The 230,686-nt window shown below is 71.5% G+C and carries 187 protein-coding genes, 2 tRNA genes, 3 rRNA genes, 1 pseudogene and 1 riboswitch (2 of these 194 only partly in view); of the genes and pseudogenes, 108 read left to right on the forward strand and 85 right to left on the reverse strand.

The annotated features are described in order from the left end of the window. The 3 genes from NI25_RS22950 to NI25_RS22960 all read left to right on the forward strand — a co-directional run. Positions 1-226, forward strand: the 3' portion of a protein-coding gene (locus tag NI25_RS22950; RefSeq protein ID WP_061444244.1) for an alpha/beta fold hydrolase. Its footprint begins 734 nt before the window's first position; only the last 226 of its 960 coding nucleotides appear in the window; its start codon lies beyond the left edge, outside the window; its stop codon occupies positions 224-226. Continuing rightward, a complete protein-coding gene (locus NI25_RS22955) occupies positions 223-1,116 on the forward strand; it encodes an SDR family oxidoreductase (RefSeq protein WP_061444245.1) in 894 nt (297 codons plus the stop codon). The genes NI25_RS22950 and NI25_RS22955 overlap by 4 nt, the downstream gene beginning before the upstream one ends. A gap of 85 nt (positions 1,117-1,201) precedes the next feature. Continuing rightward, a complete protein-coding gene (locus tag NI25_RS22960; RefSeq protein WP_061444246.1) occupies positions 1,202-1,423 on the forward strand; it encodes a hypothetical protein in 222 nt (73 codons plus the stop codon). A gap of 74 nt (positions 1,424-1,497) precedes the next feature. Here the strand turns inward: NI25_RS22960 and NI25_RS22965 are convergent, their stop codons facing one another. Next, the gene (locus NI25_RS22965) at positions 1,498-4,953 is read right to left on the reverse strand and encodes a S41 family peptidase (RefSeq protein WP_061444247.1); all 3,456 of its coding nucleotides are present in this window, start codon (positions 4,951-4,953) and stop codon (positions 1,498-1,500) included. A gap of 188 nt (positions 4,954-5,141) precedes the next feature. On the opposite strand from NI25_RS22965, the gene NI25_RS22970 reads away from it, so the two are divergent. The 5 genes from NI25_RS22970 (at position 5,142) to NI25_RS22990 (ending at position 9,961) form a co-directional block, all read left to right on the forward strand. Then, entirely contained in the window at positions 5,142-5,741 is a 600-nt protein-coding gene (locus tag NI25_RS22970; protein ID WP_061447050.1) for a TetR/AcrR family transcriptional regulator, read from the forward strand. Positions 5,742-5,855: 114 nt separating this feature from the next. Next, on the forward strand, positions 5,856-8,093 hold the full coding sequence (locus NI25_RS22975) for an MMPL family transporter (RefSeq protein ID WP_061444248.1): 2,238 nt from the start codon (positions 5,856-5,858) through the stop codon (positions 8,091-8,093). 154 nt (positions 8,094-8,247) lie between these two features. After that, positions 8,248-8,760: a YbaK/EbsC family protein gene (locus NI25_RS22980; RefSeq protein ID WP_061444249.1), complete on the forward strand. Its 513-nt coding sequence runs from the start codon at positions 8,248-8,250 to the stop codon at positions 8,758-8,760. Further along, positions 8,757-9,602 (forward strand): EamA family transporter, encoded by an 846-nt coding sequence (locus tag NI25_RS22985; protein WP_061444250.1) that lies wholly within the window; start codon positions 8,757-8,759, stop codon positions 9,600-9,602. The genes NI25_RS22980 and NI25_RS22985 overlap by 4 nt, the downstream gene beginning before the upstream one ends. An 83-nt stretch (positions 9,603-9,685) precedes the next feature. Then, positions 9,686-9,961 carry a DUF1876 domain-containing protein gene (locus tag NI25_RS22990; RefSeq protein WP_061447051.1) on the forward strand — a complete coding sequence of 92 codons (276 nt, stop codon included), beginning with the start codon at positions 9,686-9,688 and terminating at the stop codon, positions 9,959-9,961. Here NI25_RS22990 and NI25_RS22995 read toward each other — a convergent pair. From NI25_RS22995 to NI25_RS23010, 4 genes are all read right to left on the reverse strand, one after another. Then, positions 9,941-11,179, reverse strand: coding sequence for a serine hydrolase domain-containing protein (locus NI25_RS22995; RefSeq protein WP_061444251.1), 1,239 nt, complete (start codon positions 11,177-11,179; stop codon positions 9,941-9,943). The genes NI25_RS22990 and NI25_RS22995 overlap by 21 nt on opposite strands. A 65-nt stretch (positions 11,180-11,244) precedes the next feature. Continuing rightward, positions 11,245-12,060 carry an energy-coupling factor ABC transporter ATP-binding protein gene (locus tag NI25_RS23000; protein WP_228953193.1) on the reverse strand — a complete coding sequence of 272 codons (816 nt, stop codon included), beginning with the start codon at positions 12,058-12,060 and terminating at the stop codon, positions 11,245-11,247. Further along, positions 12,048-12,809 (reverse strand): cobalt ECF transporter T component CbiQ, encoded by a 762-nt coding sequence (gene cbiQ / locus NI25_RS23005; RefSeq protein ID WP_061444253.1) that lies wholly within the window; start codon positions 12,807-12,809, stop codon positions 12,048-12,050. The genes NI25_RS23000 and cbiQ overlap by 13 nt, the downstream gene beginning before the upstream one ends. Before the next feature lies 1 nt (position 12,810). After that, the gene (locus NI25_RS23010) at positions 12,811-13,905 is read right to left on the reverse strand and encodes an energy-coupling factor ABC transporter permease (RefSeq protein WP_061444254.1); all 1,095 of its coding nucleotides are present in this window, start codon (positions 13,903-13,905) and stop codon (positions 12,811-12,813) included. A gap of 165 nt (positions 13,906-14,070) precedes the next feature. On the opposite strand from NI25_RS23010, the gene NI25_RS23015 reads away from it, so the two are divergent. Then, positions 14,071-14,457, forward strand: coding sequence for an SsgA family sporulation/cell division regulator (locus tag NI25_RS23015; RefSeq protein ID WP_061444255.1), 387 nt, complete (start codon positions 14,071-14,073; stop codon positions 14,455-14,457). Between the two features lie 12 nt (positions 14,458-14,469). Here the strand turns inward: NI25_RS23015 and NI25_RS23020 are convergent, their stop codons facing one another. From NI25_RS23020 to NI25_RS23095, 16 genes are all read right to left on the reverse strand, one after another. Further along, on the reverse strand, positions 14,470-16,182 hold the full coding sequence (locus NI25_RS23020) for a penicillin-binding transpeptidase domain-containing protein (protein ID WP_078884707.1): 1,713 nt from the start codon (positions 16,180-16,182) through the stop codon (positions 14,470-14,472). Between the two features lie 121 nt (positions 16,183-16,303). Beyond that, a complete protein-coding gene (locus NI25_RS23025) occupies positions 16,304-17,929 on the reverse strand; it encodes a penicillin-binding transpeptidase domain-containing protein (protein ID WP_061444257.1) in 1,626 nt (541 codons plus the stop codon). Positions 17,930-18,287: 358 nt separating this feature from the next. Beyond that, positions 18,288-19,553: a tyrosine-type recombinase/integrase gene (locus NI25_RS23030; RefSeq protein ID WP_061444258.1), complete on the reverse strand. Its 1,266-nt coding sequence runs from the start codon at positions 19,551-19,553 to the stop codon at positions 18,288-18,290. A gap of 76 nt (positions 19,554-19,629) precedes the next feature. After that, positions 19,630-19,878, reverse strand: a complete 249-nt coding sequence (locus tag NI25_RS23035) for a helix-turn-helix domain-containing protein (protein WP_061444259.1) — start codon at positions 19,876-19,878, stop codon at positions 19,630-19,632. Between the two features lie 118 nt (positions 19,879-19,996). Further along, a complete protein-coding gene (locus tag NI25_RS23040) occupies positions 19,997-21,382 on the reverse strand; it encodes a DNA primase family protein (protein ID WP_078884710.1) in 1,386 nt (461 codons plus the stop codon). Next, positions 21,379-22,257 (reverse strand): bifunctional DNA primase/polymerase, encoded by an 879-nt coding sequence (locus tag NI25_RS23045; RefSeq protein ID WP_061444261.1) that lies wholly within the window; start codon positions 22,255-22,257, stop codon positions 21,379-21,381. The genes NI25_RS23040 and NI25_RS23045 overlap by 4 nt, the downstream gene beginning before the upstream one ends. Before the next feature lie 186 nt (positions 22,258-22,443). After that, a complete protein-coding gene (locus NI25_RS23050; protein WP_061444262.1) occupies positions 22,444-22,944 on the reverse strand; it encodes a hypothetical protein in 501 nt (166 codons plus the stop codon). 21 nt (positions 22,945-22,965) lie between these two features. Continuing rightward, positions 22,966-23,427: a hypothetical protein gene (locus tag NI25_RS23055; protein WP_061444263.1), complete on the reverse strand. Its 462-nt coding sequence runs from the start codon at positions 23,425-23,427 to the stop codon at positions 22,966-22,968. 12 nt (positions 23,428-23,439) lie between these two features. Next, positions 23,440-23,634: a hypothetical protein gene (locus NI25_RS23060; protein WP_061444264.1), complete on the reverse strand. Its 195-nt coding sequence runs from the start codon at positions 23,632-23,634 to the stop codon at positions 23,440-23,442. Next, a complete protein-coding gene (locus NI25_RS23065; protein ID WP_061444265.1) occupies positions 23,631-23,906 on the reverse strand; it encodes a hypothetical protein in 276 nt (91 codons plus the stop codon). The genes NI25_RS23060 and NI25_RS23065 overlap by 4 nt, the downstream gene beginning before the upstream one ends. 141 nt (positions 23,907-24,047) lie before the next feature. Then, positions 24,048-26,252, reverse strand: coding sequence for a cell division protein FtsK (locus NI25_RS23070; RefSeq protein ID WP_199561008.1), 2,205 nt, complete (start codon positions 26,250-26,252; stop codon positions 24,048-24,050). A 157-nt stretch (positions 26,253-26,409) separates the two neighbouring features. Next, positions 26,410-27,897, reverse strand: a complete 1,488-nt coding sequence (locus NI25_RS23075; protein ID WP_061444266.1) for a DNA cytosine methyltransferase — start codon at positions 27,895-27,897, stop codon at positions 26,410-26,412. A 20-nt stretch (positions 27,898-27,917) separates the two neighbouring features. After that, positions 27,918-28,244: a hypothetical protein gene (locus NI25_RS23080; protein WP_061444267.1), complete on the reverse strand. Its 327-nt coding sequence runs from the start codon at positions 28,242-28,244 to the stop codon at positions 27,918-27,920. Further along, the gene (locus tag NI25_RS23085; protein WP_061444268.1) at positions 28,241-28,891 is read right to left on the reverse strand and encodes a GGDEF domain-containing protein; all 651 of its coding nucleotides are present in this window, start codon (positions 28,889-28,891) and stop codon (positions 28,241-28,243) included. The genes NI25_RS23080 and NI25_RS23085 overlap by 4 nt, the downstream gene beginning before the upstream one ends. Next, complete coding sequence (locus NI25_RS23090; RefSeq protein ID WP_061444269.1) at positions 28,888-29,922, reverse strand: DUF2637 domain-containing protein; 1,035 nt, start codon at positions 29,920-29,922, stop codon at positions 28,888-28,890. Before NI25_RS23090 ends, NI25_RS23085 begins: the two co-directional genes overlap by 4 nt. Next, entirely contained in the window at positions 29,919-30,206 is a 288-nt protein-coding gene (locus NI25_RS23095; RefSeq protein ID WP_061444270.1) for a hypothetical protein, read from the reverse strand. Before NI25_RS23095 ends, NI25_RS23090 begins: the two co-directional genes overlap by 4 nt. Positions 30,207-30,830: 624 nt before the next feature. Here NI25_RS23095 and NI25_RS23100 point away from each other — a divergent pair. Beyond that, complete coding sequence (locus NI25_RS23100; protein WP_061444271.1) at positions 30,831-31,226, forward strand: GntR family transcriptional regulator; 396 nt, start codon at positions 30,831-30,833, stop codon at positions 31,224-31,226. A 206-nt stretch (positions 31,227-31,432) separates the two neighbouring features. Here NI25_RS23100 and NI25_RS23105 read toward each other — a convergent pair whose 3' ends face one another. The 5 genes from NI25_RS23105 to NI25_RS23125 form a co-directional block, all read right to left on the reverse strand. Beyond that, entirely contained in the window at positions 31,433-32,008 is a 576-nt protein-coding gene (locus NI25_RS23105; RefSeq protein ID WP_107071811.1) for a flavoprotein, read from the reverse strand. After that, the gene (locus tag NI25_RS23110; RefSeq protein ID WP_061444272.1) at positions 31,990-33,225 is read right to left on the reverse strand and encodes a helix-turn-helix domain-containing protein; all 1,236 of its coding nucleotides are present in this window, start codon (positions 33,223-33,225) and stop codon (positions 31,990-31,992) included. Before NI25_RS23110 ends, NI25_RS23105 begins: the two co-directional genes overlap by 19 nt. A gap of 316 nt (positions 33,226-33,541) precedes the next feature. After that, positions 33,542-34,441: a hypothetical protein gene (locus NI25_RS23115; RefSeq protein WP_061444273.1), complete on the reverse strand. Its 900-nt coding sequence runs from the start codon at positions 34,439-34,441 to the stop codon at positions 33,542-33,544. Then, complete coding sequence (locus NI25_RS23120) at positions 34,438-35,019, reverse strand: DUF6932 family protein (RefSeq protein ID WP_061444274.1); 582 nt, start codon at positions 35,017-35,019, stop codon at positions 34,438-34,440. The genes NI25_RS23115 and NI25_RS23120 overlap by 4 nt, the downstream gene beginning before the upstream one ends. Positions 35,020-35,405: 386 nt before the next feature. Then, positions 35,406-37,151, reverse strand: coding sequence for a dolichyl-phosphate-mannose--protein mannosyltransferase (locus tag NI25_RS23125; RefSeq protein ID WP_061444275.1), 1,746 nt, complete (start codon positions 37,149-37,151; stop codon positions 35,406-35,408). Positions 37,152-37,247: 96 nt separating this feature from the next. On the opposite strand from NI25_RS23125, the gene rsmI reads away from it, so the two are divergent. From rsmI to NI25_RS23175, 10 genes are all read left to right on the forward strand, one after another. Next, complete coding sequence (rsmI, locus tag NI25_RS23130) at positions 37,248-38,132, forward strand: 16S rRNA (cytidine(1402)-2'-O)-methyltransferase (RefSeq protein ID WP_061444276.1); 885 nt, start codon at positions 37,248-37,250, stop codon at positions 38,130-38,132. Positions 38,133-38,300: 168 nt separating this feature from the next. Then, positions 38,301-38,756, forward strand: a complete 456-nt coding sequence (locus NI25_RS23135) for a hypothetical protein (RefSeq protein ID WP_061444277.1) — start codon at positions 38,301-38,303, stop codon at positions 38,754-38,756. A 42-nt stretch (positions 38,757-38,798) separates the two neighbouring features. Continuing rightward, positions 38,799-39,689, forward strand: a complete 891-nt coding sequence (locus NI25_RS23140; RefSeq protein WP_061444278.1) for a TatD family hydrolase — start codon at positions 38,799-38,801, stop codon at positions 39,687-39,689. 87 nt (positions 39,690-39,776) lie between these two features. Beyond that, positions 39,777-41,147, forward strand: a complete 1,371-nt coding sequence (locus NI25_RS23145; RefSeq protein WP_061447054.1) for a resuscitation-promoting factor — start codon at positions 39,777-39,779, stop codon at positions 41,145-41,147. A gap of 61 nt (positions 41,148-41,208) precedes the next feature. After that, positions 41,209-42,069 carry a 16S rRNA (adenine(1518)-N(6)/adenine(1519)-N(6))-dimethyltransferase RsmA gene (gene rsmA, locus NI25_RS23150; protein ID WP_061444279.1) on the forward strand — a complete coding sequence of 287 codons (861 nt, stop codon included), beginning with the start codon at positions 41,209-41,211 and terminating at the stop codon, positions 42,067-42,069. A gap of 22 nt (positions 42,070-42,091) precedes the next feature. Further along, entirely contained in the window at positions 42,092-42,991 is a 900-nt protein-coding gene (locus NI25_RS23155) for a 4-(cytidine 5'-diphospho)-2-C-methyl-D-erythritol kinase (RefSeq protein ID WP_061444280.1), read from the forward strand. A 57-nt stretch (positions 42,992-43,048) separates the two neighbouring features. Continuing rightward, the gene (locus tag NI25_RS23160; RefSeq protein WP_061444281.1) at positions 43,049-44,863 is read left to right on the forward strand and encodes an ABC-F family ATP-binding cassette domain-containing protein; all 1,815 of its coding nucleotides are present in this window, start codon (positions 43,049-43,051) and stop codon (positions 44,861-44,863) included. Positions 44,864-45,125: 262 nt separating this feature from the next. Further along, on the forward strand, positions 45,126-46,910 hold the full coding sequence (locus NI25_RS23165) for a PQQ-binding-like beta-propeller repeat protein (protein ID WP_061444282.1): 1,785 nt from the start codon (positions 45,126-45,128) through the stop codon (positions 46,908-46,910). An 82-nt stretch (positions 46,911-46,992) separates the two neighbouring features. Then, entirely contained in the window at positions 46,993-48,903 is a 1,911-nt protein-coding gene (locus tag NI25_RS23170; protein WP_199561010.1) for a PQQ-binding-like beta-propeller repeat protein, read from the forward strand. A gap of 208 nt (positions 48,904-49,111) precedes the next feature. Next, a complete protein-coding gene (locus NI25_RS23175; protein WP_061444283.1) occupies positions 49,112-49,786 on the forward strand; it encodes a helix-turn-helix transcriptional regulator in 675 nt (224 codons plus the stop codon). Positions 49,787-50,457: 671 nt separating this feature from the next. Here the strand turns inward: NI25_RS23175 and NI25_RS23180 are convergent. Both NI25_RS23180 and NI25_RS23185 read right to left on the reverse strand, forming a co-directional pair. Next, positions 50,458-50,769: a hypothetical protein gene (locus NI25_RS23180; RefSeq protein ID WP_061444284.1), complete on the reverse strand. Its 312-nt coding sequence runs from the start codon at positions 50,767-50,769 to the stop codon at positions 50,458-50,460. A gap of 21 nt (positions 50,770-50,790) precedes the next feature. After that, complete coding sequence (locus tag NI25_RS23185) at positions 50,791-52,479, reverse strand: sodium:solute symporter family protein (protein ID WP_061444285.1); 1,689 nt, start codon at positions 52,477-52,479, stop codon at positions 50,791-50,793. A 213-nt stretch (positions 52,480-52,692) separates the two neighbouring features. Between NI25_RS23185 and galT the strand changes: the two genes are divergently transcribed. From galT to NI25_RS23205, 4 genes are all read left to right on the forward strand, one after another. Next, positions 52,693-53,754 carry a galactose-1-phosphate uridylyltransferase gene (galT, locus tag NI25_RS23190; RefSeq protein ID WP_061444286.1) on the forward strand — a complete coding sequence of 354 codons (1,062 nt, stop codon included), beginning with the start codon at positions 52,693-52,695 and terminating at the stop codon, positions 53,752-53,754. Further along, positions 53,751-54,713, forward strand: coding sequence for a UDP-glucose 4-epimerase GalE (gene galE, locus NI25_RS23195; RefSeq protein ID WP_061444287.1), 963 nt, complete (start codon positions 53,751-53,753; stop codon positions 54,711-54,713). Before galT ends, galE begins: the two co-directional genes overlap by 4 nt. Before the next feature lie 44 nt (positions 54,714-54,757). Then, positions 54,758-55,921, forward strand: coding sequence for a galactokinase (gene galK / locus NI25_RS23200; RefSeq protein ID WP_061444288.1), 1,164 nt, complete (start codon positions 54,758-54,760; stop codon positions 55,919-55,921). Between the two features lie 185 nt (positions 55,922-56,106). Then, positions 56,107-57,021, forward strand: a complete 915-nt coding sequence (locus NI25_RS23205; protein ID WP_061444289.1) for an alpha/beta fold hydrolase — start codon at positions 56,107-56,109, stop codon at positions 57,019-57,021. Positions 57,022-57,289: 268 nt separating this feature from the next. Here the strand turns inward: NI25_RS23205 and NI25_RS23210 are convergent, their stop codons facing one another. Continuing rightward, complete coding sequence (locus NI25_RS23210) at positions 57,290-57,778, reverse strand: GNAT family N-acetyltransferase (protein ID WP_061444290.1); 489 nt, start codon at positions 57,776-57,778, stop codon at positions 57,290-57,292. Positions 57,779-58,050: 272 nt separating this feature from the next. Here NI25_RS23210 and NI25_RS23215 point away from each other — a divergent pair, with 272 nt between their 5' ends. After that, positions 58,051-58,830, forward strand: coding sequence for a response regulator transcription factor (locus NI25_RS23215; RefSeq protein WP_061444291.1), 780 nt, complete (start codon positions 58,051-58,053; stop codon positions 58,828-58,830). Here NI25_RS23215 and tamR read toward each other — a convergent pair. Next, positions 58,789-59,286, reverse strand: coding sequence for a MarR family transcriptional regulator TamR (tamR, locus tag NI25_RS23220; protein WP_061444292.1), 498 nt, complete (start codon positions 59,284-59,286; stop codon positions 58,789-58,791). The genes NI25_RS23215 and tamR overlap by 42 nt on opposite strands. Before the next feature lie 134 nt (positions 59,287-59,420). On the opposite strand from tamR, the gene NI25_RS23225 reads away from it, so the two are divergent. Continuing rightward, entirely contained in the window at positions 59,421-60,251 is an 831-nt protein-coding gene (locus tag NI25_RS23225) for a trans-aconitate 2-methyltransferase (RefSeq protein ID WP_061444293.1), read from the forward strand. Further along, positions 60,248-60,625, forward strand: coding sequence for a VOC family protein (locus NI25_RS23230; protein WP_061444294.1), 378 nt, complete (start codon positions 60,248-60,250; stop codon positions 60,623-60,625). The genes NI25_RS23225 and NI25_RS23230 overlap by 4 nt, the downstream gene beginning before the upstream one ends. A gap of 10 nt (positions 60,626-60,635) precedes the next feature. Here the strand turns inward: NI25_RS23230 and NI25_RS23235 are convergent, their stop codons facing one another. Genes NI25_RS23235 through NI25_RS23245 form a run of 3 tightly spaced genes read right to left on the reverse strand, consistent with a single transcriptional unit; the run spans position 60,636 to position 63,517 of the window. After that, positions 60,636-61,811: a CaiB/BaiF CoA transferase family protein gene (locus tag NI25_RS23235; protein ID WP_061444295.1), complete on the reverse strand. Its 1,176-nt coding sequence runs from the start codon at positions 61,809-61,811 to the stop codon at positions 60,636-60,638. Positions 61,812-61,832: 21 nt separating this feature from the next. Beyond that, positions 61,833-62,510, reverse strand: a complete 678-nt coding sequence (locus NI25_RS23240) for a TetR/AcrR family transcriptional regulator (RefSeq protein WP_061444296.1) — start codon at positions 62,508-62,510, stop codon at positions 61,833-61,835. Next, entirely contained in the window at positions 62,507-63,517 is a 1,011-nt protein-coding gene (locus NI25_RS23245) for an acyl-CoA desaturase (RefSeq protein ID WP_061444297.1), read from the reverse strand. Before NI25_RS23245 ends, NI25_RS23240 begins: the two co-directional genes overlap by 4 nt. A 290-nt stretch (positions 63,518-63,807) precedes the next feature. Between NI25_RS23245 and ppc the strand changes: the two genes are divergently transcribed. Further along, positions 63,808-66,543 carry a phosphoenolpyruvate carboxylase gene (ppc, locus tag NI25_RS23250; RefSeq protein WP_061444298.1) on the forward strand — a complete coding sequence of 912 codons (2,736 nt, stop codon included), beginning with the start codon at positions 63,808-63,810 and terminating at the stop codon, positions 66,541-66,543. 107 nt (positions 66,544-66,650) lie between these two features. Here the strand turns inward: ppc and NI25_RS23255 are convergent, their stop codons facing one another. From NI25_RS23255 to NI25_RS23285, 7 genes are all read right to left on the reverse strand, one after another. After that, positions 66,651-67,178 carry a hypothetical protein gene (locus NI25_RS23255; protein WP_107071813.1) on the reverse strand — a complete coding sequence of 176 codons (528 nt, stop codon included), beginning with the start codon at positions 67,176-67,178 and terminating at the stop codon, positions 66,651-66,653. 92 nt (positions 67,179-67,270) lie between these two features. Further along, entirely contained in the window at positions 67,271-67,873 is a 603-nt protein-coding gene (pth, locus tag NI25_RS23260) for an aminoacyl-tRNA hydrolase (RefSeq protein WP_061444299.1), read from the reverse strand. A 106-nt stretch (positions 67,874-67,979) separates the two neighbouring features. Next, a complete protein-coding gene (locus NI25_RS23265; RefSeq protein ID WP_061444300.1) occupies positions 67,980-68,576 on the reverse strand; it encodes a 50S ribosomal protein L25/general stress protein Ctc in 597 nt (198 codons plus the stop codon). 223 nt (positions 68,577-68,799) lie between these two features. Beyond that, complete coding sequence (locus NI25_RS23270) at positions 68,800-69,774, reverse strand: ribose-phosphate diphosphokinase (protein WP_061444301.1); 975 nt, start codon at positions 69,772-69,774, stop codon at positions 68,800-68,802. 131 nt (positions 69,775-69,905) lie between these two features. After that, entirely contained in the window at positions 69,906-71,354 is a 1,449-nt protein-coding gene (glmU, locus tag NI25_RS23275) for a bifunctional UDP-N-acetylglucosamine diphosphorylase/glucosamine-1-phosphate N-acetyltransferase GlmU (protein WP_061444302.1), read from the reverse strand. A 122-nt stretch (positions 71,355-71,476) separates the two neighbouring features. Further along, a tRNA-Gln gene (locus NI25_RS23280) sits at positions 71,477-71,552 on the reverse strand. A gap of 14 nt (positions 71,553-71,566) precedes the next feature. Then, the gene (locus NI25_RS23285; RefSeq protein ID WP_061444303.1) at positions 71,567-72,427 is read right to left on the reverse strand and encodes a hypothetical protein; all 861 of its coding nucleotides are present in this window, start codon (positions 72,425-72,427) and stop codon (positions 71,567-71,569) included. Positions 72,428-72,561: 134 nt separating this feature from the next. On the opposite strand from NI25_RS23285, the gene NI25_RS23290 reads away from it, so the two are divergent. Continuing rightward, a complete protein-coding gene (locus NI25_RS23290) occupies positions 72,562-73,881 on the forward strand; it encodes a sensor histidine kinase (protein WP_061444304.1) in 1,320 nt (439 codons plus the stop codon). A 14-nt stretch (positions 73,882-73,895) separates the two neighbouring features. On the opposite strand, the gene NI25_RS23295 is transcribed toward NI25_RS23290, so the two are convergent. Both NI25_RS23295 and NI25_RS23300 read right to left on the reverse strand, forming a co-directional pair. Then, a complete protein-coding gene (locus NI25_RS23295; RefSeq protein WP_061444305.1) occupies positions 73,896-74,390 on the reverse strand; it encodes an SUKH-3 domain-containing protein in 495 nt (164 codons plus the stop codon). Positions 74,391-74,457: 67 nt separating this feature from the next. Then, positions 74,458-74,988, reverse strand: a complete 531-nt coding sequence (locus NI25_RS23300; RefSeq protein ID WP_061444306.1) for a YwqJ-related putative deaminase — start codon at positions 74,986-74,988, stop codon at positions 74,458-74,460. A gap of 290 nt (positions 74,989-75,278) precedes the next feature. Here NI25_RS23300 and NI25_RS23305 point away from each other — a divergent pair, with 290 nt between their 5' ends. The 6 genes from NI25_RS23305 to mfd all read left to right on the forward strand — a co-directional run bounded on the left by NI25_RS23305 (position 75,279) and on the right by mfd (position 88,376). Continuing rightward, a complete protein-coding gene (locus NI25_RS23305; protein WP_061444307.1) occupies positions 75,279-76,271 on the forward strand; it encodes an SMI1/KNR4 family protein in 993 nt (330 codons plus the stop codon). A gap of 7 nt (positions 76,272-76,278) precedes the next feature. Next, positions 76,279-79,116, forward strand: a complete 2,838-nt coding sequence (locus NI25_RS23310) for an SUKH-4 family immunity protein (protein WP_061444308.1) — start codon at positions 76,279-76,281, stop codon at positions 79,114-79,116. Between the two features lie 188 nt (positions 79,117-79,304). Beyond that, a complete protein-coding gene (locus tag NI25_RS40635) occupies positions 79,305-80,195 on the forward strand; it encodes a hypothetical protein (protein ID WP_061447057.1) in 891 nt (296 codons plus the stop codon). Between the two features lie 842 nt (positions 80,196-81,037). Continuing rightward, positions 81,038-81,826: an ABC transporter ATP-binding protein gene (locus NI25_RS23320; RefSeq protein WP_061444309.1), complete on the forward strand. Its 789-nt coding sequence runs from the start codon at positions 81,038-81,040 to the stop codon at positions 81,824-81,826. Further along, a complete protein-coding gene (locus NI25_RS23325) occupies positions 81,823-84,390 on the forward strand; it encodes an ABC transporter permease (RefSeq protein WP_061444310.1) in 2,568 nt (855 codons plus the stop codon). The genes NI25_RS23320 and NI25_RS23325 overlap by 4 nt, the downstream gene beginning before the upstream one ends. Before the next feature lie 431 nt (positions 84,391-84,821). Further along, entirely contained in the window at positions 84,822-88,376 is a 3,555-nt protein-coding gene (gene mfd, locus NI25_RS23330; protein ID WP_061444311.1) for a transcription-repair coupling factor, read from the forward strand. A 117-nt stretch (positions 88,377-88,493) separates the two neighbouring features. Here the strand turns inward: mfd and NI25_RS23335 are convergent, their stop codons facing one another. Then, the gene (locus tag NI25_RS23335) at positions 88,494-88,688 is read right to left on the reverse strand and encodes an antitoxin (RefSeq protein ID WP_061444312.1); all 195 of its coding nucleotides are present in this window, start codon (positions 88,686-88,688) and stop codon (positions 88,494-88,496) included. Positions 88,689-88,834: 146 nt separating this feature from the next. Between NI25_RS23335 and NI25_RS23340 the strand changes: the two genes are divergently transcribed. Together NI25_RS23340 and NI25_RS23345 are read left to right on the forward strand one after the other, a co-directional pair. Beyond that, positions 88,835-89,608, forward strand: a complete 774-nt coding sequence (locus tag NI25_RS23340) for an HNH endonuclease family protein (RefSeq protein WP_061444313.1) — start codon at positions 88,835-88,837, stop codon at positions 89,606-89,608. A gap of 64 nt (positions 89,609-89,672) precedes the next feature. Further along, complete coding sequence (locus NI25_RS23345; RefSeq protein ID WP_061444314.1) at positions 89,673-90,416, forward strand: hypothetical protein; 744 nt, start codon at positions 89,673-89,675, stop codon at positions 90,414-90,416. Between the two features lie 10 nt (positions 90,417-90,426). Here the strand turns inward: NI25_RS23345 and NI25_RS23350 are convergent, their stop codons facing one another. Further along, positions 90,427-90,942, reverse strand: coding sequence for a hypothetical protein (locus NI25_RS23350; RefSeq protein WP_061444315.1), 516 nt, complete (start codon positions 90,940-90,942; stop codon positions 90,427-90,429). 218 nt (positions 90,943-91,160) lie between these two features. Between NI25_RS23350 and NI25_RS23355 the strand changes: the two genes are divergently transcribed. The 14 genes from NI25_RS23355 (at position 91,161) to NI25_RS23420 (ending at position 108,055) form a co-directional block, all read left to right on the forward strand. Beyond that, positions 91,161-93,209, forward strand: coding sequence for an N-6 DNA methylase (locus NI25_RS23355; RefSeq protein WP_107071814.1), 2,049 nt, complete (start codon positions 91,161-91,163; stop codon positions 93,207-93,209). A 141-nt stretch (positions 93,210-93,350) separates the two neighbouring features. Then, entirely contained in the window at positions 93,351-93,956 is a 606-nt protein-coding gene (locus tag NI25_RS23360) for a hypothetical protein (RefSeq protein ID WP_061444316.1), read from the forward strand. A 38-nt stretch (positions 93,957-93,994) separates the two neighbouring features. Continuing rightward, on the forward strand, positions 93,995-95,485 hold the full coding sequence (pkaE, locus tag NI25_RS23365; RefSeq protein WP_267485051.1) for a serine/threonine protein kinase PkaE: 1,491 nt from the start codon (positions 93,995-93,997) through the stop codon (positions 95,483-95,485). Between the two features lie 147 nt (positions 95,486-95,632). Beyond that, a complete protein-coding gene (locus NI25_RS23370) occupies positions 95,633-96,280 on the forward strand; it encodes a SurA N-terminal domain-containing protein (RefSeq protein ID WP_061444318.1) in 648 nt (215 codons plus the stop codon). Between the two features lie 75 nt (positions 96,281-96,355). Beyond that, positions 96,356-97,333, forward strand: coding sequence for a nucleoside triphosphate pyrophosphohydrolase (locus NI25_RS23375; protein ID WP_061444319.1), 978 nt, complete (start codon positions 96,356-96,358; stop codon positions 97,331-97,333). Continuing rightward, complete coding sequence (locus NI25_RS23380; protein WP_061444320.1) at positions 97,330-98,685, forward strand: cytochrome P450 family protein; 1,356 nt, start codon at positions 97,330-97,332, stop codon at positions 98,683-98,685. The genes NI25_RS23375 and NI25_RS23380 overlap by 4 nt, the downstream gene beginning before the upstream one ends. 143 nt (positions 98,686-98,828) lie before the next feature. Beyond that, a complete protein-coding gene (locus NI25_RS23385) occupies positions 98,829-99,854 on the forward strand; it encodes a transglycosylase family protein (RefSeq protein ID WP_061444321.1) in 1,026 nt (341 codons plus the stop codon). A gap of 183 nt (positions 99,855-100,037) precedes the next feature. Then, a riboswitch (cyclic di-AMP (ydaO/yuaA leader) is annotated at positions 100,038-100,204 on the forward strand. A 3-nt stretch (positions 100,205-100,207) separates the two neighbouring features. Then, complete coding sequence (gene rpfA, locus NI25_RS23390; RefSeq protein WP_061444322.1) at positions 100,208-100,936, forward strand: resuscitation-promoting factor protein RpfA; 729 nt, start codon at positions 100,208-100,210, stop codon at positions 100,934-100,936. A gap of 238 nt (positions 100,937-101,174) precedes the next feature. After that, positions 101,175-102,455, forward strand: coding sequence for a phosphopyruvate hydratase (eno, locus tag NI25_RS23395; protein ID WP_030404373.1), 1,281 nt, complete (start codon positions 101,175-101,177; stop codon positions 102,453-102,455). A gap of 114 nt (positions 102,456-102,569) precedes the next feature. Next, complete coding sequence (divIC, locus tag NI25_RS23400; RefSeq protein ID WP_061444323.1) at positions 102,570-103,052, forward strand: cell division protein DivIC; 483 nt, start codon at positions 102,570-102,572, stop codon at positions 103,050-103,052. A gap of 85 nt (positions 103,053-103,137) precedes the next feature. Beyond that, positions 103,138-103,704, forward strand: coding sequence for a DUF501 domain-containing protein (locus tag NI25_RS23405; RefSeq protein ID WP_061444324.1), 567 nt, complete (start codon positions 103,138-103,140; stop codon positions 103,702-103,704). Continuing rightward, positions 103,701-104,642: a Ppx/GppA phosphatase family protein gene (locus tag NI25_RS23410; protein ID WP_061444325.1), complete on the forward strand. Its 942-nt coding sequence runs from the start codon at positions 103,701-103,703 to the stop codon at positions 104,640-104,642. Before NI25_RS23405 ends, NI25_RS23410 begins: the two co-directional genes overlap by 4 nt. A gap of 441 nt (positions 104,643-105,083) precedes the next feature. After that, entirely contained in the window at positions 105,084-106,487 is a 1,404-nt protein-coding gene (locus NI25_RS23415) for an NAD(P)/FAD-dependent oxidoreductase (RefSeq protein ID WP_061444326.1), read from the forward strand. A 251-nt stretch (positions 106,488-106,738) separates the two neighbouring features. Beyond that, positions 106,739-108,055 carry an SAM-dependent methyltransferase gene (locus tag NI25_RS23420; RefSeq protein WP_061444327.1) on the forward strand — a complete coding sequence of 439 codons (1,317 nt, stop codon included), beginning with the start codon at positions 106,739-106,741 and terminating at the stop codon, positions 108,053-108,055. Between the two features lie 67 nt (positions 108,056-108,122). On the opposite strand, the gene NI25_RS23425 is transcribed toward NI25_RS23420, so the two are convergent. Beyond that, positions 108,123-110,654: an ABC transporter permease gene (locus tag NI25_RS23425; RefSeq protein WP_061444328.1), complete on the reverse strand. Its 2,532-nt coding sequence runs from the start codon at positions 110,652-110,654 to the stop codon at positions 108,123-108,125. 47 nt (positions 110,655-110,701) lie between these two features. Further along, positions 110,702-111,472 carry an ABC transporter ATP-binding protein gene (locus NI25_RS23430; protein WP_061444329.1) on the reverse strand — a complete coding sequence of 257 codons (771 nt, stop codon included), beginning with the start codon at positions 111,470-111,472 and terminating at the stop codon, positions 110,702-110,704. Between the two features lie 445 nt (positions 111,473-111,917). Between NI25_RS23430 and NI25_RS23435 the strand changes: the two genes are divergently transcribed. The 3 genes from NI25_RS23435 to NI25_RS23445 all read left to right on the forward strand — a co-directional run bounded on the left by NI25_RS23435 (position 111,918) and on the right by NI25_RS23445 (position 114,441). Beyond that, a tRNA-Leu gene (locus NI25_RS23435) sits at positions 111,918-112,001 on the forward strand. 169 nt (positions 112,002-112,170) lie between these two features. Then, entirely contained in the window at positions 112,171-113,349 is a 1,179-nt protein-coding gene (locus tag NI25_RS23440; RefSeq protein WP_061444330.1) for a 4-hydroxybenzoate 3-monooxygenase, read from the forward strand. A gap of 168 nt (positions 113,350-113,517) precedes the next feature. Further along, on the forward strand, positions 113,518-114,441 hold the full coding sequence (locus NI25_RS23445) for a Bax inhibitor-1/YccA family membrane protein (protein WP_061444331.1): 924 nt from the start codon (positions 113,518-113,520) through the stop codon (positions 114,439-114,441). Positions 114,442-114,523: 82 nt separating this feature from the next. Here the strand turns inward: NI25_RS23445 and NI25_RS23450 are convergent, their stop codons facing one another. Then, on the reverse strand, positions 114,524-114,754 hold the full coding sequence (locus NI25_RS23450; protein WP_030189937.1) for a DUF4287 domain-containing protein: 231 nt from the start codon (positions 114,752-114,754) through the stop codon (positions 114,524-114,526). A 103-nt stretch (positions 114,755-114,857) separates the two neighbouring features. Between NI25_RS23450 and NI25_RS23455 the strand changes: the two genes are divergently transcribed. Then, complete coding sequence (locus NI25_RS23455; RefSeq protein ID WP_180988736.1) at positions 114,858-115,169, forward strand: hypothetical protein; 312 nt, start codon at positions 114,858-114,860, stop codon at positions 115,167-115,169. Between the two features lie 26 nt (positions 115,170-115,195). On the opposite strand, the gene NI25_RS23460 is transcribed toward NI25_RS23455, so the two are convergent. The 3 genes from NI25_RS23460 to NI25_RS23470 all read right to left on the reverse strand — a co-directional run bounded on the left by NI25_RS23460 (position 115,196) and on the right by NI25_RS23470 (position 118,770). Beyond that, the gene (locus tag NI25_RS23460) at positions 115,196-115,999 is read right to left on the reverse strand and encodes a hypothetical protein (RefSeq protein ID WP_061444332.1); all 804 of its coding nucleotides are present in this window, start codon (positions 115,997-115,999) and stop codon (positions 115,196-115,198) included. Positions 116,000-116,306: 307 nt separating this feature from the next. Next, a complete protein-coding gene (locus tag NI25_RS23465; RefSeq protein ID WP_061444333.1) occupies positions 116,307-117,527 on the reverse strand; it encodes an acetyl-CoA C-acetyltransferase in 1,221 nt (406 codons plus the stop codon). Between the two features lie 220 nt (positions 117,528-117,747). Then, positions 117,748-118,770 carry an SGNH/GDSL hydrolase family protein gene (locus NI25_RS23470; RefSeq protein ID WP_061444334.1) on the reverse strand — a complete coding sequence of 341 codons (1,023 nt, stop codon included), beginning with the start codon at positions 118,768-118,770 and terminating at the stop codon, positions 117,748-117,750. Positions 118,771-118,937: 167 nt separating this feature from the next. Between NI25_RS23470 and NI25_RS23475 the strand changes: the two genes are divergently transcribed. Beyond that, positions 118,938-120,323 carry a cystathionine beta-synthase gene (locus tag NI25_RS23475; protein ID WP_061444335.1) on the forward strand — a complete coding sequence of 462 codons (1,386 nt, stop codon included), beginning with the start codon at positions 118,938-118,940 and terminating at the stop codon, positions 120,321-120,323. Positions 120,324-120,711: 388 nt separating this feature from the next. Here the strand turns inward: NI25_RS23475 and NI25_RS23480 are convergent, their stop codons facing one another. Further along, positions 120,712-121,134 carry a hypothetical protein gene (locus NI25_RS23480; protein ID WP_061444336.1) on the reverse strand — a complete coding sequence of 141 codons (423 nt, stop codon included), beginning with the start codon at positions 121,132-121,134 and terminating at the stop codon, positions 120,712-120,714. A 161-nt stretch (positions 121,135-121,295) separates the two neighbouring features. Here NI25_RS23480 and NI25_RS23485 point away from each other — a divergent pair, with 161 nt between their 5' ends. Continuing rightward, positions 121,296-122,159, forward strand: a complete 864-nt coding sequence (locus NI25_RS23485; RefSeq protein ID WP_061444337.1) for a MurR/RpiR family transcriptional regulator — start codon at positions 121,296-121,298, stop codon at positions 122,157-122,159. Positions 122,160-122,296: 137 nt separating this feature from the next. Next, complete coding sequence (locus NI25_RS23490) at positions 122,297-122,884, forward strand: hypothetical protein (protein ID WP_061444338.1); 588 nt, start codon at positions 122,297-122,299, stop codon at positions 122,882-122,884. A 107-nt stretch (positions 122,885-122,991) separates the two neighbouring features. Here the strand turns inward: NI25_RS23490 and NI25_RS23495 are convergent, their stop codons facing one another. After that, entirely contained in the window at positions 122,992-124,395 is a 1,404-nt protein-coding gene (locus tag NI25_RS23495) for a diaminopimelate decarboxylase (RefSeq protein WP_078884711.1), read from the reverse strand. 147 nt (positions 124,396-124,542) lie between these two features. Here NI25_RS23495 and hutU point away from each other — a divergent pair, with 147 nt between their 5' ends. The 5 genes from hutU to NI25_RS23520 all read left to right on the forward strand — a co-directional run bounded on the left by hutU (position 124,543) and on the right by NI25_RS23520 (position 130,476). Continuing rightward, positions 124,543-126,243 (forward strand): urocanate hydratase, encoded by a 1,701-nt coding sequence (gene hutU / locus NI25_RS23500; RefSeq protein WP_061444339.1) that lies wholly within the window; start codon positions 124,543-124,545, stop codon positions 126,241-126,243. Next, positions 126,240-127,457, forward strand: a complete 1,218-nt coding sequence (locus tag NI25_RS23505) for an allantoate amidohydrolase (protein WP_061444340.1) — start codon at positions 126,240-126,242, stop codon at positions 127,455-127,457. The genes hutU and NI25_RS23505 overlap by 4 nt, the downstream gene beginning before the upstream one ends. Continuing rightward, on the forward strand, positions 127,454-128,863 hold the full coding sequence (locus NI25_RS23510; protein ID WP_061444341.1) for a formimidoylglutamate deiminase: 1,410 nt from the start codon (positions 127,454-127,456) through the stop codon (positions 128,861-128,863). The genes NI25_RS23505 and NI25_RS23510 overlap by 4 nt, the downstream gene beginning before the upstream one ends. A 68-nt stretch (positions 128,864-128,931) precedes the next feature. Beyond that, entirely contained in the window at positions 128,932-130,107 is a 1,176-nt protein-coding gene (gene hutI / locus NI25_RS23515; protein WP_061444342.1) for an imidazolonepropionase, read from the forward strand. 36 nt (positions 130,108-130,143) lie between these two features. Then, complete coding sequence (locus NI25_RS23520; RefSeq protein ID WP_061444343.1) at positions 130,144-130,476, forward strand: hypothetical protein; 333 nt, start codon at positions 130,144-130,146, stop codon at positions 130,474-130,476. 84 nt (positions 130,477-130,560) lie between these two features. Here the strand turns inward: NI25_RS23520 and NI25_RS23525 are convergent, their stop codons facing one another. Continuing rightward, on the reverse strand, positions 130,561-131,487 hold the full coding sequence (locus NI25_RS23525; protein ID WP_061444344.1) for an RNA polymerase sigma factor SigF: 927 nt from the start codon (positions 131,485-131,487) through the stop codon (positions 130,561-130,563). A gap of 240 nt (positions 131,488-131,727) precedes the next feature. On the opposite strand from NI25_RS23525, the gene NI25_RS23530 reads away from it, so the two are divergent. Further along, on the forward strand, positions 131,728-132,105 hold the full coding sequence (locus NI25_RS23530) for an STAS domain-containing protein (RefSeq protein ID WP_061444345.1): 378 nt from the start codon (positions 131,728-131,730) through the stop codon (positions 132,103-132,105). 200 nt (positions 132,106-132,305) lie between these two features. Then, positions 132,306-132,872, forward strand: coding sequence for an ATP-binding protein (locus NI25_RS23535; protein ID WP_061444346.1), 567 nt, complete (start codon positions 132,306-132,308; stop codon positions 132,870-132,872). 31 nt (positions 132,873-132,903) lie between these two features. Here the strand turns inward: NI25_RS23535 and NI25_RS23540 are convergent, their stop codons facing one another. Beyond that, positions 132,904-133,353 (reverse strand): ATP-binding protein, encoded by a 450-nt coding sequence (locus NI25_RS23540; RefSeq protein ID WP_061444347.1) that lies wholly within the window; start codon positions 133,351-133,353, stop codon positions 132,904-132,906. A 225-nt stretch (positions 133,354-133,578) separates the two neighbouring features. On the opposite strand from NI25_RS23540, the gene NI25_RS23545 reads away from it, so the two are divergent. Genes NI25_RS23545 through NI25_RS23555 form a run of 3 tightly spaced genes read left to right on the forward strand, consistent with a single transcriptional unit; the run spans position 133,579 to position 135,295 of the window. After that, entirely contained in the window at positions 133,579-134,433 is an 855-nt protein-coding gene (locus tag NI25_RS23545; RefSeq protein WP_061444348.1) for a helix-turn-helix domain-containing protein, read from the forward strand. 11 nt (positions 134,434-134,444) lie between these two features. Next, positions 134,445-134,651: a DUF397 domain-containing protein gene (locus tag NI25_RS23550; protein ID WP_078884712.1), complete on the forward strand. Its 207-nt coding sequence runs from the start codon at positions 134,445-134,447 to the stop codon at positions 134,649-134,651. Then, positions 134,648-135,295, forward strand: coding sequence for a DUF1963 domain-containing protein (locus NI25_RS23555; protein WP_233520769.1), 648 nt, complete (start codon positions 134,648-134,650; stop codon positions 135,293-135,295). Before NI25_RS23550 ends, NI25_RS23555 begins: the two co-directional genes overlap by 4 nt. 145 nt (positions 135,296-135,440) lie before the next feature. Here NI25_RS23555 and NI25_RS23560 read toward each other — a convergent pair whose 3' ends face one another. After that, positions 135,441-136,937: an MFS transporter gene (locus tag NI25_RS23560; RefSeq protein ID WP_061444349.1), complete on the reverse strand. Its 1,497-nt coding sequence runs from the start codon at positions 136,935-136,937 to the stop codon at positions 135,441-135,443. 575 nt (positions 136,938-137,512) lie between these two features. On the opposite strand from NI25_RS23560, the gene NI25_RS23565 reads away from it, so the two are divergent. Together NI25_RS23565 and draK are read left to right on the forward strand one after the other, a co-directional pair. Further along, positions 137,513-138,190 carry a response regulator transcription factor gene (locus NI25_RS23565; protein WP_019329973.1) on the forward strand — a complete coding sequence of 226 codons (678 nt, stop codon included), beginning with the start codon at positions 137,513-137,515 and terminating at the stop codon, positions 138,188-138,190. A gap of 58 nt (positions 138,191-138,248) precedes the next feature. Further along, positions 138,249-139,523, forward strand: a complete 1,275-nt coding sequence (gene draK, locus NI25_RS23570) for a two-component system sensor histidine kinase DraK (protein ID WP_061444350.1) — start codon at positions 138,249-138,251, stop codon at positions 139,521-139,523. A gap of 24 nt (positions 139,524-139,547) precedes the next feature. Here draK and NI25_RS23575 read toward each other — a convergent pair whose 3' ends face one another. Continuing rightward, positions 139,548-140,120, reverse strand: a complete 573-nt coding sequence (locus NI25_RS23575; RefSeq protein WP_061444351.1) for a GtrA family protein — start codon at positions 140,118-140,120, stop codon at positions 139,548-139,550. Positions 140,121-140,285: 165 nt separating this feature from the next. Here NI25_RS23575 and NI25_RS23580 point away from each other — a divergent pair, with 165 nt between their 5' ends. The 4 genes from NI25_RS23580 (at position 140,286) to NI25_RS23595 (ending at position 144,484) form a co-directional block, all read left to right on the forward strand. Then, positions 140,286-141,425: a 5-(carboxyamino)imidazole ribonucleotide synthase gene (locus NI25_RS23580; protein WP_078884714.1), complete on the forward strand. Its 1,140-nt coding sequence runs from the start codon at positions 140,286-140,288 to the stop codon at positions 141,423-141,425. After that, positions 141,422-141,964, forward strand: a complete 543-nt coding sequence (gene purE, locus NI25_RS23585; protein WP_061444353.1) for a 5-(carboxyamino)imidazole ribonucleotide mutase — start codon at positions 141,422-141,424, stop codon at positions 141,962-141,964. The genes NI25_RS23580 and purE overlap by 4 nt, the downstream gene beginning before the upstream one ends. Positions 141,965-142,054: 90 nt before the next feature. Next, on the forward strand, positions 142,055-143,233 hold the full coding sequence (locus NI25_RS23590; protein WP_061444354.1) for a dipeptidase: 1,179 nt from the start codon (positions 142,055-142,057) through the stop codon (positions 143,231-143,233). Positions 143,234-143,353: 120 nt separating this feature from the next. Continuing rightward, complete coding sequence (locus NI25_RS23595) at positions 143,354-144,484, forward strand: dipeptidase (RefSeq protein WP_061444355.1); 1,131 nt, start codon at positions 143,354-143,356, stop codon at positions 144,482-144,484. A 28-nt stretch (positions 144,485-144,512) separates the two neighbouring features. Here NI25_RS23595 and NI25_RS23600 read toward each other — a convergent pair whose 3' ends face one another. Further along, positions 144,513-144,872: a VOC family protein gene (locus NI25_RS23600; RefSeq protein WP_061444356.1), complete on the reverse strand. Its 360-nt coding sequence runs from the start codon at positions 144,870-144,872 to the stop codon at positions 144,513-144,515. Positions 144,873-144,990: 118 nt separating this feature from the next. On the opposite strand from NI25_RS23600, the gene NI25_RS23605 reads away from it, so the two are divergent. Further along, on the forward strand, positions 144,991-145,500 hold the full coding sequence (locus tag NI25_RS23605) for a CGNR zinc finger domain-containing protein (RefSeq protein WP_061444357.1): 510 nt from the start codon (positions 144,991-144,993) through the stop codon (positions 145,498-145,500). A gap of 122 nt (positions 145,501-145,622) precedes the next feature. On the opposite strand, the gene NI25_RS23610 is transcribed toward NI25_RS23605, so the two are convergent. Further along, entirely contained in the window at positions 145,623-146,966 is a 1,344-nt protein-coding gene (locus tag NI25_RS23610) for a UDP-glucose dehydrogenase family protein (RefSeq protein WP_061444358.1), read from the reverse strand. Between the two features lie 191 nt (positions 146,967-147,157). On the opposite strand from NI25_RS23610, the gene NI25_RS23615 reads away from it, so the two are divergent. Both NI25_RS23615 and NI25_RS23620 read left to right on the forward strand, forming a co-directional pair. After that, positions 147,158-148,315 (forward strand): acyl-CoA dehydrogenase, encoded by a 1,158-nt coding sequence (locus tag NI25_RS23615; protein ID WP_061444359.1) that lies wholly within the window; start codon positions 147,158-147,160, stop codon positions 148,313-148,315. 140 nt (positions 148,316-148,455) lie between these two features. Continuing rightward, positions 148,456-149,496 (forward strand): vWA domain-containing protein, encoded by a 1,041-nt coding sequence (locus tag NI25_RS23620; protein WP_061444360.1) that lies wholly within the window; start codon positions 148,456-148,458, stop codon positions 149,494-149,496. Positions 149,497-149,528: 32 nt separating this feature from the next. On the opposite strand, the gene NI25_RS23625 is transcribed toward NI25_RS23620, so the two are convergent. Continuing rightward, positions 149,529-150,095 carry an acyl-CoA thioesterase gene (locus NI25_RS23625; RefSeq protein WP_061444361.1) on the reverse strand — a complete coding sequence of 189 codons (567 nt, stop codon included), beginning with the start codon at positions 150,093-150,095 and terminating at the stop codon, positions 149,529-149,531. A gap of 119 nt (positions 150,096-150,214) precedes the next feature. Here NI25_RS23625 and NI25_RS23630 point away from each other — a divergent pair, with 119 nt between their 5' ends. Next, entirely contained in the window at positions 150,215-151,492 is a 1,278-nt protein-coding gene (locus NI25_RS23630) for an LCP family protein (protein WP_199561012.1), read from the forward strand. A gap of 31 nt (positions 151,493-151,523) precedes the next feature. Here the strand turns inward: NI25_RS23630 and NI25_RS23635 are convergent, their stop codons facing one another. After that, entirely contained in the window at positions 151,524-152,900 is a 1,377-nt protein-coding gene (locus tag NI25_RS23635) for an LCP family protein (protein ID WP_061444363.1), read from the reverse strand. A 269-nt stretch (positions 152,901-153,169) separates the two neighbouring features. On the opposite strand from NI25_RS23635, the gene NI25_RS23640 reads away from it, so the two are divergent. Then, the gene (locus NI25_RS23640) at positions 153,170-154,225 is read left to right on the forward strand and encodes a glycosyltransferase family 2 protein (protein WP_061444364.1); all 1,056 of its coding nucleotides are present in this window, start codon (positions 153,170-153,172) and stop codon (positions 154,223-154,225) included. A 15-nt stretch (positions 154,226-154,240) separates the two neighbouring features. Here the strand turns inward: NI25_RS23640 and NI25_RS23645 are convergent, their stop codons facing one another. The 6 genes from NI25_RS23645 to NI25_RS23670 all read right to left on the reverse strand — a co-directional run bounded on the left by NI25_RS23645 (position 154,241) and on the right by NI25_RS23670 (position 164,566). Then, a complete protein-coding gene (locus NI25_RS23645) occupies positions 154,241-155,920 on the reverse strand; it encodes an LCP family protein (RefSeq protein WP_061444365.1) in 1,680 nt (559 codons plus the stop codon). Between the two features lie 76 nt (positions 155,921-155,996). Continuing rightward, on the reverse strand, positions 155,997-157,730 hold the full coding sequence (locus NI25_RS23650; protein WP_199561014.1) for an LCP family protein: 1,734 nt from the start codon (positions 157,728-157,730) through the stop codon (positions 155,997-155,999). A gap of 206 nt (positions 157,731-157,936) precedes the next feature. Next, positions 157,937-159,658, reverse strand: a complete 1,722-nt coding sequence (locus tag NI25_RS23655) for an LCP family protein (protein ID WP_199561016.1) — start codon at positions 159,656-159,658, stop codon at positions 157,937-157,939. Between the two features lie 251 nt (positions 159,659-159,909). Then, entirely contained in the window at positions 159,910-161,619 is a 1,710-nt protein-coding gene (locus NI25_RS23660) for an LCP family protein (RefSeq protein WP_061444366.1), read from the reverse strand. Between the two features lie 266 nt (positions 161,620-161,885). Beyond that, positions 161,886-163,076, reverse strand: coding sequence for an LCP family protein (locus tag NI25_RS23665; protein WP_061444367.1), 1,191 nt, complete (start codon positions 163,074-163,076; stop codon positions 161,886-161,888). 725 nt (positions 163,077-163,801) lie between these two features. Further along, entirely contained in the window at positions 163,802-164,566 is a 765-nt protein-coding gene (locus NI25_RS23670; RefSeq protein WP_061444368.1) for a TIGR03089 family protein, read from the reverse strand. 139 nt (positions 164,567-164,705) lie between these two features. Here NI25_RS23670 and NI25_RS23675 point away from each other — a divergent pair, with 139 nt between their 5' ends. Both NI25_RS23675 and NI25_RS23680 read left to right on the forward strand, forming a co-directional pair. Continuing rightward, positions 164,706-165,959, forward strand: coding sequence for a peptidoglycan recognition protein (locus tag NI25_RS23675; protein ID WP_061444369.1), 1,254 nt, complete (start codon positions 164,706-164,708; stop codon positions 165,957-165,959). Between the two features lie 145 nt (positions 165,960-166,104). Next, positions 166,105-167,187 carry a nucleotidyltransferase family protein gene (locus NI25_RS23680; RefSeq protein WP_061444370.1) on the forward strand — a complete coding sequence of 361 codons (1,083 nt, stop codon included), beginning with the start codon at positions 166,105-166,107 and terminating at the stop codon, positions 167,185-167,187. A gap of 264 nt (positions 167,188-167,451) precedes the next feature. Here the strand turns inward: NI25_RS23680 and NI25_RS23685 are convergent, their stop codons facing one another. From NI25_RS23685 to NI25_RS23700, 4 genes are all read right to left on the reverse strand, one after another. Continuing rightward, positions 167,452-168,432 (reverse strand): DNA-3-methyladenine glycosylase family protein, encoded by a 981-nt coding sequence (locus NI25_RS23685; protein WP_061444371.1) that lies wholly within the window; start codon positions 168,430-168,432, stop codon positions 167,452-167,454. An 84-nt stretch (positions 168,433-168,516) separates the two neighbouring features. Next, positions 168,517-169,848 (reverse strand): coenzyme F420-0:L-glutamate ligase, encoded by a 1,332-nt coding sequence (locus NI25_RS23690; RefSeq protein WP_061444372.1) that lies wholly within the window; start codon positions 169,846-169,848, stop codon positions 168,517-168,519. Then, positions 169,845-170,804: a 2-phospho-L-lactate transferase gene (gene cofD, locus NI25_RS23695; RefSeq protein ID WP_061447065.1), complete on the reverse strand. Its 960-nt coding sequence runs from the start codon at positions 170,802-170,804 to the stop codon at positions 169,845-169,847. The genes NI25_RS23690 and cofD overlap by 4 nt, the downstream gene beginning before the upstream one ends. Before the next feature lie 64 nt (positions 170,805-170,868). After that, entirely contained in the window at positions 170,869-171,393 is a 525-nt protein-coding gene (locus tag NI25_RS23700) for a cysteine dioxygenase (RefSeq protein ID WP_061444373.1), read from the reverse strand. A gap of 686 nt (positions 171,394-172,079) precedes the next feature. Here NI25_RS23700 and NI25_RS23705 point away from each other — a divergent pair. The 3 genes from NI25_RS23705 (at position 172,080) to NI25_RS23715 (ending at position 177,860) form a co-directional block, all read left to right on the forward strand. Then, positions 172,080-172,343, forward strand: coding sequence for a WhiB family transcriptional regulator (locus tag NI25_RS23705; RefSeq protein WP_003975777.1), 264 nt, complete (start codon positions 172,080-172,082; stop codon positions 172,341-172,343). A 214-nt stretch (positions 172,344-172,557) separates the two neighbouring features. Then, positions 172,558-176,343 (forward strand): glycosyltransferase family 2 protein, encoded by a 3,786-nt coding sequence (locus NI25_RS23710; RefSeq protein WP_078884715.1) that lies wholly within the window; start codon positions 172,558-172,560, stop codon positions 176,341-176,343. Continuing rightward, complete coding sequence (locus NI25_RS23715) at positions 176,340-177,860, forward strand: DUF5719 family protein (RefSeq protein ID WP_061444375.1); 1,521 nt, start codon at positions 176,340-176,342, stop codon at positions 177,858-177,860. Before NI25_RS23710 ends, NI25_RS23715 begins: the two co-directional genes overlap by 4 nt. A 26-nt stretch (positions 177,861-177,886) precedes the next feature. On the opposite strand, the gene NI25_RS23720 is transcribed toward NI25_RS23715, so the two are convergent. Then, entirely contained in the window at positions 177,887-178,339 is a 453-nt protein-coding gene (locus tag NI25_RS23720) for a metallopeptidase family protein (RefSeq protein WP_061444376.1), read from the reverse strand. A 294-nt stretch (positions 178,340-178,633) separates the two neighbouring features. Between NI25_RS23720 and NI25_RS23725 the strand changes: the two genes are divergently transcribed. The 3 genes from NI25_RS23725 to NI25_RS23735 all read left to right on the forward strand — a co-directional run bounded on the left by NI25_RS23725 (position 178,634) and on the right by NI25_RS23735 (position 182,289). After that, on the forward strand, positions 178,634-179,056 hold the full coding sequence (locus NI25_RS23725; RefSeq protein ID WP_019331074.1) for a DUF3499 domain-containing protein: 423 nt from the start codon (positions 178,634-178,636) through the stop codon (positions 179,054-179,056). Positions 179,057-179,227: 171 nt separating this feature from the next. Next, positions 179,228-180,844: an L-lactate permease gene (locus NI25_RS23730; RefSeq protein ID WP_061444377.1), complete on the forward strand. Its 1,617-nt coding sequence runs from the start codon at positions 179,228-179,230 to the stop codon at positions 180,842-180,844. Between the two features lie 80 nt (positions 180,845-180,924). After that, a complete protein-coding gene (locus NI25_RS23735; protein ID WP_061444378.1) occupies positions 180,925-182,289 on the forward strand; it encodes a phosphomannomutase/phosphoglucomutase in 1,365 nt (454 codons plus the stop codon). Here NI25_RS23735 and NI25_RS40325 read toward each other — a convergent pair. Further along, a pseudogene (locus NI25_RS40325) lies at positions 182,286-182,579 on the reverse strand (integrase core domain-containing protein); the annotation flags it as partial. The gene NI25_RS23735 and the pseudogene NI25_RS40325 overlap by 4 nt on opposite strands. A 427-nt stretch (positions 182,580-183,006) precedes the next feature. Here NI25_RS40325 and NI25_RS23745 point away from each other — a divergent pair. The 6 genes from NI25_RS23745 (at position 183,007) to NI25_RS23770 (ending at position 189,195) form a co-directional block, all read left to right on the forward strand. Next, entirely contained in the window at positions 183,007-183,177 is a 171-nt protein-coding gene (locus NI25_RS23745; RefSeq protein ID WP_061444380.1) for a Trm112 family protein, read from the forward strand. Between the two features lie 79 nt (positions 183,178-183,256). After that, entirely contained in the window at positions 183,257-184,384 is a 1,128-nt protein-coding gene (locus NI25_RS23750; RefSeq protein WP_061444381.1) for an SIS domain-containing protein, read from the forward strand. Between the two features lie 80 nt (positions 184,385-184,464). Further along, entirely contained in the window at positions 184,465-185,616 is a 1,152-nt protein-coding gene (gene manA, locus NI25_RS23755; protein ID WP_061444382.1) for a mannose-6-phosphate isomerase, class I, read from the forward strand. 125 nt (positions 185,617-185,741) lie between these two features. Continuing rightward, the gene (locus tag NI25_RS23760) at positions 185,742-186,722 is read left to right on the forward strand and encodes a cation diffusion facilitator family transporter (RefSeq protein WP_061444383.1); all 981 of its coding nucleotides are present in this window, start codon (positions 185,742-185,744) and stop codon (positions 186,720-186,722) included. Positions 186,723-187,002: 280 nt separating this feature from the next. Next, positions 187,003-188,460 (forward strand): adenosylhomocysteinase, encoded by a 1,458-nt coding sequence (ahcY, locus tag NI25_RS23765; protein WP_061444384.1) that lies wholly within the window; start codon positions 187,003-187,005, stop codon positions 188,458-188,460. Between the two features lie 120 nt (positions 188,461-188,580). After that, positions 188,581-189,195, forward strand: a complete 615-nt coding sequence (locus NI25_RS23770; RefSeq protein WP_061444385.1) for a hypothetical protein — start codon at positions 188,581-188,583, stop codon at positions 189,193-189,195. A 24-nt stretch (positions 189,196-189,219) separates the two neighbouring features. On the opposite strand, the gene NI25_RS23775 is transcribed toward NI25_RS23770, so the two are convergent. Next, on the reverse strand, positions 189,220-190,110 hold the full coding sequence (locus NI25_RS23775) for an RDD family protein (RefSeq protein ID WP_233520856.1): 891 nt from the start codon (positions 190,108-190,110) through the stop codon (positions 189,220-189,222). 165 nt (positions 190,111-190,275) lie between these two features. Here NI25_RS23775 and NI25_RS23780 point away from each other — a divergent pair, with 165 nt between their 5' ends. From NI25_RS23780 to rrf, 4 genes are all read left to right on the forward strand, one after another. After that, positions 190,276-191,283 (forward strand): stage II sporulation protein M, encoded by a 1,008-nt coding sequence (locus tag NI25_RS23780; RefSeq protein ID WP_061444386.1) that lies wholly within the window; start codon positions 190,276-190,278, stop codon positions 191,281-191,283. Positions 191,284-191,836: 553 nt separating this feature from the next. Next, positions 191,837-193,363: ribosomal RNA gene (locus NI25_RS23785) — 16S ribosomal RNA — on the forward strand. A 307-nt stretch (positions 193,364-193,670) separates the two neighbouring features. Further along, positions 193,671-196,794 (forward strand): 23S ribosomal RNA (locus NI25_RS23790). 85 nt (positions 196,795-196,879) lie between these two features. Continuing rightward, positions 196,880-196,996: ribosomal RNA gene (rrf, locus tag NI25_RS23795) — 5S ribosomal RNA — on the forward strand. Together the 16S, 23S and 5S rRNA genes form the textbook arrangement of a ribosomal RNA operon. Positions 196,997-197,140: 144 nt before the next feature. Here rrf and NI25_RS23800 read toward each other — a convergent pair. From NI25_RS23800 to NI25_RS23820, 5 genes are read right to left on the reverse strand one after another with little or no spacing between them, the layout of a single operon-like run. Then, a complete protein-coding gene (locus tag NI25_RS23800; RefSeq protein WP_061444387.1) occupies positions 197,141-198,451 on the reverse strand; it encodes a DUF58 domain-containing protein in 1,311 nt (436 codons plus the stop codon). Then, positions 198,451-199,440, reverse strand: a complete 990-nt coding sequence (locus NI25_RS23805; RefSeq protein WP_078884716.1) for an AAA family ATPase — start codon at positions 199,438-199,440, stop codon at positions 198,451-198,453. The genes NI25_RS23800 and NI25_RS23805 overlap by 1 nt, the downstream gene beginning before the upstream one ends. Then, positions 199,440-200,657 carry a DUF4350 domain-containing protein gene (locus NI25_RS23810; RefSeq protein ID WP_061444389.1) on the reverse strand — a complete coding sequence of 406 codons (1,218 nt, stop codon included), beginning with the start codon at positions 200,655-200,657 and terminating at the stop codon, positions 199,440-199,442. The genes NI25_RS23805 and NI25_RS23810 overlap by 1 nt, the downstream gene beginning before the upstream one ends. After that, the gene (locus NI25_RS23815) at positions 200,654-201,442 is read right to left on the reverse strand and encodes a DUF4129 domain-containing protein (RefSeq protein ID WP_416531739.1); all 789 of its coding nucleotides are present in this window, start codon (positions 201,440-201,442) and stop codon (positions 200,654-200,656) included. The genes NI25_RS23810 and NI25_RS23815 overlap by 4 nt, the downstream gene beginning before the upstream one ends. Before the next feature lie 4 nt (positions 201,443-201,446). Continuing rightward, positions 201,447-202,814, reverse strand: coding sequence for a glycerophosphoryl diester phosphodiesterase membrane domain-containing protein (locus tag NI25_RS23820; RefSeq protein ID WP_061444390.1), 1,368 nt, complete (start codon positions 202,812-202,814; stop codon positions 201,447-201,449). 140 nt (positions 202,815-202,954) lie between these two features. Here NI25_RS23820 and mtnA point away from each other — a divergent pair, with 140 nt between their 5' ends. From mtnA to NI25_RS23855, 7 genes are all read left to right on the forward strand, one after another. Further along, positions 202,955-204,097: an S-methyl-5-thioribose-1-phosphate isomerase gene (gene mtnA, locus NI25_RS23825; RefSeq protein ID WP_061444391.1), complete on the forward strand. Its 1,143-nt coding sequence runs from the start codon at positions 202,955-202,957 to the stop codon at positions 204,095-204,097. Positions 204,098-204,101: 4 nt separating this feature from the next. Next, positions 204,102-204,791, forward strand: a complete 690-nt coding sequence (gene mtrA, locus NI25_RS23830) for a two-component system response regulator MtrA (protein WP_003975799.1) — start codon at positions 204,102-204,104, stop codon at positions 204,789-204,791. Position 204,792: 1 nt separating this feature from the next. Continuing rightward, positions 204,793-206,889, forward strand: coding sequence for an MtrAB system histidine kinase MtrB (gene mtrB / locus NI25_RS23835; RefSeq protein ID WP_061444392.1), 2,097 nt, complete (start codon positions 204,793-204,795; stop codon positions 206,887-206,889). Then, the gene (locus NI25_RS23840) at positions 206,879-208,726 is read left to right on the forward strand and encodes an LpqB family beta-propeller domain-containing protein (protein WP_061444393.1); all 1,848 of its coding nucleotides are present in this window, start codon (positions 206,879-206,881) and stop codon (positions 208,724-208,726) included. The genes mtrB and NI25_RS23840 overlap by 11 nt, the downstream gene beginning before the upstream one ends. A 141-nt stretch (positions 208,727-208,867) precedes the next feature. Then, positions 208,868-209,764 carry a ComF family protein gene (locus NI25_RS23845; RefSeq protein ID WP_199561019.1) on the forward strand — a complete coding sequence of 299 codons (897 nt, stop codon included), beginning with the start codon at positions 208,868-208,870 and terminating at the stop codon, positions 209,762-209,764. A gap of 313 nt (positions 209,765-210,077) precedes the next feature. Then, positions 210,078-210,770 carry a ribosome hibernation-promoting factor, HPF/YfiA family gene (gene hpf / locus NI25_RS23850; RefSeq protein WP_061444394.1) on the forward strand — a complete coding sequence of 231 codons (693 nt, stop codon included), beginning with the start codon at positions 210,078-210,080 and terminating at the stop codon, positions 210,768-210,770. Positions 210,771-210,997: 227 nt separating this feature from the next. Then, positions 210,998-211,762, forward strand: coding sequence for a response regulator (locus NI25_RS23855; protein ID WP_061444395.1), 765 nt, complete (start codon positions 210,998-211,000; stop codon positions 211,760-211,762). Positions 211,763-211,774: 12 nt separating this feature from the next. Here the strand turns inward: NI25_RS23855 and NI25_RS23860 are convergent, their stop codons facing one another. Both NI25_RS23860 and NI25_RS23865 read right to left on the reverse strand, forming a co-directional pair. Then, positions 211,775-212,950, reverse strand: a complete 1,176-nt coding sequence (locus tag NI25_RS23860; RefSeq protein WP_061444396.1) for a winged helix-turn-helix domain-containing protein — start codon at positions 212,948-212,950, stop codon at positions 211,775-211,777. A gap of 316 nt (positions 212,951-213,266) precedes the next feature. Next, on the reverse strand, positions 213,267-213,836 hold the full coding sequence (locus NI25_RS23865) for a GNAT family N-acetyltransferase (RefSeq protein ID WP_061447068.1): 570 nt from the start codon (positions 213,834-213,836) through the stop codon (positions 213,267-213,269). 280 nt (positions 213,837-214,116) lie between these two features. Here NI25_RS23865 and secA point away from each other — a divergent pair, with 280 nt between their 5' ends. Next, on the forward strand, positions 214,117-216,960 hold the full coding sequence (gene secA / locus NI25_RS23870) for a preprotein translocase subunit SecA (RefSeq protein WP_061444397.1): 2,844 nt from the start codon (positions 214,117-214,119) through the stop codon (positions 216,958-216,960). Between the two features lie 106 nt (positions 216,961-217,066). Here secA and NI25_RS39760 read toward each other — a convergent pair whose 3' ends face one another. Continuing rightward, positions 217,067-217,606 carry an Rv3235 family protein gene (locus tag NI25_RS39760; protein WP_308189323.1) on the reverse strand — a complete coding sequence of 180 codons (540 nt, stop codon included), beginning with the start codon at positions 217,604-217,606 and terminating at the stop codon, positions 217,067-217,069. A 735-nt stretch (positions 217,607-218,341) separates the two neighbouring features. Here NI25_RS39760 and NI25_RS23890 point away from each other — a divergent pair. The 3 genes from NI25_RS23890 to NI25_RS23900 all read left to right on the forward strand — a co-directional run bounded on the left by NI25_RS23890 (position 218,342) and on the right by NI25_RS23900 (position 225,010). After that, positions 218,342-218,845 (forward strand): DUF6912 family protein, encoded by a 504-nt coding sequence (locus NI25_RS23890; RefSeq protein ID WP_061444399.1) that lies wholly within the window; start codon positions 218,342-218,344, stop codon positions 218,843-218,845. 58 nt (positions 218,846-218,903) lie between these two features. Beyond that, a complete protein-coding gene (locus NI25_RS23895) occupies positions 218,904-219,575 on the forward strand; it encodes an HAD family hydrolase (RefSeq protein WP_061444400.1) in 672 nt (223 codons plus the stop codon). A gap of 473 nt (positions 219,576-220,048) precedes the next feature. Beyond that, positions 220,049-225,010 carry an NAD-glutamate dehydrogenase gene (locus NI25_RS23900; RefSeq protein WP_061444401.1) on the forward strand — a complete coding sequence of 1,654 codons (4,962 nt, stop codon included), beginning with the start codon at positions 220,049-220,051 and terminating at the stop codon, positions 225,008-225,010. Between the two features lie 220 nt (positions 225,011-225,230). Here the strand turns inward: NI25_RS23900 and NI25_RS23905 are convergent, their stop codons facing one another. The 4 genes from NI25_RS23905 to NI25_RS23920 form a co-directional block, all read right to left on the reverse strand. After that, positions 225,231-226,943 carry a glycosyltransferase family 2 protein gene (locus NI25_RS23905; RefSeq protein ID WP_061444402.1) on the reverse strand — a complete coding sequence of 571 codons (1,713 nt, stop codon included), beginning with the start codon at positions 226,941-226,943 and terminating at the stop codon, positions 225,231-225,233. Continuing rightward, the gene (locus tag NI25_RS23910) at positions 226,940-229,180 is read right to left on the reverse strand and encodes a CDP-glycerol glycerophosphotransferase family protein (protein ID WP_061444403.1); all 2,241 of its coding nucleotides are present in this window, start codon (positions 229,178-229,180) and stop codon (positions 226,940-226,942) included. Before NI25_RS23910 ends, NI25_RS23905 begins: the two co-directional genes overlap by 4 nt. 164 nt (positions 229,181-229,344) lie before the next feature. Further along, positions 229,345-230,226, reverse strand: a complete 882-nt coding sequence (locus tag NI25_RS23915) for an ABC transporter ATP-binding protein (protein WP_061444404.1) — start codon at positions 230,224-230,226, stop codon at positions 229,345-229,347. Next, a protein-coding gene (locus tag NI25_RS23920) for an ABC transporter permease (protein ID WP_061444405.1) crosses the window boundary here: on the reverse strand, positions 230,219-230,686 show its final stretch. Its footprint extends 477 nt past the window's final position; only the last 468 of its 945 coding nucleotides appear in the window; the start codon falls outside the window, past its right edge — the gene reads right to left on this strand; it ends in the stop codon at positions 230,219-230,221. The genes NI25_RS23915 and NI25_RS23920 overlap by 8 nt, the downstream gene beginning before the upstream one ends.

Genomic DNA, 230,686 nt, shown 5'->3' on the forward strand with positions numbered 1-230,686 from the left:
TACGGCGGACCGGCTGACGCCGCCCGTGCACGCCCGCGCGCTGGCCGCCGCGCTGCCGGACTGCGTGGGCCTCACCGAACTCCCGGGGCTCGGCCACATGACGCCGGTGGAGGCGCCGGACCTGGTCACCGGCAAGATACGGGCCCTCGCGGCCACCTACATACCCAGCGCACGCATACCGAGTGCACGCGGTGAGCGTGCCGTACACGCCGAGGAGAGCGCATGAGCAGGGTGAGCCTGGAAGGGCGGGTCGCCGTCGTCACCGGAGCGGCACGGGGCGTGGGGGAGTTGATGGCCCGCAAGCTGTCCGCGCGCGGTGTGAAGGTGGCGCTGGTCGGGCTGGAGCCCGACGAACTCAAGCAGGTCTCCGCCCGGTTGCACAGCGACAGCGACCACTGGCACGCCGACGTCACCGACCACGAGGCGATGGCGCGGGTCGCGGCGGAGGTGAAGGAGCGGTTCGGGAAGGTCGACATCGTCGTCGCCAACGCGGGCGTGGCCACGGGCGGTCCCTTCGTCGACTCCGACCCCGAGTCGTGGCGGCGGGTGATCGAGGTGAACCTGATCGGCTCGGCGGTGACCGCCCGCGCCTTCCTGCCCGCGCTGCTGGAGAGCCGCGGCTACCTGCTCCAGATCGCGTCGCTGGCCGCCCTCACCCCCGCCCCCATGATGAGCGCCTACTGCGCCTCCAAGTCCGGTGTCGAGGCGTACGCGCACAGTCTGCGCGGCGAGGTCGGGCACCGGGGCGTGAAGGTCGGCGTCGGCTACCTGTCCTGGACCGACACCGACATGGTGCGCGGCGCCGACCAGGACGACGTCATGCGGGAGTTGCGGCAGCGGCTGCCCTGGCCGACCAACAAGACCTATCCGCTGGGCCCGGCGGTCGACCGGCTCGTGGAGGGCATCGAGCGCCGCTCCGCGCACGTCTACGGGCAGTGGTGGCTGCGCGGCATGCAGGGCGTGCGCGGCTACCTGCCGGCCGTCATCGGCACGGTCGGACAGCGCGAGATGCGGCGTTTCGGGGACCGGCTCGACGGCCTGCGGGTGGGGCTGGTCGGCGCCGGCGGAGCGGCCGACGAACAGCGCCCCACCAGGGCGACTACGGTCCGTAAGTGATCGACATGCGCACGGTCACGGCCCGTGTGAATCTGATCGAGCACCCGGCCGAACCGGTCGGGCCCGATCACAGGAGTGAACCCACATGGGTATGAAGGACCAGTTCCAGGACAAGGCCGAGCGCATGCAGCAGCAGGGCAAGCAGCGTGCCGAGCAGGCGCGGGACCAGTTCCAGAACCGCGACCGCCGCCGCGACGAGGACGAGATGGACCCGTCGTCCTCGCGCCGCCGGGAGTCGGAGCACCAGGACCCGTCCTCGCGCCGCCGCGACGAGGACGAGCGGCTCCAGGACAGCTTCGACGCCTGACGCGCCGCCGCTGAAGTGAGAGGGCGCCCCCCGGTTGTTCCGGGCGGGTGCCCTTTCCCCGTCACCGGCCCCTCCTACTCCCGCGGCGGCAGCGGCGGACGCGAGCGGTCCGGTACGGCGTCGTAACCGGGCGGGGTGGCGGGCGGGTTGGTCTCCAGCAGTTCCAACGCCAGCCGGACCGCCTCGTCCAGGACCGGGTAACGGCCCTCGGCCCAGTCCAGCGGGGTGCGCAGCGCCTCGACGTCGGGGGCGACGCCGTAGTTCTCCACGGACCAGCCGTAGGCGTCGAACCAGGCCGCGTTCATCGGCACCGTGATCACCGAACCGTCGCCGAGGCGGTGCCGGCCGGTCATGCCGACCACACCGCCCCAGGTGCGCTGCCCGACCACCGGGCCGAGCCGCAGCAGCTTGAACGCGGCCGTGATCATGTCGCCGTCGGACGACGTCGCCTCGTCGGCGACCGCGACGACCGGACCGCGCGGCGCGTTGGAGGCGTACGACACCGGCTGGGCGTCCCGCGTCAGGTCCCAGCCCAGGATGGTCCGGGTCAGCTTCTCGACGACCAGCTCGCTGATGTGCCCGCCCGCGTTGCCGCGCACGTCGACGATGAGCGCGGGCCGCGACACCTCCATGCGCAGGTCGCGGTTGAACTGTGCCCAGCCGGAGCCGCCCATGTCGGGGATGTGCAGGTAGCCGCACCGCTCGCCGCTCAACTCCCGCACGACCTCGCGGCGTTTGGCCACCCAGTCCTGGTAGCGCAGGGGGCGTTCGTCGACGAGCGGTACGACGGCGACCCGGCGGGCGGGGCCCTGGCAGTCCTCGGCGGGGGAGAAGGTCAGCTCCACCGTCGTACCGCCCGCGCCCGCGAGGAGCGGGGACGGGCCGAGGACCGGGTCGACGGGGCGGCCGTCGACGTGGGTCAGGACGGCCCCGTCGCGGATGCCCGTGCCCGCCAGCGGCGAGCGGGCCCTGGAGTCCGAGGAGTCGCCCGGCAGGATGCGCTTGGCCACCCACCGCCCGTCCCGGCAGACGAAGTTGGCGCCGAGCAGGCCCTGCCAGCGCTGGTAGTGCGCCGGGCCCTCGTTGCGCCGGCCGGCGACGACGTACGCGTGCGAGGTGCCCAGCTCGCCCAGCACCTCGCGCAGGAGGTCGGCGAACTCGTCGGGGGAGGCGACCCGTTCGAGCAGCGGGCGGTACTGGTCCAGGACCGCGTCCCAGTCGATGCCGCACATCCCGGGGTCCCAGAAGTAGGCGCGGATCAGGCGGCCCGCCTCGTCGTACGCCTGGCGCCACTCGGCGGCCGGGTCGACCTCGTGCAGGATGCGGCGCAGGTCGATCCAGGTGGTCGAGTCGCCGTCGCCCGCCTCGTTCGCCGGTACGGCGCGCAGTTCGCCCTCGTCGAGCACGACCAGGCGGCTGCCGTCACCGCTGACCCGGAACCAGTCGAGGTGGTCGACCAGTTCGGACTTCTTCGCCTTGGCGAGGTTGAAGTGCTCCAGTGTCGGCCGCTCGCTCGGGTCGGCCGGGTTGGCGAAGGTCTCGCCGAGCGCGCCCGAGATCGGCCAGCGCAGCCAGACCAGGCCGCCGCCGGCGACCGGCTCGAGGGCCGAGTACTTGGATGCGCTGACCGGGAACGGCGTCACCCGGCTCTCCAGACCCTCCACCTCGACGGTCACCGCGCCGCCCTCGCCGGGCTCGTCCTCCAGGGGGTCCAGGCCCCCGGCGGCCGGGCGGCCCTCGGGGTTGAGGGCGAAGGGGGAGGGGGTCGCGGAGGACAGCGGCACCAGGTAGGGGCGGCAGCCCAGCGGGAAGGACAAGTCGCCGGTGTGCACGTCGTACACCGGGTCGAAGCCGCGCCAGGACAGGAAGGCGAGGTAGCGGCCGTCCCGGGTGAACACCGGGTTCTCGTCCTCGAAGCGGCCGTTGGTGACGTCGACGACCAGGGGGCCCTCCGGGCCGTCGATCCGGGCCATCTTGATCTGCCGCAGGGTGCGTCCGATGCCCGGGTGCGACCAGGTGAGCCAGGCACCGTCGGGGGAGAAGGCGAGGTCGCGCACGGGGCCGTTGACGGAGCGGATCAGCTCGGTGACCTGGCCTCCGGCGGTCGCGGGGGTGCCCGGGGCACCCGGCCTCACGGCGCCCCCGGCGTCGGTGTCCTCGGTGGGGGCGCCCGGGGTGGTGTCCGCCCGGTCTGCCGTCCCCGCCGCGTCCTCGCCCCCCGCGTCCACCGGGGACCCGGCGTCCACCGCGTCCACCGCGTCCACCGCGTCCAGCGTCAGCGCGACCTCCGCGTCCGGTTCGCCGACGTCGAGGATCAGCAGCCGTCCGTCGTGCGAGGCGACGGCGAGGCGCTCGCCCGCGGGGTCCGAGACCAGCTCCAGGACCCGGCCGAGGCGTCCGGAGGCCAGCCGCCGGGCCGCGCGGCCGCCGGTCGCCCGGGGCAGGTAGGAGATCTCGACGGCGTCCTCGCCCTCCGCGTCCGTCACGTACGCGATCCGCCCGCTGTCCCCGAGCATCTCCGGCAGCCGCACCCGCACCCCCGGGGTGTCGGCGAGGGTGCGGGCCGGGCCGTCGCGGTGGGTGAGCCAGTACAGGCTGCCGCGCACGACGACCGCGCTCGCCCGCCCCGTCTCGTCGACGGAGACGCCGCCCACGTGCTGTGCGGCGGGCACCTGATACGTACGCCGCCCCGCACGCGGACCGCTCAGCCGTACGTCGAGGCGGCGCGGCACCGAGCCCGGCGCGAGGTCGTCCACGATCCACAGGTCGCCCGCGCACTGGTACACGACCCGCGTGCCGTCGCTCGCGGCGTTGCGGGCGTAGAACGCGTCGTGGTCGGTGTGGCGGCGCAGGCCGGTGCCGTCGGGCGCGCAGGAGTAGAGGTTGCCGACGCCCTCGTGGTCGGACAGGAAGGCGATCCGGCCGCCGACGAACATGGGGGCGGCGAGGTGCCCGCCGAGGTCGGGCAGGAGCCGCTCGCCGTGCAGCCACAGCCGGCCCGTGGCGCCGCCCCGGTAGCGCTTCCAGGCGGCCGGCTCGTGGGGCGGGGTGCCGGTCAGGAGCAGCGTCTTGCGCTCGCCGTCGAGGTCGGCGGCCTGGATGTCGGAGACCGGCCCCCAGGGCAGCTTGCGGCCGGGGTCGCCGTCGGGGGTGACCTTGTAGGCCCAGGTGAGGTGCGAGAAGGGCTCGCCGTGGGAGGCGACGGCGAGGACGGCGGTGGTGCCGTCGGGATCGGGCGGCGACCAGCCGCAGACCCGGGTGTCGAAGCCGCCCCAGTGGGTGAGCTGCCGTCCGGGGCCGCCGTCCACCGGCACGAGGTGGACCTCGGGCACGAGACTGCGCCAGCTGGTGTACGCGATGTGGCGGCCGTCGGGGGAGAAGCGAGGGGGGCCGGCCTTGGTGCGGTCGACGGTGAGCCGCCAGGCCCGGCCCGGACCGTCGAGGGACGCGAGCCAGAGGTCGTCCTCGGCCACGAAGCACAGCTGGTCGCCACTGAGGTGCGGAAGGCGCAGATAACTCACCCGCCCCATGCTTTTCCGGGTGACGGGTACCGGCAACTCGTACGGTGCGCTTACGCGGTGCCGACAACCGTGACCCAGAACACGAACGAAACCGTTTCGTTTCGCTATGCGGTGGGGTACATTCGTTTTGTACGAAACGGTGTCGTTCTCGAAGGACGCCGACCGGAAGCGGAACGGAACGGAGAGGAGTGGGCGAGATGGCCGAGGCCGCCACCGCGCGCCGCAGCCGGATCACTCCCGAGCGCGAGGCCGAGCTGTACGAGGCCGTGCTCGACCTGCTCCGCGAAGTCGGGTACGACGCCCTCACCATGGACGCCGTGGCCGCCCGCACCCGGTCCAGCAAGGCGACGCTCTACCGCCAGTGGGGCGGCAAGCCGGAGCTGGTCGTCAAGGCCATGCGGCACAACAAGCCGGGCAAGATCGGCGACGTCGACACCGGCTCGCTCCGCGGCGACCTGCACGCCCTCATGGCGCGCGAGGACGACTGCACCATGGAGCAGAACTCCGCGCTGATGCGGGGCGTCGCCATGGCGCTGCACCAGAACCCGGACCTTCGTCAGGCCTTCCGGGAACAGCTCATCGAACCGGAGATGGCGGAGTTCCAGCGCGTGCTGCAACGCGCCGTCGACCGCGGTGAGATCAGACCGGACTGTCCGGCGCTGGACTTCCTCGTCCACATGATGGTCGGCGGGTTCGCCACCCGCACGCTGCTGGACGACCAGCCGCCGACCCGGGCGTTCCTCGCCTCCTACATCGACGCCGTGATCCTCCCCGCCCTCGGCGTCTCCACCCGCTGACATCCCCACGCACTGTCTGAACCCCACCTGAGCCCCACCTGACGTAACCGCTCACGTCGTCGGGCTGATAACCCCTGCCCTGAAGACCCACGACCTGACCGGGAGTACGCCCCCGTGGCCACGTTCCTCTACAAACTCGGCCGGCTCGCCTTCCGCCGACGGCATTTCGTCGCCCTGATCTGGGTGGCCCTGCTGACGCTCGCCGGCGTCGGCGCCGCCAGCGCCCCGCCCGCCGGCAACTCCTCCTTCTCCATCCCCGGAACGGAGGCCCAGAAGGCCTTCGACCTGCTGGAACAGCGCTTCCCCGGTGCGAGCGCCGACGGGGCGACCGCACGGGTCGTCTTCAAGGCGCCCTCCGGCGAGAAGATGACGGACGCCGGCAACAAGGCGACCGTGCAGAAGACCGTCGACGAGCTCACGGACGGCTCCGAGGTCGCCTCGGTCGCCGACCCCTACACGGGCAACGCCGTCAGCAAGGACGGCACCATCGCCTACGCCTCGGTGAAGTACGACGTCTCCGGCATGGAGCTGGAGGAGTCCACCAAGGACGCCCTGGAGGACGCCGCCCAGCAGGCGCGCGACGCCGGGCTGACCGTCGAGGTCGGCGGTGACGCGCTCCAGGCCGTCCCGGAGACCGGCGCCACCGAGGTCATCGGCATCGCGGTCGCCGCCGTCGTGCTGGTCATCACCTTCGGCTCCCTGGTCGCGGCCGGGCTGCCCCTGCTCACCGCCCTGATCGGCGTCGGCATCGGCGTCTCCTCGATCACCGCGCTCGCCAGCGCGCTCGAACTGGGCTCGACCACCTCGATCCTGGCCATGATGATCGGCCTCGCGGTCGGCATCGACTACGCCCTGTTCATCGTCTCCCGCTACCGCGCCGAACTCGCCGAGGGGCGTGAGCGCGAGGAGGCCGCCGGACGGGCGGTCGGCACCGCGGGCTCCGCGGTCGTCTTCGCCGGCCTCACGGTCGTCATCGCCCTGGTGGGGCTCGCGGTCGTCAACATCCCGATGCTCACCAAGATGGGCGTCGCGGCGGCCGGCACCGTCGCCATCGCGGTCCTGATCGCCCTGACGATGATCCCCGCGCTGCTCGGCTACGCCGGCCGCAGGGTCAAGCCGGCGGGCGCGAAGGGCAGGCTGCTCGGCCGCTCCCGCAAGAGCGAGCCGGAGCGGGAAGAGGCGGGCGGTCAGCCGAAGGCCAACCTGGGCACCCGCTGGGCGAGCTTCGTCGTCCGCCGGCCCCTCGCCGTCCTCCTGCTGGGCGTCATCGGCCTCGGTGCCGCGGCGGTGCCCGCCGCCTCCCTGGAACTGGGCCTGCCCGACGACGGCTCCCAGCCGACGTCCACCACCCAGCGCCGCGCCTACGACCTGCTCTCCGAGGGCTTCGGCCCCGGCTTCAACGGTCCCCTGATGGTCGTCGTGGACGCGAAGGGCAGCAACGCGCCCAAGGACGCCTTCGACGACGTCGCGGGTGAGATCAAGGGCCTCGACGGCGTCGTGGCGGTGACCCCGCCCGCGCCCAACAAGGGCGGCGACACCGCGACGATCACCGTGGTCCCGGACTCCAAGCCGTCCTCCGTGCAGACCGAGGACCTCGTCCACGCCATCCGCGACGCGGGCGGCGACGTGGAGGCGAAGACCGGTGCCGAGACCCTGGTCACCGGCTCGACGGCGATGAACATCGACGTCAGCGAGAAGCTCAACGACGCGCTGGTGCCGTATCTGGTCCTGGTCGTCGGCCTGGCCTTCCTCCTCCTCATCGTGGTCTTCCGCTCGATCCTGGTCCCGCTGAAGGCGGCCCTCGGCTTCCTGCTCTCCGTCATGGCGGCGCTCGGCGCGGTCGTCGCGGTCTTCCAGTGGGGCTGGCTGTCCGGCCTGATGGGCGTCGAGGAGACCGGCCCGGTCATGTCGATGATGCCGATCTTCATGGTCGGCGTGGTCTTCGGCCTGGCCATGGACTACGAGGTCTTCCTGGTCACCCGCATGCGGGAGGCGTTCGTCCACGGCGAGAAGCCGAACCAGGCGGTCGTCACCGGCTTCAAGCACGGCGCACGGGTCGTCACCGCCGCCGCGGTGATCATGATGGCGGTCTTCGCGGGCTTCATCGGATCCAGCGAGTCCATGGTCAAGATGATCGGCTTCGGCCTCGCGATCGCCGTCTTCTTCGACGCGTTCGTCGTCCGCATGGCCATCGTCCCGGCGGTCCTCGCGCTGCTCGGCAAGAAGGCCTGGTGGCTGCCGAAGTGGCTGGACCGCGCACTGCCCAACGTGGACGTCGAGGGCGAGGGCCTGCGCACGGCCGGCGAGCGGGGCTCCGACCCCGACGAGGACCGGGAGCTGGTACGCGCCTGACCCGCCGCCTCTGAAAGGGGAACGGCGACAGACCAGCCGGTGAGGGCTTCCGTGGGGACGGGGCCGCCCTCACCGGCTTCCCCCGTTCAGGAGCCCGCGACCGGCTCCGTAACCGGGTCGCCCGCGCGCCGCGTGCACCGTTACGGTGCCCACCATGACGACCACCGACGACACCCCCGAGGCCTCCGCCGCCCACCCCCGCTTCGCCGCCGCCCTGCGCGACCTCGGCCTCGGCGACCTGGCCGCACGGGCGAGGCGCTTCCCGGAAGCCACCCGCACCGCCACCGAGGCCGCCGCCGCGATCGGGTGCGAGCTGAGCCAGATCTGCAAGTCGCTCATCTTCGCCGCGGACGGCGAGCCCGTCCTGGTCCTCATGGACGGCGCCTCCCGCGTCGACCTGGACCGGGTCCGCGAGGAACTCGGCGCCGAGAAGGTCACGCGGGCCAAGGCCGACGTCGTACGGGAGACGACCGGGTACGCGATCGGCGGGGTGCCGCCCTTCGGGCACCGGACCGGGACCCGGGTGCTGGCGGACCGGTCCCTGCTCGCCCACGACCTCGTCTGGGCGGCCGCCGGGACCCCGTACGCCGTCTTCCCGATGGAGCCCAAGGAGCTCGTCGCCACCGCCGGTGCCACCCTCGTGGACGTGCGCGAGCGCTCGGCGTGACCCCACTGGTCACCGTCGCCGTGCTGCTCGCGGCGGTCACCCACGCCGGCTGGAACGCCATCGCCCACCGGATCACCGACAAGCTCACCGGCTTCGCGCTGATCTCCGGCGGCGGGATGCTCATCGGGCTCGCGATGCTGCCGTTCACCGCGTTTCCGGCGGCCGGGGCGTGGCCGTACCTGCTGGTCTCCGCCGCCGTCCACATCGCCTACTACGCCCTGCTGATGCGCTCCTTCCGGCTGGGCGACTTCGGGCAGGCCTACCCGATCGCCCGCGGCAGCGCGCCGCTCCTTGTCACCGTCCTCGCCGCCGTCTTCGCCCACGAGGTGCCGGACGGCTGGGCCGCCGCGGGCGTCCTGGTCTCCTGCGCGGGGCTGACCGGCGTCGCCCTGTGGGGGCTGCGCGGACGCCGGCCCGACTGGGCGGCCATCGGCGCGGCCCTGGCGACCGGCGTGACCATCGCGGCGTACACGGTCGTCGACGGCCTCGGCGTACGCGCCTCCGGGACCTCCCTCGGGTACATCGCCTGGCTGATGACGGTGCAGGGGACGGTCCTGCCGGCCTACTTCCTGTACCGGCACCGCGCCGGAGCCCGGGCGCTGCTCCGGCCGCACGCCCGTCTCGGACTGCTCGGCGCGGCGATGTCCGTCGCCGCCTACGCCCTGGTCCTGTGGGCGCAGACCCGCGCCGCACTCGCGCCCATCGCCGCCCTGCGCGAGTCGTCCATCCTGGTCGGCGCCGCCATAGGGGCCGTCTTCTTCAAGGAGCGGTTCGGCGCGCCCCGGATCGCGGCGGCGGGCCTCCTCGTCGTCGGGATCGGGCTGATGCTGCACACCGGATAGCCGGAGCGGCCGGAACAGCCGGAGTGGTGCGGACCGCCGGGGGGAGGCGCACCCTGGAAGGAGATGTTCCGGAGGTGATCGTCATGATGCACACCACAGTCGGATGGCACGTCGACATGGAGTTCATGGAGGACGACCAGCACACGCGGGCGGTCGCGATGGTGCGGCTCCCCGACGGCACCGAGGTCCGCGCGCACGGCCACGCCAGCCGCCACCGGGCCGACTCCCGGCAGCCACGGGTCGGCGAGGAGGTCGCGGGGGCACGCGCGTTGAACGAACTGGCGATGCAACTGCTCACCAAGGCGCACGACGAGATCGACGCGGCGTCGGGGCGGACCTCACACCCGATCCACGTCTGAGCCGGACCGGACCTGGGACGCGTCCTGGCCGAGCGACGCGCGTACCGCCCGTACCAGCGCCTGCGCCCGCGGGTCCGCCGTCACCGTCTTGCGGAAGCCGTTGGTGACGTAGCCCAGGGCGATGCCGGCCTCCGGGTCGGCGAAGCCGAGGGAGCCGCCGCGGCCCGGGTGGCCGAAGGAGCCGGGGGACAGGAACGGGGACGCGCTGCCGTGCAGCATGTAGCCGAGGCCGAACCGGGTGCCCACGACCAGGATCCGGTCCGGACCGGCGGACTCCTCGGCCCGGGCCAGCTCCGTCGTCGCCGGGTCGAACAGCCGCACGCTCCGCGTCACGCCGTCGACCTCGCCGATCAGCGCCGCGTAGAAGCGGGCCAGACCGTCGGCCGTGGCGATGCCGTTGGCGGCCGGGAGGGCGGCGGCGCGGTACACGGGGTCGTTCTGGTCGGGGAACGGGGTGATCGCCGCGAAGGCGCGCCGGGTGAGGGAGTCGGGGTTCCCGTAGGCCTCGGTGACCGCGCGCTTGGGGCGCAGTCGCGGGCCGTTCCCCGACGGCTCGGGCTCGTCGAGGCGCTCGACCCGCCCGGCCCGGCCCGCCTCCTCCTCCGCCTCCGGCAGCCCCACCCACAGGTCCAGGCCCAGCGGCCGGGCGATCTCGTCCGCGATCCACTGTCCGGCGCCCCGCCCGCCCGTCACCCGGCGGACCAGCTCGTCGAGCAGCCAGCCGTACGTCAGCGCGTGGTAGCCGTGGTCGGTGCCCGGCTCCCAGACGGGCGCCTGGGCGGCGACGGCCGCGGGGCCCCGCAGCGGGTCGAGGGCCTCCTCGGGGGTGAGCGGACGGTCCAGGACCGGCAGCCCGGCCCGGTGGTTCAGCACGTGCCGGACCAGCACCCGTTCCTTGCCGTGCGCCTTGAACTCCGGCCAGTACTCGCCCACCGGCGCGTCCAGGTCCAGCTCCCCGCGCCGGTGCAGCAGCAGCGGTACGGCGGCGGCGACGCCCTTGGTCGCCGAACGGACCACCTGGGCGGTGCCCCGGCGCCACGGCTCGGTGCCGTCGACGTCCTTCGTGCCGCCCCACAGGTCGACGACCTTGCGCCCGTCCCGGTAGACGGCGACGGCCGCGCCCCGCTCGCCGAGCGCGGTGAAGTTCCGCACGAACGCGTCCCTCACCGGCTCGAAGCCCTCGGCCACCGTGCCGTGCACGTCCGCGTCCGTGTCCACTTCGCTACGTCCCTTCCGGCCACTCGTGACAGTCGATGCAACCGCCACGGACCGTCCGCCATTCCTCACCCGCCGGTCGCCACCGACCGCGGGTCGAAACCGAAGGGCAGCTCCAGACGGTGGGCGCGCATCAGCGCGTCGTCCGACAGCAGCTCCGCCGTCGGACCGTCGGCGGCGATCACGCCGTCGCTGAGGATCAGGGCGCGGGGGCACAGCTCGAGGGCGTAGGGCAGGTCGTGGGTGACCATCAGGACCGTGACGTCCAGGGAGCGCAGGATGTCGGCGAGTTCACGGCGGGAGGCCGGGTCGAGGTTGGAGGAGGGCTCGTCCAGGACCAGGATCTCCGGCTCCATGGCGAGCACGGTCGCCACCGCCACCCGGCGCCGCTGGCCGAAGGAGAGGTGGTGCGGCGGCCGGTCCTTGAACTCCGCCATGCCGACCAGCGCGAGCGCCCGGTCGACGCGGGCCTCCAGCTCCGCCCCCTTCACGCCGGCCGCCGCCGGTCCGAACGCCACGTCCTCGCGCACGGTCGGCATGAAAAGCTGGTCGTCCGGGTCCTGGAAGACGATCCCGACCCGGCGCCGGATCTCCGCCATGTTCCGCTTGTCGACCGGCAGCCCGGCGACCGTGACCGTGCCGGTGCCGCCGGTCAGGATGCCGTTGAGGTGGAGGACGAGGGTCGTCTTGCCCGCGCCGTTGGGCCCGAGCAGCGCGACCCGCTCGCCGCGCGCGACGGAGAAGTCCACGCCGAACAGGGCCTGGTGCCCGTCGGGGTAGGCGAAGGCGAGGCCGGAGACGTCGAGGGAGGCGGGCGCGCCGGTCACGGGGGCTGCCTCGGGGCCCGTCACGGGGTCTGTCACTGGGTCGGTCACAGGGTCCATCCCAGCAGACACACCACGAGCGCCGCACACGGGAGGGCCAGCGCGTACGACCACTGCGCCCGGTCCGCGGTCACCTCGTCGATGACCGGCATCGAACCGGCGTACCCGCGGCTGACCATGGCCAGGTGGACGCGTTCGCCGCGCTCGTAGGAGCGGATGAACAGCGCCCCCGCGGACTTGGCGAGCACGCCCCAGTGCCGTACGCCCCTCGCCTCGAAGCCCCGGGACTCCCGGGCGATCCGCATCCGCCGCATCTCGTCCGCGATCACGTCGCCGTACCGGATCATGAACGACGCGATCTGCACCAGCAGCGGGGGCAGCTTCAGCCGCTGCAGGCCGAGGAGGAGCTCGCGCAGCTCGGTCGTGGAGGCGAGGATCACCGAGGCGGCGACGCCCAGGGTGCCCTTGGCGAGGACGTTCCAGGCGCCCCACAGGCCGTTGACGCTTAGGGACAGGCCGAGCACGTCGACCCGCTCGCCCTCGGCCACGAACGGCATGAGCACCGCGAACGCCACGAACGGCACCTCGATCAGCAGCCGCTTGAGCAGGAAGCCGGGCGGTACGCGGGCCGCGTACGCCACCGCCGCGAGCAGCAGCGCGTAGACGCCGAACGCCCACATCGCCTCGCGCGGCGTCGACACCACGACGACCACGAAGGCGAAGGCGGCGGCGAGCTTGGTGTGCGGCGGCAGACCGTGCACGGGGGAGTGGCCGTGCCGGTAGAGCCGGTGCGCGTGCCCCGCACCCACGTCAGACGGTCGTCTCGGTGCTGGCCGGGGAGGCGTCGTCGCTGCGGCGCCTGCGCACCGCCCAGAACACGGCGCTGCCCGCGACGACGGTGACGCCGACGCCGATCACGCCCGCGAGGCCGCCGGAGATGCGGGCGTCGGAGATGTCCTTGACGCCGTAGTCGGCGAGCGGGGAGTCGGCGGCCGCGTGGTCCTCGGCCTTCTCGTCGATGCCCTTGTCGGCGGCGACCTTCTCCAGGCCGTCCGGGTTGGCGGAGGCGTAGAAGCTGACGAAGCCGGCGAGGACCAGGGAGGCGACGAGGCCGGTGATCCACACCTTGCGGTGCGAGCGGGCGGCGACCGGGGCGGGCTGCGGGCCCGAGGCGCCGGGGGCGTCGACCAGTTCGCCGTTCACCCGCAGCTTGAGCCGCTGTCGCAGCCCGCGCGCCCCGTACACCAGGTCCGGGCGTACGGCGATGACGGCGCCGACGGTCAGCGCGGTGATCACGGCCTCGCCGATGCCGATCAGCACGTGGACGCCGATCATCGCGGTGGCGACCTTGCCGATGGCGACGTCCGTGGTGCCGCCGATCCAGTACAGGACCGTGAAGGCGAGGGCGGCGGCCGGGACGGAGACGAGCGCGGCGACGAAGGAGGCGACGGTGACCGAGCGCCGGGAGCGCGGCAGGAGCTTCACCAGGCCCCGGAAGAGGGCGTAGGCGACGACCGTGGTGACGATCGCCATGTCGGTGATGTTCACGCCGAGCGCGGTCAGGCCGCCGTCGGCGAAGAGGATGCCCTGCATGAGCAGGACGACGGAGACACACAGAACTCCCGTATAGGGGCCCACGAGAATGGCGGCGAGGGCGCCGCCGAGCAGATGCCCGCTGGTCCCGGCCGCGACCGGGAAGTTCAGCATCTGCACCGCGAAGATGAACGCCGCGACCAGCCCCGCCAGCGGCGCCGTCCGCTCTCCCCCACGCTCGGCTTCGCTCGCGCGGGAGGTGCCCCCAAGCTCACGGCGCGCGCCGCGCAGGCTGACCGCGATGGCGCCCGCGGCGACGACTCCGGTCACGGCGGAGGTCGGGGCGTTGATGAATCCGTCGGGTACATGCACGGTTCGATGATAGAGACCAGTTGCAACTCGTTCGCAAGAGCGAGGTAAAGGCTGACCTCACATGTGACATTCGGCTCGTCAGGGCGTGAGCCCGGAATTATGGGACATTGGAGAGGGGTGGAACCACAGCTTCAACAACGGTGGCAGAGCGTAAGGGGCGACCCCATGTCCGTAGTCGAACAGTACGCGCGAGCCCACATCCTGACGGACGCGGACCTCCCCGACCAGGACGACGGCGGAGCGATACCCGTCGTGCTGCGCTACGACCCCGAGCTCGACCCCTCGATGGTGTGCGTCGCCCTGCCCGGCAGGGACGGCCGCGCGTCCCGCTCCCGCGAGTGGACCTTCTCCCGCGCGCTGCTGGAACAGGGCCTGCGCGCGCCGGCCGGGAGCGGTGATGTCCGGGTGTGGCCGTGCGGACGGGTGCAGGCCGTGGTCGAGTTCCACTCCCCGCAGGGCTGCTCGGTGGTCCAGTTCGAGAACAAGGCGCTCATCCGCTTCCTGCGCCGCACCCACCAGGCGGCCCCTGCCGCCCAGCCGGTGGCCCACTGAACTCCGGGCGCGTCAGCCGCCCGCCTTGAGCAGCGCCGCGACGATCGGCCCGGCCGTGTCGCCGCCGTGCCCGCCCTGCTGGACCACGCCCGCCGCGGCGAGATCGCCCCGGTACGCCGTGAACCACCCGTTGGGCTTCTCCTGCCCGTCGACCTCCGCCGACCCGGTCTTGGCGCCGACGTCACCGCTCACCCCGGCCATCGCCTCCGCCGCGGTGCCGTACGCGGCCGTGTACGACATCAGTTCGCGCAGGGCGGCGAGGGTGCCGTCCGACATCGTGCGCGAGGCGGTGGCGAGCTTCCGCCCGTCGACCGACGGCGGTACCAGGTAGGGCTGGTGGAAGCTGCCCGACTTCACGGTCGCCGACACCGACGCCATGTTCAGCGGGTTCATCCGCACGCCGCCCTGCCCGATGAGGGAGGCCGCCATCTGGGCCTTGCTCTGCACCGGCACCCGGCCGTCGAAGGTAGACACGCCGACCGACCAGTTGTTCATGGACAGGCCGAAGACCTCCTTGGCCTGCCGGGTCAGGTCGTCGTCCTTCAGCTCGGGGGCCTGGCTGATGAAGGCGGTGTTGCAGGAACGGGCGAAGCTCGCCTTGAAGGTGCCGTCCTTGATCTCGAACTTGTCGTCGTTCTGGAACTTCCAGCCGCCGTAGGTGAAGTACTTCGGGCACGGGTGCTTCTCGTTCACGGACGCCAGGTCCTTCTCGAGCAGCATCGAGGCGGTGACGACCTTCATGGTGGAACCGGGGGCGAGCGAGCCCAGGAAGGCGGTGTTGAAACCGTGCCCGCCGTTGGCGACCGCGAGGATCTCGCCGGTGGAGGCGCGCATCAGCACCACCGACGCCCCCTTCTTGCCGGCCACCTGCTGCTCGGCGGCGGCCTGGAGGGCGGGGTCGAGTGTCGTCTTCAGCGTGCCGGGCGTGCCCTTGCTCAGCTCCAGCAGCGTCTTGTCGGCGACCTCGCCGGCCCCGGACTCCTTCGCCCCCTTCCCGTCACCGGCCCCGTCCTCCTCCGCCTTGCCGCGCACCACGCGCAGTTCGACGCCCGGAGTGCCGCCCGCCTTCTTGCCGTACTTGTCGCGCAGGCCGTCCAGGACGGTGCCGAGGGACGGGTACTCGGCGGCGGTGATCTCCCCGCCGTCCCGGTCCAGCGCCTTCACCGGCGGATCACCGGCCTTGCCGGTGACCAGTTCGTCGCCGTCCCGCAGTTCGGGGTGGACGACGGAGGCGTGCCAGTCGACGCGGGGTTCGCCGTCGCCGGCCCGGCGCACGACGGTCAGCGCGCTGTCGTACGCCAGCGGTTCGGACGTCTTCTCGTAGGCGACGGTGGCCTTCACGGAGAACGGGACCTTCTCCCCGGCCGGGGTGCCCGCGGTGAAGGTGGCGTCCTTGATGTGGGCGTCCTTCGCATACCCGGCGAGCAGGGCCTTCGCGGCCTCGGCGTCGTCCGTCGCGGCGGCCGCCCCGGCCACGTCGCCCTTCTGCCAGGCGGTCAGGAACCGCTGCGCCGTCGAGGTGACCTCGGCCGCCGTCAGCGGACCCGACTTCACCTTCTCCGCGGCCGCCGCGGACTTCGTCCGTGCGGAGTCCTCGCCGCCCGCGCCGCCGCCGTACATCGCGTAGGCACCGAAGCCGGCACCGGCCACGACGACCGCGGCCACGCTGCCGATCACGGCGGGTTTCGTCCTGCGCCGCTCGGTGGCGGCCCTTCTGCTGCCCACGGTGTCCCGTTCCTCGGTGCCTGAGATGACTACGGTGTCTTCAGTGACGCCCGTGCCCTCGGTGCCGGTTGCATCCGACGACGGCGACCACAGTAGGGCCACCCATGGCCACTGGTCCGTGTCAGCCGCCGACTCGTAGCACGTCTGCGACGATCGGCCCGGCCGCGTCGCCACCGTGGCCGCCACCCTCGACCATGGCCGCCGCCGCGACGTCGTCGCGGAAGCCGGTGAACCAGGAGTCCGAGACCGCGTTCCCGTCGACCTCGGCCGACCCGGTCTTGGCGCCGATGTCGCCGTGGAGCCCCGACATGGCCTTCACGGCGGTGCCCTGGGGGGCGGTGGCGGTGAGCCGCATCATCTGCTTGAGCTGGGACGCGGTGCTCTTCGGCAGCCCCTTGGCGGTGGCCGGCTTCCGGCCGTCCAGGTCGAACGGCACCAGGTAGGGCTGGTGGAACTCGCCGGTGATGGCGGTCGCGGTGACCGAGGCCATGTTCAGCGGGTTCATCTGGACCTGGCCCTGACCGATGGCGTTGGCGGCGCGGTCCGGCCCAGGGGAGGCGGGGACGCTGCCGTCGAAGGAGACGATGCCGGTCTGCCAGTCGTCCTGCCCGAGCCCGAAGCGCTCCTGGGCCTCCTGGGTCAGCGAGGAGTCGGTGACCTCGTCGATGAGCTTGATGAAGCCGGTGTTGCAGGAGCGCATGAAGGTGTCGGCGAGGGTGGCGCCCTCGTCGGGCTTCATGCCGGTGAGGTTCTTGAAGGTCTGGCCCTGCCACATCGCCGAGTCGGTGCAGGGCGCCGGGCCGTTCATGTCGGTCACGCCGTTGTCGATGAGCATGGCGGCGGTGATGATCTTCATGGTGGAGCCGGGGGCGACCTTGCCCTGGAACGCGGCGTTGAAGCCGTCCTCACGGTTGTTCGCCACGGCCAGGACCTCGCCGGTGCTGGGCTTCACGGCGACCACGGAGGACTCGCCGTAGCGCTTCACCGCCTTCTCGGCCGCCGCCTGCACGCTCGCGCTGAGCGTGGTCCTGAGCTTGCCGGGCTGGCCCTCGGTCAGCGTCAGCAGCGGGGTGTCCGGCGCTTGCGTGGTCGTGTGCCGGACGGCCAGCTCGACGCCGGGGGTGCCGCCGGCCTTGTCGCCGTACTTCTCCCGGAGCCTGGCGAGGACCGGCCCGAGCGAGGGGTACTTCTCCTTGCTCAGCACGGTGCCGTTCCGTCCGACGGCCTCGATCTGCGGCGTCGCCGACTCCGTGGTGACGAGGGTGTCACCGTCCTTCAGCTCCGGGTGGACGACGGCCGGATCCCAGTCCACCAGCGCCCGCCCGGTGGTCTCCCCGCGCACCACGGTCAGCGTGCTCTTGTAGCTGAGCGGCTTGGTCGTCCCCTCGTACGACACCTTCGCCTTCACGGTGAACGGCACGGACGTGCCGGCCGCCGTGCCCGGCGTGATCTCTACGCCGGTGATGTGCGCGTCCTCGCCGTAGGCGGTCAGCAGGGTCCCGGCGACGGAGGCGTTGTCCGTGTACGACGCGGCGGTCGTCGCGTCGCCCTTCTCCCAGGCCGTGAAGAACTTCTCGGTGGTCTCCGCGACCTCGTCCTTGCCCGGCGGCCCGCTCTTGGTCTCCGACCCGGACGATCCGCCGCCCCCGTCCAGCGCCGACACCACGTTGTAGGCGCCGTACCCGGCACCGCCGACCATCACGGCGAACACCCCGCCTATGACGGCGACCTTGACCCCCCTGCCCATCGGCAGTCCCCTCCCCGTCGGGCCTTCCGCGCGCTTTCTTGAACGCGTTCAGAAGTAGTTGTAGGGGCACTCTATGCGCAGGGGGTGACCAGCGGTACGGCTGTTTCCGATTGGTGGCCTAAAGGAGACCCGCCACGCCCAGGGGCCGAAGGCCGCGCAACCTCCCCCGCCGACCGACTGACCGAGCCTTGCCCGGGCGGCCCCGCCCGGCTACACCCACGTGTCGAGCCACATCCGCGATCTCCACTCCTCCATCGGGATCGCCGTGCCCGTGTACAAGGGCCAGAAGTAGATGAAGTCTGCGCGAACCGGCCCTATAGAGCCCCGACCAGGACGTTTGTCTCTGGTCGGGGCCGGATCAGGCGGCCTGGGCCGTCTCTGGGCCGTGATCATGAGGATTGGCCGCCAGGAAGAGGCTGTCGACGGCCTTGCGGGTGCGCCCCTCGCTGCTTGGCATGAGGTGCGTGTACGTCCGCAGCGTGAACCCCGGATCGCTGTGACCCAAGTACTGGCTCAGGGCCCGGATGTTCTCGCCGGCGTCCAGCAGCACGGACGCATAGAAGTGCCTGAGCGCGTGCATGCCGTGCTCGGGAGCCGACGCGTACCGCGCGCCTGCCTCCCGCGCCGGGATGATGCCAGCGGCAGCAAGAGCGGGCTTCCAGTGGTGGTCGTTGAAGTTGCTCACGCGGACGTGATTGCCCTCCGGACCGCTGAAGAAGAGCCGCTTCGTCACGGGCGGGCCGTCCGGCGTCCGCCATGGAAGCGTGACGTCGATCGGCTCGAAGTCCTTCACATGGGTTCGGATCGCGGTGACGACGGCCTTGGGAAGCGGCACGTCCCGGACCTTGCCACCCTTCGGGAGAGCGAAGACGTACTTGCCGCGGATGCGCTTGAGCTGATGGCCGACGGTCAGCCAGCCGCCCTCGTAGTCGATTTCTTCGACGGCCAGGCCGAAGATCTCGCCCTGTCGCAGTCCGCACCCCGCGCCCACGTCCACGGCCGCCTGATAGCGCCGCGGGAGGGCCGCGCGTACGCCGAAGACCTGCTCTGCCGTCCACGGGATGACGCGTGGTTTGCCCGGCTTGGGGAGCTGCACCGTGCGGGCGCGGCATGGGTTCTTGCTGAGCAGCCCGTCATCCACTGCCGCGCTCAGTGCCGCCGAGACGGTGCCGACGATGATGCGTCGGTGCGACTCGGCCGGCACAGTGGCTTCCAGGGCGGCGATCCAGGCGCGGATGTGCTCAGGTTTGAACGATCCGAGAGGACGCGAGCCGATGTGGGGGTAGGCGTGCAGCCTGAGCCGACGTTCCGCGGCCTCGCGGCTGTTGATCTCGCCGGTGTGTGTTTTGACCCATCGTTCCGCGTACTGCCGGAACGTCGTCCGGGCGGCGCGCGGGTCGACGTACTGACCGCGCGACATGTCCGCTTCGATCTGTGCGAGCCACTGCTTGGCCAGGCGCAGTTCCTTGTCCCGGAAGGACTTGCTCTTCTCTGTGCCGTCCGGGCCGACGTACCGGGCGCGGTAGCGGAGTCCGGTTCCGTGACGGTCGGTCTTGACCTTGACGGGCTTGCCGCCGGGGCCGGTAACGGCCTTGAACCAGCGGTCTTGGATGTGTCCTGCCACGCGGCAGCGATCCTCTCTCAACATGCAGCAGGGAGAGCCGCTGATTCGCGGCTCTCCCTGATGTTGGGTGGTCCGGTTAGGCGGCGTCGTAGTCGGCGCTCTTGCGCTCGGTGACGTAGGCACGCACGTCAGCGGGGTCGTAGCGGACGTACTTGCCGATGCGGAAGCCGGGCGGGCCGATGCGCTTCTTGCGCCACTGGTAGACGGTTTCCTTGGGCACCTCGAAGATCTCGGCGATGTCGTCGGGTGTGAGGTACCGATCCGGCAGGCCACCCCGGAGGATGGCGCGAGGGTCGGTCTCCTCAAGGAGTCGGGGCGGCGGCACTGCGTCCTCCAGAGAAGTTGGAATCACATTGCTCTGAGTCGTGACTCATCGCGACTCAGCGTGTCTCGAAGGGGTCTTGAGTCGCGATGAGTCACGACTCGGGCTGATGTGGTTCGGACTACTTGAGGGTGATCCCGTTGTAGGTGGCGACCTGTCGGCCGTAGGCGTCTCGGGGGCGGGTCCGGCTGAGCTGGGGGACGACGGAGAGCAGGTTGCGGCCGAACATCTGCTTGGTGCCGACGGCCTTCACGCCGTTGTCTTCGGCCCACTCGCGCCAGACGGCCCACAGGGTGTCCACGGGGACGCTGCATGTCGGGCCGGTGGTGCAGCGCTCGCGGATGAACGCGGACGTGGGCGAGGCCGTGTCCTGCATGGTGGTGACCGCTTCCCGGCTGGAAGACGGTTCCGTGATCCGCCCCGTGGCCTCCAGGCGGGCGAGTCCGTCGAGGGCCCAGTTGATGATGCCGGGCATCTCGGCGGCGAGCCGGTCGGTGAGGGTGGGGTCTTCCTTGCCCAGCCACGACACCGTCATGTTGAGGACGATGAAGCGGCGGGCGATGACCCCGGAGGAGTCGCCGAAGTAGGGCAGCTCGTTGGACAGGATCATCAGCCGGGTGGGCAGCTTGCCCGTCCAGGGCTGCCGGTACTTGCGGTCGATGTCGATCGTGTCCTCACCGGAGATGGTGAGCAGCCGTTCCACGACCTGGCTGTTGTCGTTACCGGACAGCCGGGCGTCGGAGATGACCGCGAGTGGCTTGCCGACCAGGGTGGACAGTCCGAAGTTCGTGCCGAGCCCGGCGAGGGTGGGGCCGGCCAGGTTCTCCTTGCCGACCAGCATCTTCAGCACGCGGGCGATGGTGCCCTTCCCGGACCGGGAGGGGCCGACCATGAGCAGGATCTTCTGCTGGTCGGTGCGGCCGGACAGGATGTAGCCGAACCACTCCTGAAGGGCGGCGATGGCCTCGGGGTTGTCCGGCCAGACCTGCGCCAGGAACCGTTCCCAGGTGGGCGCGGTGGCGTCCGGGTCGTAGGGGAACGGCACGGAGACGAGGTTGAAGAACCCGGGCCCGTGCGGCAGCAGCTCCCGGTCCCGGATACGGAGCAGCCCGTTCGTACACGCCACGATCGGGCTCGCGTCCGGCTCGCCGTTGTCCGTGCCGTCGATCCAGGCGGGGGCGTCCACCTCGGTGGGCAACAGCACGACGGCCCCGAGCGCATCGAGCAGGTTGCTGATCTTCTGCTTGGTCGGTGCCCAGTCGTGGATTTCCGGCTCGCCATGCCTGTCCGTGCCGCCGACGAAGACGGCGTGCTCCAGACGCTTGTAGAGCGTGGCGCGCAACTGCTGTTCGTCCAGCTCCCGCCAGGCGGTGCCGGTCCAGCGCATCCAGGAGCCGCGCCAGCGGCGGTACAGCAGACGTCCGTCGGTGTCCTGCCAGTCGGGCAGGACATGGCGGGCGACGGCCATCGGGTGGGAGGGCGGGGGGAGTTCTTCCGCAGGGCTCATGCGGCGTGCTCCTTGCCGGTGGTGAAGCCGTTGGCGACGGCGCGTTCTGCGTAGGACTCGGGGACGCCGACCGCGACGGCCGCGGCCACGATCTGCGCGCCGATGACGTCCAAGCCGCACGGCCCGGGGCAGCGCTGGTGCTGGGCTGCCAGAAACCGGGCCACCCCGAACGCCTGCGAGCCGGCGCCGGTCTCGGTCCGGGCAGTGATCAGGGCCAGGCCGCGTTCCAGACCGGTGCGGACGTAGCGGTCGGTGTGGCGGCATCCGGTGGCCACGCTCCGGTCCCAGGTGGCACCCCGAGGGATGGAAGAGGCCACCTCCCCCGGGGCGGGGGTGGTCTCTTCCTTCACCGCCAGGGCGCGGACGGCGTCGGGCAGGTGGGTCATGTGGCCAGTGCCGGGTCCGAGCCAGCGGACGTAGGACATGGCCGACTTGATGTCGACACCGGGCCGGACCGCGTTGTGCGAGGACATGGCGTCGCGGTAGATCCAGTGCTCACCGCGTGCCGTCGGCACGGTCCGTGTGGCGGGCAGGGCGGCGCGGGCCCACGCGATGGCGTCCGCGTTGTCGAGGTCGACCACGGTCAGCCCGGCGCCCCCGGGGTGGTAGCCGACGCACACGGCCTGCCGCCACGCGGCAGCCCACGGGGGCGAGACGATGACGGCGGGCTCGGTGGTGGCGGCGGCCCACGCGTGGCAGACGCCAGGGCAGCGGCACGGGCCCGCGGCCTTCATGTTCGGCCGGCCGCCGCACGCGTTGCCCGCGCAGGTGCGGCAGTTGCCGAACGGCACCTTGCCCGCCCGCAGAGGCAGTACCGGCACGCCGGATGCCGCGAGGCTCAGTGCGGTGTGCAGGGGGTAGGACATCTCGCTCATGCCGCTACCCCCCGCGTGGGCGTGGTGCGGGAGGCGCGGGCGTGCAGCCACGGCCGGTGACCGCGTACTCGCCGAAGGATGGGCGGATGGGTCATGCTGGGGGTCTCCTTGTTCTCGTTGGAGGGACACGGAGAACCGGGGCGGGGTGCAGGCTTGTGGTGAGACGGCACCCCGCCCCGGGCGTGTCTATGTGAAGGCGGCGTACTCCTGCCGGACGTAGCCACGCGGGTCGGCGGTGGTCGCCGGGTGCTCCGGCCAGTACGGGGCGCCGTGGTAGTCGCCCTCGCCGTCCCGGTCGTAGGCGATGAGCCGGCGGGCCGCTTCCGTCGCCGCCTCGACCGCGTCGCCGGTGACGCCGTCCTCTTCGTCACGCAGCGCGATGCGGTCCAGCAGTGCGGCCTTGCGGAGCCAGAACTCCCGGCCCAAGTCCTGCCCGAACGGCTTGTCGGCGGCCGTCTGCGCGGTCCATCCGATCTCGCGGATGATGCTCGGCGCGAGCGCGTACGCCTCTTCCGGCGTGGGCCACGCTCCCGGCTCCGGCCGGTGGTCGGCCGTGACGTAGAGGCGGGTGCGCTTGCCGTCTCGGGTGGGGTACTGGCGTGCCGGGCCGGTGTCGAAGGCGGCGGCCAGGGCGGCGGTGACGCGGTCGGCGTCGGCCGGGTCGGTGATGACGCGGATCTCGAACACGGTCTCTCCCGTTCTGGCTTGTCAGCCGTGAAAGTGATTGCGCTTGAACGTGGCCTTGCGGATGTTCACGGTCGTGCCACCGCCCTGGTGGCCGCGCGTGCTGAAGAGCTGCACGGCGATCCATCCGCCGAAGAGGACGGCGGCGAGGATGACGAGCTGGGTGACCAGGGCGGTCAGGGCGGTGATGAACGCGGTGAGCAGGAACAGCCCGCCGCACACCGCGAGGAAGCCGACGCCTCCGAGGGCGATATTCACGGCCGCGCGGGAGACAGGCGGTTTGTGCGTGACCGGCTCGGGCTGGGCGGCGGTGACGGCGTAGCCGGTGACGACGCGGCCGTCCGGGAGGACGACGCTCGCCACCGACGGGACGCCACCCGGCTGCACGGAGGCGAGCGGCGCCGTGGGGGCGGGCGCGAGGGGCACGGGGCGGTGGACTTCCACGCCCGCGTCGTACGCGGGCGGGCGTCGGGTGGGCTCGTTCACGGCGGTTCCTCCTCAGTTGCCGAGTTCGGCGATGGCGTCGGCGGATGCCTGCACGAGGTTGTGGATGGGCTCGTAGGCGCCGGTTCCGGCGGCGAAGAACCCGAACAGGAAAAGCACCAGGGCGGCGCCGCCCCCGGCGGACTTGGTCTTGACGGCGAGCGCGGACGCGGCGCCGAAGAGGAGCACGGCGGAGATGTTGAGGATCATCGGATGCCTTTCGGGCGGGGGGTTTCGGTGCCGGCGCGGTAGATGCGGGCCCAGCGGTTGTAGAGCCAGCGGCCGACGCGGATGCGTTTGCCGGTGGCTTTGCAGCGGCGGCAGTCCTTGCCGCGCTTGGGCTTGCCTTTGCGGTCGGTGGTGAGTTCGTGGCCCATGCCGTGGCACTTGCGGCAGTCGCCGAACGGCGAGGCAGCACACAGCCCGCTGTAACCGAGCGTGATGGCGAGCAGGCAGGCGATAGTAAGGAGGATGGGGGTCATGGAGGGCCCTCCAGGGCGGTTTCCGGGGGTTTCCGCAGGTGGGCCGCTATCCGCTAGCGACCTGATCAGACTGGGTTTGGGGTGCTAGCGGGGCCGCTAACGTTAGCGGGGTGTGCCGCTAGCGCTAGCGGCCCCGAACGGTCAGCCCGCGTCTCGCTTTCCGTCACGCTCCGCAATCGCGGTGGTGATGTGGGAGCGGTCGATACCGCGCCGGTTGACGACCTTGCCCTTGACGCGGCGGCCGACCTGGATGGTGGAGACGCCGTGCGGCTTGAGCGCTGCGGACAGTTGCTCGGGGTCCCAGCCGCCGTAGACGTCCTCGCGCAGCTCGGCGAGCCGGGCGACGACGGTTTCCGACCACACCTTGGTCTCGGCGGCCGGGATGACGGCGAGGATGTCGGCGAGCAGGTCGTAGGCGGGGCCTGTGACCGTTTCCGGTGCCTCTCCGAGCGCGTGGCCGGACAGCAGTCCGGCCGTCTCGCGTGCCTTGCGGGCGCGGGCGGCGATGGTCTCGGCGCCGGGTGCGTCGACGTAGACGGAGGCGACGATACGGGCGTCGGAGCCCTCGCCGACGAAGTAGTGAATGCCCTTGTCACCCCAGGCGAACATGGTCGCCCGTACCCCGCGCTTGTAGGCGGAGGTGCCGAGCACCATGTCGTTCTCTGTCTGGCCCATGACCTTCAGACACCAGCGGGCGGACGCGTTCGCGGAAATCCCGGTCGGCAGCGACTTGGCATCCGGTCGCTGCGTCGCCAGCAGCATCACGATCCCCGTCGCTGGGCCGCGCTTGACCAGGTCGGTGGCGATCTCCTCGAACTCCTTGCCGTGCTCGGGGTGCTCGAACAGCACCTGGCACTCATCCACCCCGACCACGATCGGGTGCAGACCGAGCGAGCGCTTGTCGGCAAGCTGGCTGGTCACCTTCGACTCCGGGCAGATGTCCCGGGGCAGGGAGCGGATCACCTTGGTGCGGCGGCGCAGTTCCTCGCGCAGCGCCCGCCAGTCGGCGAGCGCGTAGGCGATCGCTTCGTCGTCGTCGCCGGCGGCGTGCCGGTGGGAGACGGCGTTGCCGACCGGGTCCAGGTCGCCGGTGCCCTTCATGTCGTAGGTGTGCAGCTCCGCACGCGGGTCGAGGGCGGCGATGAGCAGCAGCAGACGCAGGAGGAACGTCTTGCCCATGCGGGGGATGGCGCCGATCACCCCGGCGATGTACATCAGGGTGACTTCGATCCAGCGTCCGCGCTGGTCGGTGCCGTAGGCGACGGGCTTGAACAGGTCCACCGCCCCGGCCTTGGCCAGCGGCCACTGAGGCTTCTTCGCCTTGGTCAGGTCCTGGTCACCGACCCACAGCACCAGGCGGCCTGTGTGTTCGTCGGCCACGGCCTCGGGCCACACGCAGCCCAGCGGGCGGCGCAGGCCGGAGGCGAGGCGTTCGCGGCGCTCGATGATGTCGGTCACGGTGACACCGAAGGGAAGGTTGCCCTCCGCACGCCAGCCCGGACCGTCGCGGGTGATCGGGGCGGTGAACTCGAACCCGTCCCGCCCCTTGGCCTGCGCCTGGTTGATCGCCGGGATGCCGAGTGCCCCGAGGGCGCGCAGCACGATGTCGGAGGTGAGCTTGGCTGCCTTGGGCAGTTCCACGGCTCGGTGGATGACTGGGGCGTCCGCCTTGCGGCCGGCCGACCCGAGCGCCATCACCAGCGCGCCCACCGACACGACCTGAAGCCACATCGGGGCGAGCACGTAGATGGCCAGGGCGGTGGCCAGGCCGGTGAACATGGCCAGCACGGCAACGAGGGTGCGCAGTCGGACCCGGCCGTCGCGCTGCCGCGACAGCTTCAGATACTCCGCGGCGTCCTCACGGCGCACGGCCGCCAGGCGGACCGGCTCGCCCTCGCGGTCGGCCACCCACCGCAGCGTGCCCCCGATGAACCGCGCGGCCCCGGCGGGCGCCTGAAGCGTTAGCCGCGCGGCGTAGACCGGGGCGCGCAGCGCGTGGTACCCGGCGGCGTGGGCGTAGTGGCGGGCCACCCACCCGGCGGCCGTCTTGAGTTCGGCGGTCGACCGCAGCCACACCGGGACGACCGCCCGGCGCCGTGCTCCGGCGAGCCGACCGAGGTAGCCCGGGCCGGTCGCGGTCGGCGCCGACTGGTCGACCATCACGGGCGCCGACGGGTCGACCGACCCGTCGGCCGACCGTCCGTCGTGGGAGTCGGGCGACCGGTCGGCCGACTCGGCACGGGCCGACCGTGCCTTGTCGAGGTCGACTACCTCGCCGCCGGAGTCGGCGGCCATTTCGGCTTCCAGTCGGTTGAAGAGTTCGTTGTCGTCGTCGGGGTGCTTCACTGAAGGTTCCTTCCGGAATGGCGGGAGGGTAGGCCCGGCCGACGCTGTAGGAGGTGGGCGGCCGGGCCCGTGGAGAGATGATGGGCGCCCTACTGGGCGGTAAGGGGGACACTTTGTACCCCCTTGCTGAGGGGTACAGTTCGTACCCCTCAGGCGGTCAGGCGGCGTGTGCGGCGGTGCGGGCGAGGGCGGCGGTGACGCGCTCGCCGATCCACTGGGCGACGTTGCAGGAGACGGCGTTTCCGGCCTGCATGGTCTGCTCGCCCTTGTTGCCGTGGACGATGTAGTCGGCCGGGAAGCGCTGCGCGAGGAGCTGTTCGCGCGGCTGGATCATCCGGTAGTGGCAGTCCTCCAGCGCAGGCGCCGGCGAGGCGATGCCCGCGGAGTCGACCGTCGGCAGGGTGTGCAGCGGCTCACCAGTCGTCTTCGTGGCCGCGTTGCGGTACGGGATGACCAGCCAGTGATGCCGACCCTTGGCCGTCACCGTGTCGACGGGCTCGCCGACCAGTCGGGCGGTGGCGTTGCGGCGCAGGGTGACGATGAACGAGTCGTCGGCCTGCGGCGGGGTCAGCAGTGCCTCGAACCCCTTCGGGTTCGCCAGCCGGGTCCGCAGCGGCTCGCTGGCCCGGGTCGGTGTGGTGTTCCACGTGCCGCCGCTCGGCACCAGCACGGCATCCCCGATCTTCACGGTGCGGGCGGCGAGCGGGGCGGCGTCTGCGGGGACGGCCCGGCCGTCGTGCCCGCCGTGGTTGACCGTGAGCACCATCCGCTGATCCCCCAGCAGGTTCAGGCCCGCGCGGATGCGCTTGACGGTGTTCGCCGCCAACGGCCGAAGACCCTGCTCGCCCCGGTCTCCGATGCGGACTCCGAGGTTGGTCCAGTCGATGATGCTCGCGGCCGGGCGCACGTACGGCTCCACCAGCGCGTGGCGGCACGCGCTGTTCGGGCAGCGGTAGTCGTACTGCTGCTTGTACTTGCCCACCCGGCGCCCGTTGCGCCAGGTCTGCACCGCGGCCACGTCCTCGCCGCACTCGGAACACCAGGCGGGCGGGCGCGGGGCGAGATCGGGGGTGGGTACGTCGGTGCGGGTGAAGACGACGTAGATCCGGTCCCGCCACTGCGGTGCGGGCAGATTGCCTGTGCCGCCGACGTGGGCGGAGGAGACGGAGACGATCTGCGAGCGGTAGCCGAGTATCTCCATGCCCTTGCGCCACCAGTCGAACAGCTCCCAGTCCACGGCGAATTCGAGGACGTTCTCACACAGGACCGCCTTGTAGCGGTGCACCTCGGTCGCCCGGATCACGTCGTAGGCGGTAGCCCGAGTACGCTCCCAGCCCGCGTCGTCCACCCGGCCATGCTCCTCCAGCTCGAAGGACAGTTGACCGTGGGTGCGGCGGCGTCCGCCGGCCGGGGAGATCTCCGTGCAGATCGGCGAGGCCCACAGGATGTCCGTCCGGGGCAGGCGCCGCATGTCGTAGTTGTTGATGTCCGCGCACAGGTGGTCGGCGTCGCGGTGGTTGGCAGCGTGCGTCTCCACCGCCCGCTTCCAGTGGTTCGCCGCCAGGCGCAGTTCCAGCCCGGCCGCGACCAGGCCCGTGGAGGAGCCGCCCGCGCCGCAGAACAGATCGGTGAACGTCAGGCTCATGCCTGCACTCCCTTACGAGGTCAGAGGTCGAACAGGCCCGGCGCGTCGTCCACCGGGGTCGTGGTGCGGGCTCGGCGGGCGGCGGCGGTGTGGCACTCCGGGCACCAGGCCCACAGCTCCCCCGGCGGCAGCGTGACGGCCTTGACGGGCGGGGTGAGCGGGTCGGCCGGGGCGGCCATCAGCCTGACGCGGTGGCCGTGCTTGCTGGTATAGCCGTCGTGCTTGCGCGGGCACCGCCCGTCGGTCTTGGCGTGCTCGTTGCCGCACTGGCCGCTGCACTGGCAGCGGTGCCCGGCCGCTTCCATCACCGGCCGCCAGGTGCCCACGGCCGCGAGAGGCTCGCTCATGCCGCCACCTCCACCACGGGCGCCGGGGTGTGGGCGCCGGTGCGGCCGGCGCGGCGCCCGGCGAGGGTGGCGAACAGCCGACCCAGCCCCGCCCGGCGCAGTCCGGCGCGTGCCTGCTTGGCCGCGTACATCGCCTCATCCGCCCGACGCAGCAGGGCAGACAGGTCATCGGTCGGGAAGTCCGCGGCGCGGACCCAGCCGAGCGAGACGGTGGTGTGCACGGCCGGGTCCTGGCCCTCGACGGGACGGGCGAGCACGCCGTGCAGGACGGCGAGCAGGTCGCCGGCGGTGCCGTGGTCATCGATCAGGACGGCGGCGAACTCATCGCCCCCGAGCCGCCCGGCGACACCGGTGCGGCCGACGTGGTGGGCGAGCCGGTCGGCGGTCGCCTTCAGCAGGGCGTCTCCGGCGGCGTGCCCGTAGGTGTCGTTGATGTGCTTGAACTTGTCGACGTCGGCGAGGACGACGACCGCGCGCGGGTCCTTCAGCAGGGCCGTGGCACGGCGGGTGAAGCCGTCGCGGGTGCGTAACCCGGTGAGCGGGTCACGGCGGGCGGTGTTCAGGCAGCGATGCAGCCACCGCACGTGCACCGCCCACCCGGCAGCGAGCGGCAGCGCGGACAGCAGGACCGTGGCCAGGGTGTTCATGCCGCCACCTCCTGACCGATGTCACCGGACGCCTCAGCGTCCGTGTCCGCGCCGGTCTCGGTGTCGGGGGTGTCGACGGGGCGCAGGGCGCGGCCGTCGGCCCGCTCGGCGAGCAGCACGTCACGCACCTGCCGGGCCGGACCCGCACCACAGCGCAGCGCCTTGCGCAGTGCCTCGGCGTTGATCCCGGCGTCCGGCCAGTCCGCGGTGACCGTGCGGGCCTCGGTCAGCAGGTCCGCCACCGAGCGCGGTCCGGGCTTGCCCCGGCCCTTGCTGTGGCGCTTTCGCGGCGCCTTCGGGGCCGGAGGGGTGGCCTCTTCCACGGCCGGTTCCGCTGTCTCGGGGGCGGGGGCGGTGTTGGGTACCGCGTCGGCCGGGTTCAGCTCACCCAGCCTGAGCAGGACGCGTTCGCGGCGCGGGGTGCGGCGCCGCCAGGCGCGGCCGTAGCGCTCGCGCAGGTCCGCACGAGCCAGCAGCCGCTCCCGCTCACGGGCGAGCGCATCGGCGTAGGAGGTGACCTCCCACAGCGTCATCCGACGCCACAGCGCGAACGTTGACAGCGGGGCGAGCAGCCAGCGCGAGAACCGCACCTTCTCCATGCGACGGCCGGTCGCGGCGCCGATCCGGACGGCGTAGATGTGCGCGCCGATCTCGGAAAACACCACCCACAGCAGCGGCATTGTGCCGTGCGCCACCTTCGCCCACAGCGAGTGGCCGGCGGCGACGTTCAGCCCGCACGTGATCAGCGTGAGCACCCAGGGCACGAACCGCACCCACGCCAGCGCCATGTCCATCCGGATCAGCAGCAGGTTGGCCAGCGTGAACACCGGAATGGCCACGTCGATGCCGACCGGCAGCATCCACGGCTCGCCGAACCCCCAGCGGGCGGCGGCGGCCGACACGGCGTCGAAGGAGGAGATGAGACCGAGTGCGCCGACACCGGCAGCCGCAGCGGCGCCGATCCCGGCCAGGCCCATTTCCGGGCGTGTCAGCGGCGGCACGGCCGGACGCTCGGTGGTCTGCTCCGTCATGCCGCCACCCCCCTGCGGGGCGTACGGCGGCGGGCGGGGCGGGCCAGGGGGACGATGTCGAACAGCTCGGGGTGCCTTTCGACGACCCTGGCCGCGATGCGGATCAGGTCGTCGGGCAGCTCGGGGAGGTCAGCGAGGATGTCGCGGGCGGCGTCCAGCCGGGCCGCACGCTCCTCTTCAGTCTCGCCCTCGACACCCAGCCACAGCTCAACTGGGGTGCCCAGGGCCAGTTCGAGGAAGTCGTTCACAGAGACGGCCTCATGGCCGCCGATGTAGGTACGCACAGGGTGCTCCTGATGTTGGAGGGACCGGAGAACCCCGGAGCAGGCACAGGCGTGTGGTGAGACCGCGCCTGCTCCGGGGCGAGGAACCCGAGCCGCAGCGCGGCAGCGGGGAAGCACCCCGGGCCAGTGGCCATCGGGGGCGGTGGAGCGGTAATGGGCGGGACGGCGCAGGCCAGAAGTGGTGAGACGGCCGCCGTCTCCGGCTCCCTTCGCTCCCGCCCGTACGTCCTCACGCAACGCGCGGGACGGACGGGCGGGAGAGGCAGCCGGCCGCGGCATCAGCGCCGCGAACCAGTGCGGACCGAACTACTGACGGCGCCGCTGGCCGGTCCGAACGGGCGGCGCCTGGATATGTCGTCGGTACACACCGACCTCCCGCGTTCGCAGGGACATAGGGCGCGGCTTCATACCGCGCGGTCCGTCTTTTCAACTCGGGGAGACGGGGCCCGCCTATGCAGTTCTCAAACAACAACCGGTCGCAGGGCCCGAGGCGTGCGGCCGTAGCCGCCTTCCTGTCGGGCTGTCCTGTCCGGCGTGAGTTCAGATTGACCTAGGTCAATCTGTCTGTCAAGCGGTTCGGCTGACGGATCAGGGATTGACCTAGGTCCGGTTACTCTCGGAGGCATGGATCAGAGCGCCGAAGCGCCCAAGACATCGCCCACGGCCAAGCAGATCGCGGCGGAGTTCCGCGAAAAGATCACGGGCCCCGATCGCGAGTACGGTCCCGGCGACCGCCTTCCGGCTGCTCGCACGCTCGCCAAGAAGCTCGGCGTGCAGCTCATGACCGTGCAGAGCGCGTATGGTCAGCTCCGCGACGAAGGGCTGATTCTCACCCAGCAGGGGCGTGGAACGTTCGTTCGCGACCCCTCTGTACCTCTCGGCACTGAGCCCGGCAGTAGCCCAGCGTTCACCGCGTTGGCGGCGGAGCTGAACGCGATCCACGACACTCTCCGTGTGCTCGGAGAGCGGCTTGACCGCCTTGAGCGGCTCGTGGAAGGCGAGACTCCACCTTCGCTGTGAGTTCATCCGCACGCCTCAGCAAGCGTTCGGCCTTGGCGCGGGCCTCGCTCAGACTCGCTTGCACCAACGCGAGTTCGGCAAGAGTCAGACCTTCCAGCTCGTTGATCCCTGGCATGACTCCAGCGTGCTGCCGGAAACGGCAGTGGACCCGGACAGACTGTCCGGGTCCATTTTCCTTGCAGCTCAGGAGGGTTGAATGAGCGTCATCACGTGACTTTCTCTACGGCGTTCAGCACCGCTGCCCATGGCAGGTCGCGCCCTGCCGGCGCCTCCCGAGGCTCGTACAGCGGCCATACGTCCGGCCCGTAGACCAGGTGCACGCCTCCAGCCCGAAGAGTGTCAATGTGGTGTTGCCACGACGGATGCCGGGCGTGCGCAGCGTTCACCCTTGGGAAGACAACGACGGGCAGACCGAGGGTGCCCATCGCCTCGCCGACCTGCGTCAACGCCTGGTTGTCCATCACGCCGGTCGCAAGTTTGGCGACCATGTTGGCCGATGCAGGAGCGACCACGTAGCAGTCAACCGGAGGGTGTGGTCGAGCCTCGCCCGGAAGTCTCGGTTGGTCCCGTACCGGTAGCCCGGTCAGCTTCTCCAACTGTTCGACTTCCCCGCTCATCCGCAGCCACTGACCGGCGTTCGGGGTCAGGGTGACGGCCACCCGCCACCCTCGGCTCATCGCCGGCTCGACAAGGCCCGCGCGCAGTCCCTCCACGCCACCGGCCGCCGACCCTACGACTCCCAGCACCCTGCGCTTGCTCGAACTCACTGCACCGCCCTGCACCGTTGAGCCATCACGAACACCTCAGAAGAGCGCGAGCCGCCCGCTACCGGTGACTGTTTGATCAGGTCCCGCAGCGTCTCGCGAACCCTGGGATTGTTGCGTACGAGCTGAGGCGAGGTTCGTTCAGCGGTACGGAGTTCCTGGAACGCATCGTCTCCCCGGCCGGCGAGCGACAGGGCGCGCGCGAAGTCGATCCGATGGGACACGCTCCGCTCTTGCGGCATGTGGTCGACGTCGATCCGGCCGTGCTCCACCACGTACGACACGTTGTCAAGGTCCAGCTCGATGGACAGGCGGTGCAGCAGCACGTTCGTGGGCCCGAACCCTGTCTGCCAGTAGTTTTCATCGGAGCCGAGATCTTCGGCGAGTTCTTCGGCTCGACGTAGCAGGGCCGTGGCGGTGGAGCGGTCTTGGTGCCGTGCTGCGGCCACGGCCGCCCGCAGGTGGATCATCCCGAGCAGGCTGAGCGCGGCAGGGGTGTGGTCAGTGACCTGCGACGACAACCACGCAGCCGCCGTGTTTCCGAGTTCGAGCGCGTCGTCGTACCGGCCGTTGGCCAGCAGCGCGTGCGTGCCTGAACGCGCTGCCGACGCGAGCACGAGCGGATCGTCGGACTCGTCCGCCGCCCGCATCGCACGCTCCGCGGCCAGCCATGAAATGTCGGACTCACCGATCTTCGCGAGGGTCGTAGCGGCAAGGTGGTGCGTCCTCGCCGACACAGCCCAGCAGTCGCCACGGTCTTCGCCGTGGCGAGCCGCTCGCTCTTCCAGTTCCTGTGCCGTTTGAAGGAGGGCAGGAAGAGCGGCGATGACGCTTCCGAGTCGGCCGCCCTGATAGTCGTTCCACGCCTGCTCCACACGTACCGCCACGGGGGCGGGCGTAGGGAGCTGCGCCTCAGCGTGGGGGCCGAACAACAGACGAGACAGTCGGCGGGGGCTCATGAGGGCGTCCCGGACGGCTGGCACGTCGTCCTTCTGCTGCTCGTCCTCAACGAGCACGGTCTGACCGAGCAGGTCCCCCAGGGAGACGCGCAGAATCCGCGACAACTCGGCAAGCATGTCGATGCGGGGTGGCTTCCTGCGACCGGTCTCGATCTTCGCCAGCCAGTCAGTGCTCCGGCCGACCAGTCCGGCCAGAACTTCTTGGGTGTAGCCGCGACGCTTGCGGTAGAACGCGATCCGCTCACCGATGCTGAGGTGATCTCCGAGACCACGCATGCGTGCTGCCTCCTGCTGGTGGTAGGGGCCCTTTTCACCGTACAGAGCCGGTGATCGGGCGGGTAGTCGGCCCGAGGCGGTGCGGGCCGGAACGAGCGTGAGCCACCGAACGCGAAGAGACCCGGACACTATGTCCGGGTCTCTGATCTGGGGCTTCGCGTTGGACTCCGGGCCGGCTCTAGGCCATGCGACGGGGACCGGCGATTTCACGATCAGGCGAGAGGTAGGCCGAGGCCGTGTTCATTGTGTAAGGCGACCAGAGAAAGGCCAACGGCCCCTGAACTCGTCGGCGGGGACCGTTGGCATGACTGTGGGCTTACGTTTCGAACAGCCCATCTTGCGTCTCGGCAACGCGGACGAACCGATACTCCGTCGAGCGTTCTCGACCCAGTTGATCCTTCTTCTTCACCACTTCGATGAGGAAGGAAACTGGCATCCCCAATTCGAGATGCATTGCCATCAGGTCGTCCGGATCGATGTGCACGTCATACGCTTTGGACTGGCGAGTGTTGCCTGTTTTCACCTTGACTATGCCCGACATGCGGAGTTCCGTGATTGTGCCGGCGACCGCAAGGCGTGAGCGATAGGTTTTTAGCTCGCGGAGGCTGCGCATATAGCTCTTGCCGCGGCTCGAAAGACTGGAGGATCTGACTGTGCCGTCCAGGCTGCGCCAGCGCATTTCCATTGATAGGTCGAACCTGTCGAGCGCGTGCACGACACCGTCCAGACCAGGGATGATGCGCTCCCATCGGCGTACGTCCTGCTCATTCTCGGCAGCGTCAACGAGCTTAAGCAGGTCACGCATCGCAGGGTCGGCGGTCGAAGAATCCACCCTGCCGAGGTTCGCTTCCTCTTCGCTACTCTCAACCTTCGGGCGGACGTGTAGTACCGTACTTCCGCGGGACAGGCCAGTCAGTTCCAGTTCGACGTCTTTCCGGGCTGCGGCAGCAACTCCGTCGCGTAGAGGTCTAAGCAGCGCATCGCCGACGCGGAAATCCAACGCCCCGCGTTCCGCTGCCTCTCCTCGTAGCCGGACGGTCAACTCCTCGGAGAGGGCAGCCTGGGGATCATAGTGGCGAGCTGCCTCTAGCCAATTCCGCCGCAACTCTTCTTCGTACGCGTCATCACTGGATGGTGGAGATGCCAATTCTGCGAAGAACCGCCGGTTTGCCTCGCGGTTACGCTCTAGAGCACGTTGTCGCCAGCTCGTGCTCATAGGGTCACCTCCAGGTAGCCGCGCCGTGGTGCCGCACTTTCGATGGTGGGCTCACTCTTGTCTACCCCAGGGGTCCGACAGCGCTGCCACCAGTCATCCCACGCCCCTCTCTCCCGAAGGTACGCCTGATCCTCAGCATCCAAACGCTCGGCGCGGAAGACGGAGACGATCGGCCTGTAACGCACAGGGAGTGGCGACACTCCGAACTCGTCCAGTCGAGCCTCGCGCTTGAACGCAGTGAGTAGCCAGCGGGTACCCGGAAGCCCCTTCATGGCCGAAGCCACACGGTCGTCGATCAAGACGGTGAGATCAATGTTCTGCGGGTTCATCTTTGTACTGACGTAGCTACCGCCCAGCCAGATGGCATGGACTAGTGAGGCGCTGCCGACAGTATCGCGGTGACGCTCTTCGAGCTCGAAGAAGCGACTGAGGTAGCTCTCAAGCCCGGTCCAGAGACGAGTTCTAGTCTCTGACTCTTTGAAGATCCGGTCTTTGACCAGTAGCTCTTCGGCGTCTTCCGGGCTGAGCCGGTACCTACCGGGCGGTAAAAACCCGTCTTCCCCCCACTCAGGAACCACGCGCCCCTCCCCTGAGCATGTGTCCACGTACCGTCGCATGATCCCGTTTTTGCATGTATCGAGCAAGAGCCGCTGCCGTAGTACGTCGGAGCGGTGACTTTGCTGGCCCTCGACTGTATGAGCGCGTTGCTGAGGGCTACTCGAGGCCGATGCGTCCGGCGAGGCCCGGCCGGAGCTGCTCTGGACGAGGCGTGGACGACCGGGCATGGCTCCGGAGAGGGCTCCCTGTCCCTGCAGGTCAACCCCACTGGGAACGGTAAATCTGCCGATGCCCAGAGCCGGGCCGTCCTCGGGCCGTCCGAGGGTGCCCCACGACAACCCTCAACGACCAACAACGACCAGGTTGGCCCGGCGCCGGGCGACGGGCTAACGGTGCGTCTGCCCAGCTAGACCCAGGTGTCCAGCCACATCCGCGACCGCCAGTCGTCGATCGGGATCGCCGTGCCCGTGTACAGCGGCCAGAAGTAGATGAAGTTCCACGCGATGAGCAGCACCAGGACGCCCGCTCCCGTCGCGCCCGCCACCCGGCGGGTGTCCGTGCAGCCCGGGCGGCCGATGATCGCCCCCAGGAGCATCGCCACCGCCAGGCACAGGAACGGGACGAAGACGACGGCGTAGAAGAGGAAGATCGTGCGCTCCTGGTACATGAACCAGGGGAGGTAGCCGGCGGCCACGCCGCAGGCGATCGCGCCCGCGCGCCAGTCCCGGCGGAAGAACCAGCGCCACAGGACGTACAGCAGGGCGAAGCAGCCCACCCACCACAGGAGCGGCGTGCCCAGCGCCAGGACCTCGCGGGCGCACTTCTCGCCCGCGTCGACCGGGCAGCCGTCCGAGCCGGCCGACGGGGACTCGTAGAAGTAGGAGACCGGGCGGCCCAGGACGATCCAGCTCCACGGGTTCGACTGGTACGTGTGCGGCGAGGTCAGGTGGGTGTGGAATTCGAGGACCTGCGTCTCGTAGTGCCACAGGCTGCGCCACCAGTCCGGGAAGAGCCACGACCAGGAGCTGTTCGCGCCGTCCTTGGCCGCCCAGTCGCGGTAGTAGCCGCCGGTGCCGTCGGAGGGGGAGAGGATCCAGCCGAGCCAGGAGAGGAGGTAGGTCGCCAGGGCCACCGGGATCGTCGAGAGGAAGGCCCGGCCCAGGTCGCTGCGGAGCACCGCGCGGTAGGGGTGGTGGGCGCCCGCCACGCGGCGGGAGCCGACGTCCCACAGGACGGCCATCACGCAGAAGGCCGCCATGATGTACAGGCCGTTCCACTTGGTGGCCGCCGCCAGGCCCAGCATCAGGCCCGCCGCCAGACGCCAGGGGCGCCGGCCGAGGCGCAGGGTCTCCGCGACGTGGGCGTCCGGGCGGACGCGGCCGTCGTCGTCCACCGGGAGCGCGGCGGCGAGTCTCGCCCGGGCCTTGTCGCGGTCGACGACCAGGCAGCCGAAGGCGGCCAGCACGAAGAACATCAGCACGCTGTCCAGCAGCGCGGTGCGGCTCATCACGAAGTGCAGGCCGTCCAGCGCCATCAGGGCGCCCGCCAGGCAGCCGAGGAACGTCGAGCGGAAAAGGCGGCGGCCGATCCGGCACAGCATCAGCACCGACAGGGTGCCGAGCAGCGCCGTCATGAAGCGCCAGCCGAACGGGTCGAAGCCGAACAGCAGCTCGCCCAGACCGATGACGTACTTGCCGACCGGCGGGTGCACGACGTAGGCCGCGTCGGTCGGGATCGGGACGTCGCCGCCCGAGTTCAGGATCAGGTCGTTGGCGTTCTTGTCCCAGTTGACCTCGAAGCCGCGGTGGATCAGCGCCCACGCGTCCTTGGCGTAGTACGTCTCGTCGAATATCACCGCCTTCGGGCTGCCCAGGTTCCAGAACCGCAGCACCCCGGCGAGCAGCGCCACCAGCAGCGGGCCGCCCCACGCCGACCAGCGGACGATCCGCTCGGTGAACGGCTTCGACAGGCCCAGGAACGCCCACAGGCGCGGACTCGGGCTCGTGTACGGCGGCACCAGCCGGTCGCGGACGTCGTCGGCCGCGGCCCCCGCCGTGTAGCCGAAGCGGCGCAGCCGCTGCTGCCAGGTGGGCCGCTCGTCGTGCGGGGCCTGGCCCTGCCGGGTGTCCGTGGAGGACGCGGTACTGGTCACCGCGCCATCGTAGGGAACCGTGCTGTGCGCGTCCCGCGCATGGGCCTCCCGGGTGCGGATACGTCCCCCGCACGGGAGGGCTGGGAGGATGGGGGCGTGACTGGAACCCTTGTACTCGCGGGCACTCCCATCGGCGACGTCCAGGACGCCCCGCCCCGGCTCGCCGCCGAACTGGCCGGTGCGGACGTCGTCGCCGCCGAGGACACCCGGCGGCTGCGCAGGCTCACCCAGGCGCTCGGCGTCGCACCCGCGGGGCGTGTCGTGTCGTACTTCGAGGGCAACGAGTCCGCCCGTACGCCCGAGCTGGTGGAAGAGCTGGTCGGGGGCGCGCGGGTGCTGCTGGTCACCGACGCCGGGATGCCGTCGGTGTCCGACCCCGGGTACCGGCTCGTCGCCGCCGCCGTCGAGCGCGGGGTGCGCGTCACCGCCGTCCCCGGGCCGTCCGCCGTGCTGACCGCGCTCGCCCTGTCGGGGCTGCCGGTCGACCGGTTCTGCTTCGAGGGCTTCCTGCCCCGCAAGGCCGGTGAGCGGCTGACGCGGCTGCGCGAGGTCGCCCAGGAGCGCCGCACCCTCGTCTACTTCGAGGCCCCGCATCGGCTCGACGACACCCTCGCCGCCATGGCCGAGGTCTTCGGTGCCGACCGGCGGGCCGCCGTCTGCCGGGAGCTGACCAAGACCTACGAGGAGGTCAGGCGGGGCGGGCTCGGTGAGCTGGCCGCGTGGGCCGGTGAAGGAGTACGGGGCGAGATCACCGTCGTCGTCGAGGGGGCGCCGGACCAGGGGCCCGAGGAGGTCGGCGCCGGGGAGCTGGTGCGGCGGGTGCGGGTGCGCGAGGAGGCGGGGGAGCGGCGCAAGGAGGCCATCGCGGCGGTGGCCGCCCAGGCGGGCGTGCCCAAGCGCGAGGTGTTCGACGCGGTCGTGGCCGCGAAGAACGCGGAGAAGAACGCGGAGAAGAACGCGGGGAAGAACGCGGGGATTTAGAGGGCTTCGCTTGACCCTGGGCGCCGTCCTCTTGACCCGCCGCTGACCTTGCGGGGACTCCCGCCAAGGACAGCCCAAATCGGCCCAAATACTCGGCAGTACCTGGTGCTTTCCCGCCGGTGGAGGAGTCCACTGGAGGAAGGAACGGAACGAGCCGAAGGAGCCGGGATGAGCATGAGTGAGAGCGCCGTGCGGGCCGGAGTGCGTGCCGGTGCCACCGCCGTCGTCCACGAGTCGTACTCCTTCGCCTGCATGCGCTGCGGGCACGGCTGGGAACAGTCGTTCGAGATCGAGCACCACACGGACGCCGACGGCCGCGCGTTCGTGCTCTACGTCGTGGACGGCCGCGTCGTGCCCTCCCCGCTGACCCGGCCGACCTGCGCCACCTGCGGCAACCACGTCGTGCGGATCATGCGCCCGGGGCGGGTCGCCTCGGTGCGCGGCACCGCGTACGGGACCCGCCGGGTGCCGCCGGCCGGCCCGCTGGAGGTACCCGTGGTGCCGCGGTCGCCGGAGGTGCCCGAGCAGCCCGGGCCGGGGGCGCCGGGGCTCGGCGCCGGGCACCGGCAGTGGCACCTGGCCGACCTCCTGCATGCCCTTCGCCCCCACCGCGGGGCGAGCTAGCCGCACCTCCGGGGCGCGCGGGAGCTTTCGTAGGATCGAGGCATGCCTTCGAACGCCTCGGGCCGGTCCGACAAGGACGCCGCGCCCCCGCTCCCCGAGCCCCTCCGGGTGCCGGTCGCCGACTCGCACACCCACCTCGACATGCAGTCCGGCACGGTGGACGAGGCGCTCGCCAAGGCCGCGTCCGTCGGCGTCACGACCGTCGTGCAGGTCGGCTGCGACCTGGCCGGATCCCGCTGGGCGGCCGAGACCGCGGCGGCCCACGACGCCGTCCACGCCACCGTCGCCCTGCATCCCAACGAGGCGCCGCGCATCGTCCACGGCGATCCCGACGGCTGGTCGCGGCAGGGGGCGCGGCAGCCCGGCGGGGAGGCGGCGCTCGACGAGGCGCTGGCCGAGATCGACCGGCTCGCGGCGCTCCCGCAGGTCAAGGGCGTCGGGGAGACGGGCCTTGACCACTTCCGCACCGGTCTCGAGGGCAAGGAGGCTCAGGAGCGCTCCTTCCGCGCCCACATCGAGATCGCCAAGCGGCACGGCAAGACCCTCGTCATCCACGACCGCGACGCCCACGCCGACGTCCTGCGCGTCCTCAAGGAGGAGGGCGCCCCCGAGCGCACCGTCTTCCACTGCTACTCCGGCGACGCCGAGATGGCCGGGGTCTGCGCCCGCGCCGGGTACTACATGTCCTTCGCCGGCAACGTCACCTTCAAGAACGCCCAGAACCTGCGCGACGCCCTCGCCGTGGCCCCGGCGGAGCTGGTCCTGGTGGAGACCGACGCGCCGTTCCTGACGCCGGTGCCCTACCGGGGGCGGCCGAACGCGCCCTACCTGGTGCCGGTCACGGTGCGTGCCATGGCGCAGGTACGGGGCGTCGACGAGGACACCCTGGCGACCGCCCTCGCCGCCAATACGGCCCGCGCCTTCGGCTACTGACACGCTGAGTAGTCGCGTCGCTTGGGAGAGTGACCGGCGCTCCGCTAGGTTCTGGGGGCCCGATCGGGACCCCTGGAGCGTGTGGGCGTGAGCAGAACGCAGTTCGAGCCGGCAGAGGCGTACGAGACGCACGAGCGCTACGCGGCCTACGAGGGCTACGCGGCCTACGAGGGTTACGAGACCTACGAGTACCTCGCGCCGTACGACGTGCACAGTGCGCCGACCCTGCCGTACGGGTACGCCGACCCGTACCGGTCCGCGCCCGCGGTGCCCCGGCAGGGCACCGCACCGCAGGACCGGCCGGTGAGCGCGCCGGGCGACGGGCGCGCCGAGCGCCGGCGGCGGGCCCGGTGCGCGGGGCGCGCGGACACCTCCCTGCGCCGGCTGCTGCCGCGGGCGCTGGTCGTGGCCTTCCTCGCGGGCGGCACCACCGCCTTCGTCGCCAAGGACAAGGCCGTCGAGCTGACCGTCGACGGCGCCCCGCGCACCCTGCACACCTTCGCCGACGACGTGACCGAACTGCTCGCCGAGGAAGGCGTCCAGGTGGGCGCCCACGACGTCGTCGTCCCCGCCCGCGGCACCCCGCTGACCAGCGGCGAGGACGTCACCGTCCGCTACGGGCGTCCCCTGCTGCTCACCCTGGACGGCCACCGGCGCCAGGTGTGGACGACCGCGGAGACGGTGGAGGGGGCGCTGCGGGAGCTCGGCGTACGGACCCAGGGCGCTTACCTGTCCACCGAGCGCTCCCGGCGCATCGGCCGCGAGGGCCTCGCCCTGGTGGTGCGCACCGAACGGGTGGTGACCGTCATGGCGGACGGCCAGACCCGCACCGTCCGCTCCAACGCCGCGACCGTCCGCGAGGTCGTCGAGGAGGCGGGCGTCTCCCTGCGCGGCGAGGACACCACCTCCGTCCCGGCGACCGCCTTCCCGCGCGACGGGCAGACTGTCACGGTGCTGCGGATCACCGGGTCCCGGGAGGTCCGCGAGGACCCGATCCCCTTCGCCGAGCGACGGGACGAGGACGCCACCCTCTACCGGGGCACCGAGGTCGTCCAGCAGGCGGGCCGGCCCGGACTGCGCCGCACCACCTACGCCCTGCGCACCGTCAACGGCGTCCGCCAGAAGCCGCGCCGCCTGCGCACCGAGGTGGTGCGCGAGCCCACCCCGCGGATCGTGCGGGTCGGCACCCGGCCCCGGCCGGCCTCCGTGCACGGCGCCGACAGCCTGAACTGGCAGGCCCTGGCCGCCTGCGAGTCCGGCGGCCGCCCGGACGCCGTCGACCCGTCGGGGACGTACGGCGGGCTCTACCAGTTCGACACCGGCACCTGGCACGACCTCGGCGGCGAGGGCCGCCCCCAGGACGCGTCGGCCGCGGAGCAGACGTACCGGGCGCAGAAGCTGTACGTACGCAGCGGCGCCGCCGCCTGGCCGCACTGCGGCGCCCGGCTGCGGGAGTGAGGCCTCGCGGGGCGCCCCGCCGCGGGCAGGAGGCCCACGCGCCCCCGGCTACCCTTGCGGGGTGAGCAGCCCCACCCCCGACGCCCTCCTGGGCCCCGCCGACGTCCGTGAACTCGCGGCCGCCCTCGGCGTACGCCCCACCAAGCAGCGCGGTCAGAACTTCGTCATCGACGCGAACACGGTCCGCCGTATCGTCCGCACCGCCGAGGTACGCCCCGACGACGTGGTGGTCGAGGTGGGACCGGGTCTCGGCTCGCTCACCCTGGCCCTCCTGGAGGCCGCCGACCGGGTCACCGCCGTCGAGATCGACGACGTACTCGCCGGCGCCCTGCCCGCCACGGTCGCCGCCCGCATGCCGGAGCGCGCCGACCGGTTCGCGCTCGTGCACTCCGACGCGATGCACGTGACCGAGCTGCCGGGCCCGGCCCCGACCGCGCTGGTCGCGAACCTCCCCTACAACGTCGCCGTCCCCGTCCTCCTCCACATGCTCGACACCTTCCCGAGCATCGAGCGGACCCTCGTCATGGTGCAGGCCGAGGTCGCCGACCGGCTCGCCGCCGGGCCCGGGTCGAAGGTGTACGGCGTCCCGTCCGTGAAGGCCAACTGGTACGCCGAGGTGAAGCGGGCCGGGTCCATCGGCCGCAACGTCTTCTGGCCCGCGCCGAACGTCGACAGCGGCCTCGTGTCACTCGTCCGGCGGACCGAGCCGCTGAAGACCACGGCGTCCAAGGCCGAGGTCTTCGCGGTCGTCGACGCCGCGTTCGCCCAGCGCCGCAAGACCCTGCGGGCCGCGCTCGCCGGGTGGGCGGGGTCGGCCGCCGCCGCCGAGGCCGCCCTCGTCGGCGCGGGCGTGTCGCCGCAGGCGCGCGGAGAGGCCCTGACCGTGGAAGAGTTCGCGCGTATCGCCGAGCACAAGCAGTAGGAAGTCAGGGAGTGACGAGCAAGTGAGCGTGACGGTCCGCGTCCCCGCCAAGGTCAACGTCCAGCTCGCCGTCGGCGCCGCCCGCCCCGACGGCTTCCACGACCTCGCCAACGTCTTCCTCGCCGTCTCCCTGTACGACGAGATCACCGCGACCCCGGCCGCCGACGGGCTCCGCGTCACCTGCGAGGGCCCCGACGCCGACCAGGTCCCGCTCGACCGCACCAACCTCGCCGCCCGCGCGGCACTCGCCCTCGCCGAGCGGTACGGCCGCGCACCCGACGTGCACCTCCACATCGCCAAGGACATCCCCGTCGCCGGGGGCATGGCGGGCGGCAGCGCCGACGGCGCGGGTGCGCTGCTGGCCTGCGACGCGCTGTGGGGCACCGGCGCCTCCCGCGAGGAGCTGCTGGAGATCTGCGCCGAGCTGGGCAGCGACGTGCCGTTCAGCCTGGTCGGCGGGGCCGCGCTGGGCACGGGCCGGGGGGAACGGCTGACGGAGCTGGAGGTGGGGGGCGACTTCCACTGGGTGTTCGCGCTGGCCGCGCGGGGGCTGTCGACGCCGGCCGTCTTCCGCGAGTTCGACCGGCTGGGCAAGGGCCTGGACATCCCGGAGCCGGCCGCCGACCAGGCGGTGCTCGACGCCCTCGCCAAGGGCGACCCGGCCGCGCTCGCCGTCGCCGTCTCCAACGACCTCCAGCCGGCCGCGCTCTCCCTCTTCCCCGAGCTGTCCGACACCCTCGCGGCGGGCCGGGCGGCGGGGGCGCTGGCGGCCGTCGTCTCGGGCTCGGGGCCGACCACGGCCTTCCTCGCGACCGACGCCAAGTCCGCCTCCGACATCGCGGGCGTGCTGCGGGCGTCGGGGACGTGCCGGGACGTGCGTACGGCGTCCGGGGCGGCGGCGGGGGCGACCGTCCTGGACTGAGGCCCGCGGCGGCCGGACTACCCTGGAGGGTCGAGCGATCCCCCAGGCAGGAGAGAAATGGCCGTCAATCTGGTCAATGTCGAGAACGTCAGCAAGGTGTACGGCACCCGTGCCCTCCTCGACGGCGTGTCCCTCGGCGTCTCCGAAGGGGACCGCGTCGGCGTCGTCGGGCGCAACGGCGACGGCAAGACGACCATGATCCGGATGCTGGCCAGGCTGGAGGAGCCCGACACCGGGCGGGTCACCCACTCCGGCGGGCTGCGGCTCGGCGTGCTCACCCAGCACGACTCCCTCGACCCCGCCGCCACCGTCCGGCACGAGGTCATCGGTGACATGGCGGACCACGAGTGGGCGGGCAGCGCCAAGATCAGGGACGTGCTGACCGGGCTGTTCGGCGGGCTCGACATGCCGGGATTCCCGCAAGGGCTCGACACCGTCATCGGGCCGCTCTCCGGCGGTGAGCGGCGCCGGATCGCGCTGGCCAAGCTGCTCATCGAGGAACAGGACCTGATCGTCCTCGACGAGCCCACCAACCACCTCGACGTCGAGGGCATCGCCTGGCTCGCGGCGCACCTGCGCGAGCGGCGCTCCGCGCTCGTGTGCGTCACCCACGACCGGTGGTTCCTCGACCAGGTCTGCACCCGCATGTGGGACGTGCAGCGCGGCGACGTCTACGAGTACGAGGGCGGCTACTCCGACTACGTCTTCGCCCGCGCCGAGCGCGAGCGCATCGCCGCCACCGAGGAGACCAAGCGGCAGAACCTGGTGCGCAAGGAGCTGGCCTGGCTCCGGCGCGGCGCTCCCGCCCGTACCTCCAAGCCCCGCTTCCGCGTCGAGGCCGCCAACGAGCTGATCGCCGACGTGCCGCCGCCCCGCGACAGCAGCGAGCTGATGAAGTTCGCCTCCTCCCGGCTCGGCAAGACCGTGTTCGACCTGGAGGACGTCACCGTCCAGGCCGGTCCCAAGGTGCTGCTCAAGCACGTCACCTGGCAGCTCGGCCCCGGCGACCGCATCGGCCTGGTCGGCGTCAACGGCGCCGGCAAGACCTCCCTGCTGCGCGCCATGGCCGAGGCCGCCCGCAGCGAGGGCGAGCGGCAGCCGGCGGGCGGGCAGGTGCGGGTCGGCAAGACCGTCAAGCTGGCGTACCTGTCCCAGGAGGTCGCCGAGCTCGACCCGGACTGGCGGGTGCTGGAGGCCGTGCAGCGCGTCCGCGAGCGCGTCGATCTCGGCAAGGGCCGGGAGATGACCGCCGGGCAGCTGTGCGAGACCTTCGGGTTCGGCAAGGAGAAGCAGTGGACGCCGGTCGGGGACCTGTCCGGCGGTGAGCGGCGGCGGCTGCAGCTGCTGCGGCTGCTGATGGACGAGCCCAACGTCCTCTTCCTCGACGAGCCCACCAACGACCTCGACATCGAGACCCTGACCCAGCTCGAGGACGTCCTCGACGGCTGGCCCGGCTCGATGATCGTCATCTCCCACGACCGGTTCTTCATCGAGCGCACCACCGACCGCGTCTTCGCCCTCCTCGGCGACGGCGCGCTGCGCATGCTGCCGCGCGGCATCGACGAGTACCTGGAGCGGCGCCGGCGCATGGAGGAGGCCGCAGCGTCGAGCGCCCCGGCCGTGGCGGCCAAGCCCGCCGCCGCCGTGCCGGAGAAGAGCGCCGCCGACGTGCGCGCCGCCAAGAAGGAACTCCAGAAGATCGAGCGGCAGCTGGACAAGGTCTCCGAGAAGGAGACCAAGCTGCACGCCCGAATCGCCGAGAACGCAACGGACTTCGCGAAGGTGGCCGAACTGGACGCCGAGCTGCGCGAACTGGCGGGGCAGCGCGACGAGCTGGAGATGCGCTGGCTGGAACTGGCCGAGGACGCCTGAGCCGACTGCGCACGGGGGCGCGGGTGGTGTAAAGGCGGCGTGAAGGCGCGTAACGGAGGCATCACGGGGCGGTCCGCCCTTGGGAACAGCGGCGGACGCGGCCCGGTGGGGGGTTGGCCGCGGGTGATAGAAAGGCCGTCCGAGGACTGTCCCAGCACGGTCCGAGGCAGTTCGAACGATCGCCTTTGACGACTCCGGGGCCAGCGCGTGACCCGGGGCGTGGCTAAAAATCAGTGAGTGAGCAATAAGGGGGAACGCGCTGATGAGCCAGCCGCCGAATCAGCCGCCGCAGCCGGGTGGCTTCGGAGCACCGCAGGACCCGCCTCCGGGAGGCTTCGGGGCACCGACCCCGCCGCCCCCGCAGGGACCGCCGCCCGGCCCGCCGCCGCAGCAGCCGGGCTACGGCTATCCGCAGCAGCCGGGCCAGCCCGCCCAGCCGGGGCCGTACGGACAGCAGCCCGGACCGTACAACTCCGGCCCGTACGCCCAGCCGCAGCAGCCGGGGCCGTACGGACAGCAGCCCGGCTACGGCTACCCGCAGCAGCAGTACCCCGGCATGCCCGGCGCGCCCGGCACCCCGCCGCCCGGCGGCTCCGGGTCGCGCAACCCGTTCAAGGGCAAGCCCGCCCTCGCCGTCGGCGCCGCGGTCGCGGCCCTGCTCGTCATCGGCGGCAGCGTGTGGGCGGTCACCGCGAGCGGCGGTGACGACGAGAAGGACAAGAAGCCCGTCGTCGCCAAGACCGACGACCCCAAGCCCTCCGGCTCCAAGGGCGGCGCCCCGGTCAACCCCGGTGACGGCAGCGGCGACGGCGGCGAGGACCCCGAGAACCTCAACGAGGGCCGCCAGGCCGGCGAGTCCAAGGTGCTCTGGTACAAGGAGGCGCCCGACGCCCCCGGTTCCGGCGCCGACGCCGACGGCATGTGGATCACCGACAAGGCCGCGGTGAAGGCCGCGTACAAGCAGGTCTTCGCCTACAACGTCGGCGACGGCAAGCCCACCTGGGACCCGGTCACCTTCCCGGAGAAGATCTGCGCGGTCACCCCGGAGAAGACGGCCGACGACAAGATCGTCGTCGCCTACATGAGCGGTTCCAGCGACCGCGCCAAGTGCAACAAGCTCCAGGAGATCGACCTCGCCACCGGCGAGAAGGGCTGGTCGGAGGAGGTCGCCGAGGGCGACCTGTTCGACTCCACGCTCTCCCTGGAACTCACGCTCAGCGGCGACGTCATGATGGTCGGCCGCTCCCAGTCCGGCACCGCCTACGACGTCCGCAGCGGCAAGAAGCTGTACGACAAGAAGAAGTACGGCGACGCCTGCTTCCCCGCCGGGTTCGCGGGCAGCGCGAAGAAGCTCGTCCAGGTCGCCTCCTGCGGCGCCGGCGGCAACAACGCGCACGACGAGCTCCAGGGCCTCGACCCCAAGACCGGCAAGGCCCTGTGGACCTACAAGTACGAGAAGGGCTGGCGGATCGCTCGCGCCTACTCCGTCGACCCGCTCGTCATCTACGCCACCAACGAGGACAAGAAGGTCTGGAACATCTCCTCCTTCACCTCGGCGGGCAAGGTCCGGGAACAGGTCGGCGTCGACGAGGACTTCGCCCCCGAGTGCGGCTGGGCCATCATGGAGCGCGACCTCCAGGGCTGCTCGGGCGTGACCGTCGCCGGGGACACCCTGTACCTGCCGACCGAGGCGACCAGCGGCGCCAACGAGATCGTCGCGATCAACCTCGCCACCGGCAAGGAGAAGTGGCGCGCCAAGTCCCCCGCGGACGAGTCGATGACGCCGATGAAGGCCGAGGGCGACCAGCTGATCGCGTACGTCCAGCCGTCCTACGACGCGGGCGGCCAGGTCGTGTCCATCCCGACCGGCGGCAGCAGCCACAAGCCGGCCAAGCTGCTGCAGAACCCGCAGGGTGTCGCGGACATCGAGAACGGCTTCTACTCCAAGGACATCGACTGGGTGGACGGGCGGTTCTTCATCTCCACCACCCGCCTGAACGGAAACGACGAGTCGAAGGAGAAGTTGATGCTCGCCTACGGCAAGTGACCTCTTCTCCGGTTTCTCCGGTTTCTCCGGGCCACCGTCCCCTTCCGTCCCCGTCGTCTCCGCTCTCCGAGGTGCTCACGTCATGACCCAGCCGCCGCCCCCGCCGCCCAACCAGCCCCCGCAGGGCGGCGGCTTCGGCCCGCCGCAGAACCAGCCGCCGCAGCAGCCGCCCACGCCGCCCTCCGGGCCCGGCCTGGGCAAGGCCCCCGCGCCGGGCTACGGCTACCCGCAGACGCCCGGGGCCGCCCCGCAGACCCCGCCGCAGGCCCCCGCCGCCCCGCCGGCCCCGCCCGCGGGGCCGCCGCCGCAGCAGCCGGGCTACGGCTACCCGCAGACGCCGCCGCAGCCCCAGCCCGGGTACGGCTACCCCGGCCAGCAGCCGGGGCAGCCGGGGCAGCCCGGACCGTACGGGCAGCCGACGCCGCCCTACGGCCAGCCGGGGCAGCCCGGGTACGGCTACCAGCCCGGCTACCAGCCGTCGACCATGCCCATGCAGCCCCAGGCCGGGGGCGGGCCGGGCGGTGGCGGCCGGAAGATCAACGCGCAGGTCGCGATCATCGTCGCGGCCGTCGTCGCGATCGCGCTGATCATCGCCGGCGGGGTCTGGTACGCCGGTTCATCCGGCGACGGGGGCAAGGACGACACCGCGAGCTCCGGCGGCAAGGACGGCGGCGGCGACGGCGGTACGGACCAGAAGGGCGGCGACGGCGGCAAGTCCTCCGGTGCCGTGGAGAAGGCGCCCGCCGACCCCGCCGCGAAGGTGCTCTTCCAGGTCCCGATGCCCGCGGTGAGCAAGGACGACGGCACCGCCGAAGTCTCCGGCTCCTGGCTCACCGACAAGGTGTACGCCAAGAGCGGGGTCGCCGAGGTCGTCGGCTACGACCCCGACAAGGGCAGCAAGAAGTGGACGGTCAAGCTGGAAGGCCCCGTCTGCGCCGTCACCCCGCGCGTCACCGACGACAACAAGACGGTGATCGTCTACGAGCCCGAGATGCCGACCAAGGCGGAGCCCGCCCACGGCTGCACCCAGGTCGCCGTCCTCGACCTGGACGCCGGGAAGAAGGTGTGGACGAAGACCGCCGGCGAAGGGCCGATCTCCTTCGACAACGTCACCATCAGCGGTGACACCGTCGCCGCGGGCAGCACCGAGGGCGGGGTCGCCTTCGACATCGCCAAGGGCGACATCCTCTGGTCCCCGAAGACGACCGACACCTGCTACGACGCCGGCTACGGCGGCGGCGAGAAGCTGGTCGCGGTACGCAAGTGCGGCTCGTACGACGCGCGGCAGTTGAACATCCAGACCATCGACCCCAAGAGCGGGAAGGTGCTCTCCGAGTACAAGATGGCCAAGGGCATCGAGTACGCGGGCATCGTGTCGACGAACCCGCTGGTCGTGGCCGCCGACGTCGGCGACTCCGCCGGTGACGGCAGCGGCATCTCGGACTTCTTCTCCATCGACAACAAGACCGGCAAGCTGCTCAACCGCATCTCGGCGCCCGGTGACCAGTACGCGGCCCGCTGCGACAGCATCACCAAGCCCGAGAACTGCAAGGGGCTCGCGGTCGGCAACGGCAAGCTCTACATCGCCACCGAGGAGCACGAGGGCAGCGGCGAGTCGTACAGCCAGGCCAACGAGGTCGTCGCCTTCGACCTGACCACCGGCAAGCAGACCGGCCAGCGCGCGGACTCCGGCGACGACTACACGATCACCCCGCTGCGCATGGACGGCGGCAACGTGATCGCCTACAAGCGCCCGCCGTACGACAAGGGCGGCCAGATCGTGAGCATCGACGGCGCCTCGTTCAAGCAGACGACGCTGCTGGAGAACCCGGCGACGGAGGCGGTGCGGGACGTGGAGTCCAGCATGTCGCCGGACTACTCCGAGCTGATCTACGCGAACGGGCACTTCTACATGTCGGAGGTGTACGCCAGCGAGCGGGACAGCACGGACGACAAGGAGTACCTGGCGATCGGGTTCGGCACCAGCGGCTGACACCCGGCCCGTCGTCGTCACACGGGTGACCTTTTCGGCCCCGTCCCTGTTCCAGGGGCGGGGCCGTTCGCGTCGAGGGGCCGCGGGATTCCGGCGCTCCGGGGCGGTTCTCGCCGGTAGGGGCAGCGCGCGGGCGGGCTAGCGTGTAGCTTCCGGGGACATGCCGGGGGCATGCCGGGGTGGGACAGGGTGACTGGGGGGTTGCTCCATGGGAGTACGGCTCATGGTGGTCGACGATCACCGATTGCTCGCCGAGGCGCTGGCCTCGGCGCTGAAGCTGCGGGGGCACCGGGTGCTGGCCGCGGCGGCGCCGGCCGCGGGGGCGGCGGAGCTGGTGATCAGCCGGGCGCCGGAGGTGTGCCTGCTGGGGACCGCGACACCGGCCGAGCCGGGGGTCTTCGATCCGGTGGTGCGGATCAAGCGGGAGCGTCCGCAGGTGGCGGTGCTGGTGCTGGGGCCGGTGCCGAGCCCGCGCGGCATCGCGGCGGCGTTCGCGGCGGGGGCGTCGGGGTACGTGCGCCACGACGAGCGCATAGAGGGCGTCGAGCGGGCGATCATGAAGGCGCGGGCCGGGGAGGCGGCGGTGGCGCCGGCGTTGCTGCAGGGCGCCTTCGGCGAGCTGCTGAACCCGGCGGCCCAGCCCGACGACGAGGGGCAGCGGCTGTTGCAGATGCTGACACCGCGGGAGGTGGAGGTGCTGGTGCGGGTCGCCGACGGCGAGGACACGCGTCTGATCGCGGCCGGCATGGGCATCGCCCCGTCCACGGCCCGCACGCACGTCCAGCGCGTCCTGATGAAACTGGGCGTGGGCTCCCGCCTGGAGGCTGCGGCGCTGGCTGCGCGGACGGGGTTGCTGGACCGGGCGGGTGCGTCCGGCAGGTGAGCCGGGTGCGGGGTGCCTCCGGCGGTTGATCGGGTGCGGGGTGCCTGCGGCGCGTTTGCCTCCGGCGGTGGCGCGGGGTGCCTGCGGCGCCTGTGCGGGTGCCTCCGGCGGTGGCGCGGGATGCCTGCGGCGCCTGTGCGGGTGCCTCCGGCGGTGGCGCGGGATGCCTGCGGCGCCGGTGCGGGTTCGGTGGGGGTGTGGGGTGCCTGCGGCGCCTGTGCGGGTTCGGTGGGGGTGCGGGTAGCGCCTTGGGTTCGGTGGGTGGGTCGGGGTCGGGCCGGGGGGTGTCCGTCCTCGGAACGGCGCGGAATCGGTGGGCCACAGATCTGTACGGCGTTGACGCGCCAACCGCTGCGGGCGGACACCCCCCGACCCGCCCCCTCCTCGCCGTACGCGGCTGCCGGCCGCCGTCGTCGTAGCTGCGGGCAGTCGTGCCGCTGGGGCGGCACGGGTGGGCGCAGCGGCACCCCGGCAGCGCCGGGCCGCGCTCCCCACCCCCGCACCCACGCCGGGCACCTTGCGGGCGCCGGGCCGCGTGGCCCACCCCGCGCCCGCGCCCGCGCCGGGCACCCCGCAGCGCCGGGCCGCGTGGCCCACCCCGCGCCCGCGCCCGCACCCGCGCCGGGCGACCGGGAACGCCGGGACACCCGCCCGGCGTCAGATGCGCGTCGTCACTTCTCCCCGTCGGCCCCCTCCAGCGGCGGCGTCGGCGGCGCCGTCGGCCGCAGTTTCAGCCAGGCCAGGAAGAAGACGCCCAGGACCAGCATCCCCACCCCGGTCCACAGGTTGATGTTCACCCCCTGCGCCTTGTCGATCTCGTCGTCGGACGCCACGAAACCCGCGATCGTCACGATGACGCCGTAGATCACGAACAGCCCGCCGATGATCCGCCGGATGTCGAACAGCCGCGCGGCGGTGACGGACTTGGTCTCCAGCTCGGAGACCTCGTCCTGCAGGTTCTTGTCGGAGTAGGAATCAGACATGCTCTCTCAATCCTCCCGCGATCAGAACGAGAACGGGATGTAGCAGGCGGCGGCCAGGACGACCGCCCCCCAGCCCAGCAGCGCCGGCTTGCGGTACCACGCGTCGTCGCCCTTGGCGGGTGCCTCGGACATGCCGGGGGAGGTGGTGCCGTAGACCAGGCCCTGGAGCTCGGTGACCGGCTTCGGCGCGGTGAACAGGGACACCGCGACCATGACCACCGCACCGGCGACGAAGCCCGCGATCGCGGAGACGAAGTTGGCGCCCTGGTCGGAGGGGATGTCGATGATGCCCTGCTTGTAGATCACGAAGTAGTTGACCATCGCCGCCGTCGTGCCCGCGATCAGGCCCCAGAAGCCGGACTTCATGGACGCCCGCTTCCAGAACATGCCGATGATGAAGACCACGAACATCGGCACGTTGAAGAAGGAGAAGAGCGTCTGGAGGTAGCTCATGATGTTCGAGAACGAGGAGGCCAGGAATGCCGTGCCGATCGAGGCCAGGACGCCGATGACCGTGATCAGGCGGCCGAAGCGGACGTAGTAGCCGTCCTCGCGGTCCTTCACCACGTACTTCGCCCAGATGTCGGTGGTGAAGACGGTGTTGAAGGAGGAGATGTTGGCCGCCATGCCGGCCATGAAGGCGGCCAGCAGACCGGTCACGGCGATGCCCAGGACACCGTTGGGCAGCAACTGCTGCATCAGGTACGGGATCGCGTCGTTGTACTGGAGGTCCGAGCCGGGCGTGCCGATCTTCGGGACCAGGACCGCGGCGACCAGGCCCGGGATCATCACCACGAAGACGATGAAGATCTTCGGGAAGGCCGCGATCAGCGGCGTGCGCTGGGCCGCCGAGAGGTTCTTCGCGGACAGGGCGCGCTGCACCTCGGCGAAGTTGGTCGTCCAGTAGCCGAAGGAGAGGACGAAGCCGAGGCCGAGGACGATGGTCAGCCAGTTGGCGCCCAGCGGGTTCTCGCTGCCGATGCCCGTGCCGCCCCACGCCGTCATGAAGTCGGAGCCGTGGGACTTGGAGAGGGAGTCGGACAGGCCGTCCCAGCCGCCGACCTTCTTCAGGCCGAGGACGGTGATCGGGATGAGGCCGGCCAGGATCACGAAGAACTGGAGGACCTCGTTGTAGATGGCCGAGGAGAGGCCGCCCAGGGTGATGTACGCCAGGACGAAGAAGCCGGCCACCACGATGGCCACCCACTCCGGCCAGCCGAGGAGGGCCTCGACGACGATCGCGAGGGCGTAGAGGTTCACGCCGGCGATCAGGATGGCGGCCACCGCGAACAGGGCCGAACTCAGCAGGTGGGAGGCCTTGTCGAAGCGCAGGAGCAGGAACTCCGGTACCGAGCGGACCTTCGAGCCGTAGTAGAACGGCATCATCACCAGGCCGAGGAACACCATCGCCGGAATGGCGCCGATCCAGTACCAGTGGGTGGTGTAGACGCCGTACTGGGCGCTGTTGGCGGCCATGCCGAGGATCTCGGTGGCGCCCAGGTTGGCGGCGACGAAGGCCAGTCCGGTGACCCAGGCGGGCAGCGAACGGCCGGACAGGAAGAAGTCCAGGCTGGTCTTGACCGAACGCCGGGCGGCGAAGCCGATGCCCAGGACGACCACGAAGTAGATCCCGAGGATCGTGTAGTCGAGCCAGTTGGTGGGGAGTCGAAGCTCTGCGGCTAGGTATGTGGGGCTTGTGGGGGTTTGCATTAAGCACTCGCTTCGTTCGCGAACTGATCCGCAGCGGAACCTACGCCTCCGCGTTCAGTAATTGAACACTTTTGGTGATGAACTTTGTTTGATCGTGATGAACGGGGGTCGCGGCAGCCGTGGTGGTGAGTTGTGATGTGTTATGTTTGATTGTGTTCGGTGATGGACGGTGTCCGTGGTGACCGTCATGGGTGGGTGCAGAGGAGTGCGGCAGTGAAAAAGACCTCTACCCGGCTGGCCGACGGCCGTGAGCTGGTCTACTACGACCTGCGGGACGACACCGTGCGCGACGCGGTGGACCGCCGGCCGCTCGAGCGGACCGTCACCACCTCCGAGATCCGGCGTGATCCGCTGCTCGGTGACTCGGTCGCCGTCGCCTCGCACCGTCAGGGCCGCACCTACCATCCGCCGGCCGACCAGTGCCCGCTGTGCCCGTCGGACGGGGAGCGGCTGAGCGAGATTCCGGACTCGGCCTATGACGTGGTGGTCTTCGAGAATCGTTTTCCGTCGCTGGCCGGTGACTCCGGGCGCTGCGAGGTCGTCTGCTTCACCTCCGACCACGACGCCTCCTTCGCCGACCTCGGCGAGGACCAGGCCCGGCTCGTGCTCGACGCCTGGACGGACCGCACCTCCGAGCTGTCCCATCTGCCCTCCGTCGACCAGGTGTTCTGCTTCGAGAACCGGGGCGCCGAGATCGGCGTGACGCTGGGTCACCCGCACGGGCAGATCTACGCCTACCCGTTCACCACTCCCCGCACCGCCCTGATGCTCCGTTCACTCGCCGCCCACAAGGACGCGACCGGCGGGGAGAACCTGTTCGACGCCGTGCTGGAGGAGGAACTGGCCGGTGAGCGGGTCGTCCTGGAGGGTGAGCACTGGGCCGCCTTCGTGCCGTACGCCGCGCACTGGCCGTACGAGGTGCACCTCTACCCGAAGCGGCGGGTGCCCGACCTGCTCGGCCTCGACGAGGCGGCGCGCACAGAATTCCCCAAGGTCTATCTGGAACTGTTGAGGCGCTTCGACCGGATCTTCGGCGAGGGAGAGCCGCCGACGCCGTACATCGCGGCCTGGCACCAGGCGCCGTTCGGTCAGCTGGAGGAGTTCGACGGCGTGACGCGGGACGACTTCGCGCTGCACCTGGAGCTTTTCACCATTCGCCGTACGTCGGGCAAGCTGAAGTTCCTCGCGGGCTCCGAGTCCGGCATGGACGTGTTCATCAACGACGTGCCCCCGGAGCGCGCGGCCGAGCGACTGCGAGAGGTAGCGAGTTCATGAGCGGGAAGTACCTGGTGACGGGCGGGGCCGGCTATGTCGGCAGCGTGGTCGCCCAGCATCTGCTGGAGGCCGGCCACGAGGTCGTCGTCCTCGACAACCTGTCGACGGGCTTCCGGGCGGGCGTTCCGGCGGACGCCGCCTTCATCGAGGGGGACATCCGCGACGCCGCCAAGTGGCTGGACGCGTCCTTCGACGGAGTGCTGCACTTCGCCGCCTTCTCCCAGGTCGGCGAGTCCGTCGTGAAGCCCGAGAAGTACTGGGACAACAACGTGGGCGGCACCATGGCCCTGCTCGAGGCGATGCGCACGGCGGGTGTCCGGCGTCTCGTCTTCTCCTCCACCGCCGCCACCTACGGCGAACCGGAGCAGGTCCCGATCGTCGAGACCGCGCCGACCAGGCCCACCAACCCGTACGGTGCCTCGAAGCTCGCGGTCGACCACATGATCACCGGCGAGGCGGCGGCCCACGGGCTGGGCGCGGTGTCGCTGCGGTACTTCAACGTCGCGGGGGCCTACGGGGAGTACGGCGAGCGCCACGACCCCGAGTCGCACCTCATCCCGCTGGTGCTGCAGGTGGCGCAGGGCAGGCGCGAGGCGATCTCCGTCTTCGGCGACGACTACCCGACGCCGGACGGCACCTGCGTACGCGACTACATCCACGTCGCCGACCTGGCCGAGGCCCACCTGCTGGCCGTGGCGGCCGCCACGCCGGGCGAGCACCTCATCTGCAACCTCGGCAACGGCAACGGCTTCTCCGTCCGCGAGGTCGTCGAGACGGTGCGCCGCGTGACGGGCCACCCCATCCCCGAGGTCGTGGCCCCGCGCCGGGGCGGCGACCCGGCGGTCCTGGTGGCGTCGGCGGACACCGCCCGGGAGAAACTGGGCTGGAACCCGTCCCGCGCGGACCTCGCGGGCATCGTGTCGGACGCTTGGGAGTTCGCGCAGCGGCGCGCGGGCTAGGGCGCACGGCATTCACGGACGTTGGAAGAGCGAGGGGTCAGGGCATGGGCGAGGCTGTCGCGGAAACCGTCGGCGAGCGGTTCCGGGAGCTGTACGGGGCCGTACCGGAGGGCGTGTGGGCGGCGCCGGGCCGGGTGAACCTCATCGGCGAACACACCGACTACAACGACGGCTTCGTCATGCCCTTCGCCCTCCCGCACACCGCCGTCGCGGCCGTCGCCCGGCGCGACGACGGCGTCCTGCGCCTGCACTCGGCCGACATCGCGGCCGACCCGGTCGAGCTGCGCGTCGCCGACCTGACCCCCGGCTCGGACAAGGCCTGGACCGCGTACCCCTCGGGCGTCGTCTGGGCGCTGCGCGAGGCCGGCCACGAGGTGACCGGCGCGGACGTGCACCTGACCTCCACGGTCCCCTCGGGCGCGGGGCTCTCGTCCTCCGCGGCCCTGGAGGTCGTGGTGGCACTGGCGTTGAACGACCTGTACTCCCTCGGCCTGCGCGGCTGGCAGCTGGCCCGCCTGTGCCAGCGCGCGGAGAACGTCTACGTCGGCGCCCCGGTCGGCATCATGGACCAGACGGCCTCCGCCTGCTGCGAGGCGGGTCACGCCCTGTTCCTGGACACCCGGGACCTGTCCCAGCGGCAGATCCCCTTCGACCTCGCCGCCGAGGGCATGCGCCTGCTGGTCGTCGACACCCGCGTCAAGCACTCCCACAGCGAGGGCGAGTACGGCAAGCGCCGCGCCGGCTGCGAGAAGGGCGCCGCGCTGCTGGGCGTCGACGCGTTGCGCGACGTGCCCTACGCCGAGCTGGACGCCGCCCTGGAACGCCTGGGCGACGAGGAGGAGGTGCGCCGCCTGGTCCGGCACGTGGTGACCGAGGACGAGCGTGTCGAGCGGGTGGTCTCGCTCCTGGAGTCCGGCGACACCCGGGCCATCGGGCCCGTGCTGGTGGAGGGACACGCCTCGCTGCGCGACGACTTCCGCATCTCCTGCCGCGAACTGGACCTGGTCGTCGACACGGCCCTCGCCTCCGGCGCCCTCGGCGCCCGCATGACCGGCGGCGGCTTCGGCGGCTCGGCGATCGTCCTGGTGGAGGCCGCCGACGTGGACACCGTCACCAAGGCGGTCGAGGACGCCTTCGCCGCGGCGGACCTGACGGCGCCGCGGGTGTTCGAGGCGGTGCCCTCGGCGGGGGCCCGGCGGGTGGGCTGAGCCCTCGCGGGCTTGTCCCCCGGGGGAGCTACGGGCAGGTGTCCACCGCGGGGTGACGATCGGGGACCGTCGGGCTCCTAGAGTCTTCCTCAGTCGCCGGGAACGCCAACCGGCCGGCCGAGAAAGCTTCTTGAGCACCTGACTCGTACCTGACCCGCACCCCGCCATGCCCGCTGGAGGCCCCCGTGTTCCGCACCCTCGCCAAGGCGACCGCCGCGATCGCCGTCGTCTGCACCGTGGCCGGTGCGGGACTGGTCCTCAACGAGGAGTACGCCAACGCCGAAGCCGGCACCGGGCACACCTCCCCCGCGGCGTCGGCACAGACCTCCTTCACCGGCGAGAAGAAGATCCGTGTCGACGGCCGCACGGTCAACGTCTCCTGCTCCGGCCGCGCCGCACACCGCCACGACCCCCTGGTGCTGCTGATGCCCGGCGGCGGCGAGGGCCTGGACAACATGGCGCCCCTCCAGAAGACGCTGAGCAGGACCGACCGCGTCTGCTCCTACGACCGCCCCGGCGAGGGCAAGAGCGACAAGCCCGCCCCGGGCACCCTGCAGACCATGGACGACGCCGGCGCCCTGCTCACGAAGGTCATCGACCGCCTCGCCGGCGACCGCCCCGTCGTCCTGGCCGGCCACTCCCTGGGCGGCTACATCGCCGCCCGCTACGCCCCCGACCACACCGACCGCGTCAAGGGCCTCGTCCTCCTCGACGCCACCGTCCCCCACCTCACCCGGGACATGAACCGCACCATCCCCTCCGACGCCACCGGCATGGCCGCACAGCTCCGCGCCGGCGCCCTCGCCGCCAACGAGGGGCAGAACCCGGAGCAGTTCGTCATCGCCGACGGCCCGGTCCGCTCCGCCGGACGCATCCCCGTCGAGATCCTCACGCACGAGTCCCAGTACGCCGAGGTCCCCCAGTACGGCCCCGCCCTCGAGGAGATGTGGGCCGACGGCCAGCGCGAATGGCGGAAGCTCTCCCGCCGCAGTCACCTCGCCACCGCCAAGGGCAGCGGCCACTACATCCACGTCGACCGCCCCGACCTCGCCGTCAAGGCCGTCCACAAGGTCACCCACCGCGCCGCCCGCACCCACTGACCGTCCGACACCCCACCGACCGGCCCCGGGCCGTGGCTTCCCCCGCCACGGCCCGGGGCCTCTCCGCCCGGAGTCCGACGACACCGTGCCGGCCCCGTCACCCACATCAGCGAGCCGCTCTCGCGGAGCGAGCCTCATGCGATTCCCGTGCGAGTTCTCCCTTGCTCCAGGTTCCTACCGCCTCGGCCTCTGCAAGGGAGTCACCGCTGCCGGTTGACGGACGCGCCCGCGGATGTCCTGACCACCGCCGGAGCCCGAGGCGCCCGCCTCAGGGAGATCCGCCCGGCCGTTCTGGCCGGACTCGACCCCACCGCTTGACCAGCGTGTACTCCGTGATGCCGGGCGGGTAGTCGGGGATCACGCACACGACGTCGTAGCCGCGCCTCGTGTAGAAGCCCGGGGCCTGGAAGTCCCAGGTCTCCACGCGGGCGGCGGCGCAGCCGCGTTCGGTGCGGGCGGTGCGTTCCGCCTCGTCGAGGAGGGCGGAGCCCAGGCCCGCGTCGCGGTGCCGGCCGTCCACCCACAGATAGGTGACGTGGAGCCAGGTCGCCCAGGTGTGGCCGACCAGGCCACCCGCCAGAGCCCCGGTCTCGTCCAGCACCCACACGTGCAGCGGGAATTCGCGTTCGTGAGGGGTTCCGCGCAGGGAGCGCAGGACGGAGGAGGCCGCTGTGTTCGTCTCCCGCAGGCGGGTGCGCAGCAGATCGCGCCGTTCCTTGTCCACTTCTGTCACAAGACGAAACATGCGGCACACCATAAACGCGTGGGGGAGTCAGTTCTGCAAATAGCCTTCCGCTGTCGGCGCCCGCCCGTACTCTGATGAGCAGCACCGGTGGGGGCCGGTGCCGTTCAGGGGGCGAGACAGCCGGGACGACGCCCGGGCGGGGGCAGCGGTTACCGCACGGCACAGCTGAATACGGGGTCTGGATACGGGGCCTCGGGCGTCGTACCCGTGCCGGTGCCGTCATCCGAGGACGGACAGACGATGGGTATCCCCTGCTCCGCGCGGAGCTCGGGGGAGGGGGTCACGTGGTTCGTATCCGAGTCCTGGTCGTCGACGACCATCGCATCTTCGCAGAGTCGCTCGCGGCCGCCCTGGCCGCCGAGCCCGACGTCGACGTCTCCGCGGCCGGCAGCGGTCCGGCCGCCCTGCGCTGCCTGGAACGCGCCGCGTCCGAGGGACGGAGGTTCGACGTCCTGCTCGTCGACGCCGACCTGGGCGGCCACGTGCCCGGCACCCGGCCCGCCGTGCCCGTGCGCGACGGCAACGAGGACGGGCTGGTCGACGGCATCTCGCTGGTCACGGGGGTGCGGTCGGCGCACCCGGGGGTACGGATCGTCGTCCTCGCCGAGAAGGACGACCCCCGGCGGGCCGCCCTCGCGCTCGGGGCCGGGGCCTCGGGGTGGGTGGCCAAGGACTGCTCGCTGTCCCGGCTGCTCAGCGTCATCCGGGGCGTCCTGCGCGACGAGACCCATTTGCCGCCCGCCCTGCTCACCGGCGTCCTGCGCGAGCTGACCGCCGCCCGCAAGCACCGCACCGAGAGCGAGCTGCTGGTCGAGTCGCTGACCCCGCGCGAACGCGAGGTACTGCGCTGCATGGTCGCCGGCCTCGGACGCAAGGCGGTCGCCGAGCGGCTGTACCTGTCCCCGCACACGGTGCGCACCCACATGCAGAACGTCCTGGGCAAGCTGGGCGTCCACTCCACCCTGGCCGCCGTCGCGCTGGCACGCAGGGCCGGGGTGGGGCCGGCCGACCTGGACCGGCCGTCAACCGGGGATGTTGTCGAACGGGGCGGTCAGCTGGCGTAGCAGGGCCGCCAGTTCGCTGCGCTGGGCACGCGAGAGCTCGCCCAGGATCGCGCGCTCCTGGGCCAGCAGGCCCGCCAGCGACTGGTCGGCGCGGTCCCGGCCCTCGTCCGTCAGCCGGACCAGGACCCCGCGCCGGTCACTGGGGTCGGGCAGGCGCTCCACCAGGCCCTTCTTCGCCAGCCGGTCGATCCGGTTGGTCATCGTGCCCGACGTGACCAGGGTCTGGGTGAGCAGCTGTCCCGGGGAGAGCTGGTACGGGGTGCCGGCCCGGCGCAGCGCCGTCAGCACGTCGAACTCCCACGGCTCGAGATGGTGTTCCGAGAAGGCCAGCCGTCGTGCGCGGTCCAGGTGCCGGGCCAGCCTGCTGACGCGGCTCAGCACCTCGAGCGGTTCCACGTCGAGGTCCGGGCGCTCCCGGCGCCATGCTGCGACCAGCCGATCGACCTCGTCCTCCATGACGATCAGTGTAGTGGTTGTGTCGATGTGAAGTCTCTTGATGTCGACTGTCTTGATAACAAGTGTCTTGACGTCGAGATGATTCTCGGGTGACGCTGGGTACCCGTCCCGCACGGACACCCTCTGGAGGCTCCATGCCCGCCACCGCCCCCACCTGGGACCCCGCCCAGTACCTGCGCCACGCCGGCCACCGCGTCCGCCCCTTCACCGACCTCCTCGCCCGCATACCCGACCTCCCCGCCGACCCGCCCCGCATCGCCGACCTCGGCTGCGGCCCCGGCAACGCCACCGCCCTGCTCGCCGACCGCTGGCCCACCGCCCGCATCACCGGCTACGACAACTCGCCGCAGATGCTGGAGCGGGCCAGGCAGTACGCCGGCCCCACCCCGGGCGGCGGACACCTCGACTTCGCCCCCGCCGACGCCCGCACCTGGACCCCCGACGAGCCCTGCGACCTCCTCGTCAGCAACGCCACCCTCCAGTGGGTCCCCGGCCACGCCGACCGCTTCCCCGACTGGATCGACCGCCTCGCCCCCGGCGGCACCCTCGCCCTCCAGGTGCCCGGCAACTTTCACGCCCCCAGCCACCGCCTGATGCGCGAACTCGCCGACTCCCGGCGCTGGCGGGACCGCCTCACCGGCGTCCTGCGCCACGACGACGCCGTCCTCACCCCCGAGGCCTACCTCGCCCGTCTCACCGCCACCGGCTGCACCGCCGACGTGTGGGAGACCACGTACATCCACCTGCTGCCCGGCGACGACGCCGTCCTCGACTGGGTGAAGGGCACGGGACTGCGGCCCGTGCTGGACGCCCTCGCCGACGACCCGGACGCCCGCGACGCGTTCCTCGACGAATACCGGGCCGTCCTGCGCGCCGCCTACCCCGCCCAGGCACACGGCACCCCCTTCCCCTTCCGCCGCGTCTTCGCCGTCGCACGGAAGGAACCCGGGGGAGGCGGCCGTTGATCACCGGCCTCGACCACGTGCAGCTCACCGCGCCGCCCGGCTCAGAGGACACCCTCCGGGCCTTCTACGCCGGAGTCCTCGGCATGACCGAGATCCCCAAGCCGCCCGCGCTCGCCGCCCGCGGCGGCTGCTGGTTCACGGCCGGCACCGCCCGGCTCCACCTGGGCGTGGAAACGACCGGCTTCCGCCCCGCCCACAAGGCCCATCCCGGGCTGCGGGTCACCGGCATCGATGCGTACGCCGCTCGTTTGACGGCCCACGGCACGTCCGTCACCTGGGACGACGGCCTGCCCGGCCACCGGCGCTTCTACTGCGCCGACCCCGTCGGCAACCGCCTGGAGTTCCTGGAACCGGACGGATCCGCCCACCACTGACCCCGGCGGCTCACACCACGCCGTCCGCGACGAGCGCGTCGATCTCCTCCTCCGACAGGCCGAGGCCGCCGAGTACGGCACGGGTGTGCTCGCCCAGTGCCGGGACCGCCTCCATCCGGGGCGCCCCACCGGTCGGGCCGGGCGGCGCCAGGGCCGGAACGGGACCGGCCGGCGTGGGCACCTCGTGCAGGCGTCCGCGCGCGGCCAGTTGAGGGTGCTCCCACACCTCGGCCAGCGTGTTCACCCGGGCATTGGCGACCGGCACCGCGTCGAGCAGCCCGATCGCCTCGTCAGCGGTCAGCTCCGCGAACCGGGCCGCGATCAGCGCGCCCAGCTCCTCCCGGTGCGCGTCGCGGTCCGCGTTGGTCGCGTAGTGCGGATGCCCGGCCAGCTCCGGACGGCCCAGGAAGCCCGCACAGAAGCCGTGCCACTCGCGCTCGTTCTGCACCGCCGTCATCACGACCTTCCCGTCGCCCGCCGTGAACGGGCCGTACGGATAGATCGTCGCGTGCGCCGCTCCCGCCCGCGGCGGCGGCTCGCCCGAGTCGAAGGAGTAGTACAGCGGGAAGCCCAGCCACTCCACGGTGGCCTCCAGCATCGACACGTCCAGGTGCGTGCCCCGGCCCGTCCGGCCACGTTCGAGGAGCGCGCCCAGGATCGAGCTGTACGCGTACATCCCGGCGGCGATGTCCGACACCGGGATGCCCGCCTTCGCCGCCTCCTCCCGGGTGCCCGTGACCGACAGCAGCCCCGCCTCGGACTGCACCAGCAGGTCGTACGCCTTGCGGTCCGCGTAGGGGCCCGGCGCGCCGTAGCCCGAGATGTCGCACACGATCAGCCCCGGATGCGCCGCCCGCAGCTCGTCGGCGCCCAGACCCGCGCGGGCCGCGGCGCCCGGCGCCAGGTTCTGCAGGAAGACGTCGGCGTCCGCGATCAGCCGGCGCAGCAGCTCCAGGCCCCGCGGCTCCTTGAAGTCCAGAGTGAGGGACTCCTTGTTGCGGTTGACCCACACGAAGTGCGAACTCAGACCCCGCACCCGGGAGTCGTACGCCCGCGCGAAATCCCCCGTCCCCGGGCGCTCCACCTTGATCACCCGCGCGCCGAGGTCGGCGAGCTGACGGCTGGCGTAGGGAGCGGCGATCGCCTGCTCCAGCGAGACGACCGTGACGCCGCGCAGTGGCTGCATGTGTTCCGCCCCTCGCGGCCGCTAGCTCTTGCGGTGCCCTATCAGCCGCGGCTTCGGCTCCAGGCCGTCCAGGCCGTGCCACGCCAGGTTCACCAGGTGCGCCGCCACCTCCGCCTTCTTCGGGCGCCGCACGTCGAGCCACCACTGGCCGGTCAGCGCCACCATGCCCACCAGCGCCTGCGCGTACAGCGGGGCCAGCTTGGCGTCGAAGCCGCGGCTCTTGAACTCCCGGCCCAGGATGTCCTCCACCTGGGTGGCGATGTCCGAGATGAGCGAGGCGAAGGTACCCGTCGACTGGGGGATGGGGGAGTCGCGGACCAGGATGCGGAAACCGTCCGTGTACTCCTCGATGTAGTCCAGGAGCGCGAAGGCCGCCTGCTCGCACAGCTCCCGCGGATGCCCCGCCGTCAGCGAGCCGGTCACCATGTCCAGCAGCCGCCGCATCTCACGGTCCACGACCACCGCGTACAGGCCCTCCTTGCCGCCGAAGTGCTCGTACACCACCGGCTTGGACACCCCGGCCTTCGCCGCGATCTCCTCCACCGACGTGCCCTCGAAACCCTTCGCCGCGAAGAGGGTGCGGCCGATCTCCAGCAGCTGCTGGCGGCGCTCGGCACCGGTCATCCGGGTGCGACGCGCTCGCCGCGGCTTCTCGTTGCTTGGGGTGCTGCTGGAGTCGGTCGCCACGGCGTCAATCATGCCGCCTTCGCCGTCTCCTTCCGGCGGCGGGCGCCGTCTTGATCCGTGTTGCGGCGCGAATCGATACGCGAGCGTGACGGCCAGCGCACGTCGTACGCCCACCCCAGCTGCTCGAACCAGCGGATCAGCCGGGCCGAGGAGTCCAGCTGCCCCCGCATCACCCCGTGCCGCGCCGACGTCGGGTCCGCGTGGTGCAGGTTGTGCCAGGACTCACCGCAGGACAGCACCGCCAGCCACCACACGTTGCCCGAACGGTCCCGGGACTTGAAAGGCCGCTTGCCCACCGCGTGGCAGATCGAGTTGATCGACCACGTCACATGGTGCAGCAACGCCACCCGCACGAGTGAACCCCAGAAGAAGCCGGTGAACGCGCCCCACCAGGACATCGTCACCAGACCGCCGATCAGCGCCGGCAGCGCCAGGGAGACCGCCGTCCACAGGATGAACTGGCGGGAGATCGCCCGCAGCGCCGGGTCCTTGATCAGATCCGGGGCGTACTTGTCCTGCGGCGTCTGCTCCTCGTCGAACATCCACGCGATGTGCGCCCACCACAGGCCCTTGATCAGGGCCGGGACCGTCTCGCCGTACCGCCACGGCGAGTGCGGGTCGCCCTCGTCGTCGGAGAACTTGTGGTGCTTGCGGTGGTCGGCCACCCAGCGCACCAGCGGCCCCTCGACCGCCATCGACCCCGCGATCGCCAGCGCGATCTTCAACGGCCGCTTCGCCTTGAAGGAACCATGGGTGAAGTGACGGTGGAAGCCGATCGTGATGCCGTGGCAGCCCAGGAAGTAGAAGAAGACCAGCAGCCCCAGGTCCAGCCAGCTCACGCCCCACCCCCACGCCAGCGGCACCGCCGCCACCAGCGCGAGGAACGGAACGGTGATGAACAGCAGCAGCGTGATCTGCTCGATCGACCGCTTCTGCTCACCACCCAGCGTGGCGGAGGACGCCGCGGCGGCATCGGCCGGCTGCGGAGCGTCTGGGATCACATCGGAACTCGTGGTCATGCGCGTCCCCTGTGGGGTCGAGGGTGGGTCGGTGCCGGGCTCCGGGAACCTGCACGGTTTTCCTACGGTTCCGTAACCTACGGCGACGTAAGTATGGCAGTGCGTGGCCGCGCGGCAAGAGCCCCAGAGCCTGCGCGTCCTGACCGACACCTATCCTGGAAGCCGGTCGGACAGCGCGGTCCGCTCTGATTACTTCCCGGACGTCCGGCCCGGTAAGCGGCGCCCGCCGCGCGAGACGGCCGTCCGGGTTCCCTCCCAGACGAGCTTCAACACTGCAAGGAGCCGCACCTGTGAGCAGTGCCGACGACCAGACCACCACGACGACCAGCAGCGAGCTGCGCGCCGACATCCGCCGACTGGGTGATCTCCTCGGCGAGACCCTCGTCCGGCAGGAAGGCCCCGAACTGCTGGAACTCGTCGAGAAGGTACGCCGACTCACCCGCGAGGACGGCGAGGCCGCCGCCGAACTGCTGCGCGGCACCGAACTGGAGACCGCCGCCAAGCTCGTCCGCGCCTTCTCCACCTACTTCCACCTCGCCAACGTCACCGAACAGGTCCACCGCGGCCGCGAACTGGGCGCCAAGCGCGCCGCCGAAGGCGGACTGCTCGCCCGTACCGCCGACCGGCTCAAGGACGCCGACCCCGAGCACCTGCGCGAGACGGTCCGCAACCTCAACGTGCGCCCCGTCTTCACCGCCCACCCCACCGAGGCCGCCCGCCGCTCCGTCCTCAACAAGCTGCGCCGCATCGCGGCCCTCCTGGACACCCCCGTCAACGAGAGCGACCGGCGCCGCCTCGACACCCGCCTCGCCGAGAACATCGACCTCGTCTGGCAGACCGACGAACTGCGCGTCGTCCGCCCCGAGCCCGCCGACGAGGCCCGCAACGCCATCTACTACCTCGACGAACTCCACGCCGGCGCCGTCGGCGACGTCCTCGAGGACCTGACGGCGGAACTGGAGCGCGCGGGCGTCAAGCTCCCCGACGACACCCGCCCCCTCACCTTCGGCACCTGGATCGGCGGCGACCGCGACGGCAACCCCAACGTCACCCCCCAGGTGACCTGGGACGTCCTCATCCTCCAGCACGAACACGGCATCAACGACGCCCTGGAGATGATCGACGAACTGCGCGGCTTCCTCTCCAACTCCATCCGCTACGCGGGCGCCACCGAGGAACTGCTGACCTCCCTCCAGGCCGACATCGAACGGCTCCCCGAGATCAGCCCCCGCTACAAGCGCCTCAACGCCGAGGAGCCCTACCGGCTCAAGGCCACCTGCATCCGGCAGAAGCTGGAGAACACCAAGCAGCGCCTCGCCAAGGGCACCCCCCACGAAGAGGGCCGCGACTACCTCGGCACCGCCCAGCTCATCGACGACCTGCGCACCGTCCAGACCTCGCTGCGCGAGCACCGCGGCGGCCTCTTCGCCGACGGCCGCCTCGCCCGCACCATCCGCACGCTGGCCGCCTTCGGCCTCCAGCTCGCCACCATGGACGTCCGCGAACACGCCGACGCCCACCACCACGCCCTCGGCCAGCTCTTCGACCGGCTCGGCGAGGAATCCTGGCGCTACGCCGACATGCCCCGCGAGTACCGCACCAAGCTCCTCGCCAAGGAACTGCGCTCCCGCAGGCCGCTCGCCCCCACCCCGGCCCCCGTCGACGCCCCCGGCGAGAAGACCCTCGGCGTCTTCCAGACCGTCCGCCGCGCCCTGGAGGTCTTCGGACCCGAGGTCATCGAGTCCTACATCATCTCCATGTGCCAGGGCGCCGACGACGTCTTCGCCGCGACCGTGCTCGCCCGCGAGGCCGGACTCATCGACCTGCACGCCGGCTGGGCCAAGATCGGCATCGTCCCCCTCCTGGAGACCACCGAGGAACTCAAGGCCGCCGACACCATCCTCGAAGACCTCCTCTCCGACCCCTCCTACCGGCGCCTGGTCGCCCTGCGCGGCGACGTCCAGGAGGTCATGCTCGGCTACTCCGACTCCTCCAAGTTCGGCGGCATCACCACCAGCCAGTGGGAGATCCACCGCGCCCAGCGCCGCCTGCGCGACGTCGCCCACCGCTACGGCGTACGCCTGCGCCTCTTCCACGGCCGCGGCGGCACCGTCGGCCGCGGCGGCGGCCCCACCCACGACGCCATCCTCGCCCAGCCCTGGGGCACCCTGGAGGGCGAGATCAAGGTCACCGAACAGGGCGAGGTCATCTCCGACAAGTACCTCATCCCGGCCCTGGCCCGGGAGAACCTGGAACTGACCGTCGCGGCCACCCTCCAGGCCTCCGCCCTGCACACCGCGCCCCGCCAGTCCGACGAGGCGCTGGCCCGCTGGGACGCCGCCATGGACGTCGTCTCCGACGCCGCCCACACCGCCTACCGCAAGCTCGTCGAGGACCCCGACCTGCCGGCCTACTTCCTGGCCTCCACGCCGGTCGACCAGCTCGCCGACCTGCACCTGGGCTCCCGGCCCTCCCGCCGCCCCGGCTCCGGCGTCTCCCTCGACGGACTGCGCGCCATCCCGTGGGTGTTCGGCTGGACCCAGTCCCGCCAGATCGTCCCCGGCTGGTACGGCGTCGGCTCCGGCCTCAAGGCCCTGCGCGAGGCCGGCCTCGACACCGTCCTGGACGAGATGCACCAGCAGTGGCACTTCTTCCGCAACTTCATCTCCAACGTCGAGATGACCCTCGCCAAGACCGACCTGCGCATCGCCCAGCACTACGTCGACACCCTCGTCCCCGACGAGCTCAAGCACGTCTTCGACCGGATCAAGGCCGAGCACGAGCTCACCGTCGCCGAGGTCCTGCGCGTCACCGGCGAGAGTGAACTGCTGGACGCCGACCCGGTCCTCAAGCAGACCTTCACCATCCGCGACGCCTACCTCGACCCCATCTCCTACCTCCAGGTCGCCCTCCTGGGCCGCCAGCGCGAAGCGGCCGCCGCCAACGCCGAACCGGACCCCCTCCTCGCCCGAGCCCTCCTCCTCACGGTCAACGGCGTAGCGGCCGGCCTGCGCAACACCGGCTGACGCCGGGCAGCGCACCCCCGCGCCCGCCCCGACGCCCCGCACGTGAGAACACCGGTGCCCCGAGCTCGCACAGAGCCCGGGGCACCCTCACGTCGTACGCGACACCCTCACACCGCGAAGAACGCCGCCGTCAGCAGCACAACCCCCGCTCCCGCCATCCCCCAGGCCACCCGCGTCCGCCGCAGCCCCCCGGCCACGACCACCGACGCCAACAACAACGCCCCACCCAACGGCACCCACGCGTACAGCACCCCCGCCGGCCCCGACCGCACCACCTCGTCACCGCCGGGCTTCACCACCACCGAGTACGTCCGCCCCTTCGCCACGGCGACCGAGTCCTCGATCACGACCCGCTCCCGCGCCTGCGACCCCGCCGACACCGGCGAGTACGGCCCGCTGCACACCCCGCCCCCGCACCGCGCCACCCGGACCGTGCCCTGCTCCCGCCCCTTGGTCAGCAGCACGTGCTGCGCCGTACCCCACGACGCCCAGACACCGGCGATCAGAATCAGCGCCGTGACCGTCCCCATCGCCGCGACCCGGCCGAAGGTCAGCAGGGCGGACGACGCGGACGACGCGGACGACGCCTGACGGGCACGAGCGGCAGCGGCAGAGGCAGGCATGGCCGGGATCATTGGCCATACCTACACGCCCGGTCAACCCGACCGGTCACCCGCCCGCGCCCCATCGACGGACAAGTCAGGAGTTGCACCCCACCGACCGCGACTCAGGAGTTGTACGCGCTCTGCGCCCGCTCCAGCCCCTCGATCACCAGCGCCTCCACGGCGTCCGCCGCCCGGTCCACGAAGTAGTCCAGCTCCTTGCGCTCCCCCGACGAGAAGTCCCGCAGCACGAAGTCCGCCACCGGCATCCGCCCCGGCGGCCGCCCGATCCCGAACCGCACCCGGTGGTAGTCCGCACCCAGCGACTTCGTGAGCGACTTCAGCCCGTTGTGCCCGTTGTCCCCGCCGCCCAGCTTCAGCCGCAGCACGCCGTAGTCGATGTCCAGCTCGTCGTGCACCGCCACGACATTGCCGACCGGCACCTTGTAGAAGTCCCGCAACACCGTCACCGGCCCGCCCGACACGTTCATGAACGACATCGGCTTCGCCAGGATCACCCGCCGGTTGGCGGGCCCCGGCGGACCGATCCGCCCCTCCACCACCTGCGCCTGCGCCTTGCCGTGCCGCTTGAACCGCGCCCCCATCCGCTCCGCCAGCAGATCCGCCACCATGAAACCGACGTTGTGCCGGTTCGCGGCGTACTCGGGGCCCGGATTCCCCAGGCCGGCCACCAGCCAGGGAGCCCCCGCGTCCGTCGTCACGTCCATGTCTCCTTCGCGTCCCTCGAACCCGTCCGTACCCGTCCACACATACGCGTCGGCCGCTGCCCCGGACGGGAACAGCGGCCGACCACACGATGACCGTAGAGCAGGATCAGGCCTCGGCGGCCTCTTCGCCCTCGCCCTCACCCTCGGCCGGGGCCTCCTCGGCCTGCGCGGCCAGGACCTGCAGCACCACGGTGTCGCCCTCCACGGCCAGCTTCACGCCGGACGGCAGCGCGATGTCCTTGGCGTGGATCGAGGCACCGGCCTCCAGACCCGCCACCGACACGGTGACCTGCTCCGGGATGTGCGTGGCCTCGGCCTCGACCGGCAGCGCGTCCAGGACGTACTCCAGCAGGTAACCGCCCGGGGCCAGCTCGCCCTCGGCCTGCACCGGGATCTCGACCGACACGGTCTCGCCGCGCTTCACCAGCTGCAGGTCGACGTGCTCCAGGAAACCCTTGATCGGGTCACGCTGAACCGACTTCGGGATCGCCAGCTCGTTGGTCTTGCCGTCGATGTCCAGCGCGATCAGCACGTTCGACGTACGCAGCGCCAGCAGCAGCTCGTGACCCGGCAGGGTCAGGTGCAGCGGGTCGGAACCGTGACCGTACAGAACACCGGGAACCTTGTTGTCACGGCGGATACGACGCGCGGCACCCTTGCCGAACTCGGTACGCGTCTCGGCGGTGAGCTTCACCTCGGACATGATCACTCCTCGTGGGAATCAGGAACGGACGTGGTCACCCGGCCACGAACGGCCTGCTACGAAGAGCGCGTCGATAACGGAGCGCCGCCCCCGCGAACACGGGTACGGCCTCCCTCGCCGAGCAACTTCAGCAGTCTACTCGGAGAGGAAGGCCGTACCCAAAACGATCAACAGGCGCTCAACAGACGAGGTCGGAGCCTGCAGAACGGTTACTGCAGAACACTCACTGCTCGTCGAACAGGCTCGTCACCGAACCGTCCTCGAACACCTCACGCACCGCACGCGCGATCGTCGGAGCGATCGACAGCACCGTGATCTTGTCCAGCTCCAACTCGTTCGGCGTCGGCAGCGTGTTCGTGAACACGAACTCGCTCACCTTCGAGTTCTTCAGCCGGTCCGCAGCCGGACCCGACAGCACACCGTGCGTCGCCGTCACGATGACGTCCTCCGCACCGTGCGCGAACAGCGCGTCCGCCGCCGCACAGATCGTGCCACCCGTGTCGATCATGTCGTCGACCAGGACGCAGATCCGCCCCTTCACATCGCCCACGACCTCGTGCACCGTGACCTGGTTCGCCACGTCCTTGTCACGCCGCTTGTGCACGATCGCCAGCGGAGCGCCCAGACGGTCGCACCAACGGTCCGCCACCCGCACCCGGCCCGCGTCCGGCGACACCACCGTCAGCTTCGAACGGTCCACCTTCGCACCCACGTAGTCCGCCAGCAGCGGCAGCGCGAACAGGTGGTCCACCGGGCCGTCGAAGAAACCCTGGATCTGGTCCGTGTGCAGGTCCACCGCCAGAATCCGGTCCGCACCCGCGGTCTTCATCAGATCCGCGATCAGACGCGCCGAAATCGGTTCACGTCCACGGTGCTTCTTGTCCTGCCGCGCGTAACCGTAGAACGGCACGATGACGGTGATCGAGCGGGCCGACGCACGCTTCAACGCGTCGATCATGATCAACTGCTCCATGACCCACTTGTTGATCGGAGCCGTGTGGCTCTGGATCAGGAAGCAGTCCGCACCACGCGCCGACTCCTGATACCGCACATAGATCTCACCGTTCGCGAAGTCGAAGGCCTTCGTCGGGACGACCCCGACACCCAGCTGCTGGGCGACCTCCTCGGCAAGCTCGGGGTGTGCGCGGCCGGAGAAGAACATCATCTTCTTCTCGCCGGTCGTCTTGATCCCGGTCACAGCACTTTCTCCTCAGAGGTTCGCAGCTGAGCGACATGGGCGCTCTCCCGCTGGCCGCGGGGGCGTCTCAGCTGGTGGGGTGCGGATGTGCACTTATCACGGTACGCCGTGTTCGACGCACCGGTTTCCGGTCAGTCCTCGCCGCCCGCCTCACGGGACACCGCCTCGGCCGCCTTCGCCGCCGCGCTCCCCGGACGCTTCCGGGCCACCCAACCCTCGATATTCCGCTGCTGGCCACGGGCCACGGCCAGCGAACCGGGCGGCACGTCCTTCGTGATCACCGAGCCCGCGGCGGTGTAGGCACCGTCCCCGACCGTGACAGGAGCCACAAACATGTTGTCCGAACCCGTACGGCAGTGCGAGCCGATCGTCGTGTGGTGCTTGTCCTGCCCGTCGTAGTTCACGAACACACTCGCGGCACCGATGTTCGTGAAGTCACCGATCGTCGCGTCACCCATGTAGGACAGGTGCGGAACCTTCGTCCCCTCACCGATCGAGGCGTTCTTCGCCTCCACGAACGTACCGATCTTCGACTTCAGACCCAGCCGCGTCCCCGGCCGCAGATACGCGTACGGACCGACGGAGGCCTGCGGACCGACGTGAGCGCTGTAGGCGACCGTGTTGTCCACCCGTGCGCCGGCGTCCACCCGGGTGTCCGTGAGCCGGGTGTTCGGCCCGACCTCGCAACCCTCGGCCAGATGCGTGGCGCCGTGCAGCAGCGTCCCCGGGTGAACGACCACGTCCTGCTCGAACGTCACCGTCACGTCCACCCACGTCGTCGCCGGGTCCACCACGGTCACGCCGGCCAGCATCGCCCTGGTCAGCAGCCGGTCGTTGAGAATGCGGCGGGCCTCGGCGAGCTGCACACGGTTGTTGATCCCCGCGATCTCCCGGTGGTCCCCGGCCACCGACGCGCCGACCCGGTGCCCCGCCTCGCGCAGGATCCCCAGCACGTCCGTGAGGTACTCCTCACCCTGACTGTTGTCCGTGCGCACCTTGCCCAGGGCGTCCGCGAGCAGCTGCCCGTCGAAGGCGAACACACCCGAGTTGATCTCCCGGATCGCCCGCTGCGACTCCGAGGCGTCCTTGTGCTCCACGATCGCCGTCACGGCGCCCGAGGCCCCGTCCCGCACGATCCGCCCGTACCCCGTCGCGTCCGGCACCTCGGCCGTCAGCACCGTCACCGCGTTCCCGTCGGCGGAGTGGGTGGCGGCGAGGGCCTTGAGCGTCTCGCCGGTCAGCAGCGGGGTGTCGCCGCAGACCACCACCACGGTCCCGTCCACGGCGCCGCCCAGCGCCTCCAGACCCATCCGCACGGCGTGCCCGGTGCCGTTCTGCTGCTCCTGGACGGCGGTGCGTACGTCGGGGGCGACCTCGGCGAGGTGCGCGGTGACCTTCTCGCGGGCGTGCCCGACGACGGCGACCAGGTTCTCGGGGTCCAGCTCACCGGCCGCGGCGAGCACGTGCCCGACGAGGGACCGGCCGCACAGCTCGTGCAGGACCTTGGGTGTGGCCGACTTCATACGGGTGCCCTCACCCGCTGCGAGAACGACGACGGCTGCCGGGCGAATGGCGCTCACGGGATGCCCTTCGGCTTTGAGGGGGTGGGGGTGGACATCCGCAGGATACCGGGGTGGTTTGTGGGGGACATGAGTGCGGGCCCCGACAGTGATGTCAGGGCCCGCGATGAGGTCACGCACAGTGGCTCCCCCGCAAGGATTCGAACCTTGTCCTGCTAGATCCAAAATCTAGTGTGCTGCCGGTTACACCACGGGGGAACGTGCGTCAGACCTTACCGGAGTCGTGTGATGGCGTCAGCGACGATCCCCGTCCACCAGCCTTCGATCCGGCGGTACAACTCGGCGCTCTGTCGCACGGTGAGTACGAGACAACCGCGGCTGTCATCGCCCGTGTTCTTGCGTACCGTCTTCGGATTGTGCCGCTTGAGCGTCGTCTTGCCGAAGGAGCTGCGGTCCGCCTGGACGACGTCTGCCCAGTAGGCCTCCGCTGACTCGACGTCGGCCGTCTCGTGAATCATTACGCGGTAGGTGATGCGCTCACGCTCGATGCTGAGCAGGTCCAGCCACGAGAGGAAGAGGCGGATCATGTCGGAGTCGCTGTTGACGAAAGTGACTCGTTCTCGTCGCGCATGTGGCTTGTCCTTGGTGCCCTCGGCCCAGTAGAGGGCCACGCCCAGCAGGAACAGATCGCGATCGGACAACGCCCCGATTTCCGCTGCTGCAGCCTCCTTGGTCTGCTGTCGATGCTCCTGGCGCACCGCCAGCTCGTGCTCCCAGCGCTTGCGTGCGGCCAGCCTGGCCTGTTCCGTTGGGTCACGTCGTTCCGGTTTCGGCAGGTCACGTACCCACAAGGAGATCGATCCCTTCGAGCATCCCAGCTCCGCTTCGATCTGGTCGTACGTCCAGCCTTGGAGGCGTAGTTCCCTGGCCTTCGCACGCAGGTCGTCCTTTGCGCGCGGTCGCTTCGTCCACTCCGGCGGCGGCTCGCCCTCCACGAGTCGGTTGAGGATGTCGTTGTTGAAGACCTTCAACTCGTCGCGGATCTGCCGAAGGCTGTAGCCGGCCCGCCGCAGCGCCACCGCCCGCTCCCGCAGCCCTTCGAAGTCCGCGTACTTGTTCTGTGAACGTGCCATGGGCATACCGTCCGGCCGGAATCTTCGTCTCCGGAGGGAAACGGTCCCGGGTTCACCAGTTCGAGGGATATCGCGTCGTATCGTTTGTCGAAAGTCACCGGAAAAGGGGCGGTCGGCGCCCGTAGGCTGGAGGCATGACCACGACGGGGGAAGACCACGTACCGGCCCGGGGTGGGCCTTGGTGGTGGGACAGGCGGCGCGGCGCGGTGCTCGATGTGAGCCTCGGTGTCGTGTCCGCGCTGGAGTGTGCGGCGGAGGGGGTTCCGTTCGCGCGGGACGCCGGGATTCCGACCGCGGCGGGGGTGCTGTTCGGGCTGCTGGCCGGTTCGGTGCTGGTGGTGCGGCGGAAGTGGCCGATCGCGGTGGTGCTGGTGGCGCTGGCCATCACGCCGGCCGAGATGGGCTTCCTGATGGGCGTCGTCGGCCTGTACACGCTGGCGGCGTCGGAGCTGCCGCGGCGGATCATCGGGGCGCTGGCCGGGATGACGTTCCTGGGGACCCTGGTCGTGACGTTCGTGCGGCTGGGGCAGGACATGGCGCGGGACGGTCTGGAGCTGGGGGACTGGTTCCTTCCGTTCGCGTCGATCGCGACGTCCCTGGGGATGACGGCGCCGCCGTTGCTGCTGGGTCTGTACGTGGGGCAGCGGCGTCGGCTGATGGAGAGCCTGCGGGAGCGGGCGGACAGTCTCGAGCGCGAGTTGCAGTTGCTCGCGGAGCGGGCGGAGGAGCGCGCGGAGTGGGCGCGGGGTGAGGAGCGGACCCGGATCGCGCGGGAGATGCACGACGTGGTGGCGCACCGGGTGAGTCTGATGGTGGTGCATGCGGCGGCGTTGCAGGCGGTGGCGCGGAAGGATCCGGAGAAGGCGGTGAAGAACGCGGCCCTGGTGGGGGACATGGGGCGGCAGGCGTTGACGGAGTTGCGGGAGATGCTCGGGGTGCTGCGCAGTGGCGGGGAGGGTGCGCGTGCGGAGCGGGCGTCGGTGCCGTTGGCGGCGGTGGGGGTGGCTGCGGCTGCGGCGGCGTCGCGGGCGGCGGAGGACGGGGAGTCGTCGTCGGACGGGCCGTGTCTGTCGGAGCTGGACGAGTTGATCGGGCAGTCGGAGGCGGCCGGGATGGTGGTGGATCTGTCCGTGGAGGGGGAGCGGCGTGCGTATGCGGCGGAGGTGGAGTCGACGGCGTTCCGGGTGGTGCAGGAGGCGTTGACGAACGTGCACAAGCATGCGGCGGGTGCGAAGACGTATGTGCGGTTGGCGCATCGGGTGTCGGAGATCGCGATGCAGGTGGAGAACGAGCCGCCGCCGGAGTTGTCGGGTGAGGCGTCGGCGCGGTTGCCGTCGGGGGGCAATGGGCTGGTGGGGATGAGGGAGCGGGTGGCCGCTCTGGGGGGTGTGTTCGTGTCGGGGCCGACGGATGCGGGGGGTTTCCGGGTGTCGGCGGTGATTCCGGCGTCGTAGGGGTGGGCCGGTCGTCAGTTGGTGGTGAGGCGGGTGGGCTGGGTGCCGGCGACGAGGGTGGCGAGGGCGGTGTCGATGGTGGGGCCGAGGTACCAGTCGCCGGTGTGGTCGAGGGCGTAGACGCGGCCTTCGGTGTCGATGGCGATGAGGGCCTGGCTGTCGGTTTCGGTGCCGAGGGGGCAGGTGTGGGTGCCGAGTGCCCGGCCGAGGTCGCCGAGGGTGCGGGCCATGTGGAGGCCGTGGAGGGGGTCGAGGTGGAGGGTGGCGGGGGCGATCTGGCGGCCCGGTCCGGTGGGGGTGATGTGGAGTCCGCCGAATTCGGCCCAGGCTTCGACGGCGGCGGGGAAGACGGTGTGGCGGTGTCCTGCGGGTGAGGTGTGTTCGCGCAGGGTGTCGGCCCAGATTTCGGCCTGTTTGATGTCCCAGCGTCCGGGTTGCCAGCCGGCGTCGCGGAGTGCGGCGTCGACGGGGACGGGGAATCGGGTGGTGGAGGTGCGGTCGGCTTGCATGTGCCCTGGTTCGTTTCGTCGGCTGGTGCGGCGGGTTGGTCGGCGGTGTGGGTGCCGGTCAGTCGTCTCAGTCGTCGTCGGTCGTGGGGTCGACGACGCGGACGCCGAAGTGGGCGGTGAGGGCGGTGCAGGCGCGGCAGGGTGCGGCGAAGGCGCCGTGGAGGGGGTCGCCGTCCTCGCGGATGCGGCGGGTGGTGAGTTTGGCGTGTTTGAGTGCTTTGCGGGCTTCGCCGTTGGTCATGGGTTTGCGTGCGGCGCGTTTGCTGCGGGCGGCGTCGGCGGTGGCGAGGTGCCGTGAGATGAGGATGGTCTCGGCGCAGCGTCCGGTGTAACGGTCTCGTTGGCCGCTGGTGAGGGTGTCGAGGAAGTCCTGGACGAGGTGGTGCAGGGCGGGTGGCGTGTCGGCGCGGGTGGCGGTGCCGGTGAGGGTGGTGCCGCGTACGGAGAGGGCGGCGGCGACGGTGGGGAGTATGCCGTCGCGGCGGTGCCGGAGGGTGGGGGCCTGGGCGGTGTCGGTGCTGCTCCAGCCGATGCGGGGGTCGCCGCCGTGGCGGTCGTCGGACCGTCCGGTGTCGGGTCCCGTCTGTGTCGCCGTCATGATCGTTTCCCCTCCTGAGCATCCCCCCGGAGGTCACAGAGTGCCAAATCCCGTGGCTGCTGCGGAAGCTGGGGCGTGGCGACACGCCCGGGTATGGGCGGTGTGTCACGGGAGGGTGACGGCTGGTCACGGAAGTGGGGGTGCCGGGGGCGGGGTGCGGGGTCCGGTGCCGGTGACCCCTCTGGCGGTACCGCATAGGCTGTCGGCACCGCGGTCGGACGCGGGGACCAGACAGTGCAGGCAGATCAGAGGGATCTGGCAGCAGACAGACGCCGCAGGGGGCAACCGCCATGACGACAGGTCGGCTCGGGCAAGCAGCCGCGCCGCCGAACGCGGCCTATGCCGGGCAGGTCGTGCATTTCCCGGATCCGGTGCGGGCGGCCCGTCACCCGAGAGGGGTACGGGTGGACGCGGGTGGTTACCCCGATTTCTCGCCGTACGCGCGTGCGGTCGCGGAGATCGCGGATCCGCCGGAGGGTTTCGGGGTCGACGAGTTGCGGCTGACGGACTACGTGTCGGCGAACGCGGCGCTGTCGGCGTCGGGGCACGAGTTGTGGGACACGGTGCCGGCGGTGGCGACGCCGCACGGCTGGACGTGGCACCACGTGGCGGGTTCGCGGCGGATGGAGCTGGTGCCGGTCGAGGTGAAGGCGTTGCTGCGGCACCACGGCGGGATCGCGACGGCGGCGGTGGACCAGGCCAAGCGGGGCACGCGGCCGTTGCAGGAGACGCGTCCGGCGCACTTCGGGCTGCCGAAGTCGGGGGTGGCCGTCACGGAGCAGCAGGTGCAGGGGGTCGAGGAGGACCTGGGGTACCGGCTGCCGGGTGCGTACCGGTCGTTCCTGAAGGCGGCGGGCGGGTGTGCGCCGGTGGGCACGGCGCTCGACGCGGAGCTGGGGCTGCTGGTGGACCAGCCGTTCTTCACGGTGCGTGAGGAGGCGGCGGTCAACGACCTGGTCTATGTGAACAAGTGTCTGCGGGACCACCTGACGAAGGATTATTTGGGCGTCGCGTTCGTCCAGGGGGGTCTGCTCGCGGTGAAGGTGAAGGGCGAGCGGATCGGTTCGGTGTGGTTCTGCGCGTACGACGACGTGCGGGACGTGGATCCGTCGTGGCCTCCGGCGGATCGTGTGGAGCGGCTGCTGTTGCCGTGCGGTGAGGATTTCGACGCGTTCCTGTCGCGTCTGGCGGGCTCCCCGCCGGAGTTGGAGACGGTGGCGAACCTGATGGTGGACGGCGGGTTCGCGCGTGCGGTGCCCGCGTCGGCGTCGGTAGGGGAGTGAGCTGACGATGGTGACGTTCGCGCAGGCGCAGGAGCGTGCGGAGGAGTGGGTCAACGGCGATCTGCCGGCGTACCAGCACCGTGAGGTGCGGGTGCGGGAGTTCGACCTGGGGTTCGTGGTGTGGGCGGAGGACCGTGCGGACGGTCCGCGTTCGGACGGGGGTGCGCAGCGGCTGGTGATCGCCCGGGACAGCGGCGAGGCGACGCTGTGGCCGTCGTTGCCGGTGGGTGAGGTGATCCGCCGGTACGAGGAGGAGTACGGCCGTCCCGACGAGGCGGAGGCGCCGGCCGCGGTGCCCGCGGCGCGGGTGGATCTGAATCAGACGTCGTTCTTGTTGAGTCCGCCGGAGTGGTTGCAGGAGGCGGCGGACCGGATCGGTATTCCGGATCGCCGGCGGGGGGATCAGGAGGGGCGGGACGGCGGTGGCACCGGGGGTGCCGGGTCCGTCGCCGGGTCTGGTGTGGGGTCCGGTGCCGGTGGCGGGTTGCCCGAGACGCAGGCGGGGGTGCCGTCGGCTCCGGCGGCGGCGTCGGCGGACGCCCCGTCCGGGAGTGGTGCGGGGTGGCCGGCCGCGGGCTCCGGAACGGGCGCGGGTGACTCGGGGGCGGGCGCGGGTGCGTCCGGTGCGCCGAGTGGTCCGGGTGCGTCGAGTACTCCGAGTGCGCCTGCCGGGGCGACCCCCTGGGCGGGGACGGACACCAACGCGGATGCCGGTGAGGACCGTTCCGTACCGCTGCCCCAGACCGTGTTCTCACCGCCGTTGAGCGGTGCCGACGACGACACGCCGCCGCCCTCGACGACGCCGGATGCCAAGACGGCGCTGATGTCGGGCGGCAGTCAGCTTCCGCCGACGGCGCTCGCGCCGGCGATCGGTGACCCGAACGCGCCGGGCGGGCCTGGCGCTCCGGGCGGCCCGAACGTGCCGGATGCGTCCGCCGGGGCGGGTACGCCGCCGCCCGCGTCACTCACGCCGCCCGCGGCGCAGCCGTCCGCCGGTCCGGGGGCGCCCGCTGGTCCGGGGGCGTCCGGTCCGGGGGCGCCCGCCACGCCGCCCCAGCCGTTCGCGTCGAACGCCGGGGATCTCGCCGACGCCGCGACCAGCAAGGCGACGCCTCCGCCGCGCCGTGGCGGTGGTTCGTCGACGCCGCCTCCGCCGAGCGCTCCGGGTGTGCCGGGCGCGCGTCCGGGGACTCCGCCCGCGCCGTCGGGGACTCCGGCGCCGGGTACGCCGGCGGGTGGCTACGTGCCGACGCAGCTGGTGTCGTCGCTGGGCCCCGAGGGCCCGGGCGGCGGCCCCGGCACGCCGCCTCCGCCCAGCGCCCCGGGTACTCCGCCCCCGCCCGGCGCTCCACAGCCCCCCGCGGGTCAGGGTGCGCCGGGAACTCCGCCGCCGCCGAGTGCGCCGGGTACGCCGCCGCCGAGTGCGCCGAACGCGCCGGGTGGGACGCCGCCGGGCGGGATGCATCATGCCGCCACGATGCTGGCCGACCCGGGCCGCCCGGGCGGTGCCCCGCAGCCTCCTGGACCTCCCGGCCAGCCCGGGGCTCCCGGCGTTCCCGCCGCTGCGGGTGCTCCCGGTGCGCCCGGCGCGCCTTCCGGCCCGGGTACGCCGCCACCTCCTCCGGCCGCTCCCGGTGCTCCCGGTGCCGTGCCGCCGCCCGGTTCTACGGGGGGCGCTCCCGGTGCCGTTCACCACGCGCAGACCGTGCTGGCGTCGCCCTCCGTGGGCGGTCCCGGCGGCATCGGTGCGCCTCCGCCGCCCCCCGGCGCCCCCGGTGTTCCGGGCACCCCCGGTGCCGTACCGCCGCCCTCCGGGCAGCCCGTGCCGGGGCAGCCGCCGGCGTACGGATATCCGCCGCAGCCCACCGGTCAGCCGACCGTCGGTCCTGGCTACCAGGCCGTGCTGCGCTACCGCGCGCAGGACGGTTCCGAGCAGCAGCTGATCCGGCGTTCCGCGCCGGGTACGCCGCACCCGGAGTGGCAGATGTTCCACGAGCTGCGCTCCATGAACGTGCCGCCGGACCAGGTGCTCGAGCTGCACACCGAGCTGGAGTCGTGCGAGCTGCCGGGGGCGTACTGCGCGCGGATGATCCGGGAGCAGTGGCCGCAGGCGCGGATCACCTCGATCGCGCCGTACGGTCTGGACCACGCGAGCCGGCAGCAGGGCATGCAGCAGTTGCTGGCGCACCAGGGCGAGTTGCACCAGGTGGCCGACGGCCCGGCGCGTCCGGCGCCGGTGCGGGCGCCGCTGCCGCAGGTGCAGCCGGCGCCGCCGATCCCGCCGGAGGGCATCGGGCAGGAGCTGGCGGCGGCGTTCGGGCCGGGCGTGTTCCGGTTCGAGCAGGCCGCGGTGTCCCGGCAGGGGGTGCCGCCGGTCGTGGCGCACACGCTGGTGGCCGCGGGGCTGCCGATGGACATGGGCCCGTTCTTCTGGGCGCAGGCCCAGCCGGGGCGCCCGGTGCCGACGCTGGCGGAGCTGGCGGCGGAGCGCGGTGTGCAGCCGGCCTCGGACGCGGGGTCGTACCTCGTCGTGGGCAGCGACTTCGGCCGGGCGATCTGTGTGCAGTACGGCACGGCGGCCATCGTCGCGGTGCCCGTGGAGGCGGGTCCGGGCGGCGCGCCCGTGCCGCCGCAGTTCGTGAACACGGGGCTGCCGGAGTTCGCGCGTTCCCTCGCGCTGCTGGGCCGGATGTGGCGGCTCAGGTTCGGTCTGAACCAGGAGCAGGCGGGCCGCTGGACGGTGGACTTCCAGGCGCAGTTGGCCGCGCTGGACCCGGCTGCGCTCGGCTCGCCGGAGAGCTGGTGGTCGGTGCTGCTCGAGCAGATGTGGGACGGGCTGCTGTGAGGCGCTCGCGCCGCTGACGCGCCCGACGGGCGGGGCCCGGCCGATCTGTGGGTCGGCCGGGCCCCGCCCTTTTGCGTGCGGTGTGTCGGATTATGTGTGCTTACGCCCGATCCATAGAGTCGGACGGGTCCATGTGATGCGGCAGGTCCACCGCGGGGTGGGCCAAGGGTGATGCAGGGGTGATGGGCATGAGCGGTGCATCGGCGTCCCCCCACGGCTTCGTGACCGTACGCGGGCGCGGGCGCGGATACCGTCCCGAGCAGGTGGAGGCGTACGCCGCGGCCCTCTCCGAGGAGCGTGACGCGGCCTGGGAGCGCGCCGCCCGACTCACCGTGCTGGCCAGGGAGATGGAGGCGGACCTGGGGGACCTGGAGGAGGTGGTCGAGCAGCTCACCTCGCAGGACTACGAGGTGCTGGGGGAGAGCGCGCGCGATCTGTTCCGGCTCGTCGAGGCGGAGGGCGAGGCGGTGCGCGAGCGGGCGCGTGTTGCCGCCGAGGAGCTGATGGAGGACGCGAGGGCGCACGCGGCCGGGGTGCGGGAGGCGGCCCGGGCGCACGCCGACGCCGTACGCGCCGAGGCCGACGAACATGCCCGGCAGCTGCTGCTCGCGGCGCGTGCGGAGGCCGACGAGGTGCGGATCGAGGCGCGGCGCGATGTGAAGGCGGGGCGTGCGGAGGCGCTGGCCGCGTTGCGCGAGGCGCGCCGGCGCAGCACCGGGACGGCGGCCGAGCAGAGCGGGGAGCTGGCCGAGCGGTGGGCGGCGGCGGAGCGGGCCGAGGAGGAGCAGGTGCGGGTCCTGGACGCCCACTACGCGGAGCTGGTGGCGCGGGCCGAGCAGGGGGCGCGTGAGGCGGAGCGGGAACTGGTCGCCGCCCGGGAGGCGGCCGGACGGCGGCAGGAGGAGGCCCGGGCCCGGGCGGCCGAGCTGGTCGCCGAGGCCCGGGTGCGTCAGGAGCGCATCGCCCGCGACACCGAACGGGTGCTGCGCGAGCACGGAGAGCGGTGGGACGAACTGCAGGCCCAGATGGACTCCGTACGCAGCAACCTCAGTGCGCTGACGGGCCGTGCGGTGGAGTGACGGCAGGTCGAAGGGCCGACTGACCCGACGGGCCGACGACCCGACGACCCGGTGCCGGTCATCAGGCCGGGCGCGTACGCGGACAGGAGCAGGAAGAGGGTGAAGTAGCCGAGCGCGGTGAGGGTGGCGGTGCGCCGCTGCCTGCGGTAGGCGCTGCGCAGGATCCGCAGGTCGCTGTGGCGGCCCAACGGGTCGCGGCGGGGCGCGCGGCGGGCCGTGGGGCCGATGTGCGGGGCGTAGGGGGGCGGGGGTGGCGGGCGGTGCGGGTACGACGGGGACGGGTCGTAGGTCATCCCGGTTCTCCTTGCGCGGCTTGGGTCCGAGCGGCGGACCGCAGGAGGTGGGGGGTGGGGGCCACGCACGTTACTCGCGGGTTGGGTGGCACGCTGCGTTTTGGCCGAACTGATCGGTCGGTATGTGCCCGCGCCCGCGTTGCCGAGGGTGTGTCCGCTCCCGGCTCCCGTGCCGTCCGCTTGACCCTGACGCGGCGTCAGGGCGGATGCTCGATGCGTCTCAGGGAGGAGGGCGACCCCGAGGCCCGCTCCGCCCAGGGGTGGACTGCCCCTAGGGGTACCTCCGTACTACGGCTCGGGGAGGGTTCGTACCGACGGAGGACGAGACGGGCCCGGGGCGTCCTTAGTCTGGCTTTACGCCGCTGGGGGGCGGTGAACCGGACCCGCGGGGGTGGGGTTTTCCTCAGTAAAAGACTGCGCTGAACACCAGCGCGGCAGGCCCCCGGTTCCGGCCAGACTCTTCGAGACAGCAGCAGGTGCGGGCGCGGCGGTACGGACATCGCGCGGGGCACCGGCGGCTCACTCGATGACCGACATAGGAGACATGACATGACATCGGCCGTAAGTATTCCCGCACACGGGAGCACGGGAGGGCGTACGGCCGTTGCCGCGCGGGCGCGGCAGGTCGTGAAGGCCTACGGCTCGGGCGAGACCCGGGTGGTCGCTCTCGACCACGTCGACGTGGACATAGCCCGCGGTCAGTTCACCGCGATCATGGGCCCCTCCGGGTCCGGCAAGTCCACGCTGATGCACTGCCTGGCCGGCCTGGACACCGTCACCAGCGGCCAGATCTACCTCGACGAGACCGAGATCACCGGCCTGAAGGACAAGAGGCTCACCCAGCTGCGCCGGGACCGGATCGGCTTCATCTTCCAGGCCTTCAACCTGCTCCCGACGCTCAACGCGATCGAGAACATCACGCTGCCCATGGACATCGCCGGCCGCAAGTACGACCGCGCGTGGCTGGACCGCGTCGTGGAGACCGTGGGGCTCGCGGGGCGGCTCAAGCACCGGCCCACCCAGCTCTCCGGCGGCCAGCAGCAGCGCGTCGCCGTGGCGCGGGCCCTGGCCGCCCGGCCCGAGATCATCTTCGGGGACGAGCCGACCGGAAACCTGGACTCGCGGGCCGGCGCCGAGGTGCTCGGCTTCCTGCGCCGCTCGGTCACCGAACTGGGCCAGACCATTGTGATGGTCACCCACGACCCGGTGGCCGCCAGTTATGCGGACCGGGTGCTGTACCTCGCCGACGGCCGGATCGTGGACGAGATGTACCAGCCCACCGCCGAAGCCGTCCTGGACCGCATGAAGGACTTCGACGCCCGGGGGCGCACGTCATGACCGTCGTGAAGACCTCGATGCGCAACTTCTTCGCGCACAAGGGCCGCATGGCGCTCTCGGCGGTGGCGGTGCTGCTGTCGGTGGCGTTCGTCTGCGGCACGCTGGTGTTCACCGACACGATGAACACCACCTTCGACAAGCTCTTCGCGATCACCTCCTCCGACGTGACGGTCTCTCCGAAGGACGCCAAGGCCGAGGACACCCCGCAGAACGGGGTGCCGGAGTCGCTGCCGGCGTCCACGCTGGAGAAGATCCGGTCGGCCGACGGCGTGGAGTCCGTCGAGGGCGCGGTCGCCTCGATGAACGTGACCGTCGTCAACTCCGACAACGACAACGTGGAGGCCACCAGCGGCGCCCCCACCATCGCGGGGAACTGGACGAAGAACGACCTGCGGTCCATGGAGATCACCTCGGGCCACGCCCCGCGCGGCCCCACCGAGGCGATGGTCGACTCCGACACCGCCGACAAGCACGACCTGAAGATCGGCGACGAGCTGCGCACCATCGCGCAGACCGGCGACTTCAAGGCGAAGATCGTCGGCATCGCCTCCTTCACCGTCACCAACCCCGGTGCCGCGGTCGTCTACTTCGACACCCCCACGGCCCAGCGTGAACTGCTCGGCGGCACGGACCGGTTCAGCCAGTTCAACGTCACCGCGGCGTCCGGTGTGACCGACGCGCAGCTGAAGAAGAACGTCTCCGGAGCGCTCGGAGACGGCACCTTCAAGGTCCAGACCGCCAAGGAGACGTCCGACGAGGGCCGCGAGGACGTCGGCGAGTTCATGGACGTCATCAAGTACGCCATGCTCGGCTTCGCCGGGATCGCGTTCCTGGTCGGCATCTTCCTGATCATCAACACCTTCTCCATGCTGGTCGCCCAGCGCACCCGCGAGATCGGCCTGATGCGGGCCATCGGCTCCTCCCGCCGGCAGGTCAACCGTTCCGTGCTGGTCGAGGCGCTCCTCCTCGGGGTCGTCGGCTCGGTTCTCGGTGTCGCGGCCGGTGTCGGGATCGCCATCGGCTTGATGAAGCTGATGTCGGCGGCGGGCATGAACCTGTCCACCGACGACCTGACCATCAAGACGGCGACCCCCGTGACCGGTCTGATCCTCGGTGTCGTGGTCACCGTCCTGGCCGCCTACCTGCCGGCCCGCCGGGCCGGGAGGATCTCCCCGATGGCGGCTCTGCGCGACGCCGGTACGCCGGCCGACGGCAAGGCCGGCTGGATACGCGGCCTGATCGGCCTGGTGCTCACTGGCGCCGGCGCCGCCGCCCTGCTCACGGCCGCCTCCGCCGACAAGGCGAGCGACGGCTCGATGATGCTGGGCGCGGGCATCGTGCTCTCGCTCATCGGGTTCGTCGTCATCGGCCCGCTGCTGGCCGGGTTCGTGGTCCGGGTGATCAGCGCGGTGCTGCTGCGCGCCTTCGGCCCGGTGGGCCGCCTGGCCGAGCGCAACGCCCTGCGCAACCCGCGCCGCACCGGCGCCACCGGTGCCGCCCTGATGATCGGCCTCGCCCTGGTGGCCTGCCTGTCCGTCGTCGGCTCCTCCATGGTCGCCTCGGCCACCAGTGAGCTGGACAAGACGGTCGGCGCGGACTTCATAGTCCAGGGCAACCAGCGGATCGTGCCGCAGGCCGAGAAGGCCATGACCGACACGCCCGGCCTCGAGCACGTCACCCGCTACAAGATGCTCGACGCCACGCTGACCTCGCCCGACGGCAAGACGGACGACGACGGCGTCACGGCCGCCGACCCCACCTACGCCGAGGACGTGCGCCGCGCGACGACGGAGGGCAAGCTCTCCGCCGCCTACGGCACCGACGCCATGTCGGTCGGCTCGGACTACGCCGAGAAGCACGGCGTGCATGTCGGCGACACCGTCACCGTCGCCTTCAAGGGCGGCGAGACCGCGAAGCTCAAGGTGGCCGCGATCACCAGCGACGACGTGGCCATCGACCAGGGTGCCCGGTACATCGGCATCGAGACGATGGAGAAGTACCTGCCGGCCGAGAACGTCCCGCCGAACACGATCATGTTCGCCAAGGCGAAGGACGGCCAGGCAGACCAGGCGTACGCCGCGCTGAAGAAGTCCCTGGACGCCTACCCGCAGTACCAGGTGGCCGACCAGACCGACTACAAGCAGGAGCTGAAGGACCAGGTGGGCCAGCTGCTGAACATGGTCTACGGCCTGCTGGCCCTGGCGATCATCGTCGCGGTCCTCGGTGTGGTGAACACCCTGGCGCTCTCGGTGGTCGAGCGGACCCGGGAGATCGGCCTGATGCGGGCCATCGGTCTCTCCCGCCGGCAGCTGCGCCGCATGATCCGCATGGAGTCCGTGGTCATCGCCCTCTTCGGCGCGCTGCTCGGTCTCGGCCTGGGCATGGGCTGGGGCGCCACGGCCCAGAAGCTGCTCGCCCTGGAGGGACTGAACGTCCTGGACATCCCCTGGCCGACGATCATCGGGGTCTTCGTCGGATCGGCCTTCGTGGGCCTGTTCGCCGCCCTGGTCCCGGCCTTCCGGGCAGGCCGCATGAACGTCCTGAACGCCATCGCGACGGACTAGCACCCGTCCCAACGGCCACCGCACACGGGGGTTGCGGGGGAAGCCCGGCGCCAGAGGCCCACCGCCTCCGGCGCCGGGCACTTTCGCACCCACCTCCGGACACGGCAGCCTCCGCACCCGGGACACGGCAGCCTCCGCACCCGGGGCACGGCAGCCTCCGCACCCGGGGCACGGCTGCCTTCCGGCCCCGGGGCGTCCGTCACCCCGGGCGTTTCGTTTCAGCCCACCGAGTCGGGTGGTGTGGGGGCACAGGGCCCCGGGGGTCCAGGGGGCTCCGCCCCTGGTGCGGCCGCCTCGGCGCGGGCCCACGCTTCCGGCGTCATCCACAGCCCCCGGCGCCGTCGAGCAGACCGACGTAACCTGGACACCCCCGGCCCTCACCGCGTCGGGTTACTCGTGTTGCCCCACCCCAGGACGGAAGCGCCCCTTCAATGAGCCTGCACGGTCTGCTCGACGCCGTCGTCAAGGACACCGCCCTCGCGGAAGCGATCTCGGCGGCCGCAGACGGCAACCGCATGCACGTCGACCTCGTCGGCCCGCCCGCGGCCCGCCCCTTCGCGATCGCCGCCCTGGCCCGCGACACGGGCCGCCCGGTGCTGGCGGTGACGGCGACGGGACGCGAGGCCGAGGACCTGGCGGCGGCCCTGCGCTCCCTGCTGCCGCCCGAGGGCGTCGTGGAGTACCCCTCCTGGGAGACCCTCCCGCACGAGCGGCTCAGCCCCCGCAGCGACACCGTCGGCCGCCGCCTCGCCGTCCTGCGGCGCCTGGCCCACCCCCGCCCCGACGACCCCGAGACCGGCCCGGTCTCCGTCGTCGTCGCACCCGTGCGCTCCGTGCTCCAGCCGCAGGTCAAGGGCCTGGGTGACCTGGAGCCGGTGGCCCTGCGCACCGGAGAGAGCGCCGACCTGGATGAGGTCGTCGAGGCGCTGGCAGCGGCCGCGTACGCGCGCGTCGAGCTGGTCGAGAAGCGCGGCGAGTTCGCCGTGCGCGGTGGGATCCTGGACGTCTTCCCGCCGACGGAGGAGCACCCGCTCCGCGTCGAGTTCTGGGGCGACGACGTCGAGGAGATCCGTTACTTCAAGGTCGCCGACCAGCGCTCCCTCGAGGTCGCCGAGCACGGCCTGTGGGCCCCGCCCTGCCGCGAGCTGCTGCTGACCCGGGACGTGCGCGAGCGGGCCGCCGCCCTCGCCGAGGACCACCCCGAGCTGGGCGAACTGCTCGGGAAGATCGCCGAGGGCATCGCGGTGGAGGGCATGGAGTCCCTGGCCCCCGTCCTCGTCGACGACATGGAGCTGCTCCTCGACGTGCTGCCCAAGGGCGCGATGTCCGTGGTGTGCGACCCGGAGCGGGTGCGGACGCGGGCCGCCGACCTGGTCGCGACGTCGCAGGAGTTCCTGCAGGCCTCCTGGGCGGCCACCGCGGGCGGCGGCGAGGCCCCCATCGACGTGAACGCGGCCTCCCTGTGGTCCATCGCCGACGTCCGGGAGCGCGCCCGCGAGCTGGACATGATGTGGTGGTCCGTCTCCCCCTTCGCCGCCGACGAGACGCTGACGTCCGACGCGGACACTGCGGGCGACTCGGACACCCTCAAGCTCGGCATGCACGCCCCCGAGACCTACCGCGGCGACACCGCGAAGGCACTGGCCGACACGAAGGGCTGGCTCGCCGACGGCTGGCGCGCGGTCTACCTCACCGAGGGCCACGGTCCCGCCTCCCGCACCGTCGAGGTCCTCGGCGGCGAGGGCATCGCCGCCCGCCTCGACCAGGACCTCGGCACGCTCAGCCCCTCGGTCGTGCACGTCTCCTGCGGCTCGATCGACCACGGCTTCGTCGACCCGGCCCTCAAGCTGGCCGTGCTCACCGAGACCGACCTGACCGGTCAGAAGGCCGCAGGACGCGAGGGCGCCCGGATGCCGGCCCGGCGCCGCAAGACCATCGACCCGCTCACCCTGGAGTCCGGCGACTACATCGTCCACGAGCAGCACGGCGTCGGCCGCTACATCGAGATGGTGCAGCGCACCGTCCAGGGCGCCACCCGCGAGTACCTGGTCGTGGAGTACGCCCCCGCCAAGCGCGGCCAGCCCGGCGACCGGCTCTACATCCCCACCGACCAGCTGGAGCAGATCACCAAGTACGTGGGCGGCGAGGCCCCCACCCTGCACCGCCTCGGCGGCGCGGACTGGACCAAGACCAAGGCCCGCGCCAAGAAGGCGGTCAAGGAGATCGCCGCCGACCTGATCAAGCTGTACAGCGCCCGGATGGCGGCGCCGGGACACGCCTTCGGCCCGGACACCCCCTGGCAGCGGGAGCTGGAGGACGCCTTCCCCTACGCGGAGACGCCGGACCAGCTCACCACCATCGCCGAGGTCAAGGACGACATGGAGAAGACGGTCCCGATGGACCGCCTGATCTGCGGCGACGTCGGCTACGGCAAGACCGAGATCGCGGTCCGCGCCGCCTTCAAGGCCGTCCAGGACGGCAAGCAGGTCGCCGTCCTCGTCCCCACCACCCTGCTGGTGCAGCAGCACTTCGGCACGTTCAGCGAGCGCTACGCCCAGTTCCCGGTGAACGTGAAGGCGCTGTCCCGCTTCCAGACCGACACCGAGTCGAAGGCGACCCTGGAGGGCCTGCGCGAGGGCTCGGTGGACATCGTCATCGGCACCCACCGCCTGTTCTCCTCCGAGACGAAGTTCAAGGACCTGGGCCTGGTCATCGTCGACGAGGAGCAGCGCTTCGGCGTCGAGCACAAGGAGCAGCTGAAGAAGCTCCGTGCCAACGTCGACGTGCTCACCATGTCCGCCACACCCATCCCGCGCACCCTGGAGATGGCCGTCACCGGCATCCGCGAGATGTCCACGATCACCACCCCGCCGGAGGAGCGCCACCCGGTGCTGACCTTCGTCGGCCCCTACGAGCACAAGCAGATCGGCGCCGCGATCCGCCGCGAGCTGCTGCGCGAGGGCCAGGTCTTCTACATCCACAACCGCGTGGAGTCCATCGACCGGGCGGCGGCCAAGCTCCGCGAGATCGTCCCCGAGGCGCGCATCGCCACCGCCCACGGCCAGATGTCGGAACAGGCGCTGGAGCAGGTCGTCGTCGACTTCTGGGAGAAGAAGTTCGACGTGCTGGTCTCCACGACCATCGTCGAGTCCGGCATCGACATCTCCAACGCCAACACCCTCATCGTCGAGCGCGGCGACAACTTCGGCCTCAGCCAGCTCCACCAGCTGCGCGGCCGCGTCGGCCGGGGGCGGGAGCGCGGTTACGCGTACTTCCTCTACCCGCCGGAGAAGCCCCTGACGGAGACCGCGCACGAGCGGCTCGCCACCATCGCCCAGCACACCGAGATGGGCGCCGGCATGTACGTGGCGATGAAGGACCTGGAGATCCGCGGCGCGGGCAATCTGCTCGGCGGCGAGCAGTCCGGCCACATCGCGGGCGTCGGCTTCGACCTGTACGTACGGATGGTCGGCGAGGCCGTCGCCGACTACCGGGCCTCCCTGGAGGGCGGGGCCGAGGAGGAGCCGCCGCTGGAGGTCAAGATCGAGCTGCCCGTCGACGCGCACGTCCCGCACGACTACGCGCCCGGCGAGCGGCTGCGCCTCCAGGCGTACCGCTCCATCGCCTCCGCCAACAGCGAGGAGGACATCAAGGCCGTACGGGAGGAGCTGGTCGACCGTTACGGCAAGCTGCCGGAGCCGGTGGAGAACCTGCTGTTGGTCGCGGGCCTGCGGATGCTCGCGCGGGCGTGCGCCGTCGGCGAGATCGTGCTCCAGGGCAACAACATCCGGTTCGCGCCGGTGGAGTTGCGAGAGTCCCAGGAGCTGAGGCTCAAGCGGCTCTACCCCGGCAGCGTCATCAAGGCGGGCACCCACCAGGTGCTCGTACCGCGTCCGAAGACCGCGAAGGTGGGCGGCAAGCCGCTGGTCGGGCGGGAACTGCTCGGCTGGGTGGGCGAGTTCCTCACCTCGATCCTGGGGTCGTAGCAGCCGGGGCCGGGGCCCGTCAGCGGAGAGGCCGTCCGCCGGGAAGCCGTCCACGGAGAAGCCGTCCACGGGGACAGTTCCGTGGACGGCTTCGACGTGTCCGGTTGCGGGGAGCGCTTACTGCTGCTCCCGGCCGCCCTGCCCGCGCCCGAAGCCGAGCTTGCCCTCGGCCTGCTGCTGCGCGGCGTCGACCTGCTTCTCGTACTTGCCGCCGGTCCTCTGGTTGACCTGGCGTTCGGCGGCGTCGGACATCTTCCTTGACCTGTCCTTGTCCTTGCCGGCCATGCTCTTCATCTTGTCGAGGATGCCCATGCAGAGCTCCTTCCGAGACGTGACTCACTGTCGACCGTACGACAGATATGTCTCGTGTGCCCACTAAAGCCCACCTAAGGCACGGTATGGTGCGGCCTTCTCGCTCGCTACGGTGGTTGCCGCGAACGGCAAGGGGAGGGGCGCGCATGAGGCGGCACAGCAGGATCCGTACCGGATGGGCCGCGGGCGCGGTACTCGCCCTGGCCCTGGTGACCGGCTGTGACGGTCTGGAGGCGGACGGCGACACCCCGGCCTCGGGCGGCGGTGCCGAGGCTCCCGCCGCGGGCCGTGCCGTCAGCCCGCTGGACAACCCGGACGGCACCGGACCGGGCCTCGCCCCGGTCACGGGCGACGGCCCGCGGGCCGAGGGCCGCAAGCTGATCGACGGCCTCACCACCAAGGGGCGCGGCCCGAAGACGGGATACGACCGCGACGAGTTCGGCTACGCCTGGATGGACACCGCGGACGGCGTCCCGCTCGCCCGCAACGGCTGCGACACCCGGAACGACCTGCTGAAACGCGATGGCCAGAAGGTGCGTTTCCGGTCCGGGTCCGACTGCGTGGTCATCGCCATGACGCTGGACGACCCGTACACCGGGACGAGCATCGAGTGGCGCAAGCAGAAGGCGAGCGAGGTCCAGATCGACCACGTCGTACCGTTGTCGTACAGCTGGCAGATGGGCTCCTCGCGCTGGTCGGAGGGCAAACGCGAGCAGCTGGCCAACGACCCGCTCAACCTGCTCCCCGTCGAGGGCCGCGCCAACTCCGCCAAGCGCGACTCGGGCCCGGCCTCGTGGCTGCCGCCGAGCAAGACGATCCGCTGCGCGTACGCGGTGCGGTTCGCGCAGGTGGCCGCCAAGTACGAGCTGGCGGTGACGAAGGCGGACAAGGCGATGATGGTGGAGCAGTGCGGCGGCTGAAGGCCCGGGGAGCGGTGGGGTAAACCGCTTTCGAGCCGTCGGCCCTGCCGCCTACGGTGCCCGCATGAAGCCGCAGATATGGAGTCTCGCCGAACGCCCGGAGATGCGGGACCGGATCCGGGACATGGCCGACAGCTGGCCCGCGTTCGCCGTCGAGGACCTCTCGGGCAACGCCCACTACCCCCGCATCGCCGCCGAACTGCCCGAGTACGTGCAGTTCGCCGAGGACGAGCACGGCGAGGTCGTCGCCCACGGTCACAGCGTGCCGTTCGCCCTGCACGCGCAGGGGCGCGGGAGGCTGCCCGCACGGGGCTGGAGCGAGGTGCTCGTCTGGGCCTTCGGCGACCTGCGCCGCGGGGTCCGCCCGGACACCGTCAGCGCCATCTCCGTCACCGTCGCCCCGCACGCCCAGGGGCTCGGCCTGTCCGGCCGGATGCTCGCCGCCATGCGCGACAACGCCCGCGCCCGCGGCTTCCGCGAGGTCGTCGCCCCCGTCCGGCCCAGTGCCAAGCACCTCGAACCGCACGCCCCCATCGAGGAGTACGCGCGGCGCCTGCGCCCCGACGGCCTGCCCCACGACCCCTGGCTGCGCGTCCACGCCCGGGCCGGCGCCACGCTCGACTCCGTGGCCCCGGCCTCCATGACCGTCTCCGGCTCGCTGGAGGAGTGGCGGGAGTGGACGGGACTGCCCTTCGACACCGCCGGGGACGTGGAGGTCCCCGGAGCCCTGGTGCCGGTGCGGTGCGAACCGGAGCGCGGGTACGCGGTGTACGTCGAGCCGAACGTGTGGATGCGGCACGCGCTGTAGCCGCACCCGGTCAGAACTGGCCGTTGCCGAGGATTTCGCCCTCGGCGTCGTAGACGGTGACGAGGCCGTTCTCGCTGTCCTTCCAGTCGGCGAACGCCGAGGCGATCAGCTTGGCCGGCCCGGTGCCCTCGCCCATGAGGCCGCCGGTGAAGTCGGTGTAGACGTCGGCGGCGTCGAGGATGTCGTTCTGCTCGTCGGCGCCCTGCACCTTGGTGACGTGGGAGACGGCGTCCTTCTCGTTGGGTGAGCCGTTCTTCTGCACGAACGCCTTGAACTGCTCGGCCTGGGACGCCTTCTCGACGGCCTTGTCCCCGGCGGGTTCGGCGTCGGACGCGCCGTCCGCCTTCCCCCCGTCCGTCTTCCCCCCGTCCGCCTTCGCGCCGTCGCCCGGCTTCTCGCCGGCGCTCGCGGAGGTCCGGCTGTCGCTCTTGGCGTCGCCGTCCCCGTCGCCCGAGTTCGCCGACATCGCGCCGATGACGGCGATCCCCACCACGGCACCCAGCGCGATCTTGGTCTTCATGCCCATGACGTCGGTCCTCTCCCCGGAGACAGATCAGTTGATGACCGCGCCGTGCCGAAGCCTGTCGGTCAGGCCGGTTCGCGGTTCGATGCGTCAATAAGAACAGAGCCTGTGAACCGAGTCAACAGGGTTCACAGTGAATAACCAGTGCACACCGTGAATCGGGGTGGCCTGCGTTCATCGGTAGGATCGGCCTCACACGACCAGGACGAGGGGGCCCGAGCGTGCCGGACAAGGCGACAGACGGAACCGAGGTGACCGCCGCCGGTATCGCGCGGCTCGCCGGCGTCGGCCGCGCCGCCGTCAGCAACTGGCGCCGTCGGCACGCCGACTTCCCCAAGCCCGTCGGCGGCACCGAGACCAGCCCGTCCTTCGCCCTCGCCGACGTCGAGGCATGGCTGCGCGCCCAGGGCAAACTCGCCGAGGTACCCCCGCGCGAACGCGTCTGGCAGCAACTCGCCGGTCACCCCGAGGGGCCGGTCACCGCCCTCGTGCACACCGGCTGCGTCCTCCTGCTGATCCACGACCGCCCGACCCTGTGGCTGGACGCGAGCGCCGGCTCCGACGAACGCCTCGCCGCCATGCTCCCCGCCGCCCTCGACCAGGTACTCGACGCCCGCTTCGGCCCGGCCCCCCAGCGCACCGTCACCACCCCGATCGGCCCCCGCCTGCTCCCCTCCGCGCCCCTCCTGCGCGGCGCCGCCGAACTCGCCGCCGGACCGGGCGCCCGCAAGGCCTACGAGTTCCTGCTCGGCCGGCACCTCGACGCCAACCCGCGGCAGTACGCGCTCACCCCGGCCCCCCTCGCCGAGCTGATGGCCGGACTCGCCGGCCCCGCCCGCACGGTCCTCGACCCCGCCTGCGGCACCGGAACCCTGCTCCGCGCCGCCGCCACCGGCTCCCGGCCCGGACAGGAGCTGTACGGCCAGGACGACGACCCCGCACTGACCGCCCTCACCGCGCTCCGGCTCGCCCTGAGCACGGACGCCACCGTGCGCATCGCCGCCGGCGACAGCCTGCGCGCCGACGCCGTCCCCGGCCTGCGCGCCGACGCGGCGCTGTGCCACCCGCCGTTCAACGAGCGCAACTGGGGCCACGACGAACTCGCCTACGACCCCCGCTGGGAGTACGGCTTCCCGGCCCGCACCGAGTCCGAACTGGCCTGGGTGCAGCACGCCTTGGCACGCGTACGGGACGGCGGCACCGTCGTCGTCCTCATGCCGCCCGCCGCGGCCTCCCGCCGTTCCGGCCGACGGATCCGCGCCGACCTGCTGCGCCGGGGCGCCCTGCGCGCCGTGATCGCCCTGCCGGCCGGCGCGGCACCCCCGTACAACATCCCCCTGCACCTGTGGGTGCTGCGCCGGCCCGAGAAGGCGCCCGCACAGCCCGAGGTACTGCTCGCCGACGCCGGGCAGTTCGCCGGGGAGGGACGCGGCGGACCGGACTGGCGGTCCGTGCGGGACGCCGTGCTCGGTGCCTGGGGCGACTTCGACCGCACCGGCCGGTTCGACGACCGGCCGGGCCTGGCCCGCCGCCTGCCCGTCATCGAACTCCTCGACGACGACGTCGATCTGGCCCCAGCCCGCCACCTGCCGCCCCCCACCGCCGCCGGCGACACCGGACGGCTCACGGACGTACGCGAGCGCCTGGACGAGACCCTGCGCCTGACCGCGCGGCTCACCCCCGCCGCCCCCGCCACCTCACGCGCCGCGCCCCGCCGGCCCCTGACCACCGTCGGCGAACTCGCCCGCGGCGGCGCCCTGACCCTGCGCACCGGCACCCACGGCGGCCACGCGCGCGTGCCCGTCCTCACCGACCACGACGTCCTCGCCGGCACCGGCCCCACGGGCACCCTCCCGGAGAGCGACGAGGAGCCCGTGCTGACCGAACCCGGCGACGTCGTCGTCCCCGTCCTCGGCGGCGGCACGGTCGCGCGCGTGGTCGACGCCACCACCGCCGGTGCCGCCCTGGGACGCAACCTCGTGCTCCTGCGCCCCGACCCCGCCGCCCTCGACCCCTGGTTCCTCGCCGGGTTCCTGCGCGGCACCGCCAACCACCGGCAGGCCAGCAGCTACGCCTCCACGGCCACCCGCCTCGACGTGCGGCGCCTTCAGCTGCCCCGCCTTCCCCTCGACGCCCAGCGCGGCTACGGCGACCGCTTCCGCGCCCTCGACGAGTTCGAGCGCGCGCTGCGGCTCGCGGGCCGCCTGGGGGAGCAGCTGGTGCGCGGCATGTACGACGGGCTGACGGACGGCACGGTCGCCCCCGACTGAGCGGCCGCACGGGCCGGGTGACCAGGACGACAACGGTTCGGTACAACCCGGGGCCGTTTGTCCGTGTCGGCCTATACGCTCGACTCCGCACCGGTCGACGGCCGGTGCGCGTCCGTCTCTTGAGGATTTCCGGGAGAAGTCATGCACGGCCACGGCTATGCGCCGCCACCGCCGCCGCGCCGCCCCGCCACCGTGGTGCTGGTCCTGCTGCGCGTCTTCTTCGTGGCCCTGCCCCTGCTGAGCATCGGGTTCCTCGCCTGGATCTCGACCCTGTACGCGGCCATCGTGACCCGGCGGCCGCGCGACTGGTGGGCCTTCGCGGCGTCGGCCGCCCTCCTGGTGGTCAGCTTCTGCTTCCTGGTCACCGACGACACCGACGACTTCAGCACCCCGGCCGGCACCACCGGCATGATCATCCTGCTGCTCAACGCCTGCGCCTGCGCCGGATACTTCCTGTTCGCGGACATCAGCCACCACCGGCAGCCGCCCCACCCGGCCCACCTGCCCCCGATGCCGCTGCCGCCGACGCCCGGCTACGGGCATCCGCAGCCTCCGTACCCCTACGCCCCGGCCCCCGCTCCCGTGCTGCCGCCGGTCCCGCCGTACCAGGCCCCGCCGCAGCACCGTCCCGCCCCCGCCCGCATCGACCAGGTCCGCGCCGAGCTCGACGAACTCAGCGACTACCTGCGCGGCCACGACGGCGGCAGCCGCGACGGCCGCGACGCCGGCCCCCGGGGCGGACGGTGACCGTGACGGCCGGACGCGTAGTCGCCGGCCGGTACGAGCTGTCCACGCTCATCGGCCAGGGCGGCATGGGACAGGTCTGGACGGCCTACGACCGGCGCCTGGACCGGCGTGTGGCGGTGAAGCTGCTGCGCCCCGACAAGGTGGCCGGGCAGGAGGCCGACGAACTGCGCCGCCGCTTCGTGCGCGAGTGCCGCATCACCGCCCAGGTCGACCATCCCGGCCTGGTCACGGTGCACGACGCGGGCAGCGAGGGCGAGGAACTCTTCCTCGTCATGCAGTACGTCGACGGCGCCGACCTCTCCGACCACCTCGCCGAGCACGAGCCCTACCCGTGGCAGTGGACCGTCGCGGTCGCCGCCCAGCTGTGCGCCGTCCTGAGCGCCGTGCACGCCGTGCCGATCGTCCACCGCGACCTCAAACCGCGCAACGTGATGGTCGGACAGGACGGAGCCGTCACCGTCCTCGACCTCGGCGTCGCCTCCGTCATGGACGCCGACACCACCCGCCTCACCCACACCGGCACCCCCGTCGGCTCGCCCGCCTACATGGCGCCCGAGCAGGCCATGGGCGGCGCCGTCGGCCCGTACACCGACCTGTACGCGCTCGGCGTGCTGCTGCACGAACTGCTCAGCGGCGAGGTCCCGTTCGCCGGCTCGACGGCACTCGGCGTGCTGCACCGGCACCTGTACGAGCCGCCGCTGCCCGTGCGCCGCATCCGCCCCGAGGTCCCCGAGACACTCGAAACCCTGGTCCTGCGCCTGCTCGCCAAGGACCCGCAGCACCGCCCCGCCTCCGCCCAGGAGGTCTACGAACACCTGGCGCCGCTGCTGCCCGCACGCGGCGTGCCCACCGGCGGCCCCCTGGACCCCACCCGCCCCTTCGTGCGCCCGCACGCCCCCTGGCCCGACCGCGCCCGCACCCCCGCGCCGCGGCCCGCCCCCGTCACGCCGCCCGCCGACGCCGGGAAACCGGACGTCGCCCGCGCCGTCGACGACGTCAAGCGCCTCCTCGACGAGGGCCGCATCACCCAGGCCGTCGACGTCCTCGGCGCCATCCTGCCCGCCGCCGCCGAACAGCACGGCGAACGCTCCCCGGTCGTACGCACCCTGCGCAAGCAGTACGCCGCGACCCTCATGAACGACGGCCAGTACCGGCGTGCCCTGCCCGAACTGCGCCGCCTCGCCGACGAACGCGCCGCCGAGGCGGGCCAGGCCGATCCGCAGTCCCTGCGCCACCGCTACGACGCCGCCCAGTGCCTGGAAGCCCTCGGCGAACCGGCCGCCGCCCTCACCGAGTACCGCGCGCTGCTGCCGTACTACGAGAACCAGTACGTCGCCGGCGACCCCGACCTCGCCCACGACGTGCGCCGCCGCATCGGCCACCTCCTGCTCGCCCTCGGCGACCGCGCCGCCGCCCACGACACGCTGGCCCGGCTGCTGCACGACGTGGAGCGCGTCCACGGCCCCGGCCACCCGCTCGCCGCCGACATCCGGCGCACGCTCCAGTGGCTCGGCCGGATGCACGGCTGACGGACCGCCGACCCCGGCGGGGCGGGGCGGTGCCCGAAGTCCCGATGAATCGTTGGTCCAATGGGTTGGCCAGAGCCGGGCCACTGCCTAACATCGATCATCGCAAGACTTTGTGCACCGTCGCACAATCTCCAACGGGAGGTTCCCTTGCACCGCCGCCGTCGCTCCGCGCTCCTCCTCACCGCCGCGATCGCCGCCGCGGCACCCCTGCTCGCCGCCTGCGGCAACGACGCGCACCCGGGCGCCGCGGCTGTCGTCGGCGACCAGCGGATCACCGTCGCCCAGCTGGAGAACCGCGTCGACGAGGTGCGCGAGGCACAGCGGGCCGCCGTCCCGGACGACACCCAGTACCAGCAGGTCGTCGCCAGGACCGGCACCCTCACCCGCGACACCCTGCACGGCATGGTTCTGGACCGCGTCCTGCACCGCGCCGCCGAGGACGCCGGCGTGACCGTCAGCCGCAAGGAAGTACAGGGGATGCGCGGCGAGCTGGAGAAGCAGGCCGGCGGCCCCGGGCAGCTGGAGACGGTCTGGCTCCAGCAGTACAACGTCGCCCCCGAGCGCCTCGACGACAACCTCCACGTCCAGCTGGAGGCCCAGAAACTCGCCCAGAGCCTCGGCACCGACACCAGCCGGCCCGAGTTCTGGCAGGCCCTGTCCGAGGCCTCCGAGAAGCTCGACATCGACCTCAACCCGCGCTACGGCGCCTGGGACGTCCGGAAGAGCAGCCGTGTCGACGCGCGGACGCCGTGGGTGCGCGAGATCGCTCAGGCGGACGCCCAGCAGTCGGCGTAACGCCACTGACCGGCAGCGATGCGGCCCCCTGTGGACAACTCGGGGGCCGTCGGCGGCGTGCGTTAGGTTCGGAGAGTGAACGCGAAGACCGCCGACCCGACCGCCCCCGACCAGGGCCGCATCGTCCTGCTCACCACCAGCCACCGCGTCGCCCCCGGCCTGCTGTCCTGGCCCGCCTGGCAGGCCCTGCGCACCGCCGACCGCGTCCTGTGCGCCGACGGAGCCCACCCGCAGCTGCCCTATCTGCGCGAGGCCGGCATACGGGTCGACGAGGCGGCCCCCACCGCCGAGGAACTGGTGGGCGCCTGCGCCGGCGGCCGCACCGCCGTGGTCGTCGCCACCGGCGAGGGCGAACCCGCGCTCACCGACGGCCTGGCCCGCCTCGCCGGCTCCGGCCGCATCCGGATGCCCGAGCTCGAGCTGCTCCCCGCCTCCTACGACCTCCCGGGCGCCCGCCTGCTCGACCTCGTCCAGGTCATGGACCGCATCCGCCTGGAATGCCCGTGGTCCTCGCAGCGCACCCACCGGGGCCTGGCCAAGTACGCCATCGAGGAGGCGTACGAACTCGTCGAGGCCATCGAGGACGGCGACCGCGACGAACTGCGCGAGGAGCTGGGCGACGTGCTCCTCCAGGTCGTCTTCCACGCCCGCATCGCCGAGGAGGACCCCGACGCCCCGTTCTCCGTGGACGACGTGGCCGGCACCATCGTCGACAAACTGATCCACCGCCACCCGCACGTCTTCGGCGACGAGACGGCCGAGACCCCCGAGGAGGTCCGCGCCCACTGGCTGCGCACCAAGGCCGCCGAGAAGCAGCGCGCCTCGGTCACCGAGGGCGTCCCCCTCGGCCAGCCCGGCCTCGCCCTCGCCGCCAAGCTCCACTCCCGCGTCCGCACCGCGCACCTCGACGTCCCCCTGCCCTCCGGCGAGGGCATCGGCTACGAACTCCTCGCCCTCGCCGCCCGCGCCGAGACCGAGGGCACCGACCCCGAGGCCGCCCTGAGAGCGGCGGCCCGCACCTACCGGGACGCGATCAGGGCGGTCGAGGGATGACCGCCGGGCCACCCGCCCACGGCCCCGCGCCCGCCCCGGGGCCCACGCCCGGCCCGGGCACCGGCACCGGTGCCGCCCCCGAGCTGTTCACCTGGGAGTTCGCGAGCAACCCGTACCCCGCCTATGCCTGGCTGCGCGAGCACGCCCCCGTGCACCGCACCCGGCTGCCCAGCGGGGTCGAGGCCTGGCTGGTCACCCGGTACGCCGACGCGAAGCAGGCCCTCGCCGACCCTCGGCTCTCCAAGAACCCGGCGCACCACGACGAGCCCGCGCACGCCAAGGGCAAGACAGGCATTCCCGGGGAGCGGAAGGCCGAACTGATGACCCACCTGCTGAACATCGACCCGCCGGACCACACCCGGCTGCGCCGACTGGTCAGCAAGGCGTTCACACCGCGCCGGGTGGCCGAGTTCGCCCCCCGGGTGCAGGAGCTGGCCGACGGCCTCATCGACCGGTTCGCGGACACCGGTTCCGCCGACCTGATCCACGACTTCGCCTTCCCGCTGCCCATCTACGCCATCTGCGACCTGCTGGGCGTCCCCCGCGAGGACCAGGACGACTTCCGGGACTGGGCGGGCATGATGATCCGTCACGGCGGTGGCCCCCGGGGCGGCGTCGCCCGGTCCGTGAAGAAGATGCGCGGCTACCTCGCCGACCTCATCCACCGCAAGCGCGCCGCCCTGCCGCCCGGGCCCGCCCCCGGCGAAGACCTCATCTCCGGCCTGATCCGGGCCTCGGACCACGGCGAGCACCTCACCGAGAACGAGGCCGCGGCCATGGCCTTCATCCTGCTCTTCGCAGGTTTCGAGACCACGGTCAACCTCATCGGCAACGGCACCTACGCCCTGCTCACCCACCCCGGGCAGCGGCAGCGGCTGCAGGCGTCCCTCGCCGCCGGGGAGCGCGGCCTGCTGGAGACCGGCGTCGAGGAACTCCTGCGCTACGACGGCCCGGTCGAGCTCGCCACCTGGCGCTTCGCCACCCGGCCGCTGACCATCGGCGGACAGGACGTCGCGGCCGGCGACCCCGTGCTCGTCGTCCTCGCCGCCGCCGACCGGGACCCGGAGCGGTTCACCGACCCGGACACCCTGGACCTCGCCCGCCGCGACAGCCAGCACCTCGGGTACGGCCACGGCATCCACTACTGCCTCGGCGCCCCGCTGGCCCGGCTGGAGGGGCAGACGGCGCTGGCCACGCTCCTGACCCGGCTGCCGGACCTCCGCCTCGCCGCGGACCCGGCCGAACTCCGTTGGCGCGGCGGCCTCATCATGCGAGGTCTGCGTACCTTGCCCGTCTCGTTCACGCCGCCCGCGTCATCGACGGAGAACGGCGGGCCGCCGACGCAAAAGTGACACGCGCTCAGCTTTGTGATCTTCACGTGATCTGCGCGGCATGAACTTGTGACAAGCGATGATCTCCCTATACGTTCACGGATCAACGTGGTGTCGAGCGTCATCCGCCGCGTGGTCCCCGTCGTCTCGTGAAAGGTCGTCGCATGCTCTCCGGGAACGGTCGTCACCGCCGCCCCCGCCAGGCTCCCGCTCTGGTCGTCGCCGCCGGAGTGACCGGCTCCGCCATCGCGATCCCGCTGCTCGGCGCCACCGGAGCCCACGCGGCCGACTCGGGGACCTGGGACCAGGTGGCCGAGTGCGAGACCGGCGGCGCCTGGAGCCAGAACAGCGGCAACGGGTACTACGGCGGCCTGCAGCTGTCCCAGGAGGCCTGGGAGCAGTACGGCGGACTCGACTACGCGCCCAGCGCCGACGAGGCCAGCCGCTCCCAGCAGATACGAATCGCCGAGAAGATACACGCGGACCAGGGCATCGCCGCCTGGCCGACCTGCGGCCTCCTCGCCGGCCTCGGCAACGACTCGGGCGCCACGAGCGGCCCGGACGCGTCCGGTGACGGTGCGTCGGGGGGTACGGACACGTCCGGGGAGGCGGAGGGCTCCGAACCGTCCACCTCTCCCACGGCCACCGAAACGCCCGAGTCGTCTCAGTCGTCCGAGTCGCCCCAGTCGTCCGGTACGGCCGACTCGGCCGACGCGGGCGAGGCTTCCGAATCGACGTCCGGGGCGCCCTCTTCGTCCCCTTCGCCCTCTTCTTCGCCGTCGTCCGGCACCTCCTCCGAGACCTCGTCAGGTGATGAGGGTTCCTCCACCAAGTCGGACACATCAGCCGAATCCGACTCCGGTGCCCGTGCCGAACGGCAGGGCGCCGAGGGCGCGTCCGGCTCCGGTCGCCATCGTGGCGACAGTGCGGACGAGGGTGCCGCGGGCGAGGCTCGCGGGGGCGAGGCGGCGGGACGGCACGCCTCGCGCGACGGTGCACCGCGAGAGGCCGAGGACGGCTCGTACACCGTCCGCTCCGGCGACAGTCTCTGGGCCATCGCCGACTCCCTTGACCTCGACGGCGGGTGGCGTGGGCTCTACGCCGGCAACAAGGCCGTCGTCGGCGCCGACCCGGACCACATCCTCCCCGGTCAGACGCTCACGGTCACGGGCGAATCGGACGAAAAGTAGGGGGAGTTCGCGTCACGGTTAGAGACCGTATGTCCCTTTTGGATCTCGTGAGAGATAGGTCTCAGAAGCCGTGATCGTCTTTGAAAATCCGCGGAGCGCGTGTCTACGGTCATGACCGCTCGCCACCGCGGGCCCCGACAGCCGCAACGCCGAATCCTGCCAGCGGCCGTACGGGAACAGTCGTCGCGTCAAGCGCCGCAGGCAGGAGCGGGGGACCCAAGGTAAGTGCCGCACCGGGCAGTTGAGCCGGAGCGGCTAGGGGTGAAGCCGAGTTCCGCGAGGAACCCGGCCGGGCAACTCAACCGGCCCGAACCCGACAGCTCACCTCGCAGGCGTCGGTGAGGGGATCAACCATGCTGTTTTCCGGCAAGGGCAAGCACCGTCGTCCGTCCAAGGCCACCCGTGTCATCGCCGTCGCCGGTGTCACCGGTGCCGCCGTCGCCGCCCCGCTGATGGCGGCCGGCAACGCCTCCGCCGCCACCGCGTCCGAGTGGGACGCCGTCGCCCAGTGCGAGTCCGGCGGCAACTGGTCCATCAACACCGGCAACGGTTACTACGGCGGTCTGCAGTTCTCCGCCTCCACCTGGGCCGCCTACGGCGGCACGCAGTACGCCGCCACCGCCGACCAGGCGAGCAAGGCCCAGCAGATCGAGATAGCCGAGAAGGTCCTCGCGGGCCAGGGCAAGGGCGCCTGGCCGGTCTGCGGCACCGGCCTGTCGGGCGCCGCGTACACCGGCGGCGGCTCCCAGGACAGCGGCTCCGGCAGCTCCGAGAGCTCGCAGAGCCAGAGCGGCGGCTCCACCGCCGAGCGCTCCACCGAGCAGAAGGCCTCCCGCTCCTCCGAGCGTCCGGCCGCGGAGCCGAAGGCCGAGAAGCCCGCCAAGAAGACCGTCACCACCCCGACCGGCAAGAAGGTCGAGAAGGGCGACGGAGAGTACAAGGTCGTCAAGGGCGACACCCTCAGCTCGATCGCCGCGGAGCACGACGTCAAGGGCGGCTGGGCGAAGCTGTTCAAGCTGAACGACGACATCGTCGACGACGCCGACCTGATCTACCCGGGCCAGCAGCTGCACCTGAAGTAAGGAGCGGCGGCCCCCGCGACTCCCGCCCCGGTGCGTGTTCCCCCGTACGCACCGGGGCGGGATTTTCACATTCCGCCTTTGTTCCGTTCGGAAACAATTTACTCTCGGTTCTGTCCAGCGGGTGGGCGATCGGCTGGCCGATCGCCCGGAGCCGGTTAGGCTCGGTCCCGCAGAGCCGCCGCGGTCCTGCGGGACCCGCGCGTCACACCGAAGCGTCACATTGAAGAAGGAGATGCTCGTGCCGTCCATCGACGTCGTCGTAGCCCGGGAAATCCTGGACTCCCGAGGCAACCCCACGGTCGAGGTCGAGGTCGGCCTCGACGACGGCAGCACGGGTCGTGCCGCCGTTCCGTCCGGCGCCTCCACCGGTGCCTTCGAGGCCATCGAACTCCGTGACGGCGACCCGGGCCGTTACCTCGGCAAGGGCGTCGAGAAGGCCGTCCTCGCCGTCATCGAGCAGATCGGCCCGGAGCTCGTCGGTTACGACGCCACCGAGCAGCGCCTGATCGACCAGGCCATGTTCGACCTGGACGCCACCGACAACAAGGGCTCGCTGGGCGCCAACGCCATCCTCGGCGTCTCCCTCGCCGTCGCCCACGCCGCCTCCGAGGCCAGCGACCTGCCGCTCTTCCGCTACCTGGGCGGCCCGAACGCGCACCTGCTGCCGGTGCCGATGATGAACATCCTGAACGGCGGCTCGCACGCCGACTCCAACGTGGACATCCAGGAGTTCATGATCGCCCCGATCGGCGCGGAGTCCTTCTCCGAGGCCCTGCGCTGGGGCGCCGAGGTCTACCACACCCTCAAGAAGGTCCTGAAGAACAAGGGCCTGGCCACCGGCCTCGGCGACGAGGGCGGCTTCGCCCCGAACCTCGGCTCCAACCGCGAGGCCCTCGACCTCATCCTCGAGGCGATCAAGGAGGCCGGCTACACCCCCGGCGAGCAGATCGCGCTCGCGCTCGACGTCGCCGCGTCCGAGTTCTACAAGGACGGCTCCTACACCTTCGAGGGCAAGGAGCGCACCGCCGCCGAGATGACCGAGTACTACGCCGAGCTGGTCGAGGCGTACCCGCTGGTCTCCATCGAGGACCCGCTGTTCGAGGACGACTGGGACGGCTGGAAGACCATCACCGCCAAGCTCGGCGACAAGGTGCAGCTCGTCGGCGACGACCTGTTCGTCACCAACCCGGAGCGCCTGGCCCGCGGCATCGAGGAGAACTCGGCCAACGCCCTGCTGGTCAAGGTCAACCAGATCGGTTCGCTGACCGAGACCCTGGACGCCGTGGAGCTGGCCCAGCGCAACGGCTTCAAGTGCATGATGTCCCACCGCTCCGGCGAGACCGAGGACGTCACCATCGCCGACCTCGCCGTCGCCACCAACTGCGGCCAGATCAAGACCGGCGCCCCGGCCCGCTCCGAGCGCGTCGCCAAGTACAACCAGCTGCTGCGCATCGAGGAGATCCTCGACGACGCCGCGGTGTACGCCGGCCGCAGCGCGTTCCCCCGCTTCAAGGGCTGACACCCCCGCTCGCGGGCCGACCGCCCGTAAGAGGCAGCGTCGTACGTACGTCCCCGTATCCGGTCCCGTACCGTGTGCGGGGACGTACGCGCGTGCACGGGAGGCGGAGACCAGATGGCCGTGAAGGACCGGGACCGTTTCTCCACCGCGACCAGGATCCGGATCATCGGGGAGCAGACCGCGGCCCGGGTCTACCGCTCGCAGACCAAGCGCCAGGCCCGGCGCTCCCGGCTGACCGGCCGGGCCGCGCTGCTCGCGATGGTGTTCTGCTCGCTCGTCGTGGCCCTCGCCTACCCGATCCGGCAGTACGTCGCCCAGCGCGCCGAGATCGCCGACCTCCGGCAGGAGCAGCGGGAGACCCGGCAGCGGGTCGAGGACCTGCGCGACCTCAAGGCACGCTGGCAGGACGACGCCTACGCCGAGCAGCAGATCCGGCTGCGGCTGCACTACGTGATGCCGGGGGAGACGGGGTTCGTCGTCGTCGACCCGGAGGCGGCCGAGCAGACCCGTGCCGAAGCCGGCGCCGCCGACCGCCCCTGGTACCGCAACGTGTGGGACGGGGTCGACAAGGCCGACGCCGCCGCAGGCCGGCAGTGAACCGACCGCGCCGACCACGCCCGCAATGCCGACCACGCCGGCCGCTCCGGCAGTGACTCAACAGGAAGACCAGCAGAAGACAGTCATGCAGACTCCCCCGCCGACCACCCCGCGCACCGAGCCGACCGACGCGGACGTGGCGGCCTTCAAGCAGCAGCTCGGACGGCCCCCGCGCGGTCTGCGCGCCATCGCGCACCGCTGCCCGTGCGGACAGCCGGACGTCGTGGAGACGGCGCCGCGGCTGCCCGACGGCACGCCCTTCCCCACGCTGTACTACCTGACGTGCCCGAAGGCGGCCTCCGCCATCGGCACGCTGGAGGCGAACGGCGTGATGAAGGAGATGACCGAGCGCCTGGCCACCGACCCGGAGCTGGCGGCCGCCTACCGTGCCGCGCACGAGGACTACATCCGGCGCCGCGACGAGATCGAGGAACTGACCGGCTTCCCGAGCGCGGGCGGCATGCCGGACCGCGTGAAGTGCCTGCACGTCCTGGTCGCCCACTCGCTGGCGGCCGGTCCCGGCGTCAACCCGCTGGGCGACGAGGCGATCGCGATGCTGCCCGAGTGGTGGCGCAAGGGGCCGTGCGTGACGGTCCCCGGGCTCCACGGGACCGCAGGTACCGAGGGCACCGAAGGGGAGGACGCCCAGTGACCCGGGTCGCCGCCGTCGACTGCGGTACGAACTCCATCCGGCTGCTCGTCGCCGACGCCGACCCGGCCACGGGCGAGCTGACCGACCTGGACCGCCGCATGACCATCGTGCGGCTCGGACAGGGCGTCGACCGCACCGGGCGGCTGGCGCCCGAGGCACTGGAGCGGACGTTCGCCGCCTGCCGGGAGTACGCCGAGGTCATCAAGGCGCACGGCGCCGAACGGCTGCGCTTCGTGGCCACCTCCGCCTCCCGCGACGCGGAGAACCGGGACGACTTCGTGCGCGGGGTGCTGGACATCCTGGGCGTGGAGCCGGAGGTCATCTCGGGGGACCAGGAGGCCGAGTTCTCCTTCACCGGCGCGACCAAGGAGCTGACCGGCCGCGCCGGCCTCGACAGGCCCTTCCTGGTCGTCGACATCGGCGGCGGCTCCACCGAGTTCGTCGTCGGCGACGACCACGTGCGCGCCGCCCGCTCCGTGGACGTCGGCTGCGTCCGGATGACCGAGCGCCACCTGGTCCGCGACGGCGCGGTGACCGACCCGCCCACCGAGGCGCAGGTCGCCGCGATACGGGCCGACGTCGAGGCCGCCCTGGACCTCGCCGAGCAGGCGGTGCCGCTGCGCGAGGCGCGCACGCTGGTGGGTCTCGCCGGGTCGGTGACGACGGTGTCCGCGATCGCGCAGGAGCTGCCGGAGTACGACTCGGCCGTCATCCACCACTCCCGTGTCTCCCGCGAGAGGGTCCGGGAGATCACCGACTGGCTGCTGCGCTCCACGCACGCCGAGCGTGCGGCGGTGCCCTCCATGCACCCGGGCCGGGTCGACGTGATCGCGGCCGGGGCCCTGGTACTCCTGGCGATCATGGAGCGGACCGGCGCGGAGGAGGTCGTCGTGAGCGAGCACGACATCCTCGACGGCATCGCGTGGTCGCTCGCGTAGGGGGTTCGCCGCGGCTCCGGGGCGGCTCTGCGGTGGCGTTCTGAGCAGGACCGACGACGATTGAGCGAGCACCGGGGGGCCTTGCGGGGCCCCTCGGTGACATCCCGTCGGCAAAGTTCGTGAAGTTCTTCACAAGGAATTGGGCCCCGTCGGACGACGAAAGCGCGCTCGTTGACCCTTTTGGGGTTTCAACTGCCCTTTGAACGTGTTCAGGACGGTGTCGCGAGGGGGTCCCGAGGGGCCCTCGCGGAAGGGTGGTCCACCGCCCCGCCGGTGCGGAGGCGCAGCTCACGCGGCATTGACAACGCCGTGCCCTACACGCTGGTTCCTTCGTCCGCCATGATCTCCATCACGTCGGCGGCGGATGGTAGCACAGCCTCCACCGAACCTTGTGAAGGGGCGCACGAACCACCCCCCTCGACCGGGTGGATACTCGATGCCATGAGCACCACGGAGCGTCCCAGGATCCTCGTAGTAGGCGGTGGGTACGTAGGCCTGTACGCAGCTCGACGCATCCAGAAGAAGATGCGTTACGGCGAGGCGACCGTCACCGTCGTCGACCCGCGGTCGTACATGACCTACCAGCCCTTCCTCCCCGAAGCCGCCGCCGGCAGCATCTCCCCGCGGCACGTCGTCGTCCCCCTGCGGCGCGTGCTTCCGAAGGCGGAGGTCCTCACCGGCCGGGTCACCACCATCGACCAGGACCGCAAGGTCGCCACCGTCGCGCCGCTGGTCGGCGAGGCGTACGAGCTGCCCTTCGACTACCTGGTCATCGCGATGGGCGCGGTCTCCCGCACCTTCCCGATCCCCGGCCTCGCCGAGCAGGGCATCGGCATGAAGGGCATCGAGGAGTCCATCGGCCTGCGCAACCACGTCCTGGAGCAGCTCGACAAGGCCGACTCCACCACCGACGAGGAGATCCGCCGCAAGGCGCTCACCTTCGTCTTCGTCGGCGGCGGCTTCGCCGGCGCGGAGACCATCGGTGAGGTCGAGGACATGGCCCGCGACGCGGCCAAGTACTACAACAACGTCTCCCGCGAGGACATGCGCTTCATCCTCGTGGACGCCGCCGACAAGATCCTCCCCGAGGTCGGCCCCAAGCTCGGCCAGTACGGCAAGGAGCACCTCGAGGGCCGCGGCGTCGAGATCTACCTGTCCACCTCCATGGACTCCTGCGTCGACGGCCACGTGGTGCTGAAGAACGGCCTCGAGGTCGACTCCAACACGATCGTGTGGACCGCGGGCGTCAAGCCCAACCCGGCGCTGGCCCGCTTCGGCCTGCCGCTCGGTCCCCGCGGCCACGTCGACACCCAGGCCACCCTCCAGGTCCAGGGAACCGACTACATCTGGGCCGCGGGCGACAACGCCCAGGTGCCCGACCTGGTCGGCCGCAAGGCGGGCAACGAGAACGCCTGGTGCCCGCCCAACGCCCAGCACGCGCTGCGCCAGGCCAAGGTCCTCGGCGACAACGTGATCTCCGGCATGCGGGGCTTCCCGCAGAAGGAGTACAGCCACGCCAACAAGGGCGCGGTGGCGGGTCTCGGCCTGCACAAGGGCGTCGCGATGATCGTCATGGGCAAGATGAAGATCAAGCTCAAGGGTCGTCTCGCCTGGTACATGCACCGCGGCTACCACGGCATGGCGATGCCGACCTGGAACCGCAAGATCCGTGTCTTCGCGGACTGGACGCTCGGCATGTTCCTCAAGCGCGAGGTCGTCTCCCTCGGAGCGATGGAGACGCCGCGCGAGGAGTTCTACGAGGCCGCCAAGCCGGCCCCGAAGCCCGCCGCGGCGAAGGCCGCCGACGCGAAGCCGGCCGAGAAGACCGAGGCCAAGGCTTCCTGACCCCGGCCGCTGTCGGCAGCACGCGCAGCAGTGGCAGCCGACAGCAGCCAGTAGCAGTGCCTCGAAGGGGCCGTCCGCCATCCGTGGTGCGGGCGGCCCCTTCGCGTTGGCATGGGCCGCCCGGGCGACAAATCCGTTGGTGTGTACAGCTATTTTGCCGAGTCGTAACGCGTGCCGGGGACTGTACGGAGGGCTCGCAGGTGTTTACGTGGTGTTGGACATTCCGGGATAGCTCGTCTTGGAGGTACGCCATGGCTGACGCCGCGCTGCGGCTGCAGAACCTCTTCGAACAGTTGCTGGGAGCACCGCTCCCGGTGCGCATCCGCGCGTGGGACGGTTCGCAGGCGGGCCCGCCGGGCGCACCGACCCTCGTCGTCCGCAACCGCAGGGCGCTGCGCCGCCTGCTGTTCAAACCCGGTGAACTGGGCCTGGCCCGCGCCTGGGTGGCCGGCGACCTCGACATCGAGGGCGACCTCTACACCGCGCTCGGTCTGCTGGCCGGTCTCGTCTGGGAGCGCGGCGAGGACGCCCGCGGCCTGGTCGAGGCGCTGCGCGACCCCGAGGTCCGGGGCGCCGTACGCGGCCTGGTGAAGCTCGCCGGGCCGCCGCTGCCGCCCGCGCCGCCGCCGGAGGAGGTCCGCCGCGCCCGCGGCCACCTGCACACCAAGCGCACCGACAAGCGGGCGATCAGCCACCACTACGATGTCGGCAACGACTTCTACGAACTCGTCCTCGGCCCCTCCATGGTGTACTCCTGCGCCTACTGGCCCGCTCCGCCGGCCGAGGGCGGCACCCTGGAGGACGCCCAGCGCGACAAGCTCGAACTGGTCAGCCGCAAGCTGGACCTGAAGCCCGGTCAGCGCCTCCTCGACGTCGGCTGCGGCTGGGGGTCCATGGCGATCCACGCGGCCCGCGAGCACGGAGTGAGCGTCGTCGGCGTGACCCTGTCCCAGGAGCAGGCCGCCTACGCCCGCAAGCGGGTCGCCGACGAGGGGCTCACCGACCGGGTGGAGATCCGCGTCCAGGACTACCGGGACGTCGCGGACGGGCCCTACGACGCCATCTCCTCCATCGGCATGGCCGAACACGTGGGCGCCGAGCGCTACCTGGAGTACGCCACCGACCTGCACGGGCTGCTCAAGCCCGGCGGACGGCTGCTGAACCACCAGATCGCCCGCCGCCCCCAGCAGGACGAGGCCGCCTACCACGTCGACGAGTTCATCGACGCCTACGTCTTCCCCGACGGCGAACTGGCCCCGGTCGGCACCACCGTCACCCAGCTGGAACGCGCCGGGTTCGAGGTCCGCGACGTGGAGTCGATCCGCGAGCACTACGCGCTCACGCTGCGCCGCTGGGTCGCCAACCTGGAGTCCGACTGGGCGACGGCCACCCGGCTGGTCAGCCCCGGCCGCGCCCGGGTCTGGCAGCTGTACATGGCGGCCTCCGCGCTCTCCTTCGAGCGCAACCGCATCGGCGTCAACCAGGTTCTCGCCGTGAAGACCCCCGACTCGGGCGCCTCCGGTCTGCCGCTGCGGGCCCGGGTGTGGGGCGAGCCCGGCCGGGCCTGATCCGCACACGACCACAAGGGCCGGGCCCCGTGCGGGGTCCGGCCCTCGGTGTGCCGCCGGGGCGAGGTCACTCGGCCTTGATGGCGTTCAGCATGTTCAGCCGGGCGGCGTTGCGGGCGGGCCACATGGCGGCCAGGACGCCGACCAGTCCGGCCAGCACCACGAAGATCCCGATCCGGTCCCAGGGCAGGACCAGCGCGTACCCCGGGATCTCGTCGGCGACGGTCTCGCCGATCGCCCAGCCGAGGAACGTGCCGAGACCGATGCCGACCACCGCGCCGAAGACCGAGATGACGACGGCCTCCAGCCGCACCATCCGCTTCACCCGGCGCCGGTCCAGACCGATCGCGCGCAGCATGCCGATCTCCTGCTGCCGCTCGAAGACGGACATCGCCAGGGTGTTGACGACGCCCAGCACGGCGATGATCAGGGCCATCGCCAGCAGGCCGTACATGACGTTCAGCAGGGTGTTGATGGCGCCGCCGAACTCGTCGCGGATGTCCTGCCGGTCCATCACGGTGATCGCGGGATTGTCGCCGAGCGCGTCGACGAGGGCCTTCTCGTTCGCCGCGGACTGGCCGCCGTCGACCTTCACGAAGATCTGCCGGATGGACGGCTTCGCCTCGTGCCGGTCCACGACCTTCCGGTCGACGAGGACGGGGGAGAGGAACTCGCTGTCCTTGTAGACGGCGCCGACCGTCAGCGTGGCCTTCTCGTCGTCCTCGAAGGTGACGGGGACGGTGTCGCCGGGCTTCCAGCCCCTGTTCTCGGCCGTCTTCTCGGCCACCGCGATCCGGCCCCGGGCCAGCGAGCCCGCGTCGCCGCTGACGACGTCGACGGTCAGGACCTTCTCGATGTCGCCCGGGGTGACGGCGGAGGCCGACACGTAGTCGCCCTCGACCCGGAAGTAGGCGTCCTGCTGGGGCGAGACCGCGGACACGCCGTCGGCCTTCTCCAGGGCCGTCAGCGCGGACCGGTCGAGGTCGCCCCCGTTGGCCATCGAGACCATGTAGTCGGCCCTGATGTTGTCCGTGGTCATCTTGTCGATGGCCTTGCCGACCGTGACGCCGAGCACCGACAGGCCGGTGACCAGGGTCAGTCCGATCGCCAGCGCCGAGGCGGTGGCGCCGGTGCGGCGCGGGTTGCGCACCGCGTTCTGGCCGGCCAGCTTGCCCGCCACCCCGAAGGGGCCGACGAGCAGCGGACGGACCAGCGCGATCACGGGCCGGGACAGCAGCGGGATGAGGACGATCACGCCGATCAGCGCGAAGAACGCGCCCGCGCCGATGTACATCCGGCCGTCGTCGCCGCCGGCCGAGGCACCCGCCACGATCCCCGCCGCACCGAGGGCGGTGACGGCCGCGCCGATGGAGTTGCGCACCACCAGCGACTTGGTGGTGGCCACCGCGTGGACGCTGTTCATGGCCGCCACCGGCGGGATCTTCGCGGCCCGGCGGCCGGGCAGCCAGGCGGCGAACACCGTGATCAGCACGCCCACCGCGAACGCCGCGACCACCGGCGTGGCGGACAGCACCAGCGGACCGGCCGGCATCTTCATGTCGGCCGCGGCCATGCCGGAGCGCAGTCCGACGGCCAGACCGACGCCGAGGGCGAAGCCGACGGCCGAGGCCACCAGGCCCACCAGCGCGGCCTCGGCGAGCACCGAGCGGGTGATCTGCCTGCGGGACGCGCCGACGGCACGCATCAGGGCGATCTCCTTGGTGCGCTGCGCGACCAGCATCGTGAACGTGTTGGAGATCAGGAAGATCCCGACGAAGAGCGCGATGCCCGCGAAGCCGAGCAGGACCTGCTTGAGGTTGCCGAGACCCTGCTCGATCTGGTCGGCCTGTTCGTCCGCGAGCGCCTGGCCGGTCCGGGCCTCGGCGGCGTCCGGCAGCAGCGGCTCGACCGCGGCGAGGATCTTCGCGTCGTCGGCGCCGGGCGCGGCGGTGACGGTGACCTCCTCGAAGTAGCCCGGCCGGAGGTACTGCTTCTGCGCGACGGCGGTGTCGAAGAGGACGAGGCTGCCGCCCGCGTTGACGGCGCCGTCCTCGGTGGTGAACACACCGCTGAGGGTGTACTCCTTCACCGGGCCGTTGGTGGCGACGCGCACCCGGTCGCCGACCTTGTACTCGCCCTTGGCGGCGGACTCCTCGTCCAGGGCGATCTGGTCGTCCTTCACCGGGCCCGAGCCGTCGGTGAAGGTATAGGCGGTGTCCTTGCCGTCCTTGCCGGGGGCGAAGTTGGAGCCCTTGTTGGACCAGCCGACGCCGATCAGCTTCCCGTCGGGGTCGGCGACGCCGGCGAAGCCCTCCACGCGCCCGTACACCCCGGCGACGCCGTCCACGGCGGAGATCCGGTCGAGGACCTCGCCGGAGAGGCCGGGCTCCTCCTTGGGGTTGTCCGGGTCGGCGTACGAGGTGACGGCGACGGCGACGTCGTCGTAGCTCTTCGCCGACTGGTTGCGGAAGGCGTTGGAGAGGGTGTCGGCGAAGACCAGGGTGCCCGACACGAACGCCACGCCGAGCATCACGGCGAGCACGGTCATCAACAGCCTGGCCTTGTGCGCGAAGACGTTGCGCAAGGCGGTACGGAACATGGGTCTTCTCTGTCCGGAGGTACGTGCGGATTCGGGGCGGGGACGGCTCAGCTGGTGCGGCCCTTGGCGTCGAAACGCTTCATGCGGTCGAGCACCGAGTCGGCCGTCGGCCCGTACAGCTCGTCGACGATGCGTCCGTCCGCGAGGAAGACCACCCGGTCCGCGTAGGCGGCGGCCACCGGGTCGTGGGTCACCATCACCACGGTCTGGCCCAGTTCCCGCACCGAGTTGCGCAGGAAGCCCAGGACCTCGGCGCCGGAACGGGAGTCCAGGTTGCCGGTCGGCTCGTCGCCGAAGATGATCTCCGGCCGGGAGGCCAGCGCCCGTGCCACGGCGACCCGCTGCTGCTGCCCGCCGGACAGCTGGGAGGGGCGGTGCCCCAGGCGTCCGGAGAGCCCGACCATCTGGATCACGGAGTCCACCCACTGCTTGTCCGGCTTGCGGCCCGCGATGTCCATCGGGAGGGTGATGTTCTCCAGCGCGGTCAGCGTCGGCAGCAGGTTGAACGCCTGGAAGATGAAACCGATCTTGTCCCGGCGCAGCTTGGTGAGCTGCTTGTCCTTCAGCGAGCCCAGCTCGGTCTCGCCGATGCGCACCGAGCCGGACGAGAAGGTGTCCAGGCCCGCGACGCAGTGCATCAGCGTGGACTTGCCGGAACCGGAGGGGCCCATGATCGCGGTGAGCTCGGCCTGCCGGAAGTCGATGGAGACCCGGTCCAGGGCGACCACCTGGGTCTCGCCCTGGCCGTAGATCTTGGAAAGCTCCGTGGCGCGCGCGGCCACGGCGGTGGACCGGTCGGCGATGGGTGCGGTGGTCACGGGAAGGGCGCTCCTGTCGGTACGGCGTGCGGGGCCGGCACGGCGCGTGCGGTCCGCACGATGTCTGCGGTCGGCACGGTGTGTGCTCGGGGACGTCATCCATCGTCCTTGCCGTGCGGCGCCGTGGAGTCAGCCGCTGTTCCGGTTTACGGGGGCGACTCCGGTCGGACGGCGCCGGCCCGTGTCATACCTGCGGATGACGGGCGACCCCGACGGCGGGGCGAGCGAGAACGGGGCGGGCGCCCTTGTCGAGACGGTGAAATCCCGTCATTCCGCATACACGGCGGAGCCCGGCACGCAAGGCTGTTGGCATGTGCTGACGGCCTGCCCCGGTATCTGATGCTCCCTCAGGCGCCAATAAAATAAGACAACATCGGTTCGCCCGCCCGAGGCCGGGAGGTGCGTCCCGATAGGCTCAAGGGAGGCGACACGGAGCCCATGGCCTGCCCGGATGGTGGAATGCAGACACGGCGAGCTTAAACCTCGCTGCCCCTTCGAGGGCGTGCCGGTTCAAGTCCGGCTCCGGGCACAAACACCGTCATGGCGCTGTGTGCAGAGCGTCACCCTCCCTTCTCGCACCCCCGGAACCGTTGACAGCGGCATGCGGGCGACCGGAAACTCATTCCCATCTGGTGAAGGAAATTTCACCAGGCGAACAACAGGGACTAGGCAACGACGCCGATCGAAGGGAACGACCGATGCGCACCACCGTCGGCATCATCGGGGCAGGCCCCGCCGGGCTGCTGCTCGCCCGGCTGCTGCACAACGCCGGGATCGACTCGGTCGTCCTGGAGAGCCGCGACCGTGCCTACGTCGAGCGCAGGCAGCGCGCCGGGATCCTGGAGCAGGGCACGGTGGACGTCCTGCGCGAGGCCGGGGCGGGGGAGCGGATGGACCGCGAGGGGCTGCGCCACGACGGCATCGAGCTGCGCTTCGACCGGCGCCGCCACCGCGTCGACTTCCCCGCGCTCACCGGCGGCAGGTCCGTCATGGTCTACGCCCAGACCGAGGTCTGCAAGGACCTCATCGCCCTCCAGCTCAAGGAGGGCGGCCCGCTGCTGTTCGAGACCGAGGCGCTGGCCGTGGAGGGCGCCGAGACGGACCGGCCGCGCGTCCGCTTCCGCCACGGCGGCGCGGAGGGCGCCGAGGACGTGCTGGAGTGCGACTACGTCGTCGGCTGCGACGGCTTCTGGGGCGTGGCCCGGGCGGCGGTGCCGGACGGGCGGACCTTCGAGCGGACGTACCCCTTCGGCTGGCTCGGCATCCTTGCCGACGTCGCCCCCTCCCACGACGAGCTGGTCTACGCCCGCCACGACCGCGGCTTCGCCCTGCTCTCCATGCGCTCCCCGTCCGTCTCCCGCCTCTACCTCCAGGTCCCCGCCGACACGGACGCCGACGGCTGGAGCGACGAGGCGGTCTGGGACGAGCTGGAGCGCCGCTTCGAGACCGACGACGACTGGACGCTGCGCCGGGGCCCCATCACCCAGAAGTCGGTCACCCCGATGCGCTCCTACGTGCACGAGCCCATGCGGCACGGCCGCCTCTTCCTGGCCGGCGACGCCGCGCACATCGTGCCGCCCACCGGCGCCAAGGGCCTCAACCTCGCCGTCGGCGACGTCGTCACCCTCGCCCGGGCGCTGGCCCACCGCGCCACGACCGGCTCCGACGACCTGCTCGACGCCTACTCCGCGACCTGCCTGCGCCGCGTCTGGCAGGCCGAGCGGTTCTCGTACGACATGACGACCCTGCTGCACACCGCTCCGGACGCCACCCCCTTCGAGGACCGGCTCCAGCTCGCCCGCCTCGACCGCATCACCTCCTCCCGAGCCGCCGAGACCGACCTCGCCGAGGCCTACACCGGGTTCCCGATCGGGTGAGCGGTGCCGGGCGGCCCGTGCGCCCCCGCCCGTGAGGGGAATCACTGATCGGCGTAGCGTGTTGAGCCGCAAGTCGAGGGAAAGATCCTCCCCAAGCAGTAGGGTCATTCCTTTGCCGTTCTATTACTCTTGAGCCAAGGCTGCGCCGTGTGGCCATGGAGGAGTGAAATGAGGAGCAGAAACCCGGTCTTCTCGCGACGGGGGTTCAGCCGCGACAACGGCTACGCGGGCTTCAACGCCGCGCCGCAGGCCGGGGGACCCGCCGTCGCCACGCAGGCCAACCCGTACGCGCAGGGCGCCCAGGGCAACCCGTACGCCCAGCCGCCCGCCGGCAACCCGTACGCGCAGAACCCGTACGCCCAGCCGGACCAGCAGTTCGGCGTGGGCCCGCAGGCGCCCGCCACCACCGGCCGGATGACGATGGACGACGTCGTCGTCCGTACGGCGAGCACGCTCGGCGTGCTCGTGGTGACGGCCGCGCTCGCGTGGGCGCTGCTGCCGGTGGACGACGCCAACATCAGCCGCTCGTACGGCATCGGTATCGGTGCCGCCCTGATCGGCATGGTCCTGGCGCTCGTCCAGTCCTTCAAGCGCAAGCCCACGCCTGCGCTGATCCTGGCCTACGCGGCGTTCGAGGGTGTCTTCCTCGGCGTCGTCTCCAGCGTCGTCGACAACCGCATCGCGGACGGCGCGGCCATGCAGGCCGTGATCGGCACGATGGCGGTCTTCGCCGGTGTGCTGATCGCCTACAAGGCGGGCTGGATCCGCGTCAACCGGCGCTTCTACGGCTTCGTGATGGCGGCCGCGCTCGGCTTCGTCCTGCTGATGATGGTGAACCTGCTGTTCGCCGTCTTCGGCGGCGGTGACGGCCTCGGCTTCCGCAGCGGTGCGCTCGGTGTCGTCTTCGGCGTCATCGGTGTCATCCTCGGCGCCTGCTTCCTCGCCCTCGACTTCAAGCAGGTCGAGGACGGGCTCGCCTACGGCGCCCCGCGCGAGGAGGCCTGGTTCGCCGCCTTCGGCCTCACGCTGACGCTGGTCTGGATCTACCTGGAGTTCCTGCGTCTCATCGCGATCCTGAACAGCAACGACTAGCGGTATCCAGTAGCACCACGCAGGTGAAGGGCCCCGGGCTGCACAGCCCGGGGCCCTTCGTCGTCGTGGGGTCGGCGCCCGCTCACAGCAGCTTGCGCGCGGCCCTTCTCAGGTCGTACTCGTGGACGATCGCCTTCGCGTGGCCGTACGCGAGGTTGTGTTCGTGGCGCAGCCAGCTGACCTTCTCCTCGAAGCGGAAGAGGGCGGGGCCGTCCTCGACGGCGCGCAGCCAGTCGGAGATCTCACGGCCGGTGCACTGGGGGATGCGGGCGAGCAGATTGCGATGGGTCTCCTCGGAGAAGACTTGGGACATCGGCGCCTCCGGGCGAAAGGGGATGTAAGCCGGTCCTTCAGGTCACCGTGCCCGAGCGTTCGCCCGTTGGCAACAGTCCTGGACGGCCGCGTACGCTCGCGCCGTGGTTGATACGACGCCTTTGACCCGTGCCGTGGACGACTTCGCCGACCGGCTGCGGGCCGCCCCGCAGAGCAGGCTGCAGCGCGGCGCGGCCGCCGAGGCTCTGGAGCTGGCCAGGGAGCTGGCCCGACGCGCCCAGCTCGCGGAGGAGCCCGGGGCCGAGCCCCGTGAGATGCCGGACGCGGGCATGTTCGCCGCCGCCGACCAGATCGCCGTCGCCGCACACGACTTGGCCCTCGTGCTGAAGGACGAGGGCCAGGTGGAAGAAGCGGCGGCGCTGGTGGAGGAGGCCCGCAAGCGGGCCGGGGTGTGACGCGGCCGAGGTGACCGCGAGGGCGCCTACAGGGACGCGATGACGCGGTCCGCCAGGATGTACACGTTCTCCTCGCCGCAGGCGAAGGTCAGCGTGTAGGCGCCGGAGATCCCGGAGCCGCCCAGGAGGTAGGGCGTCTGGCCCGCGCCCAGGGCGGCGGCCAGGCGCTCCGCGGTCTCACGGTGGCCCGGGGTCATGCACAGGGTGGTGCCGTCGGCGAAGACGTACACGTCGAGCGTGCCCAGCGGGCCCGGACGGACGTCCGCCAGCGCGACGCTGGACTCGGCCAGCTCCTCCAGGGTCGCCACGGTGCGGTCGTGGTCGTTCACGGCCGGGGACGGGTTCGGCACGAAGTCCGGGTGCGAGGGGTGCCGGCGTCGGGCGGCGGCCAGCTCGGCGGACTCCCTGGAGCCCGTGTCCCGGTCGGACGGCTCGTCGGTGTCCGCGGCCGGTTCGGCCACGGGCTCCAGGCCCACGAGGTCGGCCTGGCGGGGAAGGAACAGCTCACTGTCGGACAGGCCGAGCAGCAGGGGTGCGTCGGAGACGTCCCGGGTCTCCTGGGCGGCCCAGAAGGCCCGCGCCTCGGCGAGCTCGCGCTCACGCTCCTCGGCGAGCGCCTCCGCCACGGCGGCGCGTATCTCCTCGGCGTCGGCGGTGGTGCGGGCGGCGGGCACCCGGGCCCGCGCGGCGGTGGTGGCTCGGCTCTCGGCCAGCTCGGTGCGCAGGGCGGTCACCTGGCGGCGCAGCACCAGGATGCTGCGCAGGACGGCGACGCCCACGGCGCCGGTGGCGGCCGTGGTGAGCAGCAGGGCGATCGGCATGGCGCTCACTGACGTACTCCCGGTTCAAAGTCGACCCCCGACTTCCTACATCAGCTTGAAGGGAGGACTAATCGTCTGTCAGTGCGTAACGTCACGAAACGGACAGGACTTTGGGCCCGGAAGGTGGGGGTGGTGCTGTTCTGACCTGCGTAAATCCAGGATACGGGAGAGCTAGGTCACATCCTGGGGGAGTTTGGGTCACAAAACGGCCCAGAACCCTGCGGCCGGCAGGGCTCCGGGCCGGTCCGTCACGCTGGGTCCGCCGAGTGCTACTGACGGTCCATCAGCGGCCCTCGGCGGCGGCCCCGGACGGGTGTCAGCTCAGGCGCTCGATGACCATGGCCATGCCCTGGCCGCCGCCGACGCACATGGTCTCCAGGCCGAACTGCTTGTCGTGCGTCTGGAGGGAGTTGATCAGGGTGCCGGTGATGCGGGCGCCGGTCATGCCGAAGGGGTGGCCGACGGCGATGGCGCCGCCGTTGACGTTCAGCTTCTCCAGCGGGATGCCGAGGTCCCGGTAGGAGGGGATGACCTGCGCGGCGAACGCCTCGTTGATCTCGACCAGGTCGATGTCGTCGACGGTCAGCCCGGCGCGGGACAGCGCCTGCTTGCTCGCCTCGACCGGACCGAGACCCATGATCTCGGGGGACAGACCGGAGACGCCGGTGGAGACGATGCGGGCGAGCGGGGTCAGGCCCAGCTCGCGGGCCTTGGTGTCACTCATGATCACGAGGGCGGCGGCGCCGTCGTTGAGCGGGCAGCAGTTGCCGGCGGTGACCAGGCCGTCGGGGCGGAAGACCGGCTTGAGGCCCGCCACGCCCTCCAGGGTGACGCCGGCGCGCGGGCCGTCGTCCTTGCTGACGACCGTGCCGTCGGGCAGCGTGACCGGGGTGATCTCGCGCTCCCAGAAGCCGTTCTTGATGGCTTCCTCGGCGAGGTTCTGGGACCGGACGCCGAACTCGTCCATCTCCTGCCGGGTGATGCCCTTGGCGCGGGCGAGGTTCTCGGCGGTCTGGCCCATCGCGATGTACGGGTCGGGGACGAGGCCGTCCTCGCGCGGGTCGTGCCAGGTGGTGCCCTCCTGCTGGGCGACCTCGGCGGTCCGGGCCTCGGCCTCGGCGAAGAGCGGGTTGTGGGTGTCCGGCAGGCTGTCGGAGTTGCCCTTGGCGAACCGGGAGACCATCTCGACGCCGGCCGAGATGAAGACGTCGCCCTCGCCCGCCTTGATGGCGTGCAGGGCCATGCGCGAGGTCTGCAGGGACGAGGAGCAGTACCGGGTGATCGTGCAGCCCGGCAGGTGGTCCATGCCCATCTCGACGGCGACGATCCGGCCGAGGTTGTTGCCCTGCTCGCCGCCGGGCAGACCGCAGCCGAGCATCAGGTCGTCGATGTCCCGCGGGTCCAGCTCGGGGACCTTCGCGAGGGCCGCCTGGATGATCGTGGCGGCCAGGTCGTCAGGGCGCAGGTCCTTCAGGGAGCCCTTGAAGGCGCGGCCGATGGGGGAACGGGCGGCAGAGACGATCACGGCTTCGGGCATCACGGCTCCAGTGGCGAGGCGAAGTAATCGGGCGGCTGCTGGGGAAGTTACCCGGCCGTATGGCCCGGGTCACGGCTATGGCCGTGTGACATGGACCGCAAATGTCTAAGCGCTTGCTTTGGCCTCCGGCGGTTGGGCGGTGTTTCCCGTACCGGGTGCCGTGGCGGGCGTGCCTGGGGGCCGCGCCGCCAGACCCCCGTCGGCCTGGACGGCCTCGTCCTCAAACGCCGGACGGGCTGGAAGGTTCCGCCTCCGCCACCCGACGCCGCCTGCGGCGTTTCAGCAGTGCCCAAGGGCCCCGGGGCCCCGCGGGCATGGCGGCAGCGACCTCCGTGCCCGCCTCGGACGCCGCCTCCGCCGCCGCCCTGGCCACCGGCAGGAAACCCTCGCGGCGCAGCGCGTCCGGGTGTTCCTCCTCGGCCGGCCACAGGCCGAGCGCCGCGCACACCGACGGCAGCACCGCCATCGCCGCCGTGGCGTACCCCTCCGCGGAGGGGTGGTAGTAGTCCGGACCGAACAGTTCCCGGGGGTTCTCCGCGAACTCCGGGCCCAGCAGGTCGCCCAGCGACACCGTGCGCCCGCCCTGCTCGACGACGCCGATGGTCTGCGCCGCCGCCAGCTGCCGCGAGGCCCGCCGGGCCAGCCAGCGCAGCGGCTGGCGCACCCGCTCGATCGTGCCCAGGTCCGGACAGGTGCCGACCACCACCTCCGCGCCGGCCGTGCGCAGCCGCCGTACCGCCGCGGACAGGTACCGCACCGAGCGGGTCGCCGGCATCCGGTGGGTGACGTCGTTGGCGCCGATCATGATCACGCAGATGTCGGGCACCCGGTCCGGATCCGCGAGCGCCAGCGACACCTGCCGGTCCAGGTCGTCGGAACACGCCCCCGGCAGTGCGACCGACCCCAGCCTCACCGGCCGCTCCGCCACCGCCGCCAGCCCCGACGCGAGCAGTGCGCCCGGCGTCTGACCGGCCCGGTGGACGCCCTGCCCGGCCGCCGTGGAGTCGCCCAGCATCAGCAGCCGCAGCGGAGGCTCACCCGCCGTGGGCAGGGTGCCGCCGTACAGTCCCTGCGCGTTCGGCACCCGGGTCGGTGTGCCCACGCCCACCCGGCGTCTGGCGAGCTGCACCTCGGCCACCACCAGGCCGACAGCCGCCGCTCCCGCCAGCCCGATGCCGCCGCCGCCGTACGCCGCGCCGGCCGCGATCCGCCGGGCCACCCTCGCCCTCGACATGCTCGTCATGCCTAGCCGCCACCTCCCGAAACCCGTACACCCACTCCTTGCCCCGTACGGACGGTCGCCCAATCTCAACGCAGGGTGAACGACCGTCACGGGGCATCCTCGGGGCCGCAGGCCATAGGCTGGCCGGACCGATATCGACCCTTCATTTGCGGCATCCGGAGACCACGGTGCAATTCCACGACTCGATGATCAGCCTCGTCGGCAACACCCCGCTGGTGCGGCTCAACAGCGTGACCAAGGGGATCAGGGCGACCGTCCTGGCCAAGGTGGAGTACTTCAACCCCGGCGGTTCGGTGAAGGACCGCATCGCCCTGCGCATGATCGAGGCCGCGGAGAAGAGCGGAGAGCTGCAGCCGGGCGGCACGATCGTCGAGCCGACCAGCGGCAACACGGGCGTCGGCCTCGCCATCGTCGCCCAGCAGAAGGGCTACAAGTGCATCTTCGTCTGCCCCGACAAGGTGTCCACCGACAAGATCAACGTGCTGCGCGCGTACGGCGCCGAGGTCGTCGTCTGCCCGACCGCGGTCGACCCCGAGCACCCCGACTCCTACTACAACGTCTCCGACCGGCTGGTCCGCGAGACACCGGGCGCCTGGAAGCCGGACCAGTACTCCAACCCGAACAACCCGCTCTCCCACTACCACTCCACGGGCCCCGAGCTCTGGGAGCAGACCGAGGGGAAGATCACCCACTTCGTGGCCGGTGTCGGCACCGGCGGCACCATCTCCGGCACCGGCCGGTACCTGAAGGAAGCCAGTGACGGCGCGGTGAAGGTGATCGGCGCCGACCCCGAGGGCTCCGTCTACTCCGGCGGCTCCGGGCGGCCGTACCTGGTCGAGGGCGTCGGTGAGGACTTCTGGCCGACGGCGTACGACCGCGAGGTCGCGGACGAGATCGTCGCCGTCTCGGACAAGGACTCCTTCCAGATGACCCGCCGCCTCGCCAAGGAGGAGGGCCTGCTGGTGGGCGGCTCCTGCGGCATGGCGGTCGTCGCGGCCCTGGAGGTGGCGGCGCGGCTCGGCGAGGACGACGTGGTGGTCGTCCTGCTGCCGGACAGCGGACGCGGCTACCTCAGCAAGATCTTCAACGACGAGTGGATGGCCGACTACGGCTTCCTGGAGGACGCCGGCCCAAGCGCCCGCGTCGCCGAGGTCCTGAACCACAAGGAGGGCGGCCACATCCCCTCCCTCGTCCACATGCACCCGGACGAGACCGTCGGCCAGGCCATCGAGGTGCTGCGCGAGTACGGCGTCTCGCAGATGCCGATCGTCAAGCCCGGCGCCGGTCACCCGGACGTGATGGCCGCCGAGGTCGTCGGCTCGGTCGTCGAGCGCGAGCTCCTGGACGCGCTGTTCGCCAAGCGCGCCTCGCTGGAGGACCCGCTGGAGAAGCACATGTCCGCCCCGCTGCCCCAGGTCGGCTCCGGCGAGCCGGTCGCGGACCTGATGTCGGTGCTCGGCGGCGCCGACGCGGCGATCGTCCTGGTCGAGGGCAAGCCGACCGGGGTGGTGAGCCGACAGGACCTGCTGTCCTTCCTCGCCAAGGGCAAGTAGCACCGGTCGCCGGGCCGTTGACCTCCGCGGTCTTCGCGGAAGTGGTACGCGCACGTCACATGCGCGCAGCAGTCGCTTAACACGGGACCGGCAGAGTAAGGGGTGTCGGCAGGAAAGGCGGGGCACCGCCCAGGCGTTCAGCACTGGGAGAGGGCTCCCCGGACCCGCCGACGCCGAACGGCGTCACGGACCTTCCGGAGCGGCTCCCGGACCTCCGAGGACGCCCCGGACGCGCCACCCGGACGTGAGGCCCGGCACGTGCGCGTCCCCCGCGGGGACCGCCGTCGTCCCGCCCCCCAGCGATGGGGGTGCGGCGGTCCCCGCGCAGTCTTCCCTCAGGGCCCGGTCCCAGGACTCGGCCGCCGGGCCGGGTCTCGGTCCCCGGGTCTCAGCCCTCCCAGGCGTCGTCCCGGTCGGTGCGGCGGCGTCCGAACAGGCCAGGATGGGTGCGGGCGACCTGGACGACGTTGACCCCGACGATGCCGGCCCAGGCGACCAGCATCCCGGGCAGGTGCGCCACACCGCCGCCGATCGCGGACAGCGGGATCGCCAGCACCAGCGAGACGATGCCGAAGCCGAAGCGCTCGCCGAAGGTGTCCGTGGCCCCCGGCGACCGGCTGTCCCGGGCCGCCGTCATCTGCTGCTCGGCGAGCTGCCGGCGCACCCGGCGGTCCACGACCGAGTCGATGCGCTGGTCGACCTTCTCCAGGAACGAGTCGACCAGCGCGGACTCGTACTCCTCACCGAGCTCCCTGCGGGTCCGCAGGGTGGCGTCGAGATCCTTCTTGAGGTCGGCGTCGCGTGCGTCCATTCCCGTCATGGAACCGACGGTAGCCAGCCGGGGCCGCCTGGGCACTGGGGACAACCCCCGGCTTCGGCGGGGGCCGGCCGGTACGGGGCGGCGGTGCCGCGCCACCCCGCTGTATAACGGTATGCAGGAGTCGGGGCGCGTGAATAGGTCGAGGGGGCCACATGACGAACGGAACCGGCGGGGCGAGCGGGGCCGACGGGCCGGCCACGCGGCTGCAGGCGCTGTTCGAGGGGCACCGGCTGACACCGACCCAGCGGCGCATCGCGCACAGCATGGTGCGCCGGGCGTCCGACGTGCCCTTCCTGTCGAGTGTGGAGCTGGCCGAGCTGGCGGGGGTCAGCCAGCCGTCCGTGACCCGTTTCGCCGTCGCCCTCGGCTTCGACGGCTATCCGGCGCTGCGCCGCCATCTGCGCGAGGTCGTCCCCGCGGAACAGGTCGCGGACACCGGGGCCGTCAACGAGTACCAGCAGGCCGTGGCGGCCGAGATCGAGAACCTGCGGCACCTCGCGGAGGTGCTGGCCGACCCGGCGCCGGTGCGGGAGGCGGGGCGGCTGCTCGCCGGGAGCCGGCCCCTGCCGGTGCTCGGGCTGCGGGCCGCTGCCGCCCAGGCGCACGGCTTCGCCTACTTCGCCGCCAAGGTCCACCCGGACGTCCGCCTCCTCGGCGAGGGCGGCACGATGCTCCACGACCGCATCGACGCCGCCGTCCGGGCCGGCGCGGGCACGCTGCTCTGCTTCGCCCTGCCCCGGCACCCGCGCGAGGTCGTCGAGGCGCTCGCCCACGCCAAGGAGGCCGGGCTCACGGTGGTGACCGTCGCCGACTCCGCCTTCGCGCCGGTGGCCAAGGTGTCCGACCTGCTGCTCCCCGCCGCCGTCGGCACCGGTCTCGCCTTCGACACCGCCTGTGCGCCGATGCTGCTCGGCCGGGTGCTCCTCGAGGCGATGTGCGACGACCTGCCGGACGCGCAGGCCCGGCTGGAGGAGTTCGACGCCAAGGCCGCCGCGCGGGGACTCTTCGTGGACTGAACCCTCGGGCCCTCGGGCCGGGTGACCCGTACGGCGGACGGGTTCTCAGATTCGTCTCAGCTTCCCCCGTTACAGTGCGGCGCCTGACACACCCTTCAGACGCAACGCACGGGCAGGAACGGGACAGGAGGCAGGACGTGGCGCGCGGAGGACAGGTGGGGCTGGCTCGGGTCGCCGTCGTCGTACGGGCGGGCGCCGCACCACTGTGGTGGCTGGGCGTTTTCGCGGCGGGCATCGGGGTCCTGGTGCCGGGACTCACCGGACGCCGGATCGGAGTGACGGCCGGGGCCGCGCTCTTCATCGTCGCCGCGGCCGTCGTGGCGTTCGTCCGCCGACGGCGCTACACCGCCCTGGCCGGTTCGGCCGCCCGCGCGGGCAAGCACGACGTGCTCCAGGACCGCGGGGTCACCGTGCGCAACTGGCGCCGGGGCCACCGCTGGTGGCTGCTCCTCGCCTTCCTCGCCGCCCTCGGCAGCGCCTTCGCCGTTCCCGCCGCGGGCGGACTGCTGCTGGCCGGCTGCGGGGCCGGGCTGTGGCTCAAGTCCGCCTGGATCGGGCGCCGCGAGCAGTCCCGGGACGCCCTGCTCTGGGTCCGGGTGGACTGGCTCGCCGGCAACACCGGCCGCCCGGCGGGCAAGGCGGTCAAGGGCTACCGCAGCACGGGCATCGCGGCGGGCGACGCGGCACCGGGCGGCGCGAGGCGGAAGGCGGCGGCGCTGGTCTGACCCGGAGGTGGTGGGCGGCGCGCAGCGCCCCGCCCACCAGGGCCGCGGGACTGTGACGTGGTGCGGCTCCGCCGCGTGGCCGCGACCAGCCACGACGCACGCGCGCGTTACGAACCGGCCGCACCCCCGGGACGGAGATCCCCGGTCAAAGAGCCGGCGTACTCCCCTCCCGCCTCGGCCACGATCTCCTCGACCGTCTGCGCCCTGCGCACCGGGGCGAAGGCCACGTCCCCGTCCCCGCCCCCGGCGAACCCGTACACCGCGGGCCGCGCCAGCGAGTTGTACGCGTAGTGGTGCGCGAAGTAGTACGCCCCGGTGTCCAGCGCCGCCGCGTAGTCCCCCTGTTCGAGCAGCGGCATCGCCCGGCCCACGGCCAGCAGGTCGCCCGCGAAGCACGCCGGGCCGGCCACGTCCTGCACCACGTCGGGCCCCGCCTTCGGCAGCCCCTTGCCGTCGTACGCGGCGATCCGCAGCGGCCACGACCCCGGCGCGTACACCGTCCGCGTCGCGACCTGCACGCCCGCGTGCGTCACCGCGACCGGTCGCCCCCCGGCGCTCTTGGCGTACTCCACGCGCGCCACGACCGTGCCGTGCTTGGCCAGCAGTGACCGCCCGAACTCGGTGACCAGTCCGTACCGCCCGTCGAACAGCCCCGGCACCGCCTCGCTCAGCACGCGCGCGTACTCGGCGTACGTCGGTGTGGTCTCCTCCGACGCGAAGTTCACCGGGAGACCGCCGCCGATGTCGAGCGTGTCGACCTGTCTGCGGCCCGCCCGCCCGTTGATCTCCTCGGCGAGTGCGTAGGTCTGCCGCACCCCCTCGGCCATCAGGGCCAGCGGGATGCCCTGGGACCCGGTGTGGGCGTGCAGCCGGGTCAGCCACGGCCGGTCCAGATACGCCCGCACCACCCACTCACGGGCACCCTCGTCGCGCAGGGCCACCCCGAACTTCGAGGTCGCCGTCGCCGTCGAGAGCGCCTCGATGGAGCCCCCGCCGACCTGGGGATTGACCCGGATGCCGAGCGGGGACGCGCTCGTCCCCCGGGACACCAGGCCGTCGAGCCGCTCCAGCTCCTGCGGGTTGTCCGCGTTGACGGCGATGCCCAGCGACAGGGCCTCGCGCAGCTCGTCCGGCGTCTTGGCGGGCGAGTCCAGCACCGTCCGCTCCGCCGGCACCCCCGCCGCCCGCGCCAGGGCCAGCTCGCCCGGGCTCGCGACCTCGGCTCCGATGCCCGCCTCGTGCAGCAGCCGCAGGACCGGGACCAGCGGGGACGCCTTCACCGCGAAGGCGTGCAGCACGGGTGTCCCCGGTGCCGTCACCGCGTCGAACGCCGACCGCAGGGCCGCGGCCGACTCCCGTATCCCCGCGACGTCCAGCAGTCCGACGATGGGTGCGTCGGGCCCCAGCAGTCCCTGCTCCACGGCCGCCCGCACGGCCTGGTCCCGCCGCACCGCCCGCTCCGCGCCGGTGTCACCGCTCATGTCCGTGCCGTTGCTCACGCCAGCCTCCATACCGTCGCCGCCTGCCCAGACGCGTCCCTTCCCACACTCGCACGCGCGCCGCGCGGGGCACGACCCTGTTGACTAGTTCTATTCACGAGGCGAAGATGTGAATATCCGCAGCAACATCCGCCGGGACGAACCCCCAGGAGGCAGACCATGTCCGGACCCCGCCCTGTCCGCGCGCCACGCGGGACGACGCCGAGTGCCCTGGGCTGGCAGCAGGAGGCCGCCCTGCGGATGCTGCAGAACAACCTCGACCCCGAGGTCGCCGAGCACCCCGACAAGCTCGTCGTCTACGGCGGCACCGGGAAGGCGGCCCGTGACTGGCGCTCCTTCGACGCGATGGTCCGCACCCTCGAGACCCTCAAGCAGGACGAGACGATGCTCGTCCAGTCCGGCCGCCCGGTCGGCGTCATGCAGACCCACGAGTGGGCCCCGCGCGTGCTCATCGCCAACTCCAACCTGGTCGGCGACTGGGCCAACTGGGAGGAGTTCCGCCGCCTGGAGGCCCTCGGCCTGACCATGTACGGGCAGATGACGGCCGGCTCCTGGATCTACATCGGCACCCAGGGCATCCTCCAGGGCACCTACGAGACCTTCGCCGCCGTCGCCGCGAAGAAGTTCGGCGGCACCCTCGCCGGGACCATCACCCTCACCGCCGGACTCGGCGGCATGGGCGGCGCCCAGCCGCTCGCCGTCACGATGAACGACGGCGTCGCCATCTGCGTCGACTGCGACCCGCGCGCCATCGACCGCCGCATCGAGCACCGCTACCTCGACGTGAAGGCCGACTCGCTCGACCACGCCCTCCAGCTGGCCACCGAGGCCCGGGACCGGCGCAAGCCGCTGTCCGTCGGCGTCCTCGGCAACGCCGCCGAGCTGGTCCCGCAGCTCCTCGCCATGGGCGCCCCGATCGACATCGTCACCGACCAGACCTCGGCCCACGACCCGCTGGCCTACCTGCCCACCGGCATCGCCTTCGAGGACATGGCCGACGCCGCCGCCAAGGACCCGGCGGGCTTCACCACCCGGGCCCGCGAGTCCATGGCCCGGCACGTCGAGGCCATGGTCGGCTTCCAGGACGCTGGCGCCGAGGTCTTCGACTACGGCAACTCCATCCGCGGCGAGGCCCAGCTCGCCGGGTACGACCGGGCGTTCGCCTTTCCCGGCTTCGTACCGGCGTACATCCGCCCGCTCTTCTGCGAGGGCAAGGGCCCCTTCCGCTGGGCCGCCCTGTCCGGCGACCCGGCCGACATCGCCAAGACCGACAAGGCGATCCTCGACCTGTTCCCGGAGAACGAGTCGCTGGCCCGCTGGATCAAGATGGCGGGGGAGCGGGTGCACTTCCAGGGCCTGCCCGCCCGCATCTGCTGGCTCGGCTACGGCGAGCGCGACAAGGCCGGCGAGCGGTTCAACGACATGGTCGCGAGCGGCGAGCTGGCCGCCCCGATCGTCATCGGCCGCGACCACCTCGACTGCGGCTCCGTCGCCTCCCCGTACCGCGAGACCGAGGCCATGCTCGACGGCTCCGACGCCATCGCCGACTGGCCGCTGCTCAACGCCATGGTCAACGTGGCCTCCGGCGCCTCCTGGGTCTCCCTCCACCACGGCGGCGGCGTCGGCATGGGCCGCTCCATCCACGCCGGCCAGGTCACCGTCGCCGACGGCACCCCGCTCGCCGGGGAGAAGATCCGCCGGGTGCTCACCAACGACCCCGGCATGGGCGTCATCCGGCACGTCGACGCCGGGTACGACATCGCCGAGTCCGTCGCCGGGGAGCGGGGCGTGCGGGTGCCGATGCGCGAGGGCGACGAGGCCGCCGCGGGTGACGCGACGCGCGAGGGTGACGGCGCGTGAGCTTCCACAGCATGTGGGCGGAGCTGCTGCCGGTCGGCCGCAGCTCCGCCTCCGGCGGCTACCGCCGCTACGCCTGGACCGGAGCCGACGCCGACTGCCGGGCCTGGTTCCGGGAGCAGGCCGAGGCACGCGGGCTCGCCCACGAGACCGACCGCAACGGCAACCAGTGGGCCTGGCTCGGCGACCCGGCCGCCGGGAACGCCGTCGTCACCGGGTCCCACCTGGACTCCGTGCCCGACGGCGGCGCCTTCGACGGCCCCCTCGGGGTGGTGTCCGCCTTCGCCGCCCTGGACGAACTGCGCGGGAGGGGAGCGCGGTTCACCAGGCCGCTGGGCATCGTCAACTTCGGCGACGAGGAGGGCGCCCGCTTCGGCCTCGCCTGCGTCGGCTCCCGGCTCACCGCCGGCGCCCTCACCGTCGAGCAGGCGCACCGTCTCACCGACGGCGACGGCGTCACCCTCCCGCGGGCCATGGAGGCCGCCGGGTACGACCCGGACACCCTCGGCCCCGACCCCGAACGGCTCGCCCGCATCGGCGCCTTCGTCGAACTCCACGTCGAGCAGGGCCGTGCCCTCGACCTGTCCGGCGACCGCATCGGCATCGCCTCCGCCATCTGGCCGCACGGACGCTGGCGGTTCGACTTCCGCGGCGAGGCCAACCACGCCGGCACCACCCGTCTCGCCGACCGGCACGACCCCATGCTGTCGTACGCCGAGACCGTCCTCGCCGCCCGCCGCGAGGCCGAACTGGCCGGTGCGGTGGCCACCTTCGGCAAGATCGGCGTCGAGCCCAACGGCGTCAACGCCATCCCCTCCCTGGTGCGCGGCTGGCTCGACTCCCGCGCCGCCGACCAGACGAGCCTGGACACCGTCGTCACCGGCATCGAGAAGGCCGCCCGCGAGCACGCCGCCGCCCAGGGCGTGGACCTCGACGTCGTGCGCGAGTCCTTCACGCCCGTCGTCGAGTTCGACCACGCCCTGCGCGACGAACTCGCCCGCATCCTGGGCACCCGTACGGATCTGAGGGTCCCCGTCCTCGGCACCGGCGCCGGACACGACGCCGGAATCCTCTCCGACCGCATCCCGACCGCCATGCTGTTCGTACGCAACCCCACCGGCGTCTCGCACTCCCCGGCCGAGTACGCCGCGGAGGACGACTGCGTGGCCGGGGTGACCGCACTCGCCGACGTACTGGAAGGGCTGGCCTGCACGTGACCTCCACCGAGCGCCCCCGCACGTACTGGCTGGAGCACGCCTGGCTCGGCACCCACGTCGAGCCGGGCGTCGCCGTGGACGTCCAGGGCGGCCGCATCACCGCCGTCCACCAGGGCGTCCGCACGCCGCCGCCCGGCGCCGAGATCCTGCGCGGACTGACCCTGCCGGGGCTGGCGAACGCCCACTCGCACGCCTTCCACCGCGCCCTGCGCGGCACCGTCCAGGCCGGCTCGGGCACCGGAACGCCCCCGCGACTGCGGGGAACGAACGGTGGAGACGGCGAGCGGGCGCCGGATTCGTTCTGGGCCTGGCGCAACGTCATGTACGCGGTTGCCGACAAGCTCACCCCGGACAGCTACTTTTCGCTCGCGCGCGCGACCTATGCAGAGATGGCCCTGGCCGGCATCACCACCGTCGGCGAGTTCCACTACGTGCACCACGCGCCCGGGGGCACCCCCTACGCCGACCCCAACGCGATGGGCGAGGCCCTGATCGAGGCCGCCGCCGAAGCCGGTGTCCGCATCACCCTCCTCGACACCTGCTACCTGTCCTCCGGCTTCGGCGAACCCCCCAACACCCACCAGCAGCGCTTCTCCGACGGCACGGCGGAGTCCTGGGCCGAACGCTGTTCAGTTCTCAAGGAACGGGATCACGCACGGATCGGGGCCGCGATCCACTCCGTACGGGCCGTGCCCGCGGACCAGTTGGCGACCGTGGCGCGGTGGGCCGAGGAACGGCGGGCCCCGCTGCACGTGCACCTGTCCGAGCAGACCGCCGAGAACGACGCCTGCCGGCAGGCCCACGGCTGCACGCCCACCCGGCTCCTCGCCGACCACGGTGTGCTGGGCCCCCGCACCACCGGCGTCCACAACACCCACCTCACCGACGAGGACGTCGCGCTGCTCGGCGGCAGCCGCACCGGCACCTGCATGTGTCCCACCACGGAACGGGACCTGGCCGACGGCATCGGCCCCGCGGCCGCGCTCCAGCGGGCGGGCTCCCCGCTCTCCCTCGGCTCCGACAGCCACGCCGTGATCGACCTGCTGGAAGAGGCGCGCGCCATGGAGCTGAACGAGCGTCTGCGCACCCGCGCCCGCGGCCACTGGACCGCCGCGGCCCTGCTGCGTGCCGCCACCGCCGACGGCCACGCCGCCCTCGGCTGGGACGACACCGGCCGCATCGAGGCCGGAGCCCGCGCCGACCTCGCGACCATCGCGCTGGACTCGGTCAGGACGGCGGGGCCACTGCCCGGACTCGGCGCCGAGACGGCCGTATTCGCCGCGACGGCAGCGGACGTGCGGCACACGATCGTGGGCGGGCGGCACGTCGTGCGCGACGGGGCGCACGCCCTCGTACCCGACGTGCCGCAGGCCCTCGCGCGGGCCGTCGAAGCCCTGCACGCCTGACCACCGGCGCCCGCCCGCGGCCCGGCCCACGCCCCCGCCCCCGCCCCCACGAGGACACCAGGGACCCCATGAGCAGCAGCACCGTCATCACCAACATCGCCGCACTCGTCACCAACGACCCCTCCCTCGGCGACCACTCCCCGCTCGGTCTGGTCCGGGACGCGGCCGTCGTCATCGAGGGCGACCGGGTCGCGTGGACCGGTGAATCAAGCAAAGCACCCGCCACTGACAATCGGGTCGACGCCGAGGGCCGGGCCGTCCTCCCCGGCTTCGTGGACTCCCACTCCCACCTCCTCTTCGCGGGCGACCGCACCGAGGAGTTCAACGCCCGCATGTCCGGCCGCCCCTACAGCGCGGGCGGCATCCGCACCACCGTCGCCGCCACCCGCGCCGCGAGCGACGCGGAGCTGGAGGCGTCCCTCACCCGCTACCTCGCCGAGGCCCTGCGGCAGGGCACGACCACCTTCGAGACCAAGTCCGGCTACGGCCTGACCACCGCCGACGAGTCCCGCGCCCTGCGCGTCGCCGCCCGCCACACCGACGAGGTCACCTTCCTCGGCGCCCACATCGTCGCCCCGGAACTCGCCGACGACCCCGCCGCCTACGTCGACCTGGTCACCGGCGAGATGCTCGACGCCTGTGCGCCGCACGCCCGCTGGATCGACGTGTTCTGCGAGAACGGCGCCTTCGACGGCGACCAGGCCCGCGCGATCCTCACCGCGGGCAAGGCCAAGGGCCTGCACCCCCGCATCCACGCCAACCAGCTCTCCTACGGCCCCGGCGTCCAGCTCGCCGTCGAACTCGACGCGGCCAGCGCCGACCACTGCACCCACCTCACCGACGCCGACGTGGACGCCCTCGCGGGAAGCCGTACGGTCGCCACCCTGCTCCCCGGCGCCGAGTTCTCCACCCGCGCCCGGTGGCCGGACGCCAGGCGCCTGATCGACGCCGGTGCCACGGTCGCCCTCTCCACCGACTGCAACCCCGGCTCGTCCTTCACGTCCTCCGTGCCCTTCTGCATCGCGCTCGCGGTACGGGACATGGGCATGACGCCGGACGAGGCGGTCTGGTCGGCCACCGCCGGGGGCGCCGCCGCCCTGCGCCGCGACGACGTCGGACGTCTCGTCCCGGGCGCGTACGCCGACCTCACGCTCCTGGACGCCCCGAGCCACGTCCACCTGGCCTACCGGCCGGGGGTGCCGCTGGTCGCCGGGGTGTGGCGGCGGGGCGTGCGTAAGGTGTGAGCGTACGAGCGCCGGCGGGAGCGGGGGACGGGGCGGATGGCGAGGCACTGGCGGGCATGGGGAGCGCCGTTCGTGGTGAACCTGCTGCTCGGCGTTCCGGCGGTGGTGCCGATCTGGCTCGTCTGGTACCTGCTGGCGAACGGGCCGCTGGCCGAGTTCGGAGGGCCCATGCGCAACCCGACGGAGAACGACGGCCTGCTGCCCATGCTGGTGGTCATCGGCCCGGTGGTCGTGCTGTTCGGGCTGATCTGGTGGCTGGCCAACCAACCCCTGCGGCGCAGGACCGCCCTCGCCCCGCGCTCGTTCTGGCTGCTGTGCGTCCTGGTGCCGTTCCTGCCGACGGCCGTGCTGATCGCCAACTCCCCGTGAGGGGCGGCGGCAGCCCGAAGGGGGGCGGCCCGGTCTCGGACCGCCCCCCTGGAGGGCAAGCGACACCCGGTCAGGGTCCGAGGACTACTCCTCGACCGTGAGCCCCTTGCGCAGCCGTACGAGGGTCCGCGACAGCAGACGTGAGACGTGCATCTGCGAGATGCCCAGTTCCTCGCCGATCTCCGACTGGGTCATGCCCGCGACGAAACGGAGGGAGAGGATCTTCCGGTCGCGCGAGGGCAGCTCGGCGATCAGCGGCTTCAGCGACTCGACGTACTCGATGCCCTCGAGCCCGTGGTCCTCGTAACCGATGCGGTCGGCGAGCGCGCCCTCCGCGTCGTCCTCCTCCGGCTGGGCGTCCAGCGAGGAGGCGGTGTAGGCGTTGGACGCCGCCATGCCCTCGACGACCTCGTCCTTGGACAGGCCGAGGTGCTCGGCCAGCTCGGTCACCGTGGGGGCGCGGTCGAGGCGCTGGGCCAGCTCGTCGCCGGCCTTCGCCAGGTCGAGCCGCAGCTCCTGGAGGCGGCGCGGGACGCGCACGGACCACGAGGTGTCGCGGAAGAAGCGCTTGATCTCGCCGATGATGGTCGGCATCGCGAACGTGGGGAACTCCACACCGCGCGACAGTTCGAAGCGGTCGATCGCCTTGATCAGGCCGATGGTGCCGACCTGGATGATGTCCTCCATCGGCTCGCTGCGCGAGCGGAAGCGGGAGGCGGCGAACTTGACCAGCGCGAGGTTCAGCTCCACGAGCGTGTTGCGTACGTACGCGTACTCATGGGTGCCTTCCTCCAGCGACTCCAGCCGCTCGAAGAGGGTCTTGGACAGGGCCCTGGCGTCCGCCGGAGCGACCTCGTCGTAGGCGGGGATGTCCGGAAGCCCGGCGAGGGCGTCGTCGTGGTCGACGACGGCGTCGTGGTGCTCGATGGGATCCAGATGTTCCGGAGGGAGTGTCGACGTCGCTTGGTGGGTACGCGATCCGTCGAGCCGGGGTGACATGATGTCCTCCATCGTTCTCGGCATACGGCTGCCGAAGCCAAATACGTGCACTGCGGTGTGCGGCGCCTCCAAAGCCGGCCGTGTCGGTTTACGTGTCTTACTAGCCCTACCGGGTTTACCGAGCCGACCGCAAGTGTGTTCTGTGCGGGTATGTCCGTTTCTGTGCGGTTGTTCGGGTGTCGGAGTGCCGTGGGAAGGCGTAGTGTTCGAGGGCGTCAGCAAGCAGACACGACCTCGGGAGAGAGAAACGGCATGGACCGCGGGACGGTCGGCCAGGCCCAGTCGGGCCGGCTTCTGGTCGAGGTACGGGAAGAGGGCCCCAGTGCCGTCGTGACCCCGGCGGGTGAGCTGGATCACCACACCGCCGATCTGTTGCGCGAGCCGCTGGAGGACTGTCTCGCCAAGGGATTCAATCGGCTCGTCGTGGACTGTTCACGGCTGGAGTTCTGCGACTCCACGGGGCTCAACGTCCTGCTCGGCGCGCGGCTGAAGGCGGAGGCGGCGGGGGGCGGAGTGCATCTGGTGGCCATGCAGCCGGTGGTGGCCCGCGTGTTCGAGATCACGGGGGCCGAGGCGGTCTTCACCCTGCACGACACGCTTGCGGCCGCCCTGGCCGACGAGTCCGGCTGAGCCGGTCCTTGTCCGGCCGACGGAGGGGTGCGGGTGCCTCACGGGGCGGGAGTTCCCGCCCCGCGCCGGGTTTCGTGGCGAATACAGGGGTGTTCGCACGGTCCGGTCGGGCAGGAGAGACCCTGAACCGGCTGTGTTCGACATTGCTGACGAAGAAGACTTTGAAACGTGAACTGGTGAATCGGTGAGGTGAAGCGCTGATGAGCACCACCCGGCCCTACTCGCCGGGCGACCGCGGTCCGGAGCCCGGCGGCGCTTCCGGGGCGTCCGCGCCCGCGCAGGTGCCTTCTTCGGAGGCTCCCGGGGCTTCCGGGGCGGCGTCCGTGCCTGCGGCTGCCTCCGCTTCCGGGGGCGGCGGGCGGCAGGCCCGCAGGCTGAGCTTCGAGGACGCGACCGGGGTCGTCCCGCTGGCCCGTGACTTCACCCGCGAGGCGCTGTACGCCTGGGGCTGGCTGCCGTCCGCCACCGCGGACCAGCGTGCCGCCGCCGAGGACGTCCTGCTCGTCGTCTCCGAGCTGGTCACCAACGCGTGCCTCCATGCGGAGGGCCCGGACGAGCTGTCGATCACCTGCGAGAAGAAGGTGATCCGGCTGGAGGTCTCCGACCGCGGTACGGGCCAGCCGGCGCCGCGGAACCCTCACCGCGCGGGGCGCCCCGGCGGTCACGGCATGTTCATCGTGCAGCGCCTGTGCCTGGACTGGGGCGTCGTACGCACGCCGGGTGTCGCGGGCAAGCGGGTGTGGGCGGAGCTGGGCGCTCCGGCGTAAGGGGTCGCCGTCCCCGGGGCTGCCCCGCGCGCTACCCGCGCACCTCGAACCAGAGCAGCTTCCCGGCGCCGCGCGGGAGTACGTCGTCGCCCAGCGACCACCCGCCCCACGAGTCCGCGCACGCCTGCACCAGCCGCAGCCCGCGCCCGCCCTCCGCGTCCCCCGGCGGGGCGGGGGCCGTGCGGTGCCCTCCCGGCGGTTCCGCGAAGGGGGAAGGGACGTGCGGGCTGCTGTCCCACACCCCGACCCGCAGCCGCCCGTCACTCAGCGCGGTGAGCCGCAGCGAGCAGGGGCCGCGGGTGTGCCGGTAGGCGTTGGTGACCAGCTCCGACGCCAGCAGTTCGACGCTGTCCAGTACTTCGTGCCGCCCATGCCCGCCGAGGACGGCCCGTACGGTCACGCGTGCGACGCGCGCGGCTCTGGGGTCGTGCGGGAGGCGGAGGGCGTACGCCCAGGTGTCGGACGGGGATACGGTGCCCATGAAGCAGCCTTTCGGGAGGGAGGGGGTTCGGCTGCCCAACGGCCGCGCCGGGCGGTGGCTGTGCCCAGAGGGTGCGCTTCCGGCTTACGGGGGCGGGGAGTTGGGCGGTGGAGCGAGACTCACCATAGAGGGTTCGATGTGATACTTAACATCGAACAGAGCAGAGGATTCACATTTCCCTCGTGTGAGTGATGCGAGGGAGCGCGCCGTGACGAGAGAAGGACCGTGCCGCCCAGCACCCCGCCCACCTTGCGCCAGCAGCGTCTCGGCGCCGAACTCCGCAAGCTCCGCGAGCAGTCGGGGCTGACGTCGACTGCCGCCGCCGCGCTCCTCGGTCTCAAGCAGGCGCAGATCAGCAGCATCGAATCGGGCCGCTACGCCGTGGGCGCGGACCGGGTGCGCACCCTCGCGCGTGCGTACAGCTCCTCGGACGAGGCGCTGGTGGAAGCGCTGGTCGCCATGACCGGAGGCCGAACCCGCGGCTGGTGGGACGAGTACCGGGACTACCTCCCGGTCGGCCTGATCGATCTGGCCGAGCTGGAACATCACGCGACCGCGCTGCGCGTGGCCCTCCCGCTTCACATCCCCGCGTTGTTGCAGACCGCCGACCACGCCCGGGCCATGCTCAGGGAAGCCGTCCCGCCCTTCCGGTCGTACGAACTCGAACACCGCCTCTCGTACCGCATCAAGCGGCAGGAGGTACTTCATCGTGCCGACGGCATTCCCTACACGGCGCTGGTGCACGAGGCGGCGCTCCGGATGCAGTACGGAGGGCCGGACGTCACCCGTGCCCAGCTGCTGCACATCCTCGAAGCGAGCGAACAGGCCAACGTGACCGTACGGGTCATCCCGTACGCCTCGCCCCATTTCCCGGGCAACGGCCAGCCCTTCGACTACGCGGCCGGTCCGGTCCCGCAACTCGACACCGTCCAGTTGGACACCCACCACGGCGGCTGCGAGTTCCTGGACGCGGAGGCCCAACTCTCGAAGTACCGGACTCTCTTGGACCGCATGGAGGCGTGCGCGCTCGACGTCGCCGCCTCCCGCACATTCATCGCACACCTCGCACGGAGCCTCTGAAAGGGAACAAGGTGCAGCACCTCACCTGGCACAAGTCCACCCACAGTCCCGACGGCTCGAACTGCCTCGAGATAGCCACCACCCCGGCGACGATCCTCGTCCGGGACTCCAAGGACCCGAACGGGCCCCGCATCGCCCTCCGCCCCGCCGCGTGGACGCGCTTCGCCGCACACGCCGCCTCGGACGCCCACGGTCGGAGCCGGGGTTCTCGACCGTGACGACCACCTTGATGACGTATGCCGGCCCGGTCGACGACCTGGCGCCTGTGACACGCACCGGCGGTGTGCCGCTGGTGCCGGCCGGGTTCACGTGGCCGCAGTGCGCGGAGTGCTCGGGACCGATGCAGTTCCTCGCGCAGCTGCCGGTGAACACCCCCGGCGCCCAGGGAGCCGAGGCGGCCGCGGGTGCCGAGCGCGTCCTGTCGGTCTTCATGTGCCAGAACGACCCCGGGCTGTGCGACGAGTGGGACCCGGTCGCGGGTGGCAACCGGGCGCTGCTGTTCCCCCGCGCCGGACTCACGCCCGCCCCGGTGCCGGCGGGGGACGAGACCCTGCTGGCAGAGACATGCGGCATCGACTGCACGGCGCGGGACGCGGCTCCCTATCACGAGGCGCGCGGTAAGTGGTCGGAGGCTTGCGGCCGTCCCCTGCGGGACGTCCTCGGCCAGCTGGGCGGTACTCCGTCGTGGCTGCAGCACGACGAGACGCCGGCCTGTCCGTCGTGCGCGCGGCCGATGAGCTTCGTGGCCCAGCTCGAGGAGGGACGCGACCACCGGACGGCGATGAACTTCGGTGGAGGCGGCTGCGGATACGCCTTCGCCTGCGCGCCGTGCGAGGAGGGCTCGTTCCTGTGGCAGTGCTGACCGGCCGCCGCTGAGAGGACGTCACCGCGAGTGGCGCCCGGAGCACTCACGTTCTCGGGTTGCTCGGTCCCGTCCCAACGCCCGGAGGGCCGCCCCATCCGCCGGATGAGGTGGCCCTCCGTTCGAAGACAGCCGTCCGCAGGACTCAGCGGACGTCGCCCATGAGCTCCTTGACGCGCTTGCGGTACATCCAGATCGCGACGCCCGCGACCACCGCGAGGGTGGCCTCCGCGGCGACGATGCCCGTCTTGTTGAGGTCGACGCCGGCGATGGAGAGCAGGCCGGTCGTGGCGTCACCGGCGGTGACGGCCAGGAACCAGACGCCCATCATCTGCGAGGCGTACTTCACCGGAGCCATCTTCGTCGTCACCGACAGGCCGACCGGGGAGAGCATCAGCTCACCGCAGGTCTGGACGAAGTAGATCGCCACCAGCCACAGGGCCGCCGCCTTGTGGCCGCCCTCCGCGATGCCCAGCGGGGCCAGGAAGAGGAAGAAGGACGCGCCGACCAGGACCAGGCCGAAGGAGAACTTGACGACCGTGCTCGGCTCCTTGCCGCGACGGTTGAGCGCCAGCCACAGGGTGGCGAAGACCGGGGCCAGGGCCATGATGATGACCGGGTTGACCGACTGGAACCAGGAGACCGGGAAATCCCAGCCGAAGACGCTGGTGTCCGTCGAGGAGTCGGCGAACAGCGACAGGGTCGAGCCGCCCTGGTCGTAGATCATCCAGAACACGGCCGCGGCGACGAAGAACCAGATGTACGCCGACATCTTGGACTGCTCCGCGCGGTCCAGGGACTTGTCGCGCTTGATGTTGGTCAGCACCAGCACCGGGACGATCACGCCGAGCAGGGTCAGCGGGACCAGGATCCAGTTCAGGGTGTAGACACCGGAGAAGCCGACGATCGCGTAGAAGACGACGGCCAGCGCGGCCCAGAACGCGGCCTTGCGCAGCGTCGAGGTCTTCTCCTCGACGGACAGCGGCTTCGGGACCACGCTGGAGTGCGGGTCCAGGTGGCGGCTGCCGATCAGGAACTGGAGCACGCCCAGACCCATGCCGACCGCCGCGAGGGCGAAGCCCAGGTGCCAGTTGACGTTCTCGCCGATGGTGCCGATGGTCAGCGGCGCGGCGAAGGCACCGAGGTTGATGCCCATGTAGAAGACGGTGAAGCCACCGTCGCGGCGCGGATCGTCGGGGCCGTTGTAGAGCTGGCCGACCATCGTCGAGATGTTGGCCTTCAGCAGACCCGAGCCGATGGCGACCAGACCGAGGCCCGCGTAGAACGTGCCCGCGGACGGCAGTGCCAGCGTGAGGTGGCCGAGCATGATCACGCCACCGGCGACGGCGACGGTCTTGCGGGGGCCCCACACGCGGTCGCCGAACCAGCCGCCCGGCATCGTGAGCAGGTACACCAGCGAGAGGTACACCGAGTAGATCGCGGTCGCGGTGCCGGCGTTGAGGCCGAGGCCACCCGGGGCGACGAGGTACAGCGGGAGCAGAGCCCTCATGCCGTAGTAGGAGAACCTCTCCCACATCTCGGTCATGAAGAGTGTGGCCAGTCCGCGGGGGTGGCCGAAGAAGGTCTTCTCGGTCCCGGGGGTGCCCGGGGTGACCGAGTCCTTCGTCAGGCTGGACGCCATGGTCGATCCTTGCTGGTCGGGACGCGCTCACGAGGCGATGCGCGCCCGGTGGGGGGCGGCCGGCACCGGCGGCCTTACCCGCCCGTCCCACGCCTGAGGGATTCCGCTCCGGATTGCGAAGCGGTGGGCGGCGGCCACCGGGATCCACGCCTCCGTGCGCGCCACTGCACGCGGTGAGGCCCGGCCACAGGTCATTCCTTTCAAGGCCGGCCGTGGGGGCCGGCCCGCACACAAAAGAGACCTTCAGCGTCGAAACTGTCGCCAAAGGTCCTCTGGGTGCTACAGGCGCTGATTCACCATACGGCAGGACACCGCCCGGTATGGAAGGACTTGAGACGTGAATCACAGGTAACTGTGGAACCGCGAACGATCTTTCGAAGGTTTATTCCAGGATGGCACCCCACAGGCGCAGGTTCGGACGCGGGGTGGTCGAGGGCACGTCGCACGGCGCATGTCCTGCGCATGCCCGGCTTGCCCCAGAGCAGTCCACAGGGGACCCACAGGTGTTCCGGGGGCGGGAACGCCCTGGGTCGATCTTGCCCCGGGCGTTGCTCCGAGCGGTCTACCATCAGCTCATGACCCGTGTACTGCTCGCCGAGGACGACGCGTCCATCTCGGAGCCGCTGGCCCGCGCACTGCGCAGGGAAGGGTACGAGGTCGAGGTGCGTGAGGACGGACCCACCGCACTCGACGCGGGGCTGCAGGGCGGCATCGACCTGGTCGTGCTGGACCTCGGCCTGCCGGACATGGACGGTCTCGAGGTCGCCCGCCGGCTGCGGTCCGAGGGCCACGCCGTGCCGATCCTGATCCTGACCGCGCGCGCCGACGAGGTGGACACCGTCGTCGGTCTGGACGCGGGCGCCGACGACTACGTCACCAAGCCCTTCCGCCTCGCCGAGCTGCTCGCCCGGGTCCGGGCACTGCTGCGGCGCGGCGCCGTCGAGCCCCCGCAGCCGCCCGCCACCCACGGCGTGCGCATCGACGTCGAGTCGCACCGGGCCTGGATGGGCGAGGAGGAGCTCCAGCTCACCGCGAAGGAGTTCGACCTGCTGCGGGTCCTGGTGCGCGACGCCGGCCGGGTCGTCACCCGCGACCAGCTGATGCGCGAGGTCTGGGACACCACCTGGTGGTCGTCCACCAAGACCCTCGACATGCACATCTCCTGGCTGCGCAAGAAGCTCGGCGACGACGCGGCCAACCCCCGCTACATCGCCACCGTGCGCGGCGTGGGCTTCCGTTTCGAGAAGAACTGATTCGAGAAGAACTGAGCGAGCCCGCGAGGGCCCGCCCGGGCGACCCGGGTAAGAGGACATGCGCCGTCGACTGATCCAGTCCACGCTCGCCGTGGTGCTCGTCGTGATCGCCGTCTTCGGCGTCTCCCTCGTCATCGTCGAGACCCGCACGATCAGCAGCACCGCACAGGAGAGGGTCGACCTGGAGGCGGTGCGGCTGGCCAGCATCGTGGACAGCCGGCTCATCGGCACCGGCTCCGTCGACGAGCAGTTCCTGCGGGAGCAGATCCGCGACGCCCGGTACGCCGTGATCCGCATCCCCGGCGAACCGGTCGTCGAGGTCGGCGAGAAACCGTCCGGCGACGTCCTGCGGGGCAGGGCCACCGGCGAGGAGGGCGAGACCGTCCTCGTCGAGGAGCCCAGGTCCTCGGTGACCCGCGAGGTCGGCCGGACCCTGCTGATCATCGGACTGGTGGCGCTGCTCGCGGTGATCGCCGCCGTACTGCTGGCGATCCGGCAGGCCAACCGCCTCGCCTCCCCGCTCACCGACCTCGCCGAGACCGCCGAGCGCCTCGGTTCCGGCGACCCGCGCCCCCGGCACAAGCGGTACGGCGTCCCCGAGCTGGACCGGGTCGCCGACGTCCTGGACTCCTCCGCCGAGCGCATCGCCCGGATGCTCACCGCCGAGCGCCGCCTGGCCGCCGACGCCTCCCACCAGCTCCGTACGCCGCTGACCGCGCTGTCGATGCGGCTGGAGGAGATCACCCTCACCGACGAGCCGGAGACGGTGAAGGAGGAGGCGACGATCGCGCTGTCGCAGGTGGAGCGGCTGACGGACGTCGTGGACCGGCTGCTGACCAACTCCCGCGACCCGCGCAGCGGCTCCGCCGTCACCTTCGAACTGGACGACGTGATCCAGCAGCAGATCGCCGAGTGGCGCCCCGCCTACCGCAGCGAGGGGCGGGCCATCGTCAGCTCGGGCAAGCGTCATCTGACGGCCGTGGGCACCCCGGGCGCCGTGGCGCAGGTGCTGGCCGCGCTGATCGAGAACTCCCTGATGCACGGCGGCGGCACCGTCGCCCTGCGGACCCGGGTGACCGGCAACCAGGCCGTGGTCGAGGTCACCGACGAGGGTCCCGGCGTCCCGGCCGACCTGGGGGCGCGGATCTTCGAGCGGGCGATCAGCGGACGCAACTCCACGGGCATCGGCCTCGCCGTCGCCCGCGACCTGGCCGAGGCGGACGGCGGCCGCCTGGAGCTGCTCCAGGGGCGTCCGCCGGTCTTCGGACTGTTCCTGTCCCGTACGCCGCCCCCGAAGAAGGCCTCGGGGGACGGCGGCCAGACGGTGCGCTGAGCGTGCCGGAAGGCGGTGAGCCGGTCAGCGGCGGCCGGCGGGGGCGCCGTCGGCCCGGGGAAGCGCGGCCGGGTGCTCGTGCTCCAGGAAGGTCTCGGCCCGCGTCACCGGTTCCCGGGCGGGCAGCGCGCGGAAGACCCAGCTGCGGTACGACCAGAAGCGGAACAGCGTGCCGATCCCGATGCCGAGGAACTTGAAGATGTTGCTCTGCAGCGGGCTGTCCCAGCCGAAGCCGTACGTCGCCGTGTAGAGCACGCCGTTCTCGATCACCAGTCCGACCGCGCTGAACAGCAGGAACAGCGACATCTCGCGGGTCTGGCCGCTCTTGTCGCGGTCGCGGTAGGTGAAGTACCGGAAGCCCACGTAGTTGAAGGCGATCGCGACGATCGTGGCGATGATGCTGGCCCGCACGACCTGGAGGTCGGTCGTGTGCCGCACGAAGTTGAAGACGAGGAGGTTGACCAGCACCCCCGCGCCGCCCACGGCACCGAACTTCACGACCTCGCGCACGAGGCGGTCGATCCGGCCCCGCACTCCCTCACGGGGTGCCCGGGGCGTGGCGGGAGCCGTCTGAGCACCCGAGGAACCATGTCCCATGGTCGTGCAGGCCCCCGTCCATCGGTTGGCGTCAATCCGCTCATGCTAACCACCCGGACGCGCGATCTTCCTGCGGACGGAGCCACGGGGGTCGGAACGGGCGTGGAGAGCGGCGGGAAACGGCCGGTAAACGGGTGGGCTCCGCGCGGCCGATAGGCTAGGGGTGTGACGTTCCCCGTAGTCGGCATGGTCGGCGGTGGCCAGCTCGCTCGTATGACACACGAGGCGGGCATCCCGTTGGGCATCAGGTTCAAGCTTCTCAGTGACACTCCTCAGGACTCCGCGGCGCAGGTCGTGAACGAAGTCGTCGTGGGCGACTATCGCGATCTGGACACGTTGCGCGAGTTCGCGCGCGGCTGTGACGTGATCACCTTCGATCACGAGCACGTGCCGACCGAGCACCTCAAGGCCCTGGAGGCGGACGGCATCCCCGTGCGCCCCGGCCCCGAGGCGCTCGTGCACGCCCAGGACAAGGGCGTGATGCGCGCGAAGCTCGACGCGATCGGCGTGCCCTGCCCGCGGCACCGGATCGTGAGCGATCCGGCCGACGTGGCCGCCTTCGCGGCGGAGGGCGACGGGTTCCCCGTGGTCCTCAAGACGGTCCGCGGCGGGTACGACGGCAAGGGCGTGTGGGTCGTGGACTCCGTGGAGGAGGCCGCCGAGCCCTTCCGCGCGGGGGTGCCGGTGCTGGCGGAGGAGAAGGTGGACTTCGTCCGCGAGCTGGCCGCCAACGTGGTCCGCTCCCCGCACGGCCAGGCGGTGGCCTACCCCGTCGTCGAGTCCCAGCAGGTGAACGGCGTCTGCGACACGGTGATCGCCCCGGCGCCCGGCCTCGACGAGGAGCTGGCCCTGCGCGCCGAGGAGATGGCGCTCGGCATCGCCAAGGAGCTGGGCGTCGTCGGCCACCTGGCCGTCGAGCTGTTCCAGACCCGTGACGGCCGCATCCTCGTCAACGAGCTGGCGATGCGCCCGCACAACTCCGGCCACTGGACGATGGACGGCGCGATCACCTCGCAGTTCGCCAACCACGTCCGCGCCGTCCTCGACCTCCCCCTCGGCGACCCGCGCCCGCGCGCCCAGTGGACGGTCATGGTCAACGTCCTGGGCGGCGACTTCCCGGACATGTACTCCGCGTACCTGCACTGCATGGCCCGCGACCCCCAGCTCAAGATCCACATGTACGGCAAGGACGTGAAGCCCGGCCGCAAGGTGGGCCACGTCAACACCTACGGCGACGACCTGGACGACGTGCTGGAGCGCGCCCGTCACGCTGCCGGCTACCTGAGAGGGACGATCACCGAATGAGCCAGGCCAGCCCGGCGAGCCCGGTCGTAGGCATCGTCATGGGGTCGGACTCCGACTGGCCCGTCATGGAGGCCGCCGCCAAGGCACTCGACGAGTTCGAGATCCCCTACGAGGTCGACGTCGTCTCCGCGCACCGCATGCCGCACGAGATGATCGCGTACGGCGAGCAGGCGGCCGGCCGCGGCCTCAAGGCGGTCATCGCGGGCGCGGGCGGCGCCGCCCACCTGCCCGGCATGCTCGCCTCCGTCACCCCGCTGCCGGTCATCGGCGTCCCGGTGCCGCTGAAGTACCTGGACGGCATGGACAGCCTGCTGTCCATCGTGCAGATGCCGGCCGGCGTCCCCGTCGCCACGGTATCCGTCGGCGGCGCCCGCAACGCCGGTCTGCTGGCCGCCCGCATCCTCGCCGCCCACGACGAGGAGCTGCTCGGCCGGATGCGCGAGTTCCAGCAGGACCTCAACGACCAGGCCACCGAGAAGGGCAAGCGACTGCGCAACAAGGTCGCGGGCTCGACGGCCGGCTTCGGTTTCGGAAAGTGACCGGCGGAAAGTGACCGACGGAAAGTGACGGGCGGAAAGTGACGGGCGGAAGAATGACCGGCGGAAAGTGACGGAAGGGACGCGGATCTGATGACATCGCTGGACCGAGCCCGCGAGCTGCTGCGCGAGTTCCCCGTCGTCGACGGGCACAACGACCTGCCCTGGGCGCTGCGCGAGCAGGTCCGCTACGACCTCGACGCGCGGGACATCGCCGCCGACCAGTCCGCGTACCTCCACACCGACCTGGCCCGGCTGCGGACCGGTGCCGTCGGCGCGCAGTACTGGTCGGTGTACGTCCGCTCCGACCTCCCCGGCGCGGTGACGGCGACGCTGGAGCAGATCGACTGCGTACGGCAGCTCATCGCCCGCCACCCCGGCGAGCTGCGCGCCGCGCTGACCGCCGCCGACATGGAGGCGGCCCGTGCCGAGGGCCGGATCGCCTCCCTGATGGGCGCCGAGGGCGGCCACTCCATCGACAACTCGCTGGCCACGCTCCGTGCCCTGTACGCGCTCGGCGTGCGGTACATGACGCTCACCCACAACGACAACGTCGCCTGGGCGGACTCGGCGACCGACGAGCCCGGCGTCGGCGGCCTGTCGGCGTTCGGCCGCGAGGTCGTGCGGGAGATGAACCGCGAGGGCATGCTGGTCGACCTCTCGCACGTCGCGGCGACGACGATGCGCGACGCGCTGGACGCCTCCACCGCGCCGGTGATCTTCTCCCACTCGTCCTCCCGCGCGGTGTGCGACCACCCGCGCAACATCCCGGACGACGTGCTGGAGCGGCTGCCCGCCAACGGCGGCATGGCGATGGTCACGTTCGTGCCGAAGTTCGTGCTCCAGGCCGCCGTGGACTGGACGGCGGAGGCCGACGAGAACATGCGCGCGCACGGCTTCCACCACCTCGACTCCAGCCCGGAGGCGATGAAGGTGCACGCCGCCTTCGAGGAGCGCGTCCCGCGCCCCGTGGCCACCGTCTCCACGGTCGCCGACCACCTCGACCACATGCGCGAGGTCGCCGGCGTCGACCACCTCGGCATCGGCGGCGACTACGACGGCACGCCCTTCACCCCGGACGGCCTCGACGACGTCGCCGGCTACCCGAACCTCATCGCCGAACTCCTCGACCGCGGCTGGTCCCGGGCCGACCTGGCCAAGCTCACCTGGAAGAACGCGGTCCGCGTCCTGGACGCCGCCGAGGACGTGGCCCGTGGGCTCCGGGCGACGCGGGGGCCGTCCAACGCCACCATCGAGCAGCTGGACGGCTGAGCCGCCCGCCTCCGGCGACGGGTGGGGCGCGCGTACCCCCGAACGCCCCACCCACCAGGAAGCCCTTACCGCTCCGTGCGACGGTGGCCGTATCTCACGACGACCGTACGGAGCACCGCCATGGCAGATCTCCAGGACGACCTGCACACCGGTACCGAGGCCGGTGGGCTCGACGACCTGCCCGTGCCGCTCGCCGCGGAGGCCTTTCCGCCGGAGCCCTACGCGCCCGTGTCCGACCCCGGCGACGAGCCGCTGACCCGGGCGTTCGCGGTGCTGGCCGCCCATCCCGTCGCCGACGGCTGCAGCGGGCTGCCCTGGGCGCTCAGGCACCTGCCCTGGTACGACCTGGAGTCGGGCGAGAGCGCCGTCGACACCGACGTGCCGCGGCTGCGCGAGGGGCGTGTGGGCGCGCTGCTGTGGTCGCTGCACCTGCCCGAGTCCGTCGACGGGGACCGCGCGGTCGGCGCCACGCTGGAACAGCTGGACCTGGTCAAGACGGTCGTGCGGGCCCACCCGGAGGGGCTGCGCCTGGCGTACGACGCGGGGCAGGCCATCGACGCCCGCAACTGCGGCCGGGTCGCCGTGATCCCCGGTCCCGCGGGCGCCGCCGCGATCGGCGACCGCCTCGGCATCCTGCGCTCCCTGCACGCCCTCGGCCTGCGCGCGCTGACGCTGTGCGGGGTGAGCTGGGCGGGCGAGGCGGGACTGACCCGGTTCGGCGAGGAGGTCGTCCGGGAGATGAACCGCCTCGGTGTCCTCGCCGACCTCTCCGGAGCCTGTGCCGAGACCATGCGCCGCACCTTCGCGGTGTCCAAGGCGCCGGCGCTGTGCACCCGCTCCGCCGCCCGCGCCCTGCGCCCGCACCCCGCCAACCTCCCCGACGACCTGCTGGTGGAGCTGGGCGAGGCCGGCGGCCTGTGCATGGTGCCGCTGACCGCCGAGCAGACCGGCCCGACCGTCCGGGACGTCGCCGACCACCTCGACCACGTCCGCACGGTGGCCGGCCCGCAGAGCGTCGGCCTGTCCGGCACCTACGACACCGGCACCGCCCACCCGCTGGAGCTGGGCGACCCCTCGTGCTACCCCCGGCTCGTCGCCGAACTGCTCCGCCGCGGCTGGGACGAGGCGGACGTGGCCCTGCTGACCTGGGGGAACGTCCAGCGCGTCCTGCGTGCCGCGGCCTTCACCGCGAAGGCCGCCCAGCTGCGCCGCGAGCCGTCCACGGCGGTCATCGCCGACCTGGACGGCTGAGCGGGCGGCGCTCACCGGGCGCGGCGGCTCAGCAGGCGCAGAGGCAGAACGGGTGCCCGGCCGGGTCGGCGTAGACCCGGAAGGTCCGCGTGCGGTCCTCCGCGTCCAGCGGACGGGCGCCCAGTTCCAGGACCGCCTTCTCGGCCGCGTCCAGGTCCGTGACGGTGAGGTCGAGGTGGAACTGCTGCGAGTCGTCGGGCGCGGGCCACTTCGGCGGTACGAAGCCGGGGGCGGCCTGGAACGCCAGCGCCTGGCCGCCCGGCAGCTTCAGGTCGACCCAGTCGTCGTCGCCCTCGACGGTGCCGCCGAGCACGTCGGCGTAGAAGCGGGCCAGTGCGCGGGGCTCGGGACAGTCCAGGACGACGGAACCCAGTTCGGCGACAGCCATGACTTCCTCCTTGAAGCGTGAAGCGTCCGGTCGGGGATCGCTCTTGTCTGTTACCTGTAAGACCGAGTAACCGGTAACGGTTACTGCATGCTGCCTTATTGGGGGTAACGTCGCAAGCATGAGTGAGCGATCGCCCGCGCCGGGCGGCCTGGAACTGGTCGAGGCCCTGGTGAACACGCTGCTGGACGTCGAGACGGGCGCCGACTCGCTGGACAGGCCGGAGGTCCGGGAGCGGTTCGGCCTGACGGAGGACGACCTGCCCGCCGCCCGCGAGCTGCGCGAGTCCCTGCGCGCCACCCTGCTCGCCCACGCCGGCCATCCGCCGCACCGCGCGGTGACCCCGCTGGGCGAGCTGCTGGCCGCCGCCCCGCTGGTCGTCACCGTCGATACGGCCGACGGCTCCGCCGCTCTCGCCCCCGCCCAGGAGGGCTCGCTGACCGCACGCGTGGCCGCCGCCGTCGCCGAGGCGCTGGTGGCCGGCACCTGGAGCCGCTTCAAGGCGTGCGAGGCGCCCGACTGCCACTGGGCGTACTACGACCGCAGCCCGGCCGGACGCGGGCGCTGGTGCTCCATGCAGGTGTGCGGGGCCCGCGCCAAGATGCGCCGCTACCGGGCCAAGGAGTCGTAAACACCGCCCGCATCACCGGCCGCCCGGCCGCGCCCTGCGGCACAATACGGACGGACGCCGGTTCGGCCGACTGAGCCTCGGCCGAACCGGCGTCCGTCGCCCTCACGGAGCCCTGGCGGCCGTCAGGCGGTGGGACGGCCCATCGCCCGGTACGTCCAGCCGGCCTTCCGCCACAGCGTCGGGTCCAGCGCGTTGCGCCCGTCCAGGATCACCCGGGCCGCCACGGCCTCGCCCAGCACCTGCGGGTCCAGCTCGCGGAACTCCCGCCATTCGGTGAGGTGCAGCACGACGTCCGCGCCCCGCACCGCCTCCAGCGCCGAGTCGGCGTAGCCGAGGGTCGGGAAGAGCCGCCGGGCGTTCTCCATGCCCTTGGGGTCGTAGACGGTCACCTGGGCGCCCTGGAGGTGCACCTGGCCGGCGACGTTCAGCGCGGGGGAGTCCCGTACGTCGTCCGAGTCGGGCTTGAAGGTGGCGCCGAGCACCGCGATCCGCTTGCCCAGGAACGGGCCGCCGCCCAGCGCCTGCCGGGTCAGCTCCACCATCCGGCCGCGCTGGCGCATGTTGATCGAGTCGATCTCGCGCAGGAAGGTCAGCGCCTGGTCGGCGCCCAGCTCACCGGCGCGCGCCATGAAGGCGCGGATGTCCTTCGGCAGACAGCCGCCGCCGAAGCCGATCCCGGCCCGCAGGAACTTCCGGCCGATCCGGTCGTCGTACCCGATGGCCTCCGCCAGCTTGGCCACGTCGCCGTCGGCGGCCTCGCACACCTCCGCCATCGCGTTGATGAACGAGATCTTGGTGGCGAGGAAGGAGTTGGCCGAGGTCTTCACCAGCTCGGCGGTCGGGAAGTCGGTGACGACGAACGGCGAGCCCTCCGCGACGGGCGTCGCGTAGACCTCGCGCAGCAGCTTCTCCGCCCGCTCGCTGCGCACGCCGACCACGATCCGGTCCGGGTGCAGCGTGTCCTCGACGGCGAAGCCCTCGCGCAGGAACTCCGGGTTCCAGGCCAGCTCGGCCTCGTGACCGGCCGGCGCGTGCTCGGCCAGGTAGGCGGCCAGCCGGTCGGCCGAGCCCACCGGCACCGTCGACTTGCCGACGACCAGCGCGGGGCCGGTCAGGTGCGGCGCCAGCGAGGCCAGCGCGGAGTCGACGTACGACATGTCGCAGGCGTACTCGCCGTGCTTCTGCGGGGTGTTCACGCACAGGAAGTGCACGTCGCCGAAGGCCGCGACCTCGGCGAAGTCGGTGGTGAAACGGAGCCGCCCGCTGGACCCCTCGATCCCCGCGACGTGCTTGCCGAGCAGCTCCTGAAGGCCCGGCTCGTACATCGGGACCTCGCCCCGCTGGAGCATCTCGATCTTCTCGGGCACCACGTCCAGACCCAGCACCTCGAAACCGAGTTCGGCCATGGCCGCCGCGTGCGTCGCGCCGAGATAACCGGTACCGATCACGGTGATCTTCAGGGCCATGGATGCTCCAGAGGTGTACGGCATGGGTGCGCGCCCGAGCATATCGGGGGACGCGGGAAAAGCCTTTCGAGGCCTTTGGGTCGGCTGTCGTCAAGCTCACCTATCCACGAACGCGGGCGGGCTCTAAAATTTGGGTTACTTAACGGTAGTTAGCGTGCCCAGCATCACAGCGTTTTGGAGCGTGAGACACCTTGGCCGGATCGGCTGACTTCGACCTGTACCGCCCGTCGGAGGAGCACGACATGCTCCGCGACGCCGTCCGCTCGCTGGCCGAGGCGAAGATCGCGCCGCACGCCGCCGCGGTCGACGAGGAGGCCCGCTTCCCGCGGGAGGCGCTGGACGCGCTCGTCGCCAACGACCTGCACGCCGTGCACGTGCCCGAGGAGTACGGCGGCGCCGGCGCCGACGCGCTCGCCACCGTCATCGTCATCGAGGAGGTCGCCCGTGTCTGCGCCTCCTCCTCCCTGATCCCCGCGGTGAACAAGCTGGGCTCGCTCCCCGTCATCCTCTCCGGCTCCGAGGAGCTGAAGAAGAAGTACATGGGCCCGCTCGCCAAGGGCGAGGGCATGTTCTCGTACTGCCTCTCCGAGCCGGACGCGGGCTCGGACGCGGCCGGCATGAAGACCAAGGCCGTCCGCGACGGCGACTTCTGGGTGCTCAACGGCGTCAAGCGCTGGATCACCAACGCGGGCGAGTCCGAGTTCTACACGGTCATGGCCGTGACGGACCCGACCAAGCGCTCGAAGGGCATCTCCGCCTTCGTCGTCGAGAAGTCCGACGAGGGCGTCTCCTTCGGCGCCCCGGAGAAGAAGCTCGGCATCAAGGGCTCGCCGACCCGCGAGGTCTACCTCGACAACGTCCGCATCCCCGCCGACCGCATGATCGGCGAGGAGGGCACCGGCTTCGCCACCGCGATGAAGACGCTGGACCACACCCGCATCACCATCGCCGCCCAGGCCCTCGGCATCGCCCAGGGCGCCCTCGACTACGCCAAGGGCTACGTCCGGGAGCGCAAGCAGTTCGGCAAGCCGATCGCCGACTTCCAGGGCATCCAGTTCATGCTCGCCGACATGGCGATGAAGATCGAGGCCGCCCGCCAGCTCACCTACGCGGCCGCCGCCAAGTCCGAGCGCGGTGACGGCGACCTGACCTTCCAGGGCGCGGCCGCCAAGTGCTTCGCCTCCGACGTGGCCATGGAGGTCACCACGGACGCCGTCCAGCTGCTCGGCGGCTACGGCTACACCCGCGACTACCCGGTGGAGCGCATGATGCGCGACGCCAAGATCACGCAGATCTACGAGGGCACCAACCAGGTCCAGCGCATCGTCATGGCGCGCAACCTGCCGTAACGGCGGCTTCCGTGCAGCGAGGGGCGTCCGCCGGCCGGGCGCCCCTCGCTCGTCGTGACGGATTGTCAGTGGCGGGTGAGACGGTGGATCCATCGAGTCGGGAAGCCGCCGAGCGGCAGTCGGTAAGAGGGGGATCCGCCATGTCCGGAAGCCAGAACTACATCAACCACGTCGCTCTCGTGCTGGACGCCAGCTCGTCCATGCGCCGCCTGAGCCACAAGGTGGTCGAGGTCGCCGACCAGCAGATCGCCTACCTGGCCCGCCGCTCCCAGGAGCTGGACCAGGAGACCCGCGTCACGGTGTACGTCTTCGCCGACCGGGTGCAGTGCGTCATCTACGACAAGGACGTGCTGCGGATGCCGTCCCTGAAGCAGATGTACCGGGTCGGCGGCATGACGGCGCTGCTGGCCGCCACGCTCAAGTCGCAGCACGAGCTGGCCCAGACCGCCCAGCTCTACGGGGACCACAGCTTCCTGACCTTCGTCCTCACCGACGGCCAGGAGAACGCGAGCCACCGCTGTCCCGACGCTCCCGCCAAGGACCCGCGCGCCCTGGTCCGGGCCGTGTCCTCGATGATCGAGACACAGGAGGACAACTGGACGCTGGCCGTCCTCGTGCCCGACCAGATGGGCAAGCGCGAGGCCATGCAGTACGGCTTCCCGAAGGACAACATCGCCATCTGGGACGCCACCAGCACCCAGGGCCTGGAGGAGGCCGGACAGGTCATCCAGGAGGCCACCGAGAAGTTCATGGTGGGCCGCACCAAGGGTATCCGGGGCTCGCGGGCCGTCTTCTCCACCGGCGCCGACACGGTCAACAAGGACACCATCAAGGCGGCCGGCCTCACCCCGGTGGACGCGTCGCAGTACCGGCTCATCGACGTCACCCGGGACGTCGCGATCCGGGAGTGGGTCGTCGAGAGCGGGCACACCTACCGCACCGGCGGCGCGTTCTACCAGCTCAGCAAGTCGGAGAAGGTCCAGCCGAAGAAGCAGATATCGGTGCTGGAGAAGAAGACGGACAAGATCTACACGGGGCCCGAGGCCCGCGCCCTGCTCGGCCTGCCGGACGTGGAGGTCCGCGTCAAGCCGGACCACAACGACGACTTCACGATCTTCGTGCAGAGCACGAGCGTGAACCGGAAGCTGGTCGCGAACACGCGGCTCCTGCTCATGCTCTGACGCCCGTGACGTCCGCGACGCCCCGGACGGGATCAGTCCTCGTACCCCTCGGCCACCCGCCGCTCCCGCAGCTCCATGATCGCGCGGCGCCGGGCCAGGCGGTGGGTGCGGCGGATCTGGGCCTCCTGGTAGCGGCGCTTGTCCTTCTCGGTCTCGGGGAGGACCGGCGGGACCGTGCGGGGCTTGCCGTCGGCGTCCACGGCGGCGAAGACCAGGTAGGCCGAGCCGACCTGGGTGGCCGGGGTGGACTCGTTCCAGCGCTCGGCCATGACCCGGACGCCCACCTCCATGGAACTGCGCCCGGTCCAGTTGACCTGCGCCTTCACATGGACGAGGTCGCCGACGCGGACCGGTTCGAGGAACGCCATCTCGTCCATGGACGCGGTGACGGCGGGTCCGCCGGAGTGCCGTCCGGCCACGGCGCCCGCCGCGTCGTCGACGAGCTTCATGATCACACCGCCGTGCACCGTCCCCAGAAGGTTGGTGTCGCTGTGCGTCATGATGTGGCTGAGCGTGGTGCGGGAGGCCGAGGTCGGCTTGCCCGGGATCTCCGGGGGCGCCGGCTGCGCGGCCGAGGCCTGTTCTGCCTGGTCTGTCATGGCCTCCACCTTATGCCGGAGCTACACCGGCGTGATTTTGTGTCGGGTTCGCAACAGCGCTGCCCTGATTTTCCGACGAACCTTGTAACGCCCGCAGGGCAGCCCTGCACACTGGGCGCATGAATGATTGGCCCGAGGGATGGTCCGGTGACAACCGCGGCAGCGGCTACGGGCGCGGCAGCGCGAGCGCACGGCCCGAGAGCGCGCGTGTGATGCGTCAGGTCCGCCGCGGTGCGACGCCGCCGCCCGGCCCGGGCCCGTCGGCCCCGCCGTACGGCGCGGGGGTGCCCCAGCAGCCGTCGTACACCGACGGCCAGGGGTACGGCGGCGACGGCTACGACAGCGGCTACAACACCGGCCAGGTCTACGGTGGCGGCGGCGGACGCGGCCCCGGCCGCCAGGACCGGGACCGGCCCGCGCCGAACTGGCGCCGCCGGATCAAGTGGACCGCGATCACGGTCGTGACCGTGCTCGTCGTCACCACCGTCGGCACCTACTTCTGGGCCGACTCCAAGCTCAACCGCGAGGTCGACCTGTCCAAGGTCATCGAGCGGCCCGAGGCCGGCGAGGGCACGAACTACCTGATCGTCGGCTCCGACAGCCGCGAGGGCATGACCGACGAGCAGAAGAAGGACCTCCACACCGGCTCCGCCGAGGGCAAGCGCACCGACTCGATGATGATCCTGCACACCGGGGACAACGGATCGACGCTGATCTCCCTGCCCCGCGACTCGGACGTGGAGATCCCGAGCTTCGTCGGCTCCGAGTCCGGCAAGAAGTACCCGGGCACCGGCCGGCACACCAAGCTGAACGCCGCCTACGCCGAGGACGGCCCCGAGCTGCTGGTGCGCACCATCGAGCACAACACCGGGCTGCGCCTGGACCACTACGTGGAGATCGGCTTCGCCGGCTTCGCCAACATCGTGGACGCGGTCGGCGGCGTCGAGATCGACATCCCGCAGGACATCAAGGACAAGAAGTCCGGCGCCGACTTCAAGAAGGGCAAGCAGACCCTGGACGGCCAGGAGTCCCTCGCCTTCGTCCGTACCCGGTACGCCCTGCCCGGCTCCGACCTGGACCGCACCAAGAACCAGCAGAAGTTCCTGTCGGCGCTGGCGAGCCAGGTGGCCACTCCGTCGACCGTCCTCAACCCGTTCAAGCTGTACCCGACCATGGGCGCCGGCCTGGACTCCCTCATCGTCGACAAGGACATGGGGCTGTTCGACCTGGCGAGCATGTTCTGGGCGATGAAGAGCGTCAGCGGCGGCGACGGCACCTCGATGAACATGCCGGTCTCCGGCAGCGTCGGGGGCAACCTCAAGTGGGACGACGCCAAGGTGAAGAAGCTCGTCGAGGAACTCAAGAACGACGAGAAGGTCACCGTCTCCGGCAACTGAGCCCGGGCGCGCCGGTGAGTCCCGGCGCGCCTCACTCCTTGCCGCAGACCACCTCGTCGCCCCGCACCACCGTGCCCGACTCCTGCGGAGGGTCGGCCGGCCGCACCTTCGCCACCTTTTCGAAGTCGGCGCCCGCGATCACCTTCAGCGTCGCGCCCTGTCCCTTCACGGGCTTCAGCTCACTGCCGGGCAGGGCGGCGGCCAGGGACTTCGCCGACTGGTCCCAGCGGGGGTCGTAGGCGACGACGGTCCGCTCGACCGCCCGGTCCCTGGCGTTGCGCGGCGCCTTGGTGGTGCGGAACCCGGTCGCGGCGAGCGCGTCGTCCACCCGCTTGCCGAGCCCCGAGGTGTGGGTGCCGTTCTCCACCTGGACGCGGATCTGCTTCGGGTCCACCGGGACCCGCACCGGCGCCGGCCCCTTCGGCCTCGGTTTCGGCGCGGCCAGCGGCTTGTCCTCGCGCAGGGCGTCGAAGAGCCGCTTGGACTTCACCGGGTCCCACTTCAGGGTCGAACCGACGCCCTCGACCTTGTATCCCATCTGCCCGATCGGCACGGTGGTGAACTCGGACGACGACGGAGAGAAGTCCCGCATCGCCCGCCCCAGCGTGAGCAGCTCGTCGGTGCCGAAGCCCTCGTCGGCGCGGACCGAGCCCAGCACGGCCCGGGTGACGTCACGGAACTTCAGCGGGTTCAGCAGGATGCCGGAGGAGGTCGCCCGGTCGATCAGGGCGGCCAGGAAGCGCTGCTGGCGCTTCATCCGGCTCAGGTCCGAGGCACCGTCGAGATGACGGGAGCGCACGTACTGCAGCGCCTGCCCGCCCATCAGCGTGTGGGTGCCCGGAGCGAGGTCGAGCCCCGTGTAGCTGTCCTTGAGCGGCTGGACGGTGCAGATCTCGACCCCGCCGAGCACGTCCACGGTCTTCATGAAGCTGGTGAAGTCGACCTCCAGATAGTGGTCGATCTTGACGTGGGTCATGTTCTCGACCGTGCGGATGGTCAGCTGCGGGCCGCCCTCGGCGTAGGCGGCGTTCAGCTTGAGCGGGTGCCCCCTGTGGTGCTCTCCCGTGGTGCGGTCGGTGTGGCCGGGCGTCTCGGCGTACGAGTCGCGCGGCAGGCTGACCACGCTCGCGCGCTCCCGGTCCTCCGAGATGTGCACGATCATGATGGTGTCGGTGCAGTGGCAGGGGGCGCCGCCCAGCCTGTACTTGCGCCGCTCCTCCTTGGTGATCTCGTCCCGGCCGTCCGTGCCGACCATCAGGACGTTCATGCCGTCGCCCGCCCTGGGCCGGTTCTTCATGTCCTTGAACGCGTCGACCCGCGAGATGTCCGAGTCCAGGTTCGAGAGCACCGCGTGCCCGATCCCGGCGGAGCCGAGCACCACCACCGACAGCGCGGTCACCGCCCGCATGGCCCAGCGCGGCCTCTTCCGCCGTACGGGGGGCCTCGGCGGACGCCGGGACGGCGGCCGGGGGCCGCCGCGAGGGGGCGAGACCGGGACCCGGGACGAGCGGGGCGGCGTGGGCAAGGGGACACCTCCGCGGGGACGGGCACCTGGGCGTGGAGCGTGCGGCCGGACGTGGGATTCGTGAGCACCGTAGGCCCATACGATCTGCTGCCCGGGGCTGCGACCCCCGCGGCGCGCACCCGTGTCCCCCGTTCGCGGTAACGTGAGCACCGATGAACGCCAAGTCCGACGTGCGGCTGCCCGCCGTTTCCGTGATCATGCCCGTCCTCAACGAGGAGCGGCACCTGCGCGGCGCCGTCCGCGCCATCCTCGCCCAGGAGTACGCCGGCGAGATGGAGGTCGTCATCGCCGTCGGTCCGTCCTCGGACCGTACGGAGGAGATCGCCGCCGAACTCGTCGCCGAGGATCCGCGCGTGCACACCGTGCCGAACCCCACCGGCCGTACGCCGGCCGCGCTGAACGCCGCGATCAAGGCCTCCCGCCATCCGGTCGTCGTCCGCGTGGACGGCCACGGCATGCTGTCGCCGAACTACATCTCCACGGCCGTACGGCTCCTGGAGGAGACCGGTGCGCAGAACGTGGGCGGCATCATGCACGCCGAGGGCGAGAACGCTTGGGAGGACGCCGTCGCCGCCGCGATGACGTCGAAGATCGGCGTGGGCAACGCGGCCTTCCACACCGGTGGACAGGCGGCGCCCGCCGAGACCGTCTACCTCGGCGTGTTCCGCCGCGAGGCGCTGGAGCGGCAGGGCGGGTACAACGAGGAGTTCATCCGCGCCCAGGACTGGGAGCTGAACTTCCGCATCCGCGAGGCCGGCGGCCTGATCTGGTTCTCGCCCGAGCTGAAGGTGTCCTACCGCCCCCGGCCGTCCGTGCGGGCGCTGGCCAAGCAGTACAAGGACTACGGCCGCTGGCGGCACGTCGTCGCCCGCTACCACTCCGGCTCCATCAACCTGCGCTACCTCGCCCCGCCGACCGCCGTGTGCGCCATCGCGGCCGGTGTCGTGGTGGGCGCGGCGCTGACCCCGTGGGGCTTCGTGGTGCCCGGCGGCTACCTCGCGGCGATCGTGGCGGGCTCGCTGCCCGCCGGCAAGGGGCTCGGGCTGAAGGCGCGGGCGCAGATCCCGGTGGCGCTGGCGACCATGCACATGTCCTGGGGCTGGGGCTTCCTGACCAGCCCGAAGTCGCTGGCCCGCAAGGTCATCGCCTCGCGGCGCCCCGCGGTGCGGCCGGAGACGGGGGCCACGGACGCCGCCGGGGCCCGCTGACCCGGCCCTGCCGCCTCAGGACCAGGTGAACGCCGGGTTCACGTGCATGCAGGCGCTGTCGTCCGCGCCGTTGAGGGCCTGGGCGGACTCGGGAGTGCTGTCGTCGCTCCCGGGCGCCTTGTACGCCGTTCCCTCGCGCCAGTCGGCGCCCACGACGAGGGTGACGCCGGAGACGTCCGTCGACCGCTTCACCGAACTCGCCGGGATGCCCAGGGACTTGGCGACACGCCGTGCGTCTCCCTCCAGGTCGGCGCTCGGGTAGCGGATCACCGTACGGTCCTCGCTCGGCAGCACCGAGGAGTCCGCGACCGCCTTCGTGAAGCCCCGCTCCACCAGGAGCCCGGCGATCGTGTTCGCACGTCCGGGAGCGATGCCCAGCTCGTCCGTGCGGGTGCCGTTGCGGACCTGGACCGCCAGCTCGTCGTCGGGGGCGGCCGGGTCGGCCGGGGGCTCCGGTTCGGCGTCGGGCTTCTTCTTCGCGTCCTTGCCGTCCAGGGCGATGTCCTCGCGCACCAGCCGGAACAACTGCTCCGCGTCCTCGGTCGGTTCGACGCGGGCGCCCACGTACCGGTTGGGCATCGTGGTCATGGTGATGCGCTCGGGCTTCACCTTGCGCAGCTCGTCGCTGAGGTCGTACAGCTTCTTGACGGAGTCCAGGCCCGGGTCGACGGTGAGCGCCTCGGTGGCCTCCTCGGCGAGCCTGCGCAGCCGGTTCGGGCTGCTGAGGGTCGCGTTCTCCCGCAGTACCCGCACCATCGAGTTGAGGTACATGTGCTGGGCCTTGGCCCGCGCGAGGTCGCTGCCGTCCTCGAAGCCGTACCGGGTGCGCAGCCACTGCAGGGCCTGCTCGCCCTTGACCGGGTGGGTGCCCTTCTCGAGCTTCAGACCGGAGCCGTGGCCCCCGCCGTCGCGGGAGTGGATGTTGGCGTCCACGCAGACCGGGACGCCTCCGACGGCGTCCGCCATCGAGACCACGCCCGCGAAGTCGACCATCACGAAGTGGTCGATGTGGATGCCGGTCAGCTCCTGCCAGGTGGCCACCGTGCAGCCCGGACCGCCGTGGCCGAGGCTCTGGTTGGTCATCACCCGTCCCTTGCTCGCCGGGTACACCGTGCCGTCGTCCGGGTCGGTGCACTTGGGTATCTCCAGCAGGGTGTCGCGCGGCATGCTGACCACCGACATGTTGCTGCGGTCGGCCGACAGGTGCACCAGCATCTGCACGTCCGCGAGCGGCGTGGAGCCGAACGTCTCGCGGGCGCCGCCCAGTTGCTGGTTCTCCTCGCTGTCCCGGGCGTCCGAGCCGATGACGAGGATGTTCAGCGGGGTCTGGCCGGCCGCGTTCGGCGTCGGAGCGGCGACCTTGTTGTCGCCCAGGTTCAGGGCGTCCTGCCTGATGTTGGCGTTGAGGTGCTCGTAGTAGAGGTAACCGGCCCCTGCGGTGCCGGCCAGGACCACCGCGAGCAGCACCGCGGTCCAGCGCAGGGCGCGGCGGCGCCGACGTGGCGGCCGGGCCGTCCCGGGCTCCCCGCCACCGGTCCCGGCGTCGTTCCCCGTGCCGTCCGCCGTGCCGTTCCCGGCGTCGTCCGCAGCGGTGCCGACACCGTTGTCGCCGTCCTCGCGGACGGCCTCCGCACGCTCGGAGGCGTCTGCCGCGTCCTCCTGCGTGTCGTCCCCCCGCACACTGCTCCGCGTCATCTCCGCGTCCCTCCCCACCCCGCGCCGCAGCACGGACCCGTCGCCGTCCTGTGAGACGTACGGCAGGCCCGTCAGGTCAACTGGCGCACAGCTTCTGGTCGGCCGTGGACGCGTTGTCCAGCTCCGGCTTCTCGACGGATGCGGCGTCGAGCTTGACTCCGGCGCCCTTGAAGTCCTTGCCGAGGGTGAGGGTCATGGTGGGCAGGCCCTGGGAGTTGGTGACGCTCTCGCCGGGTTTCATGGCGGCGCCGGACAGGCCGAGGATCTCGGCGAGGGCGCGGGCCTGGTCGGCCTGGTCGGGGGCGTACTCCAGGGTGGTCTTGGCGAGGTCGGCGGGGGCGTTGCCCGCGTTCTCGGACTTCGTGACGCCGGCCTGGGTCTGGAGGTAGTTCAGCTCCTGCTGGGCGCTGCCGGTGGGAGCACCGCCGTTGAGGACGCGGACCCTGATCTCCGAGGGGTCGGACTTCTCGCCCTCGAGGCGGGCGGCGACGGCGGCGTCCTCCTTCTTCTTCTTGTCCTTCTTCTCCTGCTCGACCTCGGTGAAGGAGACGTCGTTCTTGATCATGTCGAAGATCTGCGGGGCCTTCGCCTCGTTCACGACCACCGTCGCCTTGACCTTCTCGGCCGGGTTGTCGAGCACCGGCACCGTGGTGAACGTGATGTTCTTCGGCGGCACCTTCTTCAATTCCAGGGCGATGTCCTTGAGCGTGCCCACGTTGCCGATGGCGCTGTCCACGGTGAGGGCCTTGGTCGCCGCCTCGGCCAGCTTCACCAGCTTGGTGGGGCTGGTGAGGGTGTCGCTGGAGGACATCTTCCGCATGAGCGAGCCCAGGAACTGCTGCTGCACCTTGATGCGGTCCAGGTCGCCCTCGTTGCCGAAGGCGTGCCGGGTGCGGACGAAGGCCAGGGCCTGCTCTCCCTCGACCTTGGACTCGCCCGCGTCCAGGACGAGCCCGGACTTCTTGTCGTTGACGGCGTGCTCCACGCAGACCTCCACACCGTCGACCGCGGTGGTCAGCGTCTTGACCGCGTTGAAGTCGGCCATCATGAAGTGGTCGGGCTTGATGCCGGTCGTCTCCGTCACCGTCCGCATCGTGCAGCCCGCGTCCCGGCCGAGGTCGCCGAGGCTCTGGTTGAACCGGACGCCCTCGGACCCGGGGATGACCTTCGTCGTCCCGTCCTCGAGCTTGGTCTCGCAGTCGGGGATGTCGACGATCAGGTCCCGGGGGATGCTGAGCGCGGTGGCGTTGGAGCGGTCCTTGGCGACGTGCAGCAGGATGTTGGTGTCCGCGTGCCCGGCACTGCCCTTGTCGCCGTAGCCCTCGTTGCCCTCACCGGTGCGCTTGTCGGTGCCGATGATGAGAATGTTGAAGGCCTCGTCCTTGCTGAAGCTGCTGCTTCCGGCGTTGCCGACGTCCGTCGTCGAGACGTTGCCCTCGAGGTGCTTGAGGTAGAGGTAGCCGCCCACGCCGGCCACGAGGACGACGAAGGCCATGGTGCCGCCGGTCCACAGCAGGACCTTCTTGCCCTTGGACTTCTTCTTCTCGGGGCGGCGTCCGCGCCGGCCCGGCACCGGCTCCTCGGGCTCCGGCCGGCGCCGCCGCTGGGGCGGCACCTCGCGGCCCGGAGCGGAGGTGCGGCGGCCCGCCGTGCGGGGTCCGGGGACGGACGGCTCCGGTGCGGAGGGAGCGGAGGGAGCGGAGGGTCCGGAAGGGGGCATCCGCAGTTCGTATTCACCGGTACGCGGATTCAGCACCCACTGGTCTGCGGGGTCCACGTCGTCTGCCCGCCCACGTCCTTGCGCGTCCACGGTCTCCAAACCTCCGTCGGGGCCACGCGGCACCTTCTCCCGAAGGCGCACGGTAGAAAAAGTCAACAAGTGCACGACGCCAGGGCGGACCTCGCGGCAGGGGGCACCGGAGCGCTCACACTATCCGCCCGGTTCGGCGTCGAACGACTCTGGTGTCACGATCGTCACCCCTACAACAGGGCATTCCCTCCTATTTTCGTGAACTCCTACCATCGGTAGGGCTTGTAGACGTCCATGCACTTGCCGGTGTCCGAGCCGTTGAGGGCGTCGCTGCCCTCCGGCAGGTCTCCGGCCTCGGGCGTCTCCTGCTTCGGATACGACGTGCCCTCGCGCCAGTCAGCTCCCACGACGAGAGTGATCCCGGACACGTCCGACGACTTGCGCACCGCGTTCGCGGGAATCCCCAGCACCTCGGCGACGCGCCGGGCGTCGCCCGCCAGCTCGTCGCCCGGGTAACGGACGACGGTCCGCTCCTCGGAGAGCGCCGCCGAGGTGTCCTTCGTCGCCTTCACGAAGCCCTTGTCCACCAGTGTCCCGGCGACCGCGCCGGCCCGGCCGGAGACCGGGCCGAGGGTGGCCGAGCGGGTGGCGTTCTGGACGAGAACGCCGATCTCGGAGTCCGCGGCGGGCTCGTCGGAGGGCTTCGCGGCGGCGTCGTCCGTCGCGGAACCGTCTCCGGCCGCGCCCTCGCCACCGTCCTTGCCGTCGTCCTTCTTCTTCGTCCCCTTGTCGTCGAAGGACACGTCGTCGCGGAGCATCGCCCACATCTTGTCGGCGTCGGTGGCCGGCAGCAGGTGGTTCTTGTCCTGGGGGTCCTCGACCGTGGGGATCGTCGTCATGGTGATGCGGTCCGTGGGCACCGTCTTGAGCTGCATGCCGAGGTCGTACAGCTTCTTGACGGTGCCGATCTCCTCGGAGACCGTCAACGACTTGGTGGCGGCCTCGGCCAGGTCCATCAGCCGGCCGGCGTCGGTGAAGACGTTCTGGCTCTTCAGCGTGCGGATCATCGAGTTCATGTACATGTGCTGGGCCCGGGCCCGCAGCGGGTCACTGCCCCAGGCGTGCCGGGTCCGCAGCCATTGCAGTGCCTCCTCGCCCTTGACCTTGTGCGAGCCCTTCGTCATCTTCAGACCCGAGCCGCCGGGCACGCCGGGCAGCGGGCGGTCCCACACGTTCTGGTTCACGCAGACCTCGACGCCGCCGACCGCGTCCGCCATCGAGACGACGCCCGCGAAGTCGATCGTCATCCAGTGGTCGATGTAGACCCCGGTGAGGTTCTCCCAGGTCGCCAGGGTGCAGCCGGCGCCGCCGCGGGCCAGCGACGTGTTGATGATGGCGTTGGTCGCCGGGAACTTCTCCCCGGTGTCGGGGTCCTTGCACGCGGGGATGTCGACCCGGGTGTCCCGGGGAATGCTCACCACCGCGGCGCTCTTGCGGTCCGCCGCCAGGTGGATCAGCATCTGCACGTCGGCGAGCGGGGGGTTGTCGCGGTGGTTCTTGCCGCCGCCCAGCGCGACGTTGGCGTCGGAGGCCCGGCTGTCGGAGCCGAGCAGCAGGATGTTCAGGGGCGTCTGGCCGGCCGCGTTCGGCTCGGTCTTGTGCGCCTTGGAGTCGCCGCTGCTGCGCTCGCCCTTGTCGATGTTGCCGTTCAGATGCCGGTAGTAGAGGTATCCGGCGCCGGCCGTGCCGAGTATCAGCACCGCGAGGGTGGTCGCGGACCACCTCAGCGCGCGGTGCCGGCGTCCGGCACGCCGCCGCCCGGAGCGCCTGCCGTTTCTGCCGCCGTGGCCCTGCGGCCCTCCCGGGTCTCCTTGCCCGGCCGTGTCCCCGGTGCTCTCGTCCCGGCCGTCGCGTCCGGCCCGCCGGCCGCGGGCGTGCCGGACGGTGTCCGGTCGCGTTCCCTCCCCGCGCACACTGCTCTGCGTCATGTCCCTCTCCCACCCTCGGGCCCGCGAACGCGCACCCGCACGCGACCTGTCCGCACAGTTGGACGTACGAAGCCCCTCGTTGGCTGTACGGCGACCGGCGGATTGTTCACCGGAGGCCGCTCGGCCGGCCGATCCACGGACCGGCCGACCGGCGGACCGGCCGATGGACCGGCCGTTCCGGCGGACGGCCGACGGGGGACCGGCCGACCCATGGACTGTCGTACTGTCAGACGCGCGTGGGGCCCCTCAGGTCACTTCGCGCACTCGACCTTGTCCGCCGTGGACTTCTGGAGGTCCTTGGGTGCCTCGGCGGAGGTGGCGTCGAGCTTGACTCCGGCGCCCTTGAAGTCCTTGCCGAGGGTGAGGGTCATGGTGGGCAGGCCCTGGGAGTTGGTGACGCTCTCGCCGGGTTTCATGGCGGCGCCGGACAGGCCGAGGATCTCGGCGAGGGCGCGGGCCTGGTCGGCCTGGTCGGGGGCGTACTCCAGGGTGGTCTTGGCGAGGTCGGCGGGGGCGTTGCCCGCGTTCTCGGACTTCGTGACGCCGGCTTCGTTCTGGAGGTAGGTCAGCTCCCGCCCCGCGCTGCCGGACGAGGCGCCGCCGTTGAGGATGCGGACGCGAACCTCGGAGGGGTCGGACTTCGCGCCCTCGAGGCGGGCGGCGACGGCGGCGTCCTCCTTTTTCTTTTTCTCCTTCTCCTTCTTCTTGACCTCGGTGAAGGAGACGTCGTTCTTGATCATGTCGAAGACCTGCTGGGCGGGCCCCTCCTTGAGGACGACCGTCACCGGCTTCGGCTCGGCCGGGTTGTCGATCACCGGCACCGTGGCGAAGGTCAGGTTCTTGGTGTCGAGCTTGCCCAGCTCCAACCCGAGGTCCTTCAGCTTGCCGATGTCCTTCAGCTTGGCGTCGACGGTCAGCGCCTCGGTGCCCGCCTCGGCCAGTTTCACCATCTTCGTCGGGCTGGTGAGCGTGTCGTTGGACTTCAGCTTGCGCATCAGCGAGCCGAGGAACTGCTGCTGGATCTCGATGCGGCTCAGGTCGCCGCCGAAGCCGACGGAGTGCCGGGTGCGGACGAAGGCGAGGGCCTCTTCGCCCTCGACGGTGTGCTTGCCCGCCGACAGGTTCAGGTGCGAGTCCGGGTCGTTGATGTCCTTCGCCAGACAGACCTCGACGCCGCCGACCGCCGAGGTCAGGGTCTTGACCGCGTTGAAGTCGGCCACCATGAAGTTGTCGGGCTTCACCCCGGTCAGTTCGGTGACGGTCCGCATGGTGCAGCTCGGCGTACGGCCGCTCTGGCCGAGACTGGCGTTGAAGCGGACGCTGGAGGAGCCCGGGATGACCTTCGTGCTCCCGTCCTCCTGAGTGGTCGGGCAGTCGGGGACGTCGACGATCAGGTCGCGGGGGATGCTGAGGGCGGTCGCGTTGGAGCGGTCCTTGGAGACGTGCAGCAGGATCGTGGTGTCGGCGTGGCCGGCGCTGCCCTTGTCTCCGTAGCCGTCGTTGCCGGAGCCGGTGCGCTTGTCGGTGCCGATCAGCAGGATGTTGATCGCCTCGTCCTTGCGGAAGCCGCCGGTGCTCGCGCCGTCGTCCGGGAGGGACTCGATGTTGTCGTTGAGGTGCTGGAGATACAGATAACCGGCCGTGCCGGCGGCGAGGATGACGAACGCCATCGTGCCGCCGGTCCACAGAAGTATCTTCTTGCCCCTCGACTTCTTCTTGGCCTTCTTCGTCGGCCGCCGGCGGTCGCGCCGTCCCGGCGGCGGTTCCTCCGGCGTCGCACGCCGCCTGCGCGGCGCGGGAACCTCGGGACTCGGTGCCGGCGTGGCCCGGCGGGGCCCCGGGACCGGTGACTGCGGAGCGGAAGAAGGCAGTCGCAATTCGTAATCGCCGGTGTCCGGATTGAGCACCCACTGGTCTGCGGGGTCGATGTCCTCCGCCTGCCCACGGCCTTGCGCGTCCACGGTTTTCCGAATCCTCCGTCGGGGCCACGCGGCGCCCTCCCCTCCGGGCGCCCGGTCTCGCTCACGTCAGTTCAGTGCGTGGCCAGGGCAGAACTCCGCGGCCGGGCACACCGGATCGCTCACACTAACCGCCCCGTCCGGCGCGGGGCGACGGCAGTGACGCATTCCACGAACCTTACAACTGGGCAATCCGGCGCATTTCTCGGACAATTGTCCGCGCGCGCATGCCACCTTGCACTCGCGGTTGCCCCTTCTTGGAATGCGCTTTACTCGCAGATGTCCTCGTCGGCGGTGTTCCCGCTGAACGTCGGCGCCGGGGATTCGGCGGCACCGGTTTCGCCGGAATTCCCGGTACCGCCGCTCGAGTCCGACCGCTCGGCCGTGATCGTCACGGGCTCGTCCGTCCGCAGGCGGGTGAACAGCTTCTCGGCGGCGGGCTGCACGAGTTGGTCGCGATTGGCGTCGCCCGCGTACGACTCCCGCGGGACGGTCAGGAACTGCACGCGCTCGGTGGGAATTCCGCGCAGCCCGCGCACGAGGTCGTACAGGCCGCGCAGACTCGCCAGCTCGGGATCCGTCGTGAGCGAGGACGTCGCCGCGTCCAGTACGGGGTACAGCTTCACCGGATTCAGCAGTACGCCGTTGCTCTGCACCTTGTTCACGAGCGCCCCCAGGAAACGCTGCTGCCGGTCCATCCGGTCGGTGTCGCTGCCGTCCCCGAGCGACTTCCGTGCACGGACGTATCCGAGTGCCTGCTCCCCGTCGAGCGTCACCCTGCCCGCGGGCAGTTTCAGCTTGGCGTCCTTGTCGTCGACCGGCTTGCGCAGGCACACCTCGACGCCGTCGAGCGCGTCGACCATCTCCTTGAAGCCCTCGAAGTCGACGACCACGTGGTGGTCGATCCGGATGCCGGTCAGCTTCTCCACCGTGCGGATCGAGCACGCCGAACCACCCGCCGCGAAGGCGTAGTTGAACTGCGTGAACGCCGGCTCGGTGAGCGACCCGTCGGGACGGTGGCAGCCGGGGACGTTCACCATGAGGTCGCGGGGGAGGGAGACTGCGGTGGCACTGTCCCGGTCCGCGGCCAGGTGCAGCAGGATCGTGGTGTCCGACCGCTCCGTCCCGGAATCGTGCCCGTAGCGGGAGTTGCCGTCACCCGCCCGCGAGTCCGACCCGATCAGGAGGATGTTCTGCGCGCCGTCCACCACGGCCGTGGGCCGCTCCTTCTCGTACCGGGCGAGTTCGGCGGCGGCCGCCTCGTCGGCCGTGATGTTGCCGCTCAGCTTGGCGTACACCGCCCACCCGGCGCCCGCGGCACCCCCGGCCAGCACGACGACCGCGATCCCGGCGATCACCAGCCGCCGTCTGCGCCGCCGCCGCTTCAGCCCACGGCCGCTCGCGGACGCCCCGCGCCCCGGCTCCCCACCGGAGGCCGCCGTACCCGCGTCCTCGCCCACGCCTGCCTCCGTCCACACCAGAGCGCTGCTACGACCATGCCCCGGGGCAACACGAAGGACAGCACGCACATAGCCCAAACGGGGCACACCGCCCGACCGCCGCCCCCGGGCCAGTCCCCCGCCCCCTCAAGCTGTTGGACAGCCATCCGCCCCGAGCTGCGGGCAGCCACCCGCCCACCCAAGCTGCGGGCAGTCGCCCGCCCGCCCAAGCTGCGAGGGGTTGCCCGCCCGCCCAAGCTGCGGGCAGTCGCTCGCCCTCCCAAGCTGCGGGCAGTTGCCCGCCCACCCAAGCTGCGAGGGGTTGCCCGCCCTCCCAAGCTGCGGGCAGTCGCCCGCCCACCCAAGCTGCGAGGGGTTGCCCGCCCACCCAAGCTGCGGGCAGTCGCCCGCCCACCCAAGCTGCGAGGGGTTGCCCGCCCACCCAAGCTGCGGCCAGTCGCCCACCCACCCAAGCTGCGGGCATTCGTGCCGCCTAAGGCGGCACGAGCGGCGCTGGGGGTACCTCCGAGGCCGTTCAGGCACTGGGGGAGGCACCCCGGCAGCGCCGGGCCACACGGCCCACCCCGCGCCGGCACCGACGCCGCGCACAGGCCGGCATCGTTCACCGACCCACCAACGTCACCGCCACGCCGGTGCCACCACCACGCCGGCGTCACCACCACGCCGGCGTCACCTCGCAGCCGGCGTCACCTCAACCCCGGCCCACCAAACACCCCGCGGACACCTCACCGCGCCGTCACCGAAACCCGCTCCGCCTCGATCCGCTGATCCACCACACCCGCCCCCGCCAGCTCCAGATGCCGGCACAGCACCACCGACCCCCCCCAAGCCAACGGCCCGTACAGCCCCGCGCTCAGCCCCTCCCACGTGTCATACGGCAACCCCGACAGAATCCGCGCCCCCGGCCCCGTGAGCCCCAGCCCCGACGCCTCCGCCCGAGCCCGCTCCACGACCTCCGCGCCGCTGAACTCCCGCCCGGCCACGATCAGCGCCGGCGCCTCCGGATCCACCGGCGCGTACGGCGCGAACCGGTCCCCCTGCCCCGGCACCTCCACCGCGTAATCGGCGAAGCCCTCCGGCGCGGCCGGCGCGAACCGCCCCCCGAGCGGCCGCAGTGCCAGCGCGATCCGCGGCCCCGAGCACGCCCGCGCCGCCTCCAGCGACTCCGGCTCCGGCCCGCTCACGACCACGTCCGCCGCCTTCGGGTCGCCCGCCACGTCGGCGACGACGCCCACCGAAGCACACGCCAGCAGCCACACCGCCGTCTGCCAGTGCGCGGGCAGCAGCAGCGCGACCCGGTCGCCGGGTTCGACGGACAGTTCGTCCTGGAGGAGATTGGCGGTCTTGGCCACCCAATTGGCGAAGGTCGCCACGGATAGTTCGACGCGTTCGCCCGTGGCGTCGTCGTAGAAGGTCACCAGGGGGCGTCCCGGGTCCGCGGCGAGCGCGGAACTCAGCAGGTCGGCAGGGGTGCGGTCGGTCGCGTTCACCCGGGCAAGCGTACGCGGGCCACGCGACGCGCACCGAGTGGACGGCGCACCGCACCACCACCGGATCGCACGAGAGAACCCTACGGCCCGTCAGATCCCAAATAGACATGTTTGTCCAATGATGTACAGAATCAGGGGCATGCGTGGATTTCTGGCTTCCTCGACCGGTGTCACATGCGCGGCGGCCCTGGCCCTCCCGCTCGCCCCGCCCGCGGCAGCGACCACCTCCTCGGCCCCGCCCGTGACGAACCCGGCGGCACGGCCCGCCGCCCACACACCCGGCGGCACCCAGTCGCTGCCCCTCACCCCCCTCGCCCGCGACCGGGCACCCGGCGCGGCCGAACAGGGCCTGACCCGCCGGGACGTACGGCACTTCTCGCTCGTCGGCGTCGTCTGGGACGACCCCGCCACCGAACTCCACGGTCGCGTCGAGGTCCGTACCCGGGCCACCGCGACCGGCACCTGGTCCGGCTGGCGGGAGCTGGAGACCCACAACGCCGACCACGCCGCCGACCCCGGCACCCCCGAGAGCGCCTCGGGTCGCGTCCGCGGCGCCACCGCACCGCTGTGGGTGGGCGAGTCCGACGGCGTGGAAGTCCGGGTCCGGGCGGAGGACGCTCCGGGGGCCGCCCGTACCGCCCCGGCCGCTCCGCGGCTCCCTGCCGGCCTGCGCCTCGAACTCGTCGACCCCGGCGAGGACGCCCCGCCGCCGGCGAACCGCGTGCGGACCGAGGCCACCGAACCCGCAGTCCTCCCCGCGCTCCCCGCCCGGCAGAAGACCAAGCCGCACGCCGGCCCCCGCCCGCGCATCACCACCCGCCGCGGCTGGGGCGCCGACGAGAAGCTGCGCGACAAGGGGTTCGTTTACACGAAGAAGATCAAAGCGGCCTTCGTGCACCACTCGGACACCGGCAACAACTACCGCTGCTCACAGGCGCCGTCGGTCATCCGCGGGATCTACCGCTACCACGTCAAGAGCATGGGCTGGCGCGACCTCGGCTACAACTTCCTCGTCGACAAGTGCGGAAACATCTACGAGGGCCGGGCGGGCGGCGTGTCCAAGCCCGTACTGGGCGCCCACACCCTGGGGTTCAACTCCAACAGCATGGGCATCGCCGTCCTGGGCACGTACAGCTCGAAGAAGCCGTCGTCGGCCGCCCTGAAGGCGATCGCCCGGCTCACCGCGTGGAAGGTCGGGCTCTACGGCGTGAATCCGCGCGGGAAGACATACCTCAAGTCCGGGGGTGGCAATCTCTACCCAAAGGGCAGGAAGGTACGACTGAACGTCATCTCCGGTCACCGCGACGGCTTCGCCACGAACTGCCCCGGAAAGAAGCTCTACGCCAAGCTCGGTTCGGCCCGTGCGAAGGCGGCGGCGTACCAGGGCCGCTGAGGCCGGCCGAGACCGACCGGGACCGGCGGACGGGCCGATGGGGGCACGCCGCCGCTCGGTCCTCGAAGGCACCACGGAACGGTCTGCATACACTGGCCCGCCGAAAGACAGTTCGGCCGGTCCCGGCAGGAAGCAGAGACGACAGGTGACAGAAGCGATCCTCCTGGTCGGCGGCAAGGGCACGCGGCTTCGCCCGCTCACGGTGAACACGCCCAAGCCCATGGTCCGGGCTGCCGGAGTGCCGTTCCTCACGCATCAGCTGGCGCGGGCCAAGGCGGCCGGCGTCGAGCACATCGTGCTCGCGACCAGCTACCTGGCCGAGGTCTTCGAGCCGTACTTCGGCGACGGCTCGGCGCTCGGCCTGCACCTGGAGTACGTCACGGAGGAGGAGCCGCTCGGCACGGGCGGCGCGATCCGCAACGTGGCGTCCCGGCTGCACTCCGGCCCCGACGAGCCGGTGCTGATCTTCAACGGCGACATCCTGACGGGCCTGGACATCGGCGCGCTGGTCCGCACCCACGAGACGACGGGCGCGGACGTCTCCCTGCACCTGACCAAGGTCACGGACCCGAGGGCCTACGGCCTGGTCCCCACCGACGACGCGGGCCGGGTGCTCGCCTTCCTGGAGAAGCCGCAGACCCCCGAGGAGATCGTCACCGACCAGATCAACGCGGGGGCGTACGTCTTCCGCCGCTCGGTCATCGACACGATCCCGGCGGGGCGCCCCGTCTCGGTCGAACGCGAGACCTTCCCCGAGCTCCTCGCCACCGGCGCCCACCTCCAGGGCATGGTCGACTCCACCTACTGGCTGGACCTGGGCACCCCGGCGGCCTTCGTACGCGGCTCGGCCGACCTGGTCCTGGGCCGCGCCCCGTCCCCGGCGATACCGGGCCGCTGCGGGGACCGCCTCGTCCTGCCCACGGCGCAGGTCGCGCCCGGCGCCAAGCTGGCCGGCGGCACGGTGGTCGGCGAGGGCGCCTTCGTGGCGGAGGGAGCGCGCGTCTTCGGCAGCACGATCCTGCCGGGTGCCGTCATCGAACCGGGCGTCCTGATCACCGACTCCCTCATCGGCACGGGCGCCCGCGTCGGCACCCGCTCGGTCCTCGCCGACACGGTCATCGGCGACGGCGCGGTCATCGGCGCCGACAACGAACTCCGCTCCGGCGCCCGCATCTGGTGCGACGCCCAGATCCCCCCGGCAGCCCTCCGCTTCTCCTCGGACACCTAGCCGCCCCGGCCGCGAGCAGTCGCCGTCTCCCGCCCCGGCCGCGGGCAGTCGCCGTCTCCCGCCCCAGCCGCGGGCAGTCGCCGTGCGCCGTACCTGCGGGCAGGCGCCATGCCGCCGTTCCTGCGGGCAGTCGTGCCGCTGGGGCGGCACGGGTGGGCGCAGGCGGCACCCCGCCAGCGCCGGGCTGCGCACCCCCCGCCCGCACCCCAGCACGCCCGCACCCCAGCGCACCCGCACCCCGGCCGACCAGCGAGCCCCGGACCCCTACAACCGCTCAATCCCCCGCGGAGCCATCCGCGGCGCCCGCCTCCCCGGCACCCGCCCACTCAACAACACCAGCCGGGCCGCCCGATGCCGCTGCCCCGCATACGGCTCGAGCAACCGCAGCATCTCCGCGTCGTCCGCGTACCGGTCCCCGCCGAGCGCGAAGCCCACGATCCCCGGCAGATGCAGATCCCCCACCGTCACCGCGTCCGGCGCCCCGTGACTGCGCTGCACGGTCTCCGCCGACGTCCACGGCCCGACCCCCGGCAGAACCTCCAGCCGCTCCCGCGCGGCCGCCGGCTCCATCCCCGCCGCCTCCTCCAGCCGCGCGGCGACCCGCACGGCCCGCAGGATCGTCGACGCCCGCTTGTCGTCCACCCCGGCCAGATGCCACTCCCAGGACGGGATCATCGCCCACGTCCGCGCCGCCGGCATCACACACATCCGCCCGGGCGCGGGCCCCGGCGCCGGCTCGCCGAACTTCCGCACCAGCAGCCGCCACGCCTGGTAGGCCTCCAGCGTCGTGACCTTCTGCTCCAGGATCGAGGGGATCAACGACTCCAGCACCAGCCCGGTCCGTCCCAGCCGCAGCCCCGGACGCCGATGCGCCGTGACCGCCAGCAGCCGGTGCCGCGGCACGAACGCGGACGGGTCGTCCTCGGCGCCCAGCATCCGCGGCAGCTCCTCCAGCAGCCACTCGGCCCCCGGCCCCCAGGCCTCGCCCCGCAGCTCACCGTCGCGCGCGGTGACCCGCAGGGTGCCCGGCCCGGCGGGCGTCCGGCTGGCCCGCCACACCGACCCGTCCGGCATCGTCCGGAACGTCGGATCGCCCGGCCCGCGCCGCAGCGGCCCGAGCACCAGCCCCAGCTCCAGCGGCCCGTCGGGCACCCACACCCGGACCCGGCCCGGCGCGTACGCCTGCCGGGGTATCCCACCGCGCGCGGTGGCGCGAGGGGGCCGGGGAGCGAAACGTCCTGCCACGAGCGAGATCCTTGGGAGAGCCGTACGAGAGCTGAGGGAAAGCCCCTACGAGAGCTGAGGGAGAGCCCCTACGAGAGTAGAGGGCTACCGCACCTCGATGAACGCCCCCGCGTCCCGCTCCGGCCGCGCCTTCGGCTCCTCGGCCGGATGCCCGACCGCCACCGCGCCCATCGGGTCCCAGTCGCCCGGCAGCCCCAGCACCTCCCGTACGACGTCCCGGCAGAACATCGTCGAGGACACCCACGCGGAACCCAGCCGCTCCCCGGCCAGCGCGACGAGCAGGTTCTGCACGCCCGCACCGGCGGCGACCACGAACATCTCCCGCTCGGCCCCGTCGCGCCGCGCGTCCCCGTAGCTGTGCGAGCCGTCCATGACCAGGCAGGGGACGACGAGGTAGGGCGCGTTGCGCAGGACGTCGCCGCGCCGCACGCGCTTGGCGACGGACTCCTCGCTCCTGCCGTCGCGCCGCAGGTCCGCGATCCAGGCGTCCCGCATCGCGTCGAGCAGCCGGGTGCGGGAGTCCGCCGACTCCAGGAGCACGAACCGCCACGGCGTCGTGTGGTGCGGCGCCGGCGCGGTCACGGCGGCGGCCACCGCCCGGCGCACGGCGCCGGGGTCGACCGGCTCGTCCGTGAAGGTCCGTACCGTACGCCGCTGGGTGACCGCCTGTCGTACCGCCTCCGAGGTGCCGAGGCGGAACATGTCGCCGCGCGCGCCGCGCACCAGCGCCCGCGCGCCCTCGCCGTCGTCCTCGGCGACCACCTGCGGCAGCCCGCGTACGACGGCGACGGGCAGGCCGGCGGCCTTGCCCTTGACCAGGTCGCCCGCGGCGGCCAGCTCGTCGGCGGTGGCGACGACGGTGGCAGTGAGCGGATTGCCATACGCGTCCGTGCCGCCGCGCAGGTCGTCGAGGACGCGGACGCCCGCGGCGCCGATCGCCATGTCGGTGAGCCCGGACCGCCAGGGCCGTCCGACGGTGTCGGTGACGATCACGCCGACGTCGACGCCGAGCGTGTCGCGGAGCCCCTCGCGGATGCCCCGCGCGGAGGCGTCGGGGTCCTCGGGGAGCAGCAGCACGGTCCCCTGCGGGGTGTTGGAGGCGTCGACGCCGGCCGCCGCCATGACCAGACCCAGGTGGTTCTCGACGATACGCAGCGTGCCCCGCCGGGCCACCACCCGCACCGTCTCGGCGTCGATCGCGGCCTCCCGGTCGGCGGCCTCGACGATCCGGCCCTCGGCCTTGGACACGATCTTGGACGTGACGAGCAGCACGTCCCCGTCGGCCAGTCCGGGCTCGGCGGCCGCGATGAGCTTGGCCAGGTCGTCGCCGGGCCGCACCTCGGGCAGACCCGGCAGGGCCCACACCCGGTAGCCGTCCCGGTGGCCGGAAGCGCCGTCGCGCGTCTCGTCGCTCACGCCTCCCGCACCTCCTCCGCCAGCGTCAGCGCCTCCCGGGCCATCTGCGCCGTGGCGTCGAGGTCGGTCATCATCAGCGGTACGGCGCGGCAGAGGATCCCGGCGGCCTTCACGCGCGTGACGGAGTCGGCGTCGACCGTGTCGACCAGCCAGCCGTCGAGCAGCCCCGAGCCGTAGTGCTCGGCGACCGCGGCGGCCGTGGACTCCACGCCGACCGCGGCGAGCACCTTGTCGGCCATCCCGCGCACCGGCGCGTCGCCGACGATGGGGGACAGGCCCACCACCGGCACCCCGGCCTCGGCGATCGCCTCCCGGATGCCGGGCACGGCGAGGATCGTGCCGACGGAGACGACCGGGTTGGAGGGCGGGAAGAGGATCACGTCCGCCTCCGCGATGGCCTCCAGGACGCCCGGCGCCGGCTTGGCCTGCTCGGCGCCGACCGGCACGACCGCCTCGGCGGGGACGGAGGCGCGCAGCCGCACCCAGTACTCCTGGAAGTGGACCGCCTTGCGCTCCCCGTCCAGCTCCACCGCCACGTGCGTCTCCACGCGGTCGTCGGTCATCGGGATGAGGCGCACCCCGGGCTTCCAGCGGTCGCACAGCGCCTCGGTCACCGCGCTGAGCGGAAAGCCCGCGGTGATCATCTGGGTCCGCACGATGTGCGTGGCGAAGTCGCGGTCGCCGAGCCCGAACCACTCGGGTCCGACGCCGTACGCCGCGAGCTCCTCCTTGAGGTGGAAGGTCTCGTCCGCCCGTCCCCAGCCCTGCTCCTCGTTGATGCCGCCGCCGAGCGTGTACATCACCGTGTCGAGGTCCGGGCAGACCTTCAGCCCGAAGAGGTGGATGTCGTCCCCGGTGTTGCCGATGACCGTGATGTCCGCGTCCGGCGCGGCCTGCTTCAGACCACGCAGGAACCGGGCACCGCCGATGCCGCCTGCCAGAACCACAATGCGCATGGGCCCAGTCTTGCAGGCGGGTACGACAGTGCGTCGGCCAGTCGTCAGTGCGTCGGCCAGGTCGTCACCGTGCCGGTGCGGCGGCGGTGCCGGCACCGGTGTCCTGTCCTGCCGCGGCCGAGCACTGCGGGGAACGCATCGGCATCTCGGTCAGCCCCGGGTGGTAGACGTGCAGGCTGACCGCCGGCTCCAGCGCGTCGTTGACCACCTCGTGCACGTGCCCCGGCGCGAACACGCGCTGCGTACCGGCCCGCAACGCGCGCGTGCCGCGCTCCGTGTGCTCGGTGAGCGTGCCCTCCAGGACCGTCCAGACGCCGGAGGAGGGGCCGTGGTCGTGGCGTCCGCTGCCCTGCCCCGGCACCCAGGACAGCAGCCAGACCTCGTACCCGGGGCCGGTGCGCAGCCGGTGGTACCAGCGGGTGGTCGCGTCGTACCGGACGAGGTGCTCCCACGCGGTGCGGTCGGCGGCGAGGGAGCGGAGGAGACCGGCGAACTCGGCGACGGTGGCCGGGTGCTCGCGCGGAGGCTGCAGAAGGTGGGGGACTTCGAGGATGTCGCCGGCGATCTGGAGGTCGCTGTCGCTGTTCATGGGTGCGTGGTTCCTCGGCGGGAAGAGTGCGGCGGAGCGGAGCGAATGACGAAGAACGCCCTGGTGGGGCGGGAACGGAGCAGTCGAGTCGCGTGGACTCGGGGACAGCCGGAGCGCGGTCGGCTCAACAGCTGGAACAGCGGCAACAGCTACAGCGAGCGCGGGCAGCACCGTGGGACCCGGCGGTGCGGGTCGAGGCGAGCGCCAAGTTCGCGAGCATGCCCACCAGCACAGCGGTTCACACCCGCACTGTCAACTCGATGCCCGTTATGTGGGACATGTTTCACCTCATCCGGTTGATCGCGCTGCCGAAAGGTTTGCTCATACGGCTTCCGGGACACATGGCGCACAAGCCGGGCGCACAACCCCCGTTGCGATCCCGTGATCCGAATGTGATCAGGTTCGCTTCGGCGCGTGTATCGGAACGGGATCGATCGCCGGGGCGTCCTTCCTGGTGCAGACGTTGAACGGGACGGACTCCCCGGCGGGCTCATTGCTATGTCAAGGTTTATGGCGATTTGAACACTTACTGCACGGCCTTGGTTCCGCAGAGTGAATAAGGGGCCCAATAGCAGATCTCGGCTTGACTCGCCCGGAGCAGCACACTTGTAATTTCACTCGTGTCGTTCAGCCGGAATCGGTAACGGCTGGATCACGGGGACGCGAAAGACAGACGAGGGGCGCACATGACCGAGCTGGTGCAGCAACTGCTGGTCGACGACGCGGACGAGGAGCTCGGCTGGCAGGAGCGCGCACTGTGCGCCCAGACCGACCCCGAGTCCTTCTTCCCCGAGAAGGGCGGCTCCACCCGCGAGGCCAAGAAGGTCTGCCTCGCCTGCGAGGTCCGCTCCGAATGCCTCGAGTACGCCCTTGCCAACGACGAGCGTTTCGGCATCTGGGGCGGCCTGTCCGAGAGGGAGCGGCGCCGCCTGAAGAAGGCCGCGGTCTGAGCACCGACGTCTGACGCGGCGGCAGAAAGGCCTGCGCGGACGGTCGGTGCGGATGGCCCGAGCAGCGGTAACGGCCCGTCACCGGTGGGTTGTCCACAGGCGGCGGGCCGCCCGTGTGTCCAGCCGATAGTGTGGGCGCTCGTCCGAGACGCCCCGCCGTCCCCAACAGGCACGGGCGTCCACCGCAGTCCACCGAACCGGGGCCCGTACCTCGATGTCCGTGCAGAGTCACACGGCAGCCCAGCAAGACCTCGCTGCCACACCTGAGTTCCCGCGTCACGTGGTGACCGCGGTCCTCGTCGCCCACGACGGAGCCCGCTGGCTGCCCGACGCGCTCGCCGGGCTGCTCGGCCAGGAGCGCCCCGTCCAGTACGCCGTTGCCGCCGACACCGGCAGCGCCGACGACTCCTCCCGGCTGGTCGCCGACGCCCTCGGCGACGACCGCGTGCTCCACCTCGCCCGGCGCACCGGCTTCGGCCAGGCCGTCGAGGAGGCCGCCCGCACCGCCCCCGTCCTCACCCCCGAGGACCTGCCGTACCTGAAGCGGCCCAGCGGCTGGGACCCCGTCACGCGCAGCTGGCGCGACGACGCCTACGACCTGCCGGAGCTGCCCCACGGAGAGCCGGTCCAGTGGCTGTGGCTGCTGCACGACGACTGCGCCCCCGAACCCGACGCCCTCGCCCAGTTGCTGCGCGTCGTCGACACCGAGTACGAACTCGGCCGCGACGACGTCGCCGTCGTCGGACCCAAGCTCCGCGGCTGGTACGACCGCCGCCAGCTGCTCGAGGTCGGCGTCTCCATCGCCAACTCCGGCCGCCGCTGGACCGGCCTGGACCGCCGCGAGCAGGACCAGGGCCAGCACGACCACGTCCGCACCGTGCTGTCGGTGTCCACCGCCGGCATGCTGATCCGGCGCGACGTCTTCGAGCGGCTCGGCGGATTCGACCGCCGGCTGCCCCTGATGCGCGACGACGTCGACCTGTGCTGGCGCGCGCACGCCGCCGGCATGCGCGTCCTCGTCGCCCCGGAGGCGGTCGTCCGCCACGCCGAGGCGGCCTCGCGCGAGCGCCGCGCCGTCGACTGCGCGGGCCGCACCACCGCCTCGCCGCACAAGGTGGACAAGGCCGGCGCCGTCCACACCCTCCTGGTCAACGTCCGCACCGCCGCACTGCCCTGGGTGCTGCTGCGCATCGTCCTCGGCACCCTGCTGCGGACCCTCGCCTACCTCGTCGGCAAGGTGCCCGGCCAGGCCCTCGACGAGATCCGGGGCCTGCTGGGCGTCCTGCTGCGCCCCGAGCGGATCCTCGCCGGCCGGCGCGAACGCGGGCGCCCGCAGGTCGAGAAGGACGAACTGCGGCCCCTGTTCCCGCCGCCCGGCGCGACCGTCCGCGCCACCGTCGAGCAGGTCGCGGGCGACCTCTTCGGCGGTTCCGACGCAGACGCCGCCGCGGGTGCCGGACGGCACGGCGGCGGCATCGAGTCCGGACCCGGCGGCGACGACGCCGACTTCCTGGAGATCGAGCAGTTCGCCCGCCTCAAGCGCATCGCCCGCAAACCCGGCCCGGTGCTCTTCCTGGTGCTGCTGCTCGTCTCCCTGGTCGCCTGCCGCGCGCTCCTCGGCGGCGGCGCCCTGGCGGGCGGCGCGCTGCTGCCCGCTCCGGCCGGCGCCGGCGAGCTGTGGTCGCGGTACACGGACGCCTGGCACACGGTCGGCACCGGCGGCACCGCCTCCGCGCCGCCCTACCTCGCCATCCTCGCCACGCTCGCCTCCGTCCTGCTCGGCTCCACCGGACTCGCCGTCACCCTGCTGCTGGTCTGCTCGGTGCCCCTGGCGGGCGCCACCGCGTACTTCGCCTCCCGCCCGCTGGTCCCGTCCCGGCTGCTGCGCGCCTGGGCCGCCGTCGCCTACGCCTTCCTGCCCGCCGCCACCGGCGCCCTCGCCGGCGGCCGCATCGGCACCGCCGTCCTCGCCGTACTTCTGCCGCTGATCGCGCGCGCGGGCGTCGCGGCGGCCGGCCTGACGGGCTCCGGCGCCCGCGGCAGCTGGCGCGCCACCTGGGCGTACGCCCTGCTGCTGACCATCACGACCGCCTTCACGCCCGTGGTGTGGCCGGTCGCGCTGGTCCTCGGCCTCGGGGTGCTCGCCCTGCGCCGCGGCGAGATCACGGCGTACGGATTGCGCTTCCTCGCCCAGCTCGGCACCCCGCTGCTGCTGCTCGCCCCCTGGTCGCTGTCGCTGCTGCCGTTCGGCTTCTTCGACGAGGCCGGGCTCGCGTACGGCTTCTCGGCCGCCTCCGCGCTCGACCTGCTCGGCGCCAGCCCCGGCGGTCCGGGCACGGTGGGCGGACTGTTCCTCATCGGCGTCGTGCTGGCCGCGCTGGCGGCACTGCTGCGCTCCGAGCGGCAGTTGGCCGTCCGGACGGCCTGGGCCGTCGCCCTGGTCGCCCTCGTCTTCTCGGTCCTGTCCAACCGCTCCGCCTGGGCCGGTCCCGCCACCCTCGTCTACGGCATCGCCCTGCTGTCCGCCGCGGCCCTCGGCGCCGACGGCGCGCGCTTCCGCGTGGCCGAGCAGAGCTTCGGCTGGCGCCAGCCCGTCGCCGCCCTGATCGCCCTCGCCTCGGCCCTCGGCCCGCTGATCGCCGCCGCCGGCTGGATGATCGGCGGCGCCGACGGCCCCGTGGAGCGACGCGACCCCGTGCAGGTGCCCGCGTTCGTCGCCGAGGAGAGCCACACCCGCGACCAGGCCCGCACCCTCGTCCTCGACAGCGACTCGTCCGCGCACGTGAGTTACATGCTGGTCCGCGGCTCCGGCGCCCGTCTCGGCGACGGCGAACTGGCCTCCGGCGACGGCGGGAACAGCACCCTCGACAAGGTCGTCGCCAACCTCGTGGCCGGGTCCGGCGCCGACCAGGCCGACCAGCTCGGCGGATTCGCCGTCCGCTACGTGCTCGTGCACAAGGGAGCGCCGCGCGAGGTCACCCGCGTCCTGGACGCCACGCCCGGACTGAGCAGGCTCAGCCAGCAGGACGGCAGCGGACTGTGGCGGGTGAACCAGGAGGTCGCGCGCGCGACCATCGTGCCCGGCGAGAAGTCCGGTGCCGGCGAGCCCGAGCCCGTGGCGGCCGGGCCCGTCGAGATCCACACCGACGTCAAGGCCGGCCCCGACGGCCGCGTGCTGCGCCTGGCCGACACCGCCGCCGAGGGCTGGACGGCGACCCTGGACGGAAAGGCGCTCACCCGCACCACGGTCGACGGCTGGGCCCAGGGCTTCGAACTCCCCGCCTCCGGCGGCCGGCTGGACGCCACCTACGACGCCCCGTTCACGCACACGGTCTGGGTGTGGGTCCAGGGACTCCTCGGCGTCGTCCTCGTCGTGCTCGCCCTGCCCGGCAGGCGCCGCGACGTCGACGACGACCTGCCCGACGAGCAGCTCGTCCCGGCCCAGGCGGCCGAGGGCGAGGGACGCCGGGCACGGCGCCTGCGCGCCCAGGCCGAGGCGGAGGCGGCGGAAGCCGAGGCCGGAGCCGGCGTGGAGCCGGGCCCCGGGGCAGCGGGCGACGCGCCCGAGACCCCCGAGGTTCCCGAGCCGCCCTCGGCGGCCCCCGTACCGGTTCCGCAGCAGCAGGCGTACGGCGCGTGGGACACGACGGGGTACACCGGCACCGAGTACGGCTCCTACGACGGCGGCTACGGCGGCGAGCAGTACCAGGGCGCCCAGCAGTACGACCCCGCCGCCTACGGGCAGCAGCCGTACCAGGGGGACCCGTACCGGCAGGACGCCTACCAGGGCGGCCCCGGCGGCCAGGGCGCGCAGTACGGGACGGGCGGCCCGTACGACCCGTACGCGTACGGAGACCCGGCGCAGGGTCGGGAGACCGGGTACGACCCCGCGTTCGACCAGGCGTACGGCCAGGGCGGTTACGGCACGCCGTACGACCCTTCCCAGTCCCAGCAGCCCCACGGCACGGGCAGTGAGCGCCCCGACGGGAGCCAGCAGTGAAGCGCACGACCCTGTCCCTGATCGCCTGCGCGACCGCGCTCGCCGCCGTCACCGGGTTCGCCGCGGTGTCGGCCCCGGACGACTCCGGCCCGGACACCGCGGCGCCGGCCGCCCGGCTGCCCGTGGAGCGCACCAGCCTGCTGTGCCCGGCACCCAGCACCTCCGACCTCGCCGAGACCGCGTACACGTCCTTCACGCCCGTCACGAAGGGCGCCGACGAGAAGGGCGGCGCCGCACTCGTGGCGGCGGAGTCGGGCGACGCCACCGGGGGCGGCGGCAAGGGCGACGACAAAAACGAGAAGGACGAGAAGGGCAAGAAGGCGGAGAAGCCGGTCGTCCAGCCCAAGGCGCCCGGTACGCCCGTCGCCGGGAAGACCACCGGCGCCGACACCCCCGCGCTGCTCGGCACCGCCGAGGGCGGCAGCGCGCCGGGCTGGACGGTGCAGCAGACCACGGAGGTGGCCGCCGGGACGGGCCGGGGGCTGCAGGGCGTCAACTGCACCGCTCCGGACACGGAGTTCTGGTTCCCGGGCGCCAGCACCGCCACCGGCCGCACCGACTACGTGCACCTGACCAACCCCGACGACTCGGCGGCCGTCGTCGACATCGAGCTGTACGGCAAGGACGGTGCCCTGAAGTCCACGGTGGGCGAGGGCGTCACGGTGCCCCCGCACGCCACCGAGTCCCTGCTGCTGTCGACCCTCAGCGACGTGAAGCAGACCGACCTGACCGTGCACGTCGGCGTGCGCAGCGGCCGGCTCGGCGCCGCGGTGCAGGCCCTGGACGACAAGACCGGCGGCGACTGGCTGACCGCGGCCGCGGACCCGGCGAGCGACCTGGTCGTGCCGGGCATCCCGAAGGACGCCACCGCCGTACGCCTGGTGCTGTTCACGCCCGGTGGCACCGACGCCGACCTGAAGGTGCGACTCGCCTCGCCGACCGGGCTGATCACGCCCGCCGGCCACGAGACCGTGCACGTCAAGGCCGGTATGACGACCGGCGTCGACCTCGGCGAGGTCACGCGCGGCGAGGCGGGTTCGCTGGTGCTCACGCCCACGGACCGGTCCGTGCCGGTCGTGGCCGCGGTCCGGGTCGTGCGGGGGAAGGGCGACGAGCAGGAGTCCGCGTTCATCCCGGCCTCCGACCCGGTCGGCGCGCGCGCGACGGCCGCGGACAACCGCGCCAAGAGCACCACCCTGGCCCTGTCCGCACCCGAGGCGGCGGCGAAGGTCAAGGTCACGGCGTCGGCGGGCACCGAGGGCGGCACGACGGCGACCAAGACCTACACGCTGAAGGCCGGCACGACCCAGAACGTCGACGCGCCGGTGCCCGCGGGGCTCAAGGGCTCCTACGCGCTGACCGTCGAGACCGTGTCGGGCGGCCCGGTCTACGCGTCGCGCACCCTGACCGGTTCGGACGACGACGTGGCGTCCTTCACCGTCCAGACCCTCCCCGACGACCGGGGCATGGTCTCGGTGCCCAACGCGGACGAGGACCTGTCGGTACTGCAGAAGTAGTGGCCGGGGCGACCGGGCCCCGCCGCTCAGTCCTCCCCGTACCGGGGATCCACCGTCTCCGGGGTGAGTCCCAGCAGCTCCGCGACCTGCTCGACGACGACCTCGTGCACCAGCAGTGCCCGCTCGTCGCGTCCCTTGGTCCGGATCTCCACCGGCCGCCGGTAGACGACGACCCGGCCCCGCCGCCCGTCCCGGGAGGGCACCGTGCCCCCGAGCGGCACCGCCTCGTCGTTCCACGCCTCCCCGGCCGCGGCCGGCCGCGGCACGTCGAGGACGAGGAAGTCGATGTCGGCGAGCTGCGGCCACCGCCGCTCCAGCCGCTCCACGGAGTCCTGCACCAGGTCGGCGAAGACCTCGCCACGGCTCGCGGCGAGCGGCACCTGCGGGGGAGCGACCGGGCCGCGCATGCCCCGACCGTGGCGATCACGACGGCGGGGGCCCGGGCGGCCGGCATCACGGGGCGTCACGGGGTTGTCCATCACTGCTGAAGGGTAGTCCCCGCCGGGACGGCGCGCCCGGCCCGTACGCGCTCGGCGGGCCACGCGGCGGCGGCCCACTCGGCCTGTCGCCGGATGACCATTCCGGCCAAGGTTGGGCTCAATTCGGTATCTCTCCGTGACCGCTGAACTCAAGGCAAATGTCGTTGTTTGTATCGGGTCGTGACCGCCTTCCGATCCGCGCGAGCGCCTCAAGACCGGCGTCCACGCAGGTCGAACGGGGGTGAGCGGGAGGGCCACAGGACGTTTCACGCCACGACACGGGGGTGTGACCTGGTGGAGAGTCGTCGCGGCCCGCTCAAGAGTGCGGTACCGTCCAACATCGTGAGCCCTGTACGTCGCTGTTCGCGCACCGCCTGCGGCCGTCCCGCCGTCGCGACGCTGACGTACGTCTACGCCGACTCGACCGCGGTTCTCGGCCCGCTCGCCACCTACGCCGAACCCCACTGCTACGACCTGTGCGCAGAGCACTCCGAGCGTCTCACCGCCCCGCGCGGCTGGGAGGTCGTCCGCCTGCTCGACGGATCGGCCCCGGCCCGCCCCAGCGGCGACGACCTGGAAGCGCTCGCCAACGCGGTGCGCGAGGCGGCCCGGCCCCAGGAGCGGGCGGCCGAGGCGGGCGGCGGCGCACGCTCGGCCGACCCGATGGAGGTCGCGCGCCGCGGTCATCTGCGCGTGCTGCGCTCGCCGGACAACTGAGCCCCGCTCACCCCTCTCGCACCCGCCACCCCTCACTTCCCGCGTTCCGCTTCCCGTGGTCTCGATCACATCCGTTGCTGCACGCCCATTGACGCCTCGTTGTCGCGGACACGACCATTCCGGAAGCCGCGAGAAATCGCTTTCGCATGGCGGAATCCCGGGGAGGCGTACGTGTACGTGCAGGAGCTGGAACCCGTCGCCGGTTCGCTCGGCCTGTCGGCCCTGGTGGCGGCCCTGCCGCTGGTGATCGTCCTCGTCCTGCTGGGCGGCGTCCGCATGAAGGCGCACCTGGCGGGCCTCATCGGTCTCCTGGCCGCCGTGCTGGTGGCCTGGCTCGCCTACGGCATGCCGCTGGACCAGACGGCCTCCAGCGCCGTCCAGGGGGCGGTTTTCGGCCTCTTCCCCATCCTGTGGATCGTCGTGAACGCCCTGTGGGTCTACCGGATGACCGTCCGCACCCGGCACTTCGACATCCTGCGCCGCTCCTTCGGCCGCCTGTCCGACGATCCCCGGATCCAGGCACTCGTCGTCGCCTTCTGCTTCGGCGCCCTCCTGGAGGCCCTCGCCGGGTTCGGGGCGCCCGTCGCGATCTGCTCCGTCATGCTCGTCGCCCTCGGCTTCGACCCCGTGCGCGCCGCCGTCGTCTCCCTGGTCGCCAACACCGCGCCGGTCGCCTTCGGCGCGATGGGCACCCCCGTGGTGACGCTGGCCCAGGTCACCGGGCTGCCGCTGGACGACGTCGCCTCCGTGGTCGGCCGCCAGACGCCCCTGCTCGCCCTCGTCGTACCGCTGCTCCTCGTCGCCCTGGTCGACGGGCGGCGCGGCCTGCGCGAGACCTGGGTGCCCGCCCTGGCCTGCGGAGTCGCCTTCGCCGTCGCCCAGTTCGTCGCCTCCAACTACGTCTCCGCCCAGCTCGCCGACATCGCCGCCGCGCTCATCGGCGCCGGCGCCCTGGTCGCCGTACCGCACTCCCGCCGGCCCGCCGCCGAGCCCGTACGGGCTTCCGTCCTGACCGGCGTACGCAGCGAGGAACTGGACGAGGAGGACTCCCCGCGGGAGGTGGTGCGGGCCTACGCGCCGTACGCGCTGATCGTCGCCGTCTTCTCCGTGGCGCAGATCCCGGCGGTCAAGGACTGGCTGGCCAAGGCCACCCAGAGCTACGACTGGCCGTTCCTCGACGTGGCCGACCCCGAGGGCAACCTGGTCGGCGGCAACGTCTTCTCCTGGCCGATCGTCTCCACCGGCGGCACGCTCGTGCTGTTCGCGGGGGTGGCCACCGCGGTCGTGCTCGGTGTCCACGCGCGCGTGGCGGTCAGGGAGTGGCTCGCGACCGTGCACGAACTGCGGTTCGCGATCCTCACCGTCACCTCCGTTCTCGCCCTCGCCTACGTCATGAATCTCTCCGGGCAGGCCGCCACCATCGGCCACTTCGTCGCCGCGGCCGGCGCCGGACTCGCCTTCCTCTCCCCGGTGCTCGGCTGGTTCGGCGTCGCCGTCTCCGGCTCCGACACCTCGGCCAACGCGCTCTTCGGCGCCCTCCAGGTGACCGCCGCGCGGGAGTCCGGCCTCTCGCCCGAACTGCTCGCCGCCGCCAACAGTTCAGGCGGTGTCCTCGGCAAGATGATCTCCCCGCAGAACCTCACCATCGCCTGCGCCGCCGTCGGGCTCGCGGGCCGCGAGGGCGACCTGCTGCGCAAGGTGCTGCCGTGGAGCCTCGGCCTGCTGCTGGTGATGTGCCTGATCGTGGTCGGGCAGTCCACGGCCGTCCTGGGCTGGATGCTGCCCTGACCTGAGGGAACCTTCCGGGCGGCGGGCCGGTCCCTACGGGTAGTTTGTGGGCTCCGACAGGACTTTCAGGAAGGTTGGCCGTGGCTGCTGATCTGTCGCAGATCGTGAAGGCGTACGACGTGCGCGGTGTCGTCCCGGACCAGTGGGACGAGCCGCTGGCCGAGCTGTTCGGCGCGGCCTTCGCCGAGCTGACCGGCGCGGGCGCCCTCGTGGTCGGCCACGACATGCGGCCCTCGTCCCCCGGCCTGTCCGGTGCCTTCGCACGCGGGGCGGCGGCCCGCGGCGCCGACGTGACCGAGATCGGCCTGTGCTCCACCGACCAGCTGTACTACGCCTCCGGCGCACTCGACCTGCCGGGCGCCATGTTCACGGCCTCGCACAACCCCGCCCGGTACAACGGCATCAAGCTGTGCCGCGCGGGCGCCGCCCCCGTCGGCCAGGACACCGGCCTCGCCGACATCCGCGCCCTGGTGGAGCGCTGGAGCGAGGTGGGCGCCCCGGAGCCGTCCGCCCGCCCCGGCACCGTCACCCGGCGCGACGTCCTCGCCGACTACGCGGCCCACCTGCGCTCCCTGGTCGACCTCACCGCCATCCGCCCCCTCAAGGTCGTCGTCGACGCGGGCAACGGCATGGGCGGCCACACGGTCCCCCCGGTCTTCGCCGGCCTGCCCCTCGACCTGGTGCCGATGTACTTCGAACTGGACGGCACCTTCCCCAACCACGAGGCCAACCCGCTCGACCCGGCCAACCTCGTCGACCTCCAGCAGCGCGTCCGCGAGGAGGGCGCCGACCTCGGCCTCGCCTTCGACGGCGACGCCGACCGCTGCTTCGTCGTCGACCAGAACGGCGACCCGGTCTCCCCGTCCGCCGTCACCGCCCTCGTGGCCGCGCGCGAACTGGCCCGCAACGGCGGCAAGGGCACCGTCATCCACAACCTGATCACCTCCTGGTCCGTCCCGGAGGTCGTGCGCGAGAACGGCGGCACACCGGCACGCACGCGTGTGGGCCACTCCTTCATCAAGGCCGAGATGGCCAGGACCGGCGCCATCTTCGGCGGCGAGCACTCCGCCCACTACTACTTCCGCGACTTCTGGAACGCCGACACCGGCATGCTGGCCGCCCTCCACGTCCTCGCCGCCCTCGGCGGGCAGGACGGCCCGCTGTCCGCCCTCGTCGCCGCGTACGACCGGTACGCCGGATCCGGCGAGATCAACTCCACCGTCGCCGACCAGCAGGCCCGCCTGGCCGCGATCCGGGCCGCGTACGAGGGCCGCGACGACGTCACCGTGGACGACCTGGACGGCCTCACGGTCCAGGCGGCCGACTGGTGGTTCAACGTCCGCCCGTCCAACACCGAGCCGCTGCTCCGCCTCAACGCGGAGGCCCGTGACGAGGCGACGATGACGAAGGTCCGCGACGAGGCCCTGGCGATCATCAGGGCCTAGGTGTATTGACCCGCAGGGTTGTTCACGCGGCTGATCGGTGGGTGGCCGCCGAGTGCGGTGTGGCAGCGGTGGTGGTAGGCGTGCAGGAAGTCTGCCAGGGCTGCCGTTCGTTCGGTGTTGCTGGTGCAGGGCCGTAGGTAGGCCCATTCGTCGAGCAGGGTCCGGTGGAAGCGTTCGACCTTGCCGTTGGTCTGCGGACGGTGGGCGCGGGTGAGCTTGCCGGTCGCGCCGAGGTCGGCCAGGGCGTCGCGCCAGGCGAAGCTCTTGCGGTAGGGCCAGGCGTTGTCGTCGGTTGCCGACGCTCCGCGTCGACGCCCTCCTCCGCCTTGGGGCTGCACGCACCAGACCCCGCTCACCAGCGTCGACGAGGTGCCGTGCCTGTCCTGCGACCTGATCCGCCGGACAGGCCCCAGCCGCCGGCGTGGGGCAGCCGCGTCACCCCTCCCGCCCCGCCGCCGCTGCGGGCGGTTGTGCCTCCCCCGGTGCCTGAACGGCCTGGGAGGTACCCCCCGCGGCACAGGTGGGCGGTGGGGGCACCCTCCCGCTCGAGCGAAGCCGAGAGCGGGGGAAGCACCCGGCCGGCGCCGGCCCGCGTGCACCCGGGGCTCGCACCGGTGACCGGGGCGCGGTCTGGCGCGACCCCGACACGGGCTCCAGAAGCGGCGGTACCCTGACCAGCACATCCACACAAGCCCCACCACCCCCGGAGGGAACCCCATGCCGCTCGAAGCCGGCCTCCTGGAGATCCTCGCCTGCCCCGCCTGCCACGCCCCCCTCGAGGAGCAGGACGCGGAGCTGATCTGCACCGGCCAGGACTGCGGCCTGGCCTACCCGGTGCGCGACGGCATCCCCGTCCTCCTCGTCGACGAGGCCCGCCGCCCCGAGTAACCGCCGCCCCGGCGAACGGCCACCCGGCGACGACCCCGCGCAACCGAACGAACGCCCCGGCGATCGGAGACCTGCCGCCATGCTCGACGAATCGCTCCTCGACGCCCCGGAGCGCCTCACCGAGGCCGACCGCCGCGGCCTGCTCCGCGGCGCCGCCGAGGCCGGCGCCCGCGTCCGCACCGCCGCCCGGCACGCAGCCGAGGCCGGCGTCGGCAACCTCAAGCCGGACGGCCGCCCCCGCGCCGTACTGATCGCCGGCCCCGGCGCCGCCGCCACCCACGCCGCCGACCTCCTCGGCACCCTCGCCGGTGCCGGCAGCCCCGTCACCCGCCTCGCACCCACCGGCGTCGCCCCCGCCGCGGGCGCCCTGCGCTGGGAACTGCCCGGCTGGGCCGGCTCCGTGGACCTCCTGCTGATCGCCACGCCCGACGGCACCGAGCCCGGCCTGTCCCTGCTCGCCGAACAGGCCTACCGACGCGGCTGCACGGTCGTCGCCGTCGCCCCCGCCCGCTCCCCGCTCAGCGAGGCGGTGAGCGCCTCCCGCGGCCTGTTCATCCCGATGGCGACCGCCCCGTACGACCACGACGAGCCCCTCGCCGGTGCCGCCCCCGGCGTCCTGTGGGCGCTGCTCACCCCGCTTCTCGCGCTGCTGGACCGCACCGGGCTGCTCGAGGCGTCCCCCGAGGCCATCGACAAGGTCGCCGACCGCCTCGACCGCGTCGCCGAACGCTGCGGACCCGCGATCGTCACGTACAGCAATCCCGCCAAGACCCTCGCGGCCGAACTGGCCGAGTCCCTCCCCGTCATCTGGACCGAGGGCACCTCCGCCGGGCCCGCGGGCCGCCGCTTCGCCGCCGCGCTCGCCGAACTGTCCGGCACTCCCGCCGTCGTCGCCGACCTGCCCGAGGCGCTCGCCGCGCACAGCGCCCTGCTCGCCGGCCGGCTCGCCGCCGGCGCCGACCCCGACGACTTCTTCCGCGACCGCGTCGAGGAACCGGCCGCCCTGCACGCACGCGTGGTGCTCCTGCGCGACCGGCCCACGGGCGGCCTCACCGCCGCCCCCAACGCCCGCGAGCTGGCCCTCGGCCACGACACGCCGATCAGCGAACTGGAACCGGAAGAGGGCGGCGAACTCGACACCCTCGCCGAACTGATCGCCATCACGGATTTCGCCGCCGTTTACCTGGCACTCGCCTCGGGCGCCTGATCCGTACGCACCATCACCCCCGTACGACGTCCTGGTACGACTCCCATGTACCACCGCGCACGCACCGGCAGAGAGAGCCCATGGACCGCCTCGACAACACCGTCCGCCCCTACGCCTGGGGTTCCACCACCGCGATCCCGACCCTGCTCGGGACCGAGCCGACCGGCGAACCGCAGGCGGAGATGTGGATGGGCGCCCACCCGGGCGCCCCCTCCCGCACGGACCGGGGCACCCTCGCCGAGGTCGTCGCCGCCGACCCCGAGAAGGAACTGGGCGCCGCGTCCGTCGCCAAGTTCGGCCCCCGGCTGCCCTTCCTCCTCAAGCTCCTCGCCGCAGGCGCCCCGCTCTCCCTCCAGGTCCACCCCGACCTGGCCCAGGCCAGGGCCGGTTACGAGGACGAAGAGCGCCGCGGCGTCCCGCTGGACGCCCCGCACCGCAACTACAAGGACGCCAACCACAAGCCCGAACTGGTCTGCGCCCTCACCGACTTCGACGGCCTGTGCGGCTTCCGCGCCCCGGCCGAGACCGCCGACCTGCTCGACGGCCTCGGCGTCGCCTCCCTCAAGCCGTACGTCGACCTGCTGCGCGCCCAGCCCGAGGACGCCGCCCTGCGCGAGGTCCTCACCGCGATCCTCACCGCCGACCCCGAGGAGATGTCCCGGACGGTCACCGAGACCGCGGCCGCCTGCGACCGCCTCGGCGGCGCCTACCGGCCGTACGCCGACATCGCCCACCACTACCCGGGCGACCCCGGCGTCCTCGCCGCCATGCTCCTCAACCACGTCCGGCTCCAGCCCGGCGAGGCCCTCTACCTGGGCGCCGGCATCCCCCACGCCTACCTCAACGGCCTCGGCGTCGAGATCATGGCCAACTCCGACAACGTCCTGCGCTGCGGCCTGACCCCCAAGCACGTCGACGTCCCCGAACTCCTGCGCATCGTCCGCTTCGAGGCGGGCGACCCCGGCGTGCTGCGCCCGGAGGCGACCCCCGACGGCGAAGAGGTCTACGACACCCCGACCGACGAGTTCCACCTGTCCCGCTACGTCCTGCCCGAGGGATCCGCCGCCCACGACCTCACCCTGCCCACCCCGCAGATCCTGCTCTGCACGGCGGGCACCGTACGGGCGGGCGAACACGAACTGACCCCCGGTCGCTCCGTCTTCGTCCCGGCGCACGAAAAGGCCGAAGTGTCCGGAACCGGCACGCTCTTCCGCGCCACCGTGCGCGTCTGATCCGGGTCTGCGGGGCGTACGACGGGGCATCCGGCACGTCGGGGCTCGCACGGGCTGCAAGAATGGCGCACCGCAAAGGCGGGGCAAAGCCGGCCACAGACGTAGGCGAAGGGACAACGCGACACATGAGCGCGTCAGGCGGTACCAGGGCGATCGTGGCGGCACTGCTCGCCAACCTCTCGATCGCGGTGGCGAAATTCGTGGCGTTCCTCTTCAGCGGATCGTCGTCGATGCTCGCCGAGTCCGTGCACTCCGTCGCCGACTCGGGCAACCAGGGCCTGCTGCTGCTGGGCGGCAAGCGGGCCCAGCGCGAGGCCACCCCGCAACACCCCTTCGGCTTCGGCCGCGAGCGCTACATCTACGCCTTCCTCGTCTCCATCGTGCTCTTCTCGGTCGGCGGCATGTTCGCCCTCTACGAGGGCTACGAGAAGATCAAGCACCCGCACGAACTGGACCACTGGTACTGGCCGGTGGGCGTCCTGGTCTTCGCGATCATCGCCGAGGGCTTCTCCTTCCGGACCGCCATCAAGGAGTCCAACCCGCTGCGCGGCAAGAAGTCCTGGAAGGAGTTCATCCGCCACGCCAAGGCCCCGGAGCTGCCCGTCGTCCTCCTCGAGGACTTCGGCGCGCTCGTCGGCCTGATCCTCGCCCTCGGCGGCGTCGGCCTCGCCCTGCTCACCGGCAACGGCGTCTGGGACGGCATCGGCACGCTGTGCATCGGCATCCTGCTCATCCTGATCGCGCTGGTCCTCGCCGTCGAGACCAAGTCCCTGCTGCTCGGCGAGGCCGCCGGCGCCGACGTGGTCCGGCAGATCGAGGCCGCGGCCGTCGCCGGCGACACCGTCACCGGCATCATCCACATGCGCACCCTCCACCTCGGACCCGAGGAACTGCTCGTCGCCGCCAAGATCGCCGTCCGCCACGACGGCACGGCCACGGAGATCGCCTCCGCCATCGACGCCGCCGAATCGCGGATCCGCGATGCGGTCCCGATCGCCCGCGTCATCTACCTGGAACCGGACATCTACAGCGAGGCCGAGGCCGCCAAGGGCCCCGACCCCGAGGCGACCCCCGGCGGCCCCAGCACACCGCCCGCCGCCCACTGACCGCCGTCCGGCGCCCGTCATCACCCCGCGTGAACGTCCGGAAGTGTTCGGAGGCGGACTGGGGACGGCGGGCGCCCGCGGTGTAGCTTGGGACGGAGCCAGACGTCGCTGCTGATGGCGGTCGGGCGGTCCAGGACGGACCGGCCGAGGGAGAGAGGGCCTCCGACGGACTGCGCTGCGCGTACGCGGGCATGCCTGTGTCCTCTTCGGGGCACCCCTGTGTCCGCCGCCGCGCAGGTCAGCCGTACCCACCTCGACCCAACCCGAGGAGCAGCCCGTAATGACGACTGTCGACAACCGACAGGACTTCAAGGTCGCCGACCTCTCCCTGGCCGCGTTCGGCCGCAAGGAGATCACCCTCGCCGAGCACGAGATGCCGGGCCTGATGGCGATCCGCAAGGAGTACGCCGAGGCCCAGCCGCTCGCCGGCGCCCGCGTCACCGGCTCCCTGCACATGACCGTGCAGACCGCCGTGCTCATCGAGACGCTGGTCGCCCTCGGCGCCGAGGTCCGCTGGGCCTCCTGCAACATCTTCTCCACCCAGGACCACGCGGCCGCCGCCATCGCCGTCGGCCCGAACGGCACCCCGGACAACCCGCAGGGCGTCCCGGTCTTCGCCTGGAAGGGCGAGACCCTGGAGGAGTACTGGTGGTGCACGGAACAGGCTCTGACCTGGCCGAACACCCCCACCGGCGGCCCGAACATGATCCTGGACGACGGCGGTGACGCCACCCTCCTCGTCCACAAGGGCGTCGAGTACGAGAAGGACGGCAAGGTCCCCTCGCCCGACACCGCCGAGTCCGACGAGCACCGCGTCATCCTCGAACTCCTCACCCGCACGGTCAGCGAGAGCCCGCAGAAGTGGACCCGGCTGGCGTCCGAGATCCGCGGCGTGACCGAGGAGACCACGACCGGTGTCCACCGCCTGTACGAGATGCACCGCGACGGCACCCTGCTGTTCCCGGCGATCAACGTCAACGACGCGGTCACCAAGTCGAAGTTCGACAACAAGTACGGCTGCCGCCACTCCCTGGTCGACGGCATCAACCGCGCCACCGACGTGCTGATCGGCGGCAAGACCGCCGTCGTCTGCGGCTACGGCGATGTCGGCAAGGGCTGCGCCGAGTCCCTGCGCGGCCAGGGCGCCCGCGTGATCATCACGGAGATCGACCCGATCTGCGCGCTGCAGGCGGCGATGGACGGCTACCAGGTCACCACGCTGGACGAGGTCGTCGACAAGGCCGACATCTTCATCACCACGACCGGCAACAAGGACATCATCATGGCCTCGGACATGGCCAAGATGAAGCACCAGGCCATCGTCGGCAACATCGGCCACTTCGACAACGAGATCGACATGGCCGGCCTCGCCAAGACCCCCGGCATCGTCAAGGACGAGGTCAAGCCGCAGGTCCACACCTGGACCTACCCCGACGGCAAGGTCCTCATCGTGCTGTCCGAGGGCCGCCTGCTGAACCTGGGCAACGCCACCGGCCACCCGTCGTTCGTGATGTCCAACTCGTTCGCGGACCAGACCCTGGCCCAGATCGAGCTGTTCACCAAGCCCGACGAGTACCCGACCGACGTCTACGTGCTGCCCAAGCACCTGGACGAGAAGGTGGCCCGGCTCCACCTCGACTCCCTCGGCGTCAAGCTGACCACGCTCCGCCCGGAGCAGGCCGACTACATCGGCGTCAAGGTCGAGGGCCCGTACAAGGCGGACCACTACCGCTACTGAGTCAACCGGCTCCCACGGTTCCTCGCCTACGAGACAGGCCCCCGCACCCCCGTGCCGGGGGCCTGTCCCGTTCGACGCCTCAGCGGTCGGACCAGCAGCCCGTCACCACCCAGGACACCCATGCCCCGCGGCCGATATTCGCTCCACGATCCGCACGACCACACCCCCCTCGCAGAAGAACACTTCCAATGCGCCCCCGGCCCCTCCGGCTGGCGCTACGTCTCACAGCTGACCACCCCCACCGGGGACCACCACGGCTCCGTCGACCTCACCCTCGACGAACTCGGCCGCCCCATCCGCGTGGAACTCCACGCCGCCGACTGGCAGGTACGCGGTGCGGCCCTCGACGGCGTCACCTGGGTCCGTACCGACCCCACCGGAGTCCACGCCACCGAAGGCAATGCGCGCGCCCACGCCTTCACCGGCACCTCCCCGGCCTTCCTCGTCGCCGCCACCCGTCTCCTGCGCCTCACCCCCTCCGCGTCAGCCACCCGCGTACGCCTCGTCGCCCTCACCGACCCGGTCCTCGCCCCCCGCACCGTGGACCAGTCCTGGGCCTTGCTGAACAGAGAAGCACACGCCACTGACAACGGCCCGCTCGTCGTCGACGAATACCAGGTCACAGCCCTGGACACGGGCGAGCAGCACTCCGTGCACATCGCCGGCGACGTCGTACTCGCGGCCCCCGGTGTCGAGCTGGAGGACCTGGAGACACCACCGTCCGTGTTCCCGTGAGGAGTGCCGGGCGACCGGTCGTGCCTACGCGGGCGGCACGAACCCGGTACCGCGGCGGCCGTCCGGCGGCACGTCCCGCGACACCTCGGACCGGCCGTCGGACGACGGCGCAGGCGGCGGGGCGACCGGCGCGGGCGGCGGGGTGACCGGCGCGGGAGACACCGGTACCTCCGGCGCCGCCGGGGCGGTACGCCCGCCCGCCGACGCCTGGCCGAACGCCCGCCGGGCCTCCCGTGCCTGCCGTTCCTGCAGCACCGCCGCCAGATACGCGGGCGGCGGAACCTCCCGCGGCACCGGAGCACCCGTACGGGCCGCCACGTCGGCGGCGAGTCGCTCCGCCATGGCCCAGCCGACGCGTGGATCGAGCTGACCCGCCCGCGTCAGGTACTGACGGACGGCGAGCCACAGATCGTCGGGCACCGCGGACAGGTCGAGCCCCGAGAACCGCCCCGCCAGCCACAGCGGAGGCGGCGGCATGAAACCCGCCGATGAGAACGGCACCCTCTCCCGCACGACCAGCGTGCCCGCGAACACGTCGCCGAGCCGTCGCCCCCGCGCCGACACCAGCGAGGCGATACAGGCGACCACCCCGAACGTCATGAGGATCTCGATCACCCCGATCAAGCCCCGCACCAGCGCGTGCCGGAACCGGATCGGCCCGCCGTCGTCCCGCACCACCCGCAGACCGCACGCCATCTTCCCGAGCGACCGCCCATGACTGAGCGTCTCCACGGCGATCGGCCCGCCCACCAGGACGAGCACGAAGGCCGCGATCGTCAGGGCGGTCTGCGCCGCCCCGTCCAGGGACGAGGTGGAGGCCACCAGCGCGACGGTCACCGCGACGTAGACGGCCACCGTCACCACCAGGTCGAGCAGGACGGCCAGCGCCCTGCTGGGCAGCCGCGCGGGACGCAGCTACAGCGCCACCGCCTCGCCCGTCACCAGCTCACTCACGCCCGCCGCCCTTCCCCTGAATGCCCCCGTCCCCGCCAGTCTGCCAAGCTGAGGACGCACCGCGCCGCAGTACGACAAGCTGATCCACGACGAGCCGCCGACGATAGCCGAGGAGCAGGCACACCGATGGACCTCGACGTCTTCGTCTCCGCCCACCGCGCGGAGTGGGACCGCCTCGACGCCCTCCTCCGGCGCCGGCGCCGGCTGACCGGTGCCGAGACCGACGAACTCGTCGCCCTCTACCAGCGCACGGCCACGCACCTCTCCCTGATCCAGTCCAGCGCACCCGACCCCCAGCTGACCGGACGGCTCAGCCAACTGGTGGCACGCGCGCGCAGTGCCGTGACAGGCACCCGGCGCGCCTCCTGGCGCGACGTCACGCGATTCCTGACCCGGCAGTTCCCGGCGGCCGTCTACCGGGCCCGCCACTGGTGGGTCCCCACCGCCCTCCTGTCGACCGCGGTCGCCGCGCTCCTGGGCTGGTGGATCGGCACCCACCCGGAGGTGCAGTCCACGATCGCGGCCCCGAGTGAACTGCGCGAGCTCACCCGTCCCGGCGGTCAGTACGAGACGTACTACTCGAGCAACCCGGCCGCCTCGTTCGCGGCCCAGGTGTGGACGAACAACGCCTGGGCCGCCGCGCTCTGCCTCATCCTGGGCGTCTTCCTCGGGCTGCCGGTCATCTGGATCCTCTTCCAGAACATGCTCAACCTCGGCGTCGGTTTCGGCCTGATGTCGTCGGCCGGCCGCCTCGACACCTTCCTCGGCCTGGTGCTGCCCCACGGCCTGCTCGAGCTGACAGCGGTGTTCGTCGCCGCGGGCACCGGTCTGCGGCTGGGCTGGACCCTCATCGACCCGGGACCCCGTACCCGACGCGTCGCCCTCGCCGAAGAGGGCCGGGCTGCCATCGGCATGGCGGTCGGCCTGGCCCTCGTCCTCTTCGTCTCCGGCGCCATCGAAGGCTTCGTCACCCCGTCCGGCCTGCCCACCTGGGCCCGCATCACCATCGGAGTCGTGGCCGAGCTGGCCTTCCTCGCCTACGTCTACGTCCTCGGCGGCCGCGCGGTGCGCGGCGGCGACACCGGCGATGTCGAGGCTGCCGAGCGCAGCGCCACCGTGCCGACGGCCGCCTGATGTGCATCCCACCCCGCCGAGCTGCTAGTGTCCTCTTCGTTCCCGCACGAGCCGTTGACACGGAGCGAGCGGGGAGGTAGATTCGAACAGTTGCCTGGAGACGGGTTCACCCCAGAGGGCGACAGAGAACATCTACCAGCTTCTCCGAATCAACGAATTCGACGAAGCAACCTCCCGATGAATCGGAAACGAACGGCCGGTCAAACCGCCCCGAAACTTCTGATAAAGTCGGACTCGCCGGAAAGGGAAACGCGAAAGCGGGAACCTGGAAAGCGCCGAGGAAATCGGATCGGAAAGATCTGATAGAGTCGGAAACGCAAGACCGAAGGGAAGCGCCCGGAGGAAAGCCCGAGAGGGTGAGTACAAAGGAAGCGTCCGTTCCTTGAGAACTCAACAGCGTGCCAAAAGTCAACGCCAGATATGTTGATACCCCGACCTGATCGGTTCGATCGGGTTGAGGTTCCTTTGAAACACACAGCGAGGACGCTGTGAACGTCGGGATTATTCCTCCCGATGTTCCGCTCTCGTGGTGTCACCCGATTACGGGTAAACATTCACGGAGAGTTTGATCCTGGCTCAGGACGAACGCTGGCGGCGTGCTTAACACATGCAAGTCGAACGATGAACCGCCTTCGGGTGGGGATTAGTGGCGAACGGGTGAGTAACACGTGGGCAATCTGCCCTGCACTCTGGGACAAGCCCTGGAAACGGGGTCTAATACCGGATACTGACCTGCCAAGGCATCTTGGCGGGTCGAAAGCTCCGGCGGTGCAGGATGAGCCCGCGGCCTATCAGCTTGTTGGTGAGGTAATGGCTCACCAAGGCGACGACGGGTAGCCGGCCTGAGAGGGCGACCGGCCACACTGGGACTGAGACACGGCCCAGACTCCTACGGGAGGCAGCAGTGGGGAATATTGCACAATGGGCGCAAGCCTGATGCAGCGACGCCGCGTGAGGGATGACGGCCTTCGGGTTGTAAACCTCTTTCAGCAGGGAAGAAGCGAAAGTGACGGTACCTGCAGAAGAAGCGCCGGCTAACTACGTGCCAGCAGCCGCGGTAATACGTAGGGCGCAAGCGTTGTCCGGAATTATTGGGCGTAAAGAGCTCGTAGGCGGCTTGTCGCGTCGGTTGTGAAAGCCCGGGGCTTAACCCCGGGTCTGCAGTCGATACGGGCAGGCTAGAGTTCGGTAGGGGAGATCGGAATTCCTGGTGTAGCGGTGAAATGCGCAGATATCAGGAGGAACACCGGTGGCGAAGGCGGATCTCTGGGCCGATACTGACGCTGAGGAGCGAAAGCGTGGGGAGCGAACAGGATTAGATACCCTGGTAGTCCACGCCGTAAACGGTGGGCACTAGGTGTGGGCAACATTCCACGTTGTCCGTGCCGCAGCTAACGCATTAAGTGCCCCGCCTGGGGAGTACGGCCGCAAGGCTAAAACTCAAAGGAATTGACGGGGGCCCGCACAAGCGGCGGAGCATGTGGCTTAATTCGACGCAACGCGAAGAACCTTACCAAGGCTTGACATACACCGGAAAGCATCAGAGATGGTGCCCCCCTTGTGGTCGGTGTACAGGTGGTGCATGGCTGTCGTCAGCTCGTGTCGTGAGATGTTGGGTTAAGTCCCGCAACGAGCGCAACCCTTGTCCCGTGTTGCCAGCAACTCTTCGGAGGTTGGGGACTCACGGGAGACCGCCGGGGTCAACTCGGAGGAAGGTGGGGACGACGTCAAGTCATCATGCCCCTTATGTCTTGGGCTGCACACGTGCTACAATGGCCGGTACAATGAGCTGCGATACCGCAAGGTGGAGCGAATCTCAAAAAGCCGGTCTCAGTTCGGATTGGGGTCTGCAACTCGACCCCATGAAGTCGGAGTCGCTAGTAATCGCAGATCAGCATTGCTGCGGTGAATACGTTCCCGGGCCTTGTACACACCGCCCGTCACGTCACGAAAGTCGGTAACACCCGAAGCCGGTGGCCCAACCCCTTGTGGGAGGGAGCTGTCGAAGGTGGGACTGGCGATTGGGACGAAGTCGTAACAAGGTAGCCGTACCGGAAGGTGCGGCTGGATCACCTCCTTTCTAAGGAGCACTTCTTACCGGTCTTCGGGCTGGTCAGAGGCCAGGATGCGAGCGAACGTCTCGCACTGGTTGCTCATGGGTGGAACGTTGACTACTCGGCACGGTTTCCTTTGATGGATCACTAGTACTGCTTCGGCGTGGAACGTGAGTCCGGACGGGGACCGGGTCGGGCACGCTGTTGGGTGTCTGAGGGCACGGCCGTGAGGCTGGGTCTTCGGTTGCCGGCCCCAGTGAACTTGCTGCTTGCGGCAGGGTGATGGGTGGTTGGTCGTTGTTTGAGAACTGCACAGTGGACGCGAGCATCTGTGGCCAAGTTTTTAAGGGCGCACGGTGGATGCCTTGGCACCAGGAACCGATGAAGGACGTGGGAGGCCACGATAGGCCCCGGGGAGTCGTCAACCAGGCTTTGATCCGGGGGTGTCCGAATGGGGAAACCCGGCAGTCGTCATGGGCTGTCACCCGCTGCTGAACACATAGGCAGTGTGGAGGGAACGCGGGGAAGTGAAACATCTCAGTACCCGCAGGAAGAGAAAACAACCGTGATTCCGGGAGTAGTGGCGAGCGAAACCGGATGAGGCTAAACCGTTCACGTGTGAGACCCGGCAGGGGTTGCGTGTGCGGGGTTGTGGGATCTCATTTCTGTTGTCTGCCGGCAACAGGGCGAGTCAGAAACCGTTGATGTAGGCGAAGGACATGCGAAAGGTCCGGCGTAGAGGGTAAGACCCCCGTAGTCGAAATGTCAGCGGCTTGCTTGTGAGACACCCAAGTAGCACGGGGCCCGAGAAATCCCGTGTGAATCTGGCGGGACCACCCGCTAAGCCTAAATATTCCCTGGTGACCGATAGCGGATAGTACCGTGAGGGAATGGTGAAAAGTACCGCGGGAGCGGAGTGAAATAGTACCTGAAACCGTGTGCCTACAAGCCGTGGGAGCGTCGGATACGTGCTTGCACGTGTCTCGTGACTGCGTGCCTTTTGAAGAATGAGCCTGCGAGTTTGCGGTGTGTTGCGAGGTTAACCCGGGTGGGGAAGCCGTAGCGAAAGCGAGTCCGAATAGGGCGTTTCAGTAGCACGCTCAAGACCCGAAGCGGAGTGATCTAGCCATGGGCAGGTTGAAGCGGCTGTAAGAGGTCGTGGAGGACCGAACCCACCAGGGTTGAAAACCTGGGGGATGACCTGTGGTTAGGGGTGAAAGGCCAATCAAACTCCGTGATAGCTGGTTCTCCCCGAAATGCATTTAGGTGCAGCGTCGTGTGTTTCTTGCCGGAGGTAGAGCACTGGATAGGCGATGGGCCCTACCGGGTTACTGACCTTAGCCAAACTCCGAATGCCGGTAAGTGAGAGCGCGGCAGTGAGACTGTGGGGGATAAGCTCCATGGTCGAGAGGGAAACAGCCCAGAGCATCGACTAAGGCCCCTAAGCGTACGCTAAGTGGGAAAGGATGTGGAGTCGCACAGACAACCAGGAGGTTGGCTTAGAAGCAGCCACCCTTGAAAGAGTGCGTAATAGCTCACTGGTCTAGTGATTCCGCGCCGACAATGTAGCGGGGCTCAAGCGTACCGCCGAAGTCGTGTCATTGCGATATGTACCCCCAACGGGGATCGTGATGGGTAGGGGAGCGTCGTCTGCCGGGTGAAGCAGCACCGGAAGGTAGTTGTGGACGGTTGACGAGTGAGAATGCAGGCATGAGTAGCGATACAAACGTGAGAAACGTTTGCGCCGATTGACTAAGGGTTCCTGGGTCAAGCTGATCTGCCCAGGGTAAGTCGGGACCTAAGGCGAGGCCGACAGGCGTAGTCGATGGATAACCGGTTGATATTCCGGTACCCGCTGTGAAGCGTCAAACATCGAGCATCGTGATGCTAAGGCCGTGAAACCGCCCGCTGTCGGCTTTGCCGTCAGTGGGAGTGGTGGAGCCGCCGACCCAAGCGGTTAGTAGGTGAGTGATGGGGTGACGCAGGAAGGTAGTCCATCCCGGGCGGTGGTTGTCCCGGGGTAAGGGTGTAGGCCGCAAGGTAGGTAAATCCGCCTTGCATACGGCTGAGACCTGATGCCGAGCCGATTGTGGTGAAGTGGATGATCCTATGCTGTCGAGAAAAGCCTCTAGCGAGTTTCATGGCGGCCCGTACCCTAAACCGACTCAGGTGGTCAGGTAGAGAATACCGAGGCGTTCGGGTGAACTATGGTTAAGGAACTCGGCAAAATGCCCCCGTAACTTCGGGAGAAGGGGGGCCACGCCTGGTGATGAGTCTTGCACTCTGAGCTGGGGGTGGCCGCAGAGACCAGCGAGAAGCGACTGTTTACTAAAAACACAGGTCCGTGCGAAGCCGTAAGGCGATGTATACGGACTGACGCCTGCCCGGTGCTGGAACGTTAAGGGGACCGGTTAGCTCAGATTCGTCTGGGCGAAGCTGAGAACTTAAGCGCCAGTAAACGGCGGTGGTAACTATAACCATCCTAAGGTAGCGAAATTCCTTGTCGGGTAAGTTCCGACCTGCACGAATGGCGTAACGACTTCTCGACTGTCTCAACCATAGGCCCGGTGAAATTGCACTACGAGTAAAGATGCTCGTTTCGCGCAGCAGGACGGAAAGACCCCGGGACCTTTACTACAGTTTGATATTGGTGTTCGGTTCGGCTTGTGTAGGATAGCTGGGAGACTGTGAAGCTCGCACGCCAGTGTGGGTGGAGTCGTCGTTGAAATACCAGTCTGGTCGTGCTGGATGTCTAACCTGGGTCCGTGATCCGGATCAGGGACAGTGTCTGATGGGTAGTTTAACTGGGGCGGTTGCCTCCTAAAGAGTAACGGAGGCGCCCAAAGGTTCCCTCAGCCTGGTTGGCAATCAGGTGTTGAGTGTAAGTGCACAAGGGAGCTTGACTGTGAGACCGACGGGTCGAGCAGGGACGAAAGTCGGGACTAGTGATCCGGCGGTGGCTTGTGGAAGCGCCGTCGCTCAACGGATAAAAGGTACCCCGGGGATAACAGGCTGATCTTCCCCAAGAGTCCATATCGACGGGATGGTTTGGCACCTCGATGTCGGCTCGTCGCATCCTGGGGCTGGAGTCGGTCCCAAGGGTTGGGCTGTTCGCCCATTAAAGCGGTACGCGAGCTGGGTTTAGAACGTCGTGAGACAGTTCGGTCCCTATCCGCTGTGCGCGTAGGAGTCTTGAGAAGGGCTGTCCCTAGTACGAGAGGACCGGGACGGACGAACCTCTGGTGTGCCAGTTGTTCTGCCAAGGGCATGGCTGGTTGGCTACGTTCGGGAGGGATAACCGCTGAAAGCATCTAAGCGGGAAGCCTGCTTCGAGATGAGGACTCCCACCCACTTGATGGGGTAAGGCTCCCAGTAGACGACTGGGTTGATAGGCCGGATCTGGAAGCACCGTGAGGTGTGGAGGTGACCGGTACTAATAGGCCGAGGGCTTGTCCTCAGTTGCTCGCGTCCACTGTGTTGGTTCTGAAACCACGAACAATCAGACCGTGTTGGTTACCGGTTGGTTGTCTGTTTCATAGTGTTTCGGTGGTCATAGCGTAGGGGAAACGCCCGGTTACATTCCGAACCCGGAAGCTAAGCCTTACAGCGCCGATGGTACTGCAGGGGGGACCCTGTGGGAGAGTAGGACGCCGCCGAACAATTATTGCGAGGAAGCCCCGCACCGGGAACGGTGCGGGGCTTTCTGCGTTTAGGGGTCGTTGAAGTGGCGGAGCGGCGGAGCGGCGGAGGGGCAGGGCCTTTGCGGCCCCGCCCTGTTCCGTCATTTCGACCCGCCCCGCCTTTTACAGGCGGCCGGCTGCTTTGAGTTCCAGGTAGGCGTCCGCGAGGGTCGGCGGCAGCTCGTCCGGGGTCGCGTCGACGACGGTGACGCCGTGCCGACGGAGTTGGTCGGCGGTGCGACGGCGTTCCGACTGGGCCTGTGCGGCCGCTGCGGCTTCGTAGACGGCGTCCGTGTGGCCGCGGGCCCGGGCCATTCTTGCCACGTGCGGATCGGCCACCGAGGCCACGAGGACCGTGTGGCGCTGGGTCAGTTGCGGCAGGACGGGAAGCAGGCCCTCCTCGATCGGGGCCGCGTCGAGAGTCGTGAAGAGGACGATCAGGGAGCGGCGAGGGGCCGACCGCAGGGTCGTGGCGGCAAGGCCGCGCGCGTCGGTCTCCACGAGTTCCGGCTCCAGGTTCGCCATGGCGTTGACCAGGGTGGGAAGGACGTCGCCCGCCGTGCGGCCCTGGAGCAGGGCGCGTACTCGCCGGTCGTAGGCGAGGAGGTCGACGCGGTCGCCGGCGCGAGAGGCCAGGGCTGCCAGGAGCAGGGCGGCGTCCATGGAGGCGTCGAGACGCGGGGCATCGCCCACGCGGCCCGCGGAGGTGCGGCCGGTGTCGAGGACGAGCAGGATGTGCCGGTCGCGTTCGGGACGCCAGGTGCGTACGGCGACGGTGGACTGGCGGGCTGTCGCGCGCCAGTCGATGGAACGGGTGTCGTCGCCGGGGACGTACTCGCGCAGACTGTCGAACTCTGTGCCCTCTCCGCGAGTGAGGACGCTGGTGCGGCCGTCGAGTTCGCGCAGGCGGGAGAGCTTGGAGGGAAGGTGCTTGCGGCTGGTGAACGGGGGGAGGACGCGTACCGTCCACGGAACTCGGTGGGTGCCCTGGCGGGTGAAGAGGCCCAGGGGGCCGTACGAGCGGATCGTGACGCGGTCGGCGTGGCGGTCGCCGCGGCGGGTGGGGCGCAGACGGGTGGTCACGCGGCGACGTTCGCCGGCGGGCACCGTCAGGGTGTGACGGGAGGACGCCGTTTCCGTGCCGGCCTGCCAGCTGCTGGGCGGCCAGGCGTCGCGCAGGCGGGCCCGGAGCGGGCGGCCCGACGGGTTGGTCACCGTGAGGGTGACGTCCGCGGTGTCGCCGAGGCGGGCCGACGTGTCGCCGGACCGGGTCAGTCGGAGGCGGCGTACGGGGGCGGCCAGGGCGAAGTCGCAGGCGCAGGCGGCGGCCAGCGGGGCGTTGACCGCGAGGATGCCCGTCCAGCCGGGGTCCCAGATGCCGACGGGGACGGAGCCCAGGGCCGCGATGAGCGCGGCGCGTCCGGTGAGTGCCATCAGCGGGGGACGGGGACGTGGGCGAGGATCGCGTTGATGACCGAGTCCGCGGTCACGCCCTCCATCTCGGCCTCCGGACGGAGCTGGACGCGATGCCGGAGGGTGGGGAGGGCGAGGGCCTTCACGTCGTCCGGGGTGACGTAGTCGCGGCCCGTGAGCCAGGCCCACGCGCGGGCGGTCGACAGCAGCGCGGTGGCTCCGCGAGGGGAGACGCCGAGAGTGAGGGACGGCGACTCGCGGGTGGCGCGGCAGATGTCGACGACGTAGGCGGTGATCTCCGGGGAGACGGTCGTTTTGGCGGCCTCCGCGCGGGCGGCCTCCAGGTCGGCGGCGCTCGCGACGGGGCGTACGCCGGCGGCGTGCAGGTCGCGCGGGTTGAAGCCCGCCGCGTGGCGGGTGAGGACGTCGATCTCGTCCTGGCGGGTGGGGAGGGGGACGGTGAGTTTGAGGAGGAAGCGGTCCAGCTGGGCTTCCGGGAGGGGGTAGGTGCCCTCGTACTCGACCGGGTTCTGGGTGGCCGCGACGAGGAAGGGCTCGGGGAGGGGGCGCGGCGTGCCGTCCACCGTGACCTGGCGTTCCTCCATGGCTTCCAGGAGGGACGACTGCGTCTTCGGGGGCGTGCGGTTGATCTCGTCGGCGAGGAGGAGGTTGGTGAAGACCGGGCCGGGCTGGAAGGAGAACTCGGCGGTGCGAGTGTCATAGACCAGGGACCCGGTGACGTCGCTCGGCATCAGGTCGGGGGTGAACTGGACGCGTTTGGTGTCGAGTTCGGTGGCCTCGGCCAGGGTGCGGACGAGGAGCGTCTTGGCGACTCCGGGGACGCCTTCGAGCAGGACGTGGCCGCGGCAGAGCAGGGCCACGACGAGACCGGTCACGGCGGCGTCCTGGCCGACCACGGCCTTGGCGATCTCGGCGCGCAGGGCTTCGAGGGCGGCCCGGGCGTTGCCCGGGGCCGCGGTCTGCCCGGCGTTGTCAGTGGTCGGGTCCATCATGGACGGCGTACCTCTCTTTCGAGGGCGTCGAGTTGGTCGGCGAGGGCGATCAGGGCCGCGTCGTCGCCGGGCGGCGGGCCGAAGAGGAGGGCGTGCAGGGACTGTCCGTCGCCGTGTGTGCCGTGGAGGTGGGCGGACAGGGCGGGGAGCAGGGACTCGGGCGTGTGCGCCTGGGAGACGGGGACGCCGGTGAGAGGGGCGAGGCGGGTGCGGGTGGCGGAGCGAAGAGCGGCGGCGGCGCGGTCGCGGGCGTTCGCCTTGCGGTAGAGGCGGGCGCGGCCTTCGACGGTTTCGGAGGCGCGGATCGCGACGGGGAGTTTTTCGGGCACCAGGGGGCCGAGTCGGCGTGCCCGCCACAGGGCGGCGAGGGCGGCGGCGATGAAGAGCTGCAGGGTGCCCCAGAGCCAGCCGGACGGGATCAGGTCGAAGAAGCCGCGCTCGTCGTCGGGGTCAGGGACGTCGGAGAGGGAGGGGAGGTACCAGACCAGATGGTCGCGGGAGCCGAGGAGTTGGAGGGCGAGCGAGGCGTTGCCGTGTTCGTCGAGGTGGTTGTTGAAGAGGATGTCGCGGGCGCCGAGGACGACGGTGTCGCCCGGCAGGCCCCCCGGAGAAGCCTCCGCAGCGGGGTCGGGGATGCGGAGCAGGGTGGCCAGGCGTCGGCTGGGGTAGCAGGCGTCGGCTTCCAGGTGGGTGCTGTAGCGGATGCCGCCCGTGTCGGCGTTGCCGGCGCGTCGGGCGGCAGGCAGGTCGCAGGCGGGGGCCAGGGTCGAGTCGAGGCTGAGCGCCGGGTCGGCGGTGACGCCGGGGGCGAGGCGTTCGACGGCGCCGCCGCCGGGGGCGAGCAGGACGGTGCGCCCGCCGGAGCCGGTCGTCGCGGAGTGCAGTCCCGTCTGCTGGCGTTCCGTCAGGAGGTCGGGCACGGCGACCAGCAGGGTGGTGTCCGGGCCGGCCGCGGCCCGTGCTTCGTCCAGGGTGGTGACCACGCGCGTGGAGACCCCCCGGTCGGCGAGGAGTTCGGCGACGGCGCGGCTGCCGTAGGGGTCGGCGGAGCGCGGGTCGAGTTCGCCGTGCCGGGCGTCGGAGCGGACGGCCGCGATGGCGACGGCCCCGACGAGCAGCAGGACGAGCGCGAGAGCGATGCCGCGCGTGCGGGTCCACACCTGGCGGGCGGTGGGCGAGGCCGCGGTGGTGGGGAGCGTGGCCTCGGTGGTCATTCGGCGGCTCCCCGGGCGGTGTCCCGGTCCGCGTCGCCCGTGGCTCCGGCCGTGCTGCTCGCCAGGTGGGGCTTGCTGCGTTCCAGGTCGTGGTCGAGTGCGGCGAGGTGCCGGTACGACTGTTCGCTGCCGGGCCGACCGCCGTACGCGACGTCGTCGAAGTCCCGGGCGGCGGTGCGCAGGCGGTCCCTGTGGTCGGGCAGGGCGCGGCCGGCCTCGGTGGCCGCCTCGTCGGCGGTGCGGCCGGGGCGGGTGTCGAGCAGGGCGCGTTCCTCGAGGGCGCGGACGACGGCCCGCATGCGTTCCTGGACGGCCTGGCTCCAGTGTCCCTGGGCGGCGTGCGCCTCGGCGGCGGCGCGGTGGTCGGCGGCGCTGCGGGGGCGGTCGTCGAAGAGGGCGGGGGCGGAGACGGGACTGCGCCGAGGGGTGCCCAGGCGCCACCAGAGGGCGCCCAGCAGCGCCACCACGGCCAGGATGACGACCACCAGGCCGAGCGTCCCGCCGGGTGTCGCGGTGGAAGCCCTGGTGAACAGCTCTCCGATCCAGTCCCAGAAGGCGTTGAGAGCCCTCTGGAACCAGCTGGGGTCGTTCTCGTGGTACATGCGCTTGGACAGTTCGCGCCGTGCCGCCTCCCTCGCGGGGTCGCGCGGGATGGTCACCGGCGGCTCGTCGCCGGAGCGCGTCAGCGACAGTGCCGACAGCACGGAGGTGTCGCCGGCGTGCGACACCGTTCGTGCGGCGGCCTGTGACAGCACCCCCGTGAGAACTCCCCCCGACGTGCTCACCGCATCAGCTCCCCGGGACGGCGCCGGAGGCGCCGGCGGCGCGGGCCAGTTCGAGGTCGAGGGCCTCGCGGCGGATGCGCTGGTCGATGTACAGCAGGACGGTCACGCCCGCCGTGATCGGGAAAGTGATCATGGAGCCGATCACCGAGCCGATGCCGCTGACGACGAGGAACGTCCAGCCGAGGTCTCCGGTGCCCTCCAGGAAACCGCCGATCCCGTCGCCGCCGAGGGCCGCGGCGAGGAAGGTGAACGGGATGACGATGATCGACGCGACGACGTTGGCGATGACCGTGGCGAGCAGTTGGATGCCGAAGACCCGCCACCAGGAGCCGCGCACCAGCTTCACCGAGCGGCCCATCGCCTTCTTGATGCCCTGCTTCTCCAGCATCAGCGCGGGGGACGCGAGCGAGAAGCGGACCCAGAGCCAGATTGCGACGATGCCGCCGGCCATGAAGCCCAGGGCGGACAGGGCCACACCGGCCTCGCCGCCCGCGGTGGCTGTGATGATCAGACCGGGTGTCATGCCGGCGGTGAGGAGACCGGCCGCGATGAGGATCAGCAGGAGGATCAGGCCGAACAGCTTCAGCACCTGGGGGCGGGCGTCCCGCCAGGCCTCGCCGGTGGTCACCCGCCGGCCGAGCACGGCGCGGCTGGTGACGGTGGTGAGCAGGGCGGTGGCCAGGACGGTGCCGATCAGGGAGATCAGGAAGATGACACCCGAGTTGATCGTGGTGTCGGCCAGCGCGTCACCGAGTTCGCTCAGGGTGGCGTCGGGGTCGTTGAGGGCCTCGGTGCCGGTGTTGTCCAGGACGAGGCCCTGGAGCAGCACGACGATGACCTCGGTGAAGATGGCGACGGTCAGCGAGATGCCGAGGACGGTGCGCCAGTAGGTGCGCATGGTCGAGACGGCACCGTCGAGGATCTCGCCGACGCCGAGCGGGCGGAGCGGGATCACGCCGGGCTTGGCCGCAGGCGGGGGACCGCCCCAGCCGCCTCCCCAGCCGCCGTGTCCGCCGGGGGCGCCGTAGCCGCCGCCCGGGCCGCCGTAGCCGCCGCCCGGGCCGCCGTAGCCGCCAGGGCCTCGGTAGCCGCCGTAGCCGCCTCCCGGGGGCCCGGGAGGCGGGGCGCCCCAGCCCGGGCCGGGCGGCGGAGGAGGCGGGGCCTGGCCGGGGGCGGCGGGTCCGGTGGGTGCGGACCACTGGCCGGGGGGCGGCTGCTCCTTGGACCACTTCGTGCCGGGGCTCGTCGGTTCCGCACCCGGCCGGTCCGCGGGCGGCGCGGGCTGATCGGGGCCGGCGGGGCCGGGCGCGCCGGGGCCTGGCCCGTCGGACGGGGCGGATCCGGGCGATGCCCAGCCCGGAGTGTCGTTCATCGTCGCTCCTTCACGGTGCCCTTCCGCGGTCGCGGCGGCAGGTTGGCAGCCATCGTGCCATGGGGGCGTCGGGTGCGGACCGGGCGCGGTAGGGGCTGCGCACCTTCAATTGTCCGTCGTACAGGGGGCACACTGACCGCATGGCTGATCAGGACGCGCGAAGCGGCGAGGACAAGAGGCCGACCGGGATACCGGTCCTTCGGTGGGAGGAACCCCCCGAGGGCCCGGTGCTGGTGCTGCTGGACCAGACCAGGCTGCCGGCCGAAGAGGTCGAACTGGTCTGCACGGACCCGGCCGCCCTGGTCGAGGCGATCCGCACGCTCGCCGTCCGCGGGGCACCGCTGCTGGGCATCGCCGGCGCCTACGGGGTCGCGCTCGCCGCCGTGCGGGGCTTCGAGGTGACCGAGGCCGCGGCCGCGCTGGAGGGCGCCCGCCCCACCGCGGTGAACCTCGCCGTGGGGGTACGCCGGGCGCGGGCCGCCCACCAGGAGGCGCTCGCCGGGACCGGTGATCCCCGGCAGGCCGCCGCCGCGGCGCTGACCGCGGCACGGGCGCTGCACCGGGAGGACGCCGAGGCCAGCGCCCGGATGGCCGCGCACGGGCTGGCGCTGCTCGACGAACTGCTGCCCGCCGGAGGGCACCGCGTGCTCACGCACTGCAACACGGGTTCGCTGGTGTCGGGCGGCGAAGGGACCGCGTTCGCGGTCGCGCTCGCGGCACACCGGGAGGGGCGGCTGCGCCGCCTGTGGGTGGACGAAACGCGTCCCTTGCTGCAAGGTGCTCGCCTGACGGCATACGAGGCGGCCCGCAACGACATGGCGTACACCTTGCTCACCGACAACGCGGCGGGTTCGCTGTTCGCGGCGGGCGAGGTCGACGCCGTGCTGATCGGCGCGGACCGCATCGCGGCCGACGGTTCGGTGGCGAACAAGGTGGGGAGCTATCCGCTCGCGGTGCTCGCGCGGTACCACCATGTGCCGTTCATCGTGGTGGCTCCGGTCACGACGGTGGATCCGGGCACGCCGGACGGGGCGTCCATCGAGGTGGAGCAGCGCCCCGGATATGAAGTGACCGAGGTCACAGCACCCCAGGTGCCGGTGGCGGGAGCGGGAGGCGGGATTCCGGTGGCACCCCTGGGGAGCCAGGCGTACAACCCGGCGTTCGACGTGACCCCGCCCGAACTGGTGACGGCGATCGTCACCGAGGAGGGCGTGGTTTCGCCCGTGACGACCGAGGCCCTGGCCGCGCTGTGTGCCAGGTCACGCCAGGTAACGATTAGCTAATGGGATGATGTCGTTTATGAAGGGACGAGTCCTTGTCGTCGACGACGACACCGCACTGGCCGAGATGCTCGGCATTGTGCTGCGTGGTGAGGGTTTTGAGCCATCGTTCGTAGCCGACGGCGACAAGGCGCTGGCCGCCTTCCGGGAGACCAAGCCCGATCTGGTGCTGCTCGACCTGATGCTGCCCGGCCGGGACGGCATCGAGGTGTGCCGCCTGATCAGGGCGGAGTCGGGTGTGCCGATCGTGATGCTGACGGCGAAGAGTGACACCGTCGACGTCGTGGTCGGTCTCGAGTCCGGTGCCGACGACTACATCGTGAAGCCGTTCAAGCCGAAGGAGCTGGTGGCCCGTATCCGGGCACGGCTGCGCAGGTCCGAGGAGCCGGCGCCGGAACAGCTCGCCATAGGCGACCTGGTCATCGACGTGGCCGGTCACTCGGTGAAGCGGGACGGGCAGTCGATCGCGCTGACGCCGCTGGAGTTCGACCTGCTGGTGGCGCTGGCCCGCAAGCCGTGGCAGGTGTTCACCCGCGAGGTGCTCCTCGAGCAGGTCTGGGGCTACCGGCACGCCGCCGACACCCGGCTGGTCAACGTGCACGTCCAGCGGCTGCGCTCCAAGGTCGAGAAGGACCCGGAGAAGCCGGAGATCGTGGTGACCGTCCGCGGCGTCGGTTACAAGGCGGGACCGAGCTGACATGACCAGGGACAGTGCCGCTTCGGCGCCCGGGTCCGGGGCCCGCGCCGGGCGGCCTGTCGGCCCCGAGCCCTCCGGCCGCAAGCCTGCCGGCTCGCGCTTCGGCCGCGTGCTGGAGAGCGGGCTGCTGCACGGCGGGGTGCAGGGCAGCCCGGTGCTCCGTCTGTTCATGCGCTGGGTGCGCCGCCCCCTGCTGCCGGTCATGCGGCTGTGGCGGCGCAACATCCAGCTCAGGATCGTCGCCACCACCCTGCTGATGTCGCTGGGCGTGGTGCTGCTCCTCGGCTTCGTGGTGATCGGGCAGGTCCGCAACGGACTGCTCGACGCCAAGGTGAAGGCCGCCCAGAGCCAGGCCACCGGTGGTTTCACGGCGGCCAAGCAGAAGGCCGAGGAGGCGGCGAGCACCAACGGCGACGACACCACCCCCGCGGACGGCCGCCCCTCGCAGAACGTCATCCAGTGGATGAGCGAGCTGGTGAAGTCGCTCTCCAGCGGTGGTCAGAGCGCGTTCGACGTGGTCACCCTCCCCATGGGCGGGGAGAGCGGCAGCGGACGCGGTCCACGCGCCTCCGGAACGGTCAACTGGGCGGCCAGCGTCCCCGAGTCCCTGCGGGAGCGCATCGACGGCGACACCGCGGCCGCCCAGAGCTACACCCGGATCGTCTACAACTCCGACCAGGCGTCCCAGCCCGGACTGGTCATCGGCAAGCAGGTCAACGACCCGAACGGCGAGCCCTACCAGCTGTACTACCTCTTCCCGTTCACCCAGGAGGAGAAGTCGCTCAGCCTGGTCAGGGGCACCCTGGCGACGGCCGGCCTCTTCGTCGTCGTGCTGCTCGGCGCCATCGCCTGGCTCGTGGTGCGCCAGGTCGTGACACCCGTACGGATGGCGGCGAGCATCGTCGAGCGGCTGTCGGCGGGGCGGCTGCAGGAACGGATGAAGGTCACCGGCGAGGACGACATCGCCCGGCTCGGTGAGGCCTTCAACAAGATGGCGCAGAACCTCCAGCTCAAGATCAGCCAGCTGGAGGACCTGTCGCGGATGCAGCGGCGCTTCGTCTCCGACGTGTCGCACGAGCTGCGGACGCCGCTGACCACGGTGCGGATGGCGGCCGACGTCATCCACGACGCGCGCGTGGACTTCGATCCGGTGACCGCGCGGTCGGCCGAGCTGCTCGCCGACCAGCTGGACCGGTTCGAGACGCTGCTCGCGGACCTGCTGGAGATCAGCCGCTTCGACGCGGGCGCCGCGGCCCTCGAGGCCGAGCCGATAGACCTCAGGGAGGTCGTACGGCGGGTCGTCAGCGGCGCGGAGCCGCTCGCCGAGCGCAAGGGCACGCGGATACGGCTCTCCGGCGACCAGCAGCCCGTCGTGGCCGAGGCGGATGCCCGGCGTGTGGAACGCGTACTGCGCAACCTCGTCGTCAACGCCGTCGAGCACGGCGAGGGCCGGGACGTCGTCGTCAAGCTCGCCGCCGCCGGCGGCGCGGTCGCCGTCGCGGTGCGCGACTACGGCGTGGGACTCAAGCCGGGCGAGGCCACCCGGGTGTTCAGCCGTTTCTGGCGGGCCGACCCGGCACGCGCGCGTACCACCGGCGGTACGGGGCTGGGCCTGTCGATCGCCCTGGAGGACGCGCGTCTGCACGGCGGCTGGCTGCAGGCCTGGGGCGAGCCCGGTGGCGGCTCGCAGTTCCGGCTGACGCTGCCCAGGACGGCGGACGAGCCGCTGCGGGGCTCGCCGATACCGCTGGAGCCGGCCGACTCGCGCCGCAACCACGGGCTCCAGGACGCGGGCCTGGGCGACACCGTACGGCCGCACGGCACGGACAAGGCGGTCGGTGTCCCGGCGCAGGCGCCCCCCGGGCAGGCGTCCACGGTCTCCGCGCGGGGGCCGATAACGCCGCGGCAGGCCACGGTCGCCCCCACGGCAGACCCGACGGCGCTGCCCGGCAACGGGGCGCGCGTGGTGCCGAGGCCGGTGTCGGGCGCCGCGCGGAGACAGGACGGCGGGACGGCGTCGGGGGCGGCGGCGAACCGTCCGGAAGAAGCCGGTCCCGAGGAGTCGAGCAGGCAAGGGGAGGCATCTCGTGGGCGCTGACCGCGAGGGGAGCGGTCGGCGGGGGCCGGCACGCGTGATGGCGTACACCGCCTGCGGTTTCGTGCTGCTGGCGGGATGTGCGTCCATGCCCGACAGCGGGGACCTGCGCGGAGTGGAGTCCACGCCTCGCCAGGACCCGCAGGTGCGGGTGTTCGCGATGCCGCCGCAGGAGGACGACCCGCCCGCCGACATCGTGCAGGGCTTCCTGGAGGCGCTGACCAGCGACGATCCGCACTACGAGACGGCGCGGAAGTACCTGACCGGCGACGCCGCGAAGAACTGGCGGCCGGACCGGTCGACGACGGTGCTCGCGGACGGCCCGGGGACGGTGTCGGACCACTCGGGCAACCGCGAGGAGGCCAACGACTACTCGGTCAACCTGACCGGGACCAAGGTCGCCACGGTGGACGGGCAGCAGTCGTACTCGCCGGCCGAGGGCCGGTACCGCGAGTCGGTGCACCTCACCCGCAACCCCAAGACCAAGCAGTGGCGCATCGACGTGCTGCCGCAGGGCGTCGTCATGGGCAAGTCGGACTTCCAGCGCAACTACATGTCGGTCAACCGGTACTACTTCGACTCGAACGCCGTGACGCGGGCGGACGCCGACACCGGCGCGGTCCGGGAGCCGGCGGCCGTCGCCGACCCCGTCTACGTGCGCCGGCGCGTGGACCCGCTGACCCAGGTGGTGCGTTCCCTGCTCAGCGGCCCGACGAGGCTGCTGGACCCCGTGGTCAGGTCCAGCTTCCCGACCGGGACGGCGCTGGCGGACGACGTCGTCTCGCTGACGCCGGACGACCGCAACAAGCTGACCGTGCCGCTGAACGACAAGGCGGCCGCGGCGGGCGACGACGAGTGCGACGAGATGGCCGCGCAGCTCCTGTTCACGCTGCAGAACCTCACCCCGGCGGTGGAGGAGGTCGAGCTGCGCTCCGGCGGGGAGCAGATGTGTTCGCTCTCCGAGGACCGGGCCGAGACGGTCGCCACGCGCGGCTCGGCGCAACGACCCGACTACCTGTACTTCCTCGACGACCAGGACCGCCTGGTGCGGATCGCCGCCGGCAGCAACGGGACCCGGGCCGAACCGGTGCCCGGCCCACTGGGCGAGGGGCAGCGGGCCATGCGGTCGGTGGCCGTGTCGCGCGACGAGCACAGCGCGGCCGGGATCGGTCTCGACAGCAAGTCGCTGTACGTCGGCTCCCTGGTGTCGGGCGGTTCGCTCGGCGACGCCGTGCTGACCAGCGGGGGCAAGGCGGAGACGGACCGGCTGACCCCACCCAGCTGGGACACGCGGGGCGATCTGTGGATCGCCGACCGCGACCCGGCCGACCCGAGGCTGCTGCTGCTGAAGAAGGGCGCGGGCGATCCCGTGGAGGTGCGGACGCCGGGCCTCGACGGACGCGTTCAGGCCGTGCGGGTGGCCGCCGACGGGGTGCGGATCGCGCTCGTCGTGGAGAAGGACGGCAGGCGGTCGCTGCTCATCGGCCGGATCGAGCGGGAGGAAAGGGCCGGCGAACCGCCCGCGGTCACCGTGCTCGAACTGCGCTCCGCGACCCCGGAGCTGGAGGAGGTCACGGCCATGTCGTGGGCCGGTGACGCCCGGCTCGTGGTGGTCGGGCGCGAGCGCGGCGGCGTCCAGCAGATCGGTTACGTCCAGGTAGACGGCTCGACGCCGGAGGTCACGGTGCCCGCCGCGCTGACCGGCGTCAAGGAGATCGCCGCGACCGAGGACGAGCGGCTGCCGCTGGTGGCCTACTCGGAGGACCTGATCGTGCGGCTGCCGTCCGGGCTCCAGTGGCAGAAGGTGACGGAGGGGGCCGCGCCGGTCTATCCGGGGTGAGGTCTGTCCGGTCTGTCCGGCTGTCCAGCCTTTCCGGAGTTTTCCACAGGCCTGGCAGGGTTCCGCGAGCGTTGGCACAGTGGTGGCCATCGGGGGATCGCGGACGTTGCGGAGATGGTGGCCATGTGGGGAACGCCGGCAGTGCGGAGGTGGTGGACCGACCTCACGGACCTGGTGCTGCCGGCCGAGTGCGGAGGCTGCGGCAAGGCTCGAGCGGTGCTGTGTACCCGGTGCCGTACGGCGCTGAGCGGAGCCCCGCCGTGTCGGGTGCGTCCGGACCCGGAGCCGCCCGGTCTGCCCGCGGTGCACGCGGCGGCGCCGTACGCGGACGAGGTCCGGGCCACGCTGCTGGCACACAAGGAGCGGGGAGTGCTGGCCCTCACGGGACCGCTCGGCGTGGCACTGGCGGGAGCGGTGCGGGCGGGACTCCGGGGGACGCGGCGGGGAGCCGGTGGCACGGGTTCCGGTGAGGCGGGGGCCGTTCGGAGACGGGGCCCGGTGCTGCTCGTGCCCGTGCCGTCGGCGCGCAGATCCGTGCGGACCCGCGGGCACGACCCGGCACGGCGGATCGCCCTCGCGGCCGCGGGGGAGCTGCGGCGCACCGGGACGTCCGCCCGGGTGCTGGCCGTGCTGCGGCAGCGGTACGCCGTGGCCGACCAGTCGGGGCTCGACGCCCGGCAGCGGCTGGACAACCTCACCGGCGCACTGACGGTGACGCCCGGCGCCGTCGGGCTGTTGCGCGGCGGCGGGGCGCTCGTCCTCGTCGACGACCTGATGACGACGGGGGCGTCGCTGGCCGAGGCGGCACGTGCGGTGCGCGCGGCGACGGCCGCCGCCGTTGAGTCGCTGGCGGGGCCGGACACGTACGGGAGGGCGAGATCGGCTGTGTATCCGGCTGAGGCAGGGGAAGGCAGAGAGGAACGGAAGACCGTGCCCCTAATGGCGGGCCGGTACGGAGGCGATGGCGTGATCCGTGAAGCGATCTGCGCGGCAGTGGTCGCTGCTTCACCAGATTCCTTCGAAATAAACCGGAACTGACTGAGAAGTTTCGTCGTTGCAGGTAATGAGAGGTTGAATTCACCGGAACGGAGGTACGCCGCGGTAGAGGGTGACGACATCCGTCCGGGCGAGATATGTTCGGTTGTGAGGCAAAGCCGCAGGCCACACCTCTCAAATCCGAATGCCGTGCTGCGGGTTTCACCGTCATCACCCGCACCGGTGGAGTGGAGATCCCGCCCACGGGGGAGGAGGTGGACGTCACCGAGTCCGAGGTTTCGGGAGAGACCGGAACCTGGTGCAAAAGGGAGATGCTCCGCCGTCGAAGCGGAGCGATCCGGGAACGGAGTTCTGCGTGGACATCGTCGTCAAGGGCCGCAAGACCGAGGTGCCCGAGCGGTTCCGGAAGCACGTGGCCGAGAAGCTGAAGCTGGAGAAGATCCAGAAGCTCGATGGCAAGGTGATCAGCCTCGACGTCGAGGTGTCCAAGGAGCCGAACCCCCGGCAGGCCGACCGCTGTGACCGAGTGGAGATCACGCTCCGCTCCCGCGGTCCGGTGATCCGGGCGGAGGCGGCGGCGAGCGACCCCTACGCGGCGCTCGACCTGGCGGCGGAGAAGCTCGGCGCACGGCTGCGCAAGCAGCACGACAAGCGCTTCTCGCGCCGCGGAGCGCGCCGTATCCCGGCGGCAGAGGTCGCCGACCACGTACCCGGCGCGGCGACGCTCAACGGGAACGGCGCCGTCGTCCCGACCGAGGAGCAGGACGGCGTTCCCACCAAGAGGATCGGCTCGTTGGAGGTCCAGGGCGACGGGCCGCTCGTCGTCCGGGAGAAGACCCACGTGGCCGCCCCGATGTCCCTCGACCAGGCGCTCTACGAGATGGAGCTGGTCGGGCACGACTTCTACCTGTTCGTCGACTCCGAGACGAAGGAGCCCAGCGTCGTCTACCGGCGGCACGCCTACGACTACGGCGTCATCCACCTCACCACGGACACGATGGTCACCCAGGCGCACGCCCCCGACGCGGGCGACGCGCTCGGCGGCTGACACACGCCGCCGGTGACAGCGGTCCGGTGCCCCTGGAGCGCGTGTGCGCCCCCAGGGGCACCGGTGTGCGACGGTGCGCGTGGGTGTGCGACCCCAACGCTGCCCGTTCGGTCACCCTGCTGTCGGCCGGGCATGGAATCATGGCGGCAACGGCCCAACGGGTGGGTCGTTGCTCTGGGTTGGCGATGGTTCAGGACCACGTGCCACAGCCTTCAGGGGGAGGAACGATGGCGGACAGTTTCGGACCGATGCGGGGCGCGGGCGTCGATCACGGGAGCGACGACGCGGCGGTCGGCATGGGCCCGGACGCGGACGCGGGTCCCACGCGCGAGGAGCCGATCAGGGTGCTCGTCGTGGACGACCACGCCCTCTTCCGCCGCGGCCTGGAGATCGTGCTCGCGGCCGAGGAGGACATCCAGGTCGTCGGAGAGGCCGGGGACGGCGCCGAGGCCGTGGAGAAGGCCGCCGACCTGCTGCCGGACATCGTCCTGATGGATGTGCGGATGCCCAAGCGGGGCGGTATCGAAGCCTGCACCTCCATCAAGGAGGTGGCCCCCAGCGCCAAGATCATCATGCTGACGATCAGTGACGAAGAGGCCGATCTCTACGACGCGATCAAGGCGGGCGCGACCGGTTATCTGCTCAAGGAGATCTCCACGGACGAGGTGGCCACGGCCATTCGCGCGGTGGCCGACGGGCAGTCCCAGATCAGTCCGTCCATGGCGTCGAAACTGCTCACCGAGTTCAAGTCGATGATCCAGCGGACCGACGAACGCCGGCTGGTGCCCGCCCCCCGGCTCACGGATCGCGAGCTGGAGGTCCTCAAGCTCGTCGCCACGGGAATGAACAACCGGGACATCGCCAAGGAACTGTTCATTTCCGAGAACACCGTGAAGAACCACGTGCGCAACATCCTGGAGAAACTCCAGCTGCACTCCAGGATGGAGGCCGTGGTGTACGCGATGCGGGAGAAGATTCTCGAGATCCGCTGAGCCGGGTCCCGGTCAGTGGAGCAGGAGGGCGAGCTCCCGGGTGAGGGGCTCGCGCAGGTCGGGCGCCTCCACCCGCTCCACGCGCACGTCCGTGCAGTCCACCCAGCTCGCCGCCTCGACCAGGGCCTGGGCCACCGCCGGGGCCGCCTTCCGGCCCTCGAGCGTGACCTGCTTGGCGACCAGGGTGCGTCCCTCGCGCGCCGGGTCCACCCGGCCGACGAGCCGCCCTCCGGCCAGGACCGGCATCGCGAAGTAGCCGTGCACCCGCTTCCGCTTGGGCACGTAGGCCTCCAGGCGGTGGGTGAAACCGAAAATCCGCTCCGTACGCGCCCGCTCCCAGATGAGGGAGTCGAAAGGCGAAAGCAGCGTCGTGCGGTGACGGCCGCGCGGGGGAGTCTCCAGGGCCGCCGGATCCGCCCAGGCCGGGCGGCCCCAGCCCTGCACCGTGACCGGCACCAGGCCCGAGTCGGCGATCACCGCGTCGACCTGCTCGGCCTTGAGACGGTGGTAGTCCGCGATGTCCGCGCGCGTGCCGACGCCCAGGGACTGACCGGCCAGGCGGACCAGGCGGCGCAGGCACTCCGTGTCGTCCAGGTCGTCGTGGAGCAGCGCGGCCGGGACCGCGCGCTCCGCCAGGTCGTACACCCGCTTCCAGCCGCGGCGCTCCACGCACACAACCTCGCCGTACATCAGCGCGCGCTCGACGGCGACCTTCGTGCCCGACCAGTCCCACCACTCGCTGGTCTTCTTCGCACCCCCGAGGTCGGTCGCGGTGAGGGGCCCTTCGGCGCGGAGCTGTTCGATGACGCGGTCGTAGTCGCCCTCGGGGAGGTGGTGGTTCCAGTGCGGGCGGTTGCGGAGCGCGCGGCGTCGGAAGGCGAAGTGGGGCCATTCCTCGATGGGGAGGATGCACGCGGCGTGGGACCAGTACTCGAAGGCGTGGGTGTCCTTCCAGTAGGCGTCGTCGACGGTCTTGCGGCCGACCGCGCCCAGGCGGGCGTACGGGACGAGCTCGTGGGAGCGGGCCAGGACCGAGATGGTGTCGAGTTGCACCGCGCCCAGGTGACGGAGGACGCCGCGGACGCCGGCGCGGCGGTCGGGGGCGCCGAGGAAGCCCTGTGCGCGGAGGGCGAGGCGGCGGGCCTCGGCTGCGGACAGTTCCGTGGCGGGGGGCGGGAGGGTCGTCATGCGTCCGCACGATAGGGGGTGGGTCTGACAGTGGGTGCGGGGTGCGGGGAGGTGGTGGGTGCGGTGGGGCGGGGTTCGGGTGGCACCCGGCGCGGGGTGGCGGGGGTGGGGGGCGCGGGCCGGTGCCGGCCGGGTGCCGCTGCGCCCACCCGTGCCGCCCCAGCGGCACGACTGCCCGCAGCTACACGCGGGTACACGCGGGCCGGTGTCGGTCCGCCCACCTGTTGCCGCCCCAGCGGCACGACTGCCCGCAGCTACACGCGGGCCGGTGCCGCTGCGCCCACCCGTTGCCGCCCGGCGGCACGCCTGACCGCAGCTACGCCTGTGCGGGCAGGTACGGGGACGTCGATGGGAGGGCGAGGTCTGAGGGGAGGAGGGAGCCGATCCAGCAGTCGCGGCGTGTGCCCTGGTTGTTGATACCGGAGCGCAGCGTGCCCTCCATGGTGAAACCCGCGCGCTGGGCCACCGCGCGGGAGGCCGTGTTGCCGACCTCGGCGCGCCACTCCAGGCGGTCGACGGCCCGTTCGGTGAAGGCCCAGCGGGCGACGGTCACGGCGGCCTCGGTGACGTGGCCCCGGCCGCGGTGCTCCCTGGCGCCCCAGAACCCGATCTCGCCGACGCCCAGGGAGATCATCGTGACGCCGAGCATGCCGGCCAGGTCCCCGGCGGGAAGGAAGAGGCCGAAGGTGAACATCGAGTCGTTCGCCCAGCCGTCGGGGACCACCTGCTCCGTGAAGCTCCGCGCGTGCTCCGGGAGGTAGGGCGAGGGGATCGTCGTCCAGCGCTGGATGTCGGCGTCCTGGCAGGCGGCGTACACGGCCTCGGTGTCCTGCGGGCCGACCGCGCGCAGGACCAGGCGGTCGGTGGTGAGCGTGACGGGTTCCATCGGCCGATTCTGCTCGGCCTCCCGGGGCGGTGCCAGTGTTTTGCCGTCCGTGAACATCCGGTCACCTGGCGTGCGATTCGCCGGAACGTGCGGCACCATCCGCGGGGCCCGGACGTTGAAAGGGGTGACAGCAGACAGGGAAGCTGAATGCAAAGGTGTGGACGGTCCCCGTTACGGCAGGCCTCCCGGTGCGGCGGGGTCCTCGCATACGATGGCCGTTGCCCGATCCGTCACAGGAAACCGACCGTCCCAGGCCCGACCGGCAAGGAGACCAACCCCCGTGTCCGTCCTCTCGAAGATCATGCGTGCAGGCGAAGGCAAGATCCTGCGCAAGCTGCACCGCATCGCGGACCAGGTCAACTCCATCGAAGAGGACTTCACTGACCTCTCCGACGCCGAGCTGCGGGCCCTCACCGACGAGTACAAGCAGCGCTACGCCGACGGTGAGAGCCTTGACGACCTGCTGCCCGAAGCCTTCGCCACCGTCCGTGAGGCCGCCAAGCGCGTCCTGGGCCAGCGCCACTACGACGTGCAGATCATGGGCGGCGCCGCCCTGCACATGGGCTACGTGGCCGAGATGAAGACCGGTGAGGGCAAGACCCTCGTCGGCACGCTGCCCGCCTATCTCAACGCCCTCTCCGGCGAGGGCGTGCACATCGTCACGGTCAACGACTACCTGGCCGAGCGCGACTCGGAGCTGATGGGCCGCGTCCACAAGTTCCTGGGCCTGACCGTCGGCTGCATCCTGGCCAACCAGACGCCGGCCCAGCGCCGCGAGATGTACGGCTGTGACATCACCTACGGCACGAACAACGAGTTCGGCTTCGACTACCTGCGCGACAACATGGCGTGGTCCAAGGACGAGCTGGTCCAGCGCGGCCACAACTTCGCCATCGTCGACGAGGTCGACTCCATCCTCGTCGACGAGGCCCGTACGCCGCTGATCATCTCGGGCCCGGCCGACCAGGCCACCAAGTGGTACGGCGACTTCGCCAAGCTGGTCACCCGCCTGAAGAAGGGCGAGGCCGGCAACACCCTCAAGGGCATCGAGGAGACCGGCGACTACGAGGTCGACGAGAAGAAGCGCACCGTCGCCATCCACGAGTCGGGCGTGTCCAAGGTCGAGGACTGGCTGGGCATCGACAACCTCTACGAGTCGGTGAACACCCCGCTGGTCGGCTACCTCAACAACGCCATCAAGGCCAAGGAACTCTTCAAGAAGGACAAGGACTACGTCGTCCTCGACGGCGAAGTCATGATCGTCGACGAGCACACCGGCCGTATCCTCGCCGGCCGCCGTTACAACGAGGGCATGCACCAGGCGATCGAGGCGAAGGAAGGGGTGGACATCAAGGACGAGAACCAGACGCTCGCCACGATCACCCTCCAGAACTTCTTCCGCCTCTACAAGCGTCGCGACCACAAGGGCAAGGAAGTCCCCGGCCTCTCCGGCATGACCGGTACGGCGATGACCGAGGCCGCCGAGTTCCACCAGATCTACAAGCTCGGCGTGGTGCCCATCCCGACCAACCGGCCGATGGTCCGCAAGGACCAGTCGGACCTGATCTACCGCACCGAGGTCGCCAAGTTCGAGGCGGTCGTCGACGACATCGAGGAGAAGCACCGCAAGGGGCAGCCGATCCTCGTCGGCACCACCTCGGTCGAGAAGTCCGAGTACCTCTCGCAGCAGCTCAGCAAGCGCGGCGTCCAGCACGAGGTGCTCAACGCCAAGCAGCACGACCGGGAGGCGACGATCGTCGCCCAGGCGGGCCGCAAGGGCGCGGTGACGGTGGCCACCAACATGGCCGGCCGCGGTACGGACATCAAGCTCGGCGGCAACCCCGAGGACCTCGCGGAGGCGGAGCTGCGCCAGCGCGGCCTCGACCCCGAGGAGCACATCGAGGAGTGGGCCGCGGCCCTGCCCGCCGCCCTGGAGCGGGCCGAGCAGGCGGTCAAGGCCGAGTTCGAAGAGGTCAAGGAGCTGGGCGGTCTCTACGTCCTGGGCACCGAGCGGCACGAGTCGCGCCGCATCGACAACCAGTTGCGCGGTCGTTCCGGCCGTCAGGGCGACCCCGGTGAGTCCCGTTTCTACCTCTCCCTGGGCGACGACCTGATGCGGCTGTTCAAGGCCCAGATGGTCGAGCGCGTGATGTCCATGGCCAACGTGCCGGACGACGTGCCGATCGAGAACAAGATGGTCACGCGCGCGATCGCGTCCGCCCAGTCGCAGGTCGAGACGCAGAACTTCGAGACCCGTAAGAACGTCCTGAAGTACGACGAGGTCCTCAACCGCCAGCGTGAGGTCATCTACGGCGAGCGGCGCCGCGTCCTGGAGGGCGAGGACCTGCAGGAGCAGATCCAGCACTTCATGAACGACACGATCGACGCCTACGTGCAGGCCGAGACCGCCGAGGGCTTCCCGGAGGACTGGGACCTCGACCGGCTGTGGGGCGCGTTCAAGCAGCTCTACCCGGTGAAGGTCACCGTCGAGGAGCTGGAGGAGGCGGCCGGCGACCGGGCCGGCCTCACCGCCGACTACATCGCGGAGTCCATCAAGGACGACATCATGGAGCAGTACGAGGCGCGGGAGAAGCAGCTCGGCTCCGAGATCATGCGCGAGCTGGAGCGCCGGGTCGTCCTGTCGGTCCTGGACCGCAAGTGGCGCGAGCACCTCTACGAGATGGACTACCTCCAGGAGGGCATCGGCCTGCGCGCGATGGCGCAGAAGGACCCGCTGGTCGAGTACCAGCGCGAGGGCTTCGACATGTTCCAGGCCATGATGGAGGGCATCAAGGAGGAGTCCGTCGGCTACCTGTTCAACCTGGAGGTCCAGGTCGAGCAGCAGGTCGAGGAGGTTCCGGTCGAGGACGCGGCGCCGTCGCTCGACAAGGGCGCGCAGGACGCGGTCCCGGCCCAGGCGGGCGCCCGTCCGGAGATCCGGGCCAAGGGCCTCGACGCGCCGCAGCGTCGGGACCTGCACTTCTCCGCGCCCACCGTGGACGGTGAGGGTGGCGTCGTCGAGGGTGAGTTCACCGACGGCGAGCCGGCGTCCGCCCAGTCCGACGGGCTCACGCGCGCGGAGCGCCGCAAGCAGGCCAAGGGCGGGCGCCGCCGCAAGAAGTGACGGTGCGGTGCCCGGCGGGCGCCGTGGCGGTGGAAGGGCCGGTCACCCGGGGGTGACCGGCCCTTCGGCCTGTTCTCCGGGCCGGGGCACGGGTGCGGGCGGCGCCTCAGTCGTCGTCCGCGCGGTGCCTGCGGGGGCCGCCCACTTCCACCGCCGTACAGCGCCAGCGCAGGTCCCGGCCCTGTTCCAGCCGGAAGGCCATGGCACGCAGCCGGTCGCCCGCGCCGATGCGGGCGAAGACCTCCAGGGCGCCCGGCCGGGGCTCGAAGTAGCCGATGTCGCGCACGACGGGGGACGCGCCGCGGGTGCGCAGCGGTCCGCGTTCGGCGAGGTGGGCCAGGTCGTCGTAGGCATGGCCGACGGTGTGCCGAAGCATCGAGTGGACGGGGCGCCGCCCGCTGAGCACGCCGAGGAGGAGCTCGGCGAAGTGGTCGGTGGGGCGGAGCTGCGGAACGGGGCGGCGCGGGGTCTGCGTGGGGACGAGAGGCGCTGCGGCGGACCGCGCGGCCCGGTGCACCACCGGTGCGGGCACCCCCGCCGTGCGGGCCGTGACCGGGTTCGCGGTGCGCGCCGGAGCGAGGGCCGCCCCGGGGCCGGGACGGGCGGCCGGGGTGGGCACCGGTCCCGTGGAGGGCGAGTCCGGCACGGCGACGGCCCCCGGCTTGGCGCCCGGTCCGGGGCCGGCCGTGGGCGGACGGGTGTCCGCCGGCCGCGTACGCGACCGCTGGGACCGGCCCGGGGACCCCGGCGGCCGCCCACCGGCCGCGGCGGCGCGCGCCCCGCGCGCTCCCGGCCTGCGGGGCGGCACGCCGCCGGGCGCACGGGCCGGCACACCCCCGGGTGCGCCGGACGGGAGGTAGGCGTACCCGTCGGACGGGGCATGGGCGGAGGCGGCGCTCAGGGGCGTGTGGTCGGGCGGGGTGGTGCCTCCCGGGCCTCGGGACGGGGCGCTGCCGGGCTCGCCGGGCGGGGCGGGCCGTGCGGGCCGGGTGAGTGGGCCCGTTGGGGCGGGGCTGGATGGGGCGGTGGGGCGGAGCCGGTTCCTGGTCATGACCTTGCGCATGGGGTCCCCGTTCGGCGGGCCCGGAGATACCGGGCAGTAACTTCGCGGTCGGGGATCTTGTACGGGCTGGAAGGGTGGCACGGCAAGGAGGCGGGCGACCGCGTCGCGGGGGCGGGCAGGTTCACCTATCCGAGTGATTGAGGGGGGTCGAGAGCCCGGACGGCAAGGGGGGACAGGGTGAATCCCGGGACCGGGATGGACGCCCCCGACGCCCCGGGCGGGGACCCGAAAGGGGACACCCGCACGTATCCTGAAGGCTCTCCCGCCGGGTCCACCGAGCGCCCCGGCGGCGTCCCCGACCACGAAAGCGGCAGACTCATGCGCGTCTACGTCCCCCTGACCCTGTCCGGCCTCGCCGAGGCGCACCGGGCGGGGGAGCTGGGGGCCGGGCCGCTCGTCGCCTACGCCGTCACGCCGGCGCTGCGCGAGTGGTACCTGTCGGACGACATCGAGGAGCTGGAGTACGCCGCCCTGAACCGCGCCGCGCTGGCGTCCTTGCGTCTGCTGGCGGCCGACGCCGCCGCGGCGCGGCGCCGCGTCGTGGTCGCCGCCGACGTGCCCGACCGTGCCGCCGCGGCCGACCCGGACCGGGGACTCGACCCGGCGGCGCTGGGCGAGGTCCGGGTCGCCGGGCCGCTGCCACTGGCCAAGGCGGCCGCGGTGCACGTCGACTCCGCCGACGCCGAGGCGGACGTGAGCGCGGCGGCCGAGGCGCTCGCGGCGGCGGACGGCGGGGACGACGACGCCCAGTTCGTCGTGGACGGCGCGGAGGACCACGAGCTGCTCTGGTACGCGACGCAGGAGATCCCGAACCTGGTCTGAACAGGCACTTCGCGCCGCAACGTCCCGATTGTCAGTGAGGGCGGGTACGTTTTCGGGCATGGGGATGCAGACGGGCGCACACATCGTGTGGGACTGGAACGGCACGCTGTTCCACGACAACGACGCGATCATCGGGGCGACGAACGCGGCGTTCGCCGAGCTGGGGCTGGCGCCGATCACACTGGAGCAGTACCGGGCGCTGTACTGCGTGCCGGTGCCGAAGTTCTACGAGCGGCTGATGGGAAGGGTGCCCACGGACGCCGAGTGGCAGCTCATGGACGCGACCTTCCAGCGCCACTACAGCGCACACCGTGGGCGTTGCCGGCTCGCCGAGGGTGCCACGGAGCTGCTCGCGGGGTGGCGGTCCGCGGGGCGCAGCCAGTCGATCCTCAGCATGTACGGCCACGACGAGCTGGTGCCCCTGGTCAAGGGGCTCGGGATCGAGGCCCACTTCATACGCGTCGACGGCCGCACCGGGCCGTCCGGGGGCAGCAAGGCCGAGCACATGGTGCGGCATCTCGCGCAGCTGGCGCTGTCCGGGGTGGAGCCCGCCCGCACCGTGGTGATCGGGGACGCCGCGGACGACGCGGTGGCGGCGCGCCACGTAGGGGCGGGGGCGGTGCTGTACACCGGCGGGTCCCACAGCCGGGCCAGCCTCGAAGGGGCCGGGGTGCCGGTGGTGGACACGCTGGGGGAGGCCGTGGCTGTGGCGGAGCGGCTGGCGGGATGACGGCGGCGGCGTCCGGTGCCGCGAGCCGCGCCGTTACCGGAGGGTAGCTGTGCGGAACGTCCAAGTTGCGGGCCCGGTTTTGTACACATGCGGCCCATGACGAGCAGCCCGCGGGGAGCGATAGCCTTGTGGCGTGATCAGCGCGATAGCTCGCGGGGGCACTGGTGCCCCTGCCCCGCGCCCGGCACACACGGACGACATCCGTGCCCGGGCGGCGGTCGCTGATCCTCGCGGGCGGGACGGGGCGGCACAGACCCCCGGCAGACCGCCGCGCACTCCCCGGACGGTGACGGCGAGAGCGAAGTCACACCCGGTGAGAGCGGCGACATTGGCTGATATGCCCCCGCTCCTCTCGTCTTGCGGCATAGCGTCGAAGTGGACCGGACACCCCGTGTCCCGACGTCATGCCGGAAGGCAGGAGACCGTACTTCCTTCTACGTCACGCAACGGCGCGCGACAGGAGTCAGAGGACAATGCAGACCAAGCTGGACGAAGCCAAGGCCGAGCTGCTCGAAAGGGCTGCGCGGGTAGCTGAGAACAGCCCGGTCGGGGGGCACCTACCGACCGGGACGACGGGCGAGGGAACTCCGGGCACCCCGGACGGCCCGGACGGCGCCCCGGACTACGCATCCGTGTTCGCGTTCCTCCAGCGCTACTACCGGCACACCGCCCCGGAGGACCTGACCGACCGCGACCCGGTCGACGTCTTCGGAGCCGCCGTCTCGCACTACCGGCTGGCGGAGAACCGCCCGCAGGGCACGGCGAACGTCCGGGTGCACACCCCGACGGTCGAGGAGAACGGCTGGACGTGCAGCCACTCCGTCGTCGAGGTGGTCACCGACGACATGCCCTTCCTCGTCGACTCCGTGACCAACGAGCTGACCCGTCAGGGCCGCGGCATCCACGTCGTCGTCCACCCGCAGATCGTGGTGCGGCGCGACGTCGCCGGCAAGCTCGTCGAGGTGCTCGCCGGCCCGCCCACCGCCGACCTGCCGCACGACGCGCACACCGAGTCCTGGATCCACGTCGAGATCGACCGCGAGACCGACCGCGGCGACCTCAAGCAGATCACCGCCGACCTGCTCCGCGTCCTCAACGACGTCCGCGAGACCGTCGAGGACTGGGGCAAGATGCGGGACGCGGCCGTCCGCATCGCCGACGGCCTGCCGACCGAGGCCACCCCCGAGGACCTCCCCGCGCGGGAGCTGGAGGAGGCCCGCGAGCTGCTCCACTGGCTGGCCGACGACCACTTCACCTTCCTCGGCTACCGCGAGTACGAGCTGCGCGAGGACGACTCCCTCGCCGCCGTCGCCGGCACCGGCCTCGGCATCCTGCGCTCCGACCCGCACCACGCGACCGACGAGAGCCACCCCGTCAGCCCCTCCTTCGAGCGGCTGCCCGCCGACGCCCGGGCCAAGGCCCGCGAGCACCGGCTGCTGGTGCTGACCAAGGCGAACAGCCGGGCCACCGTGCACCGGCCGTCGTACCTCGACTACGTCGGCGTCAAGAAGTTCGACGAGAACGGCAACGTCGTCGGCGAGCGGCGTTTCCTCGGCCTGTTCTCCTCCGCCGCCTACACCGAGTCCGTCCGCCGGGTGCCGGTCGTGCGGCGCAAGGTGGAGGAGGTGCTGGAGCGCGCCGGGTTCTCGCCCAACAGCCACGACGGCCGGGACCTGCTCCAGATCCTGGAGACGTACCCGCGCGACGAGATGTTCCAGACCTCCGTCGAGGAGCTGGAGCCGATCGTCACCTCCGTGCTCTACCTCCAGGAGCGCCGCCGCCTCCGCCTCTACCTGCGCCAGGACGAGTACGGCCGCTACTACTCGGCCCTCGTCTACCTGCCCCGCGACCGCTACACCACCGGTGTGCGGCTGCGGATCATCGACATCCTCAAGGAGGAGCTCGGCGGCACCAGCGTCGACTTCACGGCCTGGAACACCGAGTCGATCCTGTCCCGCCTGCACTTCGTGGTCCGCGTCCCGCAGGGCACCGAGCTGCCGCACCTGTCCGACGCCGACAAGGAGCGCGTCGAGGCACGTCTCGTCGAGGCCGCCCGCTCCTGGGCCGACGGATTCGGCGAGGCGCTCACCGCCGAGTTCGGGGAGGAACGCGCCGCCGAGCTGCTGCGCCACTACGGCTCGGCCTTCCCCGAGGGCTACAAGGCCGACCACGGCCCGCGCTCCGCCGTCGCCGACCTCGGCCACCTGGAGCAGCTCGACGAGGAGAAGACCTTCGCGCTGAGCCTGTACGAGCCGGTCGGCGCCGCGCCCGAGGAGCGGCGTTTCAAGATCTACCAGAAGGGCGGCTCGGTCTCCCTGTCCGCCGTCCTGCCGGTGCTCAGCCGGCTCGGCGTCGAGGTCACCGACGAGCGGCCCTACGAGCTGCGCTGCGCGGACCGCACCACCGCCTGGATCTACGACTTCGGCCTGCGGATGCCCAAGGCCCCGGCCGGCGGCGCCGACTACCTCGGCGACGACGCCCGCGAGCGCGTCCAGGACGCCTTCGCCGCCACCTGGACCGGCAAGGCGGAGAACGACGGCTTCAACGCCCTCGTGCTCAGCGCCGGCCTGACCTGGCGCGAGGCGATGGTGCTGCGCGCCTACGCCAAGTACCTGCGCCAGGCCGGTTCGACCTTCAGCCAGGACTACATGGAGGACACCCTCCGCAACAACGTCCACACCACGCGCCTGCTGATCAACCTGTTCGAGGCGCGGATGGCACCGGAGCGGCAGCGCGCCGGGCGGGAGATCGTCGACGCCCTGCTCGAAGAGGTCGACGCGGCCCTCGACCAGGTCGCCAGCCTCGACGAGGACCGGATCCTGCGGTCCTTCCTCACCGTCATCAAGGCGACGCTGCGGACGAACTTCTTCCAGCAGGCGGAGGGCGGCAAGCCCCACGACTACGTCTCCATGAAGTTCGACCCCCAGGCCATCCCCGACCTGCCGGCACCGCGCCCGGCGTTCGAGATCTGGGTGTACTCGCCGCGCGTCGAGGGCGTGCACCTGCGCTTCGGGAAGGTCGCCCGCGGTGGTCTGCGCTGGTCGGACCGGCGCGAGGACTTCCGCACCGAGATCCTCGGCCTGGTCAAGGCGCAGATGGTGAAGAACACCGTCATCGTGCCGGTGGGCGCCAAGGGCGGCTTCGTCGCCAAGCAGCTGCCCGACCCGAGCGTCGACCGCGACGCCTGGATGGCGGAGGGCATCGCCAGCTACAAGACCTTCATCTCGGCGCTGCTCGACATCACCGACAACATGGTGGCCGGCGAGGTCGTGCACCCCGCGGACGTCGTCCGGCACGACGAGGACGACACCTACCTCGTCGTCGCCGCCGACAAGGGCACCGCGAAGTTCTCCGACATCGCCAACGAGGTCGCCGAGTCCTACAACTTCTGGCTCGGCGACGCCTTCGCCTCCGGCGGCAGCGCGGGCTACGACCACAAGGGCATGGGCATCACCGCCCGCGGCGCCTGGGAGTCCGTCAAGCGGCACTTCCGGGAGCTGGGCGTGGACACCCAGACCCAGGACTTCACCGTCGTCGGCATCGGCGACATGTCCGGCGACGTCTTCGGCAACGGCATGCTGCTCAGCGAGCACATCCGCCTCGTCGCCGCCTTCGACCACCGGCACATCTTCATCGACCCGACGCCGGACGCGGCCACCTCGTACGCCGAGCGCCGCCGGCTGTTCGAGCTGCCGCGCTCGTCCTGGGAGGACTACAACACCGAGCTGCTCTCGGCGGGCGGCGGGATCTTCCCGCGCACGGCCAAGTCCATCCCGGTCAACGCCCACATCCGCGAGGCCCTCGGCATCGAGGCGGGCATCACCAAGATGACCCCGGCCGAGCTGATGAAGGCGGTCCTCAGCGCCCCGGTGGACCTGCTGTGGAACGGCGGCATCGGCACGTACGTCAAGGCGTCCACCGAGTCGAACGCGGACGTCGGCGACAAGGGCAACGACGCCATCCGCGTCGACGGCAAGGACCTGCGGGTCCAGGTCGTCGGCGAGGGCGGCAACCTGGGCCTGACCCAGCTGGGCCGCATCGAGTTCGCGCTGCAGGGCGGCCGGATCAACACCGACGCCATCGACAACAGCGCGGGCGTGGACACCTCCGACCACGAGGTGAACATCAAGATCCTGCTCAACGGTCTGGTCAAGGACGGCGACATGACCGTCAAGCAGCGCAACAAGCTGCTCGCCCAGATGACCGACGAGGTCGGCGCGCTGGTCCTGCGCAACAACTACGCGCAGAACACGGCGATCGCCAACGCGCTCGCGCAGTCCAAGGACATGCTCCACGCCCAGCAGCGCTTCATGCGCCACCTGGTCAGGGAGGGCCACCTCGACCGCGCCCTGGAGTTCCTGCCCACGGACCGCCAGATCCGCGAGCGGCTGAGCGGCGGTCGCGGCCTGACCGGCCCGGAGACGGCCGTGCTGCTGGCGTACACGAAGATCACGGTCGCCGAGGAGCTGCTGCACACCTCGCTGCCGGACGACCCGTACCTCAAGGGCCTGCTGCACGCCTACTTCCCGACGGCGCTGCGCGAGCAGTTCGCCGAGCAGGTCGACGGCCACCCGCTGCGCCGTGAGATCACGACGACCGTCCTGGTCAACGACACGGTCAACACGGGCGGTACGACGTATCTGCACCGGATGCGCGAGGAGACCGGCGCGTCGCTGGAGGAGATCGTGCGGGCGCAGACCGTGGCCCGGGCGATCTTCCGCTCCTCCCCGGTGTGGGACGCGGTGGAGGAGCTGGACACCAAGGTCGACGCCGCCGTCCAGACCCGGATCCGGCTGCACTCGCGCCGTCTGGTCGAGCGCGGCACGCGCTGGCTGCTCAACAACCGGCCGCAGCCGCTGGAGCTGGCCGAGACGGTGGGCTTCTTCGCCGAGCGGGTCGAGCAGGTGTGGTCGCAGCTGCCGAAGCTGCTGCGCGGCGCGGACGCGGAGTGGTACCAGCACATCTACGACGAGCTGACCGCCGCCGGCGTCCCGGACGAGCCGGCCACGCGGGTGGCGGGGTTCTCCTCGGCCTTCGCGACGCTGGACATCGTGTCGGTGGCCGACCGCATGGGCAAGGAGCCGCTGGACGTCGCCGAGGTGTACTACGACCTCGCCGACCGGCTCGGCGTCACCCAGCTGATGGACCGCATCAGTGATCTTCCGCGCAACGACCGGTGGCAGTCCATGGCCCGCGCCGCGATCCGCGAGGACCTGTACGCGGCGCACGCGTCGCTGACCGCGGACGTCCTGGCGGTGGGCAACGGCACGTCGACGCCGGAGCAGCGGTTCAAGGCGTGGGAGGAGAAGAACGCGGCGATTCTCGGACGGGCGCGGACGACGCTGGAGGAGATCCGGTCGTCGGACGAGTTCGATCTGTCGAATCTGTCGGTGGCCATGCGGACGATGCGGACGTTGCTGCGCACGCATTCGTAGGGGGCGGTGCGGTGTCGCGCCGCTCGCTGTGTGAGGCGCCCCGGGCCGGGTTCGGTCCGGGGCGCCTTGGCGTGTGCCGGGAGGACTGGGCGGGGGTGCGTTCGCGGCCCGGCGTTGCGGGGTGCCGCTGCGCCCACCCGTGCCGCCCCAGCGGCACGACTGCCCGCAGCTACGGCCCCGCAGCTACGGCCGGCTTGGTGACTGCTCGCGGCTGTGTCAGTCAGTGGAGGATGTTGGCGGCCAGGCGGGCTGCTCTTCGGGTTCGGGGGGTGGACAGGCGGCGGGCTGCTGGGCGGAGGACCGTGGCGGTCGGGCCCGTCGGCTGCCAGGTGATCTGCAGGCGACCCGGGTTGTGGCCCTCCGGGCGGAGGGTGACGCGGTGGGGGGTGAGACCGGCGCGGTGGGGGACGCGGGCCGTGAGGGGCGGGAAGGCCAGCGGCGCCAGGAGGATGCCCGTGTGGGTGCGGCCGCGGTGCCAGAGGCGGAGGACGGGATGGCGGGTGCCCTCGAAGCCGTGGAGCGGGAGACGGGCCGCCGCCAGGTCAAGGCGGACCCGGCCCTCGAACACCCCGGGGCGGACGGGCGAGAGGCGGAAGGGCACCGTGAGGCGCCGACGGCCGGGGGACAGGTGGAGCACCGCGCGCTGGGGCCCGACAGGGAGGCGCAGGGCGGGGTCGTAGGTGCGGACGGTGAGGTCGACGGAGGCACCCGGGCCGCGCGTGATCTCCGTGATCTCGTGCCGGAGCAGGGCGGTGAAGAACGGCCGGGTGTCCAGCTCCAGGTCCGTCAGGTCCAGCTCGCGGCGGGCCTCGGGGGATCCCGGAACGCCCTCGCCCCAGTACACGCGGCCGCTCTCCTCGTCCGGCGTCACGCAGCGCGGTGCCACGTCGTGGCCGAGGCCCCGGGCCGCCGTGCGGACGTCGGACAGGCGCCGGTCGCGCAGCAGGCGCAGGACGACCCGTTCGGAACGGGGCAGCCGGGCGTAGGCGCCCTCGGCGAGCGTGTCGAGGTAGGGGTTCATCAGGTCCGCGAAGGAGGCCAGCCAGGTGTCGTCGCGGTAGGGGAGGTCCCCGGCGTACATCCGGAAGTCGTGCTTGAGGAACTTGAAGTCCTTGTCCTCGCGCAGTCCCTCGTGCCCGCTCTCGGCCAGGAACGCGTCGATGAGGCGCTGCACGTGGACGCGGTCGCGGACGTTGGTGAGCTTGTGCCGCTGGTTGGAGATGGAGGCGGCGTCGGAGGCGGCGTAGGGGGCGATGTACCAGCGGTAGACCGGGTCGGGGACGACGGTGAACGTCTTGGCCAGGCAGTACGCCTGGGCCGAGAAGAGCTGGTCCTCGTAGTGGATGCCCTCGGGGAAGCGCAGGCCGTGGCGGTCGAGGAAGGCGCGGGCGTACATCTTGCTGGTGGAGAGGTGCTCGAAGAACAGCCGCGGGTCGGCCTCGATGCCGTCCAGGGTGCGGCGCTCGGCGACCAGGTGCGGCATCCAGGTCGTACGGCGTCCGCCGTCCACGCGGATGCGGTGCACGGCGCCCATGGCGAAGTCGAGGTCGCGTTCGCGGTGGGCGGCGAGGAGGACCTCGACGGCGCGTTCGGGGAGTTCGTCGTCGCTGTCCAGGAACATCAGGTACGGCGCCCGGGCGATCTCCAGGGCGCGGTTGCGCGGGGCGCTGCACCCGCCGCTGTTCTCCGGCAGCCGGAGGTACACGACCCGCGGGTCGTGGGCGGCCAGTTCGCGCGCCACCTCCTCGGTCGCGTCGGTCGAGTGGTCGTCGCTGATGACGACCTCGATGTTGGCGTGGGTCTGGCGCAGCACGGACGCGACGGCGCGGGGGAGGCGCTCGGCGTCGTTGTAGACGATGACCGTGACGGTGACGTCCGGCGTCCTCACGGGGAGGGCCGTGACCGTGGCCGGGCTCGTGGTGGCTGTCCTCATGACGCGGTGGCCTCCTCGGGGCTCGGGGCCGGGGTGCGGTCCTCGACCGGCAGGACCGGGGGCAGCGTCCGCTCGTCCTCGCCGAGGAAGACCCGGCGCACGACGCGTTCGGCGGCGTGGCCGTCGTCGTACTCGCAGAAGCGGCGACGGAAGGCGGCGCGTGCCTTGGTCGCGCGTTCGTCGTGCCAGGCGTCGGTGGTGAGGATCTCCGTCAGCTCCGCCTGGCTGCGGGCGACCGGTCCCGGGGCCTCGGCCATCAGGTCGAAGTAGACGCCGCGGGTGGTGCGGTAGGTCTCCCAGTCGTCGGCGTGGACGACGATCGGGCGGTCGAGGTTGGCGTAGTCGAACATGATCGACGAGTAGTCGGTGACCAGCGCGTCGGCGGCCAGGCACAGTTCCTCGACGGGTTCGTAGGAGGAGACGTCGACGAGGCGGCCGGTGCGGCGCAGGCCCCCCAGGGGGGAGGCGGTGGCGTCGTAGAAGTAGTGCGCACGCACCAGCAGGACCGTTTCCTCGCCGAGCCGGTCGGCGAGGGCGGCGAGGTCCAGACGCGGGGTCCAGCCGGCTTCGTAGTCGCGGTGGGTGGGCGCGTAGAGGATCGCGCGACGGCCGGGCGCGATGCCGAGGCGTGCGCGGGCCGCGCGGACCTCGGCGGCGCCGGCGGTGTAGTAGACGTCGTTGCGCGGATAGCCGTGGTCCAGGGAGATGTGGTGGGACGGGTAGGCCCGCTGCCACATGCGGGTGGAGTGGCTGTTGGCGGAGACGCTGTAGTCCCACTTGTCGACGCGCTCGAGCAGGGCCCGGAAGTCCAGGCCGTGGGCGGCGGCGGGGTAGGGGAGCTGGTCCACGCCCATGCGTTTGAGCGGGGTGCCGTGGTGGGTCTGGAGGTGGACGGTGCCGGGGCGTTTGACCACCGCGTCGGGGAAGTTGACGTTGTTGACGAGGTACTTGGCGCGGGCCAGCACCTCCCAGTAGCGGCGGGTGCCGGGCACCACGTGGTCGGTGCCGGGCGGCAGCAGGGCCGCGCCCTGCGCCGTGACCACCCACACCGGGTGGATGCTCGGGGCGAGTTCCGCGAGCTTGGCGGCGACGGCGGCCGGATTGCAGGCCACCCCGCGGTTCCAGTACGCCGAGAAGACCGCGAGGTGCGGATCGACCGGGCGGGCCAGGGCGGCGCGGTACTGGAGAGAGCGCAGCCGCGTGCCGGCCCGGCGCCTGCCGGTGCGTACGGCGGAGCGCAGCCCGCGGCGGGCGTGGTTGGCGGTCTGGAGGGCGCGGTACTTGCCGTAGGCGCCCTCCTCGAGGAGCGACCGGCGCATCCCTTCCAGCCCGGCGGGCTGCCGGTGGCCGTCGGGGCGGTGGCGCCGGGCGGTCACGGACGCCCGGTGGAAGAACTCCCGTGCCACGTCGTCGGGCATCCCGGCGCGGGCGAAGGTGCGCAGGCAGTCGCGGACCATCAGGTCGTACAGGGTGCGGTGGACGGCGGGCCGGTCGGCCGTGAGACCGAGCAGCGCCTCGTAGCGGTCGACCAGGGCGTACCGCTGCGCCGGTGTGGGCGGCGGGAGGCTCTCCGGGCGCAGCCTGCGGTCCTCGTACGCCGGGTGCGGCAGGCAGGCGACGCGGTCGGCGAGCAGCAGGGCGGCGTAGGCGGCGAACGGCTCGTCCTCGGTGGTCAGGAGCCGTTCGTGGGCCCGCCAGAACCCGGCGCGCACGACCCGGTTGCCGAGCAGCGGGGCGAGCCGGAGCAGCCCCGCGCGGTCGTCGAGGGCGAGACCCTCCTCGGCGCGGCCCGCGCGGGCGAGGCGGGGCCCGTCGGGCGAGGGCAGGCCGGAGGCCCGCCAGGAGCTGCGGACGTGGTCGAACAGCAGGACGTCCACCGGGCCGGGCAGGCCCGCGGTGTGCCGGGCGACGGCGGACGGGGCGCCGGCCGGCAGCCCGTCCTTGGCGTGCACGAAGTGCAGCCACCGGCCCCGCGCCCGGGCCGCCCCGGCCGAGCGGGCCGCCGCGTCCCCCGCCCCCTCCGGGAGCGGCAGCACGGTGAAGGCGGGGGCGTGCCGCTCGGCCGTCTCCCGCGCCCAGTCCCCGACGGCCGCGACGATCACCTCGACACCGGTGAGGGGGTGGGCGTCCAGGGAGTCGAGGAGGGCGGGCAGGTGGTCCTGGACGTTGCGGCCGTGGACGACGACGCTGAGGTCGGGGGCCGTTTCGGGGAACGGATCGGGGACCGTCTCGGGCATCGCGGGACTCCTTCGCCTCGGCCTTCGCTGCGTCGCTCCCGGAGCACTCCTGTGGGTCGGCTTCTATTCGGTCATAGTGACATCAATCAGGCAAAAGGATTAATCGGGAGGGCGGTGAGTACGCCTTCCGAGGGAGCCGCCCCTCCCCGCGGGGCGAGGGGGGCTCACAGGGCCGCCGGTGCCTTCGGTGCGGCCGCGGCGGGCTTGGCCTGCGGTTTGGGTGCCGCCTTGGGGGCTCCCTTGCCCGGGCCGCCGGTGAACTTCTCGTACTCCTTCAGGACCTCGTCCGTCGGCCCGTCCATCCGCAGCTCGCCGCGCTCCAGCCACAGCACCCGGTCGCAGGTGTCGCGGATCGACTTGTTGCTGTGGCTGACCAGGAAGACCGTGCCGGCGTGCTCGCGCAGCTCCCGGATGCGTTCCTCGGAGCGCTTCTGGAAGGAACGGTCGCCGGTGGCCAGGGCCTCGTCGACGAGGAGCACGTCGTGGTCCTTGGCGGCGGCGATGGAGAACCGCAGCCGGGCCGCCATGCCGGAGGAGTACGTGCGCATCGGCAGGGTGATGAAGTCGCCCTTGTCGTTGATCCCGGAGAAGTCGACGATCTCCTGGTACCGCTCCTTGATCTGTGCCCGGGACATGCCCATCGCGAGACCGCCGAGGTACACGTTGCGCTCGCCGGTGAGGTCGTTCATCAGGGCGGCGTTCACGCCGAGCAGGGAGGGCTGCCCGTCGGTGTAGATCCGGCCGTTCTCGACCGGGAGCAGGCCGGCGACCGCCTTGAGCAGCGTCGACTTGCCCGAACCGTTGGTGCCTATCAGGCCGATGGCCTCGCCGCGGTACGCCACGAAGGACACGTTCTTCACGGCGTGCACGCGGCGTACACCGGCCGCCTTCTCGGTCTTCTTGCGGCGCAGGATGCGGTTGAGGGCGGCGGTCGCGGAGCCGCGGCCGGCGCCGGTGCCGTTGACCCGGTAGACGATGTCGACGCCGTCGGCGACGACGGTGGGCACGCGCTCGGCGGGGGTGTTGTCAGCGGGGGTGTCAGCCACGACCGTACGTCTCCTCGGCCTTCCAGAAGTAGATGAAGCCGCCGATCCCGGCGACCAGCGCCCAGCCCAGGGCCAGTGCCCAGACGTGGTCGGGCAGCATGCCGCCGCCGAAGCTGTCGATCAGCGCGAACCGCATCAGGTCGATGTAGACGACGGCCGGGTTGGCCTGGAGCAGCGGGCCGACCCAGGACGGCAGGCCGCTGTCCGGGCCGGTCATGTGGTGGATGCTGAACATGACGCCCGAGGCGTACATCCAGGTGCGCAGCAGGAACGGCATCAGCTGGGCCATGTCGGGGATCTTCGAGCCCACCCGGGCCATGACCATCGCCAGGCCCGTGTTGAACACGAACTGCAGCGTCAGCGCCGGGACCGCGAGCAGCCAGGAGGGGCCGGGCGGCACGCCGAACGCCAGCAGGATCACGACGAGGGCGCCCATCGAGAACAGCAGCTGCTGGAGCTG

The organism is Streptomyces sp. CCM_MD2014, from assembly GCF_000772045.1.
Taxonomy (GTDB): Bacteria; Actinomycetota; Actinomycetes; order Streptomycetales; family Streptomycetaceae; genus Streptomyces; species Streptomyces salinarius.

What these genes read in the sequence shown, in the direction of transcription:
- NI25_RS23780 (WP_061444386.1), top strand. Translation starts at nt 190,276, where the DNA reads ATGGACCTCGACGTCTTCGTCTCCGCCCACCGCGCGGAGTGGGACCGC.
- NI25_RS23335 (WP_061444312.1), bottom strand. Translation starts at nt 88,688, where the DNA reads ATGGGCATCCTCGACAAGATGAAGAGCATGGCCGGCAAGGACAAGGAC.
- NI25_RS23540 (WP_061444347.1), bottom strand. Translation starts at nt 133,353, where the DNA reads ATGGGCACCGTATCCCCGTCCGACACCTGGGCGTACGCCCTCCGCCTC.
- purE (WP_061444353.1), top strand. Translation starts at nt 141,422, where the DNA reads ATGAGCCAGGCCAGCCCGGCGAGCCCGGTCGTAGGCATCGTCATGGGG.
- NI25_RS23810 (WP_061444389.1), bottom strand. Translation starts at nt 200,657, where the DNA reads ATGACCACCGAGGCCACGCTCCCCACCACCGCGGCCTCGCCCACCGCC.
- NI25_RS22980 (WP_061444249.1), top strand. Translation starts at nt 8,248, where the DNA reads ATGACGACCACCGACGACACCCCCGAGGCCTCCGCCGCCCACCCCCGC.
- NI25_RS23600 (WP_061444356.1), bottom strand. Translation starts at nt 144,872, where the DNA reads ATGGCTGTCGCCGAACTGGGTTCCGTCGTCCTGGACTGTCCCGAGCCC.
- NI25_RS23040 (WP_078884710.1), bottom strand. Translation starts at nt 21,382, where the DNA reads ATGAGCCCTGCGGAAGAACTCCCCCCGCCCTCCCACCCGATGGCCGTC.
- NI25_RS23470 (WP_061444334.1), bottom strand. Translation starts at nt 118,770, where the DNA reads ATGACGAGCATGTCGAGGGCGAGGGTGGCCCGGCGGATCGCGGCCGGC.
- NI25_RS23750 (WP_061444381.1), top strand. Translation starts at nt 183,257, where the DNA reads ATGCTCGACGAATCGCTCCTCGACGCCCCGGAGCGCCTCACCGAGGCC.
- NI25_RS23075 (WP_061444266.1), bottom strand. Translation starts at nt 27,897, where the DNA reads ATGAGCCTGACGTTCACCGATCTGTTCTGCGGCGCGGGCGGCTCCTCC.
- NI25_RS23255 (WP_107071813.1), bottom strand. Translation starts at nt 67,178, where the DNA reads ATGATCCCGGCCATGCCTGCCTCTGCCGCTGCCGCTCGTGCCCGTCAG.
- NI25_RS23640 (WP_061444364.1), top strand. Translation starts at nt 153,170, where the DNA reads ATGAACGCCAAGTCCGACGTGCGGCTGCCCGCCGTTTCCGTGATCATG.
- NI25_RS23705 (WP_003975777.1), top strand. Translation starts at nt 172,080, where the DNA reads ATGACCGAGCTGGTGCAGCAACTGCTGGTCGACGACGCGGACGAGGAG.
- NI25_RS23080 (WP_061444267.1), bottom strand. Translation starts at nt 28,244, where the DNA reads ATGAGCGAGCCTCTCGCGGCCGTGGGCACCTGGCGGCCGGTGATGGAA.
- NI25_RS23495 (WP_078884711.1), bottom strand. Translation starts at nt 124,395, where the DNA reads ATGGAGGCTGGCGTGAGCAACGGCACGGACATGAGCGGTGACACCGGC.
- NI25_RS23210 (WP_061444290.1), bottom strand. Translation starts at nt 57,778, where the DNA reads ATGGTGTGCCGCATGTTTCGTCTTGTGACAGAAGTGGACAAGGAACGG.
- NI25_RS23530 (WP_061444345.1), top strand. Translation starts at nt 131,728, where the DNA reads ATGGACCGCGGGACGGTCGGCCAGGCCCAGTCGGGCCGGCTTCTGGTC.
- hutU (WP_061444339.1), top strand. Translation starts at nt 124,543, where the DNA reads ATGTCCGGACCCCGCCCTGTCCGCGCGCCACGCGGGACGACGCCGAGT.
- NI25_RS23905 (WP_061444402.1), bottom strand. Translation starts at nt 226,943, where the DNA reads ATGAGGACAGCCACCACGAGCCCGGCCACGGTCACGGCCCTCCCCGTG.
- NI25_RS23595 (WP_061444355.1), top strand. Translation starts at nt 143,354, where the DNA reads ATGGCAGATCTCCAGGACGACCTGCACACCGGTACCGAGGCCGGTGGG.
- NI25_RS23060 (WP_061444264.1), bottom strand. Translation starts at nt 23,634, where the DNA reads ATGATCCTCAACATCTCCGCCGTGCTCCTCTTCGGCGCCGCGTCCGCG.
- NI25_RS23645 (WP_061444365.1), bottom strand. Translation starts at nt 155,920, where the DNA reads ATGACGCGGAGCAGTGTGCGGGGGGACGACACGCAGGAGGACGCGGCA.
- NI25_RS23320 (WP_061444309.1), top strand. Translation starts at nt 81,038, where the DNA reads ATGACATCGGCCGTAAGTATTCCCGCACACGGGAGCACGGGAGGGCGT.
- NI25_RS23525 (WP_061444344.1), bottom strand. Translation starts at nt 131,487, where the DNA reads ATGGAGGACATCATGTCACCCCGGCTCGACGGATCGCGTACCCACCAA.
- NI25_RS23820 (WP_061444390.1), bottom strand. Translation starts at nt 202,814, where the DNA reads ATGAACGACACTCCGGGCTGGGCATCGCCCGGATCCGCCCCGTCCGAC.
- NI25_RS23630 (WP_199561012.1), top strand. Translation starts at nt 150,215, where the DNA reads ATGAATGATTGGCCCGAGGGATGGTCCGGTGACAACCGCGGCAGCGGC.
- NI25_RS23445 (WP_061444331.1), top strand. Translation starts at nt 113,518, where the DNA reads ATGAGGAGCAGAAACCCGGTCTTCTCGCGACGGGGGTTCAGCCGCGAC.
- mtrB (WP_061444392.1), top strand. Translation starts at nt 204,793, where the DNA reads ATGACCAGGGACAGTGCCGCTTCGGCGCCCGGGTCCGGGGCCCGCGCC.
- tamR (WP_061444292.1), bottom strand. Translation starts at nt 59,286, where the DNA reads ATGGAGGACGAGGTCGATCGGCTGGTCGCAGCATGGCGCCGGGAGCGC.
- NI25_RS23340 (WP_061444313.1), top strand. Translation starts at nt 88,835, where the DNA reads ATGAGGCGGCACAGCAGGATCCGTACCGGATGGGCCGCGGGCGCGGTA.
- NI25_RS23420 (WP_061444327.1), top strand. Translation starts at nt 106,739, where the DNA reads ATGGCTGACGCCGCGCTGCGGCTGCAGAACCTCTTCGAACAGTTGCTG.
- NI25_RS22990 (WP_061447051.1), top strand. Translation starts at nt 9,686, where the DNA reads ATGATGCACACCACAGTCGGATGGCACGTCGACATGGAGTTCATGGAG.
- NI25_RS22965 (WP_061444247.1), bottom strand. Translation starts at nt 4,953, where the DNA reads ATGGGGCGGGTGAGTTATCTGCGCCTTCCGCACCTCAGTGGCGACCAG.
- NI25_RS23265 (WP_061444300.1), bottom strand. Translation starts at nt 68,576, where the DNA reads ATGTCCGAGGTGAAGCTCACCGCCGAGACGCGTACCGAGTTCGGCAAG.
- NI25_RS23385 (WP_061444321.1), top strand. Translation starts at nt 98,829, where the DNA reads ATGCTCTCCGGGAACGGTCGTCACCGCCGCCCCCGCCAGGCTCCCGCT.
- NI25_RS23710 (WP_078884715.1), top strand. Translation starts at nt 172,558, where the DNA reads ATGTCCGTGCAGAGTCACACGGCAGCCCAGCAAGACCTCGCTGCCACA.
- NI25_RS23090 (WP_061444269.1), bottom strand. Translation starts at nt 29,922, where the DNA reads ATGACGGAGCAGACCACCGAGCGTCCGGCCGTGCCGCCGCTGACACGC.
- NI25_RS23160 (WP_061444281.1), top strand. Translation starts at nt 43,049, where the DNA reads ATGGCCGTCAATCTGGTCAATGTCGAGAACGTCAGCAAGGTGTACGGC.
- NI25_RS23360 (WP_061444316.1), top strand. Translation starts at nt 93,351, where the DNA reads ATGCACGGCCACGGCTATGCGCCGCCACCGCCGCCGCGCCGCCCCGCC.
- divIC (WP_061444323.1), top strand. Translation starts at nt 102,570, where the DNA reads ATGGCCGTGAAGGACCGGGACCGTTTCTCCACCGCGACCAGGATCCGG.
- NI25_RS23170 (WP_199561010.1), top strand. Translation starts at nt 46,993, where the DNA reads ATGACCCAGCCGCCGCCCCCGCCGCCCAACCAGCCCCCGCAGGGCGGC.
- NI25_RS23805 (WP_078884716.1), bottom strand. Translation starts at nt 199,440, where the DNA reads ATGGACCCGACCACTGACAACGCCGGGCAGACCGCGGCCCCGGGCAAC.
- NI25_RS23245 (WP_061444297.1), bottom strand. Translation starts at nt 63,517, where the DNA reads ATGACCACGAGTTCCGATGTGATCCCAGACGCTCCGCAGCCGGCCGAT.
- NI25_RS23185 (WP_061444285.1), bottom strand. Translation starts at nt 52,479, where the DNA reads ATGCAAACCCCCACAAGCCCCACATACCTAGCCGCAGAGCTTCGACTC.
- NI25_RS23305 (WP_061444307.1), top strand. Translation starts at nt 75,279, where the DNA reads ATGACGACAGGTCGGCTCGGGCAAGCAGCCGCGCCGCCGAACGCGGCC.
- NI25_RS23240 (WP_061444296.1), bottom strand. Translation starts at nt 62,510, where the DNA reads ATGATTGACGCCGTGGCGACCGACTCCAGCAGCACCCCAAGCAACGAG.
- NI25_RS23310 (WP_061444308.1), top strand. Translation starts at nt 76,279, where the DNA reads ATGGTGACGTTCGCGCAGGCGCAGGAGCGTGCGGAGGAGTGGGTCAAC.
- NI25_RS23720 (WP_061444376.1), bottom strand. Translation starts at nt 178,339, where the DNA reads ATGGACAACCCCGTGACGCCCCGTGATGCCGGCCGCCCGGGCCCCCGC.
- NI25_RS23745 (WP_061444380.1), top strand. Translation starts at nt 183,007, where the DNA reads ATGCCGCTCGAAGCCGGCCTCCTGGAGATCCTCGCCTGCCCCGCCTGC.
- NI25_RS23910 (WP_061444403.1), bottom strand. Translation starts at nt 229,180, where the DNA reads ATGCCCGAGACGGTCCCCGATCCGTTCCCCGAAACGGCCCCCGACCTC.
- hutI (WP_061444342.1), top strand. Translation starts at nt 128,932, where the DNA reads ATGAGCAGCAGCACCGTCATCACCAACATCGCCGCACTCGTCACCAAC.
- NI25_RS23295 (WP_061444305.1), bottom strand. Translation starts at nt 74,390, where the DNA reads ATGCAAGCCGACCGCACCTCCACCACCCGATTCCCCGTCCCCGTCGAC.
- NI25_RS23575 (WP_061444351.1), bottom strand. Translation starts at nt 140,120, where the DNA reads ATGGGACATGGTTCCTCGGGTGCTCAGACGGCTCCCGCCACGCCCCGG.
- NI25_RS40635 (WP_061447057.1), top strand. Translation starts at nt 79,305, where the DNA reads ATGAGCGGTGCATCGGCGTCCCCCCACGGCTTCGTGACCGTACGCGGG.
- NI25_RS23450 (WP_030189937.1), bottom strand. Translation starts at nt 114,754, where the DNA reads ATGTCCCAAGTCTTCTCCGAGGAGACCCATCGCAATCTGCTCGCCCGC.
- NI25_RS23535 (WP_061444346.1), top strand. Translation starts at nt 132,306, where the DNA reads ATGAGCACCACCCGGCCCTACTCGCCGGGCGACCGCGGTCCGGAGCCC.
- NI25_RS23485 (WP_061444337.1), top strand. Translation starts at nt 121,296, where the DNA reads ATGACGAACGGAACCGGCGGGGCGAGCGGGGCCGACGGGCCGGCCACG.
- NI25_RS23860 (WP_061444396.1), bottom strand. Translation starts at nt 212,950, where the DNA reads ATGACGACCCTCCCGCCCCCCGCCACGGAACTGTCCGCAGCCGAGGCC.
- NI25_RS23560 (WP_061444349.1), bottom strand. Translation starts at nt 136,937, where the DNA reads ATGGCGTCCAGCCTGACGAAGGACTCGGTCACCCCGGGCACCCCCGGG.
- NI25_RS23625 (WP_061444361.1), bottom strand. Translation starts at nt 150,095, where the DNA reads ATGACAGACCAGGCAGAACAGGCCTCGGCCGCGCAGCCGGCGCCCCCG.
- NI25_RS23115 (WP_061444273.1), bottom strand. Translation starts at nt 34,441, where the DNA reads ATGAGCACGAGCTGGCGACAACGTGCTCTAGAGCGTAACCGCGAGGCA.
- NI25_RS23700 (WP_061444373.1), bottom strand. Translation starts at nt 171,393, where the DNA reads ATGAACAGCGACAGCGACCTCCAGATCGCCGGCGACATCCTCGAAGTC.
- NI25_RS23165 (WP_061444282.1), top strand. Translation starts at nt 45,126, where the DNA reads ATGAGCCAGCCGCCGAATCAGCCGCCGCAGCCGGGTGGCTTCGGAGCA.
- NI25_RS23895 (WP_061444400.1), top strand. Translation starts at nt 218,904, where the DNA reads ATGGGGATGCAGACGGGCGCACACATCGTGTGGGACTGGAACGGCACG.
- NI25_RS23440 (WP_061444330.1), top strand. Translation starts at nt 112,171, where the DNA reads ATGCGCACCACCGTCGGCATCATCGGGGCAGGCCCCGCCGGGCTGCTG.
- NI25_RS23565 (WP_019329973.1), top strand. Translation starts at nt 137,513, where the DNA reads ATGACCCGTGTACTGCTCGCCGAGGACGACGCGTCCATCTCGGAGCCG.
- NI25_RS23675 (WP_061444369.1), top strand. Translation starts at nt 164,706, where the DNA reads ATGCGTGGATTTCTGGCTTCCTCGACCGGTGTCACATGCGCGGCGGCC.
- NI25_RS23760 (WP_061444383.1), top strand. Translation starts at nt 185,742, where the DNA reads ATGAGCGCGTCAGGCGGTACCAGGGCGATCGTGGCGGCACTGCTCGCC.
- cofD (WP_061447065.1), bottom strand. Translation starts at nt 170,804, where the DNA reads ATGCGCATTGTGGTTCTGGCAGGCGGCATCGGCGGTGCCCGGTTCCTG.
- NI25_RS23855 (WP_061444395.1), top strand. Translation starts at nt 210,998, where the DNA reads ATGGCGGACAGTTTCGGACCGATGCGGGGCGCGGGCGTCGATCACGGG.
- NI25_RS23065 (WP_061444265.1), bottom strand. Translation starts at nt 23,906, where the DNA reads ATGACCCCCATCCTCCTTACTATCGCCTGCCTGCTCGCCATCACGCTC.
- NI25_RS23290 (WP_061444304.1), top strand. Translation starts at nt 72,562, where the DNA reads ATGACCACGACGGGGGAAGACCACGTACCGGCCCGGGGTGGGCCTTGG.
- NI25_RS23110 (WP_061444272.1), bottom strand. Translation starts at nt 33,225, where the DNA reads ATGCGTGGTCTCGGAGATCACCTCAGCATCGGTGAGCGGATCGCGTTC.
- NI25_RS23655 (WP_199561016.1), bottom strand. Translation starts at nt 159,658, where the DNA reads ATGACGCAGAGCAGTGTGCGCGGGGAGGGAACGCGACCGGACACCGTC.
- NI25_RS23405 (WP_061444324.1), top strand. Translation starts at nt 103,138, where the DNA reads ATGCAGACTCCCCCGCCGACCACCCCGCGCACCGAGCCGACCGACGCG.
- NI25_RS23225 (WP_061444293.1), top strand. Translation starts at nt 59,421, where the DNA reads ATGCCCGCCACCGCCCCCACCTGGGACCCCGCCCAGTACCTGCGCCAC.
- NI25_RS22960 (WP_061444246.1), top strand. Translation starts at nt 1,202, where the DNA reads ATGGGTATGAAGGACCAGTTCCAGGACAAGGCCGAGCGCATGCAGCAG.
- NI25_RS23890 (WP_061444399.1), top strand. Translation starts at nt 218,342, where the DNA reads ATGCGCGTCTACGTCCCCCTGACCCTGTCCGGCCTCGCCGAGGCGCAC.
- NI25_RS23300 (WP_061444306.1), bottom strand. Translation starts at nt 74,988, where the DNA reads ATGACGGCGACACAGACGGGACCCGACACCGGACGGTCCGACGACCGC.
- NI25_RS23380 (WP_061444320.1), top strand. Translation starts at nt 97,330, where the DNA reads ATGACCGCCGGGCCACCCGCCCACGGCCCCGCGCCCGCCCCGGGGCCC.
- galK (WP_061444288.1), top strand. Translation starts at nt 54,758, where the DNA reads ATGGGCGAGGCTGTCGCGGAAACCGTCGGCGAGCGGTTCCGGGAGCTG.
- NI25_RS23015 (WP_061444255.1), top strand. Translation starts at nt 14,071, where the DNA reads ATGTCCGTAGTCGAACAGTACGCGCGAGCCCACATCCTGACGGACGCG.
- NI25_RS23770 (WP_061444385.1), top strand. Translation starts at nt 188,581, where the DNA reads ATGCCCCGCGGCCGATATTCGCTCCACGATCCGCACGACCACACCCCC.
- mtrA (WP_003975799.1), top strand. Translation starts at nt 204,102, where the DNA reads ATGATGTCGTTTATGAAGGGACGAGTCCTTGTCGTCGACGACGACACC.
- NI25_RS23140 (WP_061444278.1), top strand. Translation starts at nt 38,799, where the DNA reads ATGCCTTCGAACGCCTCGGGCCGGTCCGACAAGGACGCCGCGCCCCCG.
- NI25_RS23415 (WP_061444326.1), top strand. Translation starts at nt 105,084, where the DNA reads ATGAGCACCACGGAGCGTCCCAGGATCCTCGTAGTAGGCGGTGGGTAC.
- NI25_RS23345 (WP_061444314.1), top strand. Translation starts at nt 89,673, where the DNA reads ATGAAGCCGCAGATATGGAGTCTCGCCGAACGCCCGGAGATGCGGGAC.
- NI25_RS23635 (WP_061444363.1), bottom strand. Translation starts at nt 152,900, where the DNA reads ATGCGGGCGGTGACCGCGCTGTCGGTGGTGGTGCTCGGCTCCGCCGGG.
- NI25_RS23045 (WP_061444261.1), bottom strand. Translation starts at nt 22,257, where the DNA reads ATGAGCGAGATGTCCTACCCCCTGCACACCGCACTGAGCCTCGCGGCA.
- mtnA (WP_061444391.1), top strand. Translation starts at nt 202,955, where the DNA reads ATGGCTGATCAGGACGCGCGAAGCGGCGAGGACAAGAGGCCGACCGGG.
- NI25_RS23350 (WP_061444315.1), bottom strand. Translation starts at nt 90,942, where the DNA reads ATGGGCATGAAGACCAAGATCGCGCTGGGTGCCGTGGTGGGGATCGCC.
- NI25_RS23135 (WP_061444277.1), top strand. Translation starts at nt 38,301, where the DNA reads ATGAGCATGAGTGAGAGCGCCGTGCGGGCCGGAGTGCGTGCCGGTGCC.
- NI25_RS23425 (WP_061444328.1), bottom strand. Translation starts at nt 110,654, where the DNA reads ATGTTCCGTACCGCCTTGCGCAACGTCTTCGCGCACAAGGCCAGGCTG.
- NI25_RS23520 (WP_061444343.1), top strand. Translation starts at nt 130,144, where the DNA reads ATGGCGAGGCACTGGCGGGCATGGGGAGCGCCGTTCGTGGTGAACCTG.
- rpfA (WP_061444322.1), top strand. Translation starts at nt 100,208, where the DNA reads ATGCTGTTTTCCGGCAAGGGCAAGCACCGTCGTCCGTCCAAGGCCACC.
- NI25_RS23175 (WP_061444283.1), top strand. Translation starts at nt 49,112, where the DNA reads ATGGGAGTACGGCTCATGGTGGTCGACGATCACCGATTGCTCGCCGAG.
- NI25_RS23590 (WP_061444354.1), top strand. Translation starts at nt 142,055, where the DNA reads ATGACATCGCTGGACCGAGCCCGCGAGCTGCTGCGCGAGTTCCCCGTC.
- NI25_RS23100 (WP_061444271.1), top strand. Translation starts at nt 30,831, where the DNA reads ATGGATCAGAGCGCCGAAGCGCCCAAGACATCGCCCACGGCCAAGCAG.
- draK (WP_061444350.1), top strand. Translation starts at nt 138,249, where the DNA reads ATGCGCCGTCGACTGATCCAGTCCACGCTCGCCGTGGTGCTCGTCGTG.
- NI25_RS23465 (WP_061444333.1), bottom strand. Translation starts at nt 117,527, where the DNA reads ATGCCCGAAGCCGTGATCGTCTCTGCCGCCCGTTCCCCCATCGGCCGC.
- NI25_RS23325 (WP_061444310.1), top strand. Translation starts at nt 81,823, where the DNA reads ATGACCGTCGTGAAGACCTCGATGCGCAACTTCTTCGCGCACAAGGGC.
- NI25_RS23180 (WP_061444284.1), bottom strand. Translation starts at nt 50,769, where the DNA reads ATGTCTGATTCCTACTCCGACAAGAACCTGCAGGACGAGGTCTCCGAG.
- NI25_RS22970 (WP_061447050.1), top strand. Translation starts at nt 5,142, where the DNA reads ATGGCCGAGGCCGCCACCGCGCGCCGCAGCCGGATCACTCCCGAGCGC.
- mfd (WP_061444311.1), top strand. Translation starts at nt 84,822, where the DNA reads ATGAGCCTGCACGGTCTGCTCGACGCCGTCGTCAAGGACACCGCCCTC.
- NI25_RS23610 (WP_061444358.1), bottom strand. Translation starts at nt 146,966, where the DNA reads ATGGCCCTGAAGATCACCGTGATCGGTACCGGTTATCTCGGCGCGACG.
- NI25_RS23235 (WP_061444295.1), bottom strand. Translation starts at nt 61,811, where the DNA reads ATGCAGCCACTGCGCGGCGTCACGGTCGTCTCGCTGGAGCAGGCGATC.
- NI25_RS23000 (WP_228953193.1), bottom strand. Translation starts at nt 12,060, where the DNA reads ATGGACCCTGTGACCGACCCAGTGACAGACCCCGTGACGGGCCCCGAG.
- NI25_RS22955 (WP_061444245.1), top strand. Translation starts at nt 223, where the DNA reads ATGAGCAGGGTGAGCCTGGAAGGGCGGGTCGCCGTCGTCACCGGAGCG.
- NI25_RS23605 (WP_061444357.1), top strand. Translation starts at nt 144,991, where the DNA reads ATGAGTGAGCGATCGCCCGCGCCGGGCGGCCTGGAACTGGTCGAGGCC.
- manA (WP_061444382.1), top strand. Translation starts at nt 184,465, where the DNA reads ATGGACCGCCTCGACAACACCGTCCGCCCCTACGCCTGGGGTTCCACC.
- NI25_RS23025 (WP_061444257.1), bottom strand. Translation starts at nt 17,929, where the DNA reads ATGGGCAGGGGGGTCAAGGTCGCCGTCATAGGCGGGGTGTTCGCCGTG.
- ahcY (WP_061444384.1), top strand. Translation starts at nt 187,003, where the DNA reads ATGACGACTGTCGACAACCGACAGGACTTCAAGGTCGCCGACCTCTCC.
- NI25_RS23620 (WP_061444360.1), top strand. Translation starts at nt 148,456, where the DNA reads ATGTCCGGAAGCCAGAACTACATCAACCACGTCGCTCTCGTGCTGGAC.
- pth (WP_061444299.1), bottom strand. Translation starts at nt 67,873, where the DNA reads ATGGACGTGACGACGGACGCGGGGGCTCCCTGGCTGGTGGCCGGCCTG.
- galE (WP_061444287.1), top strand. Translation starts at nt 53,751, where the DNA reads ATGAGCGGGAAGTACCTGGTGACGGGCGGGGCCGGCTATGTCGGCAGC.
- NI25_RS23900 (WP_061444401.1), top strand. Translation starts at nt 220,049, where the DNA reads ATGCAGACCAAGCTGGACGAAGCCAAGGCCGAGCTGCTCGAAAGGGCT.
- NI25_RS23800 (WP_061444387.1), bottom strand. Translation starts at nt 198,451, where the DNA reads ATGGCACTCACCGGACGCGCCGCGCTCATCGCGGCCCTGGGCTCCGTC.
- NI25_RS23865 (WP_061447068.1), bottom strand. Translation starts at nt 213,836, where the DNA reads ATGGAACCCGTCACGCTCACCACCGACCGCCTGGTCCTGCGCGCGGTC.
- NI25_RS23285 (WP_061444303.1), bottom strand. Translation starts at nt 72,427, where the DNA reads ATGGCACGTTCACAGAACAAGTACGCGGACTTCGAAGGGCTGCGGGAG.
- NI25_RS23480 (WP_061444336.1), bottom strand. Translation starts at nt 121,134, where the DNA reads ATGGACGCACGCGACGCCGACCTCAAGAAGGATCTCGACGCCACCCTG.
- NI25_RS23085 (WP_061444268.1), bottom strand. Translation starts at nt 28,891, where the DNA reads ATGAACACCCTGGCCACGGTCCTGCTGTCCGCGCTGCCGCTCGCTGCC.